We start from the raw sequence: 218,925 nt of genomic DNA, 5'->3' as shown, positions 1-218,925 counted from the left end.
CGCACCACCGCGGACCCGAGCAATGAGCTAGAAGTCGCCTTCGGCGACCTGGAAGACGGTCAGGCCCAGGTCGCGCCACATCCGGACGACGTGCTGGCGGTCGTCGAAGACGCCGACGACGCGGAAGTCGCCCGCGATCTCGCTCTGGAAGATGTCGCGCTTGACCACCGCGTCGCGGCGCGTGTCGCCGAAGCCGCGCATGTGCAGCGCCAGGTACGGGACGCCGACGTGTTCCGCCAGCCAGTCCTCGGTGTCGGTGCGGGCGCTCTCCTCGCGGCCGGTGCAGTAGATGACCCCGTAGCCCGCGGCGTGCATGGCGCGGACCGCGGCGATCACCGCGTGGTTGGGCTCGTCCTCGATGACCCGGTCGAGGTCGAGGTGGTGGCGGTCGCCGAGCAGCGCGACCGTGCCGTCGATGTCGACCAGCACGATCTCGGGCGCGTCCGCCGGCGGCTCGTAGCGGTCCGTCGGCGGTGCGGCGGCGACCGACGGCACCGGGAGCGGCAGGGTGCGGCCGGCCAGGTACCGCTGGTGCATCGACCGGATCGCCACCTCGCCGACCTGCTCCTCCTTGGGGCGGGTGGCGTCACGGCGGACGCACTCGTCGACCGGCACGTCGGTGAGGTCGTGCACCTCGAAGGTGGCGCCGTGGCGGGCGGCGAGGCCCGCCCATTCGCGAGCGACCCGGGTGCGCAGGTTCGTGTCGTCGACGCAGACGTCGACGCCGGCCTGGAGGAGGCTGTCGACCAGCGTGTACGAGGCGATCGTGACCTCGCGCTCGGCCCGGTCGGTGAGCAGCGGCTCGCCGTGCAGCATCCTGCGCAGGTCGTCGCGGTTGACCCGGACCACCCAGGGCTGCAGCGAGCGCGCATAGGTGGTCTTACCGGACGCGGGCAGGCCGCGTGTGATGATCAACCTGGGCACGCGGGACGGCATGCGGTCAATCATGACCCACGGGAATGACCACCCCAGGGGGCGCGTTACACCCGGCGGACCACTGCATGGCAGACTGGTCAATCGGCCAAGGTTCCGGTTCACGTCCGTTCGGTGGACGACCCGGCGACCATCGACGAAAGGACCGAGGCGGCATGAAGCCCGACATCCACCCGCAGTACGTGAGCACCGAGGTCACCTGTAGCTGCGGCAACACGTTCACCACCCGCAGCACGGCGAAGAACGGTCAGATCCACGTCGAGACCTGCAGCGCCTGCCACCCGTTCTACACCGGCAAGCAGCGCGTTCTCGACACCGCCGGCCGCGTGGCCAAGTTCCAGCAGAAGTACGCCAAGGTTCAGGCCAAGAAGAAGTAGCTACGCCGACGGCGCCCCCCTCGCGGTCCTGCGGGGGTGGGCGCCGTTTCGTGTCAACAAGGGGCCGGCAAAGGGGTACGACAATGAGCGTGGATCGACTCGCGGGGCTGCTCGACGAGTACGACGAGCTGGAGAAGCGGCTCGCCGACCCGGCGATCCACGCTGACCAGAACACGGCCCGGCGGGTGGGCCGGCGGTTCGCCGAGCTGGCCCCGATCCGCAAGGCCAACGACGAGCTCGAGCAGACCCGCGCCGACCTCGCCGCCGCGCGTGAGCTGGCCGCCGAGGACCCGTCGTTCGCCGGCGAGGTCGACTCGATCGCGGCCACCCTGCCGGCCCTCGAGGAGCGCCTCGCCGAGCTGCTCATGCCGCGCGACCCGCACGACGCCAAGGACGTGATCCTGGAGATCAAGGCGGGCGAGGGCGGCGAGGAGTCGGCGCTGTTCGCGGGCGACCTGCTGCGGATGTACACCCGCTACGCCGAGCGGCACGGCTGGGTCACCGAGGTGATCGACGCGCAGGACTCCGACCTCGGCGGCGTCAAGGACGTCTCGCTGGCGGTCAAGACCCGCGGTGTGCCGGAGGGCGGCAACGGCGTCTGGTCGCGGCTCAAGTGGGAGGGCGGCGTCCACCGCGTGCAGCGGGTGCCGGTCACCGAGTCGCAGGGCCGGATCCACACCTCGGCGGCCGGCGTGCTGGTGCTCCCCGAGGCCGAGGACGTCGACGTGAGCATCGACCCGGGCGACATCCGGGTCGACGTGTTCCGGTCGTCCGGGCCGGGCGGTCAGTCGGTCAACACCACGGACTCGGCGGTACGCATCACGCACCTACCCACGGGCATCGTCGTGAGCTGCCAGAACGAGAAGAGCCAGCTGCAGAACCGGGAGCAGGCGATGCGGATCCTGCGCGCCCGGCTGCTGGCTGCGGCGCAGGAGGAGGCCAACGCGGCCGCGTCCGACGCCCGCAAGGCCCAGGTGCGCACCGTGGACCGCTCCGAGCGGATCCGCACCTACAACTTCCCGCAGAACCGGATCAGCGACCACCGGATCGGCTACACCGCCTACAACCTCGACCTGGCGCTGGCCGGCGACCTCGACGGCGTGCTGGACGCGCTCAGCGAGGCGGACCGGGCGGCCCGGCTGGCCGGCGAGACGGAGCTATCCCGGCACTGACCGCGCGAGCCGGTCGACCCGGCGCAGCGCGTCGGGGATCCGGTGTGCGCCGGCCATCGCGCTGACGAGTGCCGCTGCCTCCGCGAGCGGGATGCCGGCCGCGGTCACGTAGAGCGGCCGGGTGCCGCCGCGGACCACGGGCACCGCGTGCGTCGCCGACCGGAACGCGGTCTTCGCGACACCCACCACCGGAATGTCGATCTCCGCACGCAGGCGGGCGCCGAGCCCGGGTCGGCCCGCAGGGTCCAGGTCGACGTAACCGTCCACGATGAGCAGGTCGACCGGCGCGGTCGTGGCGAGCACGGCGCGGATCACCGGCAGCTCGCGCTCGAAGAAGAAGCCCGGCCGGTACGCCGGCACCGCCGTCACCGTGCCGATCTTTTCCTCGACGAGCGTGGCGAACCGGGGTTCGGCGGCCACGACGAGGGCCGCGCGGGCGCCGCCCTCGTCCGGGTAGTGCGCGTCGACCGCGCCGTAGCGGTCGGTCATCCCTTGGCGCGGTGCTGGAAGCCGAGCAGCGCCGTCTCGACCGCCTGCTTGACGCGGTCGTAGCCGAGCCCGGCGTCGGCGAGCACCTGGCCGGCCGCGGTGTCGGGCATGCGCAGCACGCCGAGCAGGATGTGCTCGGTGCCGACGTAGTTGTGGCCGAGGTCGAGGGCGCTTTGCATGGCTTCCTGGAGCAGCTGCTTGGCGCCGGCGGAGAACGGCACGTGGTCGGGTGCCGCCTTCCGGCCCGGCGCCGGCAACCGCCCGGTGACCGCCTCGGCGAGCGTGGCGGGGTCCGCGCCGAGCGTGCCGACCAGCTTGGCGGCCAGCGCGTCGGTGGCGCCGAGCAGGGCGACCAGCACGTGCTCGGGCTCGACCAGCGGGTTGCCGCGCTCGTGGGCCAGCGCGCTGCTGTCCTTGGCGACCCTCGCGGCCTTCTCGGTGAACCGGGCGAACCTGCCCGCGCCGCCGCGCTGCTGGGCGGCCTGCTTGGAGACGCCCATGGCGTCGCCGATCTGGCTCCAGGACGCCCCGGAGAGCCGGGCGGCCCGGATGAAGTGGTCGATGAGCTGGTCGCCGAGGTCGCCGAGGGCGCGCGCCCGGGACCGGGCCTCCCCGACGCGGGCCACGGGGTCGGCGTCGGGCAGGTCGCTCTCGAGCTGGCTGATCAGGGCGTCGACGGAGAGGTCGAAGGGTGCCATGCGTCAAGTGTGGGTTGACGCCACCGACTTCGTCAAGGCCGGCTTGACGCCGCATTTCGGTCATTTTTGTCCGAGTGTGTGGATAGTGTGACTGGTGTGAGGTGGTTTCGGCTCGCAGTGGCATCCGTGCCGCTCGGGCTGCTGGTGTTGCTGTCCGGCGTCGCGCTGGCGACACCCCTGCCGAGCACCGTGGACGTCGCGCTGGCGGGCAAGGTCGCGCCGGCCACGGTGCGGGCAGGGCAGGACGCGACCCTGACCATCACGGCGCACAACAAGGGCTTCCTGCCAGCGGCCGGCGTACGCGTCGCGGTGCCGCTGCCGTCGCGCCTCGCCGTCACGAAACACACCGCCGGCCAGGGTTCCTTCGACGGTCTGGTGTGGACCGTCGGGGCGCTGCCGGTGCGGAAGACCGTGACGCTGACGCTCGTGGTGCGCGGGAGTGGACCGGCCACCGTCACGGCGGCAGCCGCGCTGGTCGGTGCGACCCCACGGGACGGCGACGCCCGGAACGACTTGGCGACGGCGGCGCTGCGGGTGACCGCGGCCAACGGGGCGGCCACGGTGCCGCGGGCGGACCTCGCGCTGGTGGCCCAGGTCGTACCGGCCACGGCCAGACTCGGTGAGCCGGTCAGCTTCGTGGTCACCGTGACCAACAAGGGCCCGGCGCCGGCGTCCGACGTGGAGGTGGCGGATCCGGTGGTCGCCGGGACCTTCCTGGCGTCGGCGGCGACCGCCGGCCAGGTGACCGGGCTGCCGGTGGGCACCGGCGCGGTGGCCACCGCCGCCCGCTGGCACGTGGGCACGTTGGCGGCCGGTGCCAGTGCGACGTGGACGGTGCGGGCGCTGACCGCGTTCCCCGTCTGGGGCGACACCGCGGTGCTGGTCACCCAGAGCGGCGCCGACGACCCGGTCCCGGGCAACGCCGTCGCCCGGGCGGCTCCGGTGGTGACCGCGGCCGACGTGGCGCTCGAGCGGGACGTCAGCAACCTCACCCCGGTCTTCGGGCAGGAAATCACGATCACCCTGACCGTCGGCAACGCCGGCCCGGACCCGGCGCGCGCGGTGACCGTCACCGATCCGCCCCGCGACGGGCTGGTCTTCGTGTCCGCGTCGTCGAGTGCCGGCGGCTACGACCAGGAGGCCGGCCGCTGGGCGGTCGGTGACCTGACGCCCGGCGCCGAAGCGACGCTGACCGTGCGGGTCCGGGTCGAGGCGGCCGGCCCGATCGCCGGCCGGGCGGTAGCCGAGGCGAGCCCCGGCGACCCGGACAGCGCGAACAACGCCGCCGAGACCGTGCTGACCGCGAGCGGCGCGGAGCCATTGCCGCTGCCGGTCTTCCGCACGGGCTTTCCGCTGCCGTTCACCGAGATCCGGCTCTCCACGATGGAGGCGACGATCGTCGGCGGCCTCCTGATGGCCTTCGGCCTCGTGCTGCTGGCGCACGTGGCGCCGGATGTCGTCAGGACGCGGCGCGCGGGCGGCGTTTGGCCCGCAACATCTCCCGGTCGGCGATCTCGAAGGCCTGGCCGAGAGCGTCACGCAGCGCCGGACCGGAGCCGTTGACCTCGGCGAAGCCGACGCTGACCCCGACCGGTGTGCCCGGGACCAGGGCGTGCCAGTCTTCGGCGGCGACCGCGGCCGCCACCCGGCGGGCCACGTCGGCCGCCTCGGCCATGCCGGCGCCCGGCAGCACGACGACGAACTCGTCGCCGCCGTAGCGGGCCACGAAGTCGCCGCGGCGCATCACCCGGTGGATCACCCCGGCGATGCGCTGGAGCACCAGGTCGCCGGAGTGGTGGCCGTGCTCGGTGTTGACCGCCTTGAAGCCGTCGAGGTCGCAGACGCCGATCACGGCCCGCTCGCCGCGGGCGACCATCGCCGCCACGTAGCGCTCGAGCTGCCGGCGGTTGGGCAGCCCCGTCAGCGGGTCGGTGAGTGCCTCGCCGGCGAGCTGCGCGGCGGTGCGGCGCAGCTCCTCGCGCTCGATCTGCGCCGCGATGCCGTCGACGTAGACCGTCTGCAGCCGGTCGCTGCGCTGCGCGGCCAGGCGGAACGCCTTGCGGTCGGCGCGGTGGGCCGCGGCGTGGTCGCCGGCCCGGGCGAAGGTCAGGCTGCGCAGCCGTTCCGGCTCGGCCGCGCCCAGCGTCTGCGGCGAGATCGTGACGGTGCCGATGCGGCGCAGCGCCTCGGTCGGCCGGCCGCCCGCGATCGCCACGCAGACCTCGCCGAGCTGGCGCAGGTCTCGCGCGCGAGCGCCGTCGCCGCCGGCGGCCAACAGCGCGTGCACGTCGGAACGGTCGTCGATCTCCTCGCCGAGGGCGCCCCGGCGCGCCGCCGCGTAGCCGTAGGCGGTCACCGTGGACGGTCGCAGCTTGGCGCCGCCGTCGGCGTCGAGGAACCGGCACAGGTCGGCGCCGATGTCGCGGAGCACCCGCAGGCAGCCGTCGGAGTCGCCGGAGTGGTCGAGCGCGACCGCGTTGCGCAGCCGGATGCCGGGCGCGGCGAACAGCTCCTCGGGCAGCCCGGCGGCGGTGCCGATCTGCCGGGCCCGCTCGATCGCGCCGAGCGCGTAGCCGTGGAAGCTCAGGTAGGAATAGGCCATCGCCAGGTCGTGCCAGCCCCACGCGGTGTCGCCGTCCGGGTCGGACACCCGGGTGAGGAAGCTCGCGCTCTGCACGAAGTGGGTGACGCAGCGGTCGAGGGCGCCCTGGTGGTGCGCGGCGAGGGCGGCCAGGGCGTGCGCGTGGCCGAGCACGTAGGGGTCGCCGACCTCGCGGGCGCCTTCCAGGGCAGCGTCGACGGCACCCGCGTATTCCGCGGTGCGGCCCAGGTTGATCACCGCGGACAGGCGCTGGACCAGCGCGTCCGCCCTGGTCTGCGGGTCGGTGGTGGTCTCGAGCACGCGGTCGAGTACCAGGCAGGCGTCGGCCGAGCGGCTCTGCGTCAGCAGCCCGCGCGCCTGGCGCAACACGTCAACCTGGTCGGGGACCCGGTCGAGCCAACCCACCGAGTGACCCCCTTCTGCAACAGTCGCGTGGTCGAACGTCAATGATTATCTAGTGACGGGCCGCCGACAACAGCCGACCGAAGGGACGACGATCCGCGTCGCACCAATGATCGCCGATGCCACCGACCGGTTGGCGTCCGCGGGGGTCGAATCACCGCGAAACGACGCCGAGCTGCTGGCGGCCTTCGTTCTCGGCGTGTCGCGCGGCCGGCTCCTGTTGGCCGACCGGGCCACCGCCGCGCAGGCCGACGCGTTCCGGCGGCTGGTCGATCGCCGGGTCGCCCGCGAACCCCTTCAATACATCACGGGTACGGCCGCCTTCCGGCACCTGGAGCTGGCGGTCGGCCCGGGCGCGTTCGTGCCCCGGCCCGAGACCGAGCTGCTCGCCGGCTGGGGCATCGACGTCGCCCGTGCGCTGACCGACCCCGTGGTGGTCGACCTGTGCGCCGGGCCCGGCCCGATCGCGCTGTCGGTGGCTTCCGAGGTCACGGCCTCGACCGTGTACGCGGTCGAGAAGTCCCCGGCCGCCCTGGACTGGCTGCGCCGGAACGCCGCCGAGCTGGCGCCGGGCACCCGGGTCGTGGCCGGCGACGTGACCGACCCGGGTCTGCTCGCCGACCTGCGGGGCCGGGTGGACGTGCTGCTCAGCAACCCGCCGTACGTCCCGTCGGGCACGCCGGTCCCGCCGGAGGTCGACCGCTACGACCCGGCGACCGCGGTGTTCGGCGGGCCGGACGGGCTGGTGGTGGTGCGTCCGGTGATCGACCGGGCGGCCGAGCTGCTGCGGCCCGGTGGGGCGTTGGCCATCGAGCACGATGAGGAGCACGGCGCGGCGGTACCGGAGCTGTTGCGCGTACACGGTGGGTTTGACCGGATTGAACCGCATGACGATCTCACCGGCCGTCCTCGATTCACCACTGCCCGCCGCATCGAGGGCAGCCCGTCGTGGCAGACTGGCTCCTCGTGATGCTCTATGACTGCCGGTCGATCGCCGACCGTGACCGGGGGATCGCCGCCGCGATCGAGGCGGTCAAATCCGGCGAGCTGGTGGTGTTCCCGACCGACACGGTCTACGGGCTGGGCGCCGACGCGTTCACGCCGTACGCGGTGTCGCAGTTGCAGACCACCAAGGGACGCGACCGGGCGGCCGCGCCGCCGGTGATGGTCGGCTCCCGGCACACCCTCGACGGCCTGGTCTTCTCGCTGCCGCAGGCGGCCCGTGACCTGGTCGAGGCGTTCTGGCCGGGCCCGCTGACGATCATCATCGAGCACTCGCCCACCCTGCAGTGGGACCTCGGCGAGACCGGCGGGCAGATCGCGGTGCGGATGCCGCTGCACCCGGTGGCCCTCGAGGTGCTGCGCGAGACCGGCCCGATGGCGGTGCTCTCCGCCAACAAGTCCGGCCAGCCCGCGCCCACCACCGCCGAGGAGGCCCGCGAGCAGCTCGAGTACGCGGTCCGCGTCTACCTCGAGGCCGGCCCGAGCGCCGACCCGGTGCCCAGCACCATGGTGGACGTGACCGGCGACGTGCCGCGCCTGCTGCGCGAGGGCGGCATCCCGATCGAGAAGCTGCGCGACGTGGTCCCCGGCATCGCCGGCCCGGAGCTGTGACCGTGCCGCCGTTCACCGTCCTGCACGTCTGCATGGGCAACATCTGCCGTTCCCCGATGGCCGAGCGCCTGCTCGCCCTCTCGGTCCGGCAGCGGTTGACCCGCGTGCCGGCGGGAACGGCCGTGCCGGAGGCCGACGCCCTGGTGCACAGCCACAGCGCCGGCACCGGTGGATGGCACGACGGCGAGGAGATGAACCCGCCGGCCGCCCGCCAGGTGCGCGCCCGCGGCGGCGACCCCACCGGCTTCGCCGCGCGCAAGCTCCTCTCGGAGCACATCGACGCCGCCGACCTGGTCCTCACGGCCACCGCCGATCAGCAGGACTACGTGGTCGCCCTGCGCCCCGACGCCGCGGCCCGCACGTTCGTGCTCGGCGAGTTCGGCCGCCTGCTGCCGGTGGTCGACCCCGCGGCGCTGCCCGACGGCTCCCTCACACCTGATGCCGTGTACGCCCGCGGTGTGGCCCTGGTCGAAGCGGTCGACGCCGCCCGCCGGGGCGCCGCGCCGCTGCCCGCCGACGACCTCGACGACCCGTGGGGCCGCGGCGACCAGACGTTCAGCCGGGTGGCCGACGAGATCGAGGAGACCGTCGTGCCGCTCGCCCGCCTGCTCATCCCGTCCTGAGGGGACAGACATGGTCAACGCCCGCTGGCTGGCGCCGGGTTCGCCGTCCGGGCTGCTCCGGCTCGGCGACGCCGAGGACGTCGCGGCCGTGCTCGCCGGTGGCGGGCTCGCGGTGCTGCCGACGGAGACCGGCTACATGCTGGCCGCCGCGGCCACGATCGAGGCGGCGGTGCTGCGGGTCTTCAAGGCCAAGCGGCGCGACCTCGCCCACCCGATGCACATCGCCTGCGCCTCGCTCGAGATGGCCGCGCACTTCGCGAAGCTGACGCCCGACGCCCGCAAGGTGATCGGCGCGTTCACGCCCGGGCCGCTGACCGTGGTCGTCGAGAAGACCAGCGAACTGCCCGACAAGCTGGTGACCCACCAGGGCACGGTCGGCATCCGGGTGCCGGACCACCCGGCGACCCTGCAGGTGATCGCGGCGGCCGGTGTCCCGGTGACCGCGACCAGCCTCAACCCGTCCGGCGCCGAGTCGCGGCCGGTCGACGCCGACGTGCTCGCCGAGCTCGAGTGGGACACGTCGGAGTCCTTGCCGGTGGTGGTCGACCACGCGTCGATCCGGCACTCGCTGGCCTCGACGCTGGTGCTGCTCACCGATCCGGACGGTCCGCGGGTGCTCCGCGAAGGCCCGGTCTCGGCGGCGCAGGTACAGGAGACCCTGGCTCGCTAGGGTGCTCGGCGCCGCGCGCGATGTTGCGGGCCATGCCACCGAAGATCAGCGCGTGGAACGGCGAGACCGCCGCCCAGTACGCGTGCCCGGCCAGCCCGTGCGGCAGGAACACCGCCCGCTGGCGGTAGCGGGACCGGCCCGGGCCATCCGGCTCGGCGCGCATCTCCAGCCACGCCCGGCCGGGCAGGCGCATCTCGGCGCGCAGCCGGAGCAGGTCGCCCGGCACGATCTCCTCGACCCGCCAGAAGTCGAGCGCGTCGCCGATGTAGAGCCGCTGCGGATCCCGCCGGCCCCGGCGCAGCCCGACGCCGCCGACCAGCCGGTCGAGCCAGCCCCGCACCGACCAGGCGAGCGGGAACGAGTACCAGCCGTTCTCGCCGCCGACCCCCTCGATCACCCGCCACAGCATCCCGGCGTCGGCGTCGACCACCCGCTCGCGTACGTCGGTGTAGACGCTGCCGCCGGACCACTGCGGGTCGGTGGGCAGCGGCTCGGCCGGCGAGCCGGCGCCGGACCAGCGGGTCTCCACGTTCAGGTCGCGGATTTTGCGCAGCGCCAGCCGCACCGCGCGGTCGAATCCGGTCAGGCCGTCGGGCGGGTCCGGCACGTACGCCGCGATGTCGTGCTCGTGCGCCACCGCCTCGTGGATGAGGCTCTCCACCAGCGGTCGGGCGATCGAGTTGGGCACGGGGGTGACGAAGCCGACCCAGTGCGAGGAGAGCCCGGGTGTCAACGGCCGGACCGGCACGATCAGGCGCCGGGGGAGTCCCGCCACGACGGCGTACCGCTGCATCATCTCGGCGAAGGTCAGCACGTCCGGTCCGGCGATGTCGAAGCCGCGGTTGACGCCGGCCGGCAGCGTGGCCGCGCCGATCAGGTAGTGCAGGACGTCGCGGACGGCGATCGGCTGGATCCGGTTGCGCACCCAGCGCGGCGTGACCATGGCCGGCAGGCGCTCGGTCAGGTAGCGGAGCATCTCGAACGACGCGGAGCCGGAGCCGATGATCACCGGCGCCCGCAGCACCGCGGTCGGCGTGCCGCTCTCGAGCAGGATCCGGGCGACCCCGGCGCGTGAGCGCAGGTGTGCGGAACTGTGGCTGCCCGGCGGGGGCTCGGGGCCGCCGAGGTAGACGATCCGCCGCACGCCGGCGTCCCTGGCCGCGGCCGCGAACGCCTCGGCGTTGGCCCGGTCGAGGTCCTCGAAGTTGGGCCGGCCGAGCGAATGGACGAGGAAGTAGGCGACGTCGACGCCGGCGAACGCGGCCGGCAGGGAGGCCGGGTCACCGAGGTCGCCCTTGCTCACCTCGACCCGGTCGGCCCAGGGCACGTCGCGCAGCTTCTCCGGCGAGCGGCTCAGGCAGCGGACCTCGTGACCGGCGTCGAGCAGGCGGGGGACCAGGCGGCCGCCGATGTAACCGGTGGCGCCGGTGACCAGACACTTCATCTCTCTCACTATGCGGCTCCCGTCGCCGGCTCGGGCGGTATCCGGATCGTCACCCAGAGTTCGCCATAGGTTTCCCGGGCGGCGCTGATTTGTCCGGGCTTATCCGAATCTATGGCGCGTTCCGGGAGACTTGGCGGGCGCACGTAGACTGCTCCGCAATGTCGACGACCTCCGTACCCACTCCGGCCGAACCGACCGCGACCCCCGAGGACCGCAACTGGCGGCTGCGGCACCTGCCGCCCATCCTGATCGCCGCCGCGGTGATGACCGCCGGCGCGGCGGTCCTGGGCGGCGTGTTCGCGGGCGGGGTGGGCGCCTACGCGGCGCCACTGGGCGTGCTCGTCGCGACCGCCAGCTTCCTGGTGTCCACGTTGGCCATCGCCTGGGCCGACCGGCTCGACCCGAAGCTCGTGATGCCGTTCGGCATGGGCGTTTACGTGGCCAAGCTGAGCGTGCTCGGCGGCCTGATGCTGGTCGTGGCGACCACGGGCTGGCCCGGGCTCAAGCCACTCTCCGTAGGCATCGTGGCTGGCGTGTTGGCGTGGACAGCGACCCAGATCTGGTGGATCGTGACGGTGCACGCCCGAGGATTTCGTCGTTAACGCGACCCTTCGGTGACCCCACATCAGGGGTCGGAGGAGTAGCGTGAGCGCAGAGGCAGATTCATCATCCCATCACCCCCGCGCTGCATGAGCGTGCGGGGGTCGAGTCTTCGCCTCCCTCTACCGGCTGATACGGTTCCCGCGTCATGGCCGGTGACCCACCCTCGCAACACTCCGACAAGGACCCCGACGCACAGCCGACGGGGGCCGACCTCGGCTGGACCGCCCTGTCCTACCTCATCGGCGGGATGTTGGTGTGGGGGTTCATCGGCTGGCTGGTCGACCGATGGGTCCACACCGGCGGCGTGATCACCGGCATCGGTGTGGTGATCGGTTGCGCTGGTGGGATCTACCTGGTCATCCAGCGAATCGGCGCCCCACCACCGGGGCCCGGCAGTTCATGAGGGAAGGGACGCGGTGATCGGACAGGCGGTCGCTCTCGCGAGCGAGGTTCCGTTTCCACCAGAGGTGGGCGACTTCTACCTGCCCTCCATCGTGCCGTGGGGCGGGCTCAACTCGCTGTGGTTCACGAAGATCACGGCGCTGGTGTGGCTCAGCACCGCGATCATCATCGTGTTCTTCCTGCTCGCGTACCGGAAGCCCAAGTTGGTTCCCGGCAAGGCGCAGTGGATCGCGGAGTCGTCCTACGGCTTCGTCCGCAACAACATCGCGGTCGAGATGCTGGGCGCCCGGGGCGTGCGCTTCGCGCCGTACTTCACCACGCTGCTGCTGTTCATCGTCTTCAACAACCTGTGGAGCATCGTCCCGATCGCCCAGATCTCGCCGAACTCGCACATCGCGTTCCCGGCATTCCTGGCGCTGATCAGCTACGTGCTCTTCAACTACGTCGGCATCAAGAAGTTCGGGTTCCGCAAATACATGCGCAACTCGCTCATTCCGCCGGCGCCGTGGTTCGTGCTGCCGATCCTGATCCCGATCGAGTTCTTCTCGACCTTCCTGGTGCGGCCGTTCTCGCTCGCGGTCCGGTTGTTCGCCAACATGTTCGCCGGGCACATGCTGCTGCTCGTCTTCACGCTCGGCGGCTTCGCCATGTTGAACGCGACGCCCGCCCTGGCGCCCATCTCGGTGCTGTCCTGGTTGATGACCATCGCTTTGACCCTGCTCGAGCTGCTGGTGGTCTTCCTGCAGGCCTACGTCTTCACCGTGTTGACCGCGAGCTACATCCAAGGCGCGGTCTCGGAGGAGCACTGATCCCGGCCCCTCGGGACGAGTGGTCCACCCCCGCACCAACAGTTGTCCGTCCCGCGTGAACGTCACGCGTGATAACCAGGAGGAACCTCAGCAATGGACATCGCCGCAGGAGTTAGTGGCAGCCTCGCCGCTATCGGATATGGCCTCGCCGCCATCGGTCCGGGCATCGGCGTCGGGCTGATCTTCGCGTCCTACATCCAGTCGACCGCGCGCCAGCCCGAGTCGTCGCGCATGACCCTGCCGTTCGTCTGGATCGGTTTCGCCGTGGTTGAGGCGCTCGCGCTGTTCGGCATCGCGTTCGGCTTCATCTGGGCCACCGGCTCCTAAGACCCCAACCTTCGAACGGGAGGTTTCCATGATCCTTAGCGCAGCAGTCGAGCACAGCCCGATCCTTCCGCTCTGGCAGGAGATCGTGGTTGGCGGCGTCGCGTTCGCGGTGCTCTGCTTCGTGCTCATGAAGTTCGTCTTCCCGCGCATGGAGGAGACCTTCAAGGCGCGGGTCGACGCGATCGAGGGTGGCCTCAAGCGCGCCGAAGAGGCGCAGTCCGAGGCCAACAAGCTGCTCGAGCAGTACCGGGCCCAGCTGGCCGAAGCACGCACCGACGCCGCGAAGATCCGCGACGACGCGCGTGCCGACGCCGAGGAGATCCGGCAGGAGATCCAGGTGCGGGCCCGCGAGGAGTCCGAGCGGATCATCGCCGCCGGGCGCGAGCAGCTCAACGCCGAGCGTCAGCAGATCGTGCGCGAGCTGCGGGCCGAGGTCGGCACGCTCGCCGTCGACCTGGCCGGCCGGATCGTCGGTGAGTCGCTCACCGACGAGGCGCGCCGCCGTGGCACGGTTGACCGGTTCCTGTCCGAGCTCGAGTCGACCGGGAGCCGTTGATGCAGGGCGTCAGCCGGGAGTCCTTCCGCTCCGCCGCGGAGCGGCTGGACTCCTACGCGGCCTCGGCGCCCGCCGCCGACCTCGCGACGACCGGCGACGAGCTGCTGTCGGTGGCTGACGTGCTCCGCCGGCAGCCGACGCTGCGGCGGGCGCTGTCGGACCCGGGCCGGCCCGGCGAGGACCGGGCGGAGCTGATCCGCTCGCTGCTCGCCGGCAAGGTCGGCGACGAGACGCTCGGGCTGGCCACCACCCTGGCCGGCGGCCGCTGGTCGGCCGCGACCGAGCTGCTCGACGCGACCGAGCGGTTGGGCGTCGAGGCGCTGCTCGCCAGCGCCGACCGCGCCGACGACCTCGCCGACGTCGAGGACGAGCTGTTCCGTTTCGGGCAGGTCGTCGACGGCTCGCCGGCGCTGTCCAGTGCGCTCTCCGATGTGGTCGCGCCGCCCGCGCAGCGGGCCGAGCTGGCCTCGTCGCTCCTGGAGGGCAAGGCCAAGCCGGTGACCCTGCGGCTCGTCGAGGTGGCGCTCGGCGGCTTCGGCGGGCGGTCGTTCCAGGCGGCATTGAGCCGCATGGTGGAAATGTCCGCTGAACGGCGCGATCGCCAGGTCGCTTATGTCACCGTCGCAGCACCGCTGTCCGATGACGAGGAGCGCCGGTTGGGCGCCAAGCTGTCACAACTGTACGGTCGAGACGTCACTGTCAAGCAGACGGTCGATCCGCAGGTGCTGGGCGGCATGAGCGTGCTTGTCGGCTCCGACCTCTACGACGGCACGGTTCTGCGCCGCCTGAACGACACCCGCAAGGCGCTTTCCCAGCGCTGACACCCCGCCCGCTTAGACCCTGACACCGCACCGGTAACCCGGGCCTGAATAGAGGAAGCAGAGGATGGCCGAGCTGACCATCTCGTCGGAGGAAATCCGCGGCGCCCTGGAGCGCTACGTCTCCTCCTACACGCCCGACATCTCCCGCGAGGAGGTCGGCACCGTCGCCGACGCCGGTGACGGCATCGCACACGTCGAGGGCCTGCCCTCGACCATGGCCAACGAGCTGCTGGAGTTCGAGGACGGCACGCTCGGCGTGGCGCTGAACCTCGACGCCCGCGAGATCGGCGTCGTGGTCCTGGGCGACTTCGCCGGCATCGACGAGGGCCAGCGCGTGAAGCGCACCGGCCGCGTCCTGTCCGTGCCGGTCGGGGACAAGTTCCTCGGCCGCGTGGTCGACGCGCTCGGCGCTCCGGTCGACGGCCTCGGTGAGATCGAGAACGAGGGTTTCCGCGAGCTCGAGCTCCAGGCGCCCAACGTCATGGCCCGCCAGTCCGTCAGCGAGCCGCTGCAGACCGGCATCAAGGCGATCGACGCGATGATCCCGATCGGCCGTGGCCAGCGCGAGCTGATCATCGGCGACCGCAAGACCGGCAAGACCACCATCGCGCTCGACACGATCCTCAACCAGAAGGCCAACTGGGAGTCCGGCGACCCCAAGAAGCAGGTCCGCTGCATCTACGTCGCGATCGGCCAGAAGGCCTCGACCGTGGCGTCGATCAAGGGCATCCTCGACGAGGCCGGCGCGATGGAATACACCACCATCGTCACCGCGCCCGCGTCCGACCCGGCCGGCTTCAAGTACATCGCGCCCTACACGGGTTCGTCGATCGGCCAGCACTGGATGTACGCCGGCAAGCACGTCCTGATCGTCTTCGACGACCTGTCGAAGCAGGCCGAGGCCTACCGCGCCGTCTCCCTGCTGCTGCGTCGCCCGCCGGGCCGTGAGGCGTACCCCGGTGACGTCTTCTACCTGCACTCCCGCCTGCTGGAGCGCTGCGCGAAGCTCTCCGACGAGCTGGGTGGCGGTTCGATGACCGGCCTGCCGATCATCGAGACGAAGGCCAACGACATCTCGGCCTTCATCCCGACCAACGTCATCTCGATCACCGACGGCCAGATCTTCGTCGAGCCCGACCTGTTCAACCAGGGCGTCCGGCCGGCCATCAACGTCGGCACCTCGGTGTCCCGGGTCGGCGGCGCCGCCCAGGTCAAGCCGGTCCGCAAGGTGTCCGGCTCGCTGCGGCTCAACCTCGCGCAGTACCGCGAGCTCGAGGCGTTCGCCGCGTTCGCGTCGGACCTCGACCGCGCGTCCCGCGCCCAGCTCGAGCGTGGCGCCCGCCTGGTCGAGCTGCTCAAGCAGCCGAACTACTCGCCGTACCCGGTCGAGGAAGAGGCGGTCGTCGTCTGGGCGGGTGTCGAGGGCAAGCTCGACGACATCGCGGTCGGCGACGTGCGGCGGTTCGAGGCGGACTTCCTCGACCACGTGCGCCGGCACGACAAGGCGACGCTGCAGGCGATCGCCGACGGCCAGTGGGACGACGACATCATCGCCGCGCTCGACAAATCCATCACGGGCTTCAAGGAGAACTTCCTGGCCCGGGGCGAGACGACCACGGTCAACGAGCCGCCGGCCGAGCCCACCGAGGGTGAGCTCGAGAGCGAGTCGGTGACCCGGTACACCGACCAGCCGGCAGAGAAGGCGTAGGCACCGCATGGCGGCCCAGGTACGCGTCCTTCGCCAGCGCATCCGCTCGGCGAAGGGCATGAAGAAGATCACCAAGGCGATGGAGCTCGTCGCGACGAGCCGCATCGCCAAGGCGCAGGCGCGGGTCGATGCGTCGCTGCCCTACGCCCAGGCGATCACGGGTGTGCTGACGGCGCTGGCGTCCAACGCCAGCGTCGACCACCCGCTGCTCACCCCGCGCCCGCGGGTGCGCCGGGCCGGGGTGCTGCTCATCACCAGCGACCGGGGCCTGGCCGGCGGCTACAGCACCAACGCGATCCGCACCGCCGAGTCGCTCGTCGCGCGGTTGCGCGAGGACGGCAAGGAGCCGGTGCTGTACGTCATCGGCCGCAAGGGCGTCGGCTACTACCGCTTCCGGCAGCGGCCGATCGAGGCGAGCTGGACCGGTTTCTCGGAGCAGCCGACGTTCGAGGACGCCCGCACGGTGGGTGACACGCTGATCGAGGCGTTCACCCACGGTGCGGACGACACCGACGACGGTCCGGGCGCCGACACGGTCACCGGGGTCGACGAGCTGCACATCGTCTACACGCAGTTCAAGTCGCTGCTGACCCAGACGCCGGTCACCCGCATCATCGGCCCGATGCAGGTCGAGGAGCGCCCGAAGTCCGAGGGGCTGCTGCCGGCGTACGAGTTCGAGCCCGAGGCCGAGGCGCTGCTCGACGCGTTGCTGCCGCGCTACGTCAACACCCGCATCTACGCGGCCCTGCTGGACTCCGCGGCCAGCGAGTCGGCGGCGCGCCGGCGGGCGATGAAGAGCGCGACCGACAACGCGGAGGACATCATCCAGACCTATACGCGCCAGATGAACGCGGCGCGGCAGGCCGGGATCACCCAGGAGATCAGTGAGATTGTCGGCGGCGCGAACGCGCTGGCCGCGGCGGGAAGTGAAGCGTGATGACTGCGACTGTCGAAGCTGAGACCACCACGGCCAACGGCCGTGTCGTCCGGGTCATCGGCCCGGTCGTCGACGCGGAGTTCCCGCGTGACGCCATGCCGGAGATCTACAACGCCCTGCACGTGAAGGTGTCGCTGGCCGAGGGCGACAAGACGCTGACCCTCGAGGTCGCGCAGCACCTCGGCGACAACATGGTGCGGGCGATCTCGATGCAGCCCACCGACGGTCTGGTCCGCGGCGCCGAGGTGGAGAACACCGGCTCGGGCATCACCGTCCCGGTCGGCGACATCACCAAGGGCCACGTCTTCAACGCCATCGGCGAGGTGCTCAACCTCAAGGAGGGCGAGAAGTTCGAGGTCAAGGACCGGTGGCCGATCCACCGCGAGCCCCCGAAGTTCGCCGACCTCGAGCCGAAGACGGAGATGCTGGAGACCGGCATCAAGGTCATCGACCTGCTCACCCCTTATGTGAAGGGTGGCAAGATCGGCCTGTTCGGCGGCGCGGGTGTGGGCAAGACGGTGCTCATCCAGGAGATGATCACCCGCGTGGCCCGCAACTTCGGTGGCACCTCGGTGTTCGCCGGCGTCGGCGAGCGCACCCGTGAGGGCAACGACCTCATCACGGAGATGGCCGAGTCCGGCGTGCTCCCGCAGACCGCGCTGGTGTTCGGCCAGATGGACGAGCCGCCGGGCACCCGGCTGCGCGTCGCCCTCTCCGCGCTGACGATGGCGGAGTACTTCCGCGACGTGCAGAAGCAGGAGGTGCTGCTCTTCATCGACAACATCTTCCGCTTCACCCAGGCCGGTTCCGAGGTCTCCACGCTGCTCGGCCGCATGCCGTCCGCGGTGGGTTACCAGCCCACCCTGGCCGACGAGATGGGCCAGCTGCAGGAGCGGATCACCTCGGTCCGGGGCCAGGCGATCACCTCGATGCAGGCGATCTACGTGCCCGCCGACGACTACACCGACCCGGCGCCGGCCACGACGTTCGCGCACCTCGACGCGACCACCAACCTGGAGCGGTCGATCTCCGACAAGGGCATCTACCCGGCGGTTGACCCGCTGGCGTCCTCGTCGACCCTGCTCGCGCCGCAGTTCGTGGGCCAGGAGCACTACAACGTCGCGTCCGAGGTCAAGCGGATCCTGCAGCGCTACAAGGACCTGCAGGACATCATCGCCATCCTCGGCATGGAGGAGCTCTCCGAGGACGACAAGGTGACGGTGCAGCGGGCCCGCCGGATCGAGCGGTTCCTCTCGCAGAACACCTACGCCGCGGAGCAGTTCACCGGCGTGCCCGGCTCGACGGTGCCGATCAAGGAGACCATCGAGGCGTTCAAGAAGATCTCCGAGGGCGAGTACGACCACTTCCCCGAGCAGGCCTTCTTCATGTGCGGCGGGCTCGAGGACCTCGAGCGCAAGGCCGCGGAGCTGATGAAGGACTGAGCGTCCTCACTCACAGCGATCCAGGCACCCCGGTGGGTGCCTGGATCGTTGCGTTTTGTCGCGCGCGTGTTGCCGCACAGTAAATGGTTTGGCCCGATTTCGCACGGCGGCCGACCCGGGCGTCCGTATTCAGGCGTGAGATATAGGCTCTCGACCGCAACCGCGAGCCCTGCCGCACACGTCTCCATAACGGAAGCGGCAACGGGGGATCGACGACAAGGAGTTTCGATGGCGAGAAGGTCGGGCAGCGGTTCATCGGGCCGCTCGACCGGGCGCGGTGCGACCGGCAGGGCCACGCCGGGCGCTCTCCCGCCGGACTTCGGCGGCCCTGCGGGTGTCTCCTCCGCCACCGCGAAGAAGAAGCGGTCCGGTATCCCGCGGTGGGCGCGCTACTGCACCATCCTCGGCGCGATCCTGATGGTCGCCAGCGGCGGTCTGCTGGTCACCTCGGAGGCGCTGCTGGCCCGCTACGAGGGTGCGGTCACCACCGAGGACCTCTTCGGCGACGGCGCCAAGGTCGAGGCCAAGAGCGACATCAAGGGCCCGCTCAACATCCTGTTGGTCGGCATCGACCCGCGCAACACGACGACGCTGCCGCTGGCCGACTCCGTCATGATCATGCACATCCCGGCGTCGCTCGACCGGGGCTACCTGTTCTCCCTCCCGCGGGACACGCTCGTCGACATCCCGGCCTTCCCGAAGTCCGGCTACAACGGCGGCCGCGAAAAGCTCAACGCGGCGATGTCGCACGGGGCGCGGGTCCAGGGCGGTGGCACACCCGACCGGGCGAAGGGTTTCGAGCTGCTGTCGAAGACGATCAGCAACTACACCGGGATCGCGCGCTTCGACGCCGGCGCGATCATCAACTTCTCGGGCTTCAAGAAGATCGTGGACGCCATGGGCGGCGTGACCATGTACGTCGACGAGGCCGAGGTGCTCTCGGAGCACCTGCAGCCCAGCGGCAAGGCCCGCCCGATGCGGGACTGCGGCGGCTGTGCCCACCCCTACTACGGCCCGCAGGCCCGCTACACCAAGGGCACGCACAAGTTCCAGGGTTGGCAGGCGCTCGACTACGTGCGGCAGCGCTACACGGTCGAGGGTGGTGACTACGGGCGCCAGCGGCACCAGCAGCAGTTCGTCAAGGCGATGGCCCAGCAGGTGCTCAGCAAGAACGTGATGACCGACCTGCCCAAGCTCGACAAGGTGCTGCGGGCGGCCGGCGAGGCGCTGGTGTTCAACGGCCGTGGCCACAGCGTGGCCGAGTTCGGCTTCGCGCTGAAGGGCATGCGGCAGGACTCGATCACCATGATCAAGCTGCCGGGCGGCGGCATCAGCGAGAACGGGAAATACCTCGGCGAGGGTCTGAAGCCGGTCGCGACCGACTTCTTCGCGTCCATCAAGAACGAGACGACCGACGCCTTCATCGCCAGCCATCCGGAGCTGATCAACCGCGACAAGTGACCGACCTCGCGTCCGGGGGTGCCGCCGTTCACAGGTGGCACCCCTGGTCCGTCTCAGGCGCGGGCGCCGATTAGACTTCACTCCAATTCCACCGCGACACCGGGCGATCCCCTCGCCCCGGTCCGGCGTCGAAGAGGAGCCAGAGTGGCAAATCGACTCCATGTCGAGCTCGTGTCCGTCGAGCAGAAGGTGTGGACCGGCGAAGCAGAGATGCTCGTCGCCCGCACCACCGAGGGCGAGCTGGGTGTGCTGCCGGGCCACGCGCCGCTGCTCGGCCAGCTGGCCGAGCCGAGCCAGATCCGCATCAAGCTCGACGGCGGCCAGACCCTCGCCTACGACGTAGCCGGCGGATTCCTCTCCGTAACGGAGACGGGCGTGACGGTCTTGGCCGAAAGCGCCACGCCAGCCGAAGCCTCGGCTCGCTGACGGAGCCGGGCCGATGCTGATCATCGAATGGATCGCAATCGGCCTCGGCCTGCTCCTCGCCGCGATCGTCCTGTTGTTCGCCCGACGGGCGTATTACGCCCGCGCCGGCGGCACGATCCGCTGTGACCTGCGCGTCTCGACCCTGCTGGTCGGTCGGGGCTGGTCACCGGGCTTCGCCCGCTTCGTCGGCGACGAGATGCGCTGGTACAGGGTGTTCAGCTTCGCCATCCGCCCCAAACGCGTGCTGTCCCGCCGGGGTCTGACGGTGGCGAGCCGCCGCCTCCCCGAGGGCCAGGAACGGCTCACGATGCCCGCCGACTGGATCATTCTCCGCTGCGTCGGCCACCAGGCTCCGGTGGAGATCGCGATGGCGCTCTCCACCGTCACCGGCTTCTCGTCCTGGATCGAGGCGGGCCCGCCGAACTACCAGCGCAACCACCTCTCGGCGACCGACTGGCCGCCCGCGGCCTAGCCCTAGCTCTTCTGCTCGTAGTCGTAGAACCCCTTGCCGGTCTTCCGACCGAGGTCGCCCGCGACCACCATGCGCTGGAGCAACTCCGGCGGGAAGAACTTCTCGTCGGCGGTGTCGGTGTAGATGTTGCGGGCGGCGTGCAGCATCACGTCCACGCCGGTCAGGTCGATGGTCGCCAGCGGGCCCATGGCGTGCCCGAACCCGAGCTTGCACGCGGTGTCGAGGTCCTCGGCGGAGATCACCCCGGACTCGACGAGCTTGACGGCTTCGAGCGCCAGCACGGCGATCAACCGGGTGGTGACGAACCCGGCGACGTCGCGGTTGACCACGACGACGGTCTTCCCGATCTCCTCGGCGAAGGTCTTGGCCTTGGCCAGCGCGTCATCGCTTGTCTTGTAGCCGCGGACGAGCTCACAGAGCTTCATCATGGGCACGGGCGAGAAGAAGTGGGTCCCCACGACGGACTCGGGCCGCTGGGTGGCCGCGGCGATCTGGGAGACCGGGATGGCCGAGGTGTTGGTCGCCAGCACGGCGTCGGCCTTGCAGATCTTGTCGAGCTCCCGGAAGACGTCCTGCTTGATGTCGAGCCGCTCGAACACGGCCTCGACCACGATGTCGGCGTCGGCCGCCGCGCCGAGGTCGGTGGTGGTGGTGATCCGCCTGAGCAGGGGTTCCACGTCCGCGCCGTCGATGGTGCCCTTGGCGACCATCCGCTCGAGCGACTTGTTGATCGCCTTGACTCCGCGCCCGACGGCCGCGTCATCCAGGTCGCGGAGCGTCACCTCCCACCCGGCCTGCGCCGCCACCTGGGCGATCCCCGACCCCATCAACCCGGCCCCGATGACCGCCAGCCGACCCGCCATGCCGCACTCTCCCTTGAGTCTTTGGTTCCTCCAATGGAACTTAGTAGGCCGGGTGAACGATCGGTCAGCCCACTCGCTGTGACCGACTGCACCCGAGAAAGGCTCGCGGACTGACAAACTGAGCAGATGCCGGTGGTCCGGGACCTGGAACTAGGCGGCGGGGGCGCAGCATGGGCGAGAACGAGGCTCCGGAGTTCGGCCTGCTGGTAACGGTGGCCCAGCCGGCGACGGGCGCGGACGCGGAGTCCCTGCGCCGCCGCCTGACGGCCAACGGCATCCGCTCGACGGTGGCACCGGGCACGAACGGCCGCACCCGCATCCTGGTCTTCAGAGAAAACGCGGCCCACGCCCGCCGCCTGGTCGGCGGCGGCGCCCTGGACCCCAGCGCGGAGTGAGCTACCGCTGCCTGATCTCATCCCCCGCTGCAGAGGCGCCGGTCGGCTACCCAGCACCAGCCTTGCCGGAACTCGCCTCTGGTTCTTCCGCGACCGGCCGTTCCGGCTGGGGCGATGTTACGAGCCCCGGCACTCGCCGGAAGCCCGCCAACCAGCCGCCGCACAGCCCTGGCGGGCAGCGCCGCAACAGCTGCCCGCGGCCCATCGCCATCGGGATCGCCCCAACGGCATGGCGACCCACCTGACGCGCCGGCGGTGGCTCTGGTGGCGCGGTCCGCTGTTCCCGCCGGCGGGCCCCTCCATCCGCTCGAAAGCCGCCGCCGTGCGCCGTCAGCTCCGGCGTTGCGCCCAGGGCGCTGGGGACGCCGCGGTGGTGTCAGAAGGAGAACTGTGGGTCTTCTGGGGCCGCGGCCCGTTGGACCTCGACGCCCAGGGCGGCCAGGTCGCCGACGAAGTCCGGGTAGCCGCGGTCGATGTGGTGGACGTGGGAGATCTCCGTGACGCCGTCGGCGCACAACGCCGCGATCACCAGGCCCGCGCCCGCGCGGATGTCGGTTGCTCGGACGGGGGCGCTCGACAGGCGGTCGCGGCCGCGTACGACCGCGTGGTGGCCGTCGGTTTTGATGTCCGCGCCCAGGCGTGCCATCTCGTTGATGAACATGAATCGGCCGTCGAAGATGTTCTCGGTGACCAGGGAGGCGCCGTCGCTGACCGAGGCCAGGCCGATGGCCATCGGGAGGAGGTCGGTGGCGAAGCCCGGGAACGGGAGTGTCACGACATCGACCGCTTTGGGGCGATCGTCCATGCGTACCCGGAATCCTGTTGGTTGTGCCTCGACCGCACCGCCCGCGGAGACGAGCTTGTCCAGGGCGATCTCGAGGAACGTCGGGTCGACGCCGTTGACCTGCACGTCGCCGCGGGTCATCGCGGCGCCGAAGGCCCACGTGCCGGCGACGATGCGGTCGCCGACAGTGGCGTGGCGTACCGGCGAAAGGGTCTCGACCCCCTCGATCCGCAACGTGGAGGTGCCGACGCCCTCGATCTTGGCGCCCATCTCGATCAACATGGAGCAGATGTCGACGATCTCGGGCTCGCGCGCGGCGTTGTCGATCTCGGTGCTGCCCTTGGCGAGAGCGGCGGCCATGACCAGGTTCTCGGTGGCGCCGACGCTGGGGAAGTCGAGCCAGATGGTGGCTCCCTGCAGGCCCTGCGGGGCCGAGGCGATCACGAAGCCGTGCTCGCCGGAGATCTCGGCGCCCATCCGGGCGAGCCCGGCGACGTGCATGTCCAGGCCGCGGGAGCCGATGGCGTCGCCGCCGGGGTGGGCGACCCGCACGTAGCCGCGGCGGGCCAGCAGCGGCCCCAGGACGGCGATCGACGCGCGCAGCCGGCGGACCAGGTCGTAGTCGGCCTCGGTGCCCGGCTCGTCCGGCACGTCGATGGTCACCACGACGGAGGTCGGCGGCCCCTCCCGCCCCGGTGGCATCACGTCAGGCGTGATCTCCACCTCGCAACCGAGCCGGCGCAGCACCTCCGCCATGATCGCGATGTCGGTGATGCGCGGCACGTTGGTGATCACGCTGCGCCCCGGCGCCAGCAATGCGGCGGCCATCAGCTTGAGCGCGGAGTTCTTGGCGCCGACGACGGCGACCTCGCCGGCCAGCCGCGCGCCGCCCTCGACCCGGATCAGATCCACGTCGGCCATCGTAGGAGTGACTGTCGGTGTGCCGGCCCCGAGGTCGTCCCGCGAGGGCGTCCGTACGCTGTTTGTCATGGCCGTCCACCTCACCCGCATCTACACGAAGGCCGGCGACACCGGCTCGACCCGACTGGTCAACAACGAGCAGGTGGCGAAGACCCACCCGCGGATCACGGCGTACGCGGACGTCGACGAATGCAACGCGGCGCTGGGCGTCGCGCTGGCGCTCGGCGACCTCTCCGGGGAGGTGCGCGAGGTGCTGGCCCGGATCCAGAACGACCTGTTCGACGTCGGCGCCGACCTGGCGAACCCGGTGGAGCCGGAACCCGCGTACCCGCCGCTGCGGGTGACCGAGGAATACGTCGAACGGTTGGAGGGCTGGTGCGACGAGTTCAACGGCCGGCTGTCCAAGCTCGACTCCTTCGTCCTCCCTGGCGGCACCGCGGGAGCCGCGCTGCTGCACGTGGCGCGCACGATCGCCCGCCGCGCGGAACGCGCCGCGTGGTCACTGATCGCGGAGGATCCCGACCGAACCAGCACGCTCCCGGCAAAGTATCTCAACCGGCTCTCGGACTTGCTGTTCATCCTGTCAAGAACGGCCAATCCCGGCGGCGATGTGCTCTGGGTGCCCGGCGGGGGCCGAAAGAACACCTAGGGCATCGAACTCGGGTCCGTCGGGGGCGCGACCGTCGCTCCCGCCAGGCACCGCTCGCTCCGCTTCGCTGCCAGGTCCGCGGTCGCCAAGCCCAACAAATCGCGCCCTCATCAGCGACCCAAGGGTGTCATCTCGGTGGGTGCGGGTGGTAGCCACGATGACAACAACGATAACCAGAGCAAGGCGGGTCTGGCTTGGGACCCCTCGCGACGGCGGCGCGCGCCCGGCGCCACAGCGTCCCCCGCGCCACAGCAACCCGCGCCACGGCGCGGCGGTGCCCGCGCCCGCGCGCCTGCGGCCTGCGCCCAGGGCCACGGCTCCCGCGCGACGGCGCGTGGTGCCCCGCGCCCGCGCGGCTGCGGCCCGCGCCACGCGTGGCCGCAGACCACGCAGGGCCCCTGCCGCGCCAGGTGCGGCAACGCGCCATTGCCGACCTCGGGGCGGCTGCGGCGGTCGCGGTCGCACCCGCGGACCGCATGCGACGAAGCGCCGGCCCACTCAGCGCGACCGCGAGGCGAATGCGGCAATCCGTGGCGGGCGACCGGGCCGGGCGCGTAGCTGGTTGGCCGTGTCGGGCCCGCTGCGGCGGCGGTCCGTGGGGCGCGCACTGGCCTGGCCGCACGCTAGGCAGTTCCAGAGCCGCCCACGCCGTGGCTGGCGCGGCTGCGCATGCCCGTCCGGCCGCGCGCGGCGGTCTTTCGCGCGTCGGCGAGGTGCGTCGCGGGTCAGCCGTCGCGCTTGGTTGTCCAGCGGAACGTGGTGATGCAGAGGATCAGGCCGATGACGCACCAGGCGCCCAGCACGAGGGCTACCTTGCCCAGTTCCCAGGAGCCGCCCGGCTCCTGGGCGGCGAAGGAGTCCGGTAGGAAGACCGAGCGTAGGCCCTGGCACATCCATTTCAGCGGGAAGATCGCCGCGACCTGCTGCATCCAGGTCGGGAGGTTGGTGAAGACGAAGAAGACGCCCGAGATGAACTGGAGGATCAGGGCGACCGGGGTGACCACCGCGGGCGCGCTGCGGGCCGTGCGGGCGACCGAGGAGAACGCGATGCCGCACAGCGTGCACGCGGAGATGCCGAGCACGCCCACCCAGAGGAAGGTCAGCCAGCGGGCGCCCGAGCCGGGTAGCTCCAGGCCGAAGAACAGCGTCGAGACCGCGAGCAGGACCGCGGTCTCCACCAGGCCGACGACAAAGACCATGATCACTTTGCCGGCGAAATAGACCCACTGCGGCATCGGGGTGCCGCGGAGGCGCTTGAGCACGCCGCGGTCGCGTTCGGCCGGGATCTGGATCGCCAGGCTCTGGAAGCCGACCGACAGGAGGCCGGTCGCGATCATGCCGGTGATGAAGTACTGGGTGAAGTTGACCCCGCCGCCGATCTCACCGTCGAAGATCGACGCGAAGATCACGATCATGATGGCCGGGAAGGCCATCGTGAAGACCACGGCCTCGCGGCTGCGGCTGAACTGCTTGATCTCGAGGCCGCCCTGCCGGAGGCCGAGCGCCAGCGGGCCCGCCGTGGCTGGTGTCTGCGTTAGAGCGGTCATCGGTGTCCGATCATCGTCAGGTAGACGTCTTCGAGCGTCGGCCGGGTCACGGTGAGACCTGGGACCTCACCGCCGAAGCCGGTGGCGATCTCGGCGATCAACGCCGTCGGCGTCGAGGTCTCCTTGCGCTCGACTGTGCCGTCGGCGGTGCGCCACGACACGGTCGCCGGCGCGCTCTGCCGGTCGCCGAGCGCCTGCGGGGTCGAGACCGCGATCAGGGAGCCGCCCGCGATGACCGCCAGCCGGTCGGCGAGCGCCTCGGCCTCTTCGAGGTAGTGGGTGGTCAGCACGATCGTCGTGCCCGCAGCGGAGAGGTCGCGGATGAGATCCCAGAACTCGCGCCGTGCCTCCGGGTCGAACCCGGTCGTCGGCTCGTCGAGGAAGAGCAACTCGGGCCGGCCGATGATGCCCAGCGCCACGTCGAGCCGGCGCTTCTGGCCGCCCGAGAGGGTGTGGGTGCGAGCCCGCTCCTTGTCGCCCAGGCCGACCCGCCTGATCACCGTCGCCGGGTCGTCGGGGTTGGGGTAGAAGCCCGCGAAGTGGCGCACCACCTCGCTGACCGTCAGGTCGTCGAACTCGCCCGTGCCCTGCAGGACGATGCCGACCCGGGACCGCCACGCCTTGTCGGCATGCTGCGGGTCGGCGCCGAGCACGCTGACCGAGCCGCCGTCACGGTGGCGGTAGCCCTCGAGGATCTCGACGGTCGTGGTCTTGCCCGCGCCGTTGGGGCCGAGCAACGCGAACACCTCGCCCCGACGCACCTCCAGGTCGACGCCGGCCACGGCGACGTTGTCGCCATATGCCTTGCGCAAACCACTGACCGCGATCGCGGGCTCCTCCTGCGTCATGACAGACATGATGCCTTTCGCGTTCGCGGAGGGGCACTCTGGGGCGACGGCCTGTGGATAACTTCCGCCTGTGGATAACTCACATCCGTCTCTCTCCGACCGCCCACACTCGATGGCATGCGCCAGCAGACCGCTCAAACGCCCGAAAACAGGCTAAAAGGCGCCTTACACTGCGCCCATGGAAGGCCGCCTGTCGGAGCGCGACCGACCGTGGGTGATGCGCACCTACGCCGGTCACTCGTCGGCGACCGCGAGCAACGCCCTGTTCCGGCGCAACCTCGACAAGGGCCAGACCGGTCTCTCGGTCGCCTTCGACCTGCCGACGCAGACCGGCTACGACCCGGACGATCCGCTTGCCGCCGGCGAGGTCGGCCGGGTCGGCGTGCCGATCTCGCACCTGGGCGACATGCGTTCGCTCTTCGCCGGCATCCCGCTGGCCGAGGCCAACACCTCGATGACCATCAACGCGACCGCGATGTGGTTGCTCGCGCTCTATGTCGTGGTGGCGGAGGAGCACGGTGCGGCCGGTGCGGAGCTGGCCGGCACCACGCAGAACGACATCGTCAAGGAATACCTGTCGCGCGGCACCCACATCTTCCCGCCCGGCCCGTCGCTGCGGCTGACGACCGACATGATCGCCTGGACGGTCGCCAACGCGCCGCGGTGGAACCCGATCAACGTCTGCTCCTACCACCTCCAAGAGGCCGGTGCCACGCCGATCCAGGAGGTCGGCTTCGCGCTGGCGACGGCGGTGGCGGTCCTCGACGCCGTCCGCGACGCCGGCCAGGTGCCCGCCGATCGGATGGGCGAGGTCGTCGCGCGCATGTCGTTCTTCGTCAACTCCGGCGTGCGGTTCGTCGAGGAGATGGCGAAGATGCGCGCGTTCGGTGCGCTGTGGGACGAGATCACCGCGACCAGATACGAGATCAAGGACCCGAAACAACGGCGCCTGCGGTACGGGGTGCAGGTCAACTCCCTCGGCCTCACCGAGGCCCAGCCAGAGAACAACATCCAGCGCATCGTGCTGGAGATGCTCGGCGTGACGCTGTCCCGCTCCGCCCGGGCGCGGGCCATCCAGCTCCCCGCGTGGAACGAGGCGCTCGGCCTGCCCCGGCCCTGGGACCAACAGTGGTCGCTGCGGATGCAGCAGGTGCTCGCGCTCGAGTCCGACCTGCTCGACTATCCCGACCTGTTCGACGGCTCACCGGTGGTGGCCGCGCTGGTCGACTCGATCGCGGCTGGGGCGCGCCGCGAGCTCGAGCAGATCCAGCGCCTGGGCGGGGTGGTCGCCGCCGTCGAGTCGGGCTACCTCAAGACGGAGTTGGTTGCCTCGCTGGCCGAGCGCCGCCGGCGGATCGAGTCGGGCGACGAGGTGGTGGTCGGGGTAAACCGCTACGTCGACACGGAGCCGTCGCCGCTGACCACGACCGGTGCCGACCACGTCGAGCAGGTCGACCCGGGAGTCGAGGCGCACGCGACGGCAGCGGTCCGCGCGTGGCGGGAGGCCCGTGACCCGGCACCCGTCGCGGCGGCCCTCGCCCGGCTCCGCGCGGACGCGGCCGGCACCGCCAACCTGATGCCAGCCACGATCGCCTGCGCGCGAGCGGGAGTGACCACCGGGGAATGGGCGGGCGCCCTGCGCGAGGTCTTCGGCGAATATCGGGCGCCGACCGGCCTCTCGGCGGCGACCGGCGGCGACGCCGACCATTCGTTGACCGCGGTCCGCGAGCGGGTACTGAGCACGGCCGCGGACCTCGGCGGCGGCCGGTTGCGGCTGTTGGTCGGCAAGCCCGGCCTCGACGGCCACTCCAACGGCGCCGAACAGATCGCCGTCCGCGCGCGGGACGCCGGTTTCGAAGTGATCTACCAGGGCATCAGGCTGACCCCGGAGGAGATCGTGGCCGCGGCCATCGAGGAAGACGTCGACCTGGTCGGCTTGAGCGTGCTGTCGGGTTCGCATTTGGCCGCAGTGCCCGCGGTGCTCGACGGCCTGCGGGCCGCCGGCCGCGCGGACCTACCGCTCGTCGTCGGCGGCATCATTCCGCCACCCGACGCGGACAAGCTACGCGCGGCCGGAGTGGCGCGGGTCTTCACACCGAAGGACTTCGCCCTGACCCAGATCGTCGACGAACTGGTCGACGTGATCCGCACAGCCAACGCCCTGCCCTAACTCGTAGAGCCCGCATCAACCGGCGGACGCGAGCGGCGCTTGCGCAACCGGCCCGGCGGCCGGTTGGAGCCTGGGTGGACTGGAGGTGGGTGGGAACGGGATTGGTCGCTGTGAACAGTCGGGGCCGGGCCCGCTGGCCGGAGGACCGTTACCGCGGCTGGGTGGTGGCTGACGGACCGGGATTGGCTTCGGCCGCCGTCGGGCCGGACCGGCGGGTTGAACAATGGCGCGGCGTTAAGCGCCGAGAAGGACAGTGCCGGCTGGTGGCCGCCGGAGGCTGGCGGGGTTTGTTGGGTTGGGGCTTGGCTCGGGTGGTGGTTGGTGCGGGACCGACGGCGGCCGACGACCCCGGCGTTTGTCCCGTCTCGGTCGGTCGCCGGGCGACCATGCGTTCGGGCGGGTCGGACCGGTATCCCGGACGGGGTCGGGCATGGATCGTGGCGGCGGGGCGGGGCGGGGCGATGGGCACGGACCGGTGTCCCGGACACGGCCCGGGCAATGACCGTGCCCGCGGCGCGCGGCGCTGGACGTTGGTCGGCGCGGTGTCACGAGAAGGTGATGATCATGGCGGATAGGGCGCCGAGGCCGCCTAGGACAGTTAGGGCTACGCCGCCTGTGTCGAGGCGGGTTGACCAGTGGTGGCGGAGTAGGCGGGTGGCTATGGGGATTCCGGTGAAGGGGGAGGCGAAGTAGAGGAGCCAGGCAATTGCCCGCAGGAAGGTGTGGGCCGGTAGGTCGCCCAGGGTGGCCAGGGCCGCCAGGGCGCCGGCCAGGAGTGCGGTGGTTGCGGTTGTGGTGGCGCCGAGGAGGGGGAGGAGAGGGGGGATCAGGATCGGTAGTTTTCCTGTGGCGCTCGGGGACGGGCGGGGTGTGCGGCCGTGGATGCGTTGTGCGGCCTCCGTCAGCAACGTCGTGCTCGCGTCGTCGGCCAGGTCCAGCCTCGGTTGGGCGGTGGCCGGTGCGGGGTCTGGGGTTGGTCCTGGACGTTGGCCCAGCCAGGCGCGGGTGCGGTGCAGGTCCGACCAGAGCCGTTCCGCGTCGCGGTCGACCTCGACGACGGCGGCTGCCGCTGCGGCGGCTCGGCGGTCAGTCTCGGTGGCCTCCGTTTCGGCGCGACGAAGTTCGGCGGCCGCGGCGGACATGCCGTCGTGGTACGCACGCTCGGCGGCCGCCAGGTCGGTGTCCCTGCGGTTGACCGTGGCCGCCAGCTCCGTCATGAGGGCGTGGTAGTCAGCCATGGGCTGCCCCGGGACTCGCGTCGGTTGCGTCGTCGGCGGGCGTTGAGCCTCGCGGCTGTGTTGGCACGGCCAACCCCCGCGGCGACAGGCGGTCGGGCGGGATTGCGTACGGGACGATGACCTGAGGGGCGCGGTCCGTGGTGCGGTCGAAGAAGAGGGCGCGGCGGTCGCGGGGATACCACGTGACGGACTGCGGGGACAGCGGGGCCAGGTCTGTGCCCTGGACGTCCAGGGCTATCCAGCCGCCGATCGCGTCTGTTCGGGCGCCGGGGCCGCCCAAGGCGTCGCGGAGGCGGGCTACCGTTCGCCACCAACCCAGGACGTGGACACCGTTCTCCGGGCCGCGGGTCAACAGTGCCTTGAGGTCGGATGGGTGGGCGTCAAGGGCGAAGCCGATCACCACGTGCGGCGGGCCGGACGGCGGCGACTCCAACGTCGTGGTCAGGTCCGCGATGAGCGGAGCCATCGTGTCGCGGTCGAATAATCGGCCGCCGACGGCGTTCGCCACGAGGGTGGCCGCCGGCATCGCGGAATCGTCCAGGCAGATCACGCTGATCCGCAAAGAAGGCAGGGACAGCGCCGCGGTGGTCAGGATGGCGGTCGCGTCCGCCGAGCGGGTGCCCAAGATTGCCAGGTTGCGGCCCGGCGCGCGGGTTAGGCGGAATAGGGCCGGGCGGGCGCCTACGTCGATGGTTTCGCCCAGCATCGCCAGCGGGACGTCCGACGGCGGTGGCGGGGGCAGCGACGGGACCGTGTCACCGTCGAACAGGCGTGGGGGAACGCAACCGGATGGTCGCGACTCCCACAGCGACTGCTGCAGCCCACGCCACGTCGTGCGGTCGCTCGCATCCGGGAGGCGGACCACCTGGTTGGCGGACGGTACGCCCGAGTCCGCGTTGACCACCGCCGTGAAGCGCGGGATCGTGTCCGCCGCCAGGTTTGTCTCCGACAGGATGCGGCGGGCCTTGGGCAGCGCCACCCGCAAGGTGAACTGCGCTACCAAGCCCGATCGGCCCCACAGCGCCTCGATCCCCGACACGTCCTGCGACGCCAGGACCAGGTGGATGCCTTGGGACCGGCCCCGCCGCGCCAGGTCCTCCAGCAGGGTCACCGACTCCGTCGTCACCGCGTCGCGGCCAGAAAGCAGCGCCTGGAACTCGTCGATCACCGCTACTATCCGGGGCCACCGGGACTCCGGGTCCTCGGCACGCAGCTCCGACAGCTTCGTCGCGTCGACGCGCTTCGCCGCGGCGGCGCGGGTGCGTAGCTCCGATGCCAGGTGGCGCAGGAGGGCCAGGCCGAACTCCCGGTCGTTGTTGATGTTCACACCGACCAGGCGTACGTGCGGCAGCCAGCTCGGGTCCCGCGCGCCCGGTGCCAGGCGGGCGAACGACACACCTTCTTTGAAATCGAGCAGATACAGGGCCAGCTCGTCAGGGGAGTACCGGGCGCACAGGGCGCCCAGCCACGCGTACAACAGATTGGTCTTGCCCGATCCTGACGGACCCCCGATCAGCGCGTGCGGCGGGTCGTCGCCGAGCGACATCGACACCAGGGCCGAACCGTCGAGCGTCGTGCCGACCGGGGCCGAGACGCCCGACGTGGCCAGACGAGTCCAGCGGCGCGCCGGCAACAGAGAAGCGAAGGACGCCGCCGGCGGGCCCGACGTGGCCGCCGACGCGATCTCCCGACACCGGGCCGCGATCTCCGTCGAGGAGGGAAAAGCATCGAGCGACACTGGCAGATCGGCCACCGCCGGTGAGCCGACCGTGCCGTCGTCCAAAAGCGACACCGGCACGACCGTCGGCACCGCCGGCACCGGCAGGCCACGACAGACCAGGTGGATCCCGCACGCCGGACCCAGCCGCACCACCCGGTCGAACTGCGCCGACGACAGCGACTCCGAGGCGTCGCACAGCAGCACCACCACCTGCCACGGCGCCGGCCGCGGACGCAGAGCCGCGACGGACGTGTGGCCCGCCGCCAGCACCAGCGCGTTCAGCCGCTGGATCTCGTCGACAAGCTCGTCGAGCGCGGCACCCAACCCGCCCGGTCCGACGAACCGCACCAGCCCCGCGGCCCCCAACGGCGCGAAGCCCGCCAGCGTCCCGCCCAACCGCTCCGGGTCGTAGACGGTCAACCGCACCGCGCCCGGCGGCGCCGCCGACAGCACCCGCAGCAACACCAACCGCACGAGATCGTCCACCGACGAGCCCGAGACAAACAGATGGCCGCGGTCCAGCAACGGCACCAGCGCCGGCACCACCGTGCCGCAGCCCGGCGCCGTCACCGTGCCGAGCCGGACCACGGTGTGGTCGGGCGAGAACGACACCAGGTCCGCCGCCACCCGCCGCGACGACGCCACGAACGCGGCCTCGATCGCGCGCCGCGCCCGTTCGCGCTGGGCGCCCAAGCCGCGTACACAGGCCAGATGCGCCGACCGGACAGCGCGCAACCGATCCAGCGCCGCCGCGCGGCGCGACTCCGCGAGCGCCGACGCCGCCCGCGCCTGGCCCCGGGCCGCCGCCAGCGTGGCGCGCACGTCCGCCACCAGTCGGGCCCGCGCGCCGGCCATCTCAGGCCTCCCCGGCGACCAGCGACTCGGGCAAAGCGCCGGTCAACCCCAGCACCACCGACACGAGCACCACTCCGACCGCGCTCGCGTCCGCCGCATGGGCGGACACCGCGGGCCCCGGCAACCGCAGCGCCCGGCACGCCAAGGCCTCCGCGGCCGCTGGCGGCAAGCCAGGCAACAAGGCCGGCAACCGGGACAGAGCGCCAGAAAGAACCAAAGACGGCGAAGCAACCCCGACCAATCCAGCGGTACGCGCGGCGAGCGCGAAACCCACCGACGGCGGCGCCACCACCAGCGCGGAACGCAACCCCACCCGATCGCCCCGCACGGCTGCACGCACGGCCGCGACCAGCACCAGGTCGACCGACAGCGAGCGATCAACGGCCGGCCGCGCAGCACCCACCGACCCCGTCAGCACGTCGACCCGAGAAGCCCACGGACAGGGTCCTGACGTCACCACCGGAGAAGACGACGGCGCCACGCCCACGGCGGCGAGATACCGGTCCAGTTCGTCGCCGGCCCGATCCAGCGCACCGCAGGCCGCGTCCAGATGCGACGCCGCCGACGCCAGCAGCGGCGCGGCGGTGACCGCGGAACTCGCTTCGAGGGTCGCCGCCAGCAGCGCGGTCGCCTCCCGCAGCCGCCCAGACGCCACGCCGACCTCCGCCACCGGCAGCGACCCGCGCACCGTCACCACCCGGTCGGCCAGGGCGTGTAGGAGACTCACAACGCCGCGGCGTACGTCTGCGCCTGCTCCATCGCCCCCAGCGTCGCGGTCATGCAGTCCTCCAGTTCCGTGGAGGCCTGCGCCAGGGCCGACCGCGCCGCCGCGACCGACTCGTGCGCGCTGCCGTCGACCGCCGCCGCCAGGCTGGCCCGGGCCGCGTCGAGCTTGTCGTTGGCCGCCCGGACGGCCTCCTGTCCCTCCTGGACATGTGCCATCGCGACGTCGATGGCGGCCTTGACCTCGGCAACGCTCGCCACGGTTCCCCCTCCGGCCCGAGTCGATGACGCTACGTTATCGCCGGACTGCGAGAGGTGACCTGGAACTCAGGCCGCGCGTTGTCGGCGTGTTCTTCGACGGCCCACACCTCGTCGGCGCAGCGCCCACGCGAAGAGCAGCACGAACACGACCAGGAACAGGAGGATCAGCACCGGCAGGAGCAACGCGATCACCGACATCACGACGCTCGCGATGTCTTCCAGCGTGCTCACGATCGGAGCGCCGACGCCCGCGGTGCCCACGTTCACCACTGGCCGCGCGGTCGCCTTGATCCCGTGGACGCCCAGCGCCAGCAGCACACCCACCGCCACCGGCACCCACTGGTGCGAACCGAAGAAGCTGCCCGGGTCAGAGACGGTCGCCGTGCTCGTGCCGGCGCCGAACGCGAGCCCGCCCGCGGTCGGCCGCACCACGGTCTGCACCACGTCGTTGGCCGAGTCGAGGACGGGCACCTTGTCGGCGACCACCTCGATGAGAAGCAGTCCACCGAGGATGAGGATCACCCACCCGTTGCCCAGCCAGCCCCAGCCGGCCGGCAGCGAGACCACGTCGGTATAGCGGGACAGCACCCCGATCGCGAGCAGCGGGATGTAAGCGTTGAGGCCGGCCGAGGTAGCGAGGCCAGCGCCGGTGAGGGCTTCCAGCACGACCTCAGCATGGCACCCGCAAGCCAGTTGCATAGGGTGGTCAGGTGCGTCTCGTGATCGCTCGCTGTTCGGTCGACTATGTCGGCCGGCTCTCCGCCCACCTGCCGCCGGCCACCCGGTTGCTGATGGTCAAGGCCGACGGTTCCGTCTCGGTGCACGCCGACGACCGTGCCTACAAGCCGCTCAACTGGATGAGCCCGCCCTGCCGGATCCAGGAGGAGCCCGGCGTCTGGCGGGTGGTCAACAAAGCCGGCGAGGAACTGCGGATCACCCTCGAGGAGATCTTCCAGGACACGTCGTACGACCTGGGCGTCGATCCTGGCCTGCAAAAGGACGGTGTCGAGGCGCACCTGCAGGAGTTGCTGGCCGCCAACCCGACCACCTTCGGCGAGGGCTACACACTGGTCCGGCGCGAGTACATGACCGCGATCGGCCCCGTGGACCTGCTCTGCAAGGACGCGAGCGGTGGCTCGGTCGCGGTCGAGGTCAAGCGCCGCGGCGAGATCGACGGCGTCGAGCAGCTCACCCGCTACCTCGAACTGATGAACCGCGACCCGCTGCTCGCACCGGTCGCCGGCATCTTCGCCGCGCAGGAGATCAAGCCGCAGGCACGCGTCCTCGCCGAGGACCGCGGCATCCGGTGCGTGGTCGTCGACTACGACAAGCTGCGCGGCATCGAGCGCGACGAGCTGACGCTGTTCTGACGTGGCCAAGAGTGCCACCCTGTACGCGTGACCGATGTCGAGATCGGACGGTTCCGTGATCTCCAGCAGGCGGTAGCCACCGGCGACGGCCGCGACGAGGCCGCGGAACGACTGGCCCAGGAGATCGAGAGGGCCCTCACCCAAACGGCCGACCGCCGCTCCCAGGACCCGGACGCCGTCCTGGCCGCCGTCGCCGACCAGCTCACGCTCGGCGAGCTGGCCCTGGCCGCAGGCGTCGCCCTGGGCGAGACGGGCAACCCCGCGCCCGACGTCCTCGACCGCACCCTGGCCGACCTGGACCGCACCACCCCCGCGAAGATCCCACGGCAGCACGAGAGCATCGCCTCACGCGACCTGGACGAAGCCGTAGCCACCCTGCGGGAACGGCTAGGCAGCACGCTCGACGCGATCGCCAAGGGCACCGCCGACGTGGTCGCCGGCCCCTGCAAGAGCATCGCCGGCCGGGCACCGGCGCAGTGGAAGGAAGCCTGGGACAAGGTCAGCAAGCGGCTCTTCCTCGACAACATCGGCGGCCGCCTGCTCCGGCTCGGCATGCGCGCCGTCGCCACCGCCCTCGACGCGTTGCTCGAACTGGTCGACGCCCGCTGGCTGGAGATCGCCCGCGACCGGCTGGTCACGCTGGCCGACCGGGCGGGCACCGCCGGCGCCGGCCCGGCGCTGCTGGGAGGCGTGCTCGGCGCGGAAGGAGCACGCGAGGAAGCCGACGGCCTGCTCCGCGAGAACGGGCTCGACAAGACCCGCCTCGACGGCGGCACCACCGCCCTGGCGGCCCTGGCCGACCGGTTCGACTCCGTCATCGGCAAGCTCGCGCTGGCCCAGGCCGCGGTCGGCGGCATCCTCGCGGTGCAGGGCCACCTCGGCCTGGCCATCCCGTGGCTGCCGCTCGGGCTCCTTGGCGCCGAGCTCCTGATCGGCGCGGTCGCGCTGGCGCTCGCGATCGACTATGTGGACACCACGGTCAACGTCGGCCGGGTCCGCGGTGCCCGCCTGATCGTCAAGGACGCGACCGGCCGTACAGCAGCTTGACCGCCTTGACGATCCGTGCGACGTGCGCCGGCGTGCGCTCGAAGGTCGTCGCCTTCAGCGCCGACGGCCCGCGCCGCATGGTGATCGCCTTGGCCCGGGAGAACTCCCGCAGCCCGTCGTCACCGTGCGTCCGCCCGAACCCCGAGTCGCCGACGCCGCCGAACGGCAGCGACGACATCCCGATGAAGGTGATCACGGAGTTGACCGACGCCATGCCCGTGCGCAGGCGCCGGGCCGCGGCCACCGCGTGCCGCTTGCCGAACACCGCACCGCCGAGCCCGTACGAGGTGGCGTTGGCGAGCCGGACGGCCTCGTCGACGTCGGCCACCTTGCGGATCACGAGCGTCGGCCCGAACGTCTCCTCCGTCACCGCCGCCGAGTCCTCGGGCACGTCGACCAGGATCGTGGGCTTCACGTACGGCGGCTCGACCGCCTCCCGGCCGCCGAGCACCGCCCGGCCGCCTCGGGACAGCGCGTCGTCGATGTGCCGCCGGATGACGTCGATCTGCTTGGGCATCGTGATCGGCCCGATGTCGAAGCCGTCGCCGTAGCCGACCGTGAGCGCCCCGGCGCGGCGCACCACCTCGGCCACGAAGGCGTCGTAGACGGGCTCGACCGCGTACACCCGCTCGATCGCGAGGCAGGTCTGCCCGGCGTTGGTCAGCGCGCCCCAGACGCACGCCTCGGCGGCCGCGGACACGTCGGCGTCCGCGTCGACGATCAGCGCGTCCTTGCCGCCGGCCTCGATCAGCACCGGGGTCAGCGTCTCGGCACAGGCCGCCATCACCTTCTTGCCGGTCGCGGTCGAGCCGGTGAACGCCACCTTGTCGACGCCCGCCCGGCACAGCGCCGCACCGACGTCGCCCAGACCGTGCACGACCTGGAGGACGGGCTGCTCGGGCACCACCTCCGCGAACGTCGACGCCAGCCACGCGCCCACGGCCGGCGTGTATTCACTCGGCTTGAACACGACGGTGTTGCCGGCGGCGAGCGCGTAGGCGACCGTGCCGAGCGGCGTGACCACCGGGTAGTTCCACGGCCCGATCACGCCGACCACGCCCATCGGCAGGTATTCGAGGTGCGCGGAGAACTCCGCGAGCGACAGCCGGCCACGCACCCGGCGCGGCCCGAGCACCCGGCGGGCGTTGCGGGCCGCCCAGTCGATGTGGTCGATCGCGGCCACGGTCTCCACGATCGCCTCGGCCACGGGCTTGCCGCCCTCGCGGCTGACCAGCGCGGCGGCCTCCTCGACCCGCTGCGCGAGCAGGGAACGCCAGCGCAGCAGCCGCGCGCGCCGGCCGGCATGGCCCAGCCCGACCCACCAGGTCGCGGCCTCCCGCGCCCGCCCGACAGCCTCCGAAACCTCATCGGAGGAGGCGACCTCGAAGCGGCCGACCTCTTCACCGGTCGCGGGGTTGGTCGAGACGAGCCAACCGTCCTCGACGACAGGGACGCCGGCGGCCCGCGTAGCAGTCATGCGGCGAAGTCTATGCCGCAAAGGTTACCCGCCGGTAGGTGTGGATCGGCCACACAGCGGAGTCCGGGGAGGTGGGTGCAGGATGGCGGCCATGGAGCACCAGCAGGTACGCGTAACGGCGCGCGGAATCGACCAGAACGTCCTAGTAGCAGGCCCGGCAGACGGCACTCCGGTGCTGCTGATCCACGGCAACTGCTCGTCCGCCGACTTCTGGCGCCCGCTGCTGCGCCACCTCCCGGAAACTGTCCGGATCGTCGCGCCCGACCTGCGCGGCTACGGCGCGAGCGAGGCCGCCCCCGTCGACGCCACCCGCGGCCTGCGCGACTTCGCCGACGACCTGGCCGCCCTGCTCGACGCGCCCGACCTGTTCCCGGCCGGCGCCAAGCCGCTGGTCGTCGCGCACTCGATGGGCTGCGGTGTCGCGATGCAGCTGCTGGTCGACCACCCCGCGCGGATCAAAGCGATGCTGCTCGAGGCCCCGCTGTCGCCCTACGGCTTCGGCGGCACCAAGGACCTCGACGGCACGCCGACCACCGAGGACTTCGCCGGCACCGGCGCGGGCACCGCCAACCCCGACTTCGTCGCCCGGCTCGCCGCCAAGGACCGCGAGAGCGACGCGCAGACCAGCCCGCGCACGGTGATGCGGACGGCCTACGTCGCCGACCCGGCCGCGCTCGGCGCCGACGAGGAACTGCTGCTCGACACCGTGCTCTCCACGGTCACCGGCGACGACAACTACCCGGGCACCTCGACGCCGAGCGCCAACTGGCCCGGTGTCGCGCCCGGTGACCGAGGCGTGCTCAACACGATGGCGCCGAACCACTTCCGGATCGCTCAGGACCTCGTCGCCGTCGAAACCAAGCCACACATCACCTGGGTACGCGGTGACCAGGACGCGATCGTCTCCGACACCTCGTTCTTCGACCTGTCGTACCTCGGCTCCCTCGGTGTCGTGCCGGGCTGGCCGGGCGCGGAGGTGAGCCCGCCGCAGCCGATGATCGGCCAGACCCGCGCGGTCCTCGACCGTTACGCGGCCGCCGGTGGCAGCTACCGCGAGGTGGTCTACGCGGGCTGCGGCCACTCGCCGCACATCGAGCGCCCGGCCGAGTTCGTCGCGGAACTGGTGGCGTTGTTGCCGTGACGTCCTACCGGGAGGAGCGCGCCGGGGACCTCGCCGTCGGCGTCTGGGGCGACGGCGGCCCGCTGGTGGTCGCCGCGCACGGCATCACCTCGCACCACCTCGCCTGGGGGCTGGTCGGCCCGCTCGTCGGTGCGGACCACCGGTTCGTCGCGCCGGACCTGCGCGGCCGTGGGCACAGCCGGGACCTGCCGGCGCCGTACGGGATGGACCGGCACGCCGCCGACCTCGCCGAGGTGATCCGGGCCTACGGCGGTGGTCCGGCCATCGTGGTCGGTCACTCGATGGGCTGCTGGGCCGCGATCGCCCTCGCGCGCGGCGAGCCGGCCCTGGTCGAGCGCCTGGTGCTGGTCGACGGCGGGCCGCCGCTGGCACCGCCGCCGGGCGTGCCGGCCGAGCCCAGCCCCGAGCAGGTCACCCAGGTGATCACCGAGACGGTCGGGCAGGCGTACGCGCGCTTGACAATGACCTTCCCCGATCGCGACGCTTATCGGGAGCTCTGGCGAGCCCACCCCTCGCTCGCCGAGTGGAACGACACCATGGCCGCGTACGCGGACTACGACCTGGTCGACGACGGTGGCGTGCTGCGGCCGGCCTGCCGGCTCGAAGCGGCCCTGCGCGACGCCCGCGACCTCTACGCCTGGCGGCCCGTCGAGCCGGCGCCGCTGCCGGCGCCGGCCGTCTTCCTGCGCGCCGAGCGCGGCATGTTCGACCAACCGGAGGGGCTGTTCGCGCCGGGCGTGGCCGGCCGGGCCTTCCCGGGCATCACGGAGCGCGACGTGCCCGGCACCAACCACTACACGATCACGCTCGGACCCAAGGGCGCCGCGGAGGTGGCCGCCGCGGTGCGAAGCGCCCGCTGACCGGGGAAGCGACATGGCAGACTGACCCTGACCTGATGGATCGTTAGGGGAGCGTCGCGTGTCGCGGGAGATCAACACCGTCGGAGTTGTCGGGCTCGGCACGATGGGCGCGGGCATCGTCGAGGTCTTCGCGCGCAGCGGGATCGACGTCGTCGCGGTCGAGGTCGCCGAGGCGGCGCTGGATCGCGGCCAGGCGACGCTGGTCGGCTCGATCGACCGGGCCGTGGCCAAGGGCAAGCTGACGCCCGAGGAGCGCGACGAGATCTTCGCGCGGGTCGGTTTCGCGGTCGGCTTCGAGGCGCTGCACGACGTGGACCTGGTCATCGAGGCGGTGCCCGAGCAGTTGCCGCTCAAGCAGCGGATCTTCGCCGAGCTCGACCGGGTCTGCAAGCCCGACGCCATCCTGGCCACCAACACCTCGTCGCTGTCGGTCACCGAGATCTCGGTCGCCACGAGCCGGCCCAACCAGGTCATCGGGGTGCACTTCTTCAACCCGGCGCCGGTGATGAAGCTGGTCGAGATCGTCCGCACCGTGGTCACCGCGGCCGATGTCGTGGCCGACGTCGAGGCGCTCTGCGCCCGGCTCGGCAAGACCGACGTGACGATCAACGACCGGGCCGGTTTCATCGCCAACGCGCTGCTGTTCGGCTACCTCAACCAGGCCGTGTCGATGCTGGAGGCGCGGTACGCGACCCGCGAGGACATCGACGCCGCGATGCGGCTCGGCTGCGGGCTGCCGATGGGCCCGCTCGCGCTGATGGACCTGATCGGCATCGACACCGCGTACGAGATCCTGGACACGATGTACCGCCGGGGCGGCCGCGACCGCCGGCACGCGCCCGTTCCGCTGATCAAGCAGATGGTCACCGCGGGCCTGCTCGGTCGCAAGACCGGTCGGGGCTTCTACACGTACGAAGGCCCGGGGTCGCCGAAGGTCGTCCCCGACGAGCTGACCGCGCCGCCCGCACCCGCCAAGGACGCCGACGAGACCCGCGCGATCACGACGATCGGCGTGGTCGGGTCCGGCGTGATGGCGCGCGGGATCGTCGAGGTGGCCGCCCGGGCCGGCTTCGACGTGGTCTCCGTGACCCGCGGCGAGCCTCAGACGGCGGCGGTGACCGAGGCGGCACGCGGCTCGCTGGCCAAGGCCGTCGTCAAGGGCAAGCTGACCGAGGCCGACCAGGCCGCCGCCCTCGACCGGATCACCTGGTCGCAGCGGCTGGAGGACCTCGACGACGTCGACCTGGTGATCGAGGCCGTGGTCGAGGAGATCTCGGTCAAGAAGGCCGTGTTCGCCGCCCTCGACGAGATCTGCAAGCCGGGCGTGGTGCTCGCCACCACCACGTCGTCGCTGCCGGTGATCGAGATCGCGATGGCCACCCAGCGCCCGGCCGACGTGATCGGCCTGCACTTCTTCAACCCCGCGCCGGTGATGCAGCTCGTCGAGATCGTCCGCACCATCCGCACCTCGCCGGAGACCGCGGCCGCGGCCGGCGCGCTGGTCGCGGCGCTGGGCAAGACCGGCGTCCACTGCGCCGACCGGTCCGGTTTCATCGTCAACGCCCTACTGTTCCCATACCTGAACGACGCGGTGCGAATGCTGGAGGCGTCGTACGCGACCGTCGACGACATCGACTACGCGATGAAGCTGGGCTGCGGCTACCCGATGGGCCCGTTCGAACTGCTCGACACCGTCGGCCTCGACGTGGCGCTGGCCATCCAGCGCGAGCTCTACCTGGAGCTGCGCGAGCCGGGCTTCGCGCCCGCGCCGCTGCTGGAACACCTGGTGACCGCGGGCTACGTGGGACGCAAGGCCGGCCGCGGCTTCCGCGACCACACCCACTGACACTGAGACCTACAGTTGAAAGCGTGAGCCCGCGTCGCAACCGCCCGAAGCCCGACGACGGGCGTCCCCTCGACGACGAGGCGCTGCGGCGTGGGGTGGGGTCGGTCGAGGGGGATCGGCACGGCGACTGGATGGTGCGGCTGGTGCCCGGTGGTGCCAGCGCGAAGACCTACCGCTGCCCGGGCTGTGACCAGGAGATCCGGCCGGGCACGGCGCACGTGGTGGTCTGGCCCGCCGACGAGCGCGGCGACCTGACCGACCGCCGCCACTGGCACAGCGGCTGCTGGCGCGCCCGCGACCGCCGCGCCCCCGGCACCATGCGCAGCCGCAGCGCGCCGCGCTACGGCTGACTGAATTCGGCGAGGATCGCGTCGGAGAGGGCCGGCCAGAGTGGGGCCGCCCACTCGCCGAAGTTGCGGTCGGTGAGGCAGGCGACGGCCAGGCCCGCGACCGGGTCGACCCAGAGGAACGTGCCCGTCTGTCCGAAGTGCCCGAAGGTCTGTGGCGAGTTGTCGGTGCCCGTCCAGTGCGGGTGCTTGTGCGACCGGATCTCGAAGCCCAGGCCCCAGTCGTTGGGGTCCTGCCGCCCGTGGCCGGGCAGCACGCCGGCGAGGCCGGGGAAGGCGACCTGCGCCGCCGACCGGGTCAAGGCGGGCGCGATGGTCGGGTTCAGCAGCTCGCGGCCCAGCTTCGCCAGGTCGCCGACCGAGCCCGTCACCTTCGACGCGGGCGAGCCGTCGAGCACCGTGTTGGGCATGTCGAGCTGGTCCAGCACCAGGTCGATCATGAGGTCGCCGAAGCTGCCCTCGGCCCGCTCCGCGACGAAGTCGGCTAGCACCTCGAAGCCGCGGTTCGAGTAGATCCGGCGCTTGCCGGGCTGGCTCATCACCTGGTCGTCGCCGAAGTTGAGCCCTGAGGCGTGTGCCAGCAGGTGACGCACGGTGGAGCCGGGCGGCCCGGCCGGGTCGTCGAGCGAGACCAGCCCGTCGTCGACCGCGGCCAGCACGGTCAGCGCGGACAGCGGCTTGGTCACCGACGCCCACGGCAGCGGCTTGTCCGGCCCGGTCCGGGCGAGCACGCCGTCCTTGTCGACCACAGCGACGGCGACGGTTTCCACGGGCCAGGAGTCCACCAAGGCTAGGGCATGCGATTCGACCACCCGGCCACGCTAGCCGCCACGCCGCGGGCGAAAGGAACGGCCCCTTGTTAACGGTTTCCGCATAGGAACGGTCCCCTGTTAACACCGCTCCCGAGCCACCGGCACGGGAATGTTAATAGCGGACCGTTCCTATGCGAAAACCGTTAATAACGGACCGTTCCTTAACGGGTGGACTCGTCTCGGGCCCAGGTGGCGTTTGCGGGGGTGCGGCGGGCGCGGCGCTCGGCGATCAGGGTCAGTGCGGCGTAGCAGGCGCCGGCCGGCCACAGCCAGGGGCGCGGCAGGACGACGTCGACCAGCCAGGACGCCTTGCGCGACGGGCGCACGGCCAGCGTGGCGCCGGCGGCGGCGGCCGCCTCCCGCAATGCGGTGTTGCCGCCGCGCAGCCGGCCGAGCCGCCGGAGCAGGTCCGCGGTGCGGTTCGGGGTGGCCACCACCGACGGCACTTCAGGCAGCTCGCGCTTCTCACCGACCGCGAACAGGGCGTCGAGGAACAGGTCGTCGGCGACCAGGTCGGGGAACTGGTCGAAGCGGGCCCGGGCGTCCTTGGACAGCGCGATCGCGCCACGGCCGAACAGCGCGTCGCGGAACGCCGGGAGCCGGCCGTTGACGGCGTAGTAGGCACGGACCAGCAACGGGCGGCCGGACGTGTCGAGCACCCGGCGCGGCGACGCGGCGATCACGCCACCCCTCCCGGAGACCGCCGCGGCGAGCGCCCGCGCCCCGGCCGCGGAGAGCGGGATGTCGGCGTCGAGGTAGATCCGGGGGAAGCTGGTGGCGGCCGCGTCACCGGCGTTGAGCGCGGCCGGCTTCGACGCCTTCGCGACCTCGACCACCCGCACGCCGGGCACGGACCGGGCCACCCCGGCCGTGTCGTCGGTGCAGCCGTTGGCGGCCACGACCACGTCGAACTCGTCGGGCTCGGCACCGTCGAGCAGGTGGCGCAGCGTGCGCTCGATGACCGTCGCCTCGTTGTGGGCGGCGACCACGATGCTCACCACGGCGCGCGCCCGGTGATCGCGCGGCGGACCCGCTTGGTCAGCGACCGGCTCCGCTGGCGCCAGCCCGAATATTCGCGCAGGTCGAGCGACGCGGCCTGGACCACGTACGCGGACCGCTTCATCTGCTCGGTCCACTCCGCGACCGTCTTCACGCCGGTCTTCTGCGCGGAGAGCGGCCGGCGGGCCATGAAGTCCTCGTCGGTGTGGTAGATCGTCCGCGGGCTGCGCGGGTCGTCAAGGTGGTCCTCCGGCAGGAACGGGTAGATCCAGCCGTTGACGAAGCCCAGGCGGGCGGCCTTGAGGCACCAACTCGTGAAAGAGTCGTCCTCGGCCAGCAGGCCCGTGCGGTCGACCATCGCCCGCTTGAGCAGGTAGCCGCTGCCCTGCACCCAGTGGTTGCGCATGAGCCGGTGCCCGCCGGCGTACTCCGCCAGCTTCTGGTCGACCAGGTCCTGGCGGACGTCGGACTCCGGGAACCGCCAGGTGCCGATCACCCCGAACTCGGGCACGTCGTCCTGCGCCCGGCGGAGCACCTCGAGCCACGACTTGTCGGGCAGGCAGTCGTCGTCGACCTTGCTCAGGTAGTCGCCGGACGACTCGGACCACAGCCAGTTCGTCGGCTCGCGCAGACCCGCGTTGGTCGGGCTGTGGTGGAACCGGTGCACCCGCGGGTCGTGCCGGAACTCCTCGACCGCGGCCAGCGTCGCCGCGTCGGAGCCGTTGTGCCACAGCCAGACCCGCGCGTCGTCGGTGCAGGTGTCGAGCAGGTGCGGCAGGGACAGCCGGACGTACTCCGGCCGGTCGTACGTGATCATCAGGATGTCGATGCCACTCATGTCGCGTCCTCAGTTCAGCCGCTGTGCCCGGGTGAGGCGCCACATCGCGCCGGCCAACCCGAGCAGCAGGTGCATCGTGAACAGGTAGGTGGAGAAGTAGAGCGCGTCGAAGGTGAACGCGGCCACCGCCATCACGCCGATCGCGACAGCGAGCACGGCGGCCAGGTCGCGGTCGCTGTCGGTCCTGGCGAACCGGCGGACCCGGGCGGCGACGAAGATGCCGGCCAGGAACAGCACGCTCAGGCCGACCACGCCGACGATCCCGGTGGTCACCACCGTGACCAGCCACTGGTTGTCGAGCAGTTGGTAGAGCTCCGGCAGCCAGGTGCCGACGCCTCGGCCGAACCAGGGTCGTTCCTTGATGAACGGCGCGACGTAGTCGTAGTCCTCGAGCCGGCCCTGCACGCTGGGGTCGTTCGAGCCGGCGAAGAGCAGCGCGCGCAGGGCGCCCAGCAGGCCGGGCTTGCCCACCTGGATGATCGCGGTGAGGAACACGCCGACGATCAGCACGTTGAACGTCGTGCGCAACGGCCAGACCAGGATCAGCAGCAGGATCGCGGCGCCGAGCGCGAGCACGCCCGTGCGGGACAGCGAGATCGGGATGACGCCGGCGACGACCATCGCGATCGCGGCGAAGATCTGCCGGTCGCGGCGGGTCGCCGCGAACCGGGCGTAGTGGATGGCCACCACCAGCGCGACCACCATCAGCACGCTGAACTCGATGTAGTGCCCGGCCGTGCCGGCCACCCGGACCAGCCCACCGCCACCGCGGTCGTCGAAGCCGACCAGGTCACGCTGGAACTGGAGGATCGGCGGCAGCTTCAGGTTGACGGTGAAGTCCTGCCGGAAGGCGAACTGGGCGAACGCGAACAGCGCCATCACGGCGGAGCCGTAGCAGAGCCAGCGCAGGACGGTGTCGATCCGCTCCCGGGTCAGCACGCCGTCGCAGGCGGCGAGCAGGATGCCGCCGGCCGCGAAGGCCATCAGCACGGTGCGGTCGGCCTGGTTGGCCTCGAGCGGGTCGAGGCCGCGGGCCTGGCCGGCGATGTAGGAGGTCGCCGTCGTGGCGAAGAAGAACGCCAGCGCCCAGCGCATCGGCTGCTGACCGCGGGTGACCAGGGACGGGTGGAACCGGGTGAGCGCCCACCAGACGAACAGCAGCAGCCCGGCGACCACGCCGGGCCGCCCCAGCGTCGTCAGCGGCGGGAAGATCAGCCGGGCCGGCAGGGCGTACATCGCGAAGATGGTGAAGCTCACCCAGGCCGTCGCGTCCCGGAACTCGATGACGCTGGGTGTCACACCGTCGTAGACGGTCGCAGTTCTCCGCGCTGATAGGTAGGTCTGCACTACTGCTACTACTGGTGGTTGTCTTCAGGCCTGGGCGTCCGCACCGCGGTGAGCAGGATGGTGTCGTCGGTCTCCGGCGCGCGCACGAAGTCGGCCGAGACCTGCTGGGGGTTGCCTCCGGACGAGTGCCCGTTGGCGGTCACCGGGGTGCTGTTGATCCGGATCACCTGGGTGGCGTCCGCGGGCTCCTGTTCGTCGCCCGGCTCGGGCTCGCGTCCCGGGACGGCCACCGGTTTGTTGACCGGGCCGACGGCCTTGGCCAGCGGCGGCTGCGGGCGGCGCTGCTCGACCGCGGCCGAGCCGGCGGTGGCGTTGGCGCGCAGGCCGGCCCGGTTGTTGACCCGGGCGGTGAGGCGGCGACGGGCGATCGCGTCGTAGGCGACCACCACGGCGGCCATCAGCAGCAGGCCGACGGCGAGCACGACGATCTGGGCGCGGAGCACGTTGGACCGGGACGGCGTCACGTTGAGGCCCGGGTCGAGCACCTGGGTGGTGATCGACTCACCGGCCTTGGGCTTGTATTTCGCCTGCTGCGCGACCACCTCGTCGTTGATCAGCTTGGTGGCCGCCTCGACCGTGGCGAGGGCCTTGGCGCTGGTGTCGCTGGAAACCTCGATCGTCATGATCGAGCTGCGGGTGACGAGCGTGATCTCGTACGCGTCGTCACCACCGGCGGCGACGACCGTCTGCCGGGACTCGCTCGACGACGCGGAGATCTGCACGGCCTGGGCCATCTGCACCTCGCCGATGCGCAGCCAGGGGTTGCCGGGTGCGGGGGTGGCGCCGTTGGCCGGAGCCGCCGCCGACGTGGTCGGCGGGACCAGCATGACGGTGGCCGCCGTCTTGTATTCCGGCTGGATCGCGCTGCCGAGCGCGACCGCGGCCGCCAGCGTCACGATGACGATCGGAACCGCGACGTACCACCGCCGGACAACGAGCTTGAGGAGGTCAAGGAGGTCCATGTATAGGCCCTTTGATCGAATGCGGCGGAAATTGGGTGCGTCAGGTCGTCAGTTGACCGTCTGGTTGGTATCACGAGGACTCGCCGGTGGGTTGCCTCCCCCCACCGGTGAACCTGATTTGTAACCTTTTCGCGTCTGACGCAGCAACCGATCCCACAGTCGGATGTACGACTTGGCCTGGTGGTCCCACGCGAGCTCGTCGACGAAGCGCTGGCGGGCGATCTGGCTCATCGCGGCGCGCGTGGCCCCGTCGCTGAGCAGCATGTCGAGCGCCTTGGCCAGCTCGTCGGGCGCGCCGGTGGGCACGTAGAGCGCGGCGCCCTCGGCCGTGCGGCGGGTCTCCAGCAGGTCGACGGCGACCACGGGGAGACCACGAGCGACATATTCGACAGTCTTCGCCATCGTCGACAACTCGGCCATCTTGGTCGGCGGATCCGGCTGGATCGCGACCGTCGCGGAGTTGAGGAGTACGTCGACCTCGTCGGCCTCCAGCCAGCCGCGGAACTCGACCACGTCGTCGAGGTTGCGCGCGGTGGCCAACTCACGCAGGGCGGGCAGGCACTCGCCGTCACCGGCGACGACGAGCTTCCAGTCGGTGTTGCCGCGCAGCCCGATCAGCCGTTCGGCGGCCAGCACGGCGGCCTCGACGTGGTCCTGCGGGTTGATCACACCGAGGTAGACGATCTGGTGCCGGCCGGCGCGCGGGGCGTGCGCGTCGTAGGCGACCTCGGCGATCGTCGGGCCGTTGCGGACCACCACCACCTTGTCGGGGTGCAGGCCACCGCGGTTGATGGCCAGGTCGCGGTAGGACTCGTTGGTCGAGACCACGGCGGTCGACCGGCGCCAGGACATCTTCTCGAACCACTTGAGGACGGCCAGCACCCGTGGATTGGGCGTGTCCGTTTTGCACTCGTAGAGCTCGGGGCTCAGGTCGTGGTGGTCGAAGACGAACGGCCGGCCGAGCGCGCGCATCAACAGCGCCACGACCCAGAAGACGTCCGGCGGGTTGCACGCCTGGACAGCGTCGACCCGGGTGCGCAGCATCAGGCCGAGCAGCCGCGTGGTGACGGCGAGCAGCGCCCAGGCGAACTCGAAGGCGAACGACAGCACGCCGGAACCGGCCAGTGGCTGCGGAAACGACCGGATGTCGGTCGACCGGCTGCCTGGCAACCTGCTCAGGCCGGCGGAACCCCGCGGGCAGATCACCGTGACCCGGTAACCGGCTTCTTCGAGCGCCAGGCATTCGCGAATGACCCGGCGGTCGCGTTCGACCGGCAGGTTGACCACCACGATGACCACGTGCCCCCGCGATTTGGTCATCTCCACCTCTGAATACTGTGGACAAATTGTGCGCTCCCTTAAGGGAGCCTTAGCACAGGCGACGATGCTCTATCTAAGCCACGCGTGGCAAGGGTGATCGGACGACCTCTAGTGTCGACTTCACTACATGGCCGTGAACGATCGGTCGATTGCTCCTCGGCGTACCGGACCATAGTTGTTGACGGGTCGGTTGACCAAATCCCCGGTGTGCCACCAATGTTGGCGATCTGCCGGAATTGCCGGTCAGCTATCAGACATCGCCCCCAATTGATCTGATCGTTAGCCTGTGCGCCTGCGATGCGCCGCACGCGTACACGTGAATCTTGGGGGAGGTGGCGCGATGACGCGCCCACGACGTCCGCTGCGGACGGTGCTGGCCGCGGCGTTGGTCGCCGGTGGGCTCGCGGCGCTCGGGTCGGCACAGCCGGCTGCGGCGACCACGCTGCCGACCGGCTTCCAGGAACAGATCGTGTTCAGCGGGCTCAACCAGCCCACGAACATCGAGTTCTCCCCCGACGGCCGGGTGTTCGTCGCCGAGAAGGGCGGCCGGATCAAGGTTTTCGACAACCTGGCCGACCCGACCCCGACGGTCTTCGCCGACCTGTCGACCAACGTCTTCAACGTCTGGGACCGCGGCCTGCTGGGTCTCGCGCTGCCGCCCGACTTCCCGGCGAACCCTTACGTCTACGTGCTGTACACCTACGACGCGCCGCCCGGGCAGACCGCGCCCTACTGGAACGACAACTGCGGTGACGCCAACAACGGGCAGTGCGTCGTGCAGGGGCGGCTGTCGCGCCTGCAGGCCGCCGGCAACGTGATGACCGGCAGCGAGCAGGTGCTCATCACCGACTGGTGCCAGCAGTTCCCGAGCCATTCGATCGGTGACCTCAAGTTCGGCGCCGACGGCATGCTCTATGTCACCGGCGGTGACGGCGCGAGCTTCAGCGCCACCGACTACGGCCAGCTCGGCAGCCCGCGCAACCCGTGCGCCGACCCGCCGTCCGGGGTCGGCGGCGTGATGAACCCGCCCACCGCCGAAGGCGGCGCGCTGCGCTCGCAGGACGTCCGCTCCACCGCCGACCCGACCAGCCTCGACGGCGCGGTGCTGCGGCTCAACCCGGCCACCGGCGCCGCGGCCGCCGGCAACCCGCTGTCGGGTTCCGCCGACGCCAACGCCCGCCGGATCGTCGCGTACGGCCTGCGCAACCCGTTCCGCATGACGATCCGCCCCGGCACCAACGAGGTGTGGGCCGGTGACGTCGGCTGGAACGTCTGGGAAGAGATCAACCGCGTGACCAGCCCGACCACGGGGGTGACCAACTTCGGCTGGCCCTGCTACGAGGGCATGGGCGTGATGGGCTCCTACGACGGCGCCAACCTCAACCTCTGCGAGTCGCTCTACACCAGCGGCGGGCACACCCAGCCGTACTACACCTACAACCACTCCGCCGCGATCGTGCCCGGTGAGAACTGCGGCAACGGCGGCGACGCGATCAGTGGCCTGGCGTTCTACCCGACCAGCGGCGGCAACTACCCGGCGGCGTACGCGGGCGGGCTGTTCTTCGCCGACTACTCCCGCAACTGCATCTGGGCGATGAAGCCGGCCACCGCCGGCGGGCTGCCGTCCACCAGCGCCATCGAGGCGTTCGGGCAGGCCGCGGCCGGCCCGGTCGACCTGGCCATCGGGCCGGGCAACGAGCTCTACTACGTCGACCTCGGCGGCACCGTCCGGCGGATCCGCTACTTCCCGGGCAACCAGCCGCCGGCCGCCGCGTTCAGCGCCACACCGGCCGCCGGGCAGCCGCTGCGGGTCGACTTCGACGCCAGCGCCTCGACCGACGCGGACCCGGCCGACCAGGGCCGCCTGACGTACGCCTGGGACTTCACCAACGACGGCACGACCGACGCGACCGGGGTGACGGCCAGCTTCACGTACCCGGCCTCGGGCAGCTACACCGCGAAGCTCACGGTGACCGACACGCTCGGCGCCAGCGACACGCACCTGGTGACCATCCAGCCCGGCCGCACCGCACCGGTCGCCACGATCGACACCCCGACCGCCGCGACCACCTGGAAGGTCGGCGACACGGTCGCGTTCACCGGCCACGCCACCGACGCCGAGCAGGGCACCCTGCCGGCGAGCGGGCTGTCCTGGCGGCTGCGGATGCACCACTGCGAGAGCGTCGGCAACTGCCACGTGCACGAGGTGCAGCAGTGGGCGGGCATCGCGAGCGGCTCGTTCGTCGCGCCGGACCACGACTATCCGTCCTATCTGGAGCTCGAGCTGACGGCCACCGACGCCGACGGGCTCAGCCACACGGTGTCGCGCCAGCTCGACCCGAAGACGGTCAACCTGACGTTCCAGAGCAACCCGTCCGGGCTGCAGCTCAACGTCGGGGCGTTCACCGGCACGACGCCGTTCAGCCGCACCGTCATCCAGGGCTCGACGAACACGGTCAGCGCGCCGTCGCCGCAGAGCGCCGGCGGTGCCGTCAACACGTTCGCGAGCTGGTCCGACGGCGGTGCCAACAGCCACGTGATCACCGCACCGACGGCGCCGGCGACCTACACGGCCACGTACACCAGCGTGGCCGGCTGCGCCGACAGCTTCGGCTACACCTGCAGCACGCAGACGGGTCAGCCGTTCGCGGCCGCCGACGGCGCGGTGCTGCCGCTGACCGGTGACGACGCCGTCACGCAGGTGAGCATGCCGTTCCCGTTCCGGCTCTACGGCCAGGAGTACGGCAACGCCTGGGTGTCCACCAACGGGTTCGTCTCGTTCGCGGACCCGGCGGCCGGGCTCGGCGCCAACGGCCCGCTGCCGTCGACGGGTCTCCCGAACGCGGCGGTGTACCCGTTCTGGGACGACCTGGTGCAGCGCGCCGACTCCACGGTGCGCACCGGCGTGACCGGCACGGCGCCCAACCGGAAGTTCACCGTCGAGTGGCGCAACAGCGGCTACTACGGCTCCAGTTCCGGCCGGATCCGGGTCTCCGCCGTGTTCGGCGAGGACGGCACGATCACCTACCACTACGCCGACCTGTCGACCAGCGATCGCGAACGGGGCAACTCGGCGACGGTCGGCATCGAGGACGCGTCCGGCACCATCGGGCTCGCGTACTCGGTGGACCAGCCGGTGTTGCGCGACGGCACGACCGTGACGTTCTCGCCGCCGGGCGGCACACCGCCGCCCACCTCCGGCACGATCTCCGGCGTGGTCAGCGCCAACGGCTCACCGCTGGCCGGCGCGACGCTGACGCTGTCGCCGTCGGGCCGCACGGCGACCAGCGCGGCCAACGGCTCCTACCAGTTCGCCGCGGTGCCGCCGGGCGCCTACACGGTGGCCGGCACGGCGCCGGGCGGCTACGCCGGCTCCGCACCGGTGACGGTCACCGCGGGCGGCAGCCACACGGTCAACCTCACGCTGACCGGGCCGCCGCCGGGCACGGGCGACTACGCCAAGACGACACAGACGCGGGCGTACGTGTCGACGGCCGACGGCACCGTGCTGCCGCTGTCCGGAGACGACGCGGTCGCCCAGGTGACGCTGCCGTTCGGGTTCCAGTTCTACGGGCAGCAGCAGACCACGGCCTGGGTGTCGACCAACGGCTTGCTGTCGTTCGTCAACCCCAACGGCGCGACGCCGGAGAACACGGCGATCCCGGCGGCGGCGCTGCCGAACGCGGCGCTCTACCCGTACTGGGACGACCTGGTGCAGCGCTCCGGCAGCGCGATCCGCACGAAGGTGATCGGCACCGCGCCCAACCGGCAGTTCGTCGTCGACTGGTTCAACACCGGCATGTACGGTTCGTCGTCGGCGCGGATCTCGGCGCAGGTGGTGCTCTCCGAGTCGGGCGAGATCGCCTTCAACTACGCCGACCTGGCCACGTCGGCGCGGGAACGCGGTGACTCGGCGACCGTCGGCATCGAGGACGCGGCCGGCGCCAAGGCCGTGCAGCATTCGTTCAACCAGGGCGTGCTCGACAACGGCACGGCTGTGGTGTTCACGCCCAACTGAGGTTCCCACGACCGACCGGGCGGCCAATTCGGACCGTCCGGTTAACGGGACAGGTCACGTGGCTGACGATCAGTTGTCGGCCACGGCGCGAGCATGTGATGTCGTCGCCCGACGTGGCGCGGAGATGGAGCGAACGGTGTCGTTGAGCCTTCGGCGGTTCTTAGCCGGCCTGCTGACGTTGGTGCTGGGCGCGCCGCTGACCTTGGGCGTCCTGGCCGCCGCGCCGGCGGCGGCCGGGCCGTTGCCGAGCGGGTTCACCGAGCGCGTCGTGATGAGCGGGCTCGCCAGCCCGACCAAGTTGGTGTTCGCGCCCGACGGCCGGATCCTGATCGCGCAGAAGAACGGCGTCATCAAGATCTACGACAACCTCTCCGACACCACGCCGACCGTCTTCGCCGACCTCAGCCAGCAGGTCTTCACCTACGGCGACCTGGGTCTGCTCGGCCTCGCCGTGCCGCCGGACTTCCCCGCGACGCCGTGGGTCTACGTCTCCTACACCTACGACGGCCAGATCGGTGGCAGCGCGCCCACCTACAACGACCGCTGCGCGGTGCTCGGCGACTGCATCGTGAGCAACCGGGTGTCCCGGTTGCGCATCGCGGGCGACGTGATGACCGGCAGCGAGCAGGTGCTGCTGCACGACTGGTGCCACCTGTACGAGACGCACGCCGTCGGCGACATCGGGTTCGGCCCGGACGGCGCGCTCTACGTCAGCGGCGGCGACGGCGCTTCGCCGGCGTTCCCCGACTACGGCCAGCGCGGCACCGTCACCAACGCCTGCGGCGACCCGGGCGCGCCGGTCGGTGGCACGATGACACCACCGACCGCCGAGGGCGGCGCGCTGCGCTCGCAGGACGTCCGCACCCCGGGCGACCCGACCGGGCTGTCCGGCACGTTCATCCGGGTTGACCCCAACACCGGTGCCGCGTTGCCGGACAACCCGATGGCCGGCAGCTCCGACCCCAACACCCGCCGGATCCTGGCGTACGGGCTGCGCAACCCCTACCGGTGGGCCTTCCGGCCGGGCACGTCCGAGGTCTGGTTCGGCGACGTCGGCTGGCGCCTCTGGGAAGAGATCGACCGGCTGCCCGACCCGCTCAACAGCCCGGTGGAGAACTTCGGCTGGCCCTGTTACGAGGGCGACATCCGGCAGAACGGCTACGACGCGCCCAACCTGTCACTGTGCGAGACGCTCTACGCGCAGGGGCCCAACGCGGTGGTGGCGCCGCACTACACCTACAACCACGCCGCCGCCGTCGTGTCCGGAGACGGCTGCCCGACCGGCGGATCGTCGCCGAGCGCGCTGGCGTTCTACCCGACCAGCGGCGGCAGCTACCCGGCGACGTACCGCGGCGCACTGTTCTGGGGCGACTACGCGAGGCAGTGCATCTGGGCGATGCTGCCCGGCGCCGACGGTGCGCCGGACCGCACCCGTATCGTGCCGTTCACCTCGACGGCGGCGACACCGGTCGACATGCAGATCGGGCCGGACCAGCGGCTCTACTACGTCGACCACAGCGGGGGCACGATCCGCCGGTTCGACTACAACTCCGGCGACCAGCCGCCGACCGCGGCCGCCACCGCCACGCCGACCTCGGGCAACGCGCCGCTGACGGTCAGCTTCGACGCGTCCGGCTCGACCGACCCGGACGTCGGTGAGGTGCTGTCCTACCAGTGGGACTTCACCGACAACGGCTCGTGGGACGCGGCCGGCGTGACCGCGTCGTACACATACGGGTCGACCGGCGTCTACACGGCCCGGCTGCGGGTCAGCGACCTGGCCGGGCTGTCCGCGGAGACGACCGTGCAGATCCTGGTCGGCACCGGTGCGCCGACCGCGATCATCGACACACCGGCGACCAACCCGAGCTTCAAGGTGGGCGACCAGATCTCGTTCAGCGGGCACGCCACCGACCCGCAGCAGGGCAACCTGCCGGCGTCGGCGCTGCACTGGCAGCTCCTGTTGCAGCACTGCTACGCGGCCGACAACTGCCACACCCACAACGTGCAGGAGTGGGACGGGGTGGCGTCCGGGTCGTTCAACGCGCCCGACCACGAGTATCCGTCCTATCTGGACCTCAAGCTCACCGCGACGGACAACGGTGGGCTCACCCACACGGTCACGCGCCGTCTCGACCCGCGCAGCGTCGACCTGACCTTCACCAGCAACCCGCCGGGGCTCGAGCTGAGTGTCAACGGGGTCATGGTGACCACGCCCGCGACGCGTACCGTGCTGGCGGGTTCGACGAACTCGATCAGCGCGCCCACACCGCAGTCCGGGTACGCCTTCGACAGCTGGTCCGACAACGGCGCGGCCACCCATGTGATCACCGCACCGAGCGCCCCGGCGACGTACACCGCGACCTATGAGGCGACCGGCGGCGGGGGCGGCGACTACGAGGTCAGCGACGCCACCGGGCAGCCGTACGTCGGTGCCACCGCGACCACGCTGCCGCTGACCGCCGACGACGCGAAGCAGCAGGTGTCGCTGCCGTTCGCCTTCCCGTTCTACGGCGTGCCGCAGAACAGCCTCTGGGTGACCACCAACGGGTTCCTGTCGTTCACCGACCCGGGCCAGGCGGGCCTGATCGCGGTCAACAGCCCCCTGCCCAACGGCGACGCGCCCAACGCCGGCATCTACCCGTTCTGGGACGACCTCGTGCCACGGGCCGACTCGGCGATCCGCACGGAGACGCTCGGCTCGGCGCCCAACCGCCGGTTCGTGGTCGAGTGGGGCAACATCGGCCACTACGGCTCCAACTCGGCCCGGCTGTCGGTCAGCGCGGTGCTCTACGAGTCGGGCAAGATCGACTTCAACTACGACCTGCTGAACACCGCCCGGGAGTACGGCAACTCGGCGACGATCGGCATCGAGGACGCCGCGGGTGCGACCGCGACCACCTACTCGTTCAACCAGCCCAACCTCGCCAACGGCAAGCGAGTCACCTTCACCCCGGCCGGCGGTGGCTCCGACGACCCGCCACCGCCGCCGACCACCGGCACGATCCAGGGTGCGGTCACCAACGCCGCCACCGGCAACCCGATCGTCGGCGCCGCGGTGACGCTCGCGCCCGGCGGCGGGTCGACGGTGACCGGCACCGGCGGTGCCTACCAGTTCGGCGCGGTGCCGGCGGGCACCTACACGGTGACCGCGACCTCCGGGGGCCAGTCGGCGTCGAAGAACGTGACCGTGACCGCGGGCGGGACGGTGACGGCGAACCTGGCCGTCGGCAGCACGACTCCGCCGCCGCCGACGGGCGGCTACACGAAGACGACCGAGCAGCGGACGTACGCCCCGGCCACCGGCGGCACACCGGTCGCGATCGCGGGCGACGACGCGACGGCGTTGCTCGACCTGCCGTTCCCGGTGCCGTTCTACGGCCAGAACAAGACGCAGGCGTGGGTCTCGACCAACGGCTTCGTCGCCTTCGCCGAGCCCGACTGGGCCCAGCCGGAGAACGGGGCGATCCCGTCCGCCGCGCTGCCGAACGCCGCGGCGTACGCGTTCTGGGACGACCTGGTGATGCGGGCGGACACGACGATCCGCACGAAGGTGACGGGTTCGGCACCCAACCGGCAGTTCGTGGTCGAGTGGAACAACATCGGCCACTACGGCTCCGCGTCGGCGCGCATCTCGGTCGAGGCCATCTTCGGCGAGAACGGCACGATCGTCTTCAACTACTTCGACCTGACGGCGTCGAAGACCCGCGAACGCGGCGACAGCGCCACGGTGGGCCTGGAGAACCCGACCGGCACGGCTGCGGTGCAGCACTCGTTCAACCAGGCGGTGCTGAGCGACAACCAGGCCATCGTCTTCACGCCGAACTGACGCGCGGCGTGAAGACGATGGCGCGCCCCCACCGGCGACGATCACCTCTTGTCCCCGGCGGTGCGACGTATCTACCGTCATTGAATGGCTTCGTGGACGTTCGCCGTTGACAGGGATGATCTGAGCCGGACCACCGTCGTCGATGGGCCCGAGGTCGAGGCGGGCGAGGGTGCGGCCGTGTTGCGGGTCGATCGGGTCGGGGTCACCGCCAACAACGTGACCTATGCCGTGCTCGGTGAGTCGTTCCGCTACTGGCGGTTCTTTCCGCCCGAGGGCCGCGGGCTCGAATCCGGCTGGGGGCTCGTGCCGCTCTGGGGTTTCGCCGACGTGGTCTCCTCGACCGTGGCCGGCGTCGAGCCGGGTCAGCGGGTCTACGGCTACCTGCCTCCGGCCGGGCAGCTCGTGGTGCGGCCCGAGCGGGTCGACGCGACCGGCTTCCGGGACGGCAGCCCGCACCGGGCCGATCTGCCCTCGCCCTACAACGCCTATCGGCTCACCACCGGCGACCCGGCCTATCGGGCCGACGAGGAAGACCTGCTGGTGCTGTTCCGGCCGTTGTTCTTCACGAGCTTCATGCTGGCCGACTACCTGGCCGACAACGGGTTCTTCGGCGCGACCACCCTCGTGCTCTCCTCGGCGTCGAGCAAGACGGCCTACGCCACCGCCTTCGAGCTGCGTGGCCAGGGGCCGCGGTTGGTGGGCCTCACCTCGCCCGGCAACCAGCGCTTCACCGAGTCCCTCGGCTGCTACGACGACGTGCTCACCTACGCCCAGGTGGAGACGCTGACCCCCGTCCCGACCGCCTATCTCGACCTGGCCGGTGCGCCGTCGACCCGGCACGCGCTGCGCGAGCACCTCGGCGACCACCTGGTGCGCGACGTGGCGGTCGGGTTGACCTACCAGGTGCCCAACAGCGAAGCCGCCGGCGAGTTCTTCTTCGCGCCCGTGCAGATGCGCAAGCGCGGCGCCGACTGGGGGCGCGACGAGCTGGACCGGCGGTTCGGCGCCGCCTGGCGCCGGTTCGCCGACGCGCTCGGCGGCCGGGTCGACATCCGGGTCGGACACGGCCCGGAGGCCCTGCGCACCGCGTGGCTGGCCGCGGTCGCCGGCCGCGTCCCGGCCCAGGTGGGTCAGGTCATCGCGCTGTGACCCGGCCGGCGAAAGCGTTGACGTTGGTCACCGTCCGGTCGATCCGCTCCTCGAGAGTGAGCGTCTCCTCGCGGCGGACCGGGCGCATCCGCGGCTCCCGCTTGCCGCGCACGTAGAGCGAGCAGGCGAGGTCGGCGCAGAGATATTGGCCGATGCTGTTGCCGTTGCGGCCGGCCACGCCCGCCAGCGGCGCGACGAACAGGGTCACCCCGGACGCCGCGTGGTCGGTCAGGCAGACGTTGCACATGCTCGACCGGGACAGGCTGTTGCTCCTGCGCCCCTCGGGCCGGCGCAGCACGATGCCGGTCGGCCCGTCGTCGCCCGGCACCACCAGCAGCGCCCGCAGTGGCGCGGCCGGGTCTGTCCAGCCGAGAAAGTCCAGGTCAGCCCAGGGCACGGCGCCGTCGGCGAAGCCCGCCGGGAGCCGGATCCGGCTCGCCTCGCCCTTGCTGCAGTTGACGAACGAGTCCCGGATGGCAGCTTCGGTCAGTGGTTCCACGCCGGCGAAACTATCGGGCGCGCCGCCCCGCGGTCACGCCGTTTTCAGTCGCGGTCGGCGACCTGGACCTGACTCTGGGCCAGCGAGCGGCGGTGTTGGACCGGCACCGGCATGCCCTCGGCCGTGTCGAGCATGTTCTGGTCCGCCACCACCGTGTACCCGTGCCGGGCCAGCAGGTCGGCCATCGCCTTCGGCGTCCAGGTCGAGCGCCAGGGTTCCCGGGCGAACACGCTCGACCGGCCCGCCGACCGGGACACCGCGCGGGCGACCAGGAAGCCGAGCTTGAGGAACGGCACGGGTAGCTGGAAGTTGACGACCAGCCGGCTGCCGGGCGCCGAGCAGGCCGCCAGCGCGCCGACGGTGGCCTCCACCTCCGCGGGCGTGAGGTAGGGGACCACGCCCTCCCAGATCCAGGTCGTCGGCCGGTCACCGGCATGCCCGGCGGCGGCCAGCTTCGCGCTCAGGTCGTCGGTGCGGAAGTCGACCGGCACGTACGCCGGGGGAGCGCCGGTCAGGGCGGCCGCCCGGGCGCGCTTGTCCGCCTGTGAGGCGGGCTGGTCGACCTCGAACACGGCGGTGCCGGCCAGCTCCGGCATGCGCCAGGCCCGCCCGTCCAGGCCGGCGCCGAGGATGACGACCTGAGGCAGCGGGCGGGCACGCACCGCGTCGTCGATGGCCACGGTGCGCGGCACCATCAGCTCGGTGATCGCCTTGACCGTCTCGAACTCGACCCGCGCCCGCCACTCCTTCGGCGCTCGGCCGTCGCGCACCAACCGCACCGGGACGCGCTCGTCCTCGCGCAGAAGCGGCAAGGCGGTCGGGTCCGCGAACCGGTCGGGCGCCACCAGGTCGTGCGCCGCCGCCCGCCCTTGGCAGACCAGGACGGCGGTGCGGCTCGCTCCCGCGATCTCGGCCATCAACCCGACGGTACTGCGCCGATCGTCAGCCGCCACTCGCACACTCCGGACGGCGGCACCACCGCGGCCTCGCCCGGCCCGGCGTCCGCCAGGTCCCAGACCCGGCCGAGCATGGGTTCGACGCCGATGCTGCGGTAGGGACCGTCGGCCGGCCAGCCGCGCAGGTTGCGCCACAGCGCCGTGGACACCGGCTGGCCGGGGGCGTCGAGCGTGAGCGTCAGCCGCTCGCTGTCGACGACCGTGACCGACGGGCAGTCGACCAGGATGGCGCCGGTCGCGCTGCCGTCGTCGGGGCCGAGCCGGCCCAGCGGGGTCGGCCACGGCGCGACCGCCCCACCGTCGATCCGGGTCTCCGTGCCGGCCGGCGCCGCCAACTCGGCGGCGGGGGAGACGTCGAGCAGCGCGTGCGCGGCCCAGAGGAACCGCCAACCCGGCTCGGCGTGCAGCGCGTAGGAGACGACCAGCGTCGCATCGGACGCCGCGAACGTGCGGCGCAGCACGTAGCCGTCGCCCGCGACCGACGCCGTGGCCGGGTCGAGCGCGGTCCACGGCCGGGACCAGGCGTCGCCGTGGTCGGGTAGGCCGCGGATGGTCGGCAGGCACTCCTCGAGCCCGCCGGCGTCGACGAAGGCCGCACCGGGCTCTACTGTGGACCGCGCCGGCTCGTCCCGGTGCCACAGCCATTCCCGGCCCGCCGCCCGCAACGACGTCCAACGGCCGCCGAGCGCGAGGTCGGCGGTGACCGTCACCATTCGGCGAACGACCCGTCCTCGTGCCGCCAGACCGGGTTGCGCCAGGCGTGCCCGGCCGCGTCGGCCTGCCGCACCGCCCGCTCGTCGATCGAGATGCCGAGGCCGGGCGCGTCCCACCGCGCGATGTGGCCCGCGACGATCCGCAGCGGCTCCGGGTCGGCGACGTAGTCGAGCAGGTCGGCCCCACCGCGGTGGTAGTGGATGCCCATGCTCTGCTCCTGGATCAGGAAGTTGGGCGTGGCGAACGCGACCTGCAGGCTGGCCGCGAGCGCGATCGGGCCGAGCGGGCAGTGCGGCGCGAACAGCGCGCCGTGGGTCTCGGCGAGCGCGGCGATCCGGCGCACCTCCGAGATGCCGCCGGCGTGCGACAGGTCCGGCTGCACGACGCTGACACCGGCCCGCAGCGCGGGCAGGAAACCGGCGCGGTCGTAGATGCGCTCGCCGGTGGCGACGGGGATCGTGGTGCCGCGGACCAGGTCGCCGAGCAGATGGGTCTGCTCCGGCACCAGCGGCTCCTCGACCAGCAGCGGCCGCAGCGGAGCCACGGCCGGCAGGATCATCCGCGCCGCCGGCAGGCTGGCCCGGCCGTGCAGGTCGATCGCCAGGTCGCGGTCGTCGCCGAGCGCCGCCCGGGCCGCGGCCACCCGCTCCACGATCCGGTCGATCTCGGCGGGCGTCGGCACCGGTGCCAGCCGGCCGCTGGCGTTCATCTTGACCGCGGTCATGCCGGCCGCGACGTGCTCGGCCACGGCGTCGCCGAGCTCGCCGGGCTCGTCGCCGCCGATCCACGCGTAGACCCTGGCCCGGTCCCGGACCGCGCCGCCGAGCAAGGCGTGCACGGGTGCGCCGTACGCCTGGCCCGCGATGTCCCACAACGCCTGGTCGAGGCCGGCGACGGCGCTGGAGAGCACCGGACCGCCCCGGTAGAAACCGCCCTTGCTCAGCACCTGCCAGTGCTGCTCGATCCGCAACGGGTCCTCGCCGAGCAGGTACTCGCTGAGCAGCTCGACCGCGGCCCGGACCACCTCGGCGCGACCTTCGACCACCGGCTCGCCCCAGCCCACGAGGCCCTCGTCGGTGGCGACGCGGCAGAACAGCCACCGCGGCGGTACGAGGAAGGTCTCAATCTTGTCGATCTTCACGCGGGGTTCTCTCCAGCCTGGCCACGTCTTCGATGGCCTGGTCGAGCAGCTTGCGCATGGCGCGCGCGGCCTGTGCGGGGTTGTGTCGCCGGATCCCGTCGACCACTGCTTTGTGGCTGGGCACCGGATCGTTGGGTCCGTCGGCGCCGTGCACCATCCGGTCGCGTTCGGCCAGACCTGTCTCGATCACCACCTCCATGCGCTGGATCAGCTCGTTGTGGGTGGCGGCGAGCAGGGCGCGGTGGAAGGCGAGGTCGGCGGCGACCGCGGCGAGCGGGTCGGCGCCGGCGGCGGCCATCTCCTCCAACGCCGCGTCCAGCGCCGCGAGGTCCTCCTCGGTGGCCCGCGCCGCAGCCAGGCTGGCGGCTCCGGGCTCGACGATGCTGCGCAGCTCGTGCAGGTCGTCGAAGAGGCCGGGCCGGTGGGCGCGGGCGAACTGCCACCGCAGGACGTCGGCGTCGAGCAGGCTCCAGGCCGCCCTCGGCCGCACGAACGTGCCGCGCTTGGGGCGCGCGTCGACCATGCCCTTGGCGGCCAGCACCCGCAGCGCCTCGCGCAGCACGGTGAGGCTGACGTCGAACTCGGTCTGGAGGGCGGTCAGGTCGAGGATGGCGCCCTCGGGAAGCTGGCCGGTGACGATCCGCTGTGCGAGGAGCTCAACCGTCTGGCCGTGTACGCCACGCGCCGTGTACTGCTGCATGCTGTCGTCTCTCCCTGACTCACGCGGACGCTTTGGTGGCGGTCCAGCCGCCGTCGACCACGAGGCTCGCGCCGGTCACGTAGGCCGCGTCCGGGGAGGCGAGGAACGCCACCGCGGCGGCCACCTCGTCGGGTGTGCCGAACCGCTTGGCCACCGTCTCGGCCACGCTGCGCGCGCGGTCGTCCTCGGACACCCAGTCCCATGCGGCGGTCATGATCGGTCCAGGTAGGACGGTGTTGACCCGCAGCGCCGGACCATACTCCACGGCGAGCTGCCGGGCCAGCGCGACGAGCCCGCCCTTCGCGGCGGCGTAGGCGGGGCGGCCGGGCAGCCCGACCAGCGCGTGCACGGACGAGACCACGACCACGCTGCCGTCGTGGGCGCGCAGGTCGGGCAGCAGCGCCTTGACGCCGAGAAAGGTGCCAGTGAGGGAGACGGCGATCTGCCGTTCCCAGGAGGCCAGGCTGGTCCGGTCCGCAGGGGCGACATCCACTGTGTACGCGTTGCTGACCAGCACGCCTACCGGGCCGAACTCGTCACGCGCGGTAGCCGCCAGTGCGGCCCAGTCGTCCTCGCTCGCAGCATCGGCCAGCACCGCCTTGGCGCGGCCGCCCGCAGCCGTGATGCGAGCCGCGACGTCGTCGGCCGAGCGCACGTCGGCGAGGACCACGGCAGCGCCGTGCGCCGCCAGTCGCACAGCGCAGGCAGCACCGATGCCTCCGGCCGCACCCGTGACAACAGCGGTGCGACCTGCGAAGATACCCGCCACGCGGCGACCTCCCGGATCACGATGTCTTCATTAATTACGAAGATATGTTGACAGGCCATTCTCTGTGATGCAACCTCTTGGAAACACGACCCAGGAGGCTTCGCATGGTTTCTGTTCCCCTCAGTCGCCGCGGGTTCCTCGCCGGGATCGGCGGTGTCGGTATGGCCTCGCTCCTCGGTGCATGCGCTACCGGGAGTGACGACAGCAGCGCCGGTGCCGCCTCCACGACGCTGACCCTGCAGTCGTCGCTTTCCGACCCTGACCCCAAGGCCGCGCTCACCAAGGTCGTCGAGGGATACAGCAAGACGCCGGTCACGCTCAACACGATCGCGATCGAGACGTTCCGGGCCCAGTTGCCCACCTACCTCAACTCGGGCAACCCGCCGGACGTGCTGACCTGGTACGCCGGCTCGGTGGCCCGCGACTACGCCGGCAAGGGCTTCCTGCTCGACGTCTCCGACCTGTGGACCGGCAACGGCGCCTGCGCCGGCTTCTCCGACGCGCTCAAGGAACTGTCCACTGCGGACGGCAAGCAGATCTTCGTGCCCACCAACTACTACTGGTGGGGCGTCTTCTACCGGAAGTCCGCCTTCCAGGAGTGGGGCGTCCAGGTGCCCACCACCTGGGACGAGTTCATCGCGGTCTGCAAGACCATCAAGAGCAAGGGCGTCGCGCCGATCTCCATGGGCACCGGCTCCACCCCGTGGGTGGCCTCGGGCTGGTTCGACTACCTCAACCTGCGGATCAACGGCGCCGAGTTCCACCGCGACCTGTTGGCCGGCAAGCACGCGTTCGACGGCCCCGAGGTCAAGACCGTGATGGACCACTACCGCCAACTGGTCGAATACATCGACCCCAAGGGCCGGTCCTACTCGTGGCAGGACGCCGTCACCCCGCTGACCGCCAAGAAGGCCGGCATGTACCTGATCGGCGCCTTCATCACCTCCGGCGTGCCGAGCGACGCGGTCGACGACCTCGACTTCTTCCGCGTGCCGATCATCGACCCGAGCGTGCCGGTGGCCGAGGAGGCCCCGACCGACGGCTACTTCGCCAGCGCGAAGTCCAAGAACCCGGAAGGCGCCAAGGAACTGCTGTCCTACCTGGCCTCCGCGCCGGCCCAGCAGCAGTTCATCCAGCTCGCCAAGTCGTCGAACCTGCCGACCTCGCAGCAGGTCGACACGACCACCTTCGCGCCGCTGGTGCAGAAGGGCATCAAGCTGCTCAACGAGAGCAAGGCGATCACCCAGTTCTTCAACCGGGACTCCAGCGACGAGCTCCAGACCACCGCCGACACCGCGCTGACCAAGTTCCTGGACAAGCCCGGTGACGTCAACAAGATCCTGGCTGAATGGCAGGCATCCGCGAAGAAGGTCCTCGGCTCGTGACCGCGTTGGCGGCACCACCAAGGAAAAAGCGCCTGCGCGCCGTACCCAAGGTGGTCTGGTTCTTCCTGTTGATCCCGGCGGCGGTCGAGATCGGCATGGTGTTCTGGCCGGCGGTCAACAGCTTCTACCTGTCGTTGACCGAGTGGAACGGGCTGGGCGCGGCCAAGCCCGTCGGCCTCGACAACTTCAAGAACCTGTTCGCCGACGACATCTTCCGCGGCGCGCTGTGGAACAACGTCATCTGGGCGATCGGGTTCGGTGGTCTCTCCGTGCTGGGCGGGTTGGCGCTGGCGGTGGCGCTCAACCGGCCCCGCCGGGGCGTCGGCCTCTACCGCAGCGCCATCTACCTGCCGATGGTGTTCTCATTGGCGGTCACGGGCCTGTTCTGGCGGGTCCAGTACCAGCCGGACGGCACGATCAACACGCTGCTCGGCGCGGTCGGCCTGGAGAGCGTCGAGAAGCAGTGGCTGGCCAATCCGGACACCGCGCTCTACGCGGTGCTGATCGCCGCGGTCTGGCGCCAGGTCGGCTACGTGATGGTGCTCTACCTGGCCGGGCTCAAGAGCACCGACCCGACGCTCGACGACGCGGCCGCGACCGACGGCGCCGGCCCCTGGCAACGGTTCCGCTACGTCACCTGGCCGCAGCTGCGCGGCGTCAACACCGTGGTCTTCGCGGTCACCGTGATCGACTCGCTGCGCACGTTCGACATCGTCTGGGCGATGACCCAGGGCGGGCCGTACCACTCGTCGGAGCTGCTCAGCACCTACATGTTCCAGCAGGGCTTCACGTTCCTGAACCTCGGTTACGCGTCGGCGATCGCCGTGGTGATCTTCGCGCTCGCGCTGATCTTCATCATCACGTACCTGGTCCGGGCCACGAAGGAGGAGGTCGCCTGATGTCCACCGCGACCCTGACCCCCGTACCCGCGAAAACCGCAGGTCCGCCACCGACCAAGCCGAAGCGGCGGCGCGGCTGGGTGTTCCACGCGGTGATGGCGCCGCTCACCCTGCTCTGGGTGGCGCCGATGGTGTTCGTGCTGGTGCTGGCGTTCCGCTCGTTCGACGACATCGCCGCCAACGGCACCGCCGCCTGGCCGGTCTCGTTGAGCCTCGAAGGCTTCCGCGAGGCGCTCGGGCGCGGCACGATGGGCCGGGCGTTGTGGACCAGCGTCCAGGTGACCGTGCCCGCCGTGCTGCTGAGCCTGCTGCTCGCGTCCTGGGCGGCGTACGCGTTGTCCCGCTTCCACATCCCCGGCCGGCGGGCGATCCTGCTGACGATGCTGGCCGGCAACCTGCTGCCCCCGCAGATCCTGCTGATCCCGGTGTCGCGGGTGATGGAGTCGCTGGGTATCTACGACACGCTGTACGCGCTCGTCGCGATTCACGTCGGCTTCGGGCTCGGCTTCTACACGTTCGTGCTGCACGGTTTCATGCGGTCGATCCCGGAGGAGCTGACCGAGGCGGCCCGGATCGACGGCGCCGGCGTAGTGCAGATCTACGCCCGGATCATCATGCCGCTGTGCCGGCCCTCGTTGGCCGCGCTCGGCGCGCTCGCCACGACCTGGATCTTCAACGACCTGATCTGGGCCATCACCGTGCTGCGCACCGAGGCCAAGCTGCCGGTCACCGCGGCGCTGCTCAACCTGCAGGGCGGGTACGTCAGCAACTGGAACGTGGTCGCCGCCGCCTCGGTGATCGCGGCCGTGCCCACGGCCATCGTGTTCTTCGCCTTCCAGCGGCACTTCGTCTCCGGACTGTTGATGGGATCGAGCAAATGACGCGTACCCCAATGACGATCTCGTTGTGGGACTTCACCTGGTACACCCGCACCGGACCGGGGGAGCCGTTCGCCGATCTCGGCGAGGCCTTCCGGCAGGCGGTCGAGCGGGGCTACGACACAGTGCGCATCTGCGCGATGCCCTACCTGCTCTTCGGTTCCGGGCTCGACACGTCGGCGCTGCGGTTCACGGGGCTGGGTGGTGAGTTCGGGCAACGGACCCGGTGGTACGACGTGCCGTCCGGGCCGCCGGTCGACGGGCGGGCGCACCTGCTGGAGCTGTTCCGTCAGGCCAAGGCACACGACTGCCGGATCATCGTGTCGAGCTGGGAATACCAGCAGAGCCCGTCGTTCGGCGTCGACGACGCGTGGCACCGTGCGATGCAGGCGGTGCCCCGGGCGGACCGCACGGTCGCGCTGGCCGACGCCCACGCCGCGCTCGTGGACTTCGTGCGCGCCGAAGGGCTCGACGACGTGATCGCGTACGTCGAACTGCACAACGAGGTGCAGTACAGCGGCTTGCACGCCGGCGAGGGCGTCGTCGGGCTGCGCGCCTCGATGGAGCGTGGCATCGACCGGTTCAAGGAGCGACAGCCGGCCGTGCCGGTCACCGTCAACTACGCCCGGGTTCCCGTCGGCGAGATGCGCGGGCTGCCGCGCAACATGGACGTCGCGGTCTTCCATCCTTACGTGTACGGCGTTCTGGGCCAGCTCTACGACGAGTTCGCGCTGCGGGACACTTCTAGAGCTTTTCCGCAAGACCGGGCGTTCGCGGAGCTGCTCCGTGACGGGGCGCCGAAGCTCGAGGACTGGCGGCCCCCGGCGTCCTGGAAGAGCGAAGCGACGATCGTTCCCCACCGGGAGATCTACACCCACGACTGGTGCGACCCTGACAGGTGGGACCGCTGGCTCTACGACCGCTACAGCGAGCACCGGCACGCGATGCGGGAGACCATGGAGACCTGGCTGGCCGTGGCCGCCGACCACGCCGCCGCGCGCGGGATTCCGCTGGTGTTCGGTGAGGGCTGGGTCGGTTACACGCCGCTGCACGCCAACTTCGAAGAGGGCCCGGTCGGTACGGAGATCTGCGCGCACGCGATGCGGAGGGCCCGCGACCTCGGTGCCTGGGGCACGGTGGTCTGCTCCAACGCGGCGCCGCACCATCCGATGTGGCAGGACGTGGCGCTGCAGCGCCGGCTGAACGACGAGTTCCGGGAGAACCGCTGACCATGTGGACGATCGCCGGTGCCAGCACCGAGTACACCGTTGCCGCCGCAGGCGACCGGATCGACCTGGTCGCGTGGGGCCCCCACGGTGTCGGCGACGGACCGTCGCCGTTCGCGTTCCACGGCAGGGTGCAGTACATGCTGCCGGGGGACCTGGCGGCGGTCGAGTACGCGCCGGACGGCGCGCGGCCGTTCCTCGGCGCGGACCTGGCGGTCGCGGGGCAGGTGCTGACGTGGCGGTTCGACTCTATGACGGTCGACGACGGGCTCGCGGCGACGTTCGCCGACGAGGTGACCGGGTTGCGGGTGGTGCTGCGGTGGCGGTTCGCGCCGGGGACCGACGTGGTCGAGCGGTGGGCGGTCGTGCACAACGACGGGCCGTCGCCGGTCTCGCTGACCCGGCTGGGCTCGGCCGGCTTCTGCGTGCCGACGCCGTCGGGCGCTGACTTTTCGTACCTGTGTGGACAGTGGGCGCAGGAGTTCACGCCCGCGTCGACGCGGTTGACTCGCGGGCGGTTTTCGATCGGCAGTGCGCAGGGTGTCACCGGGCACCAGTTCGCGCCGTACCTGGCGGTCTCCAACGGTGACGCCGTCTACGGCGTGGGGCTGGCGTGGACGGGGTCTTGGGAGATCGTCGCTGACGTGGACGCGGCCGGGCTGACCAGGGTGCGGGTCGGGCGGTCGCTGGACGGGGCACCGGTCACGCTCGCGCCGGGCTCGTCGGTGACCACTCCGGTGGCAGCCGGCGTCTACAGCGCGGACGGCCTCGACGGGCTGGCCCGGCAGTGGCACGCCTACCAGCGGGTGCTGGCCGGTGACCGGCTGGCCCGTACCCCCAAGGTCATTTACAACTCGTGGGAGGCGACCACCTTCGACGTGACCGCCGAGGGTCAGTTGGCGCTGGCCGACGTCGCGGCGTCGCTGGGCGTCGAGACGTTCGTGGTCGACGACGGCTGGTTCGTGGGCCGCGACGACGACCACGGCGGCCTCGGCGACTGGACCCCGGACCCGGCCAAGTTCCCGGACGGCTTCGGCGCCTTCGTCTCGGCGGTGCGGTCGCGGGGCCTGGAGTTCGGGCTGTGGGTCGAGCCGGAGATGGTCAACCCGAAGTCGGCCCTCTACGAGGCGCATCCGGACTGGGTCTGCCAGGCTGACGGGCGCCCGCTGAGCACGATCCGCAATCAGTACCTGCTCGACCTGGGTCGCACAGACGTCTACGAGTTCGTGCTGTCCATGTTGGACAACTTGCTCTCGGCGTACCCCATCTCGTATCTGAAATGGGATTTCAACCGCCCGCGCACGGAGGCGGACCGCTCGGCCGCGGACCTGGACGGCGCGCACGTCCACAACCTCTACCGCATCCTCGACCACCTACGCACGGCCCACCCGTCGGTCACGATCGAGGGCTGCGCGGCCGGCGGCGCCCGGGTCGACCTGGCGATGGCCGCCCGCACGGACGTCCTGTGGCCGAGCGACAACACGGCGCCGCTGGACCGCCTGCGCATCCAGCACGGCTTCTTGTCGGCGTTCGCACCGCACCTGATGAGCTCGTGGGTGACGGACGCGGACGGGATGTTCGACGAGCGCACCCGCTCGCTGGCCTTCCGCTTCGTGCTGGCCTGCGCGGGCGTCCTGGGCATCGGCGCGGACATCACGAGGTGGTCGGCCGCGCAGCGCACGGAAGCGGCGTCGTGGGTGGCCCGCTACAAGGAGATCCGCGAGCTCGTCACACGCGGCGATTTGCACCGCATCGGCAGCCCGGACGAGGCGCGCTGCGCGGTCCAGTACACGCTCGACGACCGGGTCGCCGTCCTGGCCTGGAACGCCGGCGGCCTGGACGGCCTCGACCGGGTCCCGGCCCGCGACATCCGCCTGCCTCTGCAAGGCCTGGACCCGAAGGCCCGCTACCGCGCGGGCGAGGCCACCTATTCGGGCGCCCACCTGATGTCCGTCGGCCTCCCGGTCCGCTGGACCCCCACCCACGACGCGGACCTGATCGTGCTACACGTTTCTGGTGACGAATGACGAACTGCTGAAGCTCCATGACGAGCAGGTGCGTGGGACGGTCGCGGGGCGGTTGCCCGAGTCGTGGAAGGCCGGATGGGACGGGCCTGTGCTGCTCGCGCGGTCGCCGGGGCGGTGGCTGGCCTTCGCGCAGGAACTGGACGGGCTGCGGGTCGACGAGCTCGATCTGTTGATCGGGCGCGTGCGGGAGCGGGCCGCCGCCGCGGGGCGGGCCGTCGAGTGGAAGACCTACGCGCACGACCGGGCCGATCTCGTCGATCGGTTGCGGCTCGCCGGGTTCGTGCCCGAGGATCGCGAGACCGTGGTGATCGGTCTCGCGGCCGACCTGACCGAGGCCGGGCAGGCGCCCGCCGGGGTCGTCATTCGCACCACCACCGACCACGACGACCTGCGCCGGATCGCGGCCATGGAGTCCGAGGTCTGGGGGCAGGACTGGTCGTTCCTGGCCGACGACCTCCGCGACCGGATCGAGTCCGCGCCTGACGACATCGTCGTCTTCGTAGCCGAGGCCGAGGGCGTCGTCGTGTCCGCCGCCTGGATGCCGATCTTCCCCGGCACCGAGTTCGCGGCGCTGTGGGGTGGTTCGACGCTCGCGGCCTGGCGGCGTAAGGGCATCTATCGCGCGCTGGTCGCCCACCGGGCCCGCGTCGCGGCCGCGCGCGGGATCCGTTACCTCATGGTCGACGCCTCCGACGACAGCCGCCCGATCCTGCAACGCCTCGGCCTGCGCGCGGTCACCACCACCACGCCCTATGTCTGGGCGCCGGAAAGCGTTTGACGGCACCGATAATCTGATCCTCCGTACCTCGAGGTCGAGGGGGCCCCGCCTCTTCGACTCTCGGGAGCTCCTGATGCGCCGGGCGCCTGCCCTGTCCTTCCTGCTCGTCACCGTGTTCATCGACATGCTCGGCCTGGGCATCGTCGTGCCGGTCGTGCCCGCTCTCATGCTCGACCTCACCGGCCGGGCGGCCGACGCCGCCACCTGGTCCGGTCTGCTCGGGTCCAGTTTCGGGCTGCTGCAGTTTCTCACCGCGCCGCTGCTGGGCCGGCTCGCCGACCGGTACGGGCGCCGGCCCGTCCTGCTCGTCGCGCTCGCCGGCCTCGGCGTCGACTGGCTCGCGCACGCGCTGACGCCGACCGTCACACTGCTGGTCGCGTTCCACGCCCTGGCCGGTGCGTTCGCCGGCACCACCACCGTCGTCAACGCCTACGTCGCCGATGTCACCCCGCCCGAGCGCCGGGCCGGCGCCTTCGCGCTGGTCGGCTCCGCGTTCGGGCTCGGGTTCGTCGCCGGCCCGCTGCTCGGCGGCGCGCTCGGGTCCGTCGACCCGCGGCTGCCGTTCTACGCCGCGGCCGGGCTCGCCTTCGCCAACGTCGCCTACGGCTGGCGCGTCCTGCCCGAGTCCCGCCCCGGCGACCGGACGACCGCGCTGAGCCTGCGTGCGGCGAACCCGTTCACCGCCATCAAAACCGTGCTGCGCCGTCCCGTGCTGGGCCGGCTCGTGGCGGCCCGCTTCTGCGCCGACGTCGCGCGGATGACCCACCAGGCGATCTGGACCTTCTTCGTCACACACCAGTTCGCCTGGGGTACGGCGCACGTCGGTGTCACCATGTCCGTCGGCGCGCTCGCCGGCGCCGTCTTCCAGGCCCGGGCGGTCGGCCCGATCGTCCGAAGGCTCGGTGACCGAAACGCCGCCGTCCTGGGCAGCCTGTGCGGAGCGATCGCGTTGGGCGCGACGGCGTTCGCGACCACCCCGGCCGCGATCTACCTGCTCCAGGCCGTCGGCGTGGTCGGCGGCGTCGGCGTGGCCGCGGCGCAGTCCTGGCTCTCCCGCGCCACGGGGTCGGACGAGCAGGGTGCCGTCAACGGCGCGGTGACCGGTGTCGGGGCCGTCGCCGAGACCGCGGTGCCGGTCCTCGCCGGTGCCGCCTTCGCCTGGTCGTTGAGCTACGCGGCGCCCGGCGCGGTCTTCGCCGGCGCCGCCGCCTTCGCGACCCTCTCGACCGCCCTGCTCATAGGCTCGCGCCGACCGTGAGCGCTTCGTCGACCGCGGCCGGGATGTCCGTCACCGGGAAGATCGTGTGGCGGACCACCCGGTCGCGGTCGGCGACCAGGACCAGGCGCTTGAGGCGCTGCTGCTGGGCGATCCGCACGGTCGGCAGGCGCAGCGCCGCCGCGAGGACCAAGTCCACATCGGACAGCAACGGGAACGGGATGCCCTCCTCGGCGGCGAACGCCGCCTGTTCCTCGGGCCGTTGCGTGCTCACGCCGTGCACCGCCACCCCGGCCGCCGTGAACGCGGGCAGGCGGTCGCGGAACAGGCGGTTCTCCAGCGTGCAGCCGATCGTGCCGGCGATGCCGTCCCAGCCCGCCGGGTGTGGGGTCGGCCGGCCCGTGGCGGGATAGGCGAACAGCACCGTCGCGGTCGACGCGAGCACGTCGCGCGGGCCGGCCGCGGACGGGAGTGACACCGGCGGCACCGTGGTGCCGACCAACGCGCGGACCCGGTCGCTCTCCGCTCCGGACGGCAGCGCGGTCAGCGAGCCGTCGCCGAGCAGCCACCGGTCCGCCCAGTCCTGCATCCCGACGAGCACCGGCAGGAACGCCTCGCCGCGCTCGGTCAGGCGGTACTCGTACCGCGGCGGCCGATCCTGGTAGCGCGACCGCGCGAGCACACCGTGCGAGACCAGGTGGGTCAGGCGCTCGGTGAGCACGCGCCGCGAGACCGCCAGCTCCGCGACCAGTTGATCGAAGCGGTGCTGCCCCCGCGCGACCTCGCGCAGCACGAGCAGGTTCCACCAGTCGCCCATGACGGCGGCGGCCTGCGCGACACCGCACGCCTCGTCGACCTCACGTACCCGAGAACTCACACCGGCCTCCTCTCTGTACATCCTGCGCCCCAGCCGCTAAGTTCCCAACTGAAACTTACTGAGTTCCAAAATAAAACCCATGGAGGAACAGTGGCCACCGCCATGCCGACGCTCCGGCGAAACTGGCTGGTCACCATGCGGGCCTACCAGTGGACCTACTTCGTGGGCACGCTGGCCACCGGCATCCTCACGGTCGGGCTGGCCTACCTCGCCTACCACTCCATCGGGGGCGGTCGGGCCGGCGGCGGGTTCGCGGCCGCCGCCGGCACGGCCGACTACCTCGGCTACGTCACGGTCGGCGCGGCCGCCTCGATGTTCACGGTCCGCATGGTGCTCTGGGTGGCCAAGGCGCAGATCACCGAGCAGCGCGAGGGCACCCTGGAGAGCCAGGTGCTGGCGCCCGCGCGCCGCCTCCCGTACCTCGTCGGGGTCGGTCTCCAGTCCCTGACCACGACGGTCGTCGAGGTGGTGGTGATGCTGGCCTTCGCGGTCATGATCGGGGTGCGCCTCCCGGCGCCCGACCCGGTCACCCTGCTCGCCGCGTTCGTGGCCGCCAGCGTGGCCGTCTTCGGGATCTCGGTGCCGCTGTCGGCCATCATGATCACCGCGGGCGAGGCACACATCACCCAGAACACGCTGTTCGTCGCGATGGGCCTGCTGTGCGGTTTCACGTTCCCACCGGCCTACCTGCCCGACCCGCTGCGCTGGCTCGGCGAGGCGCTGCCGGTCACCTCGGCGCTGCGGGCGCTGCGCGCGGCGACGCTCGACCACGCGCCGCTCTCGGCCGCCGCGCCGGACCTGTTGCTCTGCCTCGCCCTCGGCCTGGCCTACCTGATCGTCGGGCTCCGCCTGCTCGGGCCCGCGGAACGCGTCGCCATCCAACGTGGAGGATCAGCGTGATCGTCACGCGCGAGCTGCGCAAGACCTATCCAGCGAAACGGACGCTGTTCCGGCGCTCCGGCGGCACCGAGACCCGCGCGGTCGACGGCCTGTCGCTGTCGATCCCGCCCGGCGCGGTGACCGGCCTGCTCGGCCTCAACGGCGCCGGCAAGACCACCACCATCAAGATCATCGCCACGCTGCTGCATCCGACGACCGGCACCATCACGGTGGACGGGCTCGACGTCGTCCGGGACGCCCGCGCGGTCCGCCGCCGGATCAACCTGATCGCCGGCGGGGAGCGCATGGTGTACGCGCGGCTGACCGGCCGCGAGAATCTCTGGTACTTCGGCCAGCTCTACGACGTCCCCCGCGCCACGCTGCGCGCCCGCATCGACGAGCTGCTCGAGCTGGTCGGCCTGCCCGACGCCGCCGACACCCTCGTGGAGCGCTACTCGCGCGGCATGCGCCAGCGGCTCAGCATCGCCCGCGGCCTGATCAACCAACCCGCGTACCTCCTGCTCGACGAGCCCACCCTCGGCCTGGACGCGCCGATCGCCCGCGACCTGCGCGCGGTGGTGGCCCGGCTCGCCCAGGAGGGCGTGGGCGTGCTGCTCACCTCGCACTACCTGGCCGAGGTCGAGGAGCTGTGCGGCCACGTGTACGTGATCGACCGCGGCCGGCTGGTCGCCGAGGGCAGCCCGACCGCGCTGACCGCGGGCACCCGACTGCCGCACACGGTGGAGCTGACGCTCGCGGAGGCGGCGCCCGCGGTCTCCGTCGCCGTCGGCGCGCTCGGTGCCGAGGTCGAGACCGGGCTGGACGCCGAGGGACGGCCGACGTACGTCCTGCGCAGCCCCGACGACCTGGCCGGCGAGCTGGCCACCGCGGTGGTCCGGGCCGGCGGCGCGATCGTGCGGCTGGAGGTCAACCCGCCGACGCTGGAAGACGCGATCCTCGCCATGGCCGCCCCGGCTCCCGTCTCATGAGCGCCGCACTGCGGGTCTTCGCCGCCGAGGGCCTCAAGCAGCACCGCCGGATCTTCGGCAGCAAGCTCGTCGTGTTCTCGATGCTGCTGTGGCCGGTGCTGACGCTGGCGACCACGTACTACACGGTCCTGCCGGTCACCTCCGCGCCCGGTGCGGCGCAACGGTGGCCGCTGGTCGCCGAACCCGGCCGGCTGCTGGCGTTCCTGGCCGCGGGCGCGCTCGCGTACACCTTCTTCTTCTCGCTCGTGCAGTCCGCCTGGCACTTCTCCTTCGAGCGGGTCAGCGGGACGCTCGAGGCGATGTTCCTGACGCCGGCCAGCCGGATGGCCCTGGTGCTGGCCAACGGATCCAGCGCGCTGGTGCAGAACGCCTGGCTGTTCGGGTGTTTCGGGATCGCCGCCGCGCTCGCCACCGGCAGCCTGCACCTGGCACACCCGGGCATGCTCGCGGTCGCGGCCCTCGCCCTGCTGGTGCCGGCGGTGGCCTGGGGCGCGTTCCTCAACAGCCTGCTCATGTTCAGCCGCGACTCGGCTTTCCTCTACACCCTGCTCGACGATCCACTGTGGTTCGTCGCCGGTGTCCGGCTGCCGTTGTTCGCGCTGCCGGTCTGGGTCAAGGCCATCGGCCTCGCGTTCCCGCTGACCACCAGCCTCACGGTCCTGCGCGGCGCCCTGCTCGACGGCCGGGACACCGGCGAGCTGGCGGGCCACCTCGCGTTTCTGGCGGGCCTGTCGGCGGTGCTGCTGGGCCTGACGGCGGTGCTGCTGCGTGTGGGGGAGCGGCACGCGCAACGAACGGGTTCGCTGCAACTGTTCTGACGGTCTACCAGCGGTCGCGGTGGACGACGTCGTCGAAGGGTCGGCGGTTCGGGCGCTTGAGCGGGCGCAGCGGCCGGTCTGCGGGGTAACCGACCCCCATCATGTAGGCGACCGCGTGGGTGTCCGGAACACCCAGGATCGCGCGGGCCCTGGCCTGGTCGCCGATCGAGGAGTGCCCGGTGCCGATGCCAAGGTCGGCCGCGGCCACCATCATCGCGTAGGTGGCCTGGCCCAGGTCGTAGTAGTCGAGCGCCTGGTTGGGCACCGGCAGCACCAGCGCGATGGCGGCCGCCGCGCCGGCGATGTGGCCCGCCGACTGCCAGACCGTCGCGAGCTCGACCAACCGCTCCCGGTCGGTGACGACGACGAAGTCCCAGTGCTGGCGGTTGGACGCCGACGGCGCCCGCCGGCCCGCCTCCAGGATCCGGGTGAGGTCGGCATCCGACACTTGATCAGCGGTGTACTGGCGCACATTACGCCTGGCACGGATGGCATCCCAGGTCTCCATCAAGCCCAGTCTAGGTCAGCCTTGTCGCTCGCCATCCGTTGTGGTTAGGTGAGCCTAACCAAACCTAGGAGCCCTCGTTGCCCGGAGTAGCGCCACCGACCGTCGAGGGGCGGCTGCGGTGGACCGCGGAGGCGCCCGGGTTCGCCGCGACGGTCGCCTACGTCGGCGGCACGCTCGCCGGCGCCGTGCTGGGGTGCCCGCCACGAGAACGGGTCTCGCTGGCCGTCGCCGAGACCAACACCCGCGTCTGGCGCGCGCTCCAGGCCCTCGGCTTCGCGCGCGTCGGCGACCTCGTGCCGTTCCCCGGCTGGCGTCCACATCGGATGCTCGTGTGCCCGCTTCCGCTGAAGGACACGCGATGACGGCGTACGAGGAGGAGCTCCCGGACCTCGGCACCCTCCAGCTCGTGCCGCTGGACCCGGTCCGCCACCTCGACCTCGTCCACGGGTGGGTGACCCAGCCGCGCGCCGAGTTCTGGGGCATGACCGGCCACTCCAAGGAGCTGGTCCACGAGATCTACGCGTACGTCGACGGCCTGGAGACCCACCACGCCTACCTGATGCTGCTGGCCGGCGAACCGGTCGGCATCTTCCAGACCTACCGACCCGAGGCCGACCCGATCGGTGACCACTACGACGTCCGCGCCGGGGACTTCGGCATCCACCTGTTCCTCGCACCGGCTGAAACACCGAAACCAGGCTTCACGGGTACGGTCGCCGGCGCGCTTCTCCGGTTCGCTTTCGCCCACCCCGGCACGAAACGGATCGTGATCGAACCCGACGTCCGCAACGAGCGCGCGCTGGCTCGCTGGCGCCGTCTCGGCTTCACCTTCGACACCGTGGTCACCACCCCGGACAAGACGGCCCAACTGGCCTTCCTGGACGGTTGAGCCCGGGCGATCTCACCCCGTGCCGCGTCCGGCGCCGATTGTTGCCCGAATCGCTTTCATGCCCACAGGCCGTCCGAAGTGCCAGCCTTGGGCGGAATCGGCGCCGATCGACCGGAGCCACTCCGCCTGAGCGGCGGTCTCGACTCCTTCCACGGTGACGGTCAGCCCGAGCGCGTGCGACAGGGTGATGATCGCTACGAGGATCTCTGCGCCCGCGGGGTCGGGTCCGCCGCCGGGTGGGCAGATGTCCGCGACGAAGCTCCGGTCGACTTTGATCGTCTTGACCGGCAGCCGCCGCAGGTAGGACAGGTTGCTGTATCCCGTTCCGAAGTCATCGATCGCGACAGTTACTCCGAGGCGGACGAGATCGTCGAGCGTGGCGAGGGACGGCCCGTATGGGCGGACAACCGCTCCTTCAACGATCTCCAGGTGGAGGTGGGAGGCCGGTAGACCGGTCTCACCAAGTAGCGTGGCGATCTCACGGACCAGGCCGGAGTCCTGCAGGTGGCCGGCGGTGATATTGACGCTCACGAACGGCGGATCCGGTGTCGCACGCAGCCAACGCGCGGCCTCGCTGGTCGCTTCCGCCAGAACCGCCTGGTCCAGCCGAGTGATAACGCCGATTTCCTCTGCTAGTGCAAGGAACTGGTCCGGCTGGAGCAGACCCAACCGTGGGTGCTGCCACCGCACAAGCGCCTCCACTCCTATCATCTGGCGGTCGGACAACGAGACGATCGGCTGGTATTCGACGCGGAGCTGACCTCTGTCGATGGCGGTCCGCAGCTCTGCCGCCAACGCGTCCGGCGCCGGATCGGCATCGTCGCCGCGGTCGCGACGAGCGGATGGCTCCAGGGCGTCGCGATCGGTCGCGATCGCCAGCCGGTCGCTGAACAAGGGGGAAGGCGTATCGCTCGCCGACGGCTGGCGCGTCGCGTCCCACGCGGACGCCCGCAGCCTGGCGAGGTGCGACGCCTGTATCCCCTCGGCGGCGAGGTGACGCCGCTCCGTCTCACGGTTGGCCGCGGCTGCCCGTTGGTGGAGGTCACGTAGCTGGACCGGCCCGGCGGTGGCCAACTGCTCGTGCCGTGCCGCGAGGTGCGCTGCGCGCCTGGCCCGACCACGCTCCGCGGATACCTCAAGACGCGCCCGATCCATTCGATCGAGCGGTGTCACGACTTCCACCACTCCGACCATACCCGCACAAACCAGCTCCCAACCGGTCGGCGACGGTGTTCGTGCCGCGGTGCGACTATCGCCCGTTGCGACGTCCGATGGGCCGAAAGAGCACTTCCGAGCGACACGGCCGCTCGCTAAGCTCCACCCGAGTCGCCCAGGACCCCGGCGTATGCAGCCGCATGTGCGCGCAGGGGGTGGTCCGGGTGCGGCCGAGAGCATGGTTGCGTGGACGAAGCGTTGTCGGTGACGTCCTGGTCAACGAGGCATTCTTGGACGGCGATGTCCCGCGGCTGGGCGCCGTCTGCTACGAGTCAGCGTTGGAAGTCGGTCTCAGCGGCGATCGGGCGCTGAGGTTCGCGGTCGCGATCGTCCAGGCTCTTAACCAAGCGATCCAGCGCGGCGGGCCCGCACGAGTCCTTTCCGTCCTGCACGATAACGGTGGCCAGCTCATCGCTGAGATCTCCGACGGATGTGATGGCATCGAGTTGGCCCGGCCGACCGCATCGCGTGAGCCAATGATCAATGGCGGGCTATCGTTGACACGACAACTCGTTGACGAGATGACTGTCCGACCAGGGCAATTCGGAATCACACTGCGCCTTGTGATGACTGTGGGCGCCCGGGACAGAGAAACGTAAACCGGTCCGGCCGTCCTCCGGGCGCTCACACAACGCGAGCATAAGATGCTGCTGGGATTGTCCGAACTATCCGGGGACGGAGGGACGACGTGGCTGATGACGTCCCCGGCGCCAGCAGCGGTGCGGGCGAGCGCTACGCGGTCGTCGCGTTGGCGGCCTCGGCCGGCGGGATCACGGCGCTGGGCAAGGTCCTCGGCGAGCTGCCGGCAGGATTCGGAGTACCCGTCCTGGTGGTGCAGCATCTGGATCCCCGGCACGAGACGGTCATCGCCGAGGTGCTGGCGCGACGGACCGCGTTGCATGTGAAGCTGGCGGAGGCCGATGAGCATCTGCGACCCGGGACCGTTTATGTGGCGCCGCCTAACCGGCACCTGCTTGCGGGGCCGTGGGGCGTGGTCAGCCTCGCCAGCACCGAGCTGGTCCATTTTGTCCGCCCGTCCGCGGATCTGCTGTTCGAATCGGTTGCCGGTGCGTACGGCTCGCGTGCCATCGCGTGTGTACTGACCGGGACCGGTCGGGACGGTGCGATGGGTGTTGCGGCCGTGAAGTCCCGCGGCGGCACCGTGATCGTGCAGGACCCCGCTTCGGCGGAGTTCGCCGGCATGCCGGAGGCGGCCCTGACGGCGAACCCCGTCGACTTCGTGCTGCCGATCGACGAGATCGGTCTCGTCATCCGCGGCCTGATCGAAGCGAGGGCCAAGTGACGCCACGCATGTCTGCGGAAATCCGCGAACCGGGCCTCGACGAACTGTTGATCTTTATTCGCGATGCGCGGGGATTCGATTTCACCGGCTACAAGCGATCGTCAGTGGCTCGGCGTATCAGCAAACGTATGAACGACATCGCCGTCGCGAACTACGTCGACTACAGGGACGTGCTCGAGACCGACGCCGCCGAGTTCTCCGCCCTGTTCAACACAATCCTGATCAACGTCACCAGCTTCTTCCGGGACCCCGACTGTTGGGCCGAGGTACGTGAGCAGATCATCCCGGAGTTGCTCGAGGCACGTCCGGACGGCCAGATCCGGGTATGGAGCGCCGGGTGCTCCACCGGGGAGGAGCCCTACACGCTGGCGATCCTCTTCGCCGAGATCCTCGGCGAAGACGAGTTTGCCAACCGAGTGAAGATCTACGGGACGGACGTCGACGAGGACGCCCTGCGTGAGGCACGCAGCGGCACATACCCGGCCACGTCTCTCGCGCCGGTCCCCGCCGACCTGCGAGAACGGTACTTCGCGTCCGATGGCGAGCAGTACACCGTCAACAACGACCTGCGTGGCCGGGTCATCTTCGGGCGGCACGACATCACCCGCGACGCGCCGATCTCCCGGCTCGACATGCTGGTCTGCCGCAACACCCTGATGTACTTCAACGTCGAAACACAAAAGCAGATCATCGACCGGTACCATTTCGCGCTTCGTGATGGCGGCTACCTTTTCCTCGGCAAGGCCGAGATGCTGTTGACCGACAGCAACCGGTTCGAAGTCGCCAATCTGCGGCGACGCCTCTTCCGTCGCCGGGCAGGCGATACCGCCCAGACCCCTCCCGCGCTGCCACCCATCCAGACGCCGATCCAGTCCGAGCTGCGAGAGGTGGCGCGCCGACGCCGGCTGCGTGACCTGACCATCGAGGCGGCGCCGAACGCGGTCGTCCTGGTCGATGTCGACGGAACGGTATCCATGTTCAACGACCTGGCCCGCGACATGTTCGGACTCGCCGCAACCGACCTGAACCGCCCCTTCCAGGACCTCGAACTGTCGCACCAGCCAGTCGACCTGCGACCCATGATCGAGCAAGCAGAAGCCGAGAGACGTCACCTACGGGTGACCGCCGCCGAGCGCCACCTGACGAATGGCAGCGTCGAGTACATCGACGTTCTGCTCCAACCGTTGTTCGACGACGACAAGCGGAAGGTCGGGACGGCGTTGACGTTCGTCGACACGACGACGGCGAGCAAGCTGCAGAACGAACTCCAACGCACGCGGCAGGACCTGCAGAAGGCATACGAGTCGCTCCAGTCGACCAACGAAGAACTCCAGGCCAGCATCGAGGAGCTCGAGACCACCAACGAAGAGCTCCAGTCGACCAACGAGGAACTGGAGACCACCAACGAAGAACTCGAATCCGGCAACGAAGAACTCGAGACGATGAACGAGGAGTTGCGCATCCGCAGGGGCGAGCTCGACGAGGCACGCACCTTCCTGTCGGGCGTCCTGTCGAGCATCGTCGCCGGCGTCGTCGTCCTCGACTCCCAATTGCGGGTGCGAAGCTGGAACCGCGGCGCCGAGGAGCTCTGGGGCCTACGCAGCCACGAAGTCAGCCAGCAACCCTTCTTCAGCCTGGACTTCGGCCTGGCAGTCAGCCACCTCCGCGCGATCGTCGAGCAGTGCCGCACGTCGAGACAGCGCACCGGACCTGTCGAACTGGCCGCCGTCAACCGGATCGGCCGCAAGATCACATGCTCGGTCGCCTGCTCGCCCCTCGACGACCACGGTGAAGGCGTTGTCCTGCTTATGGAGCAACTCCACCGCTCGTAGAGCACCACGGCGAGGCTTCCCGTATGGAGTGGCACCGCACGTACCGCCGAGGTCTGGGGCGGCGACGTACTTCCAATTCCAGGTGATGGGAGCACCGTTGAGTGGGCCAACGATAGTCCGAGGACAACGGGACGGGAAGAGACTCTGTTTCGGCTCAGCTGATCGTGAGGTCGCCCTTGGCGACTTCCGCGGCGACCTCGTGCAGGTTGCGGTTGTTCGACCGGGCGTGGGCGCGGAGTAGGACGAATGCCGCGTCGACCGTGATCCTCAGCCGCCCGGCCAGCACTCCTTTGGCTTGTTCGATCACGATCCGTGAGCTGAGGGCTGTCCTGAGTTGGGTTGCGGTGCGTCGGTGTTGCTGGATGGTGCGCTGGTTCAGCAGTCCCACAGTCGCCGCCTCGGTCAGCGCCTGCGCGAGCTGGAGTGTGTCGTCGCGGAGGTGGTACTCGCGGTTGCCGAGCAGAGTGAGCACTCCGACGGTCCTGTCTCGACGTCGCATGGGAAGCGTGTAGAGAGCGGCGATCCCGGCTTGGTCGGCGGCTCTTGCCAGGCCCGGCCAGCGCACGGCCAGCGCCGAGTTTGTGGGGTATGAGGCGGGAACGCCGGCAGCGTGGCACACCACACCCGGGCCGTCCCCGTCGGCGAGTTCGATGCCAGCCAGCAATCCGGCCGGTTCGCCCTCATGCGCTGCCGCCTCGAGCCGCCCATCTCGGTCCGCGAGCAGTACGCCAACAGCGGTCACGTCGAGCACGGCCACGCACCCGGCGACAAACGCAGAGAGGAACTCGTCGAAATTTCCGTCGACCGTGTCGACGAGCTCGACAAGAAACATCTGTGCCTCGCGAGCCTCTGCTGACCTGCTCGGTGCGGGCGTTGTCATGGCAGCCTCAGTCTCTGGTCGAGGATGTCTGCTGCGATCGACTCGAGGGGACGCTCGTCGGCAAATGCTCGTGCTCTGATCAGCGCGAGTGCATCGGGGATGGCGCAACCATTTTGGACAGACACGAGCCCGGCGGCCTGATGAATGATGGCCCTGTGATCGCCATCTGCGAACGGAAAAGAGCCGGGCGTAGATTTGGTGTCGTTATCAGACAAAAGCATATATGCGACGATATCGGCAATCATGTGCAGACTGTCGAGGTCGCCGATCGTCCGATTCGGAGCCAGACCAAAGAGTGTCAGTGCTCCGATCGGTGTGCCGCGAACCGGGAGGATCGGTACGGCGGCGACCGAGTGGATGCCGAGCCCGCCGACAGCTGATCCATAGGCCGGCCACCGTCGGCGCAAGGCATCCCCGGCCGCACGGACGGCACGGTCCCCGGTCGCGGCCTCTCGTGCGGGACCTTCGCCGAGGGCGAACTCAGCGTCCTGGGCGGCCTTGGCGGTGTCGTCAGAGGCAATAGTGAGGGTCTCGACCAGTCCCGGCCCGAAAACAGCGACGGTGGCGCTGTCGGCACCAGCGGTTTCGGCAACGCCGACCATCAATCCGGGCAATGCCTTGTGGCGCCTAGACCCGTCGGCCCACGTTTTCAGTCGATCCGCGTGGGCCACATGCATCGCGGCGGCGGCCAGGTGCAGCCGTTGCGCGCGACGGTGCATACTCGCCATCCTGGCGTGAAGCGTCTGCATATGGGGTTCCGCAAACACCTGCCGCTCATGGCGCTGGGCAATTCCGGCTGAACGATCGGCCCGGCGACGTTCCCGGTCCGCACGAGCCAGCGCGTCCTGCATCGCACGCGTGGCCTCGGCGGGCACCGTCATGCCTGAAGGGTACGCGCGCAGAAAGCCCGCAGGGCTCACACTCTTGGGTGCGGTCGTCGCGCTAATGCCTGATGGTATTGTCAACCAGTACGGATCGTCACGTCCCACATCGGCAACCCCGGACCCCGGTTGTCCTCGCATCGGACATGCATCTCGAATCCCCGAGTCATGTCCATCCGCACGTTGGGTGAGGAAGAGCTTACCGGCCGGGCCTCTTGGGAGTGCTGACTATGGCGACCGTCCGACAGCCAGCGCAGTCGCTGGAGATCCTCGTCGTGCCGCGCGAACCGACGGGTGTGCTGATAACCGTCAGTGGGAACCTTGACGCACTCAACGTTGACTATCTCACTGGGCGGATCCGTGAGCTGCTGTCCTCCATGGACCTGGCCTCGATCTTCCCAGCTCCCGAGTACCGCCTGGCGTCGGAACCCGGCAGTTGACCACAGCCCACCTGACCATGGCGCTGCGATGCTGTCGGCGACGAAACCCATCTCCTCGTCGGCGGGCGACTACACCGCGCTCGGGGAACGCGTCAGGGTCTTCGACGCTCACCAGCACTTCCTGAGCGTACCCGGCGGCCGTTCCAACGTGGATCTTCGACCTGGCGATCTCGCCGCGCACCGCTTCCTTGCGTGCCGGTGCCCGGGCCGACGCGGTCAGGCCGCGTGCCGGCCCGCCCGTGGGTGGCTCAGCGGGATCCATGCCAGCCGGCCACCTAGCTTCTTGCGCACCAACATCCGCAGCCGCCGGTCCGTCACCCAGAGCAGGGCGCCTGCGACCACGCCCGCCACCGCGGCGTAGCAGAACATCGCCAGCAGGGGCGGCTCGATCGAGACCCGCAGCACGGAGAACAGCCACGGCACCGCGGCCGCCGCGCCGCCCGCCAGGACGGCCGGGATCGTCGGCGCCAGGAAGCGTGGGATCGAGCCGCCCACCGTGCGGGAGACCGTCACCCAGATCGAGGCGGCGTTCATGACGATCTGCATGGCGATCGCGGCCAGTGCGATCGCGGTCGCCTGCGTCGCCGCCGACGAGCCGTGCAGCAGCGTGCCGACCCCGGCGAAGACCACGACGCCCAGGATCCCGCGGGTCCACAGGATGGCCGCCAGCTTGGCCGGCTGGCCGATCGCCTGCAGGGCCGGGCCGAGCAGCACGCCGTACGCGTTCAGCGCACCGTAGAGGCAGAGCAGCGCGAGCGGCACCTCCGTGCCGGCCCACTGCGGGCCGAGGAACTCCACCAGCGGCCCGGCCGCCGCCACCAGGACGCCGAGCAGCGGCAGCCCCGTCAGCGCGCCCAGGTGTTGCAGCGTGGTCAGATGCCGGATGAACGCCGCCCGGTCGTTCTGCAACCGGGACAGCGACGGCAGCGCCACCTGCTGCAGCGACCGCACGGTCACGTCGACCAGCATGTCCGGCAGCCGCGCCGCGAGCCGGTAGATGCCGGTCGCGACCGGGCCGAAGAACAGGCCCGTGAAGATGATGTCCGACTTCGAGCTCAGCATCGAGCCGAGGCCGGCGTTCGCGGAGTGCATCGAGAACTTCCACAAGTCGCGGATCGCGCCGAGCCGCATCGACCCCGACGGGCGCCACGGACACACCGTCCAGAGCACCACCAGGCCGACGAACGCGTTCACCAGCGACTGCGCGACCAGCGCCCAGACGCCCGCGCCGAGCACGGCCAGCACCACGCCGACCACGCCGCTGACCACGGATGCCGACAGCGTGCGCACCGCGACCGACTTGAACTGGAGCTCCCGCCGCAGCACCGCCTCCGGGACGATGGTCAGCGCCTGCATCAGCACCAGCGGCGAGAGCGCCAGGCAGACGACCGTGAGCTGCGGCTCGCGGTTGACCAGCGCCCAGACCGGGCTGAGTGCGGCCGCGGCACCGCCGACCACGAAGCCCGAGATGACCATCACGCCGAACGCCGCGTCGAGGTGCTCGGGGGTCAGCTTGTCGCGCTGCACGATCGCCGAGACGAGACCCTGCTGGAGGATCGTCTGCGCGACCGTGATGAACACGGTGGCCATCGCGACGATGCCGAACTCGCTCGGGCCGAGCAGCTTCGCCAGCATGAACGTGACCAGCACGGTCGAGCCGATCCGGCCGCCGGTGAGCACGTACGACCAGCCGATCGCGCTGCCGACGCCCGGTTTCTCGGCGACGGCTGGCGGTGCCGCGACCACCTAAGCGCCGCTCTCGGTGAGGGCCGGCATCGGCTTGCCCGTCAGGCGCCGGCGCAGCGCGCCGAGCCGCACCCGGCCCCGCCGCGCGAACCACGTGCCCAGGAACGCGGCCGAGTTGGTCAACCCGCCGGGATGCCCGCGCAGCACGCGTACCGTCTGGCGCAGCATGTTGGTCCGTGGCGACCGTGCCGCCTTCTTGGCGCCGTCCGGTGCGAACCAGGACGTCGCGGACGCGGCGCTGTTGCCCGCCTGCCGGGTCGACGCGCCGTGCACCCGGCGCAGGAAGAGCTGCTCCGGCACCTCGTGCACCTCGCCGAGCGCGGCGATCTCGGCCATCAGCGTGTAGTCCGACGACAGGAACGGCCGGATCAGCCCAGTCTGCCGGAGCGCGGACGTGCGGAACACGCCGAAGTGCGCGTGGCACAGGCTGATGTTGTTGGCCAGCACCGACAGCCGCTTCCAGGCCCGCGGGTCGCGCAGGTCGAGCTTGTCGGCATAGGGCCCGACGATCTCGCCGTCCTCGTCGATCAAGACCGTTTTCGGGTACGCGAGCACCGCGCGCGGCCCGGCGGCGTCCAGCGCGGCGACGCAGGCGCTGACGAACCCGGGCCGGCAAATGTCGTCGTACGCCGCCCACTTGAACAGGTCGCCCGACGCCAGCTCGACGACCTTGGCGAAGTTGGCGTGCCCGCCGAGGTTGCGCTCGTTGCGCCACAGCCGGATCCGCGGGTCGGCGACGGCGTACCGCTGGCAGATCTCCCAGGTCTCGTCCGTCGACGCGTTGTCGCTGATGACGATCTCGAAGTCGGGATGGTCCTGCGCGCGCAGCGCGTCGAGCGCCACCGGCAGGTAGCGCGCCGCGTTGTAGACCGGCACGCCGATGGTGACCCGGGGCATCACGCCACCAGCAGCTCGGCGTCGACGCCGAGGTCGCGCAGCGCGTTGCCGATCTCGCCGCGATATGCCGGGTTGGTGATGATGACGGTGCGTGTGCCCAGCCCGGCCAACGTTTCCGGCGCGGTGACCTCGTGTCCCGTCACGGGCAGGAACCTACCCCACTTGCGGGCGTTGACGTCGACCACGGCCGCCAGCTTGCCGTCGGGGTCGGCGAGGTGCAGGAACTGCACGCCGCGCGAGCCCGCGCCCCAGAGCACCGGCCGGTCGCCGGCGGCGATCCGGTCGGCGATCAGCGTGCGCCATTTGTCGCGTTCGGCGAAATGCCGGGCGGCGAACCCGCGGATCGCTTCGAGCTGCTGCGACACCGCGTCGGCGCCCGGCAGCGGTGCGGTCGAGGCGGGCGGGCCGGACACGTTGGCCGAGAACTCCACGAACCGGAACATGCCCTGGAACAGCGGCCCGGTGTCCTCGACCCGCCAGCCGGCCCGCTCGACGATCCGGCGCAGCGAGTAGGCGTCGAAGTACGAGACGTGCGGGTAGATGACCTCCCAGCCCGCGGTGGCCATGTCGTAGCAGGCGTCCGGCACCTCGATGTAGCCGCGCACGGGGCGGTCACCTGCCAACGCGCGCAGGGTCACCAGGAACTCGTGCGGGTCGTCGATGTGCTCGAACCAGTGCCGGGAGGTGACGAAGTCGAACTCGGGCGTCGCGGCGTCGAGCGGAGCATGTCCACTGTAGAACGTGGCGCCGGACGGGTCCGGGCCGGTCGGGCCGGCGTACATGGCGTCGTAGCCGATGCCCTTGGCGCCCGCGACGTGGCACAGCTCGCGCAGGAACTCGCCCTGCCCGCAGCCGATGTCGAGCACCGTCGCGCCGCGCAGCGGGTAGCGCTCGGTCAGGTGCTTGACCAGCTCCGCGGAGAACGACTGGAAGGCCGGCGAGTGGTGCAGGTTGGTGTCCATCGTCGTGTCGTAGTGCAGCAGTTCCGGCTCGAAGGCCACGTTCCGCACGTACGCGCACGACGGGCAGTAGGACAGCGCCATCCGGCCGAGCGGCGAGGCGAGCGCCTCGTCCCGGCTGGCCCAGTGCACGCCGCAGAACACGGGGATCGTGCCCAAATCGGCGAACGGCACCAGCTCGCCGGCGCCGCAGGCGTGGCAGCGGGTCACGACGTCCACCGGAGCTGCTCGTCGATCCTGCCCGCGGCCAGCAGGGCCCGGATCTTCTTGAGCCGCTGGTGCCCCTCGCCCATGAACTGCTCGATGGTCAGGCCGTGCCGCCGGTATTCCTCGACGAGCTGTTCGACGCCCTTGCGGACCGTCCACGCCGGACGGAAGCCGGGCACCTCGGCGGCGATCCGGTCGCAGCTGACCCGGTAGTTGCGCGAGTCGGCGGAGGCGCCGCCGGCGAACGTGACGGTCGAGCCGGTGACCACGTCGCGGACGATCTCGGCGACGTCGCGGATGAGGTAGTTCTCGGTGGTCTGGCCGACGTTGTAGGCCCGGTTGTGCACGACCTCGCGCGGCGCCTCCAGCAGCGCCAGGAACGCGGCCGAGATGTCCTCGATGTGCACCAGCGGGCGCCAGGCGGTGCCGTCGGAGAGCAGCCGCACCTCGCCGGTGAGCAGCGCGTGCGCGGTCAGGTCGTTGACCACCAGGTCGCCGCGCAGCCGCGGGGAGAAGCCGTACGCGGTGGCGTTGCGCAGGTAGACCGGCGAGAAGTCGTCGTCGGCCAGTTCAGCCAGGCCCTGCTCGGAGAGGATCTTGGACTCGCCGTACGGGGTGACGGGCGCGAAGCCGGCGTCCTCGTCGAGCGGGCGGTCGTCGAGGCCGGCACCGTAGAGCGAGCACGACGACGAGAACAGGAACCGCTGGACGCCCGCCGCCTTGGCCGCCTTGGCCAGCCGCACCGTCGACCGGTGGTTGATGTCGTAGGTGAGATCCGGGTTCAGGTTGCCGATCGGGTCGTTGCACAGCGCCGCCAGGTGCAGCACCGCGTCGAAGCCGCGCAGGTGCTCGGGCTCGACGTCGCGCAGGTCGACGCGGAGCGCCGGCACCGCAGGCGGCGGCGGGCCGAGCACGCCGTCGGCGTACAGGCTGATGTCGAGGCCGGTGACGTCGTGTCCCGCGGCCCGCAGCAGCGGCACCAGAACGCCGCCGATGTATCCGTCGTGGCCGGTCACGAGTGTGCGCATGGTGAAGCTCCGCAGCGTTGTCCGGGGTGAGACCCGCGAGTCTACGGACGCCGTGTTACGGGGAGCGGGACTAGTGTCGGACTTCTTACTCCACGCCCCATGGCGAAGCGCCACCTGGCTAGCGTTTCGCCGGGCGCGGGCCGGGGCCGACCGTTCGCGCTGACTGGTGTTTGCTCGAATTCGGGGTACGTGCGCATGACAACAGCCGTATGTCGCCTTTGTGCGGCGGAGTTGACCGAGACCTTCGTCGACCTGGGCATGTCCCCACTGTGCGAGAGCTACTTGCCAGCGGCGCGGCTCGACAGCGCCGAGACGTTCTACCCGCTGCACGTGCGGCTCTGCCCGAGCTGCCTGTTGGTGCAGTTGCCCGCATATGTCGCGGGCGAGGACATCTTCTCCGATTACGCCTACTTCTCCTCGTACTCGGACTCGTGGGTGGCGCACGCCAAGCGCTACGCCGACACGATGGCCGAGCAGCTGGGCCTCGGGCCGGAGAGCCTGGTCACCGAGGTGGCCAGCAACGACGGCTACCTGCTGCAGCACTTCGTCGCCCGCGGCATCCCGGTGCTCGGGGTCGAGCCGGCCGCCAACATCGCCGAGGTCGCGCGCGGCAAGGGGATCCGGACCGCCAACGAGTTCCTCGGCGCGGAGACGGGCGCGGCGCTGGCCGCGGAATACGGCCGGGCCGACCTGGTCGCCGGCAACAACGTCTACGCACACGTGCCAAACCTCGTCGGGTTCACCGCCGGGCTGGCCGCGCTGGTCAAGCCCGAGGGCCTGGTGACGCTGGAGTTCCCGCACCTGCTGCGGCTGATCGAGCGGCGCCAGTACGACACGATCTACCACGAGCACTACCAGTATCTTTCGCTGCTCACCGCGCAGCGCGCGCTGGCCACCGCCGGCCTGGTCGTGGTCGACGTCGAGGAGCTGTCCACGCACGGTGGGTCATTGCGCGTGCACGCCCGGCACGGCGCCGCCGCGGGCGAGTCGTCCAGCAACGTCAAGTCGGTGCTCGAGGCCGAGGCGGAGGCCGGGCTGCACACCGTCGAGGGCCACAAGGGCTTCGCCGAGGCGGTCTTCGACATCAAGCGGGACCTGCTCGAGTTCCTCATCGGCGCGCGGGCCGAGGGCAAGCGGGTCGTCGGCTACGGCGCCCCCGGCAAGGGCAACACGCTGCTCAACCACTGCGGCATCCGGTCGGACCTGCTCGAATACACGGTCGACCGCAGCCCGCACAAGCAGGGCATGTTCCTGCCGGGCACGCACATCCCGATCCACGCGCCGGAGCGGATCGCCCAGGACCGCCCGGACTACGTGCTGGTGCTGCCGTGGAACCTGCGCACCGAGATCGCGGCTCAGCTCTCCTACGTGCGAGAGTGGGGCGGCCGGCTGGTCTTCCCGATCCCGGACCTCGAGGTGGTGTGATGAAGGTCGTCCTGTTCTGCGGCGGCCTCGGCATGCGGATGCGGGAGGACGCACAGTCCGCGCCCAAGCCGATGGCCATGATCGGTGACCGTCCGCTGCTCTGGCACGTCATGCGCTACTACGCGCACTTCGGGCACACCGACTTCGTGCTCTGCCTCGGGTACGGCGCCGCCGCGGTCAAGGACTACTTCCTGCACTACGACGAGACGCTCTCCAACGACTTCACGCTCGCGATGAGCGACCGCGACCTGCACCTGTTCTCGTCGGACATCACCGACTGGAACATCACGTTCATCGACACCGGGCTCAACTCGACGATCGGCGAACGGCTGATGCGGGTCCGGCCGCACGTCGAGAACGAGCCGATGTTCCTGGCCAACTACGCCGACACGCTGACCAACGCGCCGCTGGACGAGATGATCCGGCGGTTCGAGGCGAGCGCGGCGGTGGCCAGCCTGCTGGCCGTGCCGGTGCAGTCGACGCACCACGTGCTCGACATCGCCGACGGTGACCGGGTGACCGGCATCACGCCGATGCGCGAGCTGACGCAGTGGGAGAACGGCGGCTACTTCGTCCTCCGCCCGGAGATCTTCGAGCACATGCGCGAGGGCGAGGAGCTGGTCCCGGACGCGCTGGAGCGGCTGATGCCCGAGCGGGTCATCGCCCAGCGCTACAAGGGTTTCTGGCGCGCGGCGGACACCTTCAAGGACCGGGCCGAGCTGGAGCAGCTCTACTACTCGGCGCGCTGCCCGTGGATGCTCTGGGACACCAACCGCACGGGCGGCTCGCTCGCGCCGGCGCTGATCTCCTGATGCTTCCCTTCGCGCTGCCGGGCGTCCGGCGGGTCGCCCTCTTCGGAGCCCACCCTGACGACATCGAGATCGGTGCCGGCGGGCTGCTGCTCTCCCTGGCCTCCCCCGGCCTGTCGGTCAGCTACACGTTGCTCAGCGGCACACCGGAGCGGCAGGCGGAGGCCCGGGCCGCCGCGGCGGCCTTCCTGCCCGGCGCCGACATCACGTTCGCGCTGCACGACCTGCCCGACGGGCGGGCGCCCGCGCACTGGGAGCGGGCCAAGTCGGCGGTCCAGGCGGCGGCTCTCGGCGGGGCCGACCTGGTGGTCGCGCCGGCCAGGGACGATGCGCACCAGGACCACCGGCTGCTGGCCGAGCTCGTGCCGACGGCCTTCCGGGACGCGGTCGTGCTGCACTACGAGATCCCGAAGTGGGACGGGGATCTGGGGCGGCGTAACGTCTACGTGCCGTTGCCGGACGCGCGCGCCCGCCGCAAGGTGGAGCTGCTGCACACCCATTTCCCGTCACAGAAGGACCGCGACTGGTGGGACGACGAGGTCTTCCTCGGCCTGGCCCGGTTGCGCGGTATGGAGTGCCGGTCGCGTTATGCCGAGGCGTACACCTGTGAGAAGGCGGTGATGTCGCTGTGAGCGTGGCGGCGTGTCTCTTTGGAGTTCCCGGGTCCACGTTGAACCTGGGCGTCGGTGCGTTGCGGGCGGCCACGATCGGCTCGTTCCTGGCCCGGGTGCCGGACGCGCGGATGACGGTGTTCGACGACGGCTGGGGCGAGCGGGAGGGCACCGCGTACGTGCACGGCCAGCCCGTGCCGATCACGCTGTCGGGCGCCCGCCACTCGCGCCGCTACCACCGCCCCGAGTCCTATGTGAACATGCGGCTCAGCGCGGCGCTGGGCGGCCTGGGCAACCACGGCGTCAACGCGATCGACAGCGCCGACGTGGTGCTCGACGTCAGCGGCGGCGACAGCTTCAGCGACATCTACGGCGAGCACCGGTTCCGCACTGTGGCCTGGCCCAAGAAGCTCTCCCTGCTGCGCAAGCGCAAGCTGGTGTTCCTGCCGCAGACGTACGGCCCGTTCAAGATCCCGCGGATCCGGGCCGAGGCGGCGGGCCTGGCCCGCGGCGCGGCGATGGCCTGGGCCCGCGACCCCGACAGCTACTCGGCGCTGCGCGAGCTGCTCGGTTCCGACTTCGACCCGCGGCGGCACCGCGAGGGCGTCGACGTGGCGTTCGGCCTCGAGCCGCGGGCGCCCGAGGGTGCCGCCTTCGACGAGCTTTCCGCGTGGTTCGCCGCCGCCGACGGTCCGGTGATGGGCATCAACGTGAGCGGTCTGATGTCGCGGGCCGAGGGGATCGCCCAGTTCCGGCTGGCCGGCGACGGTGGCAAGGTGGCCCGGCAGATCTGCGAGCGCGTGCTGGAGGAGCCCGACACCCGGGTGATCATCGTGCCGCACGTGCTGGCCGCCGGCGGCACCGACGACGACACCGCGACCAGCGAGGCGCTCCGGGCCGACCTGGCCGCCACGTACGGCGACCGGATCGCGATCACGCCGCGCGGGCTCGACCCGCACCAGACCAAGTGGGTGATCAGCCGCACCGCGTGGTTCTGCGGGATGCGGATGCACGCCACGATCGCGGCGCTCTCCTCGGCGGTGCCGGCGGCGATCCTCGCGTACAGCCTCAAGGCCCGCGGGGTGTTCGCCACCGTCGGCCAGGAGCGGCACGTGGCCGACGCCCGCTCGCTGCGCGACGACGAACTGCTCGACACGTTGTGGAAGTCGTGGTCCAACCGCTCGGCCGCCGCGGCGGAGCTGGCCGAACGGGTGCCGGTGGCGATCCGGCGAGCGGGAGAGCAGATGGACGAGATCGTTGCCCTGGCCCGGTCCGGCGCATGAGCCGGTCGCCGCGCGACGTTCACGACGTCGCCGAACAGAAGATGTGCACCGGCTGTGGGGTCTGCGCCTACCTCGCGCCCGACGAGGTGCGGATGGGCGACGTCCTGGAGTACGGGCGCCGGCCGCTGCCGCTGGTCTCGGTGCGCGGCCCGGGTGCCGCCGCCGCGCTGTCCTGCTGCCCTGGCGTGCGCCTGGAGCACGACTCGGGTGCGGCGGGTCCGGGTGAGTACGCGGAGCTGCGGGCCGCCTGGGGTCCGGTGCTGCGGGTGTACGAGGGCTACGCGGCCGATCCCGCGATCCGGTTCGCGGGTTCGAGCGGTGGCGTGGCGACCGCGCTGTCGGCGTTCCTGATCGAGCAGGAGGGCATGACCGGCGCGCTGCACATCGGCGCCCGCGAGGACGTGCCGTACCTCAACGAGGCCCGCCTGTCCCGCAGCCGCGCGGAGCTGTTGGCGCACGCGGGTTCGCGCTACGCGCCCGCGAGCCCGTGCGAGCGCCTCGACCTGGTCGAGTCGGCCGACACGCCGTGCGTGTTCATCGGCAAGCCGTGCGACGTGGCCGCGGTCTCGATGGCCCGCCGCGAGCGCCCCGAGCTGGACCGCAAGGTCGGCCTGACGATCGCGGTGTTCTGCGCCGGCACCCCGTCGACCCAGGGCACGCTGGAGATGCTCAAGGTGATGGGCGTCGACGACCCGGCCCAGATCTCGCACGTCGCCTACCGGGGCAACGGCTGGCCGGGCAACGCCCGCACGGCGGTGCCCGGCGACGCCGCCGAGCGGACGCTGACCTACGAGCAGTCCTGGGGCGACATCCTGCAGAAGCACCGCCAGTGGCGCTGCTACCTGTGCGCCGACCACACGGGCGAGTTCGCGGACGTCGCGGTCGGTGACCCGTGGTACCGCCCCACGGCCGGCGACCCGGGCCGCTCGCTGGTGCTGGCCCGCACGGAACGCGGCCTCAAGATGATCGAGGCCGCGATCGCCGCGGGCGCCCTGGTGCTGGAGCAGGTCGGCCCGGAGCTCCTGCCGGCGTCACAGCCCAACCTGCTGCGCGCGCGGGGTGCGGTCTGGGGCCGGCTGGTCACGCTGCGGGCGGCCGGCCTGATGACGCCGCGGACGCGCCATCTGCCGATGGCCCGCATGTGGCGGGACAACCTGTCGACGAAGGAAAAGCTCCAGTCGACCGTGGGGACGGTTCGCCGGATCCGCCGCAAGTCCCTGCGGACCCTCGCCGACCTCACGCCGATGGAACCACCCGCCGAGGACGGCCGGGGCTAGATCGACTCGTCCAGGCTGGCGTTCCAGACCTGTGCGGCGGGCTCGTGCGCGTCGACGCCGGCGAAGAACGCCTCGATCAACGCCGTGGCCTCGGCTCCCGGGTCCTGCAGCAGCTTCGGGCGGTGCACCGCGAACCCGCCCGGGCTGCCCTGCGGGCGGTAGGGCACGCCGATCGTGAAGGTGCGCGATGGCGGCCCGTAGTCGACCGCCTCCGCGACGAGCGCGTCCACCTTGCCGGCGTGCAGGTGCAGGTAGGCGTCGACCACGAGCACCGCGCGCACAGCGCCGTTCCGGTTGTCCCGCAGCGCCTGCCGGCCGATCTGCGCGCCCGCTCCGACGTCCTCGTTGGCGAACCGGACCATGCCCCGCTCCCCGTCGGCCCGTTCGTAGCCGAGCAGCGGGGTCAACGTCCCGCCGTCGGCGACGGACCAGATGCCGTGCGCGGCGAAGAACCCGGCCAGGCGGGCGGTCTCCTGCATGCCCGCAGCATGCCACCGGACACCAGGCTTGGTGGGTTCGTCGATCTCTGGTTTCCCGGCATTGAACATGCTGTCGATCTCGGTCGATAGACCTGGTTGGCAGCCATGCGGTGCCGCGCGAGTCGTGGGTCCTGCCGGCGCTGCTGGGCGTCGCCTTGTCCATGTTGGACCGGCCGGGCCGGGTACGCTCGGTCCGTGCTGGTGACCGTTGAGGATCCTGACGCGTTCTCGCCGCTCTACGACTGGCTCCTGCGGGACGAGATGCTCCGGGGCACAGTTGTCCGGCCCGCTCCGGTGTCGCCCGCCGACCAGGAGATGGGGGTGGTCGCCGACACGGTCGAAATCGTGGCCGCGCACGGCGAGCTGTTGACGGCGGTCGCCACGACCGTGGGTGTGTGGCTCGGGACCCGGGTCCGGCGCACGCGGATCCGGATCAAGGAGGGCGACCGCGAGGTCGAGATCGACACCGGCACGCTCAAGGACCCGCACGAGATAGCTCTGCGGATCCTCAGTCACCTGCGCGACGACTAGCTAGGCTCACGGCATGCCCGCCCTCGGCATCCACCTCGGTGCGAGAGCGATCGTCGCGATGCTCGACGGCGAGCACCTGACCTTCGACGGCCAGAAAGCCCTGCCGTGCGCGCTGTTCCTCGCTCGCGAAGGGGTCATCGACGCGGGTCGCCGGGCGGTGCGCCAGCACGCCCTCGATCCCGACCGTTTTCTGGACAACCCCCGCCGCCGGCTCGGGGCGGCGCGAGTCATGCTCGGCGATCGGGAGTTCAGCCCGACGCATCTGCTCGGGCGTCTGCTGAGAGAGGTCACGTCCGCCGCCGGCGACAACCTGTCGGACGTCCGGCTGACCTGCCCCGTCGGGTTCGGTGTCGGTGCACGTGCCGACCTGGTCGAGGCTGCCACGGCCGCGGGGATGCCGTCGTTGACGCTGGTCCCGGACCCGGTCGCGGCCGTGGCACACCTCGGGGCGCTCCGGCCCGACGCGATCCCGGTCGACCATGCCGCCGCGGTCTTCCAGCTCGACGACGACGCCTTCGGCGCCTCGGTGGTCCGCCGCACGGCGAGCGGACTGCAACTGCTGGCCGCCGAGGAGTATCCCGAGCTGGGCGGCGCGTCGCTGCACGCCGTGGTCCGCCCGTACATCGGTGGGCTCGTGCAGCGCGACCACGCCGCCAAATGGGCGCAGGTCATGACCGGGAAGGATGCCTCCGCACGCCAAGCCCGCCACCTGCTCGAAGACGACATCACCTACGCCCTGGCCAGCCTGCGCGACTACCCGGATGTCGCGCTCTACCTCAGCCACCTCGACACCGACGTCGCCCTGACCCGCGACGAGGTGCTGATGCTGGTCGAACCGCTGGCCGTGCAGAGCGCCGACCGCCTGCGGAAGATCGTCGCCGCGGCGCGGCTGCGCCACGACGACCTCGCCGGGGTGGTCTTCGTCGGCGACGTCGATACCCTGCACCTGTTCGTGCGCCTGGTCACCGCCCGGGTCCGGCTGCCGCGCCTAGGGCCGATCATCGATTCGGACGGCCTCGCCAAGGGCACGCTGCGCGTGTCGGCCGCGCCCGAGGCCTCCGCGCCGGCCCGGCGGAGGGCCACGACCGGGCGGCTGCCGGACCCGAACCGGTCCGCCGCGGTCCTCCTGGCGACCGCCACCTACACCGACCCCGACCTGCCGGATCTGCCCACGGTCGTCGCCAACGCCCGCGACCTGGCCGCCGCGCTTACCGACACCGCGCTCGGCGGTTTCCGGCCCGATCGCGTGCACGTGCTGGTCAACCCCGACCTGTCGATCGGTGAGCGGATCGACGAGATCGCGGAGACGACCACCGACACGCTGCTGGTCTATTACGCGGGCCACGGCCTGGTCGACAGCGACGGCGAGCTGCACCTGGGCCTGACCGGGTCACGGGCCCGCCGCGTCCGGTACACGGCGTTGCCGTACCGGCTGATCCGGCTGGCGATGCGGGACAGCCCGGCCACGTCCCGCGTCGCGATCATCGACTGCTGTTTCTCCGGCCGCGCGATCGAGATCATGTCCGACCAGGACACCGGCGTTGTCGGACAGTTGGACATCGCCGGCGCCTACACGCTGACGGCGACCTCCGCGAACATGCCCGCCCGGGCGCCCGGAGACGCGACGCACACCGCTTTCTCCGGTGAGCTGCTCGCCGCCCTCCGTGAGGGCATTTCCGGCGCGGGTGACCTGATCCGCCTCACCGACCTGCATCCGCACCTGGTGCGCCGGCTTGCCGCCCACGGCCTGCCGGTCCCGCAACAACGCGGCACCAACACGATCGGTGGCCTCGCGTTGACCCGCAACCGCCGCGCGCTGGGCGAGTACGAGACGCGGGACACACCCTGAAGGCGTGACGCGCGGGCAGGTTCAGGACTATCCCGCACATCCCGCCGGGAGATGAACTGGCTGGTCATCGTGGCTTCGTGCAATTGCAAGCGAGTGGCCTTCCGCCGTTGCGCGACGTGGTGACCGCTCCGACGCATGATGATCGCGGTGCCGGCTGAGCCGGCTTGGAAATCTACGAGACCGGTCCCGTCTTGGACCGGCGAAAAGGAAATGATCCGTGCGATTCTCGATTGCGCGCGGGACCGCCCTGGTTGCGGTTACCGCTGCGATGGTTGGCCTGTCCGCCTGCTCCCCGCCCTCGAGCAACAACGAGGCGACCGCGAGTGACGCGGCGAAGGCGGCGAGCGCCGCGGACCTCGGCGGGATCGACAAGCTGGTCGAGGCCGCCAAGAAGGAGGGGACGCTCAACGTCATCGCGTTGCCCCCGGACTGGGCCAACTACGGCGAAATCATCAAGGCGTTCAGCGACAAGTACGGCATCAAGGTCAACTCGGCGCAGCCCGACGCGTCCAGCCAGGACGAGATCAACGCCGCGAAGCAGTTGAAGGGTCAGGGCGGCGCGCCAGACGTTTTCGACCTCGGTTCGTCGGTGGCGCTGGCCAACACCGCGACGTTCGCCCCGTACAAGGTGACGACCTGGGACGACATCCCGGCCGCGCTGAAGGAGGCCAGCGGCACGTGGGTCAACGACTACGGCGGCTACATGTCGATCGGGTACGACGCCGCGAAGGTGCCCGCCCCCACCAGTGTCGCCGACCTGCTCCGCCCGGAGTACAAGGGCAAGGTCGCGCTCAACGGTGACCCGACGCAGGCCGGTGCCGCGTTCAACGGCGTCGTCGCGACCGCGCTCGGCAACGGCGGCTCCGCCGACGACATCTCGAAGGGTGTCGACTTCTTCGGCCAGCTCAAGAAGTCCGGCAACTTCCTGCCCGTCGACCCGACCCCGGCGACGATCGAGTCCGGCCAGGCCCCCGTGGTCTTCGACTGGGACTACCTCAACGTCGCGCAGGGCGCCAAGCTCAAGGGCAAGGTCGACTGGAAGACCGTCGTACCCGCGAACGCGGTCCTCGGCTCCTACTACGTCCAGGCCATCAACGTCGACGCGCCGCACCCGGCCGCGGCCCGCCTGTGGCAGGAGTTCCTCTACAGCGACGAGGGCCAGAACCTGTGGCTCAAGGGCGGCGCCCGCCCGGTCCGCGCCGACGCGATGAAGACGGCCGGCACGCTCGACACCGCGCTGTTCGACGCGCTCCCGGCCGTCAGCGGCACCCCGGTCTTCCTCACCGAGGCGCAGACCAAGGCCGCCAACGACTACCTCGCCGCCAACTGGGCCAAGGCAGTCGGTTAAGCACCGATGACCGCCCCTTCGACGGGGACGCTCGACCAGGTGACGGCGCCGGCCACTCCACGGGGTGGTCGGCGCCGCTGGTGGCCGCGCCGCGACCTGCTCGGCGTCCTGCCGTTCTTCGTCTTCGTCACCGTCTTCCTGCTCATACCGACGCTCGTCGTCGTGATCGGCGCGTTCGGCGGCGACGACGGCCGTCCCACGCTCGACAACGTTGCGGCGCTGGCCGACGGCTACATCGTCGACGCCTTCGTCCGCAGCATCACGCTGTCGGCCGTGACCGCGGTCCTCGGCGCGGCGCTCGGCGCGCTGATCGGCTACGCCGTGGTGACCGCCGGACCGGACAGCCTCGTCCGCCGGCTCGTCACGTCGGCGTGCGGCGTGCTGGCCCAGTTCGGCGGCGTCACGCTGGCGTTCGCGTTCATCGCCACGCTCGGGCTCTCCGGGTTCGTCACGGTGTTCCTGCGCGACTCGCTCGGCATCGACATCTTCTCCGGCGGCGTGTGGCTCTTCGACCTGCCCGGACTGGTGCTCGTCTACACGTACTTCCAGATTCCGTTGATGGTCATCGTGTTCCTGCCCGCGCTGGACGGCATCCGTCCACAGTGGCGTGAGGCGACGGAGAGCCTCGGCGGGTCGACCTGGTACTACTGGCGGCACGTGGCGGGCCCCCTGCTCGCACCCGCGTTCCTCGGCTCCACGCTGCTGCTGTTCGCCAACGCGTTCTCGGCGTACGCGACGGCGGCCGCGCTGGTCAGCCAGGGCAGCCCGATCGTGCCCCTGCAGATCCGCTCGGCGCTGACCAGCGAGGTGCTCCTCGGCCGCGAGAACCTCGGCAAGGCGATGGCGCTCGGCATGGTCGTGGTCGTCGCGCTCGTCATGTGGCTCTACGGCCTGCTACAGCGAAGGACGTCCCGATGGCTGGACTGAGACAGCGGCGCGCCCGCCGCCAGAGCGTCCTGCGCTGGGTCGTCGTCACCCTGTTCGGAGTGCTGTTCCTGCTGCCGCTCTTCGCGATGCTGGAGTTCACGACCCGGGGCGCGGGCGGAAGCCTGTCCTTCGAGACGTGGCGGGTCTTCTTCGACTGGGCGGCGCTCGGCGAGACGTACCCGATCCTGTGGACCGGCATGAAGGCCTCGTTCTGGCTCGTGCTCCTGTCGGTCGCGCTGACCCTGGTGCTGCTGGTGCCGACCGTCGTCTGGGTCCGCCTGCGGCTGCCCAGGCTGCGGCGACTGGTCGAGTTCGTCAGCCTGCTGCCGTTGACGATCCCGGCCATCGTGCTCGTGGTCGGCCTCGCACCGGTGTACGCCTGGGTCGTCTACTTCGTGGGCGGGTCGTCGGTGACGCTCTTCTTCGCGTACACCATCCTCGCTCTGCCCTTCGCCTATCGCGCCATCGACGCCGGGCTGTCGGCGATCGACGTGCGGACGCTATCGGAGGCCGCGCGCAGTCTCGGCGCCGGCTGGGCGACGGTCATGTGGAAGGTCGTCCTGCCGAACATCCGCTCCGCCGTGCTCTCCGCCGCGTTCCTGACCGTCGCCCTGGTGCTGGGCGAGTTCACGATCGCGTCCCTGCTCAACCGCGACAACATCCAGGTCGCCATCAACCAGCTCGGCAAGAGCAGCGCGACCATGTCGGTCGCGGTCTCGCTCGCCGCCCTGGTGCTCGCGTTCGCACTGCTGTTCCTGCTCTCCTTCGCCGGTCGCAGGCGCCATCGGGAAAGGAAGACATCGTGACTTCAGCGGGGGTACGCCTCGAAGGGCTGCGCCGCCAGTTCGGCAGCCTGCGGGCGCTCGACGGGCTCGACCTCGACATGGCGCCGGGGGAGCTGGTGGCCCTGCTCGGGCCCTCGGGCTGTGGCAAGACCACGGCGCTGCGGATCCTGGCCGGCCTCGAGGACGCCGACTCGGGCCGGATCGTCGTGGGTGGCAAGGACATCGCGAACGTGCCGGCCAACCGACGCGACATGGGCATGGTGTTCCAGGCGTACAGCCTGTTCCCGCACCTGACCGCGGCGGAGAACGTGGAGTTCGGCCTGCGGCTGCGGCGGCAGAACGCGGCGACCCGCCGCCAGCGGGCCCGCGAGGTGCTCGAGCTCGTCGGCCTCGGTGCGCACGGTGACCGCTATCCGCAGCAGCTCTCCGGCGGCCAGCAGCAACGGGTGGCGCTCGCGCGGGCGCTCGCTATCCAGCCCCAGGTGCTGCTCCTCGACGAGCCGCTCTCGGCGCTCGACGCGAAGGTCCGCGTGCAGCTCCGCGAGGAGATCCGCCGCATCCAGCTCGAGGTGGGCACCACGACCCTGTTCGTCACGCACGACCAGGAGGAGGCGCTGGCCATCGCGGACCGCGTCGGTGTCATGCGGGCCGGGCGGCTGGAGCAGATCGGTTCGCCGGAGGACATCTACCGCAGCCCGGCGACGCCGTTCGTCGCCGAGTTCGTCGGCCTGAGCAACCGCCTCCCGGGCCGCGTCACCGGCGACGTCGTCGAGGTGCTGGACGCCAAGCTGCCGTTGGTGGGCGCTGTCCACAGTGGTCCGGTGACCGCGCTCGTGCGCCCGGAGTCGGTCGACGTGACCGCCGATCCGACCGGGACGGGTCGGGTCGTCGCGGTGAGCTTCCTCGGCCCGACCGCACGGGTCACCGTTTCGCTGCCGGACGACGCGATCGTCGTCGCCCAGCTCGAAAGCGCGCGGCTGCCGGAATTGCCGCCGGGCACGCCTGTGCGGGTGATCCTGCGCCCGGTGCCGGTCGTCGTCTCGCCTTAGGTGCGTTGGCGGGCGGCGTACGCGCGGGCCTTGGCCCGGTTGCCGCAGACGCCCATCGTGCACCACTTGCGGGCGCCCTTGGGCGACGAGTCCCAGAAGACCCACGAGCAGTCGCCGGCCGGGCACTGGCGCAGGCGGGCGAACTCGCCCGTGGCGATGCCGTGGGCATAGCCGGCCACGACCGGGCCGAACACGCCGTCGGCGGAAAGGCCCGCCGGGGTGGCGGTGAGCGGAAACCGTTCGAGAGTACGGGTGAACGCCGCCACCACCTCGGCCGGCGCCGGCACGCCGTTGTTGGCCAGCGTCATCGCCCGCAGGCCGGTGCGCAGCTCGACCGCGACCGCCAGGTCGTCGGCGCCGATCGGCACCCCGTGCCCGGCCAGACCGGATCGGACGAGCCACGCCGCCAGCGCGGCCGGGCCGTCGGACCACTCGTCGGTCGACAGCTCGACGTCCATCGAGTTGACGAACGCCAGCACCGGCTCCAGTCGCTCGGGCAGCTCTGGCACAGGCACCTCCATGCCTCTTGACACCGCCGACTTTACTCCTGGAGGCTGCTAACCGGTTATAGGGCCTAGGAGGTTAGCGTTGCGCCGGAACGAGTGGTTGCTGCTCAGCTTCACCGCGTCCACCAACCTCGCCGACGCGGTGACCAAGGTGGCGCTGCCGCTGCTCGCCGTGCGGCTCACCGACCAGCCGGCGGCGATCGCCGCGGTGGCCGTGCTGCTCACGCTGCCCTGGCTGGTGACGGCCCTGCACGTCGGCGTGCTGGTCGACCGCCTCGACCGGCGCCGGCTGATGGTCGCCGCCGAGACCGCCCGGATCGCGGCGATCGCCGTGCTGCTCGCCGCCGTGGTGGCGGGCGCGGTCGGGCTCCCGCTGCTCTACGCGGTCGCGCTCGCCCTGGGCGTGGCCGAGGTCCTGGCGTTGACCGCCGGCGCGTCGATCGTCCCGGCCGCGGTGCCGCGCGAGCGCTGGCAGACCGTGACGGCCCGGATCACCGCCGCCGAGTACCTCTGCAACGGCTTCGTCGGCGCACCGGTCGGCGGGTTCCTGGTCGCCGCAGGCTTCACCCTGGCCCTCGGCGTGACCGGCGCCGTCTACGTCGCCGGCGCGGTGCTGCTGCTACTGCTGGTCGGCGCGTTCAAGCCCGCACCCCGCGAGCGGCGCCCGGTCGGCCGCGAGATCCGCGACGGCCTGACCTTCCTGCTCCGCAACCGCCTGCTCCGCACGATGGCACTGCTGATCGCCGCGATGGCGGGCGCGTGGAGCGCCTGGCTGGCACTCATTCCCGCGTACGCGGTGGCGGGCCCCCTCGGCCTCGACGAGCGCCGCTTCGGCCTGCTGCTCACGGCCCTCGGCGCCGGCGGCGTGGTGGGCGCGCTGCTGGTCGGCCCGGTCAACCGCCTGCTCGGCCGCCGGTGGTCGATGTTCGCGGACATCATCGGCTCGTTCGCCCTGGTCGCGGTGCCCGCCCTGAGCACGGCCGCGGTGCCGGTCGGCATGGCCGCGTTCGTCGCCGGCCTGGGCGGAACGATGTGGACCGTCAACTCCCGGGTCATCATCCAGTCGGCGGTCCCGGACGGCATGCTGGGCCGCTTCAACGCGGCCAGCCGCCTGGTCGGCTGGGGCGCGACCCCGATCGCCGCGGGCCTGGCCGGCGTGCTGGCGCAAACCGTGGGCTACCGGCTCGCCTTCGGCGTCTTCGCGGTCCTCTGCGCGTCGCTGGTGGTGCCGTTCCTGCGCGTGGTGACCGACGACGCCCTGAAGGCGGCCCTCGAACCCACGCCCCGCGAGCCCGTCCCCGCGATCTGAGTCTCGGGCCTCGGGCGGGCTACTCGTCCAGGACCGGTTTGCGGGTGTCGGCCCACAGGTTGGTGTCGGTCCAGGTGATGCCCGGGTGGTCCGGGCGGGCGACCACGCCGTAGCGGAAGTCGCGGCCGAAGACGTTGCGGCGGAACGTGACCGATTGCGCTTTCAGGTCGTCGCGGATGCCGACCGAGTAGTTGCCGCCGTTGCAGTAGTTGTCCTCGAACACCAGGTCGCGGACCAGCGGCGACGTGGTCGAGCCGACCATGATGCAGGCGTTGAACGGGTCGCTGGTCGCCTTGTCGTAGAGGTCCAGGCGGTTGTGCTTGACCACGATCGAGACGCCGCCCGTGGTCTGCAGGGCGTCGTTGTGCGAGTTGTCGCCGCGGGCCAGGTCGTGGATCCACGAGTCGACCACCGCGGTGTTGTTGCCCAGCCGCGGGCCGTCGATGACGTTGCGCACCTCGACCCGGCGGAGCGTGTAGTTGTCGCAGCAGACCGCCGTCGAGTTGACGCCCGAGCCGTCGATCTCGACGTCCTCCAGGACGAGGTTCCGCGTCGTGTCGTAGGTGCGCACCGCCCACGTCTTGCGGTCGCAGGTGATCCGCGACTGGCGGATCGTGACGTTCTTGGCCTTCACGTCGACGCAGCCGTCGATGTCGAGGCCGGTGACCACCTCGCCGTCGGTGACCAGGTCGAGGCTCTCCACCTTGGTCAGCGTGACGCCGTCGGGCACGCCGGTGTTGGTCGCGTCGGGCCAGCGCGTCGGCACCTCGCCGTCCTTGGAGACGGCCACGCCGGGGGAGGCCGCTGGCGCGCTGGTGCCGGCCGGCGGTGGGGTCTCCGCGTCGCCGCCGGGCAGCAGCCAGGGTGCGACCAGGACGCCGACCAGCAGGACAGCGAGCACGCCGAGCCCGATCGCCATCGGCCGGCGCCAGCGGGCGCGGGGTGGTGGCGGGTCGCCCGGTCCACGCACCTGCGCGACGCCGACGGCGGTGTTGGTCACGAGAAATCCCCCAGGTTTCGCGCGGCACGACGCCACGCGGGGCGCCGCCGGGCAGCGAACGCACTCGACGCTACAAGGACCCCACAACGGTCACAACCCTTACCGGGCCTCCTGCCGCGGCATCACGACCTCGCGGACGATGAGCTGCACCGCGGCCACCGCCGGGATCGCGATCAGGGCGCCCAGCACGCCGAACAATCCGACGCCGACCAGGGCCGCGACGATCGCGGCCACGTCGCTGACCTTGACCGATCTGCGCATCACCTTCGGATAGATCAGGTAGTTCTCCACCTGCTGGTAGACGAGGAAGAACACCGCCGACGCGATGCCGATCGTGAGCGAGTCGGCGAACGCCACGACCGTCACGATCACCGCGCCGATGGTCGCGCCGATCTGTGGGATCAGGTCACAGACGGCGACCACGACGGCGAGGGCGAACGGGTACGGCAGGCCGACGATCGACGCGAACACGAACGCGCTGATGCCGGCGAGCACCGCGACCGCCAGCGCGCCCACGATGTAGGCGCCGACCTTGGCGAGGATCTCGTCGGTGAGCAGCCGGACGCGATCCCGGCGCGAGCGCGGCACCAGCCCGTACGCGCCGTCCTTCATCTTGTCGAAGGACGCCATGAAGTAGATGGTGAGCACCAGCACGGTGAGCACCTGGAAGAGCGTGCCGAAGATCAGCTTGGCGCCGCCGAAGACGCCGCCGAGCGCGGTGCTGAACGTGTCGGGGCTGGCCAGGGACTTGGCCTTGTTGACCAGGTCGAACTGGACGACCAGGTCGTTGATGGTGGCGTTGCGCTGCAGCGCCTCGATGTAGCCGGGTGCCGCCTTGATGAACTCGCTGACCTGGGTGACCAGCGGCGGCACCAGCGCGCCGATCGCGCCACCGATCACCAGCACGAGCGCGAGCGCGACGATCGCCACCGCACCGGAGCGCGGCACGCCCATCTTGCGCAGCCGGACCACGGCCGGGTTGAGGCCGATCGCCAGGAACAGCGCGATGAAGATCAACACGAGGATGCCGAACGCGTTGCGGACGGCGAGATAGGTGGCGTACGCGAGGACGAGGCCGAGCCCGCCGGTGAGGCCGAGCAGGAACGGGCCGCGCCGGAACGGTCGCCCGGGCCGGCCGAACGGCGTCTCGTCGTCAGTCGGTGGCGCCGGCGGCGGCGCCTCGCGGGGCTTGGGGACCGGCTCCTCGCCGGTCGTCTGCTGGTCGGCCGTGGGGGCCGGATCGTCGGCGCTCACCTGGCTCACCTCTCACCCGTCAGGCCCGGCACGTTACAAGACCGGTGCGACGGCCGCGAGACCGCCGCACCGGTCGGTGGCCTAACGAACGACGCCGATGCCCGAAATCGTCCGGTCGTACTCGGTGAAGGTCTGGTTGTCGTACGGCCCGTAGATCCAGGTGTGCAGGGACTCGCTGGCCGTGTCGATCTCCACCAGGCGCACCGGGTTCGTGGTGTTCGAGTGGAAGGTCTGCAGGAACGAGTAGATCTTGTTCCCGTGTGCGCCGGTGTCGACCCGGTTGCCGGCGATCCCGACGTGGCCGGAGAAGACGAACCGGATGTTCGCGTACTGCTTGATCAGGTTGTCGTAGAGGTACTGCGGGCTGGTCGCGCCGTACGACGCGCTCTGCTCGATGTTGCCGTTGCCGTCGATGTAGTCGTGCGTGACCACGATGACGTTGCTGCGCGGGTTGGCCGCGACGACGCTCTTGGCCCAGTTGACCGCCTCGACCCGGGGCCACAGCTCCAGGGTCAGCACCAGCCACTGGACGCCGCCGCCCTCGAAGGTGGAGTACGAGTTGTCCACCTTGCCGGCCTCGAACTGGCCCCGGACGGCGCCGTACTGGGCGGCGGTGAAGTACTGGTTGAACACCGTGGTGTCGCGGACCAGCTCGCGGGTGCGGGCCGGGTCGCGCGCCGAGCCGCCGACGCCGGTCGCCTGGGTGTCGTGGTTGCCGATCGCCAGGGAGTAGGGCACCCGCGCGGTCTCGAGCGGACGCATCGCGTTGCGGGCGATCACGTACTGCGAATGGTCCGGTGTGTCCCAGTTGACCACGTCACCGGACGAGGCGACGAACCGGAGGTCGAGCGCGGACCGGTTGTTGACCAGCCAGTTGGTCCGGTTGAGGAACCGGGTGTCGCTCGCGTTGAGCACCTCCTGCTGGGTGTCCGGCATGACCGCGAAGCTGAACTTCGTGTCGACGACGGCGCCGGACATCTTCGCGTACGAGACGTGCACGTTCCGGTCACACGCGGCGGACTGGTAGTCGTTGACCAACTGGATCTTGACGGTGTGCGTGCCGGCCGCGAGCGTCGGGCCGACCGGGTAGGTGCCGTACTGCGTCGCGCTGACGATCGTGGTGCGACCGGCGACGGTGCCGTCGACGGTGACCTCGACCGTCGGCCAGCCCTCGCAGTTGTCGCCGATCGCGCCGATCTGCACCCGGCCGGAGCCGGAGATCGTCGTGGTGGCATAGCTCGAGTTGGCCCACAGCGAGGCGTGCACACCGGACGCCGGTTGGGGCGTGCCGGTCGCCGTGCGCAGTGCGCCGTTGACGACGGTGAACTGGGGCGGTTCGGCCGCGTGCGCGGCCGGGGCGACAACCGCCGTCGACAGGGCGCTAGCGATGACCACCGCGAGCGCCAGCCTGGTCCTGCTGACCCGCATTTGTCGCTTCCTCCATGCATGGCTGTCCATGGACAACCGCATGCTAGGTACGCGAAATGGACGCCAGCTTGCGTGATCGTTGCCGATTAGTCGGCGGCGAGCGTACGGCTCTTCTGGGCGTCGGCGGCATCGACGGTCGCCTTGAGCGAGTCGGCGTCGACCTTCCCGTTGCCGTTGGCCTCGGCGGGCGGGGCCACCTCAGCCACCTCAGCCACCGCGGTCTCCTCGGCCGGTGCGGGATCGGGTGCCGGCGCCGGTGTCGCGGCCGCCGCGCGTACCTCGGCCAGCGCCTGGTGTGCCTTGGCCAGCTCCGCCTGCGCCTCGGCGAGCTGCTTGCGCGCCGACTCGGTCTCGTGCCGGGTGCCGGCGAGCCGCTCGGATTCCTCGTCGATCTGCCGGCGGATCGCCGCCGCGTGCTCCTCGGCCTGGCGGCGCAGCTCGACCGCGTACCGCTCGGCCTCGACCCGCTGCGCGGTCACCTGCTGCTCGATGCCGGTGCGCCACTGGGTCAGCTCCCGGTCGGCGGACTCGCTGCGCGTCGCGTAGTCCCGCTCGGCGTCGCGCTGCCGCTCGCTGATCTGCTGCTCGAGCGCGGCGCGGTGCCGGCCCAGCTCCTGCTCGATGGCCGCGCGGCCGTTGGCCGCCGACTCCTCCAGCGCTGCCCGCTGCTGCGCACCCTCGCGCTCCAGCCCGGCCCGCTGGTCGGTGGTCTCCCGCTGCACCGCGGCGCGCTGGGCGGCGACGAGCTGCTCGGTGTCCGCACGCAGCGCCGAGATCTCCCGCTCGGCGCCGGCTCGCTGCGCGGCCAGCTCGCGCTCGACCGCGGCGCGGGCCGCGTCGGCCTCCTGCCGCGCGGTGCTCAGGATGTCGCGGGACTCGCCGTGCAGCCGCCGGATCTCGGCGTGGGTCGCGGCGAGCTGGGCCTCGACCTCCGCCCGGCGGTCGGCGTCGACCTTCTCCTCCTCGCCGCGCCGGGCGGCCAGGGCGAGCTCGAAGTCGCGGATCGCCGACGCCGCGTGCCCGCGGGCCTCGTCGACGAGGTTGTCGGCCCGGTCGCGCTGGGACTGCACCGACTGGTGTGCCTCGGCGCGGATCTCGTCGGCCTGCTCCTCGGCCAGCGCGAGGATCTGCTCGACCCGCGGCCCGAGGTGGCGAAACCGCACGACGTCGATGCTCGCGGCCTCGCGGCGCACGGTGGCCAGCTCGACCTGGAGCTGCTCGACCTGCGCCGACAGCATGTGGATCTCGCCAAAGCGATGCTCGCGCTCGGCCAGCAGGGCGGCGATCTCCTGCTCGGCCTGGCTGACGTAGCGGTCGACCTGCCGGCGGTCATAGCCGCGCAGCGCGGACTCGAAGTGGGGGGTAGAGGGGTCGCCACCCAGAGCGAACAGTTCCGCGCCGTTGGACATGGTCACATCCTCACACGCAACGTCCCGCGCCGCGCCGATACACACCGCATCGCGGGACGTGCGACTGTTGCGGCCGAATTGAGGGAAGTAGACCAATATTAGCGGAGCACCGCGGTGCTAGCTGAGCCCGGGCACGGCAACAGGCCGCACCGCGTGTTCGCGATGCGGCCTGACGTTGCCAGCCGTTTGCCCCAGCCGCCGGATCAGGCGTTGGCCGCCGACTTGTCCGCGGCGTCCTTGTCCTGCTTGCTCTCCTGCTTGGGCGCCGCCACCGAGGGGACGATGCCGGCGAGGCCGGAGAGCATCTGGCCGAGCTGTGCGGTGACCGCGTCCTTCTGGCGGGTGAGGTCTTCGACCTCGCGCCGTGCGGCGTTGGTGGTGATCTCGGCCTCGGTGCGCGCCTCGGTGAGGTGGCGGTGCGCTTCGGACTGCGCTTCCTTGAGAGCCTTGTCGGCCGCGTTGCGGGCCCGGTCGACGGTCTCCGCGGCGGTGCGCTCGGACTCGACGCGGCGCGCCTCGGCGCGCTGCTCGATCTCCTTGGCCCGGTCCTCGGCGGCGCGGGCGCGCTCCTCGGCCTCGGCGACCAGCTTCTGGGTCTGCGCGACCTGGGCGGCGTGCCGCTCGGACTCTTCGCGCTCGGCCTTCTCGCGGCGCTCGGCCAGCTCGAGCGCGAGGGCCTGCAGATCCTTGTCGCGCTTGTCGCGGGCGTCGCTGAGCATCTTGGTGGCCTCGGCGCGCTTCTCCTCGGCCTCGCGGCCGGCCTTGGCGCGCAGCTGGGTGATCTCGCGCTCGGCGGTGGCCCGCAGAGTGGCGACCTCGCGCTCGACCGTCGACTTGAGCTCGGCGACCTCGTGCGCGGTGACCGTGCGCAGCTGCTTGGTCTCGCGGTCGGCGTCGGCGCGCAGCGTGTCGGCCTCGCGGCGGGCCTGCACGCGGACCTCGGCGGCCTCGCGCTCGGCGGCCGTGCGGACGCTGCCCGCCTCGCGCTCGGCGCTGGCCTTCATGGCCGCGGCCTCGGCGCGCGCCTTGTCGGTGATCTCGCGGGCCTCGAGCCGGGCCGCGGAGAGGATGCCCTCGGACTCGCGCTTGGCCTCGCCACGGTGGTCGTTGGCCTGCTCCTCGGCGAGGCGCAGGATCTGCTCGACCCGGGTGCCCAGACCCGACAGCGTCGGGCGGTTGTTTTCCTCGAGCTGCTTGTTGGTGTCGTTCAGCTTCTGCTCGAGCGCGCCGAGCCGCTGCTCGGCCTGGCGCAGGCGGCGCTGCGCGTCGTTGGTCTTCTGCTCCGCGTCGGCGCGCTCCTTCTCGGCAGCGGCGAGGCGGTTCTGGAGACGTGCGAGGGTGTCGTCGACCTGCCTGCGGTCGTAGCCGCGCAGAGCGACGGTGAACTCTTCTGTCGAGTTCGCGTTCTCGAAGAAGCCAAGGGAGGACTGCTGCTGGGGCATTGGGACATCCTGGCAGACCTACCAGGGGGCAGCGCAAGGGCGGTGCGGCCGTTGTCGCCCGGCAAAGCATGGTCATCTTACCAGCACCGGCCGTCGACATAGGAAATTCCGCCGATCGTGGACAAACGGCGAGTCGGCTATTCGCCCCGGAACCGGTTGATGGCCTCCTCGTGCCGCGCGCGCAGCTCAGGGTCCCGCACGCCCAGCCCCTCGGCCGGTGCCAGGCACCGCACGCCGACCTTTCCCTGGTGCCTGTTGCGGTGGACGTCGAGCGTCGCCTGGCCGGTCAGCTCCAGCGGATAGACCCGCGACAGCGTCGGGTGGATTCGACCCGAAGAGATGAGTCGATTCGCTTCCCATGCCTCGCGATAGTTGGCGAAGTGGCTGCCGATGATCCGCTTAAGGTTCATCCAGAGATAGCGGTTGTCGAACTCGTGCTGGAAGCCACTCGTCGAGGCGCAGGTGACGATCGTCCCGCCGCGCCGCGCGACGTAGATGCTGGCGCCGAAGGTCTCCCGCCCCGGGTGCTCGAAGACGATGTCCGGGTCGCGCCCGCCGGTCAGCGACCGGATCCGCTCGCCGAACCGGCGCCACTCGCCGGCGTCCTGGGTGTGCGGGTCCTGCCAGAACCGGTAGCCCTCCGCCGCCCGGTCGATCACGAGCTCGGCGCCCATCCGGCGGCACAGCTCCGCCTTCTCCGGCGAGGAGACCACGCAGACCGGCGTGGCACCGCCGTTGAGCGCGAACTGGGTGGCGTACCCGCCGAGCCCGCCGGAGGCGCCCCAGATCAGCACGACGTCGCCCTGCTTCATCGCGGCGCCGTGGTGCGAGACGAGCTGCCGGTAGGCGGTCGAGTTGACCAGCCCCGGGCAGGCCGCCTCCTCCCACGTCAGGTGCCGCGGCTTGGGCATGAGCTGGTTGGCCTTGACCACGGCCAGCTCGGCGAGGCCGCCGAAGTTGGTCTCGAAGCCCCAGATCCGCTGCTGCGGGTCGAGCATCGTGTCGTCGTGCCCGTCGGCGTCCTCGAGCTCGACCGACAGGCAGTGCGCGACGACCTCGTCACCGGGTTTCCACTTCGAGACGCCGGCGCCGACCCGCAGGACCACGCCCGCGGCGTCGGAACCGATCACCTGGTACGGCAGGTCGTGCCGCTTGGTCAGCTCCGACAGCTTGCCGTAGCGGCGCAGGAACGCGAACGTCGGCACGGGCTCGAAGATGCTGGTCCAGACGGTGTTGTAGTTGATCGCGCTGGCCATGACCGCGACCAGCGCCTCGCCGGGCGCCAGCTCGGGGGTCGGCACCTCCTGCACGTGCAGCGACTTGCGCGGGTCCTTGTCCTTGGTCGCGAGCCCCTCGAACATGCCGGTCTCGTCGGCCCGCACGACGACGCCACGGTAGGTCGGCGGCACCGGCATGCGGCCCAGCGCCGACAGATCAGGCGAAGCGGAACCCTCGCCCGCCATGATCGTCTCGACGATCTCCCGCACGAGAACCTCCCCACCCGACAAACCAGCTGATCCGGACGTTACGCACACCCACCGCGGCCCGGACCCGGTTCCGGAAACACCCGCCTTTGCTCTGCTTCCATGGGCGCACCACCCGGCCTGAGCTGCGGTGCGTATCTGGAAGCAGAGCAAAGCGGCGCGGGGCACTAGGGTTCGGCGCATGCCGAAGCCGTTTCGCTTCACCGCTGCCATGCCAGGGCTTGCCAACCGGACGCCCGCGCAGTGGCGCGACCAGATCCGCCGCCTGGAGGAGCTGGGCTTCAGCTCGGTGTCCATTTCCGACCATTTCACCGACGGCTGGGCGATGGACCCGATCGTGGCGATGACGGTGGCCGCCGAGGCGACCAGCCGGCTGCGGGTGCTCTCACTGGTCTTCTGCAACGACTTCCGGCATCCGGTGCTGCTGCACAAGTCGATGGCGAACCTCGCGGTGTTCTCCGGGGGCCGCGTGGAGATCGGGCTGGGCGCCGGCTGGAAGCACAGCGAGCACGCGGCGGCCGGGTTGACCTTCGACCCGCCCGCGGAACGGGTCGAGCGGCTGGGCGAGTCGATCGACGTGATCACCGGGCTGTTCGGGCCCGAGCCGTTGACGTACGCCGGCCGGCACTACCGGATCACCGAGCTGGACGGGCTGCCGAAACCCGCCGGCGGGCGCCCGCCGATCCTGGTCGGTGGCGGTGGCCGCAAGGTGCTGGAGCTGGCCGGGCGCACCGCGGACATCGTCGGCATCAACCCCCGGCTGACGGCCGGCGGCGGGCTCGACGCGGCGATGGCCGACATGACGCCGGAGCGGATCACGCGGAAGATCGCCTGGGCGCGCGCCGCCGCGCCCGACCCGGATCGGCTCGAGTTCCAGATGACCATGCTCGACGTGCGGGTCACGGTCGACGGCGAGACGCACGGCTCGACGTCGAGCCAGGCCGCCGCCGCCACACCGGAGCAGTTGGCGGCCTCGCCGGCGGTGCTGCACGGTGCCGTCGACGAGTGCGTCGACAAGCTGGTCGAGGTGCGCGAGCGGTTCGGGATCAGCTATTTCCACCTGGGCGGCAACGTGGCCGCGGCGGCACCGATCGTGGCCAAGCTCGGCTAGGACACGCCCTAAGCGGGCTCGACCAGCTCGACCAGGACGCCGCCGGCGTCCTTCGGGTGCACGAAGTTGATCCGGGAGCCGGCGGTGCCGCGCCGGGGCGCGTCGTAGAGCAGCCGCATCCCGCGCTCGCGCAGGGCCGCCGCCGCGACCTCGACGTCACGGACCGTGTAGGCCACCTGCTGCACGCCCGGGCCCGACCGGTCGAGGAACTTCGCGATCGCCGACTCGGGTGTCAGCGGCGCGAGCAGTTGCACGCACCCGCCCTCGGGAGTGGGGCCGACGCGCATCATCGCCTCGCGTACACCCTGCTCGGGATTTTCCTCAATGTGGACGCAGGTCATGCCGAACACGCGGGCGTAGAACTCGATCGCCGCGTCAAGGTCGGCGACCGCCACGCCGACGTGGTCGATGCGGAGCAGACCCACATCCGTTGTGATTGAGTCGTCAGCGTGCTGCGCGGCGGCGTCAGGGCCCATGGCGATATTCTGGCCTAACGATCGCTAAGGTGGCCGGTCGACACCCTAGTTTGAGAGGTACCAGACATGACGAGCGTGATCATTGGCGGTGCGCGCACCCCCATGGGCCGGCTGCTGGGCAACCTCAAGGACTTCTCGGCGACCAAGCTGGGCGGCATCGCGATCAAGGCGGCGCTGGAGCGGTCCGGCGTGGCGCCCGAGCGGGTCGACTACGTGATCATGGGCCAGGTGCTCCAGGCCGGCTCCGGGCAGATCCCGGCCCGCCAGGCCGCCGCGGCCGCCGGCATCCCGATGTCGGTCCCGGCGCTGACCATCAACAAGGTCTGCCTCTCCGGCCTCGACGCGATCGCCCTCGCCGACCAGCTCATCCGGGCGGGCGAGGCCGAGATCGTGGTGGCCGGCGGCATGGAGTCGATGACCAACGCCCCGCACCTGATGCTCGGCCAGCGCGGCGGCTACAAATACGGCGACGTGACGATCAAGGACCATATGGCCCTCGACGGCCTGACGGACGCGTTCGACCAGATCAGCATGGGCGAGTCGACCGACCGGCTGGGCGCCAAGCTCGGCATCGACCGCGCCGAGCAGGACGAGTTCTCGGCGCGCAGCCACCAGCGGGCCGCCGCCGCGCAGAAGAACGGCTACCTCGCCGAGGAGATCGTGCCGATCGAGGTGCCGCAACGCCGGGGTGAGCCGATCGTGATCAGCGAGGACGAGGGCGTCCGCCCCGACTCGACCGCCGAGTCGCTCGGCAAGCTCAAGCCGGCGTTCATGGCCGAGGGCACGATCACCGCCGGCAGCTCCTCGCCGATCTCCGACGGCGCCGCCGCGGTCGTGGTGATGAGCAAGGCCAAGGCCGAGGAGCTGGGGCTGTCCTGGCTGGCCGAGATCGGCGCGCACGGCATGGTGGCAGGCCCCGACAACTCGCTGCACGCGCAGCCGTCCAACGCGATCAAGAAGGCGCTCGGCAAGCAGGGCCTGACCGTCGCCGACCTCGACCTGATCGAGATCAACGAGGCGTTCGCCCAGGTGGGCATCCACTCGATGCGCGAGCTGGGCGTCACCGACGCGATCGTCAACGTCAACGGCGGCGCGATCGCGCTCGGCCACCCGATCGGCATGAGCGGCGCCCGCCTCGCGCTGAGCCTCGCGCTCGAGCTCAAGCGGCGCGGCGGCGGCACCGGCGCGGCGGCGCTCTGCGGCGGCGGCGGCCAGGGCGACGCCCTGATCATCACCGTCCCGAAGGCATGACGGTTCGGCGCAGCCGCGACGTTCCGGAGCTGGTCGAGCAGGCGCGGGCGGGCGACCACCGTGCGGTCGCCCGGCTGATCACCCTGGTCGAGAACGGCGACGAGCTGCTGCCCGAGATCGCGGCGGTGCTCGCACCGCACACCGGTCACGCGCAGGTGATCGGCCTGACCGGCTCGCCGGGCGTCGGCAAGTCGACCACCACCAACGAGCTGGTCCGCGAGCTGCGCAAGCAGGGGCACCGGGTGGGCGTGCTGGCGGTCGACCCGTCCAGCCCGTTCACCGGCGGCGCGATCCTCGGTGACCGGGTGCGGATGCAGGACCACGCGACCGACCCCGGCGTCTACATCCGGTCGATGTCGTCGCGCGGCCACCTCGGCGGGCTCGGCGCCGCCACGCCGCAGGCGGTGCGGGTGCTGGAGGGCGCGGGCTGCGACGTCGTGCTGGTCGAGACCGTCGGCGTCGGCCAGGCCGAGGTCGAGGTGGCGTCGCTGGCCGACACGACGCTGGTGCTGCTCGCGCCGGGCATGGGCGACGCGATCCAGGCGGTCAAGGCCGGCATCCTGGAGATCGCGGACGTGTTCGTGGTCAACAAGGCCGACCGGGACGGCGCCGACAACACCTACCGCGACATCCAGGGCATGATCGCGCTCGGCGAGCGCGGCCCGGGGGAGTGGCGGCCGCAGGTCGTGCGCGCGGTGGCGACCCGGGCCGAGGGCGTCGGCGACATCGCGGCCGCGATCGACAAGCACCGCGCCTGGCTGGTCGAGCACGGCGAGCTGCGCCGCCGCCGGGAGAAGCGGGCCGCCGCGGAGGTCGAGGCGATCACGCTGGGCACGCTGCGCGCCCGGATGGCGTCTTTCCGCGACGGTACGACCTTGCGGGAACTGGCGACCGCCGTGGCAGCGGGTGAGCTGTCGCCGTACGCTGCCGCCGACCAACTGCTCGCGAGCCTCGAAACCGAAAAGTAACGCAACCTTCGGGGGAGCGTCGGGCGTTACGTTTCCCGGAGGTGAGCCAGTGTCGGGTTTGGTCGTGACGCTGCGCGGCATCCGATCACGCTTCGGCCGGTCGATCCTCGTCGTCCTGCTGTCGACGGTCGCGATCGCGGCCGCGGTGCTCGTGCCGCTCTTTTCGCGCGCTGCCGCGCAGTCGGTGCTGACGGACACGGTGGCGGACCCGCCGCCGATCGTGGCCGGGTTGACGGCGCGCAGCACCGCCCTGGAGGCGATGTCCGCGCGGGTCGACGAACAGCTGCGGGCCTCGCCGGCGGTGGCCGCCGTGCTCGGCGCGCCCCAGGAGACCATCGCCCTCGGTGTCGACCCCGTCAGCAAGGCGAAGAGCCGGGGCCGGCTGGTCTTCCGCCCGGGTGCCTGCGAACACATCACGATCGTCGCGGGGCGCTGCCCGGGCGACCGCGAGCTGATGGTCAGCGACCGCACGGCCGAGCGGGCCGAGATCCAGATGGGCGATGTGCTGCAACTGGCGGCCACCGGCGGCAGCACGCGCAGCACGGTCGGCGAGCCGCCGCCGAAGAACCCCAGCTACCCGGTGGTCGGCGTCTACCGGATCGGCGACCCCACCGACCCGTACTGGGAGACCACCGGCTTCTTCGGTGGCTCGGCGCTCAACGAGCTCGACGACGGCACCAAGATCGTCGACGAGCTGTTCACCGGCAGTGAGAGCACCGTGTCGAGCGTCCCGCTCGGTCGCCCGGTGGCCGCGGTCGACTACCCGCTCGCGGCGGAGAAGGTCCGCCTGAACGACGTGCCGGAGCTGGTCCGCGAGCTGGAGGCGATGAGCGCGGGCAACTCGACCGAGGGGGTGGCCCTGCGGATCGGCCTGCTGGACAGCCTGCGCCTCGCCGACCGGCAGCGATCGGCGATCAACGCCTCGGTGCCGACGGTGGCCCTGCCGCTGGTCGTGCTCTGTTGGTTCGTGCTGTTCATGGTGGTCGCCGCGGTCACCGACGACCGGCGGGCCGAGATCGCGGTCGGCAAGCTGCGGGGGCTCAGCGTCGGCGGCATCACCCGGTTCGCGATCGGCGAGCCGTTGCTGCTGATCGCCCTGGCGGCGCCGCTGGGCCTGTTGCTCGGTTTCGGGCTGACCGTCGTGGCCGCGGAGGCGTTCCTCGCGCCCGCGGTCGACGTCCAGTTCGGTTGGCCCGCGCTGGCGGTCGGCCTGGGCGCCCTGCTCGGCGCCGCGGCGGCGGCCGTGCTCGGCGCCCGCGAGACCGTCCGCGCCAGCATCAGCGCCCTGCTGCGCCGGGTGCCGCACCGGGCCCGGCGGCGGGCGGTCGTGTTCGAGGGCATCGTCGCCGCGCTCGCCCTGGCCGCCCTCTATCAGCTTCTCGTCGGCACCGAGGGGCAGAGCGCGACGCTCGGTTACGCCGCGCCGGCGCTGATCGCGCTGCTCGCCGGGCTGCTCACGGCCCGGCTGCTCGGCCTGGTCGCACGGCGGCGGCTGCCGCGGGCGACCCGGCAGGGTCGGCTGCCCGCGCTGCTGGCCGCGGCCCAGGTCGGCCGCCGGCCCGAAAGCGCCCGGCTGGTGGCCGTGCTGACCGTCGCCCTCGCACTGCTGACGTTCGCGGCGACGATCTGGGACGTCTCGTCGGCCAACCGGCTGCGCACCGCGAACGCCGACATCGGCGCCGACCGGGTCTACGTCGTCACCGCCAACGACCCGGCCGTCGTGCGGGAGGCGGTCGACCGGATCGACCCGACCGGCCAGAACGCGATGGCGGTGGTGCGGATCAAACAGAGCTACGCGGGCGACTACGTCGACCTGATCGGCGTGGACACCGACCGGATGCTCGCGGTCAGCCGCTGGCCCGACAAGACCTCCGCGCAGGTCGCCGCGGTGGCCGCGAGCCTCGACGACGCCAGCGGGCCCACCGTCGAGCTGAAAACGGGTCGGGTGGCGGTGCGGGCGAACGTCCGCGCGCTCCAGCAGCAGCGCCCGATGAGCCTCGGGATGGTGGTCGGCGAGCCCGGCGCCGCACCGCGCTCGATCCCGCTGGGCCGGCTCGAGACGGGAACCGCGACGTACGCGGGCGACCTGACCTGTGCCGCCGGCTGCCGGCTGCTCGGTCTGCAGGTCCGCCGCTATCCCGGTGACAACGCGCCCGGCTCGGCGACGGTCACCATCGAGAGCCTCGAGCTGGACGGCACCCCGCTGGACGCGGGACTCAGCGCCTCCGGTGCCTGGCGCCCGACCGACCCGCTGCCGGCCGGGCAGACCCTCGCCGTCAACAGCGACGACGCCGGGCTCACCCTCGACGTGACCAGCGAGACCAGCGCGGACATCGTCGCGCAGTACGGCGACGTCGAGAAGGACGCCCCCGTCGTGCTGGCCGGGCCGGCGCCGGCCGACGATCCCGACGCGGACACCTTCTCGTTCCCGGTGCTCGGCCGTGCGCCCGACCCGGTCAAGGTGGCCGAGCGGGTCGCGCTGGTGCCCCGGGGTGGTGGGCACGCGCTGCTCTTCGACGCTCCCGCGCTGGAGGAGCGGGCCGAGCGCTCCGCCGGGCTCAACCTCGACCAGTTCAGCTACGAGGTGTGGGCGACCGACGCGGCCCCGGCCGACCTCGGTGCCAGGCTGGCCGCGGAGGGCATCCCGGTGGTGAGCACCGAGCTCTGGTCGCACCGGATGACCCAGCTCGGCCGGGCCGCCCCGGCGCTGGCCCTGCGGCTCTACCTGTTCGCCGGGCTGGTCGCGCTGCTGCTCGCGCTCGGCGCGCTGGTGCTCGACGCGGGCGTCACCGCGCCCTGGCGCCGCGAGCAGGTGCGCGGCCTGCGGCTGACCGGAGTGCCGGTGCGCACGCTGCGCGGCATGGCCAACCGGGAGAACCTGATGGTGCTGGGCTATCCGGTGGTCGCGGGGATCATCGCGGGCGTCGGCGGCGCCGCGCTGGTGCTGCCCGCGATCGCCCTGGTCTCGATCGACGGGGGCAACCAGGCCTACCGGCTGGGCGGCTGGTGGCTGCCCGGTTCCCTGGCCTTCCTTCTGGTCGCTCTGGTGGTCGCGAACCTGGTGTTGCGCCGGGTGCGGGGAGGTGCGCGATGAGCCTTCGGGTGGACACGTTGGACGCCGAGACGGGGTTCGTGCCGTTCGGTGTGACCTGTCGGGGCGTGGTCTACATCTACCGGCTCGAGGGCTACGACGTGGTGGCGCTGGCCGGCGTCGACCTGGACATCGCTCCCGGCGAGTCCGTGGCGCTGGTCGGACCGTCCGGCGCCGGCAAGTCCACGCTGCTGTCGCTGATGTCCGGCGTGCTGCGGCCGTCGGCCGGCCGGCTGCAGGTGGGCGAGCTCGACCTGGTGCGGGCCGGCGCCGCGGAGGTGCAGCGGCTGCGCGCGGTCGACGTCGGCGTCTCCCTGCAGGGCAGTGCGCGCAACCTGTTGCCCTACCTGACCTGCGAGCAGAACGTGCGGTTCGCCCAGCGGGCCGCGCGCAGCCTCGGCCGGCGCCCGCCGGACCCGGCGGTGATCCTCGACGACGTGGGCCTGCTCGGCCGCCGCCGCAGCGTGCCGCGTGAGCTGGCGCCCGGCGAGCGGCAGCGGCTGGCCTTCGCCGTGGCCCTGGCCGCCCGACCCGGCCTGCTGCTGCTCGACGAGCCGACCAACCAGCTCGACGAGCATTCCCGCGACGAGGTGCTGGAGGTGCTGCACACGCTGCACGCGGCCGGCACCACGATCGTCGTGGTCACCCACGACATGGAGGTGGGCGCGGCGCTCGGCCGCACGGTGACGATCCGCGACGGCCGGGTCGGCGCCGAGGGCCGGCGCGGAGAGGACTACTCCGTGGTGGGGCGCGACGGTAGCGTGCACCTTCCGGCGGAGCTGCTCGACCGGCTGCCGCCGGGCACGCTTGTCAAGATCGCGCCTGACGCCGACGGCACAATCCGGCTCGTTCCGGCGCTCGAAGGGGGAACCGATGAGCAGGACCATCGTCGTCGATGAGGTGACCGTCGCGTACGGGGCGGGCGAGCCGGTGCTGACCGGCGTCTCCGCGATCGCGACGCCCGGTCAGGTGCTGGCCGTGACCGGCCCGTCCGGCGCCGGCAAGACGACGCTGCTGTGGACCATGGCCGGCCTGCTGCGCCCGTCGGCGGGCAGCGTGACCGTCGACGGCGAGCAGATCCGCGACCGCGACTTCGCCGTGGCGCAGCAGATCGTGCTCGTGCCGCAGGACAACGGCCTGGCCGCGATCCTCACCGCCGCCGAGAACGTGCAGGTCGCGCTCATCGCCGGTGGGGTCACCCCGCCGGAGGCGCGGCGGCGCACCGCCGAGGCGCTGGAGCGGCTGGGCCTGGCCGGCCAGGCCGACCAGCTCGTCGAGGAGCTCTCCGGCGGCCAGCAGCAGCGCACCGCGATCGCCCGCGGGCTGGCGCTGCACGGCGACGTGGTGCTGGCCGACGAGGTGACCAGCGAGCTCGACGCGGCCAACCGGCAGAAGGTCATCGACCTGCTCCGCGAGGAGGCGTACCGGGGTGCGGCGGTCGTGTTCGCGACCCACGACCCGGAGGCCGCCGCGGCCTGTGACGCCGAACTGCACCTCGTCGACGGCCGGGCCGAAGTTGTCCGCGGGCCGTCACCTATCAGTCACTGACATAGGTGGCCCGGCGGGTTTACTGTGCCGGCCATGACTGACACCACCACCCCGGCCGCCGCCGACGAGGCCGCCCAGATCCAGGTTCCCGCCCAGCGCCCCGAGAGCGACGGCGCCGGCGACAAGATCGGTGAGGTGGTCGAGCGCGCCACCGCCGTGTCGGGTCGGGTCGCCTCGGCGGTCGTCGAGCGGCTCCGCAACGAGGGCTCGCTGACCTCCGAGCGCGGCTCGACGACGATCGGCGACGAGGTGGTCGAGAAGATCGCCGGGATCGCGGCCCGTGGCGTGCCGGGCGTGCACGATCTCGGCGGCGACGTCGCCCGGGTCTTCGCCGGGCTGAAGGAGCGGGTCGGGCTCGGCGACGCCGACGACGACGCCGACCGAGGGGTCACGGTCCGCCTGGAGGGCGACAAGGCCACGGTCGACATCACCCTGGTGATCGAGTACGGGCAGGTCGTACGCACCGTGACCGACGCCGTGCGCACCGAGGTGATCTCCGCGGTCGAGAAGATGCTCAGCCTCCAGGTCACCGAGGTGAATATCAGGGTCGACGACGTACACGTGGAAGAGGCTTAGCGATCGTTCAGGCGGACCCTCTAGACTGAGCGGATGGACGCCGAGGAGATCGCCGCCGGGAGAGCGCGCTGGCAGGCGCGCTATGACGCCGCACGCAAGCGCGACGCCGACTTCACCACGCTCTCCGGCATGCCGGTCGAGCCCGTCTACGGCCCGCCGCCCGGCAGCGACGTGCCGGGCTTCGAGCGGGTCGGCTGGCCCGGCGAGTTCCCGTTCACCCGCGGCCTCTACCCGACCGGCTACCGGGGCCGCACCTGGACCATCCGCCAGTTCGCCGGCTTCGGCAACGCCCGGCAGACCAACGAGCGCTACAAGCTGATCCTCGGCGCCGGCGGCGGCGGGCTGTCGGTGGCGTTCGACATGCCCACCCTGATGGGTCGCGACTCCGACGAGGAGCAGTCGCTCGGCGAGGTCGGGCACTGCGGCGTCGCGATCGACTCGGCCGCCGACATGGACGTGCTCTTCGACGGCATCGACCTGGGCGCGGTCACCACCTCGATGACGATCTCGGGGCCCGCGGTGCCGGTCTTCTGCATGTATCTCGTGGCCGCCGAGCGCCAGGGCGCGCAGCTGTCCACGTTGGACGGCACGCTGCAGACCGACATCTTCAAGGAATACATCGCGCAGAAGGAGTGGCTCTTCGAGCCGCAGCCGCACCTGCGCCTGATCGGCGACCTGATGGAGTTCTGCGCCCGCGAGATCCCGCGCTACAAGCCGCTGTCGGTCTCCGGCTACCACATCCGCGAGGCCGGCTCGACCGCCGCGCAGGAGCTGGCCTACACCCTGGCCGACGGGTTCGGCTACGTCGAGCTCGGGCTCTCCCGCGGGCTCGACGTCAACACGTTCGCGCCGGGCCTGTCGTTCTTCTTCGACTCGCACGTCGACTTCTTCGAGGAGATCGCCAAGTTCCGGGCCGCCCGGCGCATCTGGGCGCGCTGGCTGCGCGACGTCTACGGCGCGACCGACGAGCGGGCGCTCTGGCTGCGCTTCCACACCCAGACCGCGGGCGTCTCGCTGACGGCGCAGCAGCCGGTCAACAACGTCGTGCGCACCGCGGTCGAGGCCCTCGCCGCCGTCCTCGGCGGCACCAACTCGCTCCACACCAACGCGCTCGACGAGACGCTGGCGCTGCCGACCGACGAGTCGGCCGAGATCGCCCTGCGCACGCAGCAGGTGCTGATGGAGGAGACCGGCGTGACCAACGTGGCCGACCCGCTGGGCGGCTCGTGGTACGTCGAGGCGCTCACCGACGCGATCGAGGCCGAGGCCGAGCAGATCTTCGAGCGGATCCGCGAGCTCGGCTCCGACGGCACGATCACCGCGGGCATTCTGCGCGGCATCGAGGACGGCTGGTTCACCGCGGCGATCGCCGACTCGGCCTTCACCTACCAGCGCGCGCTGGAAAAGGGCGAGAAGAGGATCGTCGGCGTCAACGTGCACACCGGCACGGTGGCCAAGGAGCTGGAGATCCTGCGCATCTCGCACGAGGTCGAGATCGAGCAGAAGGCCCTGCTCGGCCGCCGCCGCGCCGCCCGCGACCAGGCGGTCGTCGACGCTGCCCTCAAGCGCATGGTCGAAGTGGCCCGCACCAGCGAGAACATGATCCCGTCGATGCTTGACGCGGTGCGCGCCGAGGCGACCCTGGGCGAGATCTGCGGCGTGCTCAAGGACGAGTGGGGTGTTTACCGGGAGCCTGCCCGGTTCTAACCCTGTGATCACGGGGCTGCGCTATCGCCGTCCAGGTGATAGGCAGTACCCGTGTCGGGTCTCGCAGTCGCTTGCCGCCGGGTGGTGCACATCTATCGCGCCGAGGCGGGGGACGTCGTCGCCCTCTCGGGCGTCGACCTGTCGATCGGGCCGGGCGAGATGCTCGCGCTCGTCGGCCCGTCCGGCTCCGGCAAGTCCACGTTGGTCGCGCTGCTCGCAGGGTTGATGCGCCCGTCCGCGGGCCGGGTCAACGTCGGCACCTACGACCTCGGCAAGCTCAGCGACGCCGAGATCTCCCGGCTGCGCGGCACCCAGATCGGCGTGGTGCTCCAGGGCGCGGCCCGCAACCTGCTGCCCTACGCGTCGCTGGAGCGCAACGTCTGGCTCGCCCAGCGCCGCGCCGCCCGCACCGAGGGCATCGAGCTCGAAGACCCGGAGCGCATCCTCGACCTGGTCGGCCTGCGCGGCAAAGGCGCGGCCCGGCTGACCGACCTGGCACCGGGTGCCCGCCAGCGGGCGGCGCTCGCGGTCGGCATCGCCGCCTCGCCCGGCCTGCTGCTCGTCGACGAGCCGACCAGCCAGCTCGACTCGCACGGCCGCGACGAGGTGCTCGACGCGCTGGAAACGGTCAACGCCGAGCGCGGCACCACCGTGGTCGTGGTGACCCACGACGCCGAGGTCGGTGCGCGGCTCGGCCGCGCCGTCACCATCCGCGACGGCCGGGTCGGCGCCGAAGGGCGCGGCGGCCAGGACTTCGCGGTCGTCGCCGGCGACGGCACCGTCCAGCTACCACCCGACGTACTCGGCCATTTCCCACCCGGCACCCTGTTCACCGTCGACCAGGCTGACGGCACCGTGACGCTCGTTCCGGGCGGTGCCGCGCAGATACCGGAAACCCACACCGGCGACGCCGCCTAAATGGCTGGTGTCGTTCGGGGTGCGCTGCGGTCCCGGCGCGCACAGGCGGCCACGGTCCTCGTGCTCACCGGCCTCGCGGTCGCCGTCGCCGCCGCGGCGCCCTGGTACGCGCGTGCCGCCGAGCGCTCGGTCGCCGTGGCCGACGTCGACGGCGCCCGGTCCAGCGAGCTGGTCGTGCGGGTCGCCGGCCGGGTCGAGGGCTCGATCGCGCCCGGCGGCAGCGTCCGCCCGGGTGACGAGGTCGTGTCCGAGGTCGGCGAGCAGGCCGGCGACGTGGTCGACGTGCCTGGGGCCGGCACCACGGTGTCACTGCGCGAGTCCGGCACGATCGCGTCCGAGCTGGCCCGGATCAACCTGCGGCTGGTCTACCGCGACGAGATGTGCGAGCACCTCGACGTCGAGGGCAAGTGCCCGCAGGCCGCCGGTGAGGTGCTGCTCAGCCGGCGCACCGCGCAGACGCTGCAGGTCGGTGCCGGCGACAAGGTCGAGTTCGTTCTCGCGTCGCAACCGCCGATCGAGTTCACCGTCGCCGGGACCTACCAGATCGGCGACCCGCTCGGCGCCTACTGGGCGCTGACGGACTTCGGCGGCTCGGCGGCCCTCGACCCGGGCGCGGACGGCCCCGGCGACCCGGCGTTCGTCGCCTCCGACACGGTCGCCGCGCTGCCGGTCAAGGAGATCCTCGCCGACTACCACCTGCGGGTGCCGGAGCGGCTGTTCCTCGACGACCTGGCGGGGCTGCGCGCCGACCTCTCCGCCGTGTCCCGCAACAGCGGAGCCTGGCGGGTCACCACCGACGCGGTCACTCTGGCGAACCGGATCGACCAGGAACGCGACCTGGTCACGCTCGGTGTCGGCGTCGCCGCCGTACAACTGCTGGTGCTCTGCTGGTTCGGTCTGTTCTTCGCGGTCCGGCACACCGCCGAGCAGCGCCGTCCCGACATCGGTCTGCTCAAGCTGCGCGGCGCGGCGCGCTGGCGGCTCTGGTACCTAGCGATCGCGCAGAGCGCGGTGCCGATGGTCGGCGGTGCCGTGTTGGGCGTGGTCGTGGGCCTCGGCGGTGCGCGGCTGGTGGCGGGCCAGGTGCCCGAGCCGGGTTCCGCCGCGCTGTTCTCCGGCATCGCGGCGCTGGCCGCGCTGGCCGGCGCGTTGCTCGCCGCGGTGGCCGCCGACGCGGGCGGCATGCGGGCGCCGGTCACCGACCTGCTCCGGCACGTGCCGTCGCGGCGGCGCGGCTGGCGGGCCGAGGTGGTCGACCTGATCATCGTGCTGGTGGCCGCCGCCGGCCTCTACCAGAGCTACGCGACCGCCTCCGAGGACGACACCAGCGGGCTCGCGCTGCTCGCACCCGCGCTGATCGCGGTGCTCGTCGCGCTGGCCGCCGCCCGCCTGCTCACGCCGCTGGCCGGCCGGGTCGGTCGCCGCGCACTGCGGTCCGGCCGGGTGCCGGCCGCGCTCGGCGCCACCCAGCTCGCCCGTCGGCCGGGCACCCACCGGGTGTTCGCGCTGCTGGTGATCGCGGTCGCGCTGCTCGGCACGGCGGTCGGCGGCTGGGCAGCGGCGAGCGACGGCCGGACCGAGCGGGCCCGGCACGAGCTGGGCGCCGACCGGGTGCTCACCGTGCAAGCCCGCAGCCGGGCGCAGCTCGTCGCGGCGGTGCGCGCCGCGGACCCGGGCGGCACGCAGGCGATGGCGGTGGTGCGCAGCAACGACGGGCCGGCGACGGTGCTGCTCGCCGTCGACTCCGCACGCTTCGCGGCGGTCGCCGACTGGCAGCCGGTGTACGGCGACGTGCCGCCGGCCGCGCTGCTCCGTCCGCCCGCACCGGAGCCACTGTCCGCGGCGGACGGTGAGCTGACGCTGGACGTGGCCGCCAAGATGATGCCGGCGCCGTTGGCACCGCTGACCCCCGGCGGCGCGGCCGGCGGCGCGGCCGCCCCGGCTCCGGCCGAGCCGATCTTCGTGCTCGTGCACCTGGCGACCGAGGCCGGCGACCAGGTCAGCCTGCGGTTCGGTCCGCTGGGTGACGCACGTGCCACCTATCGCGCACCGTTGAGCGGCTGCGGCGCCGGCTGCCGGCTGCTCGGGATCGAGCCGGTGACCCGCAACTTCACCGGCCGCTCGGTCGCTCCCGAACCGGGCGCGACCGTCACCGTCTTCGGGCTCAGCGGCGCCGCCGGCCCGGTCGCGCCGCCCGCCGTGCTCGGCGACGTCAGCCGGTGGCGGGCCGGGGTCGGGCGGGCCACGGTCGGTCCCAACCTCACCGCCGCCGACGGCGCGCTGACCATCACCGCGGTCCGCGCGGCCCGCGAGGACGACCGGAGCACCCGGGTGTACGTCGTCGACGCGCCCGCCCCGCTGCCGGTGGTCAGCACGGGCAACACGTCACCGCCGGCCGAGGGCGACCCGCGGCTGGCCGTGTTCGGCGGTGAGGACGTGCCGGTGCGGACGGTCGGCGCGGTCCGCACGCTGCCCACGGTGCACAGGTTCGGCTATCTGATGGACCTCGAGTACGCGGACCGGATCGCCGAGAACCCCGGCACGGTCGACGTCCCGCAGGTGTGGCTGGCGCCGGGCGCCCCGGCCGGCATCGTCGACAAGCTGCGCGCGGGCGGGCTGACCGTCATCTCCGACGAGACCGCCGCGAGCGTGACGGACCGGCTCGGCCGCGAGGCACCGCCGTCCGCCCTGCGCTTCCAGCTCGTCGCGGCGCTCGCCGGGCTCCTGCTCACCGCCGGCGCGTTCATCGTCGTGGCCGCCGTCGAACGGCCCGAGCGCGCCGCCGAGCTGGCCGCCCTGCGGGCGCAGGGCCTGCCGCCGCGGGTGGTCCGCCGGGTCGCCTGGGGCGGCTACGCCGGCCTCGCGGTCGCCGCCGTGCTGCTCGGGCTCGGTGCGAGCGCGCTCGCCCAGGCCGTGACCCGCCGGCCGATTCCGCTGTTCGTCGACGGCTGGGACGTGCTGCCGGTCGCCGTCGGCCCGCAACCGCTCCCGCTGGGCCTGGCCCTGCTCGTCGGGCTGCTGGTCGTGGGCGCCGCCGGCGCGGTCGCGGCCGTCCTGCTGGTGCGGGCCGTCCGGCGCGAGGAGTCCGCGTGATCGCTCTGGTGCGCCTGATGCTGACCGCCCGCCGCGTGCAGGCGGCGCTGATCGTGCTGCTCAGCGCGCTGGCGACCGCGGCGGCGGTGGCCGGCCCGGTCTACACGGACGCGGTCGACCGGGCCGCGGCGGTCGCCGAGGTGGCCAACACCCCGCCGGCCGAGCGCACCGTCGCGGTCCAGGCGCCGATCGACAGCACGCAGCGGGACCGGTTCGACTCGCTCGCCAACGACCTGGCCGACCTGCCCCGGTTCACCACCGTGGTGAGCGCGGTGCTGCCGGTGCTGGGCCTCGAGTCCGGCAAGGGCGAGATCTCCTGGTTCACCTATCGCGACGGGGTCTGCGAGCACATCGAGATCGTCAGCGGCCGGTGCCTGATGGCGGCCGGCGAGGTGGTGGTCGGCGAGTCCACCGCGCGCCGGCTCGGCGTGACGCCCGGCCGGTCGGTGTCGCTGGCCTGGGCCCGCTACGACGAGATCAGCCGGGCCTGGGTGGTCGCCGGGCGGCCGGCGCCGACCACGATCGTCGGCGTCTACCGGCCGCGCGACCGGGCGGAGCCGTACTGGGGGCGCAGCGGTTACTTCGCGCCCACGGCACCCGACACCACCGCGGAGCCCGTCTTCACGGGTCGCCCGTCGGTCGACGCGCTGGAGCACGAGTCCGACAACCGCAGCATCGAGGCGATACCCAGGCCCGGTGCGTTCGACGCCGACCAGTTGCCGACGCTGGCCACCGCGCTCGACGAGCTGAGCGAGACCCTGGGCAGCGACGACGAGACCGCCCGGTTCGCGGCGCTCACCGACGAGCTGCCCAAGCTCTTCGAGCGCGTACGCGCGTCGGACGCCCTGACCCGCGAGCTCGTGCCGCTCGCCGGCCTGCCCCTGATCGGGCTGTGCTGGCTGGTCATCTTCGTCGCGGTGGCCGGTGCCACCGCCGCCCGCCGGCACGAGCAGGCGCTGATCGCCCTGCGCGGCGCACCCCGGGTCGGCCGGTTCTGGCTGGCCGCGGGGGAGAGCGTCATCGCGATCGCGATCGGCGCGCCGATCGGCTACCTGGCGGGCACCCTCGCCACCCGGGCGGTGGCCGACGCGCGGTTCGGCCCGATCCCGGTCCTCGACCTGTCGCCGGCGCCGGGTGCGCTGGTCGCCGCCCTGGTCGCGGTCGCCGGCGCCGTGCTGGTCGGTCTGCTAGCGCTGCGCCGGGACCTGGCGAGCCCGGTGGTCGACCTGCTGCGCCGGGTCCCGCCGCGCGGCGCCGCCTGGCGCACCGCCGCGATCGACGCGGGCGCGGTCGTGCTCGCGATCGTCGCCGCCGTGCAGCTCCGTGCGTTCGACGGCCAGTTGCTCGGCCTCGGGCTGCTGGTGCCCGGGCTGATCGGGCTCGCGGTCGCGGTGCTGGCCGGGCGCCTGCTGGTGCCGCTGGCCGGCCGGATCGGTCGCCGGGCCGTCCGTCGTGGCCGGCTGGGCCTCGCCCTCGGCGCCCTCCAGGTCGCCCGCCGGCCGGGCAGCCAGCGGCTGTTCGTGCTGCTCGCGGTCGCGGTCGCGGTGCTCGGCTTCGCCACCACCGCGGTCGACGTGGCCGACCGGGCGCGGGCCGACCGGGCCGCCGTCGAGACCGGCGCCGAACGGACGATCCAGGTCGCACCCGTCGACTCCGGCGCGCTGCGGTCGGCGGTGCGGGCGGTCGACCCCGACGGCCGGTTCGCGATGGCGGTCGGCCTTCGGCAGGTGGTCGACGGGCCACAGGTGCTCTTCGCCGACACCGCCGCGCTGCCCGGCGTCGCCGTCTGGCGCCCCGAGTACGGCGGATCGCCGGCCGAGATCGCCGCCGCCCTGCGCCCGCCGGGCGACGAGCCGATCGTGGTCAAGGGCGTCGAGCTGGCGCTCACCGTCGACTACGCGCCACCGACCGCGTCCGGCACCGAACTGCGGCTCACCGCGCTGCTGCGCCCGCTGGCCGGAGGTGCACCGGTGCGGGCACCCAGCGACCTGGTCACGCCTGGCCGCCACACCTGGACGATGGCCAGCCAGGCCTGCGTCGACGGCTGCCGGTTGGCGGGCATCGAGGCGGTCTACGCCGCGTCCGGCGGTGACGTCGCCGAGCTGACGATCCGCTCGCTGGCGGTGCGCACCGACCTGGCCGCGCCGTTCACCGACGTGGTGCCGGCATTCACCACCGAGCAGTGGCGGGGCCGGGACGACGTGAAGCTGACGGCGGAGGACGGCGGCGTGCACGTGGTCGTGCCGGGTGCGGTCATCCAGCCTCGGCCGACGGTGGTCATGCCGGCCGGCACACCGAGCGACGTGCCCGTGCTCAGCGGCGGGCCACCACCGAAGTCGGGCGAGGCCGAGGGTCTCGACAGCAACGTGGTCGCGATCCGGCCGGTCGCGCAAGGCCGCGCGCTGCCGCGGATCGGCACGGGACTGCTGATGGATCTGGGGTACGCCGAGCGCGTCGCCACGGGCACCACGGACCTCACGACGGCCGAGGTCTGGCTCGGACCGGCCGCACCGGCCGATGTCGAGCAGCGGCTGGCCGCCCAGGGACTGGTGGTCGTCGGGCACGACTCGGTCGCCGCGGCGGCGGACCGGCTCGACGCGCGCGGGCCGGCGCTGGCCGTCTGGTTCCACCTGTTGGCGGGCGGGGTCGCGGTGCTGCTCGCCGCGTGCGGCATGTGGCTGATGGCTGCCGTCGACCGCCGGCGCACCCTCGACGACCTGGTCGCCCTGCGGCGGCAGGGACTCGCGGCGCGTACCGGTGGAAGCTGGGTGCTCTGGACCTATCTGCCGGTCGCCGTCGCGGCCGTGGTCACCGGTTTGGTGGCGGCCGTCATCGCCTGGGCGGTGGTCGGCCAGTATGTCCCCTATTTCGTTGATGACGACTTCGCGCTGGCGGCTCCGACCTGGCCGCGGCCCGTCGCGATCGTCCTTCCGGCGGTCGTGGCGGCCCTGCTGTTCACCACCGTGGCGGTCGGTCTGCGTCGCGCGCTGCGCGTGCGAGACTAGGTAACCATGAGCGAACCACGGACCTCTCCGTCGATCTTCACCCGCGGCGCGGTCGACCTCGGCGCGCTGCGCCCATCGGCATCCCCGTCGCCCGCCGCCGGTGCCGGCGCGGGCGCGCAGGCCCCGCCGCCGGCTGCTGGTGGCGTCCCGGGCGGCGTTCCCGGCAACGTGCCCGGCGGTGGCGTCGCGATCATCGACGTCACCGAGGCGACGTTCCAGACCGAGGTGCTCGAACGCTCGCTGACCACCCCCGTGGTGATCGACTTCTGGGCCGAGTGGTGCGAGCCGTGCAAGCAGCTCTCGCCAATCCTGGAGAAGCTGGCCGTCGAGGGCGCCGGCGCGTGGGTGCTCGCCAAGGTTGACGTTGACGCCAACCAGCGGCTCGCCCAGATGTTCCGTGTGCAGGGCATCCCGATGGTGTTCGCGGTGGTCGGCGGCCAGCCGGTCGACGCGTTCTCCGGCGTCGTGCCCGAGTCGCAGCTCCGCCAGTGGATCGGCGCGGTGCTCAAGGCCGGCGGTGTCGAGGTGGAGACGCCGGCCGACCCGCGCCTCGAGTCGGCCGACGACGCGCTGATGGTGGGTGACCTGGAGGCGGCCGAGGCCGCGTACAAGAAAATTCTGTTCGAATCGCCGGCCGACCAGGCCGCCGAGGCCGGGCTCGCTCAGGTCGGCCTCTACCGCCGGGTCCAGGGCGTCGACGCGGCCAAGGTGCTGACCGACGCGTCCGCCGCGCCGGCCGACATCCCGGCGCAACTGCTGGCGGCGGACGTGGAGGTCCTGGGCGGCGAGGCCGAACGGGCTTACAAACGGCTGGTCGACCTGGTCAGGCGCAGCGTGGGCGACGACAAGGAGACGGTCCGCAGACACCTGGTGGCGCTGTTCACGATCGCCGGTCCCGACGACCCGGCGGTCTCGGCGGCCCGCCGGGCCCTGGCCAGCGCGCTGTACTGAGTCGGTGAGCGCCGTGCGCCGGATAGCGCTCCTGGACGCGCCGTCGAACCTGGGCCTGCGACCGCCCACCCCGACGTCGACGCCCGGCTGCGCCAAGGCGCCCGGCGCGCTCCGCGACCACGGTTTGCTCGGCCGTCTGGTGGCCCGCGACGCGGGCTGCCTGACGGCACCGCGGTATGACGTCGGTGACTGGCGCCCGGGTGACGGGGTGGCGCACGCGCACGCGATCGCGGCCTATTCGGTGGCCCTGGCCGGCCGCATCGGCGCGATCATCGACGCCGACGAGTTCCCGGTGGTGGTCGGTGGCGACTGTTCGATCCTGCTGGGCTCGGCGTTGGCCATGCACCGCCTGGGCGAGGCGGTCGGCGGCCGGATCGGCCTGGTCTATGTGGACGGTCATTCGGACTTCCGGCACCCGGGCAACGCGTCCTATGTGGGCGCCGCGGCGGGCGAGGGCCTGGCGCTGGCGACGGGCCGGGGCCAGGCGGACCTGGCCGCGATCGAGGGCCGAAGACCGTACTTCCGCGACGTCGACGTGGTGGTGCTCGGCATCCGCGCGCAGGACGAGTACCGGTTGGACCTGCAGGCCGCGGGAATCCTGACCCGCCCGGTGCCCGCCCTGCGCGCGGAAGGAGCGGCCCGCACGGCCCAGTGGGCGCGGGACCAGCTCGCGGACTGCGCGGGTTACTGGGTGCACATCGACGTGGACGTGCTCGACCCCGCGGTGATGCCGGCGGTCGACGCGCCCGATCCGGGCGGGATCGCGTTCGCGGAGCTGGAGCTGCTGATCGCGGGCCTGGTCGACACGCCGCACTGCCTCGGCATCGAGCTGACGGTCTTCGACCCGGACTACGACCCGGACGGCGCGTACGCGGCCGACATCACGAGCGCGGTGGTGGCCGGGCTGGCGCCCATCCGGGCCGCGGCATCGGCGCGCAGCGCGTCACCGCTGGCCTTCACCCAGCGCCGCCGCCCGGCCCCGGACGCGGACCGCTTCCGCCCACCCGTTTCGGTGGTCCCGGAGCCGGCGCCCGAAGTCGCGGTCGAGCCGGCACCGCCGCCGGTCGTCCCGCCGCCGGTCGAGCCCGCGGCACCATCGCCGGCCGCGATCGACCCGGCCGCTGCCGGGTCGACGCCGGCGGCCGAGGACGACGCCGCCCCCGTGCGAAGGCCCGCGATCGGCCGCCAGCGCCGCTCGGCCTTCGACGTGATCGCCGGCGACGCGGACGCGGTCCGCAAACGCCGTTCGGCTGCCGACATCCTCGCGGCCCCGCTCGGCAGCGACGCCGCGGGCCCGGGCCGCCTCCGCCGGCCCACCGACGCCGACCCGATCACGCCCGACCCGCGCCCGGGCGGCCTGCGCCGCCGGCCCGCGACGGACGACAGCGACCCGGACACCCGCCCCGGCGGCCTGCGCCGCCGGCCTGCCGCGGACGACAGCGACCCGGACACCCGCCCTGGCGGCCTGCGCCGCCGCCCGGAAGACGAAGGCGAAGCGATCACCACCAAGCCCCGCCCAGGCGGCCTACGCCGCCCGGGCCAGGTCGGCGACGACCCACCACCCCCCGAGGACCACTGACCACGCTCTGGCAATCCGCTTGCGGCGAGTCCTGAAAAAGTTCAGAATTCAGCTGTGGTGGAGACGAAGGCGACGGAGCCCCAGGAAGTCCAGTGGAGCGAGCTACAGCGCGACCCGCGCAGCGTGGCCGCCCTGGCCGACACGGGTGACGTGCGCGTGCGCCGCCGGGACGGCGCGACGCTGCTGCTGACCCGCGAAGATCGCGTGATGGCCGCCGGCGAGGGCGCGGTCGCCGCCGCCCGCGCGTTGCGCAACGTTCTCACCCACCTGCCGGCCGAGCAGGCGGCCGAGGCGCTCGCCGACGAGTTCCCCTGGTTGGCCCTCCTGCCAGCCACCGACCTGCCGCTCTTCGTCCGCGACTTCGTCAGGGCCGCCCAGATCTCGGCGGAGCTCGGCCAATGGGGCGTGCTGGGCCAGACCGTGCGCGAGTGGAAGGCAACGGCCGCCGTCTACGCCGACGGGGCCCTCGCCACCGAGCTCACCCGCCCGTTGGCCGACGACCACGGCCCCGTCCCGGGTCCCGAGGAATAGTCGATGCCGGCCAAGCGGGGAGACCGGGTCGCCCCACCTGGGCAGCCCGGTGGATGGGAGGCGCGATTCGCGACCTCCGAGGCGGCCAAGGGCTGGGAGCAGCTCTGCCAGACCGCGCGGGCCAACACCTGGGAGACCTGGATCATCCTGACCGAGCGGCCCGACGCGCCGGAGAACCCGTCGCGGCAGCACCGGTTACGCGGTTCGCTCGCCACCCGCCAGGTCGGCGGCGAGGTCCTCGACCAGTGGCAGTACGAGGTGACCGCCAGCGGGCGGGTCTGGTACTGCCCCGACCCGCGCCGCCGAATCGTCTGGGTGGTGGCCGCGAGCCCCGGACACCCGAAGGCGACCGACTAGCCGGCGTTCCCAGCGCGACATGAAGCTCGCCACCATGTTGCCGAGTCTGCGGCTCACGCGCACCGGCTCCGAGGGGGTGGCGATGGCATCGCGACCGCGCCGCCCTCAGCGTTCGCGGAGCGAATCCGCCCAGGTGGCCCACGCCGCAAGCCAGCCGGTTTGGTCGGCCGCCGCGGTCGTGAGGTTGGTGGGTGGGGTGGCCGCGCCAGTCCGGCGGAGCCAGGCCAGTTGGGCCGGGCGGCTGGGCACGTTCGTGCGCAGGCCCGTCGCGAACAGCAGCGTCTCCGCGATCGCCTGTTCGCGCAACTCGTCGTCGTCGCGGAACCAGGCCGCCTCGTGTTCCAGCGAGCTGAGCTGGCTCGTGAAGCTCGACACCGCCCGCTGCGCCTGCGACTCGGTCTCGTCGGCCAGTTCCATCTGGCGGCGCACGGCCGCCGTCCACAGCGCGCCCCACGAGTCCGGGAGCCGGGGCACCGGGCCGCCGCCCGCCAGCCAGGACGCCTGCTCGCGGGTGTTGCGGAGCACCGCGTCGGCGAGTGGGCGGTGCGGTTCCGCCGGAATGTCGTGCGGCCCGGTCGCGGCCGGCAACGCGGGCCGCGGCGGTCGGCGTCCGGCCAGACCGGCGAGCAGCGGCTCCACATCGGAGTCCGCCCGCACCGCCGTCACGGCTGGCCGCCAGTCGCGGGCAACGATCGTGATCTGCGTGCCGGCGCGTGCGCACCTGGCCGCCCACCAGCGATCGCCCGCACGCACGAGGTCCGCCGCCAGCTACTCGCCGTCGAGGGTGACCGATCCACTGCCCGCCGACCATTCGAGATCGGCGAAACGCACTCCGTCGAGACGGACGTGGTGCTCGACCACCTCCCGCAACGGCAGCGGCAGCATCCGGCCGCCGCCGTACCGGGCCGTTTCGACGCATGTCCACGGCCCGTCGGCAGCCAGGTCGCCGTAGCTCACCCGGACCGCGACCACCACGTCGTCGGAGGCGTCGTAGCCGTCGAGCCGGGCCGGCCCGGGCAGGCCGGCGCCGTCGAGGGTCGCGAGGGCACCGAAACCGCCCACCGCCCGCCGGGCCTCGGCGGCGTGCGAGGCCCCGGGATCGACCCGCATGCCAGGGATCGGTCAGCTCAGCGCAAGGCGCGGAGGAAGCGTTCCGCGGCCGGGACTGCCGTTTCGCCGCTGCCGCCGCCGTTCTCGACGAAGACCGCGAACGCCACGTCGCCCTGCCAGCCGACGAACCATGCGTGTGTGTGTGCCGGGTTGTCGTCGAACTCCGCCGTGCCGGTCTTGCCTGACACCGCGCCGCCCGGGACGTCTTTCAGGGCCGTTGCCGTGCCTGAGGTGATCACCTGGCGCATCATCGACCGCAGCGGTGTCAGTGTCGACGCCTTGAGGGCCGCGCCGCCGGCCGCCGGCTTGTCGGTCAGCACCGTCGGTGTGACGACGGAGCCCTTGGCCACCGATGCCGTCACGGCCGCCATCGCCAGCGGCGAGACCAGCGTCGTGCCCTGGCCGAACGACGCGGCCGCGCGCTCCGCCTCGGAACCGCCCGTCGACACCTTGCCGCTGTAGGCCGCGGTGCCGAGGTCCCACTTGGCCTCCAGGCCCAGCGCACGACCCGCGTCGGCCAGGCCGTCCGCGCCCAGCGACGGCGCCAGGGACGCGAACGCCGTGTTGCACGACTTCGCGAAGTCCACCTGGAACGGCACCTTGCCCAGCGCGAAGCTCTCGGAGTTCTTGAACGACCGGCCGCCGGCCGCGAAGGTCTGCGGGCAGTCGACCACCGTCGACGCCTGCACCTTGCCCGCGTCCAGCAGGCCGAACGCGCTCACGACCTTGAACGTTGAGCCCGGCGGCACCTGCGCGGTGAACGCCAGGTTCTCGCCCGTGCCCCCGTCGGGTCCGTTGGCCGCCGCGAGCACCGCGCCGTCGCTGACCCGCACCGCGACCAGCGCCGAGCGCTGCTTGACCCCCGCCAGCGCCGCGTCGGCCGCGTTCTGGGTGCGCACGTCCAGCGTGGTCTTCACCGGCGTGCCGGCCTTGGGCTCGGCGCGGAACAGTTCGTCGCCGTCCGTGACCTCGCCGTCCGGCCCCTTCTGGGAGATCACCACCGAGACGCCCGGCGTACCCCTGAGCTGCTTGTCGAACCCGCCCTGCAGGCCGCCGTGCCCGACGAGGTCACCCTCGGCAACCTCGTCCGGCCGCTTGTCGATGTCCTCCTTGAGCGCCTGGTCGGCGGTGCCGAGCAGCGCGCGGGCGAACGTGCGGGTCGGCGCCAGGTCACGCTTCTCCGTGTAGAACTGGGTGCCTTCCAACGGCTGGATCTTCGAACGGATCTGCTTGTACGCGTCGGCACGCAGCGTGACGATCTCGACGAACCGGGTCGGGTCCTCCGCCGACTCGATGCGCTTGGGCAGGTCGTCGACGTTGATCTCCAGCGGCGGCCGGATCGACTTGAACGCCGCGTCGAGGGCGCGGGTGATGCCTTCGGGGTCGTCGACCCGGGCGGGTTCGACGCCGACCCGGACCACGTCGCGCGGCTCGACGATCGGCTTGCCGGCGCCGTCCAGGATGCCGGCGCGTGCGGGTCGCTGGCGGCGCAGCCCGAGGTGGTCGCCGCTCTTGAGCTTGGCGCTGATGATCGCCGGCTCCCAGATGACCGACCAGGCGTCCTCCTTACCCTGGGTCAGCCGGACCGTCGACGGGTAGGTCCAGTGGGTGCCGCCCGGCAGAGTCCAGTCGACGTTGATCTTGGCGGTGGCGCTGCCCTCGACCTCTTCGGGGTCGCCGTCGCGGGACACCGCCGGCGGGGTCTTGGCGAGGTCGCCCGACAGCTCCTTGAGCGCGGCGGCGACGTCGGTAGCGGCCACCTTGGTGCCGGTCGGTTCGACGAACGCCACCTGGCCCAGGTCGCCGGACTTCCAGCCGGCGAGGAACGCGTCGACCGCGTCGTCCGGGCCGGGCGCGCTCGAACAACCGGTCAGGCCGGCGGCCAGCAGCACGAGGCTCGCCAACGCCGCGGCAGGGCGTTTTTTCATCATCGGGTACGACCGACGCATGGCTACAGATCCTTCCCCCGGGGACAGAAGGACCCTAGTACGGGTCGCAAAATGGGTATGAGCACTCGTACTCAGACAGGCCCATCCGGCGCGGATCTGTTGCCGCCGCCGCCGTAGTCTGACGGGATTGAGCCCACAACGTCGTGGGTTTCGAGGGGAGTGGCACCAATGGATCGGCGCACGGCGCAGGACACGTCTGAAGGAGGCGGCATGCGCGGCGTCGCACGCCAACTCGGGACACCGGATATAACGGATGAATACGACACCGCGGTCGACGACGACGTCGCGGTCGAATCCGTCGGCGTAGCCGCCGGGACCGGCACCGCCACCGGCACCACCGACGACGGCGAGGACGGCGAGATCGACGAGCCGGTGCCCAACGCCGAGCGCCTGGTCGCCGAGGCGGTCGCGCTCGCGGGCCCGGGCACCCCCGAGGCCGCCCTGGTCGCCCGCTTCTGGCGGTTCGCCCCCGACGAGGAGCTGGTCGGCTACACCGCCCAGGAGATGGTCGAGGCCGCCGAGAGCCACAGCGCCCTGGCGGCACAGCGGATGCCGGGCCAGCTCCAGCTCCGGATCACCGAGCCGGTCGCCGACCTCCCGCACACCGTGATCCAGATCGTCACCGACGACATGCCGTTCCTCGTCGGCTCGGTCACCGCCCTGCTCACCGGCCGCCACCTCGACATCCACCTGCTCGTGCACCCGCTGGTCGTGGTCCGCCGCGAGCCGATGGGCAAGCTGATCGAGGTGGCCGCCGAGGTCGAGCCCGACGACGCGATCGCCGGCGACCTGGTCGAGAGCTGGATGCGCATCGAGATCGACGCGATCCGCGACGCCACCGAGCGCGAGCAGCTCGAACGCGAGCTCGTGCGGGTGCTGACCGACGTGCGCGAGGCCGTCGAGGACTGGCCCAAGATGCGGCAGAAGGCGCTGGCCATGGCCGACGAGCTGGCCGCCGCCCGCACCACGGACGCCCGGCCCCCCGTCCCCGAGAAGGACATCACCGACTCGGTCGAGCTGCTCCGCTGGCTGGCCCGCGAGCACTTCACCTTCCTCGGCTACCGCGAATACAAGCTGATCGACGGCGACGACGGCGAGCAGTTGCTGGCCGCGGAGCTCGGCACCGGGCTCGGCATCCTCCGCCAGGACCAGCCCACCCCCCTCGCGCTGACCGCGCTGCCGCCCGAGGCCCGGGCCAAGGTGCTGGAGAAGCGCCTGCTGATCATCACCAAGGCCAACTCCCGGGCCACGGTGCAGCGCTCGGCGTACCTCGACTACATCGGTTTCAAGGTCTTCGACGACAACGGCGCGGTGGTCGGCGAGCGGCGGTTCCTGGGCCTGTTCTCCAGCGCCGCCTACCGCACGAGCGTCCGCGACCTCCCGGTGGTGCGGCGCAAGGTCGCCGAGGTGTTCGACCGCTCCGGGCTCTCCCCGCGCAGCCACTCCGGCAAGGATCTGTTGCAGATCCTCGAGACGTACCCCCGTGACGAGCTGTTCCAGATCAAGACCGACGACCTCTACCGCGCGGTGATCGGCGTGCTGCGCATGGCCGGCCGGCGTCAGCTGCGCGTGTTCGTGCGCCGCGACGGCTACGGCCGGTTCATCTCCTGCCTGATCTACCTGCCCCGGGACCGGTTCACCACGCACAACCGGCTGCGGATGCAGGAGATCCTGCTGCGCCGGTTCAACGGGGTCGGGCTCGACTACACCACCCGCGTCACCGAGTCGTTGCTGGCCCGCGTGCACGTCGTGGTGCGCACCGACCCGACCAACCCGCCCGGCCACGTCGACATCGACGCGCTCGCCGAGGAGCTGGCCGACGCGACCCGGCTCTGGGACGACGACTTCAACCTGGTGCTCGGCCGCAAGCTCGGCGACGAGCAGGGCAAACTGCTGTTCACGCGGTACGCGGACGCGTTCCCTGACGGCTACAAGGAGGAGAACACTCCGTACGAGGCGCTCAAGGACCTCGCCAAGCTGGAGCTGCTCGAGGAGCCCGGCCAGCTCGAGATGCACCTCTTCCGGAAGAACCAGAACGACCAGGACGTGCGTTTCAAGGTCTTCCGGTACGGCGAGCCGATGGTGCTCTCCGCGGTGCTGCCGGTGCTGCACTCGCTGGGCGTCCGGGTCGCCGACGAGCGGCCCTACGAGGTCGAGCGCGCGGACGGCACCGTCTACCTCTACGACTTCGGCCTGGAGCTGCCCGACGGCCAGCCGCTGCCGACCGCCGTGCGGCCGCACGTGGAGAACGCGTTCGCGGCCACCTGGCGCGGCGAGGCCGAGGTCGACGGCTTCAACCAGCTCGTCCTGCTGGCCGGGCTGACCTGGCGGCAGGCGGTGATCCTGCGGGCGTACGCGAAGTACCTGCGCCAGGCCGGCACGGTGTTCTCGCAGGACTACATGGAGTCCACCTTCGTCGCGTACCCGGAGATCGCGGCCCGGCTCGTCGAGCTGTTCGAGACGCGCTTCTCGCCGCGGCTCGCGCTCTCCGACGACGAGCGCGGCGAACGGGCGGCCCAGTTGGTCGACGAGATCGCCAAGCGGCTCGACGACGTGACCAGCCTCGACCAGGACCGGATCCTGCGGTCCTACCTGACGCTGATCCAGGCCACGCTGCGCACGAGCTTCTTCCAGCGGGGCACCGACGGGCGACCGAAGTCGTACGTGGCCTTCAAGCTCGACCCGCAGCAGGTGCCCGACCTGCCGGCGCCGCGGCCGCGCTTCGAGATCTTCGTCTACTCGCCGCGGTTCGAGGGCGTGCACCTGCGGTTCGGCGCGGTCGCCCGGGGCGGGCTGCGCTGGTCCGACCGGCGCGAGGACTTCCGCACCGAGATCCTGGGCCTGGTCAAGGCGCAGATGGTGAAGAACGCCGTGATCGTGCCGGTCGGCGCCAAGGGCGGCTTCGTGCTCAAGCAGAAGCCGGGCGACCGGGACGAGGCGGTCGACTGCTACAAGCTGTTCATCACCGCCCTGCTCGACGTCACCGACAACATCGTCGGCGGCGAGATCCGGCACCCGCGCGACGTGGTGCGGCACGACGCCGACGACCCCTACCTGGTGGTGGCCGCCGACAAGGGCACCGCGACGTTCTCCGACTACGCCAACGAGATCTCGGTGGCGCACGGGTTCTGGCTCGGCGACGCGTTCGCGTCCGGCGGTTCGGCCGGCTACGACCACAAGAAGATGGGCATCACCGCGCGCGGTGCGTGGGAATCGGTCAAGCGGCACTTCCGCGACCTCGGCACCGACATCCAGACCACCGACTTCACCGTGGTCGGGGTCGGCGACATGTCCGGCGACGTGTTCGGCAACGGGATGCTGCTCTCGCCGCACATCCGGCTGGTGGCCGCGTTCGACCACCGGCACATCTTCCTCGACCCGTCCCCTGATGCCGCTGCTTCTTTCGCGGAGCGGAAGCGACTGTTCGAGCTGCCGCGCTCGTCGTGGGCCGACTACGACGCGGCGTTGATCTCGGCCGGCGGTGGCGTGTTCGCCCGTACGCTGAAGAAGATCCCGATTTCCGCACAGGTCCGCGCCGCCCTCGGACTCGGCGAAGAGGTGACCGCGCTGTCCCCGCCGGAGCTGCAGAAGGCGATCCTGCAGGCGCCGGTCGACCTGCTGTGGAACGGCGGCATCGGCACCTACGTCAAGGCGTCGTCGGAGACGCACGCCGAGGTGGGCGACAAGTCCAACGACGCGATCCGGGTCAACGGCAAGCAGATCCGGGCGCGGGTGGTCGGCGAGGGCGGCAACCTGGGTCTGACGCAGCTCGGCCGCATCGAGTACGCGCTGCGCGGCGGCCGCGTCTACACCGACTTCATCGACAACACCGCGGGTGTCGACTGCTCCGACCACGAGGTCAACATCAAGATCCTGCTCGGCGGCGCGGTCGCCGACGGCGAGCTGACCGTGCCCGACCGCGACGCGCTGCTCGCCGAGATGACCGACGAGGTCGCGGACCTGGTGCTGGACGACAACTACGCGCAGGCGACCGCGCTGGGCACCGCGATCGTGCAGGCGGAGTCGCTGCTCCCGGTGCACCGCCGGATGATCACCGAGATGGAGCGCTCGGGCCTGCTGGACCGCGCGCTGGAGGGCCTGCCGACCGACGAGGAACTGGCCGCGCGCCCCGGCGGCCTGACCGCGCCGGAGTTCGCGGTGCTGCTCGCGTACGTGAAAATCGACCTGGAGAACGAGGTCCTGGCCGATCCCCTCGTGGACGAGCCGTGGACCTTCGAGGTCCTGGCCGACTACTTCCCGACGCCGTTGCGGTCGGCGTACGCGGACCGGATGGCCGGCCACCGCCTGCGCCGCGAGATCGTCACGACGGTGCTGGTCAACGAGGTCGTCAACCGCGGCGGCACGTCGTTCGTCTACCGGGCGATGGAAGAGACCGGCGCCTCGGCGGCGGACATCATCCGCGCGTACGTGGTGACCCGCGAGACCTACGGCCTGCGCGACCTGTGGTCGGCGGTGGAGGCGCTGGACAACCAGGTGCCGACGGCGGCGCAGACGGCGGTCTACCTGGAGCTGCGCCGGCTCCTGGACCGGGCGGTCCGCTGGCTGGTCACCAACCGCCGGTCGCCGCTGGACGTGCCGGGCGAGATCGCCCGCTTCGCCGCGGTGGCCGACCTGCTCGGCCAACTCGACACCCGGTTCGTCGGCAGCGAACGCGAGTCGCTGCTGGGGCACATGGAGGAGGTCGAGACCCGAGGCATGCCGGCCAGCCTGGCCACCGCGGTCGCCCGGGTGATGTACGGCTTCGGCCTGATCGACGTGGTCGAAACGGCCCGGATCACGGCGCGCGCTCCGGGCGATGTGGCGCAGGTCTACTTCGTGCTGAGCGACCGGCTGCAGGTCGACGCGCTGCTGTCGAAGATCTCGCTGCTGCCGCGCGAGGACCGCTGGCAGACCCTGGCCCGGATGGCGCTGCGCTACGACCTGTACGCGGCGTTGGCGGCCTTGACCGCCGGGGTTCTCCAGTCCACACCGGACGGTGCTCCGGTCGAGGAGCGAGTGGCAGCGTGGGAGCGTGCGAACGCGACGTCGGTGGCCCGGGCCCAGCGCTCGATCGGCGAGTTCGCCGACTCGAACGCGGACCTGGCGGCCTTGTCGGTGCTGCTGCGCCAGATCCGCCAACTGGTCCGCACGTCGTCAGCCAACTGACCATCGGCCGGGCGCCCACGACGGGGGCGCCCGGCCATCCCATCGGCGGCGCGGCGGTGCTGACGGACGCCGACCAGCCGCTGGTCGAGGCGCTCTCACACGACGGCCGGCGCGGCTACGCCGACCTGTCGGCCGCGACCGGCTGGCCGGAGTCGACGGTCCGCCGGCGGCTGGCCGAACTGGTCGGCACGGGCGCCGTCTTCTACGACGTCGAGGTGGACCCGGACAGCGTCGGCTTCCGCGCCCGGGCGCTGCTGTGGCTGTCGGTAGCCCCGGCCCGACTCGCCGCGGTCGGCGCGGCGCTAGCGGACCACGAGGAGGTCGTCTTCGCCGCGGCGACGACCGGCCCGACCAACGTGGTCGCCACGATCGTCTGCCGCGACATGCCGGACCTCTACCGCTACCTGACGGAGCGGATCGGTGCGCTGGAGGGCGTGGAACGGGTGGAGACGGCCCCGATGGTCCGTCACGTCAAACAGGTCGGTGCGATCCGGTCGTGATCGGCGGGCGGGAGCGGAAGTAAGCGTTGGCCGACGGCGCGAACATCAGGGCGCACGCGGAAAGTACCGCCGCGACGTGGATGCCGCGGCTGACGCCGAAGGTCAGGTCGACGGCGCTGGCGTTCGCGAGCAGCGTCCCCAGCGAGTTGCCGTCCACGAGCCAGAGCACGGGGTCGACCACGAGCGACAGCGTGCCGAGCACGCCGAGGCCGAGGGTCAGGGTCAACCGCGCCCAGCGGCGGCCCGCCAGCATCCGGAAGGCCACCAGGATCGCGGCGGCGAAGACGGCCGACCGGACGGCCACCCCGGCGGCCGCGCCGTCGCCGGCCTCGCCGCTCGCCACCACGAGGATCGTCTCGAAGATCCCCGCACCGACCGCGACGAGCCACAGCACGAAGGCCGCGCGTACCACGGCCGGAACCTGGGTATCGATTCGCATGCATCCGAGCATTCCCAACGGCCGGATTCGTCGACATCCCGCACGCCACCCGATCGGCGGTCATGCCTTCCCTACCGGTCGGAGCCAAACGGTCCACACAGGAGCGACGTCGAGCCGCAAGGAGCAGCCATGCCAGGGGAGATCACGCGGGACGAGCTCGTTGCCCGGCTCGTCAGGGCCGGCGAGCTGGAGGTTTCCGCCGACGATCCGGCCGAGGTCGACACTTACTTCGACACCGAAAGGTTCCGGTTTCACGGGCCCGACGGGTTCGAGGCCGACTATGCCGGACTCACCGCCTATTTCGCCGCACTGCGGGCCGCGTTCGACGACCGGGTGATCCGGCGCGGGATCATCCTGGCCGAGGGCGACCACCTCGCCTGCCAGACGTGGATCGAGGGCACGTTCGTGCGTGAGTTCACTCACTCGCCCGTCGGGCCGCTGCCGCCCAACGGGCGGCGGGTCGTCTGGGACCTGCTCAACATCTTCCGTTTTGACGGCCGTGGGCGGCTCGTGGAGGAGTGGGTCCGCACCGACAACCGCGGACTCCTCCGCCAGCTCGGCGCCGACCGCGGGCAGGACCGCCCCGACGCGACCTAGAGTGGGAGCGTGGCCGGTGAGCTGAAGACTGAACGCCTCTCCCTGCGCCCCTGGCGGCTCGACGACGCCGAGGCGGCACTGCCCATCTACAGCGCGTCCAACGTCGCCCGGTGGCTCAGCCCCGCGATGGACAGCGTTCCCGACGTCGATGCGATGCGGCTCGTGCTGCAGCAGTGGATCGCCGAGGACGCCCGCCTGCCGGCGCCGGCCGGCCGTTGGGCGGTCGAACGTTCCGACGACGGCGAGCTGATCGGCGGGGCCGTCCTGCTACCGCTCCCGCCGCGCGGCGAGGACCTCGAGATGGGCTGGCAACTGCACCCCGACGTCTGGGGCCAGGGGTACGCGGCCGAGGCCGGGCGGGCCGTCGCGCGCTGGGCCTTCGACCAGGGCTGGGACGAGGTGCTCGCGGTCGCCCGGCCGACCAACGCCCGGGCACAGGCGACCGCCCGGCGCATCGGCATGGAGTGGGTCGGCGAGACCGAGAAATACTATGACCTGCGCCTGCAGGTCTTCCGGCTCCGCCCCGCCGACCTGGTCTGACCGTCAGCGCCGCTGCTGGGCCATCCACTGCCAGATGTGGGTGCCGTCGACGCTCGGGTCGTTGCGCGCGACGTAGATCCAGGACCAGTGGCCCGGGAACCGGTGCCCGTCCCAGGTGACGGTGTCGTACAGCGACATCAGCGACCCGGGGATCAGGTCGTGCGCGTGGACCGTGTTGGGTGTCGGCGGCACCGTCGTGTCGTCGCGCGAGGCGACCAGCCAGGTCGGTGTGCTGATCGCCACCAGTTCGGCGTCCGTGATCATCGTCGGCCCGCCCGGCTGGAGAGACGTGACGACGCCGCAGATCGGCACGGATGCCGCGTACACGTCGGGATAGGTCGTGGTCATCTTCAGGCTCATGTAGCCGCCGTTGCTGCAGCCGACGACGTGGATCCGGTCGCGGTCGATCGGGTAGCGGCGGGCGAGGTCGCCGACGATCTCCTGGATGAGCGGAGCGAACCGCGGCCCGTCCTCGAGCCAGAAGGACGTGCTCTGCGGTGCCACCACGTACGCCGCGGAGAAGATCCGTTGCGCTTCCGGCGTCGCGAAGCCCAGCGCGCCGCGGTTGGCGCGCAGCGTGGTCTCGTTGTCGTAGTAGTCGTCAGGCAGCGAAGCGCCCTCGCCGCCACCGTGCAGCCAGACGATCAGCGGACGCTTGCCGGGCCGGCGATCGGGCGCGTACAACCGATATTTCATGCCCGATCGCGAGGTGTGGTAGCCGAAAGCGTCAACCTCTGGATTGGACAGTCGTCCTTGGGCGAACGAGTCGATCGTCACCGCGCCGCGGCCCCGCACGACGAGCGGCGCGTGTTGGGTGATGGTGTAGACGAGGTCGAGCTGGACGTTGCGGCCCCTGCTCAGGATGTAGCCGAGGGTGCCGCCGCCGGTCTGGCCCTCGGCGTAGCTCAGGTCGAGCACGACGTTGCCACGCCGGTCGAGCCGGGCGGCCGTCACCGCACGGTCCACATCGTACTCGCTGAAGATCTGGTCCCCGGCGGCGATCGGGATCGGGCTGGTGGCCTTCGCGTGCACGGAGAAGGTCGCGGCCGTCAGGCTGGCGGGGTCGACGCGGCCGAGCCGCGCGGTGTCGAGGGTGACGGACGTGACCTGCTCGCCACCGTCGAGCACCTCGGCGTTGAGGGTGAACCGCACGGAGTGCCCACGGGCACCGGCGGCGGCCGGCAGGGACAGCCCCGCGACGGCACCCGCACCCGCGGCGAGGACGGAGCGGCGGCTGATCGGTGCTGGCATGCGGGCTCCTTCGACTCGACGTACATCACAATGATGTTTGTCTATCATGGGAGCCCGGCTGCGGCTACTCGACGGCGGCGAGGAGCGCGGGCAGCGGCCGCGAGTGCAGCACGTCCAGCCGGGAGACGGCGCGGGTGAGCACCACGTACAACCGGTTGAGGCCGCGTGGCTCGGCGCGCACGATGTCGTCGGGTTCCACGACGATCACGTGGTCGAACTCCAGGCCCTTGGCGAGCCCGGCCGGCAGCACGGTCACCCGGCGGTCGGGCTCGTCCTCGCCGGCGAGGTTGACGCTCACGCCGGCGCGCCGCAGGGCCACGGTCAGGTCCGCCAGCAGCGGGTCGGCGGCGATCACGGCGATGGAACCCTCGTGTCCGAGGGCGCCGCCGACGGCGGCGACCGTCGCGGCCCCGAGATCGGGTGCCGGCCGGATCCGCAGCGCGCCGTCGGTGCGGACCGACCGGGTGGCCGGCGCCGCGGCGTGCAGGCCGGGCAGCAGGCGGTTGGCGAGGGCGAGCACCGCGGCGGGCACGCGGAAGCCCAGCGTGAGCGCCTCGACCGGAGCGTCGGGCTTGCCCAGGTGGGCCAGTTGTGCGGGCCAGTCGGCGGCGGCCCACGGCGTCGTGCCCTGCGCGAGGTCGCCGAGCACGGTCAGCGAGCCGTGCGCGCTGCGCCGGGCGAGCGCGCGGCACTGCATGGGGGACAGGTCCTGGGCCTCGTCCACGACGATGTGGCGGTAGCCGGTCGGGTGGTCGATCAGCCCGGCGATCTCGTCGAGCAGCGCGTGGTCGGCCACGGACCATTTCGCGGTCTTGAAGGTGCGCGGCGGCCGTTCCCACGCGATGACCTTCTGCTCGCCGTCGGTCAGGATGCCGTCGGCCGCGCTCGCCAGCGTGTCGGGGTCGCTCAGCAGCGTGGTCAGCAGTTCCTCGGGCCGGATCTTCGGCCAGGCCTGGTCGAGCGCCGCCGTGACGGCTGCCGCGCGGCCGATCTTCTCCAGCCAGGCCCGGCCGGGGCTCTCGCCGCGCGCCTCCAACTGGCGCTGGAGCAGGGCGACGATCCGGGCGCGCAACCGTTCCCGGCCCACGCCGTAGGGCACGTCGGCGGCCCGGACCTCGGCCACCTGCCGGGCCAGTGCCACGGCGCCGATGCGCAGCCGGTAGGCGTCGACGGGCACCGCGATCGGCCCGCCCGGCTCGGCGACGTGCGCGTAGACCGCCCGGCGCAGCACGGCCGCCATCCGCGCGTCGTGCTTCACCCGAGCGGCCTCGTCGGTGTCGGTCGCCCGCGCCGGGCTCTCCCGCAGCACCTCGTCGAGCGTCTGCTGCCGCACGTCCACCTCGCCGAGCGCCGGCAGCACCGCGGAGATGTAGCGCAGGAAAGCCGGGTTGGGCCCGACCACCAGCACGCCGTTGCGGCTGAGCCGGCGGCGGTGCTGGTAGAGCAGGTACGCCGCCCGGTGCAGCCCGACGGCGGTCTTTCCGGTGCCAGGGCCACCTTGTACGCACAGCGACCGGTCGAGGTCGGCACGGACCAGCTCGTCCTGCTCGGGCTGGATCGTGGCGACGATGTCGCGCATCGGCCCGACCCGCGGCCGCTCGATCTCCGCGGTCAGCAGCCGGCTGGCGGTGCCGAGCTCCTCACCCTGGTCGAGGCGCTCGTCCTCGAAGCCGGTGAGCTGGACCGGGTGGTGGCTGCTCCAGCCGAACCGGCGCCGCGCGGTCACGCCCTGGCGGTCGCGGGCGCTGGCCCGGTAGAAGCGCGCGGACACTGGCGCCCGCCAGTCGATCACCAGCGGCTCGCCGGCCGCGTCGGTGATCCGCCGCCGGCCGATGTAGTAGCTCTGGTCGCGGTGCTCGCCGGCGTCCGGCCCATCGCCGAACCGCAGCCGTCCGAAATACAGCGGACTGTCGGGTTCCTCGGCCAGCTCCTTCGCGTAGCTCTTGAGCATCCGGCCCAGCGTCTCGGCGGTGTAGCGGTCGCCGGCCACCTGGTCGCCGGTGGCGACCCGCATCCGGGCGTGGTCGAGCATCCAGGCCAGCGCGGCGCGGGCGCGGGCGAGGAACACCAACTCGTCAGCGAAGTCCGACACGCTCATACTGTAACTCAGTAACGAATTTTACCAAGTCTCAGCGATGGTACGGTTGTCGTCATGGCGGAGATCGGCCTGCGGGAACGCAAGCGGCAGCGCACGCACGACGCCGTGTCGGCCGCCGCGATCGCGCTGTTCCTGGAGCGCGGGTTCGACGGGGTCTCCGTGGCCGACGTCGCGGCGGCGGCCGAGATCTCCAAGCCCACGTTGTTCCGCTACTTCCCGTCGAAGGAAGACCTGGTGCTGCACCGGTTCGCCGACCACGCGGGCGAGGCGGCGCGGGTGGTCCGGGCGCGGCCGGCGGGCTTGACACCCCTGGGCGCCCTGCACGCGCACTTCCTCGACGGGTTGGCCCGCCGCGATCCCGTGACCGGCCTCAACGACCACCCGCAGGTGCTCGCGTTCCACAACATGGTGTTCTCGACGCCGAGTCTGTCGGCGCGGGTCAACGACTACATCGGCCGCGACGAGGAGGCGTTGGCCGAGGCGCTCGGGCCGCCCCTCGACGCCTTGACGGCCCGGCTCGCGGCCGCACAGATCCTCGCGGCGCAGCGGGTTCTGGCCCGCGAGAACTGGCGCCGGCTGTCCACCGGATCAACCGCTGATTCCGTGTGCGAGTCGGCCAAGGCGGCCGCCGACAACGCGTTTCGCCTGCTCACCTCGGGCCTGCCGGCCTGACCCCGGCGGGTTTTCCCCGACGGCGATCTCCGGGGACCGACCGGGACTCTCCCGGTGCCCGTGCGCGCTCGCGGCGCCGAGGCTGGACGGCATGGATGGCGTGCTGCAACTCCTCCACGACGTGATGTCCTCGCCCTGGGTCTACATGCTCATCTTCACGCTCGCGATGCTGGACGGCTTCTTCCCGGTCGTGCCGGCCGAGACGGCGGTCATCACGGCCGGGGTGTTCGCGGCCGCCGGGCAACCCGACCTGGTGCCCCTGGTCGGTTTCGCGGCCGCCGGTGCGTTTGCCGGCGACCACATCTCGTACGCGTTGGGTCGGCTCGTCGGTCGTAAACCGGTTAAGCGCCTGGCCTGGGCCCGATCCGCGATCGCGGAACGCGGCGGGCTCATCCTCGTGGTTGCCCGGTTCATCCCGGGTGGCCGGACGGCGGTGACGGTGTCGATGGGCGCGTTGCGCTATCCGCGATCGCGGTTCACCCCGTTCGACGCGGTCGCGGCCCTGGTCTGGGCGCTCTACTCGGCCCTGATCGGCTTCTTCGGCGGCGCGGCCTTCGAGGGCGACCCGATCCGCGGCCTCCTGCTCGGCCTGGGCCTCGCGCTGTCGGTCACTGTGGTGGTGGAGGCGGTGCGCTTCATCCGCCGCCGCAGGGGTCCACGACCGCCGGCACCGACGCCGTCTCCGGAGCTCGCCGCACGATCGCCGCACCGAGGCGGGTGATCGAGTGCTGGACCGTGGCCCCGCTCCGGCGGCTGGCCAGCAGGCCGGCGTCGCGCAGGATCGTGGTGTGGTGGCTGACCGCGGCCGCCGAGATGCCGAGCCGTCGGGCCAACTCGCCGTTCGTCGCGCCGCCGCGGGCCGCCAGCAGCACCATGGCCCGGGTTTCGCCGAGCAGCCGGACCAGCGGACGGTCACCCGCGCCGGGACGGGGTGACGCCGTCCGATGCGCCACGGGGTACACCAGCACCTGGGGCAGGTCCGGGTCGAAGATCGTCAGCGGGTGCAACCGGCAGAAGTACGACGGCACCAGCACGAGGCCGCGGCCGTCGAGGCGGATGTCCCGCCGGGACGGGTGTCGGGGCACCTCGAGAAACGGCGGCTCCCAACGCAGCATCGGCCGGAACGTCGCCAGCAGCGCCTCGACCCCACGGTCCCGGACCTCGACGCGGCGAGCGGCGAGGTCGTCGTGGACACTCGCACCGATGGCGTCGACATGCGGGGCGATCGCGTGGCGGTAGTACGCCCGCAGCGTCGCGCCCAACTCGCCCAACGCCCTCGGGCGTCCCGCCCGCAGATCGTCCAACCAGCCGCCGGCCCCGGCCGTGCCGCCGAGCCGCCCGATTTCCGCCGCCAGGCGCCGGGACGGTGTGTGTGACAGCGCTTCGACGGCCGCCGCCGGACCCAACCGGCCCTCGGGCGGCGTGAGGAGATCGGGAAAGTACGCGGCATGCGGCGCGATCGGGAACAGCCGGTGCCGGACTGTCCGATCCAGACCGGCCTGGCGCAGCTCCGCCGCCGTCCGCCGCCGCCAGGCGGCACACGTGCTGCCGCCGTAGCCACCCTGCAGTGCCTGCAAGCTGTTGACCAACTCCCACATCGCGTCGAAGCCGTCGGCGAGATGGGTCCGTGCCAGGTCGTGCTTGGTGAAATGGATCCGCATCGGGCCCCCCGTGAGCCAGTGGTGCGGGATGTCAATTTGTGCACGCACAGCTCGCGCCCGAGGTTGCCGCCGGCGAGCTGGGGTTTTTCGCGTGCGTCGAAGAAGCGAGCGGGCCGGCGACGCACCGGCGTCTACTTCCCACACGTGTCCGCGAATCGCGCGACAAACGAAGGGAGATGGTCCATGAAGGTGTTCCTCGCTCGCCTGGCAGTTCTGCTGGTCACCGTCAGCGGACTGGTAGCGCTCAAACCCTCTCCGGCGGCCGCCGAGGAATGCGGCTTCGACGGCGTCTTCTGCGATCTCGTCAACGACGACTCGACCTGGTGGGTCCAGGGCGTCGACGGGTGGTGCGGCGAACGGATGAAGCCGAAGATCGGTGACGAGTGGTTGAGAAACGAGTGCCCGCAGGCGCAGATCCGGTCGGTCGCGCCGAAGACCAGGAACGACGACGTCGACGGTTTTCGGGCGGATCCCGGGTGCAAGACCTCGGTCCGCTACATCGACTGGGGCGTCCGCACCCGCCCGCAGGTCTACAACCACACCTACGATTCCAAACCGACGTGGTACCCGTACCAGGACATGACCTATGTCGTGGTCGACGATGTGACGTGCCAGCCCGCGGCACCGAGCTACGGCCCGCCGGTCCTGCCGGCGAATCTGCGCGTCACCAGCGTCGCCGCCGACAGCGTCATGCTCGCCTGGGACCGCGTGCCAGGTCTCTACTACCGGATCCTTCGTAACAGCGTCCAGGTGAACGTGGTGGAGGCGGGGGCCTACTACGACTTCCCGCTCAATCCACTCACGACATACAACTACACCGTCAAGGCCTGCAGCGACGAGGGGATCAGGGAGAGTTGCCTCTCCGCGTACGTCTCCGCCCGCACCACCTCCGACGGCGTCGGCGGCGGTGGCGGCGGTGGCGGTGGCGGCGGGGGAGGGACGTGGTCGGGATCCCGCAACGACCTGAACGGGGACGGCAAGGCGGATCTCCTCGCGCTGTACACCGACAACACGGTGGCGTGGTATCCCGGCAAGGGCGACGGCGGCTTCTGGTCGGCCCGCACCGGCGGCCCGGCCGGCTTCCTGCAGATGTCGAAGGCCGACCTCGACGGGGACGGCAAGAAGGACATGCTCGCGCTCTACACCGACTACACGCTGGCGTGGTATCCCGGCAAGGGTGACGGGACGTTCTGGTCGGCGCGAATCCTGGGCCCGGCCGGCTTCAAAGCGATGTCCCTGGCCGATCTGAACGGTGACGGCAAGTCCGACCTGCTGGCCCTGTACACGGACAACACCCTGGCCTGGTATCCCGGCAAGGGCGACGGTTCGTTCTGGTCGGCCCGGATCCTGGGTCCGGCGGGCTTCAGGCTGATGTCGCTGGCCGACCTCGACAGCGACGGCAAGGCCGACCTGCTCGCTCTGTACGACGACTACACGTTGGCCTGGTATCCCGGCAAGGGCGACGGTTCGTTCTGGTCGGCCCGGATCCTGGGACCGGCGGGCTTCAGGCTGATGTCCCTGGCCGACCTCGACGGTGACGCCAAGGCCGACCTGCTCGCCGTCTACACCGACGGAACCCTGGCGTGGTATCCCGGCAAGGGCGACGGCGGCTTCTGGTCGGCCCGGATCCTCGGCGAGGGAGGCGGATTCAAGCTCCTGACGCTGTAAGAACATCACGGCACGAGCCGCCCGGTGTTCCGGGCGGCTCGCGCCGCAGACGCGCTAGATCAGGTGCGGTGGGCCTCGACGTCAGCGATCCACACGCGCGCGGCGCCGGTGCGTTCGATGCCCTCGTTGATCCGTGGGGCGAAGATCGCGTAGTAGGCGGCGGGCAGGTTCGTGAAGTCGAACGCGAGCCTGCCCTGATGCCACTGCCCGTCGCCGTAGTGCGAGTGCGGCGGGAACAGGCGCTGGCGGTAGATCGAGGTCGGGTTGCGGGCGTCGGCCTGCACCTCAGCACCCACCTCGATGAGGCCGCGTCGCTCCAAGCCGTTGTCGCGCATCGGGATCATCGCGAAATACACGAACCCCGCCCCGCCCGCGGAGTCAATCTTGTAGCGGAACTCCACGTAGCCCTTCGTGGTCTGCAGTGCCTTGTTGGCCCCGACGGCCTCGTCGCCCGGCGTGTGGAAGCCCAGCGCGACAGAACCGGTCGCGGTCGTGACGACTTCGAACACGCTCTCGCGGACGCCCTTGCTGGCGAAGAAGGTCCAGTCGGCGTAGGGCGACTCGTCGAGCCGACTCGCGTAGATCAGGTCCGCCGGGCGTGAGCGGAGCCGCCTGAAGACGGCCGTTGCCGTCGCCACGAGCAGGAAGAGCCAGGCGATCCAGGTGTACGGCCGCCAACTCGCCGGAATCGTGTCGGACGCGACATTGGTCGCGATCGGCAGCAGGACCAGCGCGGTCAACGGCACCAGCACGACCGTCGCGCCGGACAGCCGCCGGATCAAGCGACACCTGCCAGGACGCCAGCCATCGGTCCATTGTGCACCCGGCGATCCTGGCGGCGGGGGCGCGGTGAGGTTCGCGTAGCGTTCGGTCATGATCGACGGGCTGGACGACCTCTGTGCGCGGGCGTTGGCGGAGCACGGCTGTGCGTCGGTTTCGGTCGCGGTTGCCGAGGGTGACCGGGTGGTGTTCGCCCGGGCATACGGCCTGGCCGACGTGGCCGCGCGACGGACGGCCACGCCCGGGACCGTCTACGGCCTCGCGTCGATCACCAAGGCCTTCACCGCGACGGCGGTCTGCCTGGCCGCCGACGACGGCCTGGTGGACCTCGACGCACCGATCGGCGGCAGCGGGCCGACGCCGCGCCAGTTGCTACAGCACCGGGGTGGGTATCCGGCGTTCTACGGCTTCCATTACGACGACGGGCCGCCGCCGGTCGACATCGCGCGCTACCGGCGGCTCGTGCGCGAGCCGGGTAGCGACTTCGAGTACTCGAACATCGGCTACCAGGACCTCGGTGCGCTGGTGGAGGCCGTGACCGGCCAGGATCTGGGTGGGTATCTCCGCGAGCGGATCGCCGAACCGTTGCAGCTGAGCAGCTTCGGGTACGGAGCCGGCTATCCGGCGGCCGCGCGGCGCTACTCCGCTGACGGGCGGGCGTACGCCACCTGCCACACCGACCATCCCGCGGCCAGCGCCGGCTGGGCGACCGCCCGTGACGTGGCGCTCTTCGCGCGGACCGCCAACCGCCTGCTCCGACCCGCCACGGTCGCGGCCATGTTCGCCGCGGAGCCGGTCAACGAGCAGGTCGGCTACGGCTTCGGCCGGGTCGTCTCGCCCGGCCCCGGCCCGGTCACCCACAGCCACGGCGGTGGCATGGGCGGCATCGCCACCATGATGATCGACCTGCCTGAGCACGACACCTCGGTCGCCGTGCTGACCAACTGCACCGACAAGTCGGCCCGCGACGCCGTCGTCGCGCACCTCGTCGGCGGCATCGCCGCAGGATTCTCGAACCAGCAGGTCAACCCGATCACCGAGCAGGTGCGCCCGATGACGTTGCAGCCGGGCGCCTGGGCCGGCGAGATCAGCACGAGTGAGGGTGACGTCCCGCTGCGGCTCACGGTTCTGGCGGAGGATCAGGTGGAGATTCGGCTCGCCGACCAGCCGCCGGCGGTCGTGCGTGCCGAGGCCACCACCCGCTGGGACCTGCGAACGAGCCTCCAGTCGCAACTGCCCACCGGGGACGCCCGCGTGAACAGCCCGCACCTCGCCCTCGAGCTCCGCGTCGACGGCGAGCTACTCACCGGCCGGGCCAGCGCATACAAGGACGGCGACCGCGAAGGCTGGCTGGGCGCCTATCTGGTCCATTCCTGCGAGCTGCGTCCCTGCGGGCAAAGCCGATAGGGGGTCAGGTGCGGACACCTGACCCCCTACGAATCAGCCGAGGTACTTGTCCCACGGGCCGGTGATCGCCAGGGTCAGGCCCGGGTCCTGCATGTTGACGAAGAGGACCTTGCCGTCCTCGGTGAACGTCGGGCCGCAGAACTCCGAGTCGTTGAGCTGGTTGCGGGCGATCGCGTAGGTCGGGCCGCCCGGGAACGAGCTCAGCACGTGCGACGCGCCCGCGCCGTCCTCGGCGAGGACCAGGCTGCCCCACGGCGTCACCGTGACGTTGTCCGGGCCGTCGAAGGTCATGTCGGTGTACTTGGCCGGCGCGCCTTCCTCGGCCGTGACCTGGTGCGGGAAGTAGGTGACCAGCTGGATCGTCTGGTCCTGGTAGTTGTAGAACCAGACCATGCCGTCGTGCGGCACCGCGTCCGCCGGCAGCTCGCCCTCGTCCCAGGCGTACGAGTTGACGACGTACACGCCCTCGTCCGTGCCCCACACGCCCTCGAACTTCTTGCCGCGGGTGACCTGGCCGTCCGTGAACTGCTCGCGGACCGGCTTCGTCTGCGCGTCGCGCTCGGGCACCTCCACCCAGCGCACCGGGAACGGGCGGCCGAGCTGGGCCGAGGTCAGGTAGGCGACGTCCGGCAGCACCGAGCCGTCGTCCAGGATGATCGCCATCGCGGCGAGGGTGCCGGCGTTCGGCGCGAGCCGGGTCAGCACGCCCGGGCCGAGCTTGACGCCGCGCGGCGCGGTCCACCGGAAGAACAGGCCGTTGGGCTCGTCGGCGTCCTCCGACAGGTAGACGCTGGTGCGGTCCTTGCCGATCGCCAGCGCCTCGTGCGCGTACCGGCCGAGGCACTTGATCGGCCGCGGGTCGGCCTTGCCGTCGGAGGTGACCTCGAAGACGTACCCGTGGTCCTTCTGGAAGGTGCCGGAAACGTCACCCTCCTCCCAGGTGTCGCCGGCCTTGTCCTCGGTCTCCTCGCAGGTCAGCCAGCTCTCCCACGGGGTCGGGCCGCCGGCGCAGTTGGAGACGGTGCCCGAGATGCCGACGAACTCGCCGTAGTTGCGGCCGGCGCGGTCGGTCGTGATCACGGTGCAGCCACCGGCGTTGACCGCGCCCGGGTCGTACACGGTGCCCTTGACGTGCGGCACACCGTGCTCGGCGCCCGGGTCGATCTCGTGGTTCTGGATGATGGTGTATCGGCCGTGGCCGGCGTCGAAGACGGCCATGCCGTCGTGGTCGGCCGGGGTCAGGCCCTGGCCGCGGTCGAGCTTGGTGACACCGGTCCGGGTGACGATCGTGTAGCTGAAGCCCTCGGGCAGCGCGAGGATGCCCTTGGGGTCGTCCTTCAATGGGGGGAACGGCTTGTGGCCGCCGTTCGGCCTGGCCGGCTTGCCCGGGTGGGCCTGGGCCAGCGATGGCACCGCGCCGGCGACGGCAAGGCCGACAACACCGGCGGCACCGCCGGTGAGCAGGGCACGACGAGAAGAAGGCACGTGGTCGCTCCTATTCCGTGCGTGAGTTCAACGCCCTGAGCCAACTGCCGCCGGCCGACACCGCCACACCCGTGGGGTGAGGGATTGATGACAGGGGAGTTAAGAACGCTTGACGTTATACCCCCGGGGGGTAGGGTTGGGGCATGGCGATACCTCCCGGGGGTAATGTGATCGGCGTGGAACACCGGATCGAGCTGGCGATCGGCGGCATGACCTGCGCGTCGTGCGCGAGCCGCATCGAGAAGAAGCTCAACCGGCTCACCGGCGTGACCGCGTCGGTCAACTACGCCACCGAGACCGCGACCGTGACCGCCCCGGCGGCCGTCACCGTCGACGACCTGATCGACACGGTCAAGAAGACCGGCTACACAGCCACGCCGCAGGCGTCAGGTGAAACGGCGCCGGCGCCTGAGAAACGCGACGACGAGACCCGCGACCTGCGTACGAAGGTCGCTGTCTCCGCCTTGCTGGCCGTCCCCGTGATCGTCCTGGCGATGGTCCCGGCCTGGCAGTTCACCTACTGGCAGTGGCTCTCGCTCACCCTGGCCGCGCCCGTCGTGGTCTGGGGCGGCGCCGCCTTCCACCGCGCAGCCTGGGTCAACCTGCGGCACGGCGCCGCGACCATGGACACGTTGATCTCCATCGGCACCCTGGCCGCGCTCGGCTGGTCGCTCTGGGCGCTGTTCTTCGGCATGGCCGGCGAGCCGGGCGTCCGGCACGGCTTCTCGCTCACCCTCGAACGCGGGGCCGGCGCCGACGCGATCTACCTCGAGGTGGCCGCCGGCGTCACCGTGTTCGTGCTGGCCGGGCGCTATTTCGAGGCCCGGGCCAAGCGCCGCGCGGGAGCCGCCATCAAGGCCCTCGCCGACCTCGGCGCCAAGGAGGTCACGCTCCTGCGCGACGGCCGCGAAGTGATCCGACCGGTGGCCGAACTGCGCACCGGAGACCGCTTCGTGGTGCGGCCCGGCGAGAAGATCGCCACCGACGGCGTCGTCGACCAGGGCGCCTCCGCCGTCGACCAGAGCCTGCTCACCGGCGAGTCCGTGCCGGTCGAGGTCGGGCCGGGCGACCGGGTCACCGGCGGCACCGTCAACGCCGACGGCCGGCTCGTCGTCACCGCGACCAAGGTCGGCGCGGAGACACAGCTCGCCCAGATCGCCCGCCTGGTCAGCCAGGCGCAGAGCGGCAAGGCCGAGGTGCAGCGCCTGGCCGACCGGATCTCCGGCGTGTTCGTGCCGATCGTGCTGCTGCTCGCCGTCGCGACGTTCGGCTACTGGTGGGGCACCGGTGGCGGGTTGGCGGCCGCGTTCACCGCAGGCATCGCGGTGCTGATCATCGCGTGCCCGTGTGCGCTGGGGCTGGCCACACCCACGGCGCTGCTGGTCGGCACCGGCCGGGGTGCCCAGCGCGGCATCCTGATCAAGGGCCCGGAGGTGCTGGAGTCGACCCGCACGGTCGACACGATCGTGCTCGACAAGACCGGCACCGTGACCACCGGCCGGCTCGCGGTGGTCGGCACCGACGGGCCGCCCGAGATCCTCCGCTACGCCGCGGCGGTCGAGGCCGGCTCCGAGCACCCCATCGGGCGGGCGATCGTCGCGGCCGCCGGGGGAGACCTGCCGCCGGTCACCGACTTCCGCGCGGTGCCGGGGCGCGGCGTCCGCGGCACCGTCGAGGGACACGAGGTGCTGGTGGGCCGGGCCGAGTTCACCGGGGGTGCCGCCGACGCGAACGAGGCCGGCCACACGGTGGTGACGGTCGCGATCGACCAGCGGGTACGCGGTGCGCTCCGGCTCGCCGACGACATCCGCCCGAGCAGCCGGGACGCGGTCGCCGCGCTGCGCGGCCTCGGCCTGCGGCCGGTGCTGCTGACCGGCGACAACCTGGCGGCGGCCCGGAAGGTCGGCGCGAGCGTCGGCATCGACGAGGTGATCGCCGAGGTGCTGCCGGCCGACAAGGTCGACACCGTGAAACGGCTCCAGGACGAGGGCCGCGTGGTCGCGATGGTCGGCGACGGCGTCAACGACGCGGCCGCCCTCGCCCAGGCCGACCTGGGGCTCGCGATGGGCGCCGGCACGGACGTGGCGATCGAGGCGGCCGACCTGACCCTGGTGCGCGACGACCTCACCGCCGCGGCTGACGCGATCCGCCTCTCCCGGCGTACGCTCCGTGTCATCAAAGGGAACCTGTTCTGGGCCCTGGCCTACAACGTCGGTGCACTCCCGCTCGCCGCGGCCGGGCTGCTCAATCCGATGATCGCGGGCGCCGCCATGGCGCTATCGTCGGTGTTCGTCGTGTCCAACAGCCTGCGGCTGCGCCGCTTCCACTGACGGAGGACCCGGGTGCTCGACACGCGCCTCTACCACCATCTGGTGACGTGGCTGGGCCAGTGGCCCATCGGGCGGGGGCTGCAGATCATCGGCTCGGAGAGACGGTTGCGCCCGGCCTGGGACGGCGGGATCCGGCCGGCGGTCGGCGTCGGCACCCCCGACGGCGTCCTGCTGTCGGTGGCACCCGACAAGGTCGAGACCGTGCGCGCGCTGGCCGACCTGCCGATGGCGGACCTGCTCGACAAGCTGCCGGGCGCGGTCGACTACGACGGCTGGCGGGCGCTCGAGGCGGTGTTCCGCTGGTCGACCGGCCCAGCGCCGCTGGCCGACGCGGGGGAGTGGGTCCCGTCCGACGACCCGGCCCTGCCGGCGTGGCTGCGCCCGTTCGGCGGCGAGGTGCTGATCGCCCGCGACGACGCGGGCCGCTACCTGGCTGGGGTGGGCATCAAGCGGCACGACCCGCACGGCCACGAGTTGGCGGTCGGCACCGAGCCCGCCGCCCGGGGCCAGGGCCTGGCCCGCCGGCTGGTCGCCCAGGCGGCCCGGCGGGTGCTCGACGAGGGCGCGGTGCCGACCTACCTGCACGACCCCGCCAACCTGGCGTCGGCCAAGGTGGCGACCGCCGCGGGCTTCCCCGACGTCGGCTGGGTCGCCTACGGCGTGTTCGGCCCGGAAGGGCCGTAAGGCGTTAGGAACGGTCCGTTCCAATCGGATTCCGATTGGAACGGACCGTTCCTAACGGTTCAGCCCACCGTCGAGCCGAAAACCTCGTCGCGGACCGCGTCCAAAGCGACCAGGAGCGCGCCGCGCAGCACCGGTTCCTCTTCGAGTTGGGTGACCACGACCTTCGGCGACACCAGCGTGATCGCCGCGACCTCGTGCTGCACCCGCTCGGCGAGCGCGCTGCCGCCGGCCTGGCCGACCTCGCCGGCCAGCACCACCAGCGGCGGGTCGAGCACCACGCAGGTGCTGGCCACGCCGAGCGCGAGCCGCCGGGCGATCTCGTCGAGCGCCGCCCCGCCCGCCGTGCCGGCTGCGATCGCGGCGCGGATCGCGTCGGCCGCCGACGAGCCGCGGAAGCCGTGCTCGCGGGCCACCGTGCGCAGCGCAGCGGCGCCGGCGAGCTGGCCGAACGGCGGCTGGGACCGGCGCGACTGGTCGCGGTTGACCGGCACGCCGGGCACCGGCAGGTAGCCGATCTCGCCAGCGGCACCGCTGCTGCCGTGGTGCAGCCGGCCGCCGAGCACGATCGCGAGGCCGACACCCACGTCGGCCCAGACCAGCACGAAGTCGTCGACGCCGGCGGCCGCGCCGTATTCCGCCTCGGCGCACGCGGCCAGGTTGACGTCGTTCTCGAAGACCACCGGGGTGTGCAGGTCCTCGCGGAGCGCGGCGAGCAGGCCGCGGTGCCAGCGGGGCAGGTTGAAGGCGAACGTGATGTCGCCGGAGCCCGGGTCGACCAGGCCGGGTGTGCCCAGCACCACGCGGCGCACGCTGGCGAGCTGTGCGTGCGCGTTGCTGGCCGCCTGCACCACGGCCTCGTGCACCACGCCGACCGGGTCGTCGGTGTCCTTCGTGGACATTTCGACCTGGCCGGTCACCGCGCCGGTGATGTCGGCGCACGCGGCCACCACGCGGTCCGCGGTGATGTCGACGCCGACCACGTACGCGCTGGCCGGGCGCACGGCGTAGAGCTGTGCGTTGGGGCCCCGGCCGCCGGCCTGCTCGCCGACCCGGGTGACCAGGCCGCGCTCCTCCAGCCGCTCGACGAGCTGTGACGCCGTGACCTTGGACAGGCCGGTCAGCTCGCCGAGCTGGGCGCGGGTCAGCGGGCCGCGGGCGAGCAGGAGCTCAAGCGCGGCGCGGTCGTTGAGCGCCCGCAGCAGGCGGGGGGTGCCGGGCAGGCGGGTGGACCCCATGCGACATCCTCTAGCAATAAGGAATCTTTACTAATACATTAGTCGCCTTACGAGTAGGCGTAGCGTACTGGGAAGCGAATGGTGCGACGATCACACGACCCGGCAGGTGCGAGTCACAAGAGGGTGAGAACCGATGGCGATTGATCCCGCTCTGCGCCGGCTTGCCCTGCGCACGTTGCTCGCCGCCTACCCCGGCAGCACCCCGCCGCCCTGGGCGGTCGACCTGGCCGCCGAAGGACTCGCCGGCTACACGCTGTTCGGCTTCAACATCGTCGACCGCGACCAGGTGGCGGCCAGCACCGCCGCGCTGCGGGCGGCCAACCCCGCGGTGATCGTCGCGATCGACGAGGAGGGTGGCGACGTCACCCGGTTGGCGCACCACACCGGCAGCCCGTACCCGGGCAACGCCGCGCTCGGCGCTCTCGACGACGTCGAGGTGACCCGCGCGGTCTACCGGGCGATCGGCGCGGAACTGGCAGAGGTCGGCGTGACCGTCGACCTCGCGCCCACCGTGGACGTCAACACCGCTGACGACAACCCCATCATCGGCACGCGCTCGTTCGGCGCCGACACCGCGCGGGTGGCCGCGCACACCGGTGCCGCCGTCGAGGGCCTGCAGGAGAGCCGGGTCGCGGCCTGCGCCAAGCACTTCCCGGGCCACGGCGCGACGGTCGCCGACTCGCACCTCGAGCTGCCCACTGTGGACGTTCCGCTGGCGCTGCTGCGGGAGCGCGACCTGCCGCCGTTCGCCGCCGCGGTGCAGGCCGGCACCAAGGCCGTGATGACCGCACACATCCGCGTGCCGGAGCTGACCGGCGACGGGCCCGCCACGTTCAGCCGGGCGGCGATGCACGACCTGCTCCGCGGCGAGCTCGGCTTCTCCGGCGTGCTGATCACCGACGCGCTGGAGATGAAGGGCGCCGCGGTGGTCGCCGGCGGCACCGCGCAGGCCGCGCCGCTGGCCCTGGCGGCCGGCGCCGACCTGCTCTGCATCGGCGCCGACGTGGACGCGGCGCTGGTCGAGGAGTCCGCCGCCGAGATCGTCGCGGCGATCAAGGACGGCCGGCTCGACGCGGCCCGGGTCGAGGAGGCGGCGGAGCGCACCGCGGCGCTCGCGGCCTGGACGGTGCCGACCGCGCCGACGGAGCCGGTGCCCGAGAGCCTGGGCTACGACGCCGCCCGTCGTGCCGTCCGGGTGGAGGGCGACCCGCTCGTCGTCGGCGTGCCGCTGGTGGTCGAGCTGGCCGCCACGTCGAGCATCGCCGAGGGGCGCGTGCCCTGGGGCCTGCGGCCGCACGTCGAGGGCGTCGAGCAGATCCGCGCGGTGGCCGCCAGCACCGGCGCCGATGATTTGCTGGCGCGGGCCGGCGACCGGCCGATCGTGGTCGTCGCCCGGCACGCGCACCGGCTGGCCAACGCGACCGAGCTGATCGAGGCGCTGGCCGCGCGGCACCAGGTCACCGTGGTCGAGATGGGTTGGCCGTCGAGCTGGCGGCCGGCCGGGGTGCGGGCGTTCGTGACCACGTACGGCGCCAGTCACGCCAACGGACGGGCGGCCGCGGCGGTGCTCGGCCTGCGCTGATTGAACGTGTTCAAATTTCGCGTACGATCAGCGTCGCAGAGAAGTTGAACGTGTTCGACACGGCTGAGCGGACTCGGTACGGTGAGACGGATGACCGACCGACCCGCTCCGCCATCCGCCGACGCCGGCGGTGCCACCGAGCAAACGGGGGTCGGTGGCGCCGCCGGCGGCGAGCCGGCGACCGCTCGGGGCGAACAGACCCGGCAGCTCATCCTCGACACGGCGCTGCGGCTGTTCCGTGAGCGCGGCTACGCGCAGACCACGATGCGGGGGATCGCCAAGGAGGCCGGCGTCGCGGTCGGCAACGCGTACTACTACTTCAGCTCCAAAGAGCACCTGATCCAGGAGTTCTACGCGGAGACGGGCGTCGAGCACCGCGCCCGGGCCGCGGGCGTCCTGGCCCGGGAGACCGAGTTCGCGGCCCGGCTGCGCGGCGTGCTGCACGCCGGCGTCGACACGCTCGCGCCGTCCCACGAGTTCGCGGCGACGTTCTTCAAGACGGCCGCGGAGCCGACCTCGCCGCTGAGCCCGTTCTCGGCCGAGTCGTCGCCGACCCGCGAGGCGTCGATCGCGCTGTTCCGCGACACGCTGACCGGCTCGACGGCGAAGGTCGACCCCGAGCTCGGCGACGAGCTGCCCGAGCTGCTCTGGCTCGCGTACCTCGGTGTCGTCCTCTACTGGGTGCACGACCGTTCACCCGGCCAGGCGAAGACCCGGGCGCTGATCGACGGCGCGGTCCCGCTGATCGACCGGCTGGTCGGGCTCTCCAGGCTGCGGGTCCTGCGCCCGGTGACCCGCGACGTGCTGGGCTTGATCCGCACGCTGCGTCAGTAAGCGTTAACAACGGACCGTTCCTTACGCCGCCGGCACGGCGAGCAGGGCGACGCCGAGAGCGACGGCGATGCTGGCGGCGATGCGTACCCGGCCCATCGGCTCCTTGAAGGCCAGCATGCCGATCACGGCCGCGACCACCACGCTGCTCTCGCGCAGCGCGGCCACCGCGGCCAGCGCGCCCCGGGTCTGCGCCCAGAGCACCAGGCCGTAGGCCAACGTGGACAGCACGGCGACGGCGGCCGCCGCTGACCAGGCGCGGCCGCCGGCCGCCAGCAACCGGGTGTCGCGGCGCAACCCGAGCGCCAGCACGGCGGTCACCGCGCTCTGCAGGCCGAGCAGCCACAGGGTGTAGCCGGCAGCGCTCCCGCTGCTCCGCACGCCGACGCCGTCGACCAGCGTGTAGCTCGCGATGGTCACGCCCGTGAAGATCGCGGCCAGCACCGCGGGGCGGTTGGCCTTCACCTTGCGCCACGGTGTCAGCCCGAGCACACCGATCGCGCCGGCGATGACCAGCACGCCGACCGCCGGCAGCGGCGAGAGCGGCTCGTCGAGGGCGAGCGCCGCGACCACCGCCACCACGACCGGGCCCAGACCGCGGGCGAGGGGGTACGTCTGGTTGAAGTCACCGAGCCGGTAGGCCGCCAGCAGGCCGAGGTTGTAGCCCACGTGGATCACCACGGACGCGATCAGCCAGCCCCAGGCACCGGCGGCCGGCGGGTCGACGAACCAGATCCCCACGGCGCACATCGCCAGGCCGATCAGGCCGGACCGGCCGAAGATGCCGACCTGGTCACCCGTGGCCTTGACCAGCGCGTTCCAGGACGCGTGGAGCACCGCCGCCGCGAGCACCGCCACGACCGCGGCGGGCCCGGCCCACGGGCTCATACGGCGTTGGCGGCCGCCACCCGGGCCGGGTCCGGATTCGCCCAACTCCAGTTGGGGTGGGCCCGGTTGGTCAGCAGCACGAGCACCAGCTTCTTGTCGGGGTTCACCAGCAGCGAGGTGCCGGTGAAGCCGGTGTGCCCGAACGTCCGCGAGCCCGACAGGCGGCCCATGAACCACGGCTGGTTGAGCACCACGCCCAGGCCGTGGTCGGCGGTGCGGAACGGGCGCTCCGGGTCGATCGCCGGCTTGCCCTTGTTGGCGTTGGTCAGCATCCGCTTCACGATGTTCGCGGACAGGATCCGCTTGCCGCCGTGCGTACCCCCGTTGAGCAGCATGTTGCCGATGACCGCGAGGTCGGCGGCCGTGCTGAAGACCCCCGCGGAGCCGGCGACGCCGCCCATGATGTTGGCGACGTCGTCGTGGACGGTGCCGCGCAGCAGCCCCCGCGACGTGCGCGCGTCCGTGGCCACCAGGCGCGCCGCCTGGTCGGCCCTGCTCAGCCAGGTCAGCGGTTTGAAGCCCGTGTCCCGCAGCCCGAGCGGCCCGGTGAGCTGCGTTTTCAGCGCGGCGTCGAGGGTCTGCCCGGTCATTTGCTCGACCAGGAACGCGGCCACCATCAGGCCGACGCTGGAGTACCGGAACGTCTTGCCCGGCACCGCACCGGAGACCAGCGGCGTCGCCAGCACGGCCGAGCGCCGGGCGGCGTTGGACGACAGGCCGGTCACCTTGGCGCCGACGGGCAGGCCGCTGGTGTGCGTCAGCAGCATCTCGACCGTCACGGCGGCCTTGCCGGTGCCGGTGAAGCCCGGCAGGTAGTCGGCGACCGGCGCGGCCAGGTCGACCTTGCCCTTGTCGACCTGCTGGAGCAGCAGGATCGAGGTGTAGACCTTGGTGACGGAGGCCAGGTCGAAGATCGAGTCGGTGCGCGTCTTCACCCGCTGCGCGGGCGCCAACTCGACCGGGCCGGCCTTGTAGCGTAGCGCGTCACCGACCGCGACCTCGGTTTGCACCTTGCCGCCGACGGTGACCAGGGCGACCGCGCCGGCGTACGTGGGATGGTCCGGGTTCTCCTTGGTCGGCGCGAGGAACCTGGTCAGCGCCGCGCTCATCCGCGTGTCGGTCGGCTTGGGCGCGGCCGTCGTCGCGCTCGGCTTGGCCGACGGTGCCGGCGTGGAACCCTGTTTGCCCAGACCGGCCCGGCCGGCGCCGGGTGTCTCGAGCCCACCGCCCGACTGCGCCCATTCCGGCGTCGCGGGGTCCGCGCAGGCAGCGGTCAACGCGCCGACGGCGGCCGCCAAGCCACCGCCCAGGACCGTACGCCGGGAAACAGACACGGCGCCGATCGTCACACGCGGCGCCGTGCGGAAGCTAGTCCTGCTGCCGATCGGCCTTGGTGGGCCACGTGCCGAAGAAGCGCAGCGCGCGGTCCTCGCCGCCGACCAGCCGGGCGGGTGCGCCGAGCGCCTGCAGCCACGACGGCGCCAGCACGCCGCGGGCGAGGCTCGCGTTGGCGACCGCGGTGGCGCGCAGGGCGGAGAACGCGGCCACCGAGGCCGTGCGCCAGGCGTGCTGCGGTGCGTATCCGGTCTCCGGATCGGAGATCTGGTGCAGCAGTTCTTCGGACGTGTCCCAGTGCCGCCGGTGATGGCTGCTCGCGGTGGACACGGCCGCGCCGCCAGGCAGCGCGACCAGCGCGGCCGGGTCGACCGGCCCGTCGCGGACCTCCAGCGGCCAGCCGGTGCGTGGTGCGGGGCCGGCGGTCGCGACGTCGCCGCCGATCGAGACCAGCACGCCGACGTCCAACGTCGCGGCGACCAGCGCGGCGCACCGGTCCACGGCCCGCGCGCGCATGGTCACGGACAGGTCGAGCGTGACGCCCTCCGGGATCGTGAGCCGGTAGCCGTCGAGGCGCACCTCTTCCCACCTCGGCGGCCGGTAGACCGCGAGCTGGCCGACGTCGACGTGCCGGGTCGAGCCGGTGGTCACGAGTCCGCCGAAGTCCGGGTCGTTGCCGAGGCTCGTGAGCATCGCGCCGATCGCCGGGTCGACGTCGCCCTCGGTCTCCCGGGCGGCCGACAGCGCGACCGCGACCAGCTCGGCCAGCAGCGGGCTGACCTCGCTGCCGTCGCCCGCCGTGGCCAGCTCGGAGTCGGGCCGCAGCCGGCTCGCGGCCACGTCGATCGCGTCGAGCTCGCCACGGACCAGCTCGGCCGCCCGGTCGAGCGTGCCGGCGTCGGTCACCGAGACCCGGACGGGCTCGTCCCACAGGGTCCACCCCGTGGTGGCCACAGTGGATGGTTCGGGGCCCGCGACGGCGAGCATCGGCCACTGCGTGAACGCGGGCGGTGGCGGGGGCGGACCTTCCGGAGGCGCGGCCCCGGGCGGGGGGCCCTGCCCGGAACCGCGCGCGGACCCCGACTCGGGCACCTGGCGCCGGCCGGAGCTGCCGAAGACACTGGCCACAAGCGCCACCACAAGAACACCCGTGAATACCATCGCTGCCCCCCGCGTGACGGATCTCTCAGGCTTAGCGCGCTTTCCTGGACGTTCCCTGAGAATCCGGTGAAGACGGGGCTTATGCGGCGCGTGCGGTGTAACGACCCGCGTTGTGCTCGACCACGAGTGGCTGGCCGAACGTCTGTGACAGGTGCTCGGCGGTGATCGTCCGCTCGACCGGGCCCTGCGCGACGATCGCGCCCTCGCGCAGCAGCATCGCGTGGGTGAAGCCTGGCGGAATCTCCTCGACGTGGTGGGTGACCAGCACGAGCGCCGGAGCGTCCTCGTCCGCGGCCAGCGCGGTGAGCCGCTTGAGCAGGTCCTCGCGGCCGCCCAGGTCGAGCCCGGCGGCCGGCTCGTCGAGCAGCAGCAGCTCCGGGTCGGTCATCAGCGCGCGGGAGATCTGCACCCGCTTGCGCTCGCCCTCGGAGAGCGTCCCGTACGTGCGGTCGGCCAGGCCGGCGACGCCGAGCTGCTCGAGCAGGCCGCGGGCGCGGGCCTCGTCCAGCGGGTCGTACTGCTCGCGCCAGCGGCCGACGACCGACCAGGCGGCAGTGACCACGGCGTCCAGCACCCGCTCCTCACCGGGGATCCGCTCGGCGAGCTTGGCGGTGGTGATGCCGATCCGGGTGCGCAGCTCCCACACGTCGGTGCGGCCGATCTTCTCGCCGAGCACGATCGCGGTGCCGGTGGTCGGGTGGAGCTGGCCGGCCGCGATCGACAGCAGGGTGGTCTTGCCGGCACCGTTGGGGCCGAGCATCACCCAGCGCTCGTCCGGGTAGACCGTCCACGCGACGTCCCGCAACAGCTGGTTGCGGTTGCGCGTGACACCGATCCCGTCGAAGGCGAGCACCGCGTCGTCGATCATGTTGGTCGGCACGCGGTCATCAAACCACGCAGGCCGCGGGCCACGGGTTGCGCCCCGCGGCCCGGCGACGGCGGTCACCCGCCCCGGAGCGCCGCACCGGTCACCCGCCGAGGAGGGCTTCGGCGGCCAGCGTCAGGTGTGCGACCGAGAGGTCCGGATCGCGCGGCGGCACGAAGACCACCGCGTCGGCGCCCGCCGCGGCCAGCCGCCGCACCGCGGCGCCGCAACTCTCGCCGTCGCCGACGATCGCGTACTTGTCGACGATCTCGTCGGGCAGCGCGTCGGCCAACGCCGCGAGGTCACCGTCGGCGTCCGCGACCAGCCCGGCCAGCTTCTCGGCGTCGGCCGGGTCCGACGGCTGCACCGGCGCGCTGAACTGCGCGGCTAGCTCGGCCCGGGCGCTGCGCGGGTCGTCGTCGAAGTCGAGGTGCGCGTACACGGTGACCCGATGTGGATCCTCGCGCCCGGCCTCGGCCCGGCCCTCGTCGATCCGCTCGCGGGCCCAGGAGATGTAGGCCGGAGCCGCGCCCTCGGCCAGGATCGTGCCGTCGGCGACCCGCCCGGCCAGGCGCAGCGACTTCTCGTTGCGCACGCCGGCCGACAGCAGCGGCGGCTCGGCCGGCGGGAATGCCAGTTGGACGCCGTCGAGGTCGACGTGCCGGCCGTGCATCGTCACCTTCTCGCCGTGCAGCAGCGCGCGGACGACGGCGACCGTCTCCTCCAGCACGGCCAGCGGCGAGGGGTGGTGTGCGCCGACCTGGCGGACCCAGGCCGGCACGCCGTGCCCGAAGCCCGGCAGGATCCGGCCGGGGAACAGGCGTGCCAGGTTGGACAGCTCCATCGCGGCCAGCGCCGGGTTCCGGAACGCCGCCGGCAGGATGCCGATGCCGATCTTCAGCGACTCGGTGCTCGCCGCGGCCACCGCGGCCGCCGACACCGCGCCCGTGAAGAAGCAGTCCTCGACGACCCACAGCTCGTCGTAGCCGAGCCGCTCGGCGAGCTGGGCGTACGCGGGCAGGTTCTCCGGCGGGCTGTCGCAGCGGAACATGACCCCGATCGGTGGATTGTCCATGAGAAGCAGCCTGCCAGACGAGCCCTAGAATCGCCGACTATGGATCGGGCCCGGGTCGTGGTCGTCGGCAGCGCCAACATGGATCTGGTCGCCAAGGCGACCACGCTGCCGCAGGCGGGTGAGACCGTGCTCGGCGGCGAGTTCGTCACGGTCGCCGGTGGCAAGGGCGCCAACCAGGCGATCGCGGCGGTACGCGCGGGTGCGGCGACCAGTCTCCTCGGGGCGATCGGCTCCGACGCGTTCGGCGTGACGCTCAAGGCCCGGATCGACGCGGCCGGTGTCGACACCGGACTGCTGCGCGTGGTCTACGGCGCGTCCGGCGTCGCACTGATCACCGTGGACGCCGCCGGCGAGAACACGATCGTGGTGACGCCGGGCGCCAACGGCGCCTTCACGGACCTGACCGGGCCGGAGCTGGCGGCGATCGCTTCCGCCGACGTGCTGGTCGCGCAGTTGGAGATCCCGGTCGAGACGGTGACCGCGGCCGCGCGGGCGGCACGCGAAGCCGGCACCCGGGTGGTGCTGAACGCGGCGCCGGCCCGCGCCCTGCCAGCCGAGCTGCTCGACGCCGTCGACCTGCTCGTGGTCAACCAGACCGAGGCGCTCGCGATCAGCGGGGAGAGCCGGCCCGAGCCGCTGCTGGCCTCGGTGCCGCGGGCGGTGCAGACGCTGGGCGCGGAAGGCGCCTGGTACGTCGACCGGTCCGGCACGTCCGTGCGGGTGCCGGGCGTCCGGGTGGAGACGGTCGACTCGACCGCGGCCGGCGACGCGTTCACCGGCGCGCTGGCCGTGGCGTGGGCCGAGGGCCGCGAGATCGTCGAGGCGGTCGGCTGGGCGTGCGCCGCCGGTGCCGCCTGCGCCCGCCGGCTCGGCGCCTCGACCGCGCTGCCCAACCGGGCCGAGATCGACGAGCTGTGGTCGGTCAGTCGAGGTCCTGGCCCCGGCGCGTGAGCATGCGCAGGCCGGGGATGCCCTTGACGGCCAGCCGCAGGTCGCGGGTGACCTCGAGCAGCTCGTGGATGTCGGGACCGACCTTGTCGAGCGTCGCGAGGATCGGCAGGATGTCCTCGTCCATGTGCTTGGTGAACCGCGGCAGCTCGTCGATCAGCTTGATCGCGGCGTCGACCTCCTCGTCGGAGAGCTGCTCGACGAAGCGGTGTGCCATCGGCGCACCCCGGCGCAGCGCGGGCGCGTAGATACCGAGCAGCTCGTCGGCCGTGCCGGCGGAGACCTCGGCCTTGTCGACGACGGCGTTGGCCTTGACCGCCACGGTCTCCGCGTCGCCGATCACCGCGTTCGCGCCGGTGACAGCCTTGCCGGCCGCCTCGGTGAGCCGCTGGCTCTCCTCGACCAGGATCGCCGCCGCCGTGACGACCCGGGCCACCTGCTCGACCTGGGCGGTCGCGGCCGTGCTGAGCACGCGGGTGCGTTCGAGCACCGCCTCGGCGTCGGTGACCGCGGCGTCGACGCCGTCGATCAGCGCGCTGGCCCGGTCGGCCAGGCCGTCGAGCCGCTCCAGGAAGACCTCGGCCCGGTCGGCGATCGCGCCGACGCGTTTGACCAGCGCCTCGATGTCGTCGATGACCCGGAGCGCGCGGGCCGGCACGGTCACCGCGGAACGGGTCAGGCCGATCACGTCACTGGGCGTGGGGATTGGCAGCGCCATGCCGACCATTGTCACCCGAGCCGGCCAGCGGCGGGTGTCAGGCCAGGTTCGACGAGCGGGGGTAGGCGTCGGTCGGGTCCGTCAGGACGTTGACCAGGTACGGCACGCCGGCCGCGAACGCGCGCTCCAGCGCGCCGCCGAGGTCGGCCGCCTTGCTGACCGTCTCGCCGGCGCCGCCGAGGGCCTTGACCACGTCGTCGTAGCGCAGGCCGGGCTGCAGGTCGGCGGCCACGTCGTACCCGTACATCGCCTGCATGGGGTGTTTCTCCAGGCCCCAGATGCCGTTGTTGCCGACGACGATGACCACCGGCAGTTGCTGGCGGACCAGCGACTCGACGTCCATCAGCGAGAAGCCGGCGGCGCCGTCGCCCATGAGCACGCAGATCTGCCGGTCGGGGTAGGTGACGCGGGCGCCCATCGCGTAGCCCATGCCGGTGCCGAGGCAGCCGTAGGGGCCCGGGTCGAGCCAGGTGCCGGGCTGCGCGGGCTCGAGGTAGCGGCCGGCGTACGAGACGAAGTCGCCGCCGTCGCCGATCGTCACCGCGTCGGCCGCGAGCACCCGGCGCAGCTCGCCGTAGATCCGGGCGGGCTTGATCGGGTCGGTCTCGGCGGCCATCTCCTCGGCGTCGCGGGCCTTGCCGGCGTCCTCGGCGGTGCGCAGACCGGCGATCCAGTCTTCGTGGTCGGCCCGGGTGCCGGTGTAGTCGGCCAGCGCGGACAGGATCAGCCGCAGGTCGCCGGCGGGGGAGACCGTCGGGGTCACGTGGGTGGCGCGCTGGGACGGCGCGTCGACGATGTGCACCACGCGGGCGTCGCCGAAGTCGCCGAAGCCGAGCCGGAAGTCGAGCGCGGTGCCGATCACCACGACCACGTCGGCGCCCTTGAGGGCGGCGCGCCGGGCCTTGGCGAAGGCGAGCGGATGGGTCGGCGGCAGGGCGCCGCGACCCATGCCATTGGCGATCACGGGTACGCGCAGCGTCTCGGCGGCCTCCCGCAGAGCGGCGACGGCGTCGGCGGCGTAGACGTCGGAGCCCGCGATGATCACCGGGTGCTGTGCCTCGGCGATGAGCTGGGCGGCGCGGGCGACGTCGGCGGGGTCGGGCTCGATCACCGGCACGTCGGGAGCGCCCGGCGCGTCGGCCTCGCCGTGCGAGAAGACGATCTCCAGCGGCAGGTCGAGGAAGACCGGGCCGCGGTGCGGGGTCAGCGCCGTGCCGAGGGCCGCGCGGACCGCGCCCGGGATCTCGTCGGTGGCGAACACGGTCGCGGCGTGCTTGGTGATCGGCGCCACCAGCGGCACGTGGTCGAGCTCCTGGAGGCTGCCGGCGCCCCAGCGCATCGCCGGCGCGCGGCCGCCGATCACCATCACCGGCGCCGCGTTGAAGCGGGCGCTGGTCAGGCCGGAGATGCCGTTGGTGACACCCGGGCCGGCGGTGAGGACCGCGAGGCCCGGACGGCGGCGCAGCTTGGCGACGGCCTCGGCGGCGAACACCGCGGACTGCTCGTGGCGCACGTCGTAGATCGGGAACCCGGTCTTGTGCGCCGCGTCGTAGAGCGGGAAGACGTGGCCGCCGGAGAGCGTGAACATCTCCTCGACACCGGCCGCGCGCAAGGCCGCGAGGGCCAGCTCGCCACCATGACCCTCGATCCGCTCGGTCATCGCCACTCCCGTCACTCAAATCCGCTTCCAGCACCCTACTAGTCGGTAGGAAAGAACGTGAGGACGGCTCACCTCAGTTCGTCGAGCCAGCGGCGGATCGCGTCGAGGATGTCGGTGTACGAGTCGCCGGTCGCGTAGTGGAAGGCGACGATCGCGGCCGCCACCGGAGTGGCCACCAGCAGCACGAACATGAAGACGGCGCGCAGGAACCTGGTGAACGGGTTGCCGCGTCTCGGGCGTGGGCGGGCGGCGGGTCGTGGTGCGTCCCAGACCGGTGGGCGGTCGTCGCGGCGGGTGGCGGTGCGGGCGGGTTCCGGGTCCGCGTAGACCCGGGGCTCGTCGTGGCCCGAGAGCGCCCGGAGGTCGGCGACCAGAGCCGGCTCCGCCAGGGTGTCCCGGCCGAAGCGGGACGGGCGGTTGGCGCTCTTCGGCGGGCGGACCGGCACGGCGGCGCGCCCCGGCGGGAAGGACGGGGCAGGCTTGGCGGGCGCGGCGCCGTTGCCGTTGACCGGCGCGCTCGCGACCACCGGGGTCCGCTCTTCCTCGTCGGCCGGCGGGCCGGAGGGCGGCGCGGGGCTGACCGGTGCGATCGCGGTCGGTGGCGGGATGGTGCCGTTGGCCGACTCGACGATCTTCGGGAACTGGCCGGTCACCGGCACCGCGGCGGGCGCGCTGGCCAGCGTCGCGGTGACGGCCAGGACGGCGCCCTCGGCGACCACCAGCTCGGGCTGCTCGATCACCACCGGCGGCTCGCCCAGCTCCCGGTGCAGCAGGGTGGCCAGCAGCGGGATCCGGCTCGACCCGCCGACCAGGAACACCCCGGCCCGGTTGCCCGCGGGCAGCGCGGCGGCGTCGATCACCGCCTTGGTCACCTGCACGGTCTGCGCCAGCAGCGGCATGGCGACCTTTTCGAGCTCCGCGCGGGTCAGGTGGGCCTCGACGTCGCAGATCGGGATCACCAGGTCGGCGGTGGGGCTGCGGGACAGGCGCTCCTTGGCGACGCGTACGTCGTCCCAGAGCTGCCGCTTGGCCCGCCGGTCCTCGACGGTCGCCGGGTTGCGCAGCCGCTCCCAGGCCTCCGGGTGGGCCGGCGCGTAGGTGGTCGCCAGGTGCTCGACCAGCGCGGCGTCGACGTCGAGGCCGCCGAGGTCGGTGCGGCCGTCGACGGCCAGCACCTCGAAACCCGTGGCCTTGCGGACGACCACGCTGGCGTCGAACGTGCCGGCGCCGAAGTCGTGCACGACCACCGCGGACCCGATGGGTACGTCGCGGCCCAGCACCTCGGCGAAGTAGGTGGCCGCGGCGACCGGCTCGGCGACCAGCCGGCCCTCGCCCAGGCCCGCCTCGGCGGCGGCGCGGGAGAGCAGCTCCCGCCGGGTCGCACCCCAACCCGCCGGGCAGGTCAAGGTCAGCGTGGGCGGGGTGTCGGCGGTGACCTCGCCGGTGGTCAGGTCGCCGACGGTGCGGCGCCACTCCTCGGCGAGCCGGCCGAGCACGGCGGCGACGAGGTCGACCACCGGGACGTCGCGCTCGCCGAGCAGCACGCTGCCGTCGTCGACGCGGCGCTTGGGGTTGGGCTCGAACCGGGCGGGGTCGAGGCGGGCGCTGTGCACGGCGTCGCGGCCGGCGACCAGCGGCGCGTCACCCGGCGGGGCGTAGACCGCCGAGGGGAGCAGGGGAGAGCCGTCGACCAGGAGCGGGCGTGCGCGACCGTCGGGCCAGCGCACCACGGCCACCGTGTGCGAGGTCCCGAAATCGACCCCAAGTGCGGCCCCCGGTGACATGCGCCGAGCCTACCGGTGCGCCGCCCGTACCCGAGCGCTGTTGATCAGCGTCCGCTGAAGTCCGGTTTGCGCTTTTCGACGAAGGCCGCCATGCCCTCGCCGCGGTCGTCCGTGGCGAAGAGGGCCGCGAAGAGCTGGCTCTCCCAGGCGAGACCCGAGTTCAGGTCCATGTCGAGGCCGCCGTCGATGGCCTGCTTGGCGGCGCGGATGGCCTGGGCGGGGCCGTTCGCGTAGGGGCGGACCAGGGCGATCGCCTCGGCGTAGACGTCGGCGGCCGGCACCACGCGGTCCGCGAGCCCGATCCGCAGCGCCTCGTCGGCGTCGACCATGCGCCCGGAGAGCACGATGTCCTTGGCGCGGGCGGGGCCGACCAGCCGGGCGAGCCGCTGGGTGCCGCCGGCGCCGGGGATGATGCCGAGCTTGATCTCGGGCTGGCCGAGCTTGGCGTCGTCGGCGACGACCCGCCAGTCGCAGGCGAGGGCGAGTTCGCAGCCGCCACCCAGCGCGTACCCGGTGATCGCCGCGACGACCGGCTTGGGGATGCGGGCGACGGCACCGAGCGCCGCCGACAGGTCGGCCGCCCGGGCAGCCATGTCCACGTACGACATGGTGGCCATCTCTTTGATGTCGGCACCCGCGGCGAAGACCTTCTCGCCGCCGTAGACGACGACGGCGCGCACGGTGTCGTCGGCGGTCGCCTCGAGCGCCGCGGCCCGGATCTCCTCCTGCACCTGGGTGTTGAGCGCGTTCATCGGCGGCCGGTCGAGCCGGATCGTGCCGATGCCGTCGTGCTTCTCCAGACGGACAAGCTCGCCCACGTCACACCTCCATGTGCAGATCGCGTCCGAGACACATTACGTGGTGGGGATGTGGGTAACGTGGATGCGGGTCCGTTCTGGATGGCAGGGATGATCACTTACTACAACGACCGCGCGGTGCAGGTCACGTCGCAGGCGATCCGGGTAGCCGGTCGCAGCTACCCCCTGGCCGCGTTGTCGCGGGTGTGGCACCGGCGCGGCCAGCGGTCGTGGGGCACGGTCGCGGGCCGAGGCGCGATCGGTGTCGCCCTGATCGTGCCACTGGTGGCCGCCGGCCTGGGCATCGCGCTGGCCCTGCGCTTCCACACGACGACGGCCACGACGGTGCTGATCGTGGGCGTGTCGGTGCTGATCGGCCTCGCCGCCGCGCCGCTGGCCGACTACCTGCTGGGCCGCCTGGACGTGTCCTATTCGAAGGGTGCCCGCGCGCTGGAGATCTGGGCGGACGTGGGCGGCCGCCCGACCCTGCTGGTGCGCACGGCCGACGCTCTGGTGTTCGGCCAGATCTACCGGGCGCTGCAACGGGCGCTCGAGGCCGCGCCGAGGTATTGACGCCAACGGTTTTCCTGAAGAGGTGACCGTCTACTACCGCGATCAGCACGTCCAGGTGACGTCCGACGTGGTGCGGGTCGACGGCGTCATATACCCGGTAGCGGCGTTGGAGCTGGTCTGGCACAAACGCGGCGCGGGCACGACCCGCACGAGGTCCCGCCGGGTCGGCCGGGGCGTACTCATCCTGATCATCTCGATCCTGCCGCTCGCGGCCATCGTCTGCGCGCTGTCGCTGGTCTATTCGGCCAGCGACCGCGCGGCCTGGGGCCTGGCCGCCGGGGTGTTGGGGGTGGGCGTGATCGGCGCGATCGCGCTGCTCCCGCTGGCGGAGTTGCCGCTGGGTTGGCTGGACCGCTCGTACGACCGGGGCACGGTGGTCAACGAACTCTGGATCCGCTACGCGGGCCACGACCACCTGCTCCTGCGCACCACCAACACGCTGCGCTTCGGCCAGATCTACCGAGCGGTCCAGCGCGCGGTGGAACAACATGCCGGCTGACCGGCCCGGCTCAGCTCGCGACCAGGCGCGACTGGGCGGTGACCAGTTGAGGGGAGGAGAGGTCGGCGTAGAGGTCGCGGGCCTTGAGCCACATCTCGTGGCCCGCGTCGAGGTCGCCCCATTCGACCAGCACGTCGCCCAGCAGGAGGAGGGCTGCCGCGATGCCCGGACGGTGGCCGGTTTCGCGGTAGATGTGCAGGGCGTTGCGGACGTCGCGGATCGCTACCTGGCGGTTGCCCAGGTCGTGGGCGCAGCTGGCGAGCACCCACAGGGCCCGGCCCTCCAGGATGCGGAAGCCCGACGCCCGCGCCTGCTCCAGGGCGCCGTCGGCCAACTCCTTGGCCTCCTCCGGCCGGCCCTGCCCCTGACGCACGTCGGCCAGCGTGACCAGCGCGCTGACCTCCGTGTGCAGGTAGTTGGCGCGCCGCGCCAGGCGGACCGCCTCGTCCAGCGCGTCGGCGGCCAGGTCCAGGTCGCCGTTGGCGATGTGCGCGACACCGAGCGCCTTGTGCGAGTCGGCCAGCAGGCGGGAGCGCTCCGTCTCGACGCCGATCTCGACCGCTCGCCGGGCCGTGCGCATCGCCTCGGCGCCCTCGCCGCAGGCGGCGTGGACCTGCGAGATCGCGCAGAGGATGTCGCCCTCGGTGCGGCGGTTGGCGTGCCGGACCGCCATCCGCAGCGCGCCGTTGAGCGTGCGCCGCGCCTGCTTGTAGCGGCCCTGCTCGGCCCGGATCAGGCCCAGGCCGAGGAACGCGATCGCCGACGCCTGCGGCCAGCCAGCGGCCCGATGGAGGCGGAGGCCGCGCTGCAGCACCTTGGCCGACTCCTCGAGCCGGCCCAGCGCCCAGTAGAGGCCCGACAGGTTGCCCAGCACCGTGGCCTCGGCCGTCGGGTTCTCGTTGCGTTGCGCCACCTCGATGCTGCCTTCGAACAGCGCGACCGCGTCGAGCAGCCGGCCGCTGCGCCAGTGCAGCAGGGCCAGGTTGCCCATCACCGCGCCCTCGCCGGTGCGCCACTGGCTGGACCGGGCCAGTGCGAGCGCGCGCAGGTAGTGCGGCTCCGCCGCGGGCGCGTCGGATCGCTGTGCGTGCAGGTCGCCCAGGCTGATCTCGGCGGACGCGGTGCCCATCTCGTCGCCGTCGGCCGCCGCCGCGGCCAGCGCCGCCTCCGCGATGGCCTGCCAGTCGGTCGGGCTGCCCGCCGACCAGAGGAACGGCCGCAGCGCGTCGGCGAGCCGCACCGCCGCGTGCCGCGGACCCTGCTCCGCCGCCGCGGCCACCGCCGGCACGAGCTGGGGCAGCTCGGCCGTGATCCAGTCGACGGCGTCACCCGCCTCGGCGAAGGTCGCCGTCAGCTCGGCGGTCGGGTCAGGTAGTTCCGCGGGCGTCCGCGGCGCCGGGATGCGGGCGTGCTGCCCGTTGGCCGCGGGCAGGCGGGAGAACTCCGGGTAGACCAGGCGGCGGGCCGCGTCGACGTGGTCGAGGTAGTAGCCGAACAGGCGGTCGCGGGCCGGCGCGTGGTCGGGCTCGTCGGCGGTCAGGCGACCCCGCGCGTATTCGGCCACCAGGTCGTGCAGGCCGTAGCGGCCCGCGGCGCGTTCGTTGACCAGGCTGGCCGCCACCAGGGCGTCGAGGGCCGGTGCCACGTCGGCCAGGTCGGCCAGGGCGGCCGCCAGGCCCGCGCCGAACTCGGCGCCCGGCACCAGGGCGAGCAGGCGGAACAGCCGCTGGGCCGGCGCCGGCAGGGCCGCGTAGCTCAGGTCGAACGCGGCCGACACCGTGGCCGCCGCGTCGTGCTCGATGCCCAGGCCCGCCAGGCGGTCGCCGTCGCGGAGGCGCTGGTTGTAGGCCGCGATCGGCGTCGGCAGCTCCGGGTCGACCTGGGCCGCGGCGATCCGCAGGGCGAGGGGGAGGTGGCCCGCCAGCGCGGCCAGGTCGGCTGCGGCGGCCGGCTCGCGGGCCACGACGTCGGCGCCGAGCAGGCGGCCGAGCAGTGCCGCCGAGGTCGTCGGCGCCAGCACGTCGAGCGGCACCGCGATCGCGCCGTCGACCGCGACCAGGCCCGCGAGGCGGTTGCGGCTCGTCACCAGCGTCACGCTGCCCGGGCCCGCCGGCAGCAGCGGGCGCACCTGGTCGGCGTGCTCCGCGTTGTCGAGCAGCACCAGGAGGCGCTTGTCGGCCGTCAGCGTGCGGTAGAGCTGGACCGCCTCGTCGAGGTCCGCGGGCGTGCTCGACGACGGCACGCCGAACGCGGTCAGGAAGCGGCCGATCACCTCGACCGGACGCAGGGAGCTGGTCTGCGCCCAGCCGCGGAGGTCGATCGCGAGCTGGCCGTCGGTGAACCGGCGGCGGGCCCGGTGACCCCATTGGACGGCCAGCGTGGTCTTGCCGACGCCGGCCATGCCCGAGACGACCACCACCACCGGGCCGTTGCCGCCCTCGGCGGTGACCAGCGCGTCGAGCCGGCGCAGCGGCTCGTCGCGGCCCAGGAAGGTGCGCGCCGGCGGCGGCAGCTGGGCCGGTGCGGTGCGCTCGTGCGCGGCCGCCCGCAGGATCCGGCGGTGCAGGTCGCGCAGGTTGTCGCCCGGGTCGACGCCCAGCTCCTCGGCCAGCAGCCGGCGCGTGCGCTCGAACGCGGCCAACGCCTCGCCGCGCCGGTCGGCCCGCGCCAGCGCCGTCATGAGCTGGCCCTGGAGCCGCTCGCGCAGCGGGTGCTGCTCGGCCAGCGCCCGGACCTCGGGCCCGATCTCGCGGTGGCGGCCGAGCTCCAGCTCCAGGTCGAAGCAGTCCTCGTAGGCGGCGAGCCGCAGCTCGTGCAGCCGGGCCGCCTCGGCCCGCACCCGGTCGCCGTAGTCGTCGCCCTCGTATGCCGCCGCACCGCGCCACAGCCCGAGCGCCTTGCGCAACGCCCGCCGCGCCTCCTCGGACTGCCCGTCGGCCCGCAGCTGGCCCGCCCGGATCGCCAGGTTGCCGAACGTGTCGGCGTCGAGCTGCCCCGGAGCGACCGCGAGCAGATAGCCGGCCGGCGTGCGGCGCAGCACCTCGTCGCCCAGCGCCTTGCGCAGGTGGTGGATCAGCACCCGGAGCGCGCCGCGCCGGCTCTCGTCGCCGGCGCTCTTGTCCCACAGCGCCTCGGCGAGCACCGCGACCGACACCGAGTGGTTGGCCTCGACCAGTAGGTTGGCGAGCACCACACGGTGTTGGCGTGCGGCGAGCACGACCGGATCGGCTTCCCCGCGCAGCACCCGCAGCGAGCCCAGAACCTCGAACCGCATGGCATCTCCCGTTGTTACCATGGCAAAGACGGTTACTCACGTTAGCGCACGAACGCCATCCCTTGCTGGTTCAGCCAACGCAGATCCAACACCGGCCTTGCACAGTAGGCACCGGCCGCACCGCCCTGCGCGCAATCGGCCGCCGGAGGGGGGTTGACGCGGCCAACGGGGGGCCGCGTCCTCCCTCTGCCTTCGGCCGACCGTCGGCCGCCGGCGCTGGTCACCCGCGAGGCGGGTCGTCCTTTTCCTGGCGTAGGTCTTCCTCGCGCCGCCGCAGGTCGGCCTCCCAGCGCTCGAACAGCTCAGCGTCCGAGGTGCGCTGCTGGTCGTTGATCGACTTGAGGAACTCGGGGTCGTCGTCGGGCGCCGTCGGGCGCGGCCGTTGGTGCTCGGGAAACCCGGCGCCGGGCCGCCACCGCGCGCCGTCGCCCGCCGAGCGCTGCTCGGGCCGGCCCGCGACGAACCACGCGATGCCGCCGACCAGCGGGAAGAACAGGATGACGAGCACCCAGACGATGCGCGGTAGTGCGCGGATCTCACCCTCGTCGGCGGACAGGCAGCTGATCAACGCAGCCACTGCCAGCACGAGCTGGGCCACGAAGAGAAGTCCGTAGAGGCGCGCCATGCGGACATGATGGACCGTCCGCACCAGTCGCGGCCACCCCGTACCGTTGCCAAAACGGTTGTCAAAGTGCGAAAAGCATCAGCAAGCCGAGAATCGAGTAGGCGGGGACGATCAACGCCGCGATCAGCAGGACCCGCGGCGTCGCCGCCGACACCGGTCGCGAGTGGCCCGAGAGCTGCCGGACGCGGCCCAGCACCCAGAGCCCGCCCAGGCCCCAGCCGGCGATGGCGATGGCCGCGAACACGGCGCCCAGTGTGCCGTGCCGCACACCGAACCGGGCCGCGAGCACCGCCGTCACCGACAGCGCCAAGACGGTGCGCCCCCAGGCGAACCGGGTGCGGATCCACGCCACGCCGGTGTCCGCGACGCGGAACTCCGAGGACTCGACGGGCTCAGCCACGGGCGGCCTGCACCAACACCGCCGCCACCAGCAGCAACGCGCCGAGAGCGACCAGGATGGACAAGATCGCCGGGAAGCGCGACGGCGGCAGGTCACGGCGTTGCCGCATTGCCCGCTCGGCCCGCGCCCAGTGGTCGACGGCGCGCAACGCCACGAAACCGCCGAGCACCAGCAACGCCACCGCGATCACCTCACGCAGGTGGGCGATCCCGAGCACGGGCAGGAACTGCGCCACCGCCAGACCGCCCGCGACCAGCGCCAACGCGGTCCGGATCCAGGCCAGGAACGTGCGCTCGTTGGCCAGCGAAAACCGGTAGTCCGGCGTCTCACCCACGTCCTGGGTGTCGAACCACCGCTTGATCACGCTTCGATTATCGGTCGACAGAACCTCATAACCTGATCGGGTGACCGAACTCGACGTCGCCGCCCTACGGGCCGCCTACGACAGCCAGCTCCGCGCCTACGATCCGGAGCTGCCGGGGGTGACCGTCGAGCACGACGGCCCGCTCAAGCGCGCGTCCGCGATGATGGGCGGCGGCTACGTCGTCTACCAGGACCTCGGCGGCCTCGACGGAGCCGAGCTGGACGCCCTGATCGCCCGGCAGGTCGACCACTTCCGCGACCGCGGCGAGCGGGTCGAGTGGAAGCTGCACGGCCACGACGAGCCCAAGGATCTCGCCGAGCGGCTCGAGGCACACGGCTTCGCCCCGGAGGAGCAGGAGACCGTCGTGATCGGCCCGGTCGCGCCGCTGGCGGCCGCGCTGCCGGTGCTGCCGACGGGCGTACGCCTCCGCGACGTCACCGACCGCGCCGACTTCGACCGCATCGCGCGGATGGAGGAGGCGGTCTGGGGCGACGACCGGAGCTGGATCGCCGACATGCTCCACGACGAGCTCGCCGCACACCCGACCGACCTGGCGGTGACCGTCGCCGAGGACGCCGACACGCGCGAGGTGGTCAGCGCCGGGTGGGTGAGATTCGTTCCCGGCACGGCGTTCGCCACGCTGTGGGGCGGTTCGACGCTGCCGGCGTACCGGCGCCGCGGCATCTACCGCGCCCTGGTCGCGCACCGGGCCCGGCTGGCCGAGGCCAACGGCTACACGCTCCTCCAGGTCGACGCCTCCGCCGACAGCCGGCCGATCCTGGAGCGGTTGGGGTTCGTGGCGGTCACCACGACCACGCCCTACGTCTACCATCCGTGATCGTGGCTGAGCTGACCGACAACGAGCGGGCGACCCTCAAGCGCGCCGCCTTCGGGGTTGTCTATCTCGTCTCCAACGCGGAGCCCGGGTTCCTGGCGATGGTGCGCGAGAGCGTCGCGGCGTCCGGCGCGTTCACCGGCGCCCGCGGCCTGGCCCGTGACGTGCTGACCAGCGGCGGCCTGCCGAAGTTCCCGCGCAAGGACCCGGGCCGGGTCGAGGCCGAGGTGCTGCCGGCGCTGTCGCAGTCGCTCGCCATCCTGCGCGCGAAGGCGCCCGACGAGGTCGAGAACTACCGCGACGCGGTGCTGTCCGCGGCGCAGCGGGCGGCCGAGGCGAGCCACGGTGTCAACGCGACCGAAGCAGCCGTCCTGGCCAAGGTGCGTGCCGCGCTCGCGTGACCGGCGTGAGCCGTGTCACGCTGATGCTCTGCGGACGGGAAGCTACTGGCGGGTAAGTTAGCGCTGGGTGTCAGGTGGGCAACTCCACACCGCCCCGCGATTGACCGGGTGTTCGCCCGCCCGGCAGGCTGCGACCTAAACGCTCGTTAACCAACCAGGAGGGTCGTCGAAACGCGATGAATATCGTCGTCCTCGTCAAGCAGGTGCCTGACTCCGGCTCGGAGCGCAGTCTGTCTGGCGACAACACGGTCGAACGTCAGTCGGCCAACAACGTCATCAACGAGATGGACGAGTACGCCATCGAGGAGGCGTTGAAGATCCAGGAGGCGCACGGCGGCGAGGTCACGATCCTCACGATGGGTCCGGAGCGTGCGGCGGAGTCGATCCGCAAGGCGCTGTCGATGGGTCCGGACAAGGCCGTCCACGTCATCGACGACGCCCTGCACGGCTCGTGCGCCCTGGCCACGTCGAAGGTCCTCGCGGCGGCGCTCGGGACGCTCAACCCGGATCTGGTGATCGCGGGTGCGGAGTCGACCGACGGCCGTGTGCAGGTGATGCCGCACATGATCGCGGAGCGGATGGGCGTGGCGGCGTTGACCGGCGCGCGGAAGCTGACCGTCGAGGGCGGCACGCTCACGATCGAACGGCAGACCGAGGAGGGGTACGAGGTCGTCACCGCGAACACCCCGGCGGTCGTCAGCGTGTGGGACACGATCAACGAGCCCCGCTACCCGTCGTTCAAGGGGATCATGGCCGCCAAGAAGAAGCCGGTGCAGACTCTGGCGCTGGCCGATCTGGGCATCGACGCCGCCGAGGTGGGTTTCGCCGGCGCGTCGTCGCAGGTGGTCGAGCACGCGAAGCGCCCGCCGCGGCAGGGTGGCCAGCGGGTCACCGACGACGGCAACGGCGGCGTCGCGCTGGTCGAGTTCCTGTCGTCCGAGAAGTTCGTCTGAGAGGGAGGCACAGTCATGGCTGAGGTTCTGGTCCTGGTCGAGGCCACCCGCGACTTCACGGTCAAGAAGGTCACCCTCGAGCTGCTGACCCTGGCGAGGCAGATCGGGTCGCCGTCCGCGGTCGTGTTCGGCGCCGCCGGCGCCACCGCCGCGATGGTCGACAAGCTCGGCGAGTACGGCGCCGAGAAGGTCTACGCCGGTGAGAGCGCCGACATCGACGGCCACCTGGTGGCGCCGAAGGCGACCGCCCTGGCCGAGCTGGTCCGCCGGGTGCAGCCCGCGGCGGTGCTGCTGCCGTCCACCCAGGAGGGCAAGGAGATCGCCGGCCGGCTGGCCGTCAAGCTCGACAACGGCCTGCTCACCGACGCGATCGCGCTCACCGCGGACGGCACCGCGACCCAGCCGGCGTTCGCCGGCCAGGTCATCGTCCAGTCGAAGGTCACCCGGGGCATCCCGATCGCCACCGTCCGCCCGAACTCGCTCACGCCCGCCCCGCAGGCCGCGACGCCGGCCGTCGAGGAGCTGCAGGTCAGCCTCGGCGCGGCGGACACCCTGGCCAAGGTCGTCGACCGGGTCACCGAGCAGAAGGGCTCGCGCCCCGAGCTGACCGAGGCCTCGGTGGTGGTCTCCGGCGGTCGTGGTGTCGGCAGCGGCGACAACTTCAAGCTGGTCGAGGAGCTGGCCGACCTGCTCGGCGGCGCCGTCGGCGCGTCCCGGGCCGCGGTCGACTCCGGTTTCTACCCGCACCAGTTCCAGGTCGGGCAGACCGGCAAGACCGTCTCACCGCAGCTCTACATCGCACTGGGCATCTCCGGCGCCATCCAGCACCGGGCCGGCATGCAGACCTCGAAGACCATCGTGGCGGTCAACAAGGACGCCGAGGCACCGATCTTCGAGCTGGCCGACTACGGCATCGTCGGCGACCTGTTCAAGGTCGTACCCCAGGCAGCCGAAGAGATCCGCAAGCGTAAGTGACCCGACCGGGAAGGGATCCTTGCCTCGGCAAGGGTCCCTTCCTCACGTAAGGACCGCACGGGGCTACGCTGAACCGTGATGGCATACCTGGATCACGCCGCCACCACGCCGATGCTCGACGAGGCCATCGAGGCCTACGCCGCCACGGCACGGGAGGTCGGCAACCCTTCATCGCTGCACGCCGCGGGGCGCTGCGCGCGCCGGCACGTCGAGGAGTCCCGCGAGCGGATCGCGGCCGCCCTCGGCGCCCGGCCCTCTGAGGTGATCTTCACGGGCGGCGGCACCGAAGCCGACAACCTCGCCGTCAAGGGCATCTTCTGGGCGCGGCGCGCCGAGCGGCCGGGGCGGGTCCGGGTGATCGCCAGCTCGGTCGAACACCACGCCGTCCTCGACTCGGTCGAATGGCTGGTCCGGCACGAGGGCGCCGTCGCGACCTGGCTGCCGGTCGACGCGGCCGGCCGGCTCGACCCCGCCGCGCTGGCCGAGGCGCTCGACGACGACGTCGCCGTGGTCACCGCCATGTGGGCCAACAACGAGGTGGGCACGCTCCAGCCGGTGGCCGACCTCGCCGCCCTGTCCGCCGCCGCCAAGGTGCCGTTCCACACCGACGCCGTGCAGGCCGTCGGCCAGGTCCCGGTCGACTTCGCCGCGAGCGGCGCCGCCGCGCTCACGCTCACCGGACACAAGCTCGGCGGCCCGGTCGGCGTCGGCGCGCTGCTGCTCGGCCGCGACGTCACCGTCACGCCCTTGTCGCACGGCGGCGGCCAGGAGCGCGACGTCCGCTCGGGCACGCTCGACGCGCCCGGGATCGTCGCTTTCGCGGTCGCGGTGGAGACGAGCGTCAAGACCCAGCGGGAGTACGCGGCCCGCGTCGCCGCCCTCCGCGACTCCCTCGTCGAGGGCGTACGCGCGGCCGTGCCGGACGTGATCTACAACGGCGACCCGGTCGACCGGCTGCCCAGCAACGCGCACTTCTCGTTCCCCGGCTGCGAGGGCGACGCGCTGCTGCTGCTGCTGGACGCGCAGGGCGTGGCCTGCTCGACGGGTTCGGCCTGCTCGGCCGGCGTCGCACAGCCGTCACACGTGCTGCTCGCGATGGGCAACGACGACGCCCGGGCGCGCTCGTCGCTGCGCTTCACCCTGGGCCACACCTCGACCCAGGCCGACGTCGACGCGCTGGTCGCCGCCCTGCCCGCCGCGGTGGAGCGGGCCCGCCGAGCCGGCATGATCAAGTCGTCGCGGTGAGCCGACGCGTACCCTTGCTGCCGTGAGGGTTCTCGCAGCGATGTCCGGCGGAGTCGACTCCGCCGTCGCGGCCGCACGCGCCGCGGCGGCCGGGCACGACGTCACCGGCGTGCACCTGGCGCTGTCCCGCAACCCGCAGACCTACCGGTCCGGCGCGCGGGGCTGCTGCACGCTGGAAGACTCCCGTGACGCCCGACGCGCGGCCGACGTGATCGGCATCCCGTTCTACGTGTGGGACATGGCCGACCGGTTCCACGAGGACGTCGTCGACGACTTCGTCGCGGAGTACGCCGCGGGCCGCACCCCGAACCCGTGCCTGCGCTGCAACGAGAAGATCAAGTTCGCCGCGGTGCTGGACCGGGCGATCGCGCTCGGCTTCGACGCGGTGGTCACCGGCCACCACGCCCGGCTCGGCGCCGACGGTCTGCTGCGGCGCAGTGTCGACCTGGCCAAGGACCAGTCGTACGTGCTGGCCGTGCTCACCCGCGAGCAACTCGACCGGTCGATGTTCCCGCTCGGCGACTCGACCAAGGCCCAGGTGCGCGAGGAGGCGGCGGCGCGCGGCCTGTCCGTCGCGGACAAGCCCGACTCGCACGACATCTGCTTCATCGCCGACGGCGACACCCGCGGCTTCCTGTCCCAACGGTTGGGCGAGGAGCCCGGTGACATCGTCGACGCGCTGACCGGCGCGGTGGTCGGCTCGCACGCGGGCGCCTACGCCTACACGGTCGGCCAACGCCGCGGCCTCAACATCGGCGTGCCGGCGCCCGACGGCAAGCCGCGCTACGTCCTGTCGATCACGCCGGTGACCAACACGGTGACGGTCGGCCCGGCCGAGGCGCTCGAAGTGTCCACGGTGACCGGTGAGCGTCCGGTGTGGACCGGCGGCCCGTTGCCGGACGGCCCGGTCGAGTGCGAGGTGCAGCTGCGCGCGCACGGCACGCCACTGCCCGGCGTGGTCACCATGGCCGACGGCGCGCTGGTCGCGTCGCTGCGCACCCCGGCCAGGGGAGTGGCACCGGGCCAGGCCGTCGTGGCCTACCGCCCAGACGCCGGCGGCGACGTCGTCCTGGGCTCGGCCACGATCCGCTAGTCGCCCGCCAGCGCGAACCGTTCCGCGTGCACCTGGCGCTTCGGCACGCCGATCTCCTTCAGCGCCTTCAGCACGGTGTCGGTCATCGCGGGCGGGCCACACACGTACACGTCACGCTCTCTGATGTCCGGCACCATCGCCGTGAGGTTGGCCGGCGCGAACGGGAAGTTGGGCGGCAGCCCGGCGCCGGTGCGGCCGGTCAGCAGGTGCACGGTCACGCCGGCGTTGGTCACGTAGTGCCCCAGCTCCGAGAGCAGCACCGCGTCGGCCTCGGTCGGCACCCGGTAGAGCACCGTCACCGGCCCGTCGAGCTCGCCCAGCAGCGAGCGGATCGGCGTGATCCCGACCCCGCCCGCGATCAGCAGCGTCGCGTCGCGGGTGCGGTGCAGCGTGGTGAACGCGCCGTACGGCCCCTCGACGAAGACCCTGGAACCGACCGGCAGGTCGCGCAGGCCCGCGCTGGTCTTCCCGACCGCCCGCGCCGTCAGCCGGAGCACCTCACCGTCCGGCGTCGAGGAGATCGAGAACGGGTTGGCCTGCCACCACCGTCCCTTGGTCAGGAAGCGCCAGATGAAGAACTGCCCGGCCCGCGCCTCGATCCCGGCCAGGTCGCGCCCGGTCACGTACACCGAGGTCACGGTGGGCGACTCCGGCACGACCGCGGCCACCCGCAGCTTGTGCCGGGCGTTGCGGAGCAGCGGCGTGACCAGCCGACCGTGCAGCAGGGACACGATCACCAGACCCCAGAGCCCCCACCAGTACGCGGTGGTCAGCGCGTTGGCCCGGAACGTGCTGCCCTCGTAGAGCTGGTGCAGCACGGCCAGCGCGACGGCGACGTAGAGGATGACGTGGATCGCGTGCCACAGCTCGTAGGAGAGCCGGCGCCGGGCGAACCGCACCGACAGCGCCACCACGATCACGATCAGCGAGACCGCGAGCATGCCGAGCAGCGTCGGGAAGATCCCGAGGAACACGTCGATCTGCGCGAAGACGGAGATGTCGCTGAGGCGGGCGTACCCCACCAGGATGAAGCTCGCGTGCAGCACCACCGCCCAGAACAGGGCGAACCCGGTCCAGCGGTGCCAGGCGGTCAGCTTGTCGGCGCCGATCCAGGTGTCGAGCCACGGCAGCCGGGCCACGAGCAGCAGTTGGAGCATCATCAGCAGCGCGGCATGCAGGGCGATGAACTTGGCGATGCCGATCAGGTCGTTCTTCGCCGGATCGCCCGTGAAGAACAGGATCTCGACGATCGCCACATTGCAGGCAAGTCCGATCCAAACGAAATATCGGGCAAGCTGGGCTTGGTTGCCGGTCGCGCGTTCCACGCGCGCCGCCGTCGCGTCGGCAGCAGTCACGCCGCTGCCTCCCTTCGGTCGGCAGAGCGAGACTGCCGGCAACTGAGCTGGCTGCGCTCGCTTCGCTCGCTCATGACTGATCTCCTGTCCCGTGCCTCCGCGAGTGACTACGGCGTTTGGGCGAGAGTAGTTCAGCTAGGGTCGCTGCATGCTGACCCGAGCGTGGGGAATCGCCCGATCGTTGGTTATCTATCACGGCCAGCCCGGTCGGCACCGGCGGCTCGTCCGCTTCTACGGCCAGTTCCTCGGCCCTGGCGACGTCGCGTTCGACATCGGCGCGCACGTCGGCAGCCGGGTCCGGGCCTGGCGCAAGCTCGGCGCCCGGGTGATCGCGGTCGAGCCGCAGCCCGACTGCCTGCGGGTCCTGCGCGCGTTCTTCGGCCGCGACGACCAGGTGGTGATCGCCCCCATCGCGGTCGGCGCCGCACCCGGCACGGCACAACTCGCGCTCTCCACCGCGACGCCCACGGTCTCGACACTCTCGACGACCTGGCGCGACACGGTCGCCACGGACCGCAGCTTCGCCAAGGTCCGCTGGGACCGCACGGTCGAGGTCCGGGTCACGACCCTCGACGACATGATCAAGGAGTACGGCGAGCCGGCGTTCTGCAAAATCGACGTGGAGGGTTTCGAGGCGGACGTGCTGGCGGGGCTGTCGCGACCCGTACGCGCGCTGAGTTTCGAATATCTCCCGATGGCGCACGAGGCCGGGCTCGCGGTGCTGGGTCAGGTGGAGTCGCTGGGCGGCTACGAATACAACTACTCGCCGGTGGAGACCATGCGCTGGGCCCGGTCGCAGTGGATGACGGCGGGGGAGTTGGTCGCCCTGCTCGGCGAGGTCCGTCCCACGGGCCGCTCCGGCGACGTGTACGCCCGCCTCGTGTCCGCATCCTGATGCCGGCTCCGACGTCGCCTTCGAGAGAGGGAGGCGGGTCGGGATGGCCAAGGTGATCGTGGATCTGACGGTGTCGCTGGACGGGTTTGTCGCCGGCGCGGGCGACGGGCCGCAGAACCCGCTCGGCGCGGGCGGAGAGGGCCTGTTCCGGTGGTACTTCGACGGCGAGACACCGATCCGGGCGTACGAGGAGGCGGCCGCGCGCGGGGTCCGGGTGCCGCCGTTCCGGCTGTCGCGGGCCAGCGCCGAGGTGTTCGGCGAGCTGGTCGACTCCGGCGGGGCCGTGATCACCGGGCGGCGGACGTACGACATCGCCGGCGCGTGGGGCGGCAACGGTCCCGTGCCCGGGGTGCCGGTGTTCGTGCTGACCCACCGGCCACCGTCGTCGGTGCCGGTCGGCGAGAGCGCCTACACGTTCACCGACGACATCTCGACCGCCGTGGCACAGGCTTCGGCGGCGGCCGGTGACCGCTACGTGAGCCTGATGGGCGCGAGCCCGGTGCGCGAGTGCCTGCGGCTGGGCCTGCTCGACGAGATCCAACTGCACGTCGTGCCGCTGCTGCTCGGCGGCGGTGTCCGGCTCTTCGACCAGGTGCCCGCCGCCACACTGGAGAAGCTGCGGGTCGTCGACGCACCGGGCGTGACCCACCTGCGCTACCGCGTCGTCCGTTAGGGCGTGTCTTCCTCGCGTCTCGCGCCGCCGGTAGCGTCGCGGCATGGACTCGCTGCCGCGCACGATGTGGACGCTGTTCGAGCCGATTCACGGGGTCACCTACTTCACGCCGCAGGCCCGCGCGGCTTTCGAAGCGGCCAACCTGCGCGGCTACTGGCGTGGCTACTTCGCGGGCCGGGCGGCCCCGCTCGGCCCGGTCGACGCGGCACCCGTGACCGCGCTGTTCTTCGGTTTCGCACCGGCGATGGTGACCCGCGCGCTGCCGGACGTGTGGTCGCGCGCCACCCCCGCGGAGGCGCTGGCGGCGCGGCTGGCCGGCGCCCGCGCGTCGCTGTCGCCGCTCTTCGACGGTGCCGGCCCGGTCGACGAGGCCGCCGACCTGCTCCGCGCGGCGGCCGAGGCGGTGCCGACCGCCGGCCGCGCCCTGGCCGCCGCGAACGCCGCCCTCCCGTGGCCTGACGACGCGCTGGGCGTCCTGTGGCAGGCCGCGACGATCCTGCGGGAGCACCGCGGTGACGGCCACGTCGCGGCCCTGCTGGTGGCCGGCCTGGACGGCGCCGAGGCCGGCGTCTGGCGGGCGGCGATCGACCAGCGGCGCGACTACCTGCAGCCGGCCCGCGGCTGGACCGACGAGGAGTGGACGGCCGCCGCCGGCCGGCTGCGCGACCGCGGCTGGCTCGACGAGTCTGGCGCCGCGACCAAGGTCGCCCTGGCCGCCCGTGCCGAGATCGAGGACAGCACCGACCGCCTGGCCGCGGCACCCTGGGCCGCCCTGGGCGAGGCGCGCACGGCCCGCCTCCGCGAGGTGCTCCACCCGCTGGCCGTCCGGGCCCGCGCCGCCCTTCCGGAAGAAACGCCGATCGGCCTGCCCGCGCTGCCCGCGATGACCCCCTAGATTGCCCCGGTGGATGCCAAGACCGAAGAGCTGAAGGCCGCGCACGACGTGCTCGCCGCGTTCTACCGCGAGCAGGCCGACGGCCTGCTGGAGAAGCTGCCGATCGTCCGGGGCGTGCTCGGCATGTTCTGCGAGCTGACTCTCGCCGCCGGCCTGGGTCGCGACGTCGCCGACATCGGTTGCGGCACGGGCCACCTGGCGCCGTTCCTGGCCGCACAGGGCGTCTGGCCGCGCGGCGTCGACCTGTCGCCGGGCATGGTCAAGCTGGCGCGGCAGGACTTCCCGGAGTTCTCGTTCGAGGAAGGCGACGTGCGCGCCCTGCCGCTGGCGGACGCGTCGCTGGCCGGCGTGGTCTGCTGGTACTCGCTGATCTTCCTGGCCCCCGCCGACCGGCCGATCGCGTTCGGCGAGCTTGCCCGCGTCGTCAAGCCCGGGGGCTACCTGGTGACGGGTTTCAAGGACGGCGACGGCAAGCTCCGCCGCAGCGGCCGCAGCGCGGGCCTCGGCGTCGAATGGGACGGCTACTGGCTGCCCACGCACGAGGTGGAGGCGCACCTCACCGCCGCCGGCTTCACGATCGTCTTCCGCGGCGGGCGCCCGGCCGAGGAGGGCGAGTCCACGCCGCAGGGCTACCTGATCGCCCGGCGCGGGTGAGCCAGGAGACACTCGCCGCGGGCATGAAACCGCTGGTCAGCGAGGTTTTCTGAATCAGGCACCGCGAATGGTCGCGGAACCCGACGAGCCGTCCCGGGTGCATTCCCGCCGCGACCCGCCTAACAGCACCGCAGGCGCCACGGGGGAGTGGCGCCGAGGAGGGGTCAGTCATGAAACTCACGCCGCGCTTCGCTTTGGACATGGTCTACCTGGTCGGTGGCGTCTTCCTGTTGGTCGCCGCGATGACCTACACATCGGGTACGGCCGGTTGGCTGGCCTTCGGCGTCGGCACCGCCGTGACGGCGGCCGCCGCACTGACGGCGATCAGGGCGACCCAGCCGGCCGTCAAGGTGGGCCACGGCCTGGTGGCCCTGGCGGGCCTCTGGACCTTGGTCGCCGCGCTGACCTTCACGGGCGCGACCCAGACCTGGCTGGTCTTCGCCAACGCCGCCCTGCTGGGCCTGCTGGCGATCGCCGACCTGGTCGGCCACGAGGTCACCACCGAGCGGGTGGTCCACGAGCTGGTCGTGAAGAACGCGCCACAGGAGCAGCCGATGGCCGCCGCCTGACCGAGGCGCAGACGAACGGTGGCGGGCCCGACGGCCCGCCACCGTTCTCGTTACCGGACCGCGTAGACCTGGTAGGTCACGCCGCTGCCGAAGACGTCGCACCGCTCGAGGGTGAACGGGACCTGGGCCATCGACTCGGGGAAGAGCCGCCGCCCGTGGCCCACCACGATCGGGTGGACGAGCAGGCTGATGCGGTCGACGAGGCCGGCGCGCAACAGGGTCTGGCTCAGCGTGATGCTGCCGGGCATGAAGATGGGCCCTCCGTCGCCCTCCTTGAGTTCCGCCACCCGCTCCACGACGTCACCCTCCGGCAGCAGCGTCGAGCGCCGCCACGACAGCGTCGACAGCGACCGCGAAACAACGATCTTCTCGGGCCGGTTCATGTACGCGCCCGCCGGGTGATCGTCGGGCAGCTCACCGAACGCACCGGCGAAGCTCTCGTAGGTCACCCGCCCGAGCAGCATGGTGTCGATCCGCTCGGCTGACATCGCACCCAGGAGATCGTCGTCGACGTACGAGCTGTGCCACTTGTCAGGCTCTTCGACGACCCCGTCCAACGACATGAACTGGCCGATCGTGATGGTCCGCATGATCTGAAACTCCTCGCAGCGGAGGCGGCCGATCCGCCTCTCACGAGTGCCGCGAACGACAGGCCTTCATTTCGACAAGATCAGCCGGCCGGTTTCGCGAAGAGCTCGTTCGGTGTGTCGTAGTACCTGGTAGTCCGCCCCAGGTGGGTCATGCCGAGGCGCCGGCACACAGCCTGGGAGGCATGGTTGTCCGGGTCCGTGACGGCGATGACTCTCGGCAGACCCCGGCTCAACGCGTCGTCCAGGACCGCCGCCGCGGCTTCGCTGGCGTAGCCGTGCCCCCAGGCGTCCGGATGCAGATGCCACCCGATCTCGACGTCGGCCGGCCCGCCCGCCGGTTCGCCGGCCGACAGGCGAATCGGCTTGAGCAGGAGGTTTCCCACCAGCCGGCCGTCCGCCGCCGTGGTGACGGCCCAGATGCCGTGGATCGGATGGTCGACTGCGCGCCGACGGGCGATCGAGGCGAGGGCATCCGCGCGGCTGTTCATGATCGTGGGCTGCGCGCCCAGGAACCGCACGACCTCCCAGCGCGACTCGAGATCCAGCAGGAAGTCGGCGTCCTCGTCGCACCAGGGCCGGAGCAGGAGGCGGTCGCTGGCGATGGTGCGCATGCGAGCCAATCTAGCCAGCCCGGAGCGAGGCGGGGCTCAGAAGTCGGAGCATGGTTCGCCGCGGGCCCTAAGGTGTCGCGTTGTCGCGGGATGGGGCCGGGGCGCCGAAGAAGTCCGCGAGCGGCTCCACCAGCCGCGGATGGGCCCGGTTGATCGCGTCGTGGCCGCTGCGGGGGATGACGATCGCACGGGCCTGCGGCATCGCCGCGGCCAGCGCCTCGTTGCCTGTCACGTAGTAGGGCGGGCCGTCCGCGCCGCACGCCAGCAGGACCTCGGCCGTCACGCCCGACCAGCGCGATGCCGGGCCGTCGGCGGCGTGGATCAGCGCCGTCTCGTCCAGCGTCATCGACACCAGGTCGCCCATCATGCGGCCGATCGGTGTGCGCAGGAACAACCGGGTCATCGCCACCCGCAGGCCCAGCGGCAGCTTCGAGGCCGCCTGGTGGGTGTTGATCCCGGCGGCCGTGATCGCCAGGGCGCGGGCCGGGTCGCCCGCGTCCGCCGCCGCCCGCGCGGCCGGGAGCCAGGCCGAGGGTGTGTTGCCGTCGACCGACACCGCGGCGTCGTAGAGCGCCAACCGCGCGATCGGCAGCCGCAGCGCCGCCGACAGCGCGACGAACCCGCCGCCGCTGTGGCCGACCACATAGCTCGAACCGGTGTGCGCGAGCACCGCGGCCAGGTCGTCGACGTCCTGCGATCCCGTGTAGGGCACCTCGCGCGGCCCCGCGTCGCCCCGCCCGCGCCGGTTGTAGAGGTGCACGGTGAACCGGTCCGCCAGCGCCGCCGCGAACCGTTGGTAGACGTCGATCGTGACCCCGCCGCCGTGCACGACCACGATGCCCGGACCCGTGCCCGTGGAATGCACCGCGATGGGGACACCGTCGCGCGCCATGACCAGTTCCATAGAGAGACCTCCAAAACCGCGAACGTGGTTCGCAGTTTACAGTGATGAGGTGGCAGACGCGCAACCCATCTGGACCCGACCCGTACGCGGCACCCGCGGACCCGCACCCGGCCACACGCGGGAGGAGATCGTGGCGGCCGCGATCGCGATCGCCGACACGGACGGCCTGCCCGCGGTCTCGATGCGCGCGGTCGCCACGAAGCTGGGCACCGCGGCCGGCGCCCTCTACCGCTACCTCTCGTCCCGCGACGACCTGCTGGACCTGATGACCGACCACGCGGTCGGCGAGCTACGCCCCTACCCGGAGCCGGAGGGCGACTGGCTGGACCAACTCACCGCGCTCGCCAACAGCCAACTCGACCTGCACCGCCGGCACCCCTGGCTGGCCGACCTGATCCAGCGCCCGACCGCGATCGGCCCGCAGGCGCTGTCGTGGTTCGACCACTGCCTGGGCGCGATGCGGACCCTCGAGGCACCGACCGCCACCAAGTTCGAGGCGATCGCGGTGATGACCGGCCTGGTGGTCCTCTTCAGCCGCACCACGAGCAGCTCAGCCGCGAACCCCTTCGCCGCCCTGGACCCGGCCCGCCACCCGCACCTCGCGGCCGCCCTGGCCGAGCCCAGTGGCACGCAGAACACCGACCTCTTCGACCGCGCCCTCCGCGGGGTTCTGCGCGGCCTCCTCGGCGAAAGCTAGGGCGCCGCGAACGCCGCCAGGAACTTGTCGCGGAACGCGTCCATCCGCCAGACCGGGGCCTCCGCCGCCGGGGCCAGCCCGGGCGACCAGGCCCACGACGAGATCTGCGGCAACACCTTGGGATCCTTGGCGATCACCGTGATCGGCACGTCCCGGTTGGGGTCCTTGCCCGTGATGATCGGCGACGGCTGGTGGTCGCCCAACATCACCAGCACGGTGTTCTCGTCTCCGTACTTCTCCATATAGGACACCAGGCTGTCGACCGAGTACTCGACCGTCCGCCGGTAGTTTTCGCGGACCTTCGACGCCTCCTCGTTGTCGATCTCGCCGGGGTTGCCGCCGCGCCCGCCGTTGCCGGGATACGTCGACCCGTCACCCAACTCGTCCCACGACATCATCGGCGGCACCGGGTCCCACGGCGCGTGGCTGGACAGCAGGTCGATCTCCGCCATCACCGGCTGGCGCTCGGCCAGCGGCTTGGCCAACTCCATCTGCCGGAACGAGTGCAGCGTGAACTGGTCAGGGATGGACGAGAAGGCGAAACCCTGGCCCTTGTAGCCGAGCGTCCGGTCGTCGTACTCCTTGTCGAAGCCGTAGATCCGACCCTCCGGCCAGTCGCGCCGGTTGGCCGGCATCACCGCGACCGTCCGCCAGCCCGCCTTCGAGAACGCGGTGGTCAGCGTGTACCGGGAACCTTCCGTGAACCGCCCGTACCGCCGCTGGCTGTCGATCCACAGACCGGACTGGAACGTCGAGTGGGCCAGCCAGCTCCCGCCACCGATCGTCGACGAGGTCAGCCAACCGCTCTGCGCCTGGAAGCCCGCCGCCGCCAGCGACGACGACCGGGACGCCAGCAGCGACGCGGTCTGCGGGTAGTTCACCGCGTCCCGGCCGTAGCTCTCCACGAACGCGAAGATGACGTCCTTGCCCCGCAAGCCTTGCAACAACTGCGAGGCGGGTACGTCGCGGTAGGCGTCGGCCTGCTCCTCGCGGTCGTACGCGGCCATGTCCGCGATGTCTTCCCGCAGTTGCGCCGCGTGCCCGTAGGCGGCGGCCGCCGTCGTCCGGCCCGCGACCGGCACGCCGGACACCACGTGGACGCCCAGCAGGGCGAGCGTCACCCAGGCCACGCCGAGCACCGCGACCACCCGCAGGGCCAGCGACCGGCGGACCGCCACGACGCGCGACAGCCGCAGGATCGACAGCGTCGCGAGCACCGGCAGCGCGATCGCCAGCAGGATCGCGACGACGATCGCCGCGACGGCGCCGGGCTTGCCGAACGACTCCGACACCCACTCCGAGGCCGCGCGGAACAGCGACCAGTCCGACAGCGGGTCGAACTGCCGCGAGAGCGTGACGCCGAAGCCCAGGTCGAGCAGCTTGAGGATGGTGATCGCGCCGAGCAGCACGCCGGCGACGATGCCGGTGACCGTGCGGGCGCGCGGCGGCAGCAGCACCACGACCGCGACGCCGACGAGGGCCTCGAGCGGGATGACGACGATCGCCCACGGGCTCAGCGCGGCGAAGTCGTCGGGGAGGAGCAGGAGCAGCAGGACGAAGAACGCGGCCAGGCCGGTCAGGATCCGGCTCTTCACGACGCGAGCCAGTCGGGTTCGGCGGTACGCCGGGCGTGGCGCGCCTTGGCCGCGAGATAGCCGGCGTTCGCGGCCGACAGGTGCAGCAGCGTCGGCACCCGCTTCGTCACGGTCACACCCAGCGAGGCGAGCTGCTCCTCCTTGTCGGGATTGTTGGACAGCAGCGCGATCCGGTCGACGCCGAGGGCCAACAGCATCTGCGCGGCGACCGTGTAGTCACGCTCGTCCTCCGCGTGCCCGAGCGCGAGGTTCGCCTCGTAGGTGTCCATTCCGGTGTCCTGCAGCGCGTACGCGTCGAGCTTGGCGTAGAGGCCGATCCCCCGGCCCTCCTGGCGGAGGTAGAGCAGGAGCCCGCCCGCGTTGCTGATCCGCTCGACCGCCTCGCGCAGCTGCGGGCCGCAGTCGCAGCGCTCGCTGCCGAACACGTCACCGGTCAGGCACTCGCTGTGCGGGCGCACCAGCGGCGCCTCGTCGCGGGCCACGGCACCGCGCCAGTCGCCGAGCCCGAGCGCGACGTGCTCCTTGTCGTCGGCGAGCCCGTGGAACGAGAAGACCTCGGCCGTCGTGGCGTAGCCGTCGGGGAACCGGAGGGGGACCGACACCTCGGTGCGTATCGTCGCGTCGTCCATCAATCTCCTCATCAGACGGTGCCGAACCGGGGCGAGAGCGCGTACCGCAACAACACCACGTCGCCCACCTGGCGCACCTCCGCCAGCGTCGCCCGGCGCTCCTGGCTCCAGGGGAACTCCCCGTCGCCCACGAACCGGGGTGCCTTCGAGTCGCCGACGAAGAACGGCGCCACCACCAGGTGCAGCTCGTCGGCGAGCTCCTCGGTCAGGAACTGGGTGTGTATGGTGCCGCCGCCCTCGACCATCAGCCGGCCGACGCCGCGGGAGTAGAGGTCCTCGGCGACCTGACGCAGGTTGACCGGCTGCCCGCCGTCGACGATCGTCGCGTGCCGGCCCAGCCGCGACCGCGCCTGGTCCACAGTGGAACTCGCGCAGTAGACCAGCTTCTCCGCCTCGCCCTCCTGGAAGAAGGCGGCCTCGGCGTCGAGCCCGGCGCCCTCGGTGACGGTCACCTTGCGGGGCGACGGGTGCTGGCCGCGGGCCACCCGGGCGGCCCGGTGCTCCGCCGACTTGACCACGAGGCGCGGGTTGTCGCGGCGGACCGTCTCGGCGCCGACCAGGATCGCGTCGCAGCCGGCGCGGACGTGGTCGACCCGCTCGAAATCGACGGCGTTGGACAGCAGCAGGCGCTCGTCGGCGGTGTCGTTGACATAACCGTCGATGGACATCGCGCAGCTCAACAGGATGTAGGGTCGCTCAGCCATGGCTGGTCTCCGGTCGCCGGTGGACGCCGCTGTCCGGTAGTTCATGCTCCAGCATTACCGGTTTCTCCGCAGCGCGCCGCCGGTCCGCCCAACGCAGCACCAGCACCACGGCCCCCGGCAGGCTCGCGACCAGGGCCAACACGCCGAACACGACCGCCGTGGCCACGCCCTGGGCGGAGGTCAGCCCGGCCGCGCCGAACGCCCAGGCGGCCACGCCCTCGCGCGGGCCCCAGCCGGCGATGTTGCACGGCAGCGCCATGGCCAGCAGGGCCAGCAGGGTCAGCGGCGCGAGCAGGTGCAGCGGGGCGGTCGCCCCGGCGGTCCGCGCCGCGACCAGGAAGGTGATCAGGTGGCCGGCCAGCACGGCCGCGGTGGTCAGCACGACGCCGATCCCCGTGCCCGCGTGCGACAGTCCAGTGCGGATCTTGATCCGGCCCTTGATCAGGTACGCGGCCAGCGCCACCACGGCCAGCGCGGCGACCGCGAGCGGCATGTGCCCGCGCACCGGCGACGGTAAAACGGCCAGCGCTACCACGGACAGGGCGATCGTGACCACGAAACCGGCCATCCGCTCGACCACGACCGCGCGTACGCCCAGCGCCACGTCGCCGATGTCCTTGCCGTGCCGGACGGCCCGGTGCACGTCGCCGACCACGCCGCCGGGCAGGGTGGTGTTGAGGAACTGGGCCCGGTAGTAGGCGCCGACGGCCTCCCGCATCGGCAGCCGGACGCCGAGCGCGCGGGCCACCAGCGCCCACCGGTAGGCGCAGGCCACCGTGGTGACCACGCCGATCCCGAAGGCGAGGGCGATCGCCGTGGCGTCGACGCCCCGCAGGCCCTCCAGGAACGGCCCGCTGCCCAGGCGCCAGACGAGCACGGCGAGGACACCCACGCCGGCGGCGAGGCGAGCCCAGGCCCAGATCCGGGCCTTCACCGCGGGCCGGGCGGGCCGGACGGCCGGAGCAGGCCGCTCGGACCGCTGCGCCGGGATGCGCGGTGTCGCCGTGCGGGGCGGCGGCGTCGCGAGCGTGGTCACGGCATCGCCAGCAGGTCGACGTGGTGGACGGTCGCGGTGAGCCGTCCCTCGGCGATCTCAGCCAGGCGCCGCCGTGCGTACCCCTCGGCCGGTTTACCCAAAGCGGGCACCTGTTCGACCGCCGCGCCCAGCCACTCCCGGAACCAGGTCGTCAACAGGTCGTGGTCGTCCGCGCCGAGCTCCCACGGGCTCGGCCGCAGCGTGACCGCGACGCCGTGGCGCGCGAACGCGTCCGAGAGCGCGGTGACCGCGTCGGGCCCGAGCAGCGCGCGCTCGCCGACCGTCCGCCGCTGGTGCGCGTTGAACGCCGCGGCCACCTCCGCGTCGAACGGGTCGGCCGGGGACAGTTCCACCCGGCCGACGACGGACAACATGATCAAAGCGGGTACGCGCGCCTCGGCACACGCCGCGGCGACGGCGTCGATCTCGGCGACGGTCAGGATGTCGATCAACGCCGAGGCGGTGACCAGGTCGGCGCCGGCCAGGTCGGCGGCGCGCAGCGTGCCGATGTCCCGCTGCCGGGTCGCGCCGGTGATGCCCGCGGGCTTGCCGGACATGGCGGCGCCGAGCAGGTCCGCGTCGCGGTCCCACATGATCCAGTGCTGGGTGGCCGGGAACTGCGGTGCCAGCCAGCGGGCCGCCGCGCCGGTGCCGCAGCCGAGGTCGTGGATCACCAGCCGGTCCGCGGCGGCGAACCGCTCGCCCAGCAGGGCGACCAGCTCGGCGGAGCGTGCGGCCCCGTCGGCGGCTTCACGCAGGCGCAGCCAGTTGGGGCTGACGCTGGGCATCAGGACGCTCGTCATCTGCTCGTGCTCTCCCGCATCGCGACCGTGGACAGGACATCGGAGGCCAGCGTCGCGGTCTCGGGCCAGCCCGTCAGCGTCGTTCGACGCATAAGGGCCGACGAGCGGAGCGCGTCGCGGGCGGACGGTTCGGACAGCCAGCGCCGCAGCGCGGCGGCGAGCGCGGCCGGATCGCCGGGCGGCACCAGCATCCCGGGCCGGCTGCCGTCGGGGGCGCGGCCGAGCGTGTCGGGCAGCCCCTGCGCGGTGGTGGCCAGCACGGGGATGCCGCGGGCCAGGGCCTCGGTGACGACCATCCCGTACGAGTCGGCGCGGGAGGGCAGCACCAGCAGGTCGGCGTCGGCGTACGCGGCCTCCAGATCGGCGCCGACCAGCGGGCCCGCGAACCGCATGCCCGCCGGCGCCGTACGCCGCACCTCCCCGGCGAAGCCGGGCTCCCGCTCCAGCGAGCCGACGCACAGGCAGCTCCAGCCGCCCACCGGCAGCGCCGCCAGCGCGCCGGCGAGCACGTCGTGGCCCTTGTGCGGCACGACGGCGGCGACGCAGAGGAGCCGCGACCCGGCGACGCTGGGCGGCGTCACCGGGGCCGGTTCGACACCGGGCGGGGCGGCCGTCGCCGGCACGCCGTACGTGGCAGCCAGGTGCCGCTTGCACCACTCGCTGGTCGTGATCACCGCGTCGGCGGCCGCCAGCACCTCGCGCTCGCCCGGCACGCCGAAGACCATGTGCGCCAGCACGACGAGGCGGAGGCGGCCGACCCGGTCGACCGGGACCCCGGTGGCCAGCAGGCCGTCGACCACCACGAGCGCGCCGTCGGGCAGGGCGTCCAGCACCGGGCCGAGCGGGGCACCGACCGGGACCGGGTGCTCACGCACCGTCCAACGCAGCGCCGCCAGACCGTCGAGGACCCGTCGGTCGTACGCGTTCCCACCGCTGGGGAACGCCGGGTCGTCGATGTCGTCTGGCACGACGACCTGTACGAGGCCCGGCGGCGAAAGGTTCACAGCGATCGCTCGTAGCTCGCCCACGCGATGTGTGACTCGTGCAGGGTCACGGTGATGCCGGCCAGCTCACGCCCCCCTTCGCCGAGGGCGCCGGCCTTCGCCTGCTCGGCCAGCCGGTCCGCGATGACCTTGGCCAGCACCTCGGTGGTCGTGTTGCGCCCGGCCAGCGTCGGGTCGTCGTCGAGGTTGCGCAGGTTGAACTGGCCCACGACGGCCTTGAGCTGCTCCGACGCGAGGGCGATGTCGACGACGATGCCGTCGGCGTCGACGTCGGCCCGGCGGAACGTGGCGTCGACCAGGAAGGTCGCTCCGTGCAGCTGCTGAGCGGGGCCGAAGACCTCGCCGCGGAAGCTGTGGGCGACCATCATGTGATCGCGCACCGTGACGCTGAACATGTGTTTCTCTACTCTCCGTAGGTGATGACGTGGCACAACCCGGCCAGGCTGCCAGACGCCAGGTCCGGCAGCACCTCGGGTAGTCGCTCGAACGGGTGCTCCGCGCTGAGCAGGGCGTCGAACGCCGGATCGCGCAGCAGGTCGAGGGCGAGGGCGACGCGGTCCGCATAGGACCGGCTGGAGCGCCGGGCCGGTGCGACCATGCCGACCTGGCTGGCCCGCACGGTCAACCGTCCGGAGTGGAAGCCGGCGCCGAGCGGCACGGTCACCTCACGGTCGCCGTACCAGCTCAGCTCGACGACCGTGCCCTCCGGCCGCAGCAACTCCAGTGACCGGCGCAGGCCCGCCTCCGTCGCGCTGGCGTGGAAGACCAGGTCACGGCCGGTTTTCGCGGCGTCCGGGTGGGCGAAGCCGACGTCGAGCGCGGCGGCGGTCTCCTCCCGCGCCGGGTCCACGTCGAGCAACTCGACCTCCACGCCCGGGAAGCCGGCCAGGAGCCGGGCGACGCTGCAGCCGACCATGCCGCCGCCGACCACCGTCACCCGGTCGCCGACCAGCGGCGGGGCGTCCCAGAGGGCGTTGACCGCGGTCTCGACCGTGCCGGCCAGGACTGCCCGCGACGGCGGCACCGCCTCGGGCACGGGCACCACCGCGAACGCGGGGACGACGTAACCGGTCTGGTGCGGGTAGAGGCAGAAGACCGTGCGGCCGCGCAGCTCCTCCGGACCCTCCTCGACCACGCCGACGTTGAGGTAGCCGTACTTCACCGGACCAGGGAAATCGCCTTCCTGGTACGGGGCCCGCATGGCCGTGTGCTGGCTCGCCGGCACGGCACCGCGGAACACCAGCGTCTCGGTGCCCCGGCTGACGCCGGAGCGGAGCGTGCGGACACGCACCTCGTCGGGATTCGGGTCGGGAACGGTCTCCGGACGGATCTCTCCCGTGCCTGGTGAGACGACCCAGAAGGCGCGTTCGGTCGGGCTCACTCGTGGCTCTCCGTCATGTGCATGAACCGAACGATCCCATCTCCCGTACCTGCATGTGCCGCTTCATGACACGGAGGAACGATGCGCGTTGTTCGATCCGGCCCCCTGGTCGGCATGTTTGCCCAGTTCATCGTGCTTGCTGCAGTGGGGGCTGCGGTCGGTATCGGCGCCGCTGGTTGGTTTACCGGCGTCGCGTACGCACTCGTCACCATGATTCTTCTTCAACACGGACTGTCATCAACCGGACTCAAGAGGTACGGCCCGGCCGACTGGGTGACGGCCGCCAGGACGGTCCTGATCGGCGTGGTCGCGGCGCTCGTCGTCGACTCGCTCCAGCAGGCGCCCGCGGTCGGCGCGATCGTCGGGCTGGTCGTGGTCGCGCTGCTGCTCGACGGCGTCGACGGGCAGGTCGCCCGGCGCACGGGCACCACGTCGGCGTTCGGGGCGCGGTTCGACATGGAGGCCGACTCGTTCCTGGTCCTCGTGCTCAGCGTCTACGTGGCGCCGTCCGCGGGCTGGTGGGTGCTGGCGATCGGCGGCATGCGGTACGCGTTCCTGCTCGGCATCTGGTCGACGCGGTGGATGCGCGGGACGCTGCCGCCCCGGTACTGGCGCAAGGTCGTCGCGGCGACACAGGGCGTCGCGCTGGTCACCGCGACCGCGGGCGTGCTGCCGTTCCGGGCGACGCTCGTGCTGCTGCTGGTCGCGTTCGCGCTCCTGGTCGAGTCGTTCGGCCGCGACGTTCTCTGGCTGTGGCGCGCCGGTCACCCGGTCGCCCGTACCCGGGTGATCGGTAGGCTCGTCCCTCGTGAGTGATCGTTGGTCCTGGCCCGCCGGCAGCGCGACGGGCGTCGGCTCGATGCCCGGCACCGACATCGTCGAGGCGCAGCGGATGGTGTTGGGCGAGTTGCCCGATCTGCCCCACCTCGCGGAGTTGCCCGCCCGGGGGCCCGGCTCCGACATCATCGGGCGCACCTCGGCGCTTCTCGTCGACCTGCCGGTCGAGCTCTATGTCGGGCAGTGGCGGATCGCCGCGCGGCCCGGGCGTGACCTGCGGCGGGCGCTGGATCTGCTGGAGCGCGATCTCGACCAGCTCACCGAGCAGGGCGACGGCTACACCGGCGTGATCAAGGTGCAGGCGGCCGGGCCGTGGACGCTGGCCGCGAACGTCGACCTGCCGGTCGGCGGGCGGTTGCTGCGCGACCCGGGAGCGGTCCGCGACCTGGCGACGTCGCTGGCGGAAGGGCTGCGGGGGCACGTCGAGGACGTGCGGCGGCGGCTGCCGGGCGCGACCGTGCTGCTGCAGGTCGACGAGCCGTCCCTGCCGACGGTGCTGGCCGGGCGGGTGCCGACCGAGAGCGGGTTCAGCGCCTACCGGGCCGTGGAGGAGTCGGTCGCCACCGACACGTTGCGATCCCTGGTCACGGCCGTGGGCGCCCCCGTCGTGTTCCATTGCTGTGCGGCGGACGTACCCGTGGCGCTGTTGGTCTCGGCCGGCGCTTCGGCCCTCTCGCTCGATCTTTCGCTGGTGACGGCGCTGGACCCGTTGGGCGAGGCGATCGACGCCGGTGTCGGGTTGCTGGCCGGCGTGGCGGCGACCAGCGGTGCCCGGGCGCCCCGTTCGGGCGATCTTGCCGACCGGATACGGGCGGTCTGGAACCAGCTCGGCTTCGGCCGGTCGTTGCTGGCCGAGCAGGTCGTGGTGACGCCGACCTGCGGGCTGGCCGGCGCGTCGCTCCCCTATGCGAAGGACGTGCTGGCGGCCTGTCGCGACGCCGGGCGGCGGCTGGTCGAGGTCTGAGACATTTGTCGTACGGGCGGGCTAGTTTCTGAGAGAGCACTAGTCCGGAGGTTCGTGGTCGTGTCTGAGGAACTCCTGCCTGACCAGTCGGTGACGCCCGCACAGGCGGCGGCCGCGGGCACGGAGCCACCGCCCGAGGTCCGTGAGCGGCACGCGGTGCTGGCCGAGGAGATCGACGGGCACACCTACCGCTACTACGTGCTCGACGCGCCGACGATCTCCGACGCCGATTTCGACGCCCTGATGCGCTCGTTGATCGCCCTCGAGGACGAGTTTCCCGCGCTGCGCACCCCGGAGTCGCCGACCCAGCGGGTGGGCGGTTTCACCACCGAGTTCCGGGCGGTCGAGCACCTCGAGCGGCTCTACAGCCTCGACAACGTGTTCAGCACCGAGGGCCTGGCCGCGTGGGCCGAGCGCACGGTCCGCGACGCCGGCGGCGCGGTGCGGTTCCTCTGCGAGCTCAAGGTCGACGGCCTGGCGATCAACCTGACCTACGAGCAGGGCCGGCTGGTCCGCGGCGCGACCCGGGGCGACGGGCGCACCGGCGAGGACGTGACCGGCAACGTGCGCACGATCGTGGGCATCCCGGAGCGGCTCACCGGCAAGAAGGTGCCTGACCTGCTCGAGGTACGCGGCGAGGTCTACTTCCCGGTCTCCGCGTTCGCCGACCTCAACGCCGGGTTGGTCGAGCAGGGCAAGGCGCCGTTCGCCAACCCGCGCAACGCGGCGGCGGGCAGCCTGCGGCAAAAGGACCCGCGGGTCACCGCGTCCCGGCCGCTGCGCATGGTGGTGCACGGCATCGGCGCCCGGCAGGGTTTCACGCCGCGGTCGCAGTCGCACGCCTACGAGTCGTTGCGCGCGTGGGGGCTGCCGACCAGCGAGCGGTGGAAGGTCGTCGAGGACCTGGCCGGCGTCGACGGCTACATCGCCTACTACGGCGAGCACCGGCACGACGTCGAGCACGAGATCGACGGCGTCGTGGTCAAGGTCGACGAGATCGCGCTGCAGGGCCGGCTCGGCTCCACCAGCAAGGCGCCGCGGTGGGCGATCGCGTTCAAATACCCGCCGGAAGAGGTCAACACCAAGCTGCTCGACATCCAGGTCAACGTCGGCCGCACCGGGCGGGTCACCCCGTTCGCCGTGCTCGAGCCGGTCAAGGTGGCGGGGTCGACGGTCGCGCTGGCCACGCTCCACAACGCCCGTGAGGTCGAGCGCAAGGGCGTGCTGATCGGTGACACGATCGTGCTGCGCAAGGCCGGCGACGTCATCCCCGAGGTGCTGGGGCCGGTGATCGGGTTGCGGCCCGCCGACGCCCGGCCGTTCGAGATGCCCACCGAGTGCCCGAGTTGCGGCACGCCGCTCGCCCCGGCCAAGGAGGGCGACGTCGACATCCGGTGCCCCAACGCCCGGTCGTGCCCGGCCCAGCTCCGCGAGCGGGTGTTCGCCCTGGCCGGCCGCGGCGCGCTCGACATCGAGGTGCTCGGCTACAAGGCGTCGGCCGCGCTGCTCGAGTGCGGGGTGATCACCGACGAGGGCGACCTGTTCGACATCGACGCGCTCGCGCTGCGCGACTGCCCGTTCTTCGTCAACAAGGACGGCACGCTCGGCAGCAACGCGGTCAAGCTGCTCGACAACCTCGAAGAGGTCAAGCAGCGTCCGCTGTGGCGGGTGCTGGTCGCGCTCTCGATCAGGCACGTCGGCCCGACCGCGGCGCAGGCGCTGGCCCGCCATTTCGAGTCGGTCGAGCGGATCGACGAGGCGTCGGTCGAGGAGCTGTCGGGGGTCGACGGCGTGGGCCCGACGATCGCGGTCAGTCTCAAGGAGTGGTTCGCGGTCGACTGGCACCGCGAGGTGGTCCGCAAATGGAGTGCGGCCGGCGTGCGGATGGCCGAGGAACGCACCGACGAGGGCCCCCGCCCGCTCGAGGGCCTGACGGTCGTCGTGACCGGCACGCTCGCCGATTTCTCCCGCGACCAGGCCTCCGAAGCGATCGCGAGCCGGGGAGGCAAGGTCACCGGTTCAGTATCCAAGAAGACCGACTTTGTCGTCGTAGGCGACAATCCCGGCTCCAAGCACGACAAGGCGAGGTCGCTCAAGGTCCCCGTCCTCGACGAGGCTGGCCTGCGGATTCTCTTGTCCGACGGCCCCGACGCCGCGCGCGCCGCTGCGGTGAGTGACGACACCTGAGCCGACTGCTATCGGCCCATAGTTGCCCGCTTGCCGTGTATTCCAACTTAATCACGACTCTGTCCGTTTCGCTCGGTTGGCAAATGGCGCCCATAGGGTGGGATCTTTAGTGGACGGTCCGGCCGGGACGCTGGGGGGCGTTGTGGGGCGAGCGGGGAGGTGGGATGGACGCTGCCGCGCGTCGTAACACTGTTCCCGCCGAACGGGCGGCGTCGTTCTACACCTTCGTCGGGGCGGTCATCACGGTGGCCGTCCTCGTTTCCGCGGTGCCGATCAGCCACCTACCCCAAGACCTGCCGACGCTGCCGGCCGCGTTCTGGGTGATGGCGGCGCTGGCCGTCCTATGTGACTACCGGCCGTTCGCGCCGCCGGGCCGCCGCCAGAGCTCCGCGGTCTTCCCCTCGATCTGCTTCACGTTCGCGATCCTGCTCGCCTGGGGCCTCGGCCCCGCGATCCTCGTGCAGGCGGCGGCCGTGGTCGTCTCCTCCATGCGGCTGCACCACGCGGTGTGGCGCTCGGTCTTCAACGTGGCGCAGTACGCGCTGGCGCTGGGCGCGGCCGAGGCGATGCTGCTCGCGTTCGGTGAGACCGCGTTCGCCGAGGGTGTCGCTCCATCCTGGATCGACGTGGTCGCGGCCGCGGCGGCCGCCGGCGCCTGGTTCGTCGTCAAGTACGGCACCGTCACCGTCGCCGTCCGGCTCCACTCCGGCGGCAACCTGTGGGACACGTTCCGCCTCGGCGTCGCGTTCGAGTCGGTCTCGATCGGCGCGCTGCTGCTGCTGGCGCCGATCCTGGTCGGCGGCCCGGCATCGCTGAGCGTGGCGCTGATCCCGCTGATGCTGGTGCCGCTGTTCGCCGTCTACCGGATGTCGCGACTGTCGTCCGAGCAGGAGCACCTGGCCCGCCTCGACCCCCTTACCGGCCTGGCCAACCGCAAGGCACTGCTGGCCGAGGTCCAGGAACAGGCGACGATGCACGCGGCCCGGGCCGCAGCCGGCGCGCCCGACCAGCACTTCGCGCTGCTGCTGCTCGACCTCGACCGGTTCAAGCACGTCAACGACGCGCTCGGCCACGCGGTCGGCGACCAGTTGCTGATCGAGGTCAGCGGCCGGCTGGTGCAGACCGTGGGCCGCACCGACGTGGTCGCCCGGCTCGGCGGCGACGAGTTCGCGATCCTCACGCCGCGGCTGACCGACGCGGGCGGCGCCCGTACCCTGGCGGACCGGATCGTCGCCACCCTCGCGGAGCCGGTCGCCCTCGACGGCCTGCCGCTGGACGTGGCGGGTTCGATCGGCATCGCGCTCTACCCGGAGCACGGCGAGGACTTCGCGACGCTGATGCGGCACGCGGACGTGGCGATGTACGACGCGAAGCACCGCCGCGACACGGTCGTCGTCTACGCGCCCGAGTCGGACCACAACACGCCGGAGCGATTGAGCCTGCTCGGCGACCTGCGTCGGGCCCTCGACCCCGAAGTGGCGGCGCCGGACGCGGGCGAGATCACGATGTACTACCAGCCCCAGATCGAGATCCAGACGGGCGCGGTGGTCGGTGTCGAGGCGCTGCTGCGCTGGCGCCACCCCAAGCGCGGCATGGTCGACCCCGAAGAACTGATCAAGGTGGCCGAGCAGAGCGCGGTGATGCGCCTGCTCACCCGGCGGGTGGTCGACGACGTGGTCGAGCAGCTCGCCAAGTGGCAGGCGGCCGGCGTCTGCCTGCGTGCGGCGGTCAACGTCAGCATCCGCGACCTGCACACGCTGGAGATCGTCGACCAGATCAGGGAACGCCTGACCCGCTTCGCGGTCTCGCCGGCGCAGCTACAGCTCGAGATCACCGAAGGCGCCCTGATGGCGGACCCGCGCCGGGTCCTGGCGACGCTCTCGGAACTGGCGAAGCTGGGGGTCGCGGTCGCATTGGACGACTTCGGCACGGGTTACTCGTCGATGCAGCACCTGCGGCGGCTGCCGCTGACGGAGGTCAAGGTCGACCGCTCGTTCGTCCTGGGCATGGCCACGGACGCCGACGACCACGCGATCGTCCGCACGGTCATCGACCTGGCGGGCGCGCTGGGCTTGCGCGTGGTCGCGGAAGGCGTGGAGGACGAACGCACCTGGCGCCTGCTGCGCTCGGTCGGCTGCCACGTGGCACAGGGCTGGTTCTACGCCCGCCCGATGCCGGCCGACGAACTGGCCGAATGGCTGGGCCGCTACCGCCCCTTGAACCCGTCGTCCTGACCGCGACAGCCCCGACCCCCTAGTGGCAACGGAGGCGCGGCGCGCGGGGCCGAGCGCGCGGCGCGCCGCGCGCAGGTCGTCGACGCGGCTCCCGGCCGTCACCCCGCCTTGCGCGGGTCAAGGTGCTGAACGCGTCGGCGACGAACAGGTTTGGCGAACGGCCCGCCTGGTCGGCCAGATGGGCGCAGCCTGACCGCCGCTACGCCAGCAGCGGGCTCACCCGCGTCGGTTCCGGCCGTCCGGGAGAGCCATTCCACATTACGGCGACGTCGGGCACGTTGGCTTCGCGGTCACAGATATAGACAACTATCGCGTCGTCGCCGTAGGGGCCGAGCGAATGGAACCCGCCCACTCGCCTTCCAGTCCGGAGTAGCAGACGGCGCTTATCGCGGATCCACCGGCCCACCGCGGCCTGGTACGCCGGGGGCACGCGGTCGAGCAGGTCGAGTACCGCCCGACGCGTGCAGGCGTCCGCCGTTCCGGCGAGCACCTGCTTGCTCCAGATCTTGTCCAGCAGCTCGCGATAGTGGTCCACCGCGTCCGGGTCCTCGACGGCGTCGAAGGACAGCGCCGGTATCGTCCGCTTGGTCGTGCTGCTGCGGGCGGCGGCGTGGACGAACTTCTCGAAACGCTCCAACTCCCGCCCGAATCGGACCCTCGTTGTCGCCTGAAGGCGCAAGGACCTGGCAATCGAGATCGACCCCGCCGAAGATGTCTTCTGTGTCTCGCTGGCCGACTGTGGGGGTGGTCGATCACGACGATGATCGGCCACTGAGCGCAGTCGCCGTCGAGGGTCAAGGCGTGGTCTTCACGACGCTCAGGCAGGTCGTCGAGCGCCCGGACCGCGACAGCCTGCAGCGGCTCGTCCTGCCTCCGGCGCTCTTCGATCATGCGTTTGGTGCCACCGACCAGCTTCGGGGGACAGAAGCTTGCACGCAGAAGTTGAGGCGCTCTCGACGAGGAACAACTGGCGGTCGCATTCGGACGGTTCTCCATCCGCCGCCTGGGCGTTGGCGTGGGTTGCCCGTCCGTACGTCGAGGTGACGGCCGCTCGGGTCAGTTCGTCGCTTGGCGAGCCCGTTCCGCCAGGGTGGCGAGGACCTTGCGGGCCGTTGCCAGGTCGGCCGGGTCGAGGCCCGCGTAGATGTCGGCCGTGGTGCGGCGCACGCGCTCGTTGAGGTCGGCGAACAGGTTGGTGCCAGCGTCGGTGAGCGCCACCGGCTCGCCGGCCGTGACGAGTCCTTTTTGGACCAAGCCGGCGCAGAGCGCTTCGGCGGCAGCGCGGTCAAGGCGCAGCTGCGGCTGTGTCGCCAGGAAGGCGCTCAGCTCGCCAATAGAGGCCCACGGGCCGCGGGCGGTGATCACGCGGAAGGTGACGTATTCGGTGCCGGATACGCCGGCGTCGGACAGCACGTGGTCGAGCAGCGCGCCGAGTGCGCCCTGTGCCTCGGCGACGTCCTGGCCGGTCAGGGTTGGCGTCGTGGTCATGGCCTGGCTCCCGTCTGGTTGGCCCGGCGGTGTGCCGAGCAGGTCCTTGAGAATGGCGATGAGCTGACGGTTGCGTGGACTCGACGGGCCGCCGATCGGCTTGGTGAGGTCGTGCTGCAAGGCGTGCACCACGGCGATCGCGGCCTCGGTGGTCTCGACGCCCTTCTCGGTGAGGGTGAGCTGCACCGCCCGCGAGTCGGTCGGGTGGGCCGACCTCGTGACCAGGCCGGCCGCGGCCAGTGCGCGGATGAGCTTCGAGACGTAGATCGGCTCGAGTTCGGCGAACTCCGCGAGCTCGCGCTGGGTGGGTTGGGCGCCCCGCCGGGTCAGACCGTAGAGCGAGGCGATCAGGCTGTATTGCGCGTGGGTCAGGCCCAGCGGCGCCACAGCCCGGTCGACGGCCGCTCGCCAGCGCAGCGTCACGTGCCACAGCAGGCGGCCGGTCGCGGTGTCGTCGTCCACGGGATTTACTCTACATGGAAATAGTAGCCATGGAAACTAAAACCAACCGCGGACCTGGCAGCGAAGCGGAGCGAGCGGTGTCCGGCGGGAGCGACGGTCGCGCCCCCGACGGACCCGGGACCTCTTAGTTGGCGCCGAGGCGCTGCAGGATCAGCTCGCGGACCGCCTTCGCGTCCGCCTGGCCCTTCGTGGTCTTCATGACGGCGCCGATCAGGGCGCCCGCCGCTGCGAGGTTGCCGCCGCGGACCTTGTCGGCCACGTCCGCGTTGGCGGCGATGGCCGCGTCGACCGCCGCCGTCAGGGCGCCCGTGTCGGAGACGACCGCGAGGCCGCGCGCCTCCATCACCGCCGTCGGGTCGCCTTCGCCGGCTACGACGCCCTCGAGCACCACGCGGGCCAGCTTGTCGTTGAGCTTGCCGCCGTCGACCAGCGTCTGCAGTTCCGCGACCTGCGCCGGGGTGGCGCCGACCGCCGACAGCTCGATGCCGGACTCGTTGGCGCGCCGGGCCAGCTCGCCCAGCCACCACTTGCGGGCCGCCGCCGCGGTCGCGCCCGCCGCCACCGTCTGCTCGATCAGCTCGACCGCGCCGGCGTTGACCACGGACTGCATGTCCAGATCGGACAGTCCCCAGCTCTCCTGGAGGCGCTTGCGGTGCACCCGCGGCGGCTCCGGCAGGGCGGCCTTCAACGCCGACACCCACGCCGGGTCCGGGGCGAGCGGCACCAGGTCCGGCTCCGGGAAGTAGCGGTAGTCCGTCGCCTCTTCCTTGGAGCGGCCCGGGCGGGTGTCGCCGGTCTCCTCGGAGAAGTGCCGGGTCTCCTGCACGATCCGGCCGCCGGCCTCGAGCACCGACGCCTGGCGGATGATCTCGGAGCGGACGGCCCGCTCGACCGAGCGCAGCGAGTTGACGTTCTTGGTCTCGGTGCGGGTGCCCCACTCCTCGCCGGGCCGGTTGAGCGACGTGTTGACGTCGCAGCGCAGCGAGCCCTCCTCCATGCGGACGTCGGAGACGCCCAGACCGCGGAGGATGTCGCGCAACTCGGTGACGTAGGCGCGGGCCACCTCGGGCGCGAGCGCGCCGGTGCCGGGCACCGGCTTGGTGACGATCTCGACCAGCGGGATGCCGGCGCGGTTGTAGTCGACCAGCGACTCGGTGGCGCCGTGGATGCGGCCGGTCGCCCCGCCGACGTGCAGCGTCTTGCCGGTGTCCTCTTCGAGGTGCACCCGCTCGATGCCGATCCGCACCGTGCGACCGTCGACCTCGACGTCGAGGTAGCCGTCGACGCAGAGCGGCTCGTCGTACTGGCTGATCTGGAAGTTCTTCGGCATGTCCGGGTAGAAGTAGTTTTTCCGGGCGAACCGGCACCAGGTGGCGATCGAGCAGTTCAGCGCGAGGCCGATCCGGATCGTCGCCTCGATCGCGGCCTTGTTGGCCACCGGGAGCGAACCGGGCAGGCCGAGGCAGACCGGGCAGACCCGGGTGTTGGGCTCGCCGCCGAAGTCGGTCGGGCAGCCGCAGAACATCTTGGTGTTGGTGCCGAGCTCGACGTGGGTCTCCAGGCCGATGACCGGCTCGAAGGTGGCGACCGCGTCGTCGTAGGCGGGCAGCGTCGTGGTGGTCATCAGCCCTCCAGGGACGGCGGGGTCAGCGTGCCGACGGCGGACTCGAGCGCGGCGGCGACCCGGTACATGCGGTCGTCGGCCATGGTCGGCGCCATGATCTGGAAGCCGACCGGCAGCCCGTCCGAGAGCCCGCACGGCACCGAGATGCCGGGCCCGCCGTAGAGGTTGGTGGGGATCGTGAAGAGGTCGGCGAGGTACATCTGGTAGGGGTCGGAGGTGCGCGACCCGAACGGGAACGCCACGAACGGCGTTGTCGGCGAGACCAGCACGTCGACCTGCTCGAAGGCCTGGTTGAAGTCCTGCGTGATCAGCGTGCGGACCTTCTGCGCCTGGCCGTAGTAGGCGTCGTAGTAGCCGCTGGACAGCGCGTAGGTGCCGAGCATGATCCGCCGCTTGACCTCGGGGCCGAAGCCGGCCTCGCGGGTCAGCGACATGACCTCTTCCAGCGAGCGGTTGCCGTCGTCGCCGACCCGCAGCCCGTAGCGGACGCCGTCGAACCGGGCGAGGTTCGAGGAGCACTCGCTGGGTGCGATCAGGTAGTAGGCGGGCAGCGCGTACTGGAAGTGGGGTGCGGACACCTCGACGAGCTCGGCGCCCAGCTTGGTGAGCGCGGCCAGCGCGTCGTGGAACGCGGCCATGACGCCCGGCTCGGCGCCCTCGCCGGCGTCGAACTGGGTGACCAGGCCGAGCTTGACGCCGGTCAGGTCGCCGGTCATGCCGCGCCGGGCGGCCTCGACCACCGGGGGCACGGGCTGGGGGATCGAGGTCGAGTCGCGCCAGTCGTGGCCGGCCATGACCTCGTGCAGCAGCGCGGCGTCGAGCACCGTGCGGGCGCAGGGGCCCGGGGTGTCGAGGCTGGAGGAGAAGGCGATGAGGCCGTACCGGGAGGTGCCGCCGTAGGTCGGCTTGGAGCCGACGGTGCCGGTGACCGCGCCGGGCTGGCGGATCGAGCCACCGGTGTCGGTGCCGATCGCCAGGGGGGCCTCGTAGGCGGCGATCGCCGCGGCGCTGCCGCCGCCGGAACCGCCGGGGATGCGGCCGAGGTCCCAGGGGTTGTTCGTGGGGCCGTAGGCCGAGTATTCGGTCGACGAGCCCATCGCGAACTCGTCCATGTTGGTCTTGCCGAGGATGACCGTGCCGGCGTCGCGCAGGCGCTCGACGACGGTCGAGTCGTAGGGCGGCCGCCAGCCTTCGAGGATCTTGGAGCCGGCGGTGGTCGGGACGCCCTTGGTGGTCAGCACGTCCTTGACGGCGACCGGCACGCCGGCGAGCGGGCCCAGGGTTTCCTTCCGGGCGCGCTTGGCGTCGACCTCGCGGGCGGCCGCGATCGCACCGTCGGCGTCGACGTGCAGGAAGGCGTGCACCTTGCCGTCGACGGCGGCGATCCGGTCGAGATGGGCCCGGGTCACTTCCTCGGCGGACACGTCGCCGTCGCTGATCCGCTTGGCGATCTCGGCCGCGGTGAGCTTCGTCAGATCTGACACCGTCACGCCTCCTCGTCCAGGATGCGCGGCACCCTGAACCGGTCTTCCTCGACGTCGGGCGCGCCCGCGAGGGCCTCTTCCCGCGTCAAGCAGTTGATCACGACGTCTTCCCGCAACACGTTGGTCAGCGGCACGGAGTGTGAGGTCGGCGGGATGTCCGCGGCGGCGACCTCACCGACCCGTGCCACGGCCTGGAGAATCACGTCCAGCTGGCCGGCGAACGTGTCGAGCTCCTGCTCGGTCACGGCGAGCCGCGACAGCCGCGCGAGATGCGCGACCTCATCGCGGGAAATGGCAGCCATCGGTGCCCCCTTGCGTCGTGTGGGCGATTCGTATGCGGTCGGTCCGCTCGCGAGCGTGACACGCGCGCGACGACCCGAGCGAGTCTATTTGTCCGGCCGAACGCCCCTCTGCCGGCCCCTCCGCCGTTTCGGAGCGGAAACAGAAGGACATTCAATCTTTACGCGCGAGCCCTTCAGACCCACCAGGACCGGACCAATCTCACTTCTTGTCCCGGGCCCGTCGTGGGCGCGACCGTCGCTCCCGCCGGGGACCGCTCCGCTGCCAGGTCCGCGGTGGCTCAGTGTCAAATCGGATGCGGCAACGTCTGCCGAAGAAGGTTGAGCGCGCGGCACGACGTCGCCGGCCCACCCGAGAGCGAGAGGTCCGGAACGCGTTCGGCTTCCGCGAATGCGATCAACCGCGCCGGTCCGCTGTGTTCGGCGATGGGCTGCAGATCTTGGAAGTTCGTTGCTGCCATACCAGCAACCATTTGCCAACTTCGTCGCGTGGGGTATCGGATTTGGGAAATTCGAGCTGTAAGTCGCCAGAATCGCCCTCCCGGTTGGACTCTCGCACCGCGGCCAACGGCAGCGGTGGCTGCTGGGAGCCGGCCCACGCACGCGCCCGCACCGGCAAGACCGGCGAAGGCGCTGGAACCGGGTGTCCGTTTCCCGGGCGCGGTCCCCGAGCGGGCTCGGGGTGGATGCCCGACGCACGGCCGAAGCTGCGGTGAGCCGGGGCCGGTCCGCGCCGCCCGAGACCAACTGGTGCGGTTGCCAGATGGCACTTGCGCCGGGCACCGGGCCGGGCCCGAGGGGCCCGGCCCTGCCAGGTTCGTGGCGCGATGCGGTCGAGCCCAGATCGATCTGGTCGGGCGCAGTCCGCGCGGGGGAACGGAAACATGTCGGCGGAGTGCGTCGAAGATCGACTCCGGGGTTGCCGCGGACGTGGCAGCGACGCGAAGCGAGCGGTGTCCGGCGGGAGCGGCGGTCCGGACCACCGCGAGCCCGGGACCGCTTGAATTTGGTTAATTGGGTTGGGTGAGGCGTTCGGCGAGGAAGGCTTCGAAGCGTTCGGCCGGGGCCGGGCGGGCGAGGGCGAAGCCCTGGCCGAGTTGGCAGCCGGCGGCGCGGGCCTGGTCGATCTGGGCGCCGGACTCCAGGCCCTCGGCGATGATCTCCATGCCGAGGCGACGGCCGACGCTGACCACGACGTCGATCAGGGGCTTGGCCAGGCCGCCGTTCTGTCGCGTCGTGACGTGTTCGCCGACCAGGGCGCGGTCGACCTTGAGGATGTCGATCGGTAGCCGGCGCAGGTGGGCCAGGCTCGCCTGCGCCGCGCCGAAGTCGTCGAGCGCCGTCCTGACGCCCAGCGCCCGCAAGCCCGCCAGCTGCGTGACCACCGTCGGGGTGTCGGCGCCGACGCGGCCCTCGGCTATTTCGATCACCAGGCGTTCCGGGGACAGGCGGCTCGCGACGAGGGTTGCGGCAACGTGGCTGACGAAGTCGGGCGCGGCCAGCTCGGCGGGGGAGACGTTGACCGACAGCCACAGCCGCGGGTCCCAGGCGGCGATGCGCCGGCACGCCTCCTGCAGCACCCACTGGCCGATCTCGCCGATCACGCCCAGGTCCTCGGCGACCGGGAGCAGCTCGCTCGGCAGCACCGTGCCCAGCGACGGGTTGCGCCAGCGCAGCAGCGCCTCGGCGCCGACCGGCTGGCCGTCGTGCAGGCCGAGGATCGGCTGGAAGACCAGGTCGAGCTCGCCGCGGGTGGCGGCGCCGGGTAGCTCCCGTTCGAGGTCCATCCGGCGCACGAGCTGCTCTTCGAGGTACGCGTCGTACCACTCGATGCGGTTTCGCCCGAGCTGGCCGGCGCGGCGGCGGGCCAGGTCGGCGCGGCGGAGGACGTCGTCGACGCCGTCGCCGCCCGCCAGTTCGGCCAGGCCGACGCTGACGTAGATGTGCACGGTGGCGCCGGGCAGCAGGTACGGCTCGGTCAGCGCGGTCAGCAGCCGGGTGCCCAGCGCGTACGCGACGACCGGGCCCTCGACCGTGACCACCGCGAACTCGTCGCCGGCGAGCCGGGCCGCGACGTCGTCGGTGCCGACCGTGGCGCGCAAGCGCCGGCCCACCTCGATCAGCACGGCGTCGCCGACCTCGCGGCCGCGGGCGTCGTTCACGCCGGCGAGGCCGTGCAGGTCGATCACCAGCAGGGCGCCCGTGTGGCCCTCGACCGAGCGCTGGGTGGCGATCGTGCGCATCAGCTCCCGGCGGTTCGCCAAACCGGTCAACTGGTCGGTGAACGCCAGCTTGTGCAGCGTGCGCTCCAGTCGGCGGCGCTCGCCGACGTCCCGGATGTGCACGACCAGCGCGGCCACCTCGGGGATGTCGCGCTGGTCGCTGACCGTGGACTCGGTGTCGCGCCAGGCGCCGTGGCCGTCGCGCAGGCGGGCCGGCACCAGCGCCGGTCGGGCGTCCTCGTCCTCCGTGGACAGTGTCTGGTTGAGCACCGCGAGCACGTCGGCGGCGTCCTCCGGGTGCATCAGGTCCGGGAACGCCCGGCCCACGACGTCCGCATCGGACAGTCCGAAGAGGCGTGCGGCGGCCGGCGACTGCCAGCGCACCACGAGGTCCTCGCCGACCACCATCGTCAGGTCGCCGGCGCCGGACACCAGCGAACGGAAGTGGGCCTCCTGTGTGGACAGTTGCCGCGCATAGCGGCGGACGTCGGCGACCGCGAACACCTCGCGGGCGACGACGGTCGGTATCACCGACAGGCCGAGCACGATCGCCGTCTTGTCGAACTGACCGACCGTGATGAGATGCCAGGCGGCGGCCAGGGTGGCGACGACTGCGGGGATGGTCAGCAACGGGTACGCGGACAGGTGCGACTCGGGCTCGCCGACCGGCGCGGGTTCGACACCGGCCTCGGTCCGCGCGGCGCCGCCGAGGATCAGCGCCGGGCTGACCACGACGGGCACGGCGGCGATCAGCAGGGCCCAGGACGGGCCCCGGTAGGCGAGGATCATCGAGATCGCGCCGACCCCGCCGAGCGCGATGCCGACACCGCCGCCGCAGAGCCACGCCGCCCGCCGGTAGGCGACCACCCGCAGCACGATCACCGTGGCGGTGGCCAGCCCGAACGAGCCGACCAGGGCCGAGGCCAGCGCGGCCGCGGGCATCCCGCCCTGCGGCGGCAGCAGCCAGACCGCGAACGCGATGCTGATGCCGAGGCTCACACCGTCGAAGCAGCGGCGCAGCCGGGCGTGCGTGGTGGTCGCGGCGCCGGGCAGGAGCAGCAGGCCGATCACGTAGAGCACGGCCGCGAAGGCGAGGCCGACGGAGACGATCGGCGCCCTGGCGCCGGCTGGGGCAAACGGCAGCAGCACGACGGACAGGCCGGTGGCGAGCACGCCCATGCCGAGATAGCCGGCGCCGCGGCACGGACCGAACGAGTGCACCCGGGCGTGGATCCGCAGCGCGAGCCGGACGAGGCGCGCCGTGCCGACGGCGGCCGTCAACGCCGTCGCGGCCGCGAGGGCGGTCAGCGTCGGCAGGAGCCCGGCGGCAGCGCAGACCAGCGCCGCCAGGGCCGCCGCGGGCGGCCCGGCGATGGCGACGATCCGTGCGTACGGGGGCAGCTGTGGGGACGTAGATGACACAGTGGTCATCCCCTTGGGTGGAGGGGGCCGGGGAGTCGCGGCGACAAGATACCTCGCCTCACACCCTCAACGAGCGTTCTCGGCTGAAAGTTACGCCTCTTGATGTCGCTCAGCCGAGAAGTGCGTACACCGTCTGGGCCTGTGCGGCCGGTGCGGTGGCGCCCTCCGGGGTCAGGGTGATGTCGGCGAAGGCCAGGGTGCGGCCGAGCTTGGTGACCCGGGCGAGCACCGCGACGTCGACGCCGGCGATCGGCCGCTGGAAGGTCGTCGACAGCTGCACGGTGGTCATCGGGACGAAGGCCGAGCGTGCGGCGGAGATCGCGATGACGGTCGCGGTGTCGGCGGCGGCCATCAGTGCTTGGCCGCTCATCGCGCCGCCCTCGCGGGCGAGGCGGTCCGACCAGGGCAGGCGGAGGGTGGCCGCGCCGGGCTCGACGTGCTCGACCACGAGACCGAGATCCCGCACCCAGGGCGCGAAGTTGTCGGCCAGGACCCCGTTGGCGTCTTCGACGGTGAATCCCACGACCTGAGGGTACGGGTTGATCGGCGTCGTGATGTTCGCGCGCGGCTTGTCAGTCGTGCTGAGCGGGTTCACGGGGCCGGTCCTGGTCACGGGTCGCTGGGTGCCGTCGCGAGGGCCGCGCCCAACGCGGTGCGGCGGTAGAGCACTGACCGGCCGCTGCGGGTGCGGGTGACCAGGCCCGCGTCGCGGAGGACCGCCAGGTGGTCGCCGACCGTGCCGAGGTTCATGCCGAGGGTGCCGACCAGTTGGGTGGTGCTGGCCGGCTCGGCGAGGGCGCGGAGCAGGCGGGCGCGGGACCGGCCGACCAGGCGGTCCAGGCCGTCGGCGGCCGGTGCGTCGGCGGGTGCGGCGATGCCGCGCGCCGGGTAGACCAGCGCGTAGCCCTCCGGCGGATCGGCGCCGATCCAGCCGCGGCCGAAGCCGCTGGGCACGAGGACGAGGCGGGCGCCGGCGACCACGTACGGCGGGGAGTCCCAGTCGTTGACCTGGATCGCACCGCCGTCGAGCCAGCGGAAGCCCGGGCGGAGGTCCGCCAGCGCGTGCGCCCAGCCGTAGGTGGCCAGCCGGCCGGCGCGCTGGACGACGTCGTGTTCCAGCAGCGTCTTGCGCAGCGGCCAGTCGGGCGCGAGCGTGCGGTCCCACAGGGTGCCGAGCGCGTCGGCGAGGCGGTCGAGGGCATCCGGTGCGGCGAACGCCTCCGGGAGCGGCTGGGCCCGTCCGATCCGGCCGGCGTTGTGCGGGCCGGCGTGCGCCGTCAGGGTGAGGTCGCGGTGCAGGCGGTCGGGCGGCGTGGCCCGCACCCGGGCCAGTTCGGTGGCGAACGCGGTGTCCATTCCGGAGGGTGCCGGCAAGAGGAAGTCCGGCGTCCAGCGGGCGCCGCGCATCGTGGCCAGGAGAGCGGCCAGGGTCGGCTCGGCCGCGGCGAGGGCGTCGAACGCCGGGCGGTGCCGGTCGACCCACGGGGCCAGCCAGGCGGCCGGGTGGCCGGGTGTGGCGACCGTGGTCAGCGCACCGACGAGTTCGACCATGGGCGACAACGCGAAGCGGGTGTTGGCCAGGTCGGTCGGGTCGACTTTCACCAAGGTCATTTTCGGCTCCGGACGAAACTCTACCGGTTCATCGGCCGGCCGCTCGATAGTGCCGGCGTGACCACGTACCGCGAGATTTTCGCCAACCGCGAGTTCCGGGCCCTGTTCGCCGGCAACGCCGCCACGGTCGCCGGCAAGACCATCCAGATGCTGGCGCTCTCCGCGCTGGTCTACGCATCAACCGGTTCACCGCTGCTGTCCGCGCTGGCGTTTCTCGGCGGTCTGCTGCCGCAGGCGTTGGGTGCGATGACCCTGCTGTCGTACGCCGACCGGGTCCGGCCCCGCGGCTTCCTCGCCGGCTGGGACGTCGCTCGGGCCCTCGCGGCAGCGCTGCTGGCCACCGGCGTGCTGCCGATCTGGGGGATGCTGCTGCTGATCATGGCATTCGGCGCCGTCGACGCGCTGAGCGGCGGCGTGCGCAACGCGATCATGGTGGACGTGCTGCCCGGCGGCTTCGTTCTCGGCCGCGCGACGCTCAACATCTCGGTCGGCGCGATGCAGATCATCGGCTTCGCGACGGGCGGCACCTTGATCGCGACGCTCGGCCCGCACCGGGCGCTGGCCATCGCGGCCGCGCTGATCGCGATCTCCGCGGCGGTCACTTACACCGGCCTGCGCACCCGGTCGCCGCGCGCCACGGGCCGGGCCGGCGTGGCGGCGACCTGGCGAGGCAACCGAGCACTGTTCATGAACCGGTCAACCCGCACGGTGCTGATCGCGAGTTGGGTGCCGAACGGTCTGATCGTCGGCGCGGAGGCGATGTACGTCCCGTACGCCGGCGACTGGGCAGCCGCCCTCTTCGTGGCCGCCGCAGCCGGCATGCTCGCCGGCGATCTTGCGGTAGGCAGGTTCGTACCGGTCCCGGTGCTGGACCGGTTCATCACCCCGCTGCAGGCGTTGCTTGCCGTGCCGTATCTGCTTTTCTTCCTGCATCCGGGCCTCGCCGTGGGCGCGGCCGCCGTCTTCGTGGCGTCGTTCGGCTACGCCGGCACGCTCGGCTTGCAGCAGCGCCTGGTCGACTGGGCACCGGAGAGCCTGCGCGGCCAGGCGCTCGGACTCGACGGCAGTGGGCGCATGACGTTCCAGGCCGTGGGCGCCACCGCGGTCGGCGGCGTGGCGGAAGCGACCGGCCCGGCGATCGCGATGACGGTGGCCGCGCTGGCGAGTCTGGCCGTGACTGCCTCGCTCCGCTCGCGCCTCCGTGCGGGCGCCCAGGTCCGCGACGATGAACCGGTCGATTCCGGTAATCGGATCCTGACCGCGGGCGGTGATTCCGGATAGGCGCGGTGGCGCGTCAAGATCTTCTGCTGTGTCGGGGGTTCGGACACGGTGGCGCCATCGTGAGAGACTGCCCGGCGTGGCGATCCTGACCGGCGCGCAGACCTCCACGCCCGCGGTGTCGCCAGCCATCGGCCGGCGGCCGGGTGCGGCGGCGCTTGCCGCGTTGGCGTTGGGGCTGGCCGGCCTCGGTTACCGGATCGCCGTGCTGCTCTCCGGCGCGCCGCCGACCAACAGCGACGAAGGCACCATGGGCCTCGCCGCGCTGCATATCGGGCAGGGGCGCGGTCTGCCCGTCTATTTCTACGGCCAGAACTACATGGGCACGCTCGAGGCCTACCTGGCCGCGCCGTTGGTCGCGGTCGCCAAGGGGTCCGTGCTCGCGTTGCGGCTGCCCAACCTGCTGCTCTACGTGGCCTTCCTCGCGGCGATGTGGGCCCTGACCAAGCGGCTCTACTCGCCGTGGTTCGCCACGTTCGTCGTGGGGTTGCTGGCCCTCGGATCCGACCGGATCCTGAAAAATCAGCTGATTTCGGGCGGTGGGTACCCGGAGATCAACACTGCCGGCGCCGCGCTCATGCTGCTCGGGGTCGCGCTCGCCACGCGGCCGAGGACCGCCGGCTACGCGGCGTTCGGTCTGCTCACCGGGCTGATGGTATGGGTCGACTGGCTCGTTCTGCCGTACGTCGCCGCCGCGGCCGCCGTGCTCCTGCTGAAGCGTCCCGGGCGACGGGCCTGGATCGCGCTCGCGGGCGGCACGCTCGTCGGCGTCGCGCCGCTCCTGATCCACGACCTGACCTCGGCGTGGAAGCACAGCGCGATCCCGACGTTCCTCGGCCTCAACGGCGGGGGTCCGGACGCGTCGTGGGCCGAACGCCTGCACGGCGGCGTGCTGACCGGCATCCCGCTCGCGACGGGCATGTGCGCGCCCGGCCGCTGCGAGCCCTGGCAGCTCTGGTGGGCGCCGGTCTGGCTGGCGCTGCTGGCGGTCGCCGGATATGCCGCATGGCGGGCATTCAGGACTAAACCCGATCGGGTACGCGCCGCGGGCCGCCTGGCCCTCGTCGTCGCCGCCCTGGTCAGCCTGCTGGTGTACGCGCGCAGCAACGCGGCCGGCAACACGCCGATGGAGAGCGGGCGCTACCTGCACTGCGTGCTGATCTCGACGCCGGCCGTGCTGTGGCCACTGTGGAGGCTGCGCGGCCGGGTCACCCGCTGGCTCGGCGGTGCCGGCCTGGCCGTGATCTGCGCGTTCGCCCTGGTGGCCACGGTGTCCGTGGTGCGGGAGCTGCCCCGGATCGCGGCCGTCGACGACCGGCAGGTCGGCCTGCTGGCCGAGCTCGACCGGCGCGGCGTCACCACTGTTTACTCCGAGTACTGGACCTGCGACTACATCGCCTACATCTCCGTCGAGCGGGTGCGCTGCGCGGTGATCTCGGCGGACCTCACGCCCGGCTTCGACCGCTACCAGCCCTACAAGCAGGCGGTCGCCGACGCCCCGACCAGGACGTTCGCGCTGCCCACGGGCTCACCGGAGAGCGCGGCGGTGCGGGCTTATCTCGACGAGCACCAGGTCTCGTACACCGTCGACGTGGTCTCTGGTTATGACCTCTACCAGCCGGCCACCCGCGTCGATCTGCCGCTGCCCGACTAGCGTGAGCGCTGTGAAGGTCTGGATCCCCCACGCCGACGGCCGCGCGCTGCTGGGCGAGGTGCCGCCCGAGGTCACGCTGGAGATCGCCGAACACCCCGACCGGCTCCCGTCGGACCCGGCGGACCTGGAGTTCTGGGTGCCACCGTTCCTGGCGCAGGCGGACTCGGTGTCCCTCACGTCGAAGATGCCGGCGCTGCGGGTGGTGCAGTTGCTGTCGGCGGGCGCGGACGCCTGGTATGGCCACCTGCCCGCGGGCGTCACCCTGCACGACGCCCGCGGTGTGCACGACTCGTCGACGGCGGAGTGGATCCTGACGGCGATTCTGTCCTATTTGCGGAGCTTCCCGGGCTTCGCCCGCGCCCAGGCCCGGCACGAGTGGTCCTACTCGTCCTACGCACCCACCGACGAGTTGGCCGGCAAGCACGTCCTGATCGTGGGCGCCGGCTCGATCGGCGCGGCCGTCCGCGCGCGCCTTGCCCCGTTCGAGGTGACGGTGACGTCGGTGGCCCGCTCGGCCCGCGACGGCGTGCACCCGGTCTCGGCGCTGCCCGACCTGCTGCCGACCGCCGACGTGGTCGTGGTGATCGTGCCGCTGACGAGCGAGACCCGCGGCCTGGTGTCGACGGAGTTCCTGTCCGCGATGAAGGACGGCGCCCTGCTGGTCAACGCGGCCCGTGGCCCGGTCGCGGACACGGCGGCTTTGGTCGAGGCGCTCTCGACGGGCCGGATCGGGGCGGCGGTCGACGTCACCGAGCCCGAGCCGCTGCCGCCCGACCATGCGCTGTGGGACATGCCGAACGTGTTGATCACGCCGCATATCGCGGGGTCGGTGCGGGGCCTGCACCCGCGCGCCTACCGGTTGGTGGGGGAGCAGGTGCGGCGCTATGTGGCGGGCGAGCCACTGGAGAACGAAGTAGTCGGCGGCTACTGACCCGGGTCCACGCCACGGTCTGGCGGTTGCAACCGGCATTCGGCTCGTCAATTCCGCGAACGCTTCGACGGCGCGCATCCCGGCCGCATGGCGTCGCGGCTGACGCCTTGGCCGGTGCCGCGCGCACGGCTCGTAGGTCGTGGGCGAGCCGTTGGGGAACGAGGTTGTCGGCGGTTACTGAGCCGGTTCACCGCGAGGTCCCCGCCGTGCTCAACTTTCGCGTACGTGCCTTTGGTTGTGGGGCGCGGACCTGGCAGCGGAGCGAAGCGGAGCGGTGTCCGGCGGGAGCGGCGGTCGTGCCCACCGCGGGCCCGGGCAAATCGGACCTTGATCTATTGCTTGTTCTTGTGCCACTCGATGCCGTGGCCGCTGGCCTCGACGAGCCGGCCGAGGTCGTCGCGGCCGACCGACGCGAGTGTGACCGCGTAGCCGTCGCGGAGCAGGACCACCGCGCGGCCGCGGTCGTCGGTCGCCAGCTCGCGCACCTCTGACCAGGGGATTCGCTTGCTGGCGAGGAGGCCGCGGACGCGTAGGCCGGATGCGTCGGCGTCGGTGCCCGAGCGAAGAACCCAGACAAAAACCGCAATCGGGATGAGCAGCAGGGGTACGAACAGCCAGCGTACGTCCGAGCCGTCGTCCGTCGCGGTGGTGGTGGAGGAGGCCAGGCTGGGGCCGAACGCGATCGGCAGCACGCCCACGAACGCGATGAACGCGGCGATCAAGATCGACTGGTGTGGACGGAAACGTACCCTGTTCATGTCGGCCATCATCCCACCTTCCGTCGGGGCGCTTTTGTCGGTGGTCGCGCGCATACTGTCGCCCATGACCGTCCTCCTCGCGATCGGCACCAGCAAGGGCCTGTTTCTCGCGACCAGCGGCAATCGGGCCGACTGGGAGGTCAGCGGGCCGCACTTTCCGATGACGTCGATCTACGCGGTCGGCATCGACCGGCGCCGCGCCGCGCCGCGGCTGCTGGTCGGGGTCGACAGCTCGCACTTCGGTCCCAGCGTCGCGACCAGCGACGACCTAGGTCAGACCTGGTCCGAGCCCGACGCCGCGCCGGTGGCGTTCCCGGCCGACACCGACACCTCTCTGGTGCGCGTGTGGCAACTGGCACCCGGTCCCGAGAGCGAGCCGGACGTGGTCTACGCCGGCACGCAACCCTCGGCGCTGTTCCGCTCCGACGACGGCGGGCGCACGTTCACGCTGGTCAGGCCGCTTTGGGACCACCCGCACAGGCCCGACTGGGGTGCCGGCTTCGGCGGCCAGGCGATCCACACGATCCTCCCGCACCCGGCCGACCCCGCCCGGGTCCTGGTGGCGATGTCGACGGGCGGGGTCTACCGCACCAGCGACGGCGGCGAGAGCTGGTCGCCGGGCAACGCGGGCATCCGGGCCGGCTTCTTCCCCGACCCGTTCCCGGAGTTCGGCCAGTGCGTCCACAAGGTGGCCCGCGACGCCGGCGACCCGACCCGGCTCTACGCGCAGAACCACGGCGGCGTCTACCGCTCCGACGACGAGGGCGCGACGTGGTCGTCGATCGCCGAGGGCCTACCCAGCGACTTCGGCTTCCCGATCGTCACCCACCCGGCCAAGCCGGCCACGCTCTGGACCTTCCCGCTGTCGGCCGACAGCCACCGCTTCCCACCCGACCACCGCTGCCGCGTCTTCCGCTCGACCGACGCGGGCGACTCGTGGCAGGCGCTCTCGGCGGGCCTACCCACGGAGCCGTTCTACCCGACGGTCCTACGCGACGCGATGTGCACCGACAACGCGACACCGGGCGGCGTCTACTTCGGCACGCGCTCGGGCGAGGTCTGGTCCAGCCGCGACGAGGGTGAGTCGTGGGTGCGGGTCGCGGCCCACCTACCCGACGTGCTGTCGGTGAAGGCCGCGGAGCTATGACCGATGCGGTGACGGTCCTGCTGCCCGGCGTGCTGCGAGGTGAGGCGCAGGGCCAGAGTCGCCTCACCGTGCCCGCGGCGGGCTCGCTGCGCGCGGTCCTCGACGCGCTGGCGGCGGACTGGCCGCGGCTGGAGCGACGGTTGCGCGACGAGCGGGGTGATCTCCGGCGCTACGTCAACATCTACGTCGACGGCGACGACTGCCGCCGGTCGGGCGGGCTCGACACACCGGTCGCCGCCGGCGCCGAGATCCAGGTCCTCCCGTCGGTCGCCGGCGGCTAGCAAGCACCCGACCGCAGGCCGGCAGCCGGCGGCGAGAGGGGTGTTCGAGCCTGCGTCGGCGGTGGCGGCTACGTGGTGTCTGACGGCACGTCGCTCGCTAGCGGCTGGCAACGCGGACGGCCCGGATGGTCAGGCGGCGCCGGACGGCCATGGCCCTGGCGGGCTTCGTCGTGCTCACGTGCCACTTGGGCGCATCGCTGCCGGTTGCTCACCGACTGGTTCGGTGGACGCTGCGGCGATCACCATGTCCGACCGGTTTGCTGGCCGACGCCCTGCGGGGCGCGTCGGGCGGCGGTCGCCGCCCGGTCCGGGCACCGGCCGCGGGTCAAGCCCGCGGCCCAGTCTGGGGCGCCGGTCGTGGGCTAAG

198 protein-coding genes and 1 pseudogene are annotated in these 218,925 nt (G+C 71.9%); 109 read left to right on the top strand and 90 right to left on the bottom strand.

All coding sequences use genetic code 11. The features are described from left to right. Nucleotides 1–27: 27 nt before the first annotated feature. The gene (locus Air01nite_RS05380) at nucleotides 28–936 is read right to left on the bottom strand and encodes a phosphatase domain-containing protein (protein ID WP_239090506.1); all 909 of its coding nucleotides are present in this window, start codon (nucleotides 934–936) and stop codon (nucleotides 28–30) included. A 152-nt stretch (nucleotides 937–1,088) separates the two neighbouring features. Here Air01nite_RS05380 and rpmE point away from each other — a divergent pair, with 152 nt between their 5' ends. Both rpmE and prfA read left to right on the top strand, forming a co-directional pair. Further along, nucleotides 1,089–1,310 (top strand): 50S ribosomal protein L31, encoded by a 222-nt coding sequence (gene rpmE, locus Air01nite_RS05375; protein ID WP_203700672.1) that lies wholly within the window; start codon nucleotides 1,089–1,091, stop codon nucleotides 1,308–1,310. A gap of 83 nt (nucleotides 1,311–1,393) precedes the next feature. Next, nucleotides 1,394–2,482 carry a peptide chain release factor 1 gene (prfA, locus tag Air01nite_RS05370; protein ID WP_203700671.1) on the top strand — a complete coding sequence of 363 codons (1,089 nt, stop codon included), beginning with the start codon at nucleotides 1,394–1,396 and terminating at the stop codon, nucleotides 2,480–2,482. Here prfA and Air01nite_RS05365 read toward each other — a convergent pair. Together Air01nite_RS05365 and Air01nite_RS05360 are read right to left on the bottom strand one after the other, a co-directional pair. Continuing rightward, nucleotides 2,468–2,971 carry an endonuclease V gene (locus tag Air01nite_RS05365; protein ID WP_203700670.1) on the bottom strand — a complete coding sequence of 168 codons (504 nt, stop codon included), beginning with the start codon at nucleotides 2,969–2,971 and terminating at the stop codon, nucleotides 2,468–2,470. The genes prfA and Air01nite_RS05365 overlap by 15 nt on opposite strands. Then, the gene (locus tag Air01nite_RS05360; RefSeq protein WP_203700669.1) at nucleotides 2,968–3,669 is read right to left on the bottom strand and encodes a Clp protease N-terminal domain-containing protein; all 702 of its coding nucleotides are present in this window, start codon (nucleotides 3,667–3,669) and stop codon (nucleotides 2,968–2,970) included. The genes Air01nite_RS05365 and Air01nite_RS05360 overlap by 4 nt, the downstream gene beginning before the upstream one ends. Before the next feature lie 96 nt (nucleotides 3,670–3,765). Between Air01nite_RS05360 and Air01nite_RS05355 the strand changes: the two genes are divergently transcribed. Continuing rightward, nucleotides 3,766–5,232 carry a DUF11 domain-containing protein gene (locus Air01nite_RS05355; RefSeq protein ID WP_203700668.1) on the top strand — a complete coding sequence of 489 codons (1,467 nt, stop codon included), beginning with the start codon at nucleotides 3,766–3,768 and terminating at the stop codon, nucleotides 5,230–5,232. Here the strand turns inward: Air01nite_RS05355 and Air01nite_RS05350 are convergent. Next, on the bottom strand, nucleotides 5,129–6,676 hold the full coding sequence (locus Air01nite_RS05350) for a GGDEF domain-containing protein (RefSeq protein WP_203700667.1): 1,548 nt from the start codon (nucleotides 6,674–6,676) through the stop codon (nucleotides 5,129–5,131). The genes Air01nite_RS05355 and Air01nite_RS05350 overlap by 104 nt on opposite strands. 106 nt (nucleotides 6,677–6,782) lie before the next feature. Here Air01nite_RS05350 and prmC point away from each other — a divergent pair, with 106 nt between their 5' ends. The 4 genes from prmC to Air01nite_RS05330 are packed head-to-tail and all read left to right on the top strand — an operon-like array spanning nucleotide 6,783 to nucleotide 9,580. Then, on the top strand, nucleotides 6,783–7,643 hold the full coding sequence (gene prmC, locus Air01nite_RS05345) for a peptide chain release factor N(5)-glutamine methyltransferase (protein WP_203700666.1): 861 nt from the start codon (nucleotides 6,783–6,785) through the stop codon (nucleotides 7,641–7,643). Beyond that, nucleotides 7,643–8,287 carry an L-threonylcarbamoyladenylate synthase gene (locus Air01nite_RS05340; RefSeq protein WP_203700688.1) on the top strand — a complete coding sequence of 215 codons (645 nt, stop codon included), beginning with the start codon at nucleotides 7,643–7,645 and terminating at the stop codon, nucleotides 8,285–8,287. Before prmC ends, Air01nite_RS05340 begins: the two co-directional genes overlap by 1 nt. Nucleotides 8,288–8,289: 2 nt before the next feature. Beyond that, on the top strand, nucleotides 8,290–8,910 hold the full coding sequence (locus tag Air01nite_RS05335; protein WP_203700665.1) for an arsenate reductase/protein-tyrosine-phosphatase family protein: 621 nt from the start codon (nucleotides 8,290–8,292) through the stop codon (nucleotides 8,908–8,910). Between the two features lie 10 nt (nucleotides 8,911–8,920). Next, on the top strand, nucleotides 8,921–9,580 hold the full coding sequence (locus Air01nite_RS05330) for an L-threonylcarbamoyladenylate synthase (protein WP_203700664.1): 660 nt from the start codon (nucleotides 8,921–8,923) through the stop codon (nucleotides 9,578–9,580). Here Air01nite_RS05330 and Air01nite_RS05325 read toward each other — a convergent pair. Then, entirely contained in the window at nucleotides 9,501–11,024 is a 1,524-nt protein-coding gene (locus tag Air01nite_RS05325) for an SDR family oxidoreductase (protein ID WP_203700663.1), read from the bottom strand. The genes Air01nite_RS05330 and Air01nite_RS05325 overlap by 80 nt on opposite strands. Before the next feature lie 158 nt (nucleotides 11,025–11,182). Between Air01nite_RS05325 and Air01nite_RS05320 the strand changes: the two genes are divergently transcribed. From Air01nite_RS05320 to Air01nite_RS05265, 12 genes are all read left to right on the top strand, one after another. Next, a complete protein-coding gene (locus Air01nite_RS05320) occupies nucleotides 11,183–11,626 on the top strand; it encodes a hypothetical protein (RefSeq protein WP_203700662.1) in 444 nt (147 codons plus the stop codon). A gap of 146 nt (nucleotides 11,627–11,772) precedes the next feature. Then, nucleotides 11,773–12,030 (top strand): AtpZ/AtpI family protein, encoded by a 258-nt coding sequence (locus Air01nite_RS05315; RefSeq protein WP_203700661.1) that lies wholly within the window; start codon nucleotides 11,773–11,775, stop codon nucleotides 12,028–12,030. A gap of 13 nt (nucleotides 12,031–12,043) precedes the next feature. Beyond that, nucleotides 12,044–12,838, top strand: coding sequence for a F0F1 ATP synthase subunit A (atpB, locus tag Air01nite_RS05310; protein WP_203700660.1), 795 nt, complete (start codon nucleotides 12,044–12,046; stop codon nucleotides 12,836–12,838). Nucleotides 12,839–12,931: 93 nt separating this feature from the next. Continuing rightward, the gene (locus Air01nite_RS05305; RefSeq protein ID WP_116068989.1) at nucleotides 12,932–13,165 is read left to right on the top strand and encodes an ATP synthase F0 subunit C; all 234 of its coding nucleotides are present in this window, start codon (nucleotides 12,932–12,934) and stop codon (nucleotides 13,163–13,165) included. A 28-nt stretch (nucleotides 13,166–13,193) separates the two neighbouring features. Then, complete coding sequence (locus Air01nite_RS05300; RefSeq protein WP_203700659.1) at nucleotides 13,194–13,721, top strand: F0F1 ATP synthase subunit B; 528 nt, start codon at nucleotides 13,194–13,196, stop codon at nucleotides 13,719–13,721. Further along, entirely contained in the window at nucleotides 13,721–14,542 is an 822-nt protein-coding gene (locus tag Air01nite_RS05295; RefSeq protein WP_203700658.1) for a F0F1 ATP synthase subunit delta, read from the top strand. Before Air01nite_RS05300 ends, Air01nite_RS05295 begins: the two co-directional genes overlap by 1 nt. Before the next feature lie 64 nt (nucleotides 14,543–14,606). Beyond that, complete coding sequence (gene atpA / locus Air01nite_RS05290; RefSeq protein WP_203700657.1) at nucleotides 14,607–16,250, top strand: F0F1 ATP synthase subunit alpha; 1,644 nt, start codon at nucleotides 14,607–14,609, stop codon at nucleotides 16,248–16,250. Nucleotides 16,251–16,257: 7 nt separating this feature from the next. Next, the gene (locus Air01nite_RS05285; RefSeq protein WP_203700656.1) at nucleotides 16,258–17,187 is read left to right on the top strand and encodes a F0F1 ATP synthase subunit gamma; all 930 of its coding nucleotides are present in this window, start codon (nucleotides 16,258–16,260) and stop codon (nucleotides 17,185–17,187) included. Next, nucleotides 17,184–18,629, top strand: coding sequence for a F0F1 ATP synthase subunit beta (atpD, locus tag Air01nite_RS05280; RefSeq protein ID WP_373310320.1), 1,446 nt, complete (start codon nucleotides 17,184–17,186; stop codon nucleotides 18,627–18,629). The genes Air01nite_RS05285 and atpD overlap by 4 nt, the downstream gene beginning before the upstream one ends. A 228-nt stretch (nucleotides 18,630–18,857) precedes the next feature. Then, the gene (locus Air01nite_RS05275) at nucleotides 18,858–20,090 is read left to right on the top strand and encodes an LCP family protein (protein ID WP_203700654.1); all 1,233 of its coding nucleotides are present in this window, start codon (nucleotides 18,858–18,860) and stop codon (nucleotides 20,088–20,090) included. A gap of 144 nt (nucleotides 20,091–20,234) precedes the next feature. After that, on the top strand, nucleotides 20,235–20,516 hold the full coding sequence (locus Air01nite_RS05270) for a F0F1 ATP synthase subunit epsilon (protein WP_203700653.1): 282 nt from the start codon (nucleotides 20,235–20,237) through the stop codon (nucleotides 20,514–20,516). Nucleotides 20,517–20,529: 13 nt separating this feature from the next. Then, nucleotides 20,530–20,988: a DUF2550 domain-containing protein gene (locus Air01nite_RS05265; RefSeq protein WP_203700652.1), complete on the top strand. Its 459-nt coding sequence runs from the start codon at nucleotides 20,530–20,532 to the stop codon at nucleotides 20,986–20,988. 2 nt (nucleotides 20,989–20,990) lie between these two features. On the opposite strand, the gene Air01nite_RS05260 is transcribed toward Air01nite_RS05265, so the two are convergent. Beyond that, on the bottom strand, nucleotides 20,991–21,851 hold the full coding sequence (locus Air01nite_RS05260) for a 3-hydroxyacyl-CoA dehydrogenase family protein (RefSeq protein WP_203700651.1): 861 nt from the start codon (nucleotides 21,849–21,851) through the stop codon (nucleotides 20,991–20,993). Between the two features lie 170 nt (nucleotides 21,852–22,021). Between Air01nite_RS05260 and Air01nite_RS05255 the strand changes: the two genes are divergently transcribed. After that, nucleotides 22,022–22,246, top strand: a complete 225-nt coding sequence (locus Air01nite_RS05255; RefSeq protein WP_203700650.1) for a hypothetical protein — start codon at nucleotides 22,022–22,024, stop codon at nucleotides 22,244–22,246. Nucleotides 22,247–22,622: 376 nt separating this feature from the next. Here the strand turns inward: Air01nite_RS05255 and murA are convergent, their stop codons facing one another. Next, nucleotides 22,623–24,020 carry a UDP-N-acetylglucosamine 1-carboxyvinyltransferase gene (gene murA / locus Air01nite_RS05250; protein WP_203700649.1) on the bottom strand — a complete coding sequence of 466 codons (1,398 nt, stop codon included), beginning with the start codon at nucleotides 24,018–24,020 and terminating at the stop codon, nucleotides 22,623–22,625. On the opposite strand from murA, the gene Air01nite_RS05245 reads away from it, so the two are divergent. Beyond that, nucleotides 24,019–24,600 carry a cob(I)yrinic acid a,c-diamide adenosyltransferase gene (locus Air01nite_RS05245; RefSeq protein ID WP_203700648.1) on the top strand — a complete coding sequence of 194 codons (582 nt, stop codon included), beginning with the start codon at nucleotides 24,019–24,021 and terminating at the stop codon, nucleotides 24,598–24,600. The genes murA and Air01nite_RS05245 overlap by 2 nt on opposite strands. 725 nt (nucleotides 24,601–25,325) lie before the next feature. Here the strand turns inward: Air01nite_RS05245 and Air01nite_RS05240 are convergent. Next, entirely contained in the window at nucleotides 25,326–26,147 is an 822-nt protein-coding gene (locus Air01nite_RS05240; RefSeq protein WP_203700647.1) for an ABC transporter permease, read from the bottom strand. After that, nucleotides 26,144–26,995, bottom strand: coding sequence for an ABC transporter ATP-binding protein (locus Air01nite_RS05235; RefSeq protein ID WP_203700646.1), 852 nt, complete (start codon nucleotides 26,993–26,995; stop codon nucleotides 26,144–26,146). Before Air01nite_RS05235 ends, Air01nite_RS05240 begins: the two co-directional genes overlap by 4 nt. 178 nt (nucleotides 26,996–27,173) lie before the next feature. On the opposite strand from Air01nite_RS05235, the gene Air01nite_RS05230 reads away from it, so the two are divergent. Then, nucleotides 27,174–29,165, top strand: a complete 1,992-nt coding sequence (locus Air01nite_RS05230) for an ethylmalonyl-CoA mutase (RefSeq protein WP_203700645.1) — start codon at nucleotides 27,174–27,176, stop codon at nucleotides 29,163–29,165. 545 nt (nucleotides 29,166–29,710) lie between these two features. Here Air01nite_RS05230 and Air01nite_RS05225 read toward each other — a convergent pair. From Air01nite_RS05225 to Air01nite_RS05205, 5 genes are all read right to left on the bottom strand, one after another. After that, nucleotides 29,711–30,382: a hypothetical protein gene (locus Air01nite_RS05225; RefSeq protein WP_203700644.1), complete on the bottom strand. Its 672-nt coding sequence runs from the start codon at nucleotides 30,380–30,382 to the stop codon at nucleotides 29,711–29,713. Nucleotides 30,383–30,395: 13 nt separating this feature from the next. After that, nucleotides 30,396–32,978 carry an FtsK/SpoIIIE domain-containing protein gene (locus Air01nite_RS05220; RefSeq protein WP_203700643.1) on the bottom strand — a complete coding sequence of 861 codons (2,583 nt, stop codon included), beginning with the start codon at nucleotides 32,976–32,978 and terminating at the stop codon, nucleotides 30,396–30,398. A gap of 1 nt (nucleotide 32,979) precedes the next feature. Further along, nucleotides 32,980–33,648, bottom strand: coding sequence for a hypothetical protein (locus tag Air01nite_RS05215; RefSeq protein ID WP_203700642.1), 669 nt, complete (start codon nucleotides 33,646–33,648; stop codon nucleotides 32,980–32,982). A gap of 53 nt (nucleotides 33,649–33,701) precedes the next feature. Then, a complete protein-coding gene (locus Air01nite_RS05210) occupies nucleotides 33,702–33,962 on the bottom strand; it encodes a hypothetical protein (protein WP_203700641.1) in 261 nt (86 codons plus the stop codon). A 66-nt stretch (nucleotides 33,963–34,028) separates the two neighbouring features. Continuing rightward, on the bottom strand, nucleotides 34,029–34,628 hold the full coding sequence (locus Air01nite_RS05205; RefSeq protein WP_203700640.1) for a DUF4126 domain-containing protein: 600 nt from the start codon (nucleotides 34,626–34,628) through the stop codon (nucleotides 34,029–34,031). Between the two features lie 44 nt (nucleotides 34,629–34,672). Here Air01nite_RS05205 and nucS point away from each other — a divergent pair, with 44 nt between their 5' ends. Both nucS and Air01nite_RS05195 read left to right on the top strand, forming a co-directional pair. Then, nucleotides 34,673–35,332: an endonuclease NucS gene (gene nucS / locus Air01nite_RS05200; protein ID WP_203700639.1), complete on the top strand. Its 660-nt coding sequence runs from the start codon at nucleotides 34,673–34,675 to the stop codon at nucleotides 35,330–35,332. A 27-nt stretch (nucleotides 35,333–35,359) separates the two neighbouring features. Then, nucleotides 35,360–36,379 (top strand): hypothetical protein, encoded by a 1,020-nt coding sequence (locus Air01nite_RS05195; protein ID WP_203700638.1) that lies wholly within the window; start codon nucleotides 35,360–35,362, stop codon nucleotides 36,377–36,379. Here Air01nite_RS05195 and Air01nite_RS05190 read toward each other — a convergent pair. Further along, complete coding sequence (locus Air01nite_RS05190; protein WP_203700637.1) at nucleotides 36,348–37,856, bottom strand: aldehyde dehydrogenase family protein; 1,509 nt, start codon at nucleotides 37,854–37,856, stop codon at nucleotides 36,348–36,350. The genes Air01nite_RS05195 and Air01nite_RS05190 overlap by 32 nt on opposite strands. 82 nt (nucleotides 37,857–37,938) lie before the next feature. Here Air01nite_RS05190 and Air01nite_RS05185 point away from each other — a divergent pair, with 82 nt between their 5' ends. From Air01nite_RS05185 to Air01nite_RS05170, 4 genes are read left to right on the top strand one after another with little or no spacing between them, the layout of a single operon-like run. Beyond that, nucleotides 37,939–38,997, top strand: coding sequence for an alpha/beta fold hydrolase (locus Air01nite_RS05185; protein WP_373310318.1), 1,059 nt, complete (start codon nucleotides 37,939–37,941; stop codon nucleotides 38,995–38,997). Next, nucleotides 38,994–39,857, top strand: a complete 864-nt coding sequence (locus tag Air01nite_RS05180; protein WP_203700635.1) for an alpha/beta hydrolase — start codon at nucleotides 38,994–38,996, stop codon at nucleotides 39,855–39,857. The genes Air01nite_RS05185 and Air01nite_RS05180 overlap by 4 nt, the downstream gene beginning before the upstream one ends. A 58-nt stretch (nucleotides 39,858–39,915) precedes the next feature. Then, complete coding sequence (locus Air01nite_RS05175) at nucleotides 39,916–41,703, top strand: 3-hydroxyacyl-CoA dehydrogenase family protein (protein ID WP_203700634.1); 1,788 nt, start codon at nucleotides 39,916–39,918, stop codon at nucleotides 41,701–41,703. 23 nt (nucleotides 41,704–41,726) lie between these two features. Next, on the top strand, nucleotides 41,727–42,053 hold the full coding sequence (locus Air01nite_RS05170; protein WP_203700633.1) for an Rv1322 family protein: 327 nt from the start codon (nucleotides 41,727–41,729) through the stop codon (nucleotides 42,051–42,053). Here Air01nite_RS05170 and Air01nite_RS05165 read toward each other — a convergent pair. The 6 genes from Air01nite_RS05165 to Air01nite_RS05140 form a co-directional block, all read right to left on the bottom strand. Beyond that, a complete protein-coding gene (locus tag Air01nite_RS05165; protein ID WP_239090504.1) occupies nucleotides 42,044–42,835 on the bottom strand; it encodes a serine hydrolase domain-containing protein in 792 nt (263 codons plus the stop codon). The two genes, Air01nite_RS05170 and Air01nite_RS05165, sit on opposite strands and share 10 nt — an antisense overlap. A 188-nt stretch (nucleotides 42,836–43,023) precedes the next feature. Continuing rightward, nucleotides 43,024–43,863 carry a glycosyltransferase gene (locus Air01nite_RS05160; protein ID WP_203700631.1) on the bottom strand — a complete coding sequence of 280 codons (840 nt, stop codon included), beginning with the start codon at nucleotides 43,861–43,863 and terminating at the stop codon, nucleotides 43,024–43,026. Beyond that, complete coding sequence (locus tag Air01nite_RS05155) at nucleotides 43,857–44,699, bottom strand: glycosyltransferase family 2 protein (RefSeq protein WP_203700630.1); 843 nt, start codon at nucleotides 44,697–44,699, stop codon at nucleotides 43,857–43,859. The genes Air01nite_RS05160 and Air01nite_RS05155 overlap by 7 nt, the downstream gene beginning before the upstream one ends. Nucleotides 44,700–44,708: 9 nt before the next feature. Continuing rightward, a complete protein-coding gene (locus Air01nite_RS05150; RefSeq protein ID WP_203700629.1) occupies nucleotides 44,709–45,998 on the bottom strand; it encodes an O-antigen ligase family protein in 1,290 nt (429 codons plus the stop codon). 56 nt (nucleotides 45,999–46,054) lie between these two features. Further along, complete coding sequence (locus tag Air01nite_RS05145; protein WP_203700628.1) at nucleotides 46,055–47,008, bottom strand: hypothetical protein; 954 nt, start codon at nucleotides 47,006–47,008, stop codon at nucleotides 46,055–46,057. Between the two features lie 48 nt (nucleotides 47,009–47,056). Continuing rightward, nucleotides 47,057–48,328 (bottom strand): glycosyltransferase family 4 protein, encoded by a 1,272-nt coding sequence (locus Air01nite_RS05140; RefSeq protein ID WP_203700627.1) that lies wholly within the window; start codon nucleotides 48,326–48,328, stop codon nucleotides 47,057–47,059. Nucleotides 48,329–48,668: 340 nt separating this feature from the next. Between Air01nite_RS05140 and Air01nite_RS05135 the strand changes: the two genes are divergently transcribed. The 3 genes from Air01nite_RS05135 (at nucleotide 48,669) to Air01nite_RS05125 (ending at nucleotide 57,324) form a co-directional block, all read left to right on the top strand. Then, nucleotides 48,669–52,346 carry an NIDO-like domain-containing protein gene (locus Air01nite_RS05135; RefSeq protein WP_203700626.1) on the top strand — a complete coding sequence of 1,226 codons (3,678 nt, stop codon included), beginning with the start codon at nucleotides 48,669–48,671 and terminating at the stop codon, nucleotides 52,344–52,346. Between the two features lie 136 nt (nucleotides 52,347–52,482). After that, entirely contained in the window at nucleotides 52,483–56,175 is a 3,693-nt protein-coding gene (locus Air01nite_RS05130) for an NIDO-like domain-containing protein (RefSeq protein WP_239090503.1), read from the top strand. An 84-nt stretch (nucleotides 56,176–56,259) separates the two neighbouring features. Beyond that, entirely contained in the window at nucleotides 56,260–57,324 is a 1,065-nt protein-coding gene (locus Air01nite_RS05125; RefSeq protein ID WP_203700624.1) for a DUF2855 family protein, read from the top strand. Here Air01nite_RS05125 and Air01nite_RS05120 read toward each other — a convergent pair. From Air01nite_RS05120 to Air01nite_RS05095, 6 genes are read right to left on the bottom strand one after another with little or no spacing between them, the layout of a single operon-like run. Continuing rightward, complete coding sequence (locus tag Air01nite_RS05120; RefSeq protein ID WP_203700623.1) at nucleotides 57,311–57,823, bottom strand: FBP domain-containing protein; 513 nt, start codon at nucleotides 57,821–57,823, stop codon at nucleotides 57,311–57,313. The two genes, Air01nite_RS05125 and Air01nite_RS05120, sit on opposite strands and share 14 nt — an antisense overlap. A gap of 44 nt (nucleotides 57,824–57,867) precedes the next feature. After that, nucleotides 57,868–58,740: a class I SAM-dependent methyltransferase gene (locus tag Air01nite_RS05115; protein WP_203700622.1), complete on the bottom strand. Its 873-nt coding sequence runs from the start codon at nucleotides 58,738–58,740 to the stop codon at nucleotides 57,868–57,870. Continuing rightward, nucleotides 58,740–59,492, bottom strand: coding sequence for a hypothetical protein (locus Air01nite_RS05110; protein ID WP_203700621.1), 753 nt, complete (start codon nucleotides 59,490–59,492; stop codon nucleotides 58,740–58,742). The genes Air01nite_RS05115 and Air01nite_RS05110 overlap by 1 nt, the downstream gene beginning before the upstream one ends. Then, the gene (gene dgoD / locus Air01nite_RS05105) at nucleotides 59,486–60,634 is read right to left on the bottom strand and encodes a galactonate dehydratase (RefSeq protein ID WP_203700620.1); all 1,149 of its coding nucleotides are present in this window, start codon (nucleotides 60,632–60,634) and stop codon (nucleotides 59,486–59,488) included. The genes Air01nite_RS05110 and dgoD overlap by 7 nt, the downstream gene beginning before the upstream one ends. Then, nucleotides 60,615–61,334: a FadR/GntR family transcriptional regulator gene (locus tag Air01nite_RS05100; protein ID WP_203700619.1), complete on the bottom strand. Its 720-nt coding sequence runs from the start codon at nucleotides 61,332–61,334 to the stop codon at nucleotides 60,615–60,617. The genes dgoD and Air01nite_RS05100 overlap by 20 nt, the downstream gene beginning before the upstream one ends. Before the next feature lie 19 nt (nucleotides 61,335–61,353). After that, nucleotides 61,354–62,103, bottom strand: a complete 750-nt coding sequence (locus Air01nite_RS05095; protein ID WP_275408182.1) for an SDR family NAD(P)-dependent oxidoreductase — start codon at nucleotides 62,101–62,103, stop codon at nucleotides 61,354–61,356. A gap of 104 nt (nucleotides 62,104–62,207) precedes the next feature. On the opposite strand from Air01nite_RS05095, the gene Air01nite_RS05090 reads away from it, so the two are divergent. The 7 genes from Air01nite_RS05090 to Air01nite_RS05060 all read left to right on the top strand — a co-directional run bounded on the left by Air01nite_RS05090 (nucleotide 62,208) and on the right by Air01nite_RS05060 (nucleotide 70,554). Continuing rightward, complete coding sequence (locus tag Air01nite_RS05090) at nucleotides 62,208–63,488, top strand: ABC transporter substrate-binding protein (protein WP_239090501.1); 1,281 nt, start codon at nucleotides 62,208–62,210, stop codon at nucleotides 63,486–63,488. Then, nucleotides 63,485–64,387 (top strand): carbohydrate ABC transporter permease, encoded by a 903-nt coding sequence (locus tag Air01nite_RS05085; protein WP_203700618.1) that lies wholly within the window; start codon nucleotides 63,485–63,487, stop codon nucleotides 64,385–64,387. Before Air01nite_RS05090 ends, Air01nite_RS05085 begins: the two co-directional genes overlap by 4 nt. Further along, nucleotides 64,387–65,268 carry a carbohydrate ABC transporter permease gene (locus Air01nite_RS05080; RefSeq protein WP_203700617.1) on the top strand — a complete coding sequence of 294 codons (882 nt, stop codon included), beginning with the start codon at nucleotides 64,387–64,389 and terminating at the stop codon, nucleotides 65,266–65,268. The genes Air01nite_RS05085 and Air01nite_RS05080 overlap by 1 nt, the downstream gene beginning before the upstream one ends. After that, on the top strand, nucleotides 65,265–66,494 hold the full coding sequence (locus Air01nite_RS05075; RefSeq protein WP_203700616.1) for a cellulase-like family protein: 1,230 nt from the start codon (nucleotides 65,265–65,267) through the stop codon (nucleotides 66,492–66,494). The genes Air01nite_RS05080 and Air01nite_RS05075 overlap by 4 nt, the downstream gene beginning before the upstream one ends. 2 nt (nucleotides 66,495–66,496) lie before the next feature. Further along, the gene (locus tag Air01nite_RS05070; protein ID WP_203700615.1) at nucleotides 66,497–68,518 is read left to right on the top strand and encodes an alpha-galactosidase; all 2,022 of its coding nucleotides are present in this window, start codon (nucleotides 66,497–66,499) and stop codon (nucleotides 68,516–68,518) included. Beyond that, complete coding sequence (locus Air01nite_RS05065; RefSeq protein WP_203700614.1) at nucleotides 68,508–69,296, top strand: GNAT family N-acetyltransferase; 789 nt, start codon at nucleotides 68,508–68,510, stop codon at nucleotides 69,294–69,296. The genes Air01nite_RS05070 and Air01nite_RS05065 overlap by 11 nt, the downstream gene beginning before the upstream one ends. Before the next feature lie 73 nt (nucleotides 69,297–69,369). Continuing rightward, nucleotides 69,370–70,554 (top strand): MFS transporter, encoded by a 1,185-nt coding sequence (locus Air01nite_RS05060; RefSeq protein WP_203700613.1) that lies wholly within the window; start codon nucleotides 69,370–69,372, stop codon nucleotides 70,552–70,554. Here Air01nite_RS05060 and Air01nite_RS05055 read toward each other — a convergent pair. Beyond that, nucleotides 70,532–71,389 (bottom strand): winged helix-turn-helix transcriptional regulator, encoded by an 858-nt coding sequence (locus Air01nite_RS05055; RefSeq protein WP_239090500.1) that lies wholly within the window; start codon nucleotides 71,387–71,389, stop codon nucleotides 70,532–70,534. The two genes, Air01nite_RS05060 and Air01nite_RS05055, sit on opposite strands and share 23 nt — an antisense overlap. 90 nt (nucleotides 71,390–71,479) lie before the next feature. Between Air01nite_RS05055 and Air01nite_RS05050 the strand changes: the two genes are divergently transcribed. From Air01nite_RS05050 to Air01nite_RS05040, 3 genes are read left to right on the top strand one after another with little or no spacing between them, the layout of a single operon-like run. Continuing rightward, entirely contained in the window at nucleotides 71,480–72,289 is an 810-nt protein-coding gene (locus Air01nite_RS05050) for an ABC transporter permease (protein ID WP_203700611.1), read from the top strand. Next, complete coding sequence (locus Air01nite_RS05045) at nucleotides 72,286–73,257, top strand: ABC transporter ATP-binding protein (protein ID WP_203700610.1); 972 nt, start codon at nucleotides 72,286–72,288, stop codon at nucleotides 73,255–73,257. The genes Air01nite_RS05050 and Air01nite_RS05045 overlap by 4 nt, the downstream gene beginning before the upstream one ends. Beyond that, nucleotides 73,254–74,075, top strand: coding sequence for an ABC transporter permease (locus Air01nite_RS05040; protein ID WP_203700609.1), 822 nt, complete (start codon nucleotides 73,254–73,256; stop codon nucleotides 74,073–74,075). The genes Air01nite_RS05045 and Air01nite_RS05040 overlap by 4 nt, the downstream gene beginning before the upstream one ends. 4 nt (nucleotides 74,076–74,079) lie before the next feature. Here Air01nite_RS05040 and Air01nite_RS05035 read toward each other — a convergent pair whose 3' ends face one another. After that, nucleotides 74,080–74,583, bottom strand: coding sequence for a nitroreductase family protein (locus Air01nite_RS05035; RefSeq protein ID WP_203700608.1), 504 nt, complete (start codon nucleotides 74,581–74,583; stop codon nucleotides 74,080–74,082). Between the two features lie 77 nt (nucleotides 74,584–74,660). Between Air01nite_RS05035 and Air01nite_RS05030 the strand changes: the two genes are divergently transcribed. Together Air01nite_RS05030 and Air01nite_RS05025 are read left to right on the top strand one after the other, a co-directional pair. Continuing rightward, entirely contained in the window at nucleotides 74,661–74,945 is a 285-nt protein-coding gene (locus tag Air01nite_RS05030; protein WP_203700607.1) for a hypothetical protein, read from the top strand. Next, nucleotides 74,942–75,472 (top strand): GNAT family N-acetyltransferase, encoded by a 531-nt coding sequence (locus tag Air01nite_RS05025; RefSeq protein ID WP_203700606.1) that lies wholly within the window; start codon nucleotides 74,942–74,944, stop codon nucleotides 75,470–75,472. The genes Air01nite_RS05030 and Air01nite_RS05025 overlap by 4 nt, the downstream gene beginning before the upstream one ends. A 12-nt stretch (nucleotides 75,473–75,484) precedes the next feature. Here the strand turns inward: Air01nite_RS05025 and Air01nite_RS05020 are convergent, their stop codons facing one another. Beyond that, a complete protein-coding gene (locus Air01nite_RS05020) occupies nucleotides 75,485–76,654 on the bottom strand; it encodes an EAL domain-containing protein (RefSeq protein WP_203700605.1) in 1,170 nt (389 codons plus the stop codon). Nucleotides 76,655–77,375: 721 nt separating this feature from the next. On the opposite strand from Air01nite_RS05020, the gene Air01nite_RS05015 reads away from it, so the two are divergent. After that, nucleotides 77,376–77,990 carry a chemotaxis protein CheB gene (locus Air01nite_RS05015; protein WP_203700604.1) on the top strand — a complete coding sequence of 205 codons (615 nt, stop codon included), beginning with the start codon at nucleotides 77,376–77,378 and terminating at the stop codon, nucleotides 77,988–77,990. After that, a complete protein-coding gene (locus Air01nite_RS05010) occupies nucleotides 77,987–79,822 on the top strand; it encodes a CheR family methyltransferase (RefSeq protein WP_239090499.1) in 1,836 nt (611 codons plus the stop codon). Before Air01nite_RS05015 ends, Air01nite_RS05010 begins: the two co-directional genes overlap by 4 nt. A 154-nt stretch (nucleotides 79,823–79,976) precedes the next feature. Here the strand turns inward: Air01nite_RS05010 and Air01nite_RS05005 are convergent, their stop codons facing one another. Next, nucleotides 79,977–80,654 carry a GAF and ANTAR domain-containing protein gene (locus Air01nite_RS05005; protein ID WP_203700603.1) on the bottom strand — a complete coding sequence of 226 codons (678 nt, stop codon included), beginning with the start codon at nucleotides 80,652–80,654 and terminating at the stop codon, nucleotides 79,977–79,979. A 44-nt stretch (nucleotides 80,655–80,698) separates the two neighbouring features. Further along, nucleotides 80,699–81,583: a GAF and ANTAR domain-containing protein gene (locus tag Air01nite_RS05000; protein ID WP_203700602.1), complete on the bottom strand. Its 885-nt coding sequence runs from the start codon at nucleotides 81,581–81,583 to the stop codon at nucleotides 80,699–80,701. A gap of 230 nt (nucleotides 81,584–81,813) precedes the next feature. On the opposite strand from Air01nite_RS05000, the gene Air01nite_RS04995 reads away from it, so the two are divergent. Further along, nucleotides 81,814–82,023 carry a hypothetical protein gene (locus tag Air01nite_RS04995; RefSeq protein WP_203700601.1) on the top strand — a complete coding sequence of 70 codons (210 nt, stop codon included), beginning with the start codon at nucleotides 81,814–81,816 and terminating at the stop codon, nucleotides 82,021–82,023. A 216-nt stretch (nucleotides 82,024–82,239) separates the two neighbouring features. On the opposite strand, the gene Air01nite_RS04990 is transcribed toward Air01nite_RS04995, so the two are convergent. The 4 genes from Air01nite_RS04990 to Air01nite_RS04975 are packed head-to-tail and all read right to left on the bottom strand — an operon-like array spanning nucleotide 82,240 to nucleotide 86,860. Next, nucleotides 82,240–83,769 carry a lipopolysaccharide biosynthesis protein gene (locus Air01nite_RS04990; protein WP_203700600.1) on the bottom strand — a complete coding sequence of 510 codons (1,530 nt, stop codon included), beginning with the start codon at nucleotides 83,767–83,769 and terminating at the stop codon, nucleotides 82,240–82,242. After that, the gene (locus Air01nite_RS04985; protein WP_203700599.1) at nucleotides 83,770–84,666 is read right to left on the bottom strand and encodes a glycosyltransferase family 2 protein; all 897 of its coding nucleotides are present in this window, start codon (nucleotides 84,664–84,666) and stop codon (nucleotides 83,770–83,772) included. Further along, a complete protein-coding gene (locus tag Air01nite_RS04980; RefSeq protein WP_203700598.1) occupies nucleotides 84,666–85,844 on the bottom strand; it encodes a class I SAM-dependent methyltransferase in 1,179 nt (392 codons plus the stop codon). The genes Air01nite_RS04985 and Air01nite_RS04980 overlap by 1 nt, the downstream gene beginning before the upstream one ends. Then, the gene (locus Air01nite_RS04975) at nucleotides 85,832–86,860 is read right to left on the bottom strand and encodes an NAD-dependent epimerase/dehydratase family protein (protein ID WP_203700597.1); all 1,029 of its coding nucleotides are present in this window, start codon (nucleotides 86,858–86,860) and stop codon (nucleotides 85,832–85,834) included. Before Air01nite_RS04975 ends, Air01nite_RS04980 begins: the two co-directional genes overlap by 13 nt. Nucleotides 86,861–87,055: 195 nt before the next feature. Here Air01nite_RS04975 and Air01nite_RS04970 point away from each other — a divergent pair, with 195 nt between their 5' ends. Genes Air01nite_RS04970 through Air01nite_RS04950 form a run of 5 tightly spaced genes read left to right on the top strand, consistent with a single transcriptional unit; the run spans nucleotide 87,056 to nucleotide 92,265 of the window. Continuing rightward, nucleotides 87,056–88,285 (top strand): class I SAM-dependent methyltransferase, encoded by a 1,230-nt coding sequence (locus Air01nite_RS04970; RefSeq protein WP_203700596.1) that lies wholly within the window; start codon nucleotides 87,056–87,058, stop codon nucleotides 88,283–88,285. After that, nucleotides 88,285–89,097 (top strand): glycosyltransferase family protein, encoded by an 813-nt coding sequence (locus tag Air01nite_RS04965; RefSeq protein WP_203700595.1) that lies wholly within the window; start codon nucleotides 88,285–88,287, stop codon nucleotides 89,095–89,097. Before Air01nite_RS04970 ends, Air01nite_RS04965 begins: the two co-directional genes overlap by 1 nt. Continuing rightward, nucleotides 89,097–89,726: a PIG-L deacetylase family protein gene (locus Air01nite_RS04960; RefSeq protein WP_203700594.1), complete on the top strand. Its 630-nt coding sequence runs from the start codon at nucleotides 89,097–89,099 to the stop codon at nucleotides 89,724–89,726. Before Air01nite_RS04965 ends, Air01nite_RS04960 begins: the two co-directional genes overlap by 1 nt. Before the next feature lie 38 nt (nucleotides 89,727–89,764). After that, nucleotides 89,765–90,988: a polysaccharide pyruvyl transferase family protein gene (locus tag Air01nite_RS04955; RefSeq protein WP_203700593.1), complete on the top strand. Its 1,224-nt coding sequence runs from the start codon at nucleotides 89,765–89,767 to the stop codon at nucleotides 90,986–90,988. Continuing rightward, entirely contained in the window at nucleotides 90,985–92,265 is a 1,281-nt protein-coding gene (locus Air01nite_RS04950; protein ID WP_203700592.1) for a Coenzyme F420 hydrogenase/dehydrogenase, beta subunit C-terminal domain, read from the top strand. The genes Air01nite_RS04955 and Air01nite_RS04950 overlap by 4 nt, the downstream gene beginning before the upstream one ends. Here Air01nite_RS04950 and Air01nite_RS04945 read toward each other — a convergent pair. Next, a complete protein-coding gene (locus Air01nite_RS04945; RefSeq protein ID WP_203700591.1) occupies nucleotides 92,262–92,744 on the bottom strand; it encodes a hypothetical protein in 483 nt (160 codons plus the stop codon). The two genes, Air01nite_RS04950 and Air01nite_RS04945, sit on opposite strands and share 4 nt — an antisense overlap. A 195-nt stretch (nucleotides 92,745–92,939) precedes the next feature. On the opposite strand from Air01nite_RS04945, the gene Air01nite_RS04940 reads away from it, so the two are divergent. From Air01nite_RS04940 to Air01nite_RS04915, 6 genes are all read left to right on the top strand, one after another. Next, nucleotides 92,940–93,275 (top strand): effector-associated constant component EACC1, encoded by a 336-nt coding sequence (locus Air01nite_RS04940; protein ID WP_203700590.1) that lies wholly within the window; start codon nucleotides 92,940–92,942, stop codon nucleotides 93,273–93,275. A gap of 13 nt (nucleotides 93,276–93,288) precedes the next feature. Continuing rightward, the gene (locus tag Air01nite_RS04935; protein ID WP_203700589.1) at nucleotides 93,289–95,124 is read left to right on the top strand and encodes a caspase, EACC1-associated type; all 1,836 of its coding nucleotides are present in this window, start codon (nucleotides 93,289–93,291) and stop codon (nucleotides 95,122–95,124) included. A gap of 268 nt (nucleotides 95,125–95,392) precedes the next feature. Continuing rightward, nucleotides 95,393–96,472, top strand: a complete 1,080-nt coding sequence (locus Air01nite_RS04930) for an ABC transporter substrate-binding protein (RefSeq protein WP_203700588.1) — start codon at nucleotides 95,393–95,395, stop codon at nucleotides 96,470–96,472. A gap of 6 nt (nucleotides 96,473–96,478) precedes the next feature. After that, nucleotides 96,479–97,399: an ABC transporter permease gene (locus Air01nite_RS04925; protein ID WP_239090497.1), complete on the top strand. Its 921-nt coding sequence runs from the start codon at nucleotides 96,479–96,481 to the stop codon at nucleotides 97,397–97,399. Continuing rightward, complete coding sequence (locus tag Air01nite_RS04920; protein WP_203700587.1) at nucleotides 97,387–98,205, top strand: ABC transporter permease; 819 nt, start codon at nucleotides 97,387–97,389, stop codon at nucleotides 98,203–98,205. The genes Air01nite_RS04925 and Air01nite_RS04920 overlap by 13 nt, the downstream gene beginning before the upstream one ends. Beyond that, nucleotides 98,202–99,233 (top strand): ABC transporter ATP-binding protein, encoded by a 1,032-nt coding sequence (locus Air01nite_RS04915; protein WP_203700586.1) that lies wholly within the window; start codon nucleotides 98,202–98,204, stop codon nucleotides 99,231–99,233. Before Air01nite_RS04920 ends, Air01nite_RS04915 begins: the two co-directional genes overlap by 4 nt. Here Air01nite_RS04915 and Air01nite_RS04910 read toward each other — a convergent pair. Further along, nucleotides 99,230–99,742, bottom strand: a complete 513-nt coding sequence (locus Air01nite_RS04910) for a CGNR zinc finger domain-containing protein (RefSeq protein WP_203700585.1) — start codon at nucleotides 99,740–99,742, stop codon at nucleotides 99,230–99,232. The two genes, Air01nite_RS04915 and Air01nite_RS04910, sit on opposite strands and share 4 nt — an antisense overlap. Nucleotides 99,743–99,821: 79 nt before the next feature. Here Air01nite_RS04910 and Air01nite_RS04905 point away from each other — a divergent pair, with 79 nt between their 5' ends. Then, nucleotides 99,822–101,048 (top strand): MFS transporter, encoded by a 1,227-nt coding sequence (locus tag Air01nite_RS04905; protein WP_203700584.1) that lies wholly within the window; start codon nucleotides 99,822–99,824, stop codon nucleotides 101,046–101,048. 19 nt (nucleotides 101,049–101,067) lie between these two features. Here Air01nite_RS04905 and Air01nite_RS04900 read toward each other — a convergent pair whose 3' ends face one another. From Air01nite_RS04900 to ccrA, 6 genes are all read right to left on the bottom strand, one after another. After that, the gene (locus Air01nite_RS04900) at nucleotides 101,068–102,048 is read right to left on the bottom strand and encodes a hypothetical protein (RefSeq protein WP_203700583.1); all 981 of its coding nucleotides are present in this window, start codon (nucleotides 102,046–102,048) and stop codon (nucleotides 101,068–101,070) included. A gap of 99 nt (nucleotides 102,049–102,147) precedes the next feature. Beyond that, nucleotides 102,148–103,302: an AI-2E family transporter gene (locus tag Air01nite_RS04895; protein WP_239090496.1), complete on the bottom strand. Its 1,155-nt coding sequence runs from the start codon at nucleotides 103,300–103,302 to the stop codon at nucleotides 102,148–102,150. Nucleotides 103,303–103,383: 81 nt separating this feature from the next. Continuing rightward, nucleotides 103,384–104,730 (bottom strand): carbohydrate-binding domain-containing protein, encoded by a 1,347-nt coding sequence (locus Air01nite_RS04890; RefSeq protein WP_203700581.1) that lies wholly within the window; start codon nucleotides 104,728–104,730, stop codon nucleotides 103,384–103,386. Nucleotides 104,731–104,816: 86 nt separating this feature from the next. Then, complete coding sequence (locus Air01nite_RS04885; protein ID WP_203700580.1) at nucleotides 104,817–106,139, bottom strand: coiled-coil domain-containing protein; 1,323 nt, start codon at nucleotides 106,137–106,139, stop codon at nucleotides 104,817–104,819. Between the two features lie 203 nt (nucleotides 106,140–106,342). Continuing rightward, a complete protein-coding gene (locus tag Air01nite_RS04880) occupies nucleotides 106,343–107,581 on the bottom strand; it encodes a coiled-coil domain-containing protein (protein ID WP_203700579.1) in 1,239 nt (412 codons plus the stop codon). Between the two features lie 137 nt (nucleotides 107,582–107,718). Beyond that, nucleotides 107,719–109,044, bottom strand: a complete 1,326-nt coding sequence (gene ccrA, locus Air01nite_RS04875) for a crotonyl-CoA carboxylase/reductase (RefSeq protein ID WP_373310324.1) — start codon at nucleotides 109,042–109,044, stop codon at nucleotides 107,719–107,721. 202 nt (nucleotides 109,045–109,246) lie between these two features. Here ccrA and Air01nite_RS04870 point away from each other — a divergent pair, with 202 nt between their 5' ends. Next, complete coding sequence (locus Air01nite_RS04870; RefSeq protein WP_203700577.1) at nucleotides 109,247–110,176, top strand: TIGR03621 family F420-dependent LLM class oxidoreductase; 930 nt, start codon at nucleotides 109,247–109,249, stop codon at nucleotides 110,174–110,176. An 8-nt stretch (nucleotides 110,177–110,184) separates the two neighbouring features. Here the strand turns inward: Air01nite_RS04870 and mce are convergent, their stop codons facing one another. Continuing rightward, complete coding sequence (gene mce / locus Air01nite_RS04865; protein ID WP_203700576.1) at nucleotides 110,185–110,652, bottom strand: methylmalonyl-CoA epimerase; 468 nt, start codon at nucleotides 110,650–110,652, stop codon at nucleotides 110,185–110,187. Nucleotides 110,653–110,718: 66 nt separating this feature from the next. On the opposite strand from mce, the gene Air01nite_RS04860 reads away from it, so the two are divergent. From Air01nite_RS04860 to Air01nite_RS04795, 14 genes and pseudogenes are all read left to right on the top strand, one after another. Continuing rightward, nucleotides 110,719–111,903 carry an acetyl-CoA C-acetyltransferase gene (locus Air01nite_RS04860; RefSeq protein ID WP_203700575.1) on the top strand — a complete coding sequence of 395 codons (1,185 nt, stop codon included), beginning with the start codon at nucleotides 110,719–110,721 and terminating at the stop codon, nucleotides 111,901–111,903. Continuing rightward, entirely contained in the window at nucleotides 111,900–112,871 is a 972-nt protein-coding gene (meaB, locus tag Air01nite_RS04855; RefSeq protein ID WP_203700574.1) for a methylmalonyl Co-A mutase-associated GTPase MeaB, read from the top strand. Before Air01nite_RS04860 ends, meaB begins: the two co-directional genes overlap by 4 nt. 49 nt (nucleotides 112,872–112,920) lie before the next feature. Further along, nucleotides 112,921–115,965 carry an ABC transporter permease gene (locus tag Air01nite_RS04850; protein WP_203700573.1) on the top strand — a complete coding sequence of 1,015 codons (3,045 nt, stop codon included), beginning with the start codon at nucleotides 112,921–112,923 and terminating at the stop codon, nucleotides 115,963–115,965. Then, nucleotides 115,962–116,861, top strand: coding sequence for an ATP-binding cassette domain-containing protein (locus Air01nite_RS04845; protein ID WP_203700572.1), 900 nt, complete (start codon nucleotides 115,962–115,964; stop codon nucleotides 116,859–116,861). The genes Air01nite_RS04850 and Air01nite_RS04845 overlap by 4 nt, the downstream gene beginning before the upstream one ends. Continuing rightward, the gene (locus tag Air01nite_RS04840; protein ID WP_203700571.1) at nucleotides 116,836–117,510 is read left to right on the top strand and encodes an ABC transporter ATP-binding protein; all 675 of its coding nucleotides are present in this window, start codon (nucleotides 116,836–116,838) and stop codon (nucleotides 117,508–117,510) included. The genes Air01nite_RS04845 and Air01nite_RS04840 overlap by 26 nt, the downstream gene beginning before the upstream one ends. Nucleotides 117,511–117,543: 33 nt before the next feature. After that, entirely contained in the window at nucleotides 117,544–118,086 is a 543-nt protein-coding gene (locus tag Air01nite_RS04835) for an Asp23/Gls24 family envelope stress response protein (RefSeq protein ID WP_203700570.1), read from the top strand. Between the two features lie 33 nt (nucleotides 118,087–118,119). Continuing rightward, nucleotides 118,120–119,793 carry a coenzyme B12-dependent isobutyryl-CoA mutase large subunit gene (gene icmA / locus Air01nite_RS04830; RefSeq protein WP_203700569.1) on the top strand — a complete coding sequence of 558 codons (1,674 nt, stop codon included), beginning with the start codon at nucleotides 118,120–118,122 and terminating at the stop codon, nucleotides 119,791–119,793. Between the two features lie 51 nt (nucleotides 119,794–119,844). Further along, complete coding sequence (locus tag Air01nite_RS04825; protein ID WP_203700568.1) at nucleotides 119,845–120,711, top strand: ABC transporter ATP-binding protein; 867 nt, start codon at nucleotides 119,845–119,847, stop codon at nucleotides 120,709–120,711. Continuing rightward, on the top strand, nucleotides 120,712–123,804 hold the full coding sequence (locus Air01nite_RS04820) for an FtsX-like permease family protein (protein ID WP_203700567.1): 3,093 nt from the start codon (nucleotides 120,712–120,714) through the stop codon (nucleotides 123,802–123,804). It abuts the gene before it with no gap. Then, complete coding sequence (locus tag Air01nite_RS04815) at nucleotides 123,801–126,809, top strand: FtsX-like permease family protein (RefSeq protein WP_203700566.1); 3,009 nt, start codon at nucleotides 123,801–123,803, stop codon at nucleotides 126,807–126,809. Before Air01nite_RS04820 ends, Air01nite_RS04815 begins: the two co-directional genes overlap by 4 nt. A gap of 6 nt (nucleotides 126,810–126,815) precedes the next feature. Then, nucleotides 126,816–127,760 (top strand): tetratricopeptide repeat protein, encoded by a 945-nt coding sequence (locus Air01nite_RS04810; protein ID WP_203700565.1) that lies wholly within the window; start codon nucleotides 126,816–126,818, stop codon nucleotides 127,758–127,760. 13 nt (nucleotides 127,761–127,773) lie between these two features. Beyond that, nucleotides 127,774–128,674: pseudogene (locus tag Air01nite_RS04805) on the top strand (arginase family protein); the annotation flags it as partial. A 719-nt stretch (nucleotides 128,675–129,393) separates the two neighbouring features. Continuing rightward, nucleotides 129,394–129,870, top strand: a complete 477-nt coding sequence (locus Air01nite_RS04800) for a hypothetical protein (RefSeq protein ID WP_203700564.1) — start codon at nucleotides 129,394–129,396, stop codon at nucleotides 129,868–129,870. A 3-nt stretch (nucleotides 129,871–129,873) separates the two neighbouring features. Then, the gene (locus Air01nite_RS04795; protein ID WP_203700563.1) at nucleotides 129,874–130,227 is read left to right on the top strand and encodes a hypothetical protein; all 354 of its coding nucleotides are present in this window, start codon (nucleotides 129,874–129,876) and stop codon (nucleotides 130,225–130,227) included. 105 nt (nucleotides 130,228–130,332) lie between these two features. Here Air01nite_RS04795 and Air01nite_RS04790 read toward each other — a convergent pair whose 3' ends face one another. The 3 genes from Air01nite_RS04790 to Air01nite_RS04780 are packed head-to-tail and all read right to left on the bottom strand — an operon-like array spanning nucleotide 130,333 to nucleotide 133,286. Continuing rightward, nucleotides 130,333–130,980 (bottom strand): hypothetical protein, encoded by a 648-nt coding sequence (locus tag Air01nite_RS04790; RefSeq protein WP_203700562.1) that lies wholly within the window; start codon nucleotides 130,978–130,980, stop codon nucleotides 130,333–130,335. A 15-nt stretch (nucleotides 130,981–130,995) separates the two neighbouring features. Then, nucleotides 130,996–131,337 (bottom strand): hypothetical protein, encoded by a 342-nt coding sequence (locus Air01nite_RS04785; protein WP_203700561.1) that lies wholly within the window; start codon nucleotides 131,335–131,337, stop codon nucleotides 130,996–130,998. A 17-nt stretch (nucleotides 131,338–131,354) separates the two neighbouring features. Further along, nucleotides 131,355–133,286 carry a penicillin-binding transpeptidase domain-containing protein gene (locus Air01nite_RS04780; protein ID WP_239090494.1) on the bottom strand — a complete coding sequence of 644 codons (1,932 nt, stop codon included), beginning with the start codon at nucleotides 133,284–133,286 and terminating at the stop codon, nucleotides 131,355–131,357. A 168-nt stretch (nucleotides 133,287–133,454) separates the two neighbouring features. Between Air01nite_RS04780 and Air01nite_RS04775 the strand changes: the two genes are divergently transcribed. Together Air01nite_RS04775 and Air01nite_RS04770 are read left to right on the top strand one after the other, a co-directional pair. Further along, entirely contained in the window at nucleotides 133,455–138,452 is a 4,998-nt protein-coding gene (locus Air01nite_RS04775) for an NAD-glutamate dehydrogenase (protein WP_203700560.1), read from the top strand. 56 nt (nucleotides 138,453–138,508) lie between these two features. After that, a complete protein-coding gene (locus tag Air01nite_RS04770) occupies nucleotides 138,509–138,952 on the top strand; it encodes an Lrp/AsnC family transcriptional regulator (protein ID WP_239090492.1) in 444 nt (147 codons plus the stop codon). Here the strand turns inward: Air01nite_RS04770 and Air01nite_RS04765 are convergent. Then, the gene (locus tag Air01nite_RS04765) at nucleotides 138,924–139,391 is read right to left on the bottom strand and encodes a hypothetical protein (protein ID WP_203700559.1); all 468 of its coding nucleotides are present in this window, start codon (nucleotides 139,389–139,391) and stop codon (nucleotides 138,924–138,926) included. The genes Air01nite_RS04770 and Air01nite_RS04765 overlap by 29 nt on opposite strands. 129 nt (nucleotides 139,392–139,520) lie before the next feature. On the opposite strand from Air01nite_RS04765, the gene Air01nite_RS04760 reads away from it, so the two are divergent. Both Air01nite_RS04760 and Air01nite_RS04755 read left to right on the top strand, forming a co-directional pair. Next, complete coding sequence (locus Air01nite_RS04760; protein WP_203700558.1) at nucleotides 139,521–139,988, top strand: ester cyclase; 468 nt, start codon at nucleotides 139,521–139,523, stop codon at nucleotides 139,986–139,988. 9 nt (nucleotides 139,989–139,997) lie between these two features. Then, on the top strand, nucleotides 139,998–140,528 hold the full coding sequence (locus Air01nite_RS04755; RefSeq protein ID WP_203700557.1) for a GNAT family N-acetyltransferase: 531 nt from the start codon (nucleotides 139,998–140,000) through the stop codon (nucleotides 140,526–140,528). Between the two features lie 3 nt (nucleotides 140,529–140,531). On the opposite strand, the gene Air01nite_RS04750 is transcribed toward Air01nite_RS04755, so the two are convergent. Both Air01nite_RS04750 and Air01nite_RS04745 read right to left on the bottom strand, forming a co-directional pair. Beyond that, nucleotides 140,532–141,779, bottom strand: coding sequence for a prolyl oligopeptidase family serine peptidase (locus tag Air01nite_RS04750; RefSeq protein ID WP_203700556.1), 1,248 nt, complete (start codon nucleotides 141,777–141,779; stop codon nucleotides 140,532–140,534). Between the two features lie 64 nt (nucleotides 141,780–141,843). Beyond that, on the bottom strand, nucleotides 141,844–143,877 hold the full coding sequence (locus tag Air01nite_RS04745) for a HelD family protein (RefSeq protein WP_203700555.1): 2,034 nt from the start codon (nucleotides 143,875–143,877) through the stop codon (nucleotides 141,844–141,846). Between the two features lie 54 nt (nucleotides 143,878–143,931). Between Air01nite_RS04745 and Air01nite_RS04740 the strand changes: the two genes are divergently transcribed. Together Air01nite_RS04740 and Air01nite_RS04735 are read left to right on the top strand one after the other, a co-directional pair. Beyond that, complete coding sequence (locus tag Air01nite_RS04740) at nucleotides 143,932–144,549, top strand: TetR/AcrR family transcriptional regulator (RefSeq protein ID WP_239090491.1); 618 nt, start codon at nucleotides 143,932–143,934, stop codon at nucleotides 144,547–144,549. A gap of 91 nt (nucleotides 144,550–144,640) precedes the next feature. Further along, a complete protein-coding gene (locus tag Air01nite_RS04735) occupies nucleotides 144,641–145,270 on the top strand; it encodes a DedA family protein (protein ID WP_203700554.1) in 630 nt (209 codons plus the stop codon). Here the strand turns inward: Air01nite_RS04735 and Air01nite_RS04730 are convergent. Beyond that, nucleotides 145,185–146,210, bottom strand: a complete 1,026-nt coding sequence (locus Air01nite_RS04730; protein ID WP_203700553.1) for an ArsR/SmtB family transcription factor — start codon at nucleotides 146,208–146,210, stop codon at nucleotides 145,185–145,187. The two genes, Air01nite_RS04735 and Air01nite_RS04730, sit on opposite strands and share 86 nt — an antisense overlap. 183 nt (nucleotides 146,211–146,393) lie before the next feature. Here Air01nite_RS04730 and Air01nite_RS04725 point away from each other — a divergent pair, with 183 nt between their 5' ends. Further along, complete coding sequence (locus tag Air01nite_RS04725; RefSeq protein WP_203700552.1) at nucleotides 146,394–147,878, top strand: FG-GAP-like repeat-containing protein; 1,485 nt, start codon at nucleotides 146,394–146,396, stop codon at nucleotides 147,876–147,878. Between the two features lie 59 nt (nucleotides 147,879–147,937). On the opposite strand, the gene Air01nite_RS04720 is transcribed toward Air01nite_RS04725, so the two are convergent. Continuing rightward, nucleotides 147,938–148,660, bottom strand: coding sequence for a hypothetical protein (locus tag Air01nite_RS04720; RefSeq protein WP_203700551.1), 723 nt, complete (start codon nucleotides 148,658–148,660; stop codon nucleotides 147,938–147,940). 91 nt (nucleotides 148,661–148,751) lie between these two features. Here Air01nite_RS04720 and Air01nite_RS04715 point away from each other — a divergent pair, with 91 nt between their 5' ends. After that, nucleotides 148,752–150,065, top strand: a complete 1,314-nt coding sequence (locus Air01nite_RS04715; RefSeq protein WP_203700550.1) for a serine hydrolase domain-containing protein — start codon at nucleotides 148,752–148,754, stop codon at nucleotides 150,063–150,065. 33 nt (nucleotides 150,066–150,098) lie between these two features. Here the strand turns inward: Air01nite_RS04715 and Air01nite_RS04710 are convergent, their stop codons facing one another. Further along, nucleotides 150,099–151,550: an alkaline phosphatase PhoX gene (locus Air01nite_RS04710; RefSeq protein ID WP_203700549.1), complete on the bottom strand. Its 1,452-nt coding sequence runs from the start codon at nucleotides 151,548–151,550 to the stop codon at nucleotides 150,099–150,101. 143 nt (nucleotides 151,551–151,693) lie between these two features. Here Air01nite_RS04710 and Air01nite_RS04705 point away from each other — a divergent pair, with 143 nt between their 5' ends. Both Air01nite_RS04705 and Air01nite_RS04700 read left to right on the top strand, forming a co-directional pair. Beyond that, complete coding sequence (locus tag Air01nite_RS04705) at nucleotides 151,694–153,880, top strand: heavy metal translocating P-type ATPase (protein ID WP_203700548.1); 2,187 nt, start codon at nucleotides 151,694–151,696, stop codon at nucleotides 153,878–153,880. Nucleotides 153,881–153,892: 12 nt separating this feature from the next. Then, nucleotides 153,893–154,564 carry a GNAT family N-acetyltransferase gene (locus Air01nite_RS04700; RefSeq protein ID WP_203700547.1) on the top strand — a complete coding sequence of 224 codons (672 nt, stop codon included), beginning with the start codon at nucleotides 153,893–153,895 and terminating at the stop codon, nucleotides 154,562–154,564. A 59-nt stretch (nucleotides 154,565–154,623) separates the two neighbouring features. On the opposite strand, the gene Air01nite_RS04695 is transcribed toward Air01nite_RS04700, so the two are convergent. Further along, nucleotides 154,624–155,799, bottom strand: coding sequence for an ROK family transcriptional regulator (locus Air01nite_RS04695; protein WP_203700546.1), 1,176 nt, complete (start codon nucleotides 155,797–155,799; stop codon nucleotides 154,624–154,626). A 133-nt stretch (nucleotides 155,800–155,932) separates the two neighbouring features. On the opposite strand from Air01nite_RS04695, the gene Air01nite_RS04690 reads away from it, so the two are divergent. Continuing rightward, nucleotides 155,933–157,381: a glycoside hydrolase family 3 protein gene (locus Air01nite_RS04690; RefSeq protein WP_203700545.1), complete on the top strand. Its 1,449-nt coding sequence runs from the start codon at nucleotides 155,933–155,935 to the stop codon at nucleotides 157,379–157,381. Between the two features lie 90 nt (nucleotides 157,382–157,471). Next, nucleotides 157,472–158,215 (top strand): TetR/AcrR family transcriptional regulator, encoded by a 744-nt coding sequence (locus tag Air01nite_RS04685; protein WP_203700544.1) that lies wholly within the window; start codon nucleotides 157,472–157,474, stop codon nucleotides 158,213–158,215. A 21-nt stretch (nucleotides 158,216–158,236) separates the two neighbouring features. Here the strand turns inward: Air01nite_RS04685 and Air01nite_RS04680 are convergent, their stop codons facing one another. From Air01nite_RS04680 to Air01nite_RS04660, 5 genes are all read right to left on the bottom strand, one after another. After that, on the bottom strand, nucleotides 158,237–159,100 hold the full coding sequence (locus tag Air01nite_RS04680) for an EamA family transporter (protein WP_203700543.1): 864 nt from the start codon (nucleotides 159,098–159,100) through the stop codon (nucleotides 158,237–158,239). Then, nucleotides 159,097–160,434, bottom strand: coding sequence for a serine hydrolase domain-containing protein (locus Air01nite_RS04675; protein ID WP_203700542.1), 1,338 nt, complete (start codon nucleotides 160,432–160,434; stop codon nucleotides 159,097–159,099). Before Air01nite_RS04675 ends, Air01nite_RS04680 begins: the two co-directional genes overlap by 4 nt. A 34-nt stretch (nucleotides 160,435–160,468) precedes the next feature. After that, nucleotides 160,469–161,422, bottom strand: coding sequence for an FAD:protein FMN transferase (locus Air01nite_RS04670; protein WP_203700541.1), 954 nt, complete (start codon nucleotides 161,420–161,422; stop codon nucleotides 160,469–160,471). Nucleotides 161,423–161,675: 253 nt separating this feature from the next. Then, the gene (locus tag Air01nite_RS04665; protein WP_203700680.1) at nucleotides 161,676–162,464 is read right to left on the bottom strand and encodes an ABC transporter ATP-binding protein; all 789 of its coding nucleotides are present in this window, start codon (nucleotides 162,462–162,464) and stop codon (nucleotides 161,676–161,678) included. Between the two features lie 100 nt (nucleotides 162,465–162,564). Next, nucleotides 162,565–163,536, bottom strand: a complete 972-nt coding sequence (locus tag Air01nite_RS04660) for an LLM class flavin-dependent oxidoreductase (RefSeq protein WP_203700540.1) — start codon at nucleotides 163,534–163,536, stop codon at nucleotides 162,565–162,567. 39 nt (nucleotides 163,537–163,575) lie between these two features. Between Air01nite_RS04660 and Air01nite_RS04655 the strand changes: the two genes are divergently transcribed. Next, entirely contained in the window at nucleotides 163,576–164,487 is a 912-nt protein-coding gene (locus tag Air01nite_RS04655) for a ribokinase (RefSeq protein WP_203700539.1), read from the top strand. Here the strand turns inward: Air01nite_RS04655 and Air01nite_RS04650 are convergent. The 4 genes from Air01nite_RS04650 to Air01nite_RS04635 form a co-directional block, all read right to left on the bottom strand. Beyond that, the gene (locus Air01nite_RS04650) at nucleotides 164,459–165,202 is read right to left on the bottom strand and encodes a hypothetical protein (RefSeq protein ID WP_203700538.1); all 744 of its coding nucleotides are present in this window, start codon (nucleotides 165,200–165,202) and stop codon (nucleotides 164,459–164,461) included. The genes Air01nite_RS04655 and Air01nite_RS04650 overlap by 29 nt on opposite strands. A 37-nt stretch (nucleotides 165,203–165,239) precedes the next feature. Next, nucleotides 165,240–166,862, bottom strand: coding sequence for an acetolactate synthase (locus Air01nite_RS04645; protein WP_203700537.1), 1,623 nt, complete (start codon nucleotides 166,860–166,862; stop codon nucleotides 165,240–165,242). A 68-nt stretch (nucleotides 166,863–166,930) separates the two neighbouring features. Then, a complete protein-coding gene (locus tag Air01nite_RS04640) occupies nucleotides 166,931–168,646 on the bottom strand; it encodes an Hsp70 family protein (protein WP_203700536.1) in 1,716 nt (571 codons plus the stop codon). A gap of 44 nt (nucleotides 168,647–168,690) precedes the next feature. Further along, the gene (locus tag Air01nite_RS04635; RefSeq protein WP_203700535.1) at nucleotides 168,691–169,464 is read right to left on the bottom strand and encodes an enoyl-CoA hydratase/isomerase family protein; all 774 of its coding nucleotides are present in this window, start codon (nucleotides 169,462–169,464) and stop codon (nucleotides 168,691–168,693) included. A 90-nt stretch (nucleotides 169,465–169,554) separates the two neighbouring features. Here Air01nite_RS04635 and Air01nite_RS04630 point away from each other — a divergent pair, with 90 nt between their 5' ends. Then, nucleotides 169,555–170,016: a DUF6232 family protein gene (locus Air01nite_RS04630; RefSeq protein WP_203700534.1), complete on the top strand. Its 462-nt coding sequence runs from the start codon at nucleotides 169,555–169,557 to the stop codon at nucleotides 170,014–170,016. Nucleotides 170,017–170,038: 22 nt separating this feature from the next. Then, complete coding sequence (locus Air01nite_RS04625) at nucleotides 170,039–170,515, top strand: DUF6232 family protein (RefSeq protein ID WP_203700533.1); 477 nt, start codon at nucleotides 170,039–170,041, stop codon at nucleotides 170,513–170,515. A 10-nt stretch (nucleotides 170,516–170,525) separates the two neighbouring features. On the opposite strand, the gene Air01nite_RS04620 is transcribed toward Air01nite_RS04625, so the two are convergent. The 4 genes from Air01nite_RS04620 to Air01nite_RS04605 all read right to left on the bottom strand — a co-directional run bounded on the left by Air01nite_RS04620 (nucleotide 170,526) and on the right by Air01nite_RS04605 (nucleotide 175,178). Continuing rightward, on the bottom strand, nucleotides 170,526–173,789 hold the full coding sequence (locus Air01nite_RS04620) for an AfsR/SARP family transcriptional regulator (RefSeq protein ID WP_203700532.1): 3,264 nt from the start codon (nucleotides 173,787–173,789) through the stop codon (nucleotides 170,526–170,528). Between the two features lie 220 nt (nucleotides 173,790–174,009). Continuing rightward, nucleotides 174,010–174,414, bottom strand: a complete 405-nt coding sequence (locus tag Air01nite_RS04615; RefSeq protein WP_203700531.1) for a PLD nuclease N-terminal domain-containing protein — start codon at nucleotides 174,412–174,414, stop codon at nucleotides 174,010–174,012. Nucleotides 174,415–174,475: 61 nt separating this feature from the next. Beyond that, nucleotides 174,476–174,814 carry a hypothetical protein gene (locus Air01nite_RS04610; RefSeq protein WP_203700530.1) on the bottom strand — a complete coding sequence of 113 codons (339 nt, stop codon included), beginning with the start codon at nucleotides 174,812–174,814 and terminating at the stop codon, nucleotides 174,476–174,478. Next, nucleotides 174,807–175,178: a YidH family protein gene (locus tag Air01nite_RS04605; protein WP_203700529.1), complete on the bottom strand. Its 372-nt coding sequence runs from the start codon at nucleotides 175,176–175,178 to the stop codon at nucleotides 174,807–174,809. Before Air01nite_RS04605 ends, Air01nite_RS04610 begins: the two co-directional genes overlap by 8 nt. A gap of 40 nt (nucleotides 175,179–175,218) precedes the next feature. Here Air01nite_RS04605 and Air01nite_RS04600 point away from each other — a divergent pair, with 40 nt between their 5' ends. From Air01nite_RS04600 to mnmA, 6 genes are all read left to right on the top strand, one after another. Continuing rightward, nucleotides 175,219–176,016, top strand: a complete 798-nt coding sequence (locus Air01nite_RS04600; protein WP_203700528.1) for a GNAT family N-acetyltransferase — start codon at nucleotides 175,219–175,221, stop codon at nucleotides 176,014–176,016. Between the two features lie 2 nt (nucleotides 176,017–176,018). Further along, entirely contained in the window at nucleotides 176,019–176,414 is a 396-nt protein-coding gene (locus tag Air01nite_RS04595; protein WP_373310310.1) for a hypothetical protein, read from the top strand. Nucleotides 176,415–176,590: 176 nt separating this feature from the next. After that, a complete protein-coding gene (locus Air01nite_RS04590; RefSeq protein WP_203700527.1) occupies nucleotides 176,591–177,367 on the top strand; it encodes an electron transfer flavoprotein subunit beta/FixA family protein in 777 nt (258 codons plus the stop codon). 15 nt (nucleotides 177,368–177,382) lie between these two features. After that, a complete protein-coding gene (locus Air01nite_RS04585; protein ID WP_203700526.1) occupies nucleotides 177,383–178,342 on the top strand; it encodes an electron transfer flavoprotein subunit alpha/FixB family protein in 960 nt (319 codons plus the stop codon). A 78-nt stretch (nucleotides 178,343–178,420) separates the two neighbouring features. Beyond that, the gene (locus Air01nite_RS04580) at nucleotides 178,421–179,587 is read left to right on the top strand and encodes a cysteine desulfurase family protein (RefSeq protein ID WP_203700525.1); all 1,167 of its coding nucleotides are present in this window, start codon (nucleotides 178,421–178,423) and stop codon (nucleotides 179,585–179,587) included. Between the two features lie 22 nt (nucleotides 179,588–179,609). Then, nucleotides 179,610–180,680: a tRNA 2-thiouridine(34) synthase MnmA gene (mnmA, locus tag Air01nite_RS04575; protein ID WP_203700524.1), complete on the top strand. Its 1,071-nt coding sequence runs from the start codon at nucleotides 179,610–179,612 to the stop codon at nucleotides 180,678–180,680. On the opposite strand, the gene Air01nite_RS04570 is transcribed toward mnmA, so the two are convergent. After that, on the bottom strand, nucleotides 180,677–182,035 hold the full coding sequence (locus Air01nite_RS04570) for a ferredoxin reductase family protein (protein ID WP_239090490.1): 1,359 nt from the start codon (nucleotides 182,033–182,035) through the stop codon (nucleotides 180,677–180,679). The genes mnmA and Air01nite_RS04570 overlap by 4 nt on opposite strands. Before the next feature lie 148 nt (nucleotides 182,036–182,183). Here Air01nite_RS04570 and Air01nite_RS04565 point away from each other — a divergent pair, with 148 nt between their 5' ends. From Air01nite_RS04565 to Air01nite_RS04545, 5 genes are all read left to right on the top strand, one after another. Next, a complete protein-coding gene (locus Air01nite_RS04565) occupies nucleotides 182,184–182,930 on the top strand; it encodes an FkbM family methyltransferase (RefSeq protein ID WP_203700523.1) in 747 nt (248 codons plus the stop codon). 43 nt (nucleotides 182,931–182,973) lie between these two features. After that, nucleotides 182,974–183,603, top strand: a complete 630-nt coding sequence (locus Air01nite_RS04560; protein ID WP_203700522.1) for a dihydrofolate reductase family protein — start codon at nucleotides 182,974–182,976, stop codon at nucleotides 183,601–183,603. A 43-nt stretch (nucleotides 183,604–183,646) separates the two neighbouring features. Continuing rightward, nucleotides 183,647–184,498: an SCO6745 family protein gene (locus Air01nite_RS04555; RefSeq protein WP_425546837.1), complete on the top strand. Its 852-nt coding sequence runs from the start codon at nucleotides 183,647–183,649 to the stop codon at nucleotides 184,496–184,498. 9 nt (nucleotides 184,499–184,507) lie between these two features. Next, nucleotides 184,508–185,152 (top strand): class I SAM-dependent methyltransferase, encoded by a 645-nt coding sequence (locus Air01nite_RS04550; RefSeq protein WP_203700521.1) that lies wholly within the window; start codon nucleotides 184,508–184,510, stop codon nucleotides 185,150–185,152. A gap of 170 nt (nucleotides 185,153–185,322) precedes the next feature. Next, nucleotides 185,323–185,721: a hypothetical protein gene (locus Air01nite_RS04545; protein ID WP_203700520.1), complete on the top strand. Its 399-nt coding sequence runs from the start codon at nucleotides 185,323–185,325 to the stop codon at nucleotides 185,719–185,721. 50 nt (nucleotides 185,722–185,771) lie between these two features. Here the strand turns inward: Air01nite_RS04545 and Air01nite_RS04540 are convergent, their stop codons facing one another. From Air01nite_RS04540 to Air01nite_RS04530, 3 genes are all read right to left on the bottom strand, one after another. Beyond that, nucleotides 185,772–186,311: a dihydrofolate reductase family protein gene (locus Air01nite_RS04540; protein WP_203700519.1), complete on the bottom strand. Its 540-nt coding sequence runs from the start codon at nucleotides 186,309–186,311 to the stop codon at nucleotides 185,772–185,774. A gap of 80 nt (nucleotides 186,312–186,391) precedes the next feature. Continuing rightward, nucleotides 186,392–186,922: a GNAT family N-acetyltransferase gene (locus Air01nite_RS04535; RefSeq protein WP_203700518.1), complete on the bottom strand. Its 531-nt coding sequence runs from the start codon at nucleotides 186,920–186,922 to the stop codon at nucleotides 186,392–186,394. 67 nt (nucleotides 186,923–186,989) lie between these two features. Beyond that, nucleotides 186,990–187,826 (bottom strand): alpha/beta fold hydrolase, encoded by an 837-nt coding sequence (locus tag Air01nite_RS04530; protein ID WP_203700517.1) that lies wholly within the window; start codon nucleotides 187,824–187,826, stop codon nucleotides 186,990–186,992. A 49-nt stretch (nucleotides 187,827–187,875) separates the two neighbouring features. Between Air01nite_RS04530 and Air01nite_RS04525 the strand changes: the two genes are divergently transcribed. Further along, complete coding sequence (locus Air01nite_RS04525; protein WP_239090489.1) at nucleotides 187,876–188,523, top strand: TetR/AcrR family transcriptional regulator; 648 nt, start codon at nucleotides 187,876–187,878, stop codon at nucleotides 188,521–188,523. Here Air01nite_RS04525 and Air01nite_RS04520 read toward each other — a convergent pair. The 8 genes from Air01nite_RS04520 to Air01nite_RS04485 are packed head-to-tail and all read right to left on the bottom strand — an operon-like array spanning nucleotide 188,520 to nucleotide 195,675. After that, nucleotides 188,520–190,118, bottom strand: a complete 1,599-nt coding sequence (locus Air01nite_RS04520; RefSeq protein WP_203700515.1) for an LTA synthase family protein — start codon at nucleotides 190,116–190,118, stop codon at nucleotides 188,520–188,522. The two genes, Air01nite_RS04525 and Air01nite_RS04520, sit on opposite strands and share 4 nt — an antisense overlap. Then, nucleotides 190,115–190,747 (bottom strand): GTP cyclohydrolase II, encoded by a 633-nt coding sequence (locus Air01nite_RS04515; RefSeq protein ID WP_203700514.1) that lies wholly within the window; start codon nucleotides 190,745–190,747, stop codon nucleotides 190,115–190,117. Before Air01nite_RS04515 ends, Air01nite_RS04520 begins: the two co-directional genes overlap by 4 nt. A gap of 11 nt (nucleotides 190,748–190,758) precedes the next feature. Next, nucleotides 190,759–191,451 carry a RibD family protein gene (locus Air01nite_RS04510; protein WP_203700513.1) on the bottom strand — a complete coding sequence of 231 codons (693 nt, stop codon included), beginning with the start codon at nucleotides 191,449–191,451 and terminating at the stop codon, nucleotides 190,759–190,761. Then, nucleotides 191,444–192,442, bottom strand: coding sequence for a lysylphosphatidylglycerol synthase transmembrane domain-containing protein (locus tag Air01nite_RS04505; protein WP_203700676.1), 999 nt, complete (start codon nucleotides 192,440–192,442; stop codon nucleotides 191,444–191,446). The genes Air01nite_RS04510 and Air01nite_RS04505 overlap by 8 nt, the downstream gene beginning before the upstream one ends. A 41-nt stretch (nucleotides 192,443–192,483) precedes the next feature. After that, nucleotides 192,484–193,290: a class I SAM-dependent methyltransferase gene (locus tag Air01nite_RS04500; protein WP_203700512.1), complete on the bottom strand. Its 807-nt coding sequence runs from the start codon at nucleotides 193,288–193,290 to the stop codon at nucleotides 192,484–192,486. Next, nucleotides 193,287–194,294: a glycosyltransferase family 4 protein gene (locus tag Air01nite_RS04495; RefSeq protein ID WP_203700511.1), complete on the bottom strand. Its 1,008-nt coding sequence runs from the start codon at nucleotides 194,292–194,294 to the stop codon at nucleotides 193,287–193,289. The genes Air01nite_RS04500 and Air01nite_RS04495 overlap by 4 nt, the downstream gene beginning before the upstream one ends. Continuing rightward, the gene (locus Air01nite_RS04490; RefSeq protein ID WP_203700510.1) at nucleotides 194,291–194,689 is read right to left on the bottom strand and encodes a 6-pyruvoyl trahydropterin synthase family protein; all 399 of its coding nucleotides are present in this window, start codon (nucleotides 194,687–194,689) and stop codon (nucleotides 194,291–194,293) included. Before Air01nite_RS04490 ends, Air01nite_RS04495 begins: the two co-directional genes overlap by 4 nt. A gap of 8 nt (nucleotides 194,690–194,697) precedes the next feature. Then, nucleotides 194,698–195,675 carry a zinc-dependent alcohol dehydrogenase gene (locus tag Air01nite_RS04485; RefSeq protein ID WP_203700509.1) on the bottom strand — a complete coding sequence of 326 codons (978 nt, stop codon included), beginning with the start codon at nucleotides 195,673–195,675 and terminating at the stop codon, nucleotides 194,698–194,700. A 210-nt stretch (nucleotides 195,676–195,885) separates the two neighbouring features. On the opposite strand from Air01nite_RS04485, the gene Air01nite_RS04480 reads away from it, so the two are divergent. The 4 genes from Air01nite_RS04480 (at nucleotide 195,886) to Air01nite_RS04465 (ending at nucleotide 201,897) form a co-directional block, all read left to right on the top strand. Then, the gene (locus Air01nite_RS04480; RefSeq protein ID WP_239090488.1) at nucleotides 195,886–196,491 is read left to right on the top strand and encodes a CDP-alcohol phosphatidyltransferase family protein; all 606 of its coding nucleotides are present in this window, start codon (nucleotides 195,886–195,888) and stop codon (nucleotides 196,489–196,491) included. Nucleotides 196,492–196,534: 43 nt separating this feature from the next. Continuing rightward, complete coding sequence (locus tag Air01nite_RS04475; RefSeq protein WP_203700675.1) at nucleotides 196,535–197,476, top strand: methionine synthase; 942 nt, start codon at nucleotides 196,535–196,537, stop codon at nucleotides 197,474–197,476. 60 nt (nucleotides 197,477–197,536) lie between these two features. Continuing rightward, complete coding sequence (gene ligA, locus Air01nite_RS04470; protein ID WP_203700507.1) at nucleotides 197,537–199,663, top strand: NAD-dependent DNA ligase LigA; 2,127 nt, start codon at nucleotides 197,537–197,539, stop codon at nucleotides 199,661–199,663. A gap of 164 nt (nucleotides 199,664–199,827) precedes the next feature. Next, complete coding sequence (locus tag Air01nite_RS04465) at nucleotides 199,828–201,897, top strand: putative bifunctional diguanylate cyclase/phosphodiesterase (protein ID WP_203700506.1); 2,070 nt, start codon at nucleotides 199,828–199,830, stop codon at nucleotides 201,895–201,897. Between the two features lie 199 nt (nucleotides 201,898–202,096). Here the strand turns inward: Air01nite_RS04465 and Air01nite_RS04460 are convergent, their stop codons facing one another. From Air01nite_RS04460 to Air01nite_RS04420, 9 genes are all read right to left on the bottom strand, one after another. Then, nucleotides 202,097–202,534, bottom strand: a complete 438-nt coding sequence (locus tag Air01nite_RS04460) for a hypothetical protein (RefSeq protein WP_203700505.1) — start codon at nucleotides 202,532–202,534, stop codon at nucleotides 202,097–202,099. A gap of 419 nt (nucleotides 202,535–202,953) precedes the next feature. Then, on the bottom strand, nucleotides 202,954–203,847 hold the full coding sequence (locus Air01nite_RS04455; protein WP_203700504.1) for a MarR family winged helix-turn-helix transcriptional regulator: 894 nt from the start codon (nucleotides 203,845–203,847) through the stop codon (nucleotides 202,954–202,956). A 124-nt stretch (nucleotides 203,848–203,971) separates the two neighbouring features. Continuing rightward, complete coding sequence (gene gatB / locus Air01nite_RS04450; protein WP_203700503.1) at nucleotides 203,972–205,471, bottom strand: Asp-tRNA(Asn)/Glu-tRNA(Gln) amidotransferase subunit GatB; 1,500 nt, start codon at nucleotides 205,469–205,471, stop codon at nucleotides 203,972–203,974. Further along, nucleotides 205,471–206,955, bottom strand: coding sequence for an Asp-tRNA(Asn)/Glu-tRNA(Gln) amidotransferase subunit GatA (gene gatA, locus Air01nite_RS04445; RefSeq protein WP_203700502.1), 1,485 nt, complete (start codon nucleotides 206,953–206,955; stop codon nucleotides 205,471–205,473). Before gatA ends, gatB begins: the two co-directional genes overlap by 1 nt. 2 nt (nucleotides 206,956–206,957) lie before the next feature. Next, nucleotides 206,958–207,257 (bottom strand): Asp-tRNA(Asn)/Glu-tRNA(Gln) amidotransferase subunit GatC, encoded by a 300-nt coding sequence (gatC, locus tag Air01nite_RS04440; protein WP_089246218.1) that lies wholly within the window; start codon nucleotides 207,255–207,257, stop codon nucleotides 206,958–206,960. 284 nt (nucleotides 207,258–207,541) lie between these two features. Beyond that, the gene (locus tag Air01nite_RS04435; protein ID WP_203700501.1) at nucleotides 207,542–207,715 is read right to left on the bottom strand and encodes a hypothetical protein; all 174 of its coding nucleotides are present in this window, start codon (nucleotides 207,713–207,715) and stop codon (nucleotides 207,542–207,544) included. Between the two features lie 549 nt (nucleotides 207,716–208,264). Further along, nucleotides 208,265–210,907, bottom strand: coding sequence for a putative bifunctional diguanylate cyclase/phosphodiesterase (locus Air01nite_RS04430; protein ID WP_203700500.1), 2,643 nt, complete (start codon nucleotides 210,905–210,907; stop codon nucleotides 208,265–208,267). 100 nt (nucleotides 210,908–211,007) lie between these two features. Beyond that, complete coding sequence (locus Air01nite_RS04425) at nucleotides 211,008–211,421, bottom strand: PaaI family thioesterase (RefSeq protein ID WP_203700499.1); 414 nt, start codon at nucleotides 211,419–211,421, stop codon at nucleotides 211,008–211,010. A gap of 86 nt (nucleotides 211,422–211,507) precedes the next feature. After that, nucleotides 211,508–212,509 (bottom strand): ArsR/SmtB family transcription factor, encoded by a 1,002-nt coding sequence (locus tag Air01nite_RS04420; RefSeq protein ID WP_203700498.1) that lies wholly within the window; start codon nucleotides 212,507–212,509, stop codon nucleotides 211,508–211,510. A 57-nt stretch (nucleotides 212,510–212,566) separates the two neighbouring features. Between Air01nite_RS04420 and Air01nite_RS04415 the strand changes: the two genes are divergently transcribed. From Air01nite_RS04415 to Air01nite_RS04405, 3 genes are all read left to right on the top strand, one after another. Beyond that, a complete protein-coding gene (locus Air01nite_RS04415; protein ID WP_203700497.1) occupies nucleotides 212,567–213,790 on the top strand; it encodes an MFS transporter in 1,224 nt (407 codons plus the stop codon). Between the two features lie 76 nt (nucleotides 213,791–213,866). After that, nucleotides 213,867–215,441, top strand: coding sequence for a hypothetical protein (locus Air01nite_RS04410; protein WP_239090486.1), 1,575 nt, complete (start codon nucleotides 213,867–213,869; stop codon nucleotides 215,439–215,441). Nucleotides 215,442–215,451: 10 nt separating this feature from the next. Then, complete coding sequence (locus Air01nite_RS04405; RefSeq protein ID WP_203700496.1) at nucleotides 215,452–216,372, top strand: 2-hydroxyacid dehydrogenase; 921 nt, start codon at nucleotides 215,452–215,454, stop codon at nucleotides 216,370–216,372. A 332-nt stretch (nucleotides 216,373–216,704) separates the two neighbouring features. On the opposite strand, the gene Air01nite_RS04400 is transcribed toward Air01nite_RS04405, so the two are convergent. Further along, nucleotides 216,705–217,130 (bottom strand): PH domain-containing protein, encoded by a 426-nt coding sequence (locus tag Air01nite_RS04400; protein ID WP_239090485.1) that lies wholly within the window; start codon nucleotides 217,128–217,130, stop codon nucleotides 216,705–216,707. Nucleotides 217,131–217,194: 64 nt separating this feature from the next. Here Air01nite_RS04400 and Air01nite_RS04395 point away from each other — a divergent pair, with 64 nt between their 5' ends. Together Air01nite_RS04395 and Air01nite_RS04390 are read left to right on the top strand one after the other, a co-directional pair. Continuing rightward, nucleotides 217,195–218,277: a WD40/YVTN/BNR-like repeat-containing protein gene (locus Air01nite_RS04395; protein WP_203700495.1), complete on the top strand. Its 1,083-nt coding sequence runs from the start codon at nucleotides 217,195–217,197 to the stop codon at nucleotides 218,275–218,277. Further along, nucleotides 218,274–218,558 (top strand): MoaD/ThiS family protein, encoded by a 285-nt coding sequence (locus Air01nite_RS04390; protein ID WP_203700494.1) that lies wholly within the window; start codon nucleotides 218,274–218,276, stop codon nucleotides 218,556–218,558. Before Air01nite_RS04395 ends, Air01nite_RS04390 begins: the two co-directional genes overlap by 4 nt. The last annotated feature ends 367 nt before the right edge of the window (nucleotides 218,559–218,925 follow it).

It is taken from the genome of Asanoa iriomotensis (assembly GCF_016862515.1).
Classification (GTDB): domain Bacteria; phylum Actinomycetota; class Actinomycetes; order Mycobacteriales; family Micromonosporaceae; genus Asanoa; species Asanoa iriomotensis.
Note: the sequence above shows the minus strand (reverse complement) of the source record. Positions and strands in the feature narration are given on the sequence as shown.

What these genes read in the sequence shown, in the direction of transcription:
- Air01nite_RS04890 (WP_203700581.1), bottom strand. Translation starts at nt 104,730, where the DNA reads ATGCGGGTCAGCAGGACCAGGCTGGCGCTCGCGGTGGTCATCGCTAGC.
- Air01nite_RS05225 (WP_203700644.1), bottom strand. Translation starts at nt 30,382, where the DNA reads ATGACGGAGCTGGCGGCCACGGTCAACCGCAGGGACACCGACCTGGCG.
- murA (WP_203700649.1), bottom strand. Translation starts at nt 24,020, where the DNA reads ATGACAAACAGCGTACGGACGCCCTCGCGGGACGACCTCGGGGCCGGC.
- Air01nite_RS05340 (WP_203700688.1), top strand. Translation starts at nt 7,643, where the DNA reads ATGCTCTATGACTGCCGGTCGATCGCCGACCGTGACCGGGGGATCGCC.
- Air01nite_RS05005 (WP_203700603.1), bottom strand. Translation starts at nt 80,654, where the DNA reads ATGTTTCTTGTCGAGCTCGTCGACACGGTCGACGGAAATTTCGACGAG.
- Air01nite_RS05365 (WP_203700670.1), bottom strand. Translation starts at nt 2,971, where the DNA reads ATGACCGACCGCTACGGCGCGGTCGACGCGCACTACCCGGACGAGGGC.
- Air01nite_RS04840 (WP_203700571.1), top strand. Translation starts at nt 116,836, where the DNA reads ATGAGCAGGACCATCGTCGTCGATGAGGTGACCGTCGCGTACGGGGCG.
- Air01nite_RS04395 (WP_203700495.1), top strand. Translation starts at nt 217,195, where the DNA reads ATGACCGTCCTCCTCGCGATCGGCACCAGCAAGGGCCTGTTTCTCGCG.
- Air01nite_RS04665 (WP_203700680.1), bottom strand. Translation starts at nt 162,464, where the DNA reads ATGATCGACGACGCGGTGCTCGCCTTCGACGGGATCGGTGTCACGCGC.
- Air01nite_RS04860 (WP_203700575.1), top strand. Translation starts at nt 110,719, where the DNA reads ATGACGAGCGTGATCATTGGCGGTGCGCGCACCCCCATGGGCCGGCTG.
- Air01nite_RS04585 (WP_203700526.1), top strand. Translation starts at nt 177,383, where the DNA reads ATGGCTGAGGTTCTGGTCCTGGTCGAGGCCACCCGCGACTTCACGGTC.
- Air01nite_RS04695 (WP_203700546.1), bottom strand. Translation starts at nt 155,799, where the DNA reads ATGGGGTCCACCCGCCTGCCCGGCACCCCCCGCCTGCTGCGGGCGCTC.
- Air01nite_RS04670 (WP_203700541.1), bottom strand. Translation starts at nt 161,422, where the DNA reads ATGCTCGCCGTCGCGGGCCCCGAACCATCCACTGTGGCCACCACGGGG.
- Air01nite_RS04785 (WP_203700561.1), bottom strand. Translation starts at nt 131,337, where the DNA reads ATGCGGGTCGATCCCGGGGCCTCGCACGCCGCCGAGGCCCGGCGGGCG.
- Air01nite_RS05090 (WP_239090501.1), top strand. Translation starts at nt 62,208, where the DNA reads ATGGTTTCTGTTCCCCTCAGTCGCCGCGGGTTCCTCGCCGGGATCGGC.
- Air01nite_RS05110 (WP_203700621.1), bottom strand. Translation starts at nt 59,492, where the DNA reads ATGGTGACGGTCACCGCCGACCTCGCGCTCGGCGGCCGTTGGACGTCG.
- Air01nite_RS04465 (WP_203700506.1), top strand. Translation starts at nt 199,828, where the DNA reads ATGGACGCTGCCGCGCGTCGTAACACTGTTCCCGCCGAACGGGCGGCG.
- Air01nite_RS04795 (WP_203700563.1), top strand. Translation starts at nt 129,874, where the DNA reads ATGCCGGCCAAGCGGGGAGACCGGGTCGCCCCACCTGGGCAGCCCGGT.
- Air01nite_RS05135 (WP_203700626.1), top strand. Translation starts at nt 48,669, where the DNA reads ATGACGCGCCCACGACGTCCGCTGCGGACGGTGCTGGCCGCGGCGTTG.
- Air01nite_RS04535 (WP_203700518.1), bottom strand. Translation starts at nt 186,922, where the DNA reads ATGCGCACCATCGCCAGCGACCGCCTCCTGCTCCGGCCCTGGTGCGAC.
- Air01nite_RS04965 (WP_203700595.1), top strand. Translation starts at nt 88,285, where the DNA reads ATGAAGGTCGTCCTGTTCTGCGGCGGCCTCGGCATGCGGATGCGGGAG.
- Air01nite_RS04640 (WP_203700536.1), bottom strand. Translation starts at nt 168,646, where the DNA reads ATGTCACCGGGGGCCGCACTTGGGGTCGATTTCGGGACCTCGCACACG.
- Air01nite_RS04750 (WP_203700556.1), bottom strand. Translation starts at nt 141,779, where the DNA reads ATGCCAGCACCGATCAGCCGCCGCTCCGTCCTCGCCGCGGGTGCGGGT.
- Air01nite_RS05025 (WP_203700606.1), top strand. Translation starts at nt 74,942, where the DNA reads ATGACGGCGTACGAGGAGGAGCTCCCGGACCTCGGCACCCTCCAGCTC.
- prmC (WP_203700666.1), top strand. Translation starts at nt 6,783, where the DNA reads ATGATCGCCGATGCCACCGACCGGTTGGCGTCCGCGGGGGTCGAATCA.
- Air01nite_RS05115 (WP_203700622.1), bottom strand. Translation starts at nt 58,740, where the DNA reads ATGGCCGAGATCGCGGGAGCGAGCCGCACCGCCGTCCTGGTCTGCCAA.
- Air01nite_RS05035 (WP_203700608.1), bottom strand. Translation starts at nt 74,583, where the DNA reads ATGGAGACCTGGGATGCCATCCGTGCCAGGCGTAATGTGCGCCAGTAC.
- Air01nite_RS05295 (WP_203700658.1), top strand. Translation starts at nt 13,721, where the DNA reads ATGCAGGGCGTCAGCCGGGAGTCCTTCCGCTCCGCCGCGGAGCGGCTG.
- Air01nite_RS04775 (WP_203700560.1), top strand. Translation starts at nt 133,455, where the DNA reads ATGGATCGGCGCACGGCGCAGGACACGTCTGAAGGAGGCGGCATGCGC.
- Air01nite_RS04645 (WP_203700537.1), bottom strand. Translation starts at nt 166,862, where the DNA reads ATGACCGAGCGGATCGAGGGTCATGGTGGCGAGCTGGCCCTCGCGGCC.
- Air01nite_RS04960 (WP_203700594.1), top strand. Translation starts at nt 89,097, where the DNA reads ATGCTTCCCTTCGCGCTGCCGGGCGTCCGGCGGGTCGCCCTCTTCGGA.
- Air01nite_RS05040 (WP_203700609.1), top strand. Translation starts at nt 73,254, where the DNA reads ATGAGCGCCGCACTGCGGGTCTTCGCCGCCGAGGGCCTCAAGCAGCAC.
- Air01nite_RS04400 (WP_239090485.1), bottom strand. Translation starts at nt 217,130, where the DNA reads ATGAACAGGGTACGTTTCCGTCCACACCAGTCGATCTTGATCGCCGCG.
- Air01nite_RS04835 (WP_203700570.1), top strand. Translation starts at nt 117,544, where the DNA reads ATGACTGACACCACCACCCCGGCCGCCGCCGACGAGGCCGCCCAGATC.
- Air01nite_RS04590 (WP_203700527.1), top strand. Translation starts at nt 176,591, where the DNA reads ATGAATATCGTCGTCCTCGTCAAGCAGGTGCCTGACTCCGGCTCGGAG.
- Air01nite_RS05265 (WP_203700652.1), top strand. Translation starts at nt 20,530, where the DNA reads ATGCTGATCATCGAATGGATCGCAATCGGCCTCGGCCTGCTCCTCGCC.
- Air01nite_RS05255 (WP_203700650.1), top strand. Translation starts at nt 22,022, where the DNA reads ATGGGCGAGAACGAGGCTCCGGAGTTCGGCCTGCTGGTAACGGTGGCC.
- Air01nite_RS04930 (WP_203700588.1), top strand. Translation starts at nt 95,393, where the DNA reads ATGGTTGGCCTGTCCGCCTGCTCCCCGCCCTCGAGCAACAACGAGGCG.
- Air01nite_RS04555 (WP_425546837.1), top strand. Translation starts at nt 183,647, where the DNA reads ATGGACTCGCTGCCGCGCACGATGTGGACGCTGTTCGAGCCGATTCAC.
- Air01nite_RS05060 (WP_203700613.1), top strand. Translation starts at nt 69,370, where the DNA reads ATGCGCCGGGCGCCTGCCCTGTCCTTCCTGCTCGTCACCGTGTTCATC.
- Air01nite_RS05070 (WP_203700615.1), top strand. Translation starts at nt 66,497, where the DNA reads ATGTGGACGATCGCCGGTGCCAGCACCGAGTACACCGTTGCCGCCGCA.
- Air01nite_RS04560 (WP_203700522.1), top strand. Translation starts at nt 182,974, where the DNA reads ATGGCCAAGGTGATCGTGGATCTGACGGTGTCGCTGGACGGGTTTGTC.
- Air01nite_RS05380 (WP_239090506.1), bottom strand. Translation starts at nt 936, where the DNA reads ATGCCGTCCCGCGTGCCCAGGTTGATCATCACACGCGGCCTGCCCGCG.
- Air01nite_RS04680 (WP_203700543.1), bottom strand. Translation starts at nt 159,100, where the DNA reads ATGAGCCCGTGGGCCGGGCCCGCCGCGGTCGTGGCGGTGCTCGCGGCG.
- gatC (WP_089246218.1), bottom strand. Translation starts at nt 207,257, where the DNA reads ATGGCTGCCATTTCCCGCGATGAGGTCGCGCATCTCGCGCGGCTGTCG.
- prfA (WP_203700671.1), top strand. Translation starts at nt 1,394, where the DNA reads ATGAGCGTGGATCGACTCGCGGGGCTGCTCGACGAGTACGACGAGCTG.
- Air01nite_RS05155 (WP_203700630.1), bottom strand. Translation starts at nt 44,699, where the DNA reads ATGAGTGGCATCGACATCCTGATGATCACGTACGACCGGCCGGAGTAC.
- Air01nite_RS04545 (WP_203700520.1), top strand. Translation starts at nt 185,323, where the DNA reads ATGAAACTCACGCCGCGCTTCGCTTTGGACATGGTCTACCTGGTCGGT.
- Air01nite_RS04420 (WP_203700498.1), bottom strand. Translation starts at nt 212,509, where the DNA reads ATGACCTTGGTGAAAGTCGACCCGACCGACCTGGCCAACACCCGCTTC.
- Air01nite_RS04490 (WP_203700510.1), bottom strand. Translation starts at nt 194,689, where the DNA reads ATGTTCAGCGTCACGGTGCGCGATCACATGATGGTCGCCCACAGCTTC.
- Air01nite_RS05075 (WP_203700616.1), top strand. Translation starts at nt 65,265, where the DNA reads ATGACGCGTACCCCAATGACGATCTCGTTGTGGGACTTCACCTGGTAC.
- Air01nite_RS04615 (WP_203700531.1), bottom strand. Translation starts at nt 174,414, where the DNA reads ATGGCGCGCCTCTACGGACTTCTCTTCGTGGCCCAGCTCGTGCTGGCA.
- Air01nite_RS04820 (WP_203700567.1), top strand. Translation starts at nt 120,712, where the DNA reads ATGGCTGGTGTCGTTCGGGGTGCGCTGCGGTCCCGGCGCGCACAGGCG.
- Air01nite_RS04650 (WP_203700538.1), bottom strand. Translation starts at nt 165,202, where the DNA reads ATGGCGCTGCCAATCCCCACGCCCAGTGACGTGATCGGCCTGACCCGT.
- Air01nite_RS04925 (WP_239090497.1), top strand. Translation starts at nt 96,479, where the DNA reads ATGACCGCCCCTTCGACGGGGACGCTCGACCAGGTGACGGCGCCGGCC.
- Air01nite_RS05360 (WP_203700669.1), bottom strand. Translation starts at nt 3,669, where the DNA reads ATGGCACCCTTCGACCTCTCCGTCGACGCCCTGATCAGCCAGCTCGAG.
- Air01nite_RS04920 (WP_203700587.1), top strand. Translation starts at nt 97,387, where the DNA reads ATGGCTGGACTGAGACAGCGGCGCGCCCGCCGCCAGAGCGTCCTGCGC.
- Air01nite_RS05125 (WP_203700624.1), top strand. Translation starts at nt 56,260, where the DNA reads ATGGCTTCGTGGACGTTCGCCGTTGACAGGGATGATCTGAGCCGGACC.
- Air01nite_RS04540 (WP_203700519.1), bottom strand. Translation starts at nt 186,311, where the DNA reads ATGCGGACCATCACGATCGGCCAGTTCATGTCGTTGGACGGGGTCGTC.
- Air01nite_RS04715 (WP_203700550.1), top strand. Translation starts at nt 148,752, where the DNA reads ATGATCGACGGGCTGGACGACCTCTGTGCGCGGGCGTTGGCGGAGCAC.
- Air01nite_RS05275 (WP_203700654.1), top strand. Translation starts at nt 18,858, where the DNA reads ATGGCGAGAAGGTCGGGCAGCGGTTCATCGGGCCGCTCGACCGGGCGC.
- Air01nite_RS05245 (WP_203700648.1), top strand. Translation starts at nt 24,019, where the DNA reads ATGGCCGTCCACCTCACCCGCATCTACACGAAGGCCGGCGACACCGGC.
- Air01nite_RS05100 (WP_203700619.1), bottom strand. Translation starts at nt 61,334, where the DNA reads ATGCAGCAGTACACGGCGCGTGGCGTACACGGCCAGACGGTTGAGCTC.
- Air01nite_RS04705 (WP_203700548.1), top strand. Translation starts at nt 151,694, where the DNA reads ATGGCGATACCTCCCGGGGGTAATGTGATCGGCGTGGAACACCGGATC.
- Air01nite_RS04565 (WP_203700523.1), top strand. Translation starts at nt 182,184, where the DNA reads ATGCTGACCCGAGCGTGGGGAATCGCCCGATCGTTGGTTATCTATCAC.
- Air01nite_RS04510 (WP_203700513.1), bottom strand. Translation starts at nt 191,451, where the DNA reads ATGGCTGAGCGACCCTACATCCTGTTGAGCTGCGCGATGTCCATCGAC.
- mce (WP_203700576.1), bottom strand. Translation starts at nt 110,652, where the DNA reads ATGGGCCCTGACGCCGCCGCGCAGCACGCTGACGACTCAATCACAACG.
- Air01nite_RS04435 (WP_203700501.1), bottom strand. Translation starts at nt 207,715, where the DNA reads ATGGCAGCAACGAACTTCCAAGATCTGCAGCCCATCGCCGAACACAGC.
- Air01nite_RS04945 (WP_203700591.1), bottom strand. Translation starts at nt 92,744, where the DNA reads ATGCAGGAGACCGCCCGCCTGGCCGGGTTCTTCGCCGCGCACGGCATC.
- Air01nite_RS04885 (WP_203700580.1), bottom strand. Translation starts at nt 106,139, where the DNA reads ATGTCCAACGGCGCGGAACTGTTCGCTCTGGGTGGCGACCCCTCTACC.
- Air01nite_RS04725 (WP_203700552.1), top strand. Translation starts at nt 146,394, where the DNA reads ATGAAGGTGTTCCTCGCTCGCCTGGCAGTTCTGCTGGTCACCGTCAGC.
- Air01nite_RS05235 (WP_203700646.1), bottom strand. Translation starts at nt 26,995, where the DNA reads ATGACGCAGGAGGAGCCCGCGATCGCGGTCAGTGGTTTGCGCAAGGCA.
- Air01nite_RS04935 (WP_203700589.1), top strand. Translation starts at nt 93,289, where the DNA reads ATGCCCGCCCTCGGCATCCACCTCGGTGCGAGAGCGATCGTCGCGATG.
- Air01nite_RS04475 (WP_203700675.1), top strand. Translation starts at nt 196,535, where the DNA reads ATGCCCGGCACCGACATCGTCGAGGCGCAGCGGATGGTGTTGGGCGAG.
- atpA (WP_203700657.1), top strand. Translation starts at nt 14,607, where the DNA reads ATGGCCGAGCTGACCATCTCGTCGGAGGAAATCCGCGGCGCCCTGGAG.
- Air01nite_RS04580 (WP_203700525.1), top strand. Translation starts at nt 178,421, where the DNA reads ATGGCATACCTGGATCACGCCGCCACCACGCCGATGCTCGACGAGGCC.
- Air01nite_RS04745 (WP_203700555.1), bottom strand. Translation starts at nt 143,877, where the DNA reads ATGAGCGTGTCGGACTTCGCTGACGAGTTGGTGTTCCTCGCCCGCGCC.
- Air01nite_RS04500 (WP_203700512.1), bottom strand. Translation starts at nt 193,290, where the DNA reads ATGACGAGCGTCCTGATGCCCAGCGTCAGCCCCAACTGGCTGCGCCTG.
- Air01nite_RS05260 (WP_203700651.1), bottom strand. Translation starts at nt 21,851, where the DNA reads ATGGCGGGTCGGCTGGCGGTCATCGGGGCCGGGTTGATGGGGTCGGGG.
- Air01nite_RS05315 (WP_203700661.1), top strand. Translation starts at nt 11,773, where the DNA reads ATGGCCGGTGACCCACCCTCGCAACACTCCGACAAGGACCCCGACGCA.
- Air01nite_RS04975 (WP_203700597.1), bottom strand. Translation starts at nt 86,860, where the DNA reads ATGCGCACACTCGTGACCGGCCACGACGGATACATCGGCGGCGTTCTG.
- ccrA (WP_373310324.1), bottom strand. Translation starts at nt 109,044, where the DNA reads ATGGCGGGCGAGGGTTCCGCTTCGCCTGATCTGTCGGCGCTGGGCCGC.
- Air01nite_RS04845 (WP_203700572.1), top strand. Translation starts at nt 115,962, where the DNA reads ATGAGCCTTCGGGTGGACACGTTGGACGCCGAGACGGGGTTCGTGCCG.
- rpmE (WP_203700672.1), top strand. Translation starts at nt 1,089, where the DNA reads ATGAAGCCCGACATCCACCCGCAGTACGTGAGCACCGAGGTCACCTGT.
- Air01nite_RS05285 (WP_203700656.1), top strand. Translation starts at nt 16,258, where the DNA reads ATGGCGGCCCAGGTACGCGTCCTTCGCCAGCGCATCCGCTCGGCGAAG.
- Air01nite_RS04760 (WP_203700558.1), top strand. Translation starts at nt 139,521, where the DNA reads ATGCCAGGGGAGATCACGCGGGACGAGCTCGTTGCCCGGCTCGTCAGG.
- Air01nite_RS04515 (WP_203700514.1), bottom strand. Translation starts at nt 190,747, where the DNA reads ATGGACGACGCGACGATACGCACCGAGGTGTCGGTCCCCCTCCGGTTC.
- Air01nite_RS04765 (WP_203700559.1), bottom strand. Translation starts at nt 139,391, where the DNA reads ATGCGAATCGATACCCAGGTTCCGGCCGTGGTACGCGCGGCCTTCGTG.
- Air01nite_RS05230 (WP_203700645.1), top strand. Translation starts at nt 27,174, where the DNA reads ATGGAAGGCCGCCTGTCGGAGCGCGACCGACCGTGGGTGATGCGCACC.
- Air01nite_RS04390 (WP_203700494.1), top strand. Translation starts at nt 218,274, where the DNA reads ATGACCGATGCGGTGACGGTCCTGCTGCCCGGCGTGCTGCGAGGTGAG.
- Air01nite_RS05185 (WP_373310318.1), top strand. Translation starts at nt 37,939, where the DNA reads ATGGCGGCCATGGAGCACCAGCAGGTACGCGTAACGGCGCGCGGAATC.
- Air01nite_RS05325 (WP_203700663.1), bottom strand. Translation starts at nt 11,024, where the DNA reads ATGAAGTGTCTGGTCACCGGCGCCACCGGTTACATCGGCGGCCGCCTG.
- Air01nite_RS04995 (WP_203700601.1), top strand. Translation starts at nt 81,814, where the DNA reads ATGGCGACCGTCCGACAGCCAGCGCAGTCGCTGGAGATCCTCGTCGTG.
- Air01nite_RS04735 (WP_203700554.1), top strand. Translation starts at nt 144,641, where the DNA reads ATGGATGGCGTGCTGCAACTCCTCCACGACGTGATGTCCTCGCCCTGG.
- Air01nite_RS04630 (WP_203700534.1), top strand. Translation starts at nt 169,555, where the DNA reads ATGATCACTTACTACAACGACCGCGCGGTGCAGGTCACGTCGCAGGCG.
- Air01nite_RS04880 (WP_203700579.1), bottom strand. Translation starts at nt 107,581, where the DNA reads ATGCCCCAGCAGCAGTCCTCCCTTGGCTTCTTCGAGAACGCGAACTCG.
- gatB (WP_203700503.1), bottom strand. Translation starts at nt 205,471, where the DNA reads ATGACCACCACGACGCTGCCCGCCTACGACGACGCGGTCGCCACCTTC.
- Air01nite_RS05190 (WP_203700637.1), bottom strand. Translation starts at nt 37,856, where the DNA reads ATGACTGCTACGCGGGCCGCCGGCGTCCCTGTCGTCGAGGACGGTTGG.
- Air01nite_RS04780 (WP_239090494.1), bottom strand. Translation starts at nt 133,286, where the DNA reads ATGCGTCGGTCGTACCCGATGATGAAAAAACGCCCTGCCGCGGCGTTG.
- Air01nite_RS05220 (WP_203700643.1), bottom strand. Translation starts at nt 32,978, where the DNA reads ATGGCCGGCGCGCGGGCCCGACTGGTGGCGGACGTGCGCGCCACGCTG.
- Air01nite_RS04810 (WP_203700565.1), top strand. Translation starts at nt 126,816, where the DNA reads ATGAGCGAACCACGGACCTCTCCGTCGATCTTCACCCGCGGCGCGGTC.
- Air01nite_RS05320 (WP_203700662.1), top strand. Translation starts at nt 11,183, where the DNA reads ATGTCGACGACCTCCGTACCCACTCCGGCCGAACCGACCGCGACCCCC.
- Air01nite_RS04620 (WP_203700532.1), bottom strand. Translation starts at nt 173,789, where the DNA reads ATGCGGTTCGAGGTTCTGGGCTCGCTGCGGGTGCTGCGCGGGGAAGCC.
- Air01nite_RS04985 (WP_203700599.1), bottom strand. Translation starts at nt 84,666, where the DNA reads ATGCCCCGGGTCACCATCGGCGTGCCGGTCTACAACGCGGCGCGCTAC.
- Air01nite_RS05300 (WP_203700659.1), top strand. Translation starts at nt 13,194, where the DNA reads ATGATCCTTAGCGCAGCAGTCGAGCACAGCCCGATCCTTCCGCTCTGG.
- Air01nite_RS04530 (WP_203700517.1), bottom strand. Translation starts at nt 187,826, where the DNA reads ATGGAACTGGTCATGGCGCGCGACGGTGTCCCCATCGCGGTGCATTCC.
- Air01nite_RS04740 (WP_239090491.1), top strand. Translation starts at nt 143,932, where the DNA reads ATGGCGGAGATCGGCCTGCGGGAACGCAAGCGGCAGCGCACGCACGAC.
- Air01nite_RS04660 (WP_203700540.1), bottom strand. Translation starts at nt 163,536, where the DNA reads ATGGACAATCCACCGATCGGGGTCATGTTCCGCTGCGACAGCCCGCCG.
- Air01nite_RS04730 (WP_203700553.1), bottom strand. Translation starts at nt 146,210, where the DNA reads ATGCGGATCCATTTCACCAAGCACGACCTGGCACGGACCCATCTCGCC.
- icmA (WP_203700569.1), top strand. Translation starts at nt 118,120, where the DNA reads ATGGACGCCGAGGAGATCGCCGCCGGGAGAGCGCGCTGGCAGGCGCGC.
- Air01nite_RS05305 (WP_116068989.1), top strand. Translation starts at nt 12,932, where the DNA reads ATGGACATCGCCGCAGGAGTTAGTGGCAGCCTCGCCGCTATCGGATAT.
- Air01nite_RS05140 (WP_203700627.1), bottom strand. Translation starts at nt 48,328, where the DNA reads ATGACCAAATCGCGGGGGCACGTGGTCATCGTGGTGGTCAACCTGCCG.
- Air01nite_RS04970 (WP_203700596.1), top strand. Translation starts at nt 87,056, where the DNA reads ATGACAACAGCCGTATGTCGCCTTTGTGCGGCGGAGTTGACCGAGACC.
- Air01nite_RS04480 (WP_239090488.1), top strand. Translation starts at nt 195,886, where the DNA reads ATGATTCTTCTTCAACACGGACTGTCATCAACCGGACTCAAGAGGTAC.
- Air01nite_RS04430 (WP_203700500.1), bottom strand. Translation starts at nt 210,907, where the DNA reads ATGACCACTGTGTCATCTACGTCCCCACAGCTGCCCCCGTACGCACGG.
- Air01nite_RS04690 (WP_203700545.1), top strand. Translation starts at nt 155,933, where the DNA reads ATGGCGATTGATCCCGCTCTGCGCCGGCTTGCCCTGCGCACGTTGCTC.
- Air01nite_RS04870 (WP_203700577.1), top strand. Translation starts at nt 109,247, where the DNA reads ATGCCGAAGCCGTTTCGCTTCACCGCTGCCATGCCAGGGCTTGCCAAC.
- Air01nite_RS05145 (WP_203700628.1), bottom strand. Translation starts at nt 47,008, where the DNA reads ATGGACCTCCTTGACCTCCTCAAGCTCGTTGTCCGGCGGTGGTACGTC.
- Air01nite_RS05000 (WP_203700602.1), bottom strand. Translation starts at nt 81,583, where the DNA reads ATGACGGTGCCCGCCGAGGCCACGCGTGCGATGCAGGACGCGCTGGCT.
- Air01nite_RS05330 (WP_203700664.1), top strand. Translation starts at nt 8,921, where the DNA reads ATGGTCAACGCCCGCTGGCTGGCGCCGGGTTCGCCGTCCGGGCTGCTC.
- Air01nite_RS04950 (WP_203700592.1), top strand. Translation starts at nt 90,985, where the DNA reads ATGAGCCGGTCGCCGCGCGACGTTCACGACGTCGCCGAACAGAAGATG.
- Air01nite_RS04655 (WP_203700539.1), top strand. Translation starts at nt 163,576, where the DNA reads ATGGATCGGGCCCGGGTCGTGGTCGTCGGCAGCGCCAACATGGATCTG.
- Air01nite_RS05080 (WP_203700617.1), top strand. Translation starts at nt 64,387, where the DNA reads ATGTCCACCGCGACCCTGACCCCCGTACCCGCGAAAACCGCAGGTCCG.
- Air01nite_RS04685 (WP_203700544.1), top strand. Translation starts at nt 157,472, where the DNA reads ATGACCGACCGACCCGCTCCGCCATCCGCCGACGCCGGCGGTGCCACC.
- Air01nite_RS05240 (WP_203700647.1), bottom strand. Translation starts at nt 26,147, where the DNA reads ATGACCGCTCTAACGCAGACACCAGCCACGGCGGGCCCGCTGGCGCTC.
- meaB (WP_203700574.1), top strand. Translation starts at nt 111,900, where the DNA reads ATGACGGTTCGGCGCAGCCGCGACGTTCCGGAGCTGGTCGAGCAGGCG.